This is a genomic window from Agromyces terreus, from assembly GCF_009749465.1.
In the GTDB taxonomy this organism is placed as follows: Bacteria; Actinomycetota; Actinomycetes; order Actinomycetales; family Microbacteriaceae; genus Agromyces; species Agromyces terreus.
In genome coordinates this window covers 225018-452021 of sequence record NZ_WBIS01000002.1, presented here as the reverse complement: position 1 = coordinate 452021, position 227004 = coordinate 225018, and the positions used below count along the sequence as shown (strand labels likewise).

The following is a 227004-nucleotide window of genomic DNA, read 5'->3' as shown; positions in this document are numbered from 1 at the left end:
CCTCGACGATCTCGGTCTACGAGGTCGATCGGCGGGTCAACAACTCGCGCGCGATCGACCCGGGCGACCCGACGCTGCTCGACCCGCTCCGCTGAAGCCGCTCCCGTCGCGAGTCACGACGACTGAGGCCGCTCCCGTCGCCGTCCACGACGGCTGAAGCCGCTCCCGCCACCGTCCACGACGGCGGCGGGAGCATGCCTCATCAGGCCCGGCGGCGACGTGCGGTGAACGCGGTGACCGCTCCGACGCCGATCAGCGCGGCGCCGACCGCCATCATGGCTCCGGCGGGCGAACCGGTCTCGGCCAGGTCGGCGGGCGCCGGCGTGGGCGTCGGCGTCGACGAAGAGGTCGGCGTGGGCGTCACGGTGGGTGTCGCCGGCGGCGTCGTGGGCGGCTCGGTCGTCGGCGTCGGCGTGGTGGGCGGCGGCGTCGTGGGCGTCGTCGTGGTCGGCGGCGCCGTCGTGGTCGTCGGCGGCGTGGTCGGGGTGTCGCACGTGGCAGTGCCGCTGAACGGGTACGCGTGCAGCTCGACACCCGTCGACGAGCTGGGCGGCGACTGGTGGATCAGGTCGCCGGCGACCTCGATGCGGCCGTTGGTGCCGGCGATCGAGATCGTGGTGACGCTCGCGGGGTTGCCGACGAGGATGGAGCCCGGGTACTGGGCGCCGCCCGAGATCGTCGCGGTCGTCGCGTTCGGGATGTTCGTCAGGATGTACTGGGTCGCCAGCGGGTCGAACGCGTTGGATCCGTTGTTGAACCAGCTGTTGACCTGGATCACCGGGTTCGTGCTGGTCACGTTGATGATCATCGTCGCGCCGGCCGGGATGCCGGAGCTGGCGACGGCGATCTGCCCGGTGGTGAGCGAGCCGTCGACGTAGAAGACCTGCGGGTCGCTCGTGCCGTCGCCCGTGAAGGTGGCGGTGCCGTCGGCGACGATCACCGTGCCGGTCGCGGGCTTCTGGGCGAGGCACTGCGAGAGCGCGGTGATGTTCGCGACGCGGTCGGCGAAGGCTGCGGCGCCGTCGCCCTGCTCGACCGTGGCCCCCGCGAGCACCGAGGGGGTGCCGGTGAGCGTGCCGCCGTACTCGACGTTGCCGACGATGGGCGTGAAGTCGGGGAACCCGGTGTCGCCGCCGACGATGAGGTTCGTGCCGGCGGCGATGTCGAGGTCGCCCCCGACCGTGAGCATCGTCGAGCCGCTGGGCGGCGGAACCCGCGAACCGACGCCGGCGACGCCGAGGTTGTACGAGCCGGGCGAGTCGAAGGTCGCGTCGCCGAGCACGACGAGGTTGCCCTCGGTCTCGGCCGCGGAGGGCTCCGCCGAGAAGTCGCCGCCGACGAAGACGTTCACGCCGTCGTCGAAGCCGACGACCCCGCCGTTGTTCGGCTCCGACCAGGCGGGCGGGCACTGCGTGCCGAGGCACGGGTCGAGCGGGGTGTTGCCGTCGACCTGCACCGCGAACGCGGAGGGGATCGAGCCGATCACGAGCGCGACGCCGGCCAGCCCGATGGTCGCACCGGACGCGAGCTTGGCAACGCGGACGCGTCGAGATGCATTGCGGGTACGCGCGGTCACGTGGTCCTCCGAAAGGGTCGGGTCGGGTCTGACGGCAGTCTACCGTGCGTGCCAACATGGGCCTATGGACTCGACCGAGCAGGTGCCCGCGGGGCCGACCGTGCGGCAGTTGGCGCTTCTCTCAATCCCAGCGATCGCGATCGGCATCGGATCGGCGCTCGTGCTGTGGTCGGTGAGCGGACTGGCCGAGCTGCTCCAAGGCTTCCTCTGGACCACGCTCCCCGCGACCTTCGGCGCCGATGAGGCGACGCCGTGGTGGATCTTCACCGTGCTCACCCTGACGGGCGCGGTCGTCGGGGCCGTCGTGTGGCTGATGCCCGGCCACGCGGGCCAGGACTCCGCCACGACCGAGCTCTCGGGCCCGTTCCCGGGGCTCAAAGCACTGCCGTCGCTCACGATCGTCGTCGTGCTGAGCCTCGCGGGCGGTGTGAGCCTCGGCCCCGAGAACCCTATCATCGCCATCAACGCCGCGCTCTCGATGGCGCTGCTCGCCCGGTTCGCGAAGGTGCCCCCCGAGCAGATCGCGGCGCTGGCCATCGCCGGAACGATCGGCGCCCTGTTCGGCACGCCGGTCGCGGCGGCGCTCGTGTTCACCGGCATGGTGGGCGCCCTGAAGGGCGGCTCGCTCTGGGACCGCTTGTTCCTGCCGCTGGCCGCGGCCGGAGCGGGGGCCGCGACGATGGACCTCCTCGGCGGATCGAAGCCGTCGTTCCCGCTCGAGCCGATGGGCGAACTGCAGCCCGTGTTCCTCCTCACCGGACTCGTCGTCGCCGCGGCATCCGCCCTGCTCGGCATCGCGGCCGCCTGGGCGTTCCCCTACGTGCACCGCACGTTCCACGCGCTCGGCAACCCGCTGATCTTCACGACGCTCGGCGGCATGGTGCTCGGCGTCCTCGGCATCCTCGGCGGGCCGATCACCCTCTTCAAAGGGCTCGAGGAGACCGGGGAGCTGCTGACGAACCCCGACGCGTACTCCCCCGGCCAGCTCGCGGCGTTCGCCGGCATCAAGATCGTCGCCCTGCTCGTGGCGGCGAGCGCGGGGTTCCGGGGCGGCCGCATCTTCCCGGTCGTCTTCGTCGGCACCGCGCTCGGCCTGCTCGGCTACGCCCTGCTGCCCGACCTGCCGATCTCGCTCGCCGTCGCCTGCGGCGTCATGGGCATCACGCTCGCGGCCACGCGCGACGGCTGGCTGGCGCTGTTCATCGGCGCCGCGCTCGTGGGCGACGTGACGGTGCTGGCCCCGATGTGCCTCATCGTGCTGCCGGTCTGGCTCCTCGTCACGAAGGCCCCTGAGCTCGTCGTCTCGCCCCCGAGCGCCGGCGTCTCGGTGATGAACCCCGACCGCCGTTGACCACGACCGGCGCTGACCCCGACCGCCGCTGACGCCGATCGGTCGCGGGCAGCGAAGAGCGGGCACGGCCGCGACCCGCGACCGTGCCCGCTCACGCCGGCCCGCTATTCGCGGGAGAGCATCGCCGCGGCCTCGAGTTCGAGGTCGAGGTACTGCTCCTTGCTGACGTCGACGGCCACGCCGAGCAGCTGCCCGCCCGAGAACGGGAACGGGTTGGTGTACTGCCGGCTGACCGTGTCGGCGCTGTCGTAGCCGACGCAGAGGCCGTCGCCGCAGAGGGTGAACTTGCCGATCTGCGCGCGCATCGGTCCCTCGGCGACGACCTCGTCGTCGACGTAGAGCTTGCACGTGCCGACGGACTCGCCGTGCTCGCCGGCGCTCTCGCGGGTGAACTCCATGCCGAGCGTGTGCGGCCCGGCCGAGAGCGCCTCGGAGGTGAACGTCTGCTCGGGCGGGATGCCGAGGAAGTTGTAGACGTAGTTCAGCCTGCCGTCCTTGATGAACAGCGCGTGGCCGCCGAAACGGGAACCGTGCGCGAAGATCACGCCCGCGGCATCCGCTTCGAGGACGACGTCGGCGATGATCTTGTACGAGCGGCCGCGCACGTTCACGGCGACGCTCTCGGGAACGGCGACCGTGTCGGGGTAGTACACGTAGCGCGTCCGCGGAGCCTCGGCCTGCGGTCGCTCGATCGTGAGCTGTTCGCGCGCGACGCGGTCGTCGAGCGGCAGCACGTGGTTGTCTTCAGCCTCGCTGAACCACAGGTCGACGAGTTCCTTGAGCTTCTCGGGGTGCTCGGCCGCGAGGTCCTTCGACTCCGAGCGGTCGACATCGACGTGGTACAGCTCCCAACGGTCGTCGTCGAAGTGCCCCTTGCCGCTGATGGGCGCGTGGATGGCCGCGGCCTTCCACCCGTCCGCCCAGACGCCGCGCGTGCCGAGCATGGAGTAGTACTGCACCTTCTTGTTCGTCGGCCCGTCTGGCTGCGCGTCGAAGCTCGGCTGCATCGAGACGCCGTCGAGCGGCCGCTGCTTCACGCCTCGGTACACGTCGGGCATCTCGATGCCGATGACGTCGAGGATGGTCGCGACGACGTCGGTCGAGTGGTGGTACTGGTGGCGCAGCTCGCCCTTGGCCGTGATGCCCTTGGGCCACGAGATGACCATCGGGTCGCAGGTGCCGCCCGCGAACTGGCTGTAGCGCTTGAACATCTGGAACGGCGTCGAGAACGCGGCCGCCCACCCGGTCGGGTAGTGGTTGTAGGTGTCGGGCGAGCCGAGCTTGTCGAGCATCGCGAGGTTCTCGGCGAGGTCGTCGGGGTAGCCGTTGAAGAACTTGTTCTCGTTGACCGAGCCGTCGGGGCTGCCCTCGCCGGAGGCACCGTTGTCGGCGCAGTAGAACACGATGGTGTTCTCGAGCTGCCCTGTCTCTTCGAGATAGTCGATGACGCGGCCGACCTGGGCGTCGGTGTACTCGCTGAACCCGGCGAAGACCTCGGCGAAGCGCGAGAAGAGCCGCTTCTCGTCGTCGCTGAGGGAGTCCCACGGCTTCACGTAGTCGGCGGCATTGGACACGTCGTCGGGCAGCGGGTTGAACGGGGTGAGCGCGGTTCCCTCCGGCATGACGCCACGGTCGATCATGCGCTGGAGCACCCACTCGCGGTAGGCCTCGTAGCCGTCGTCGAAGGCGCCCTCGTACTTGGCGATGTACTCCTCGGGCGCGTGGTGCGGTGCGTGGTTCGCCCCGGGGCAGAACCACATGTACCAGGGCTTCGACGGGTTGGAGGACTGCTGGTCGCGGAGGATCTTGAGCGCCTGGTCGGCGAGGTCCTTCGAGAGGTGGTAGCCCTCGTCGGGCGAGTAGGGCTGCTCGATGAAGTGGTTGTCCTCGACGAGGTCGGGGTACCAGTTGTTCGTCTCGCCGCCGAGGAACCCGTAGAAGCGGTCGAAGCCCATGGCGAGCGGCCACTGCGAGCGGCTGCCGCCGCTGGAGACGTCCTCTTCGGGGACGTTGTGGTTCTTGCCGAGCCAGAACGTCGAGTAGCCGTTGTCTTGGAGGATGTGGCCGATGCTCGCGCACTCTTCAGGGATGCGGCCCGAGAAGCCCGGGAACCCGTTGGTGCCCTCCATGATCACGCCCATGCCGTTGGCGTGGTGGTTGCGCCCCGTGAGGAAGGTCGACCGGGTCGGCGAGCACAGCGCGGTGGTGTGCCACTGCGTGTAGGTGAGCCCGTTTGCCGCCAGGCGATCCATCGTCGGCATGTTGATGCGGCCGCCGTAGGGCGACCACGAGGCCATCCCGGTGTCGTCGTAGAGCACGACGAGCACGTTCGGTGCGCCTTCGGGGGCGCGTTTCAGTTCGAACGGCTTCCAGTCGGGAACCGAATCCCGAACATCCAGCTTGATGGTTCCAGCGAACGGCGCGCGTTCTTCCGACATCGGCCAACCCCTCTTGATCCGTGGGGGCACCCATCGCCCCCGCCCAACCTATCGCCGCCGGTTCGCGGCGTGGAAGGGCGCGTCGGGATCGTTCAGCGAACGTACAGTCGCTCCAGCGCGAACCGGAGCGCCCGCTCGAAGATGCCGTCGCGGTCGACGGGAGGGGTGCGTCCGGGCTCGGTTTCCCACCGGTGTCCGGCGCCTTCGACGAGGTCGAGCTCGACCTCGCCGCCGGCCTGCCGGAGGGCGTCGGCGAGGGCCGTGGCCTGCGACGCCGGCACCGAGGCATCCGCCGTTCCATGGGCGATGAGGAACGCGGGCAGCGGGCGACCCGCGGCGACGGCCCCGGCGACCTGAAGGGCTGCGGATGCCTCGACCGCGGCCTCGGGGCGCGAGGCGATCGTTCCGCCGAGCAGCCGCCCCTCGGCGCAGTCGGGGTCGTCGAGCCGGTCGAGGTCGGCCCCGAGTGCGGCCAGGTCGGTCGGGCCGTACCAGTCGACGACGCCGAGCACCGGGGCATCCGCTCGGAACGCCGCGAGGGCGGCGAGCGCCGCGCCCGCGGACTCGCCCCAGAGCACGACCCGCGCGGCGTCCAGCCCGAATTCCGAACCCGATGCGGCGATCCAACGCAACGCGGCGACGACGTCGTCGACCTGCGCGGGGAAGATCGCCTCATCGCTCAGCCGGTACTCGACGGAGGCCACGGCGAGGCCGGCGTCGACCATGCGCTCGAACGCGCGGTCGACCTCGGGGCCGAACTCGTGGCGCGTGCCCGAATTCCAGCCGCCGCCGTGCACGAACACGATCACCGGCACGGGGCCCGCGAGCGACGACCCCGGCAGGTGGAGGTCGAGCCGCAGCGGACGGCCGCCGGGCTCGGCGAAGACGAGTTCAGGCACGCGACGATCCTGCCATCGCGGCGCCCGCAGCGCATGGGTACCGCTGCCCATTCACCTCGGCGGGTCGCGCCAATACGCTCACCTCCGGCGCCGCTCGGGCGCCGCTTCGGCACCAACGACGCACGGAGGAATTCCAGTGAAACGCATTGCGGCGGTACTGCTCGCAACACTCATGATGGCGGGCATCGGCCTGACGGCCGGGGCGGCCCCCGCCATGGCGGCCCCCAACGCCTGGCCGGTGGTCCAGAGCGGCCAGACGAGCGCCAACGTCAAGGCGGTGCAGTACCTCGTGACCGCGCGCGGGTACGCCACCACGGCCGACGGCGTGTTCGGTTCGGGCACCAAGGCGAAGGTCGTCGCCTTCCAGAAGAGCCGCAAGCTCACGGCCGACGGCATCGTCGGCGCCGGCACCTGGCCGCAGCTCACGAGCGCGACGGTCAAGTCGGGCAGCTCGGGCAACGACGTGCGGGCGGCGCAGACCCTGCTGAACAAGTACGGCTACAAGCTCGGCGTCGACGGGTCCTTCGGCGCGGCCACGAAGAGCGCGGCCGTCGCGTTCCAGAAGTCGGTCGGCCTCACCGCCGACGGCATCGTCGGCCCGAACACCTGGCGCTACCTCGCGTCGGGCAAGGCGTCCGCGGTCGTCGTCCCGACCGACTGCGCCAAGGTGACCGGCCCCGTTGCGGAGTCGGCGACCACGGTCGTCAAGGGCCCCGGCGGATACTCGTTCCGCGTGCACAAGTGCCTGTCGTCGAACCTGTCGAAGCTGCTCACCGCGGCGAACGCGGCCGGGTACACCCTCGGCGGCTGGTCGTACCGCTCCAACGCGCAGCAGATCGAGCTCCGCAAGCAGCACTGCGGCACCTCGCACTACGCGATCTACGAGATGCCGTCGTCGCAGTGCAGCCCGCCCACGGCGATCCCCGGCCGCTCGATGCACGAGCGCGGCCTCGCGATCGACTTCAACTCGAAGGGCGCGAGCCTCACGACGGCCGCGTTCAACTGGCTGAAGGCGAACGCCGGCAAGTACGGCCTGAAGAACCTGCCCTCCGAGAAGTGGCACTGGAGCACGAACGGCAACTGATCGGCTCGCCCGCACACGCGGGAAGCACGGCGGCCCCGCGACATCCGATCGGATGCCGCGGGGCCGCCGTCATGTCGTCCTACAGGCTCAGCCCGTGGCCGAAGCGGAACAGCGGGTCCTTCGTGTCGAACGGCACGTCCTCGCGGCTCGCCTCGACGGCGGCCATGCTCGACGGCAGGTCGAACGGCAGCCTGCCGAGGGGGGCGGCCGCACCGGTGAGCACGTCGAGCAGGGCCTTCGCGCTGGCCCCGTAGTTCGCGACGATCGCCGCGACGTCGGCGACGAACGGGGTGAGGATCGCGGGGCGGTCGAGGTGCACGTCCACCACGGTCGGCACGGCGGCTGCGACCTCGCGCAGGTGCCCCAGGGCCTCGTCGGTGAAGTCGAGCGACCCCTGGTGGAAGAAGTTCTCGAACGTCGACGAGCGCACCTCGAACGGTGCGTGCGTGCGGATCACCGCGACATCCGCCTCGGCCGGGGTCTCGACGAGAGTGCCGTACTCGGCGGCGACCTCGGGCGCGATGCCCTCGACGTAGAGCTTCAGACCCGGGGCGAACGGCAGCACCGGGGTGCCGGCATCCGTCGCCGTGTTCGTGAGCACCGTGATCGAGGCGCGCTGCGCGGCCTCGCCCGCGGCGACGAACTCGTCGGAGCCGACGACCCGACCCGCGTGCTCGACGTCGACGAGGGGCTGGTCGAAGAGCCCGAGCACGAACTTCTCGCGCAGCAGCCGTCGTGCCGAGACATCCAGCCGTGCCTCGCTGACCTCGCCCGACTCGACGAGCTCGACGAGCAACTCGGGGATCGCCTCGCCGCCGAACTGGTCGACGCCGGCCTCGAGCACCTTGATGACGCGCTCGCGCGGAGTCAGGTGCTCGACGCCCCAGGCGCGCGCCGGGAACGGCTCGCCGAAGATCTCGGCGTCGCTGATGAGACCCCAGTCGGTGCAGACGATGCCGTCGAACGCGTAGCGCTCGCGCAGCAGGCCCGTGATGACCGACTTGTTGAAGCCGAAGCCGACCTCCTCGTACTCGGTGCCGACAGGCATGCCGTAGTACGGCATGATCTGGCGGGTGCCCGCGGCGAAGGCGTCTTCGAAGGGCTTCAGGTGCAGCTCGAACGCGCCGCCGGGGTAGACCTGCTCGCGGCCGTGCGCGAAGTGCGCGTCCTCGCCGTCCATCTGCGGGCCGCCGCCCGGGAAGTGCTTCGTCATGGTCGACACCGAGCCCGGCCCGAACGACTCGCCCTGGAAGCCGCGGATGTAGGCGGCTCCGAGCTTGCCGGTGAGCTCGGCGTCTTCACCGAACGTGGCGACCTGACGGCCCCACCGCGGCTCGGTGGCGAGGTCGATCTGCGGGTGCAGCGCGACGCGGATGCCGACGGCCGTGTACTCCTGGCGGGCGATGTCGCCGAAGCGCTCGACGAGCGCCTCGTCGCGGATCGCCGCGAGGCCGATCGTCTCGGGCCAGCTCGAGAACGGGCCGGCGAGCATGCCCGCGAGGGGGTTGTCGCTGAACGAGTGGCGGGGGTCGGTCGAGATCGTCACCGGGATGCCGAGCCGGGTCGACGCGGCGAGCTCCTGCAGCGCGTTGTGCCACTGCGCCATGAGCTCGCCCGAGGGAGCGGATCCCAGCACGTTGAAGTGCGTCATGCCCTTGCCGATGACCTGCTCCTCGTTCGAGGGCAGGCCGAACGACGGGTCGGCCTGGGCGAGCTCGCCGTCCTGGCTCATCGCGATCATGGTCTGGAAGAAGAGCCCGGCCTTCTCCTGCAGGGTCATCTGGCCGAGCAGGTTCTCGACGCGCTCCTCGATCGGCAGCGAGGCGTCGCGGTAGGTCGGGTCGACGGATGCCTCGGTCGAAGCGGATGCCTCGGTCGAAGCGGATGCCGCGGCATCCGTGCTCTCGATGGTGTCGGTCATGTGGTTACTTCACTCCCTTGATTCGGTAGACGAGCACGGCGCCGGCGAGGGCCACGAGGGCGCCGAAGAGGTAGAAGGTGCTGTAACCGCCCAAGGAGGTCGTGGCACCGAAGGCGATGATGGCCGGAGCGACCACGGGGGCGAGCGACTGCGGCAGGGCGTTCGCCATGTTCAGCACGCCGAGGTCCTTCGCGGTGTCCTTCTGGTTGGGCAGCACCTGGGTGGCGAGCGCGGTGTCGACCGACATGAACGAGCCGGCGCCGAAGCCGATGACGGCCTGGGCGACGAGCACCATCGGGATGCTCGGAGCGAACGCGAGGATCACGAGGCCGAGCACCATGACGCCGCCGGCGACGGCCACGAACGGGCGGCGCTTGCCGAGCTTGTCGGAGAGGATGCCGCCGATGGGGCCCGAGAGCGCCATCGCGGCCATCGACGCGAGGTTCGCCATGAGGATCGTGCCGATCGCGTCCTGCTCGCTGAGGCCGAACTGCTCGGTCAGGTAGAAGGGCAGGAAGGTCGCGATGCCGGCGTAGCCGAACATGATGAGGAACTTCGTGAGTCAGGTCCAGCCGAAGTCGGGGTGCTTGCGCGGATTGAAGACGAACGAGCCGAAGAACTCCTTGACGCCGTAGCGCTCGGCGGGCTTCTCGGTGAGCACGCGGTCCTTCAGCGTGAAGACGAAGATCGCGACGAACACCGCGGCGATGAGGCCGGGCACGACGAAGCGGGTGAGGTCGTCGTGCAGGAAGTTCACGAGGAAGCTGCCGCCGAGGATGCCGAGGGGCGTCGTGAGGCCGATGATGCCCGAGACCTTGCCGCGCGAATTGACCGGCACCTGGTCGGGCACGGTCGCGGTCGAGGCGGCCATCACGCCGTTCAGCGAGGCCTGCACGACGCACCAGCCGAGCAGCACGACCCAGACGTCGGTCGCGACGCCGATGAGCGCGAACGCGGCAAGGCCCACGAGCACGCCCCCGAGCATCCACGGGCGTCGCATGCCGAAGCGCGAGACCGTGCGGTCGGAGAGACGCCCGACGAGCGGGTTGCAGACGAGGGCGAACAGCGCGCCGACGCCCATGATGAGGCCGAGCGCGTTCGTGGCCTGCTCGGGCGAGTCGGTGATGTGCTGCACCTTGAAGGCGAGCGAGACGAGCACCGGGGTGAGCAGGGCCATGTAGAGGCCGAAGTTCGAGAGCGCGAGGGTGGGGATGTACCCCTTCGGCGCCTTGCCCGAGACGCCGGCGGCGCCGGTGCTGTCTGCGGGGAGCGTGCTGCCGGGGGCCACCGTGTCGGTGAGTGACGACTCTGTCATGAGTTTCCTTCCACGAAAACCGAGCCGCCTTCGGCTCTCGCATGAGAATACACGAATCCAGACCGAGTGGTAACTGAAAATCGAACGAGTGGTAACTTCCGTGTGAGAGGATGGCTCGGAACGGGACTCGGGGGTCTGCATGGAGCAGGTGATGACGGCGGATGCCGCAGCCGACGCTGCTGCGCCGACCTCCCGGGCCGCCGCCGCCGCCCGCACCCGCGCGGGCATCCTGGCCGCGGCATCCCGTCTCTTCGTCGAACGGGGATTCGGCGCGGTCTCGATGCGCGACATCGCCGCCGAGGCGGGACTGTCGCACCCCGGCGTCATCCGGCACTTCGCGTCGAAGGACGAGATCCTCGAGGTGGTCGTGACCGAGTTCTCGGCAATCACCGAGGCCGAGATCGAGTCGCGATACGGCCGCGCCGAAGACGTGCGCATCTTCGGTGACGTCGCCCGGCGCAACGCGGCCATCGACGGCTACATCCCACTTTTCACCACCCTCGCCGGGGAGGCGACGAGCGCGTCCCACCCCGCGCACGTGCACTTCCGCGAGCGCCACGCCCAACTGCGCGCCCGGTCGTCGGCGATGTTCCGAGCCGCCATCACGGCCGGCGACCTGCCGCGCGACACGGATGCCGTCGGCGAGACCGTCCGGCTCTCAGCCGCCTGGGACGGACTGCAGCTCATCTCGCTCTACCTGCCCGACCTCGTCGACATCCCCGCAATGCTCGACCGGCACCTCGACGGGCTCCGCACCGGGCCCGGTGCGGGCGAGGCGGGCGGCCCGGGCGGCCTGGGCCCGGGGGCGTCTGGGCCGGGCACGGCCGGCGCGTCCGAGGCATCCGTCGTCGACCGCCCCTCGCCTGCACCGTTCACGCCGCACGCCTCGCCCGAACCCGAGGCCGGATACGCGCCGGGCCGGGCCCGCCGCGCGCAGATCGTGGCCGACGCGTCGACGCTGTTCGCGCGACGCGGTTTCCACGCGACGAGCCTCCGCGAGATCGCCGAGCACGCGGGCATCGGCAAGTCCACGCTGCTGCACCACTTCTCGAGCAAGGACGACCTGCTCGCCGCCGTGATCGCCCACCGCGACGCCACGATCGACGAGCGCATCGCCGCCGAAGCGGGCGGCACTCCTAGCGCGTTCCTGCACGACATCCCCCGGCACGCCCGCCTGAACGCCGAGCACGAGGCCGGACTCATCGAGCTCTACGCCGTGCTCTCGGCCGAGGCGGCGGCCCCGACCCATCCAGGGCACGAGTACTTCCGCGCCCGCTTCGCGAACGCCGTCGAGCAGTTCACCGAACTCTTCTCGCTCGCGGTTCGGCCCGCCGACGCCGGGTTCGACCCCCTCTTCGAGGCGATCTGGTTCATCGCGCTGTGGGACGGCCTGCAGCTCCAGTGGCTCTACGACCCCGAGACGATCGACGTGGCCGACCACCTCGAGGCGCATCTCGCGCGCTTCACGCGCTTCGCACCGCCGGCCGAGTAGCCGTCCCCGCCGGTCGAGGAGGCGCGCCAGCCCCCGCCGGTCGAGGAGGCGCGCCAGCGCCGTCTCGAGACCCCAGCACGCAGGTCTCGAGACGCTTCGCTCCTCGACCGGCAGAACGGTCTCACTCCCCCGCCGGTCGAGGAGGCGCGCCAGCGCCCGCCGGTCGAGGAGGCGCGCCAGCGCCGTCTCGAGACCCCAGCGCTCGGGTCTCGAGACGCTCCGCTCCTCGACCGGCGGGCTCTCCCTACTCGACGGGCGGAAGCGGTGCGCCAGCCACGAGCTGCTGCGACAGCCACGCGCGGGCGCCGACGACGAGGCGCTGCGCGAGCTCGGTCTGCCACGCCCACACCTCGAACCCGTGGGGCGCAGCCGCGACGACCTCGAACGACACGTCGACGCCCGCGTCGGCGAGCGCCTGCGCATACGCGCGGTCCTCATCGGCGAACAGCTCGAGGTCGGTCCAGGTGAGCCATGCGGGCGGCAACCCGGCGAGGTCGGTACGACGCCCGGGAACGGCGTACGCGGGCACTTCGGACGCCCCGGGCTCGACCCCGAGGTAGGAACGCCAGCCGACGAGGTTCGAGCGGTTGCTCCAGACGAGGTGGGCGCGGGCGTCGCGGCTCCGGTCGGCGGCCGTTCGGTCGTCGAGCATCGGGCAGAACAGCCACTGGGCGGCCACGGTCTCGCCCTCGTCGTGCAGGCGCTGCACGAGCGCCGCCGCGAGACCGCCGCCCGCGCTCGCCCCGCCGACCGCGATGCGCCCGATGTCGATGCCGAGTTCGCCGGCGTGCGCCTGCACCCATGCGAACGCGTCGCGCACGTCGTCGATCGCCGCGGGGAACGGATGCCGCGGGGCGAGCCGGTACTCGACCGACACGACGACCGCGCCGACCTCGCGGGCGGTCTCCCCGCAGAAGCGGTCGTCGCCGGCGGCGGACCCCAGGACAAGCCCGCCCCCGTGGATCCAGAGCAGCGCCGACCCGTTCGGGTCGGCCGGTGTGAACACGCGAACCCGCACCGAACCGTCGCGCACGACCCGGCGTTCGACGCCGTCGACCTTCGCGCCCGGCTGCAGGCGCGAGGCGCGCCCGATGACCGAGAGCATGAACGCGTTCTCGAGGTTGAGCGCGGGCACGCCACGCAGGCGGGGGTGCAGGCTCGGATCGATCTCGTCGATCGTCATGGGCGCGTCGGTCACGCGAGGCTCCTTCGTCGCCGGATTGCGGTGCGACGGAGCCTACCGTCGAGTGGCGCCCGGCGCGATCGGGCGCGCGATCGCCACCCCGCCGGTCGAGGAGGCGCGCCAGCGCCGTCTCGAGACCCCGGGCGGACAGGTCTCGAGACGCTTCGCTCCTCGACCAGCAGAACGGTCTCGAGACGCTCCGCTCCTCGACCAGCCCCACCGCCGGTCGAGGAGGCGCGCCAGCGCCGTCTCGAGACCCCCAGCACGCAGGTCTCGAGACGCTTCGCTCCTCGACCAGCCCCACCGCCGGTCGAGGAGGCGCGTCAGCGCCGTCTCGAGACCCCAGCACGCAGGTCTCGAGACGCTCCGCCCCTCGACCGGCGGAACGGCCTCGAGACGCTCCGCTCCTCGACCGGCGGGGCCGGCGATCAGGATGCGCCGGCGGTGGCGTCCTGCAGGCGCTCCATGACCTTGTCGATCGTGAACGAGGCCGACTCCTGGCGCGGCGGGAACTCGACGAGCGTCTCGAGCATCCTCGCCACGTACGTCTGCGCCGGCACGAACAGGAAGATGTGCTCGAGCACCCAGTCCCAGTACGTGTTCGACGTGATGTCGGCGCGCTCGTACGGATCGGTGCGCAGGTTGAACAGCTTCGGGAACCGCAGGTGCACGTACGGCTCCTGCCACACGGCCAGCGTTCCGACGGCGCGCTGCTCGAGGAACACGACCTTCCAGTTCTCGAACCGCATGGCGGTCAGGTCGCCGTCGTCCGAACAGTAGAAGAAGTGCCGTCGCGGACTGTGCTCGACCTCGCCCGAGATGTAGTCGAGCTGGTTGTGGCCGTCGAGGTGCACCTTGAAGGAGGTGCCGTGCAGTTCGGTGCCCGCCTTCAGGCGATCGGCGATGTCGGCGTCGCCGGCGGCCGCGAGCAGGGTCACGAACCAGTCATTGTGGCTCACCATGCCGTTCAGCACCGTGCCCGCCGGAACATGGCCGGGCCAGCGCACCATCGCGGGCACGCGGTACGCGCCCTCCCAGTTCGAGTTCTTCTCGTTGCGGAACGGCGTCATCGCCGCATCCGGCCAGCTGTTCATGTGCGGGCCGTTGTCGGTCGAGTACATGACGATCGTGTTCTCGGCCAGGCCCAGCTCGTCGAGCAGGTCGAGCAGCGACCCCACGACGTCGTCGTGGTCGAGCATCGTGTCGTGGTACTCCGACTGCCAGCGGCCGGCACGGCCCTTGCTCTCGGCCTTCGTGTGGGTGCGGAAGTGCATATGCGTCGAGTTGAACCACACGAAGAAGGGCTGGTCGTCGTCGGCCTTCGCGCGGATGAAGTCCGCGGCCGCGTCGCGGAACTCCTCGTCGACGGTCTCCATGCGCTTCTTGGTGAGCGGCCCGGTGTCCTCGATGCGCTGCGTGCCGTCGTCGTTCGCCCACGAGTGGATCACGCCGCGCGGGCGGAACTTCTCGCTGAACCCCGGGAACTCCTCGTCGGTCGGGTAGTCGGGGTGCTCGGGCTCCTCCTCGGCGTTCAGGTGGTACAGGTTGCCGAAGAACTCGTCGAACCCGTGCGCCGTCGGCAGGAACTCGTCGCGGTCGCCCAGGTGGTTCTTGCCGAACTGGCCCGTGGCGTAGCCGTGGTGCTTGAGGGCGTCGGCGATCGTCGGGTCCTCGGCGCGCAGGCCGAGATCGGCGCCGGGCATGCCGACCTTCGTGAGGCCCGTGCGGTAGGGGTTCTGGCCGGTGATGAACGCAGCCCGACCGGCCGTGCAGCTCTGCTCGCCGTAGTAGTCGGTGAACCGCACGCCCTCGTCGGCGATGCGGTCGATGTTCGGCGTGCGGTACCCCATGAGGCCGTCGGAATAGGCGCTCAGGTTGCTGATGCCGATGTCATCGCCCCAGATGATCAGGATGTTCGGCTTGTCGGACACGGATCCCCCTCCGTCGCTGCCGGGCGGACGTGCGTCGTCGCCCGTACGCATCCAGTCAAGCATCCGCGTCCCGCAGTGGCTACGGCTACGGTGGTTTTCGTGGCTGACGACATGGTGCGCATCATCGGGGGCACGTTCCTGATGGGCAGCGAAGAGTTCTACCCCGACGAGCGCCCGGTGCACGAGCGTGGCGTCGACGACTTCTGGATCGACCGCACGGCGGTCACGAACGAGGAGTACGCGCGCTTCGTCGACGACACCGGTTACGTCACGGTCGCCGAGCGGCCGATGGATCCGAAGGACTTCCCGGGCGCCGACCCCGCTTCGCTCGTGCCCGGCGCCATGGTCTTCACGCCCACGCCCGGCCCCGTCGACCTCCGCAACTGGCGCAATTGGTGGCGCTGGCAGCCCGGAGCGTACTGGCGCGAGCCGTTCGGACCCGGGTCGGGCATCGACGACCGGCTGCGGCATCCGGCGGTGCACATCGCGTTCGAGGATGCCACGGCGTACGCGACCTGGGCCGGCAAGCGACTGCCCACCGAGGCCGAGCACGAGTACGCGGCGCGCGGCGGCGTCGACGGTGCACGGTTCGCGTGGGGCGACGAGCCGTATCCCGACGGGGTGGCGCAGGCGAACTCCTGGCTCGGGCGGTTCCCCTACGACAACCAGGGCGTCGGCGGCACGGCCCCCGTCGGCTCGTATCCGGCGAACGGCTACGGCCTGTTCGACATGATCGGCAACACGTGGGAGTGGACGAGCGACTACTACACGCCCCGTCACCTGCGGCTCTCGGACTCCCCCGTCGACGCCGGCAAGCGCGAGAACCTGCTCGCCGCGGCCAGCGCGCAGGAGGGGTTCGCCGACCAGCCGCGCCGCGTGCTGAAGGGCGGTTCGCACCTCTGCTCACCCGACTACTGCCTGCGCTTCCGGCCCGCGGCGCGCTCCCCGCAGACCGAGGACACGGGCATGTCGCACATCGGGTTCCGCTGCGCGCGCGACGCCTGAGCCACGCACGACGCCGAGCTACCGATTCCCAGCACAGCTGAGGACATTCGGCGCGCCCGAAGAACGTCGACCTCCGCGAGACGCCTCGCAATCACAGCATTCGCCGCTCATCAGGCATTTTCGAATGCGATACCCCGCGAACGGGGGACGGAACACTTCGTCATCTTGACATCGGCGACTTAGGTAAGGCTAGGCTAACCCGCGGCCCACCGGCCGACCGTTCCGATCGCCACCGACAGGGGGAGCCGACGCCAATGCGTGATCTGCTGATGAGTTCGACCGTTCCCGAGTACACCGAGCTGCTGGGGCGGGCGACGGGCCTCGTCGCCTCCCGTGTGACATCCGTCACCCAGCCGTTCTCGGGCGCGAGTCGCGCGGAACTGCAACGCCTCGTCGATGACGTCGACCTCGAGGCATCCGGAGTCGGCACGGCCGAAGCGCTGCGCGAGGTCGACGAGCTGTTCCTCGAGCACGCGATCTGGTTCCACGACGCGGCCTACGCCGCGCACCTGAACTGCCCGGTCGCGCTGCCCGCGGTCGCCGCCGAGGCGATCCTCGCGGCGGTGAACCCGTCGGTCGACACCTACGACCAGTCCGCGGTCGGCACGCTCATGGAGCGCCGCCTCATCGACTGGACGGCCGCACGCATCGGCTTCGAGCACGGCGACGGCGTGTTCACCTCGGGCGGCACGCAGTCGAACCTGCACGCCCTGCTGCTCGCCCGCGAGTGGACGCTCGCCCGGCACGGCGGCGCGCGCGCCGAGGTGCTGCCGCGCATGAACATCCTCGCGACGGCGTCGAGCCACTTCAGCGTCGAGAAGTCGGCGCTCATCCTCGGCCTCGGCGACGACGCCGTCGTGAGCGTGCCCGACGACGGCGAGGGGCGAATGGATGCCGCAGCGCTGGCCGCCTCCCTCGGGGCGATCCGCGCGGCCGGCCGCATCCCGATGGCCGTCGTGGCCACCGCAGGCACCACCGACCGCGGCGTCATCGACCCGGTCGCGGCCATCGCCGAGCACTGCGACGCCCACGGAGTGTGGCTGCACGTCGACGCCGCCTACGGCTGCGGGCTGCTCGTGTCGCGCCGCCACCGCAACCTCATCGCGGGCGTCGAGCGGGCGCGTTCGGTGACCGTCGACTTCCACAAGAGCTTCTTCCAGCCGGTCTCCTCGAGCGCCATCATCGTGCGCGAGCCGGACGACCTCCGTGCCGCCGCCTGGCACGCCGACTACCTCAACCCCCTCGAGAACGAGGAGCCGAACCAGGTCGACAAGTCGCTGCAGACGACCCGCCGGTTCGACGCGCTGAAGCTCTGGACGACGTTGCGCGCGCTCGGCGCCGACCGCATCGGCGAGATGTTCGACGAGGTGATCGAACTCGCCCGCGTGGTCGGCGACGAGATCGCGGCCGACCCCGAGCTCGAACTCGTCGGCCGGTCGCAGCTCAGCACCGTGCTGTTCCGCGTACGCCCCGAGGGCGCCGACGAGCAGGCGCAGGACGCGCTCGTGGCCCAGGTGCGCCGGGTGTTGTTCGAATCGGGCCGGGCGCTCGTCGCCAAGACCGTCATCGACGGGCGGCCGTGCCTCAAGCTCACGCTGCTGAACCCCGAGGCATCCGTCTCCGACATCCGTCACGTGCTCGATCTGGTGAAGGATGCCGCAGCCGCCCTCGTCGACCTGCGCGACGTGGAGGTCGTGGCATGAGCGGCGCGACCGGGTACGACGACCCCGGCATCGCCGGCTCGGCCCGCGTGCACGACCTCGTCGGCATCGGCATCGGCCCCTTCAACCTCGGGCTCGCGTGCCTCGTCGAGCCGCTCGCGCTCGACGCGGTGTTCCTCGACCGCGCCGACGGCTTCGCGTGGCACCACGGCATGATGCTCGACGGCGCGACGATCCAGGTGCCGTTCATGGCCGATCTCGTGACGATGGCCGACCCGACCTCACCGTTCTCGTTCCTGAACTGGCTGAAGCACAGCGGTCGGCTCTACCCGTTCTACATCCGCGAGAGCTTCTACCCGCTGCGCGCCGAGTACGACGCGTACTGCCGGTGGGCGAGCGAGCAGCTGCCGTCGCTGCGGTGGGGGCGCGACGTCGTCTCCGTCGAGCACGACGAGGTGCGAGACGTCTACACGGTGCGCGCACTCGACCTCGAGACGGGCTCGGTCGAGACCTACGCGGCGCGGCATGTCGTGCTCGGCATCGGCACCGCGCCCACGGTTCCCGCGGCGCTGCGCGACCTGCCGGGGCTCGTCGTGCACAGCTCCGACTACCTGCCGAACCGCGAGCGGCTCCAGGCCGCCGGGTCGATCACGGTCGTCGGCAGCGGGCAGTCGGCGGCCGAGATCTACCGCGACCTGCTGGGCGAGACGAGGGGCGCGGATGCCGCGGGCGAGCCCTCCTCCGACGGCTACCGCCTCGACTGGATCACCCGCTCGCCGCGCTTCTTCCCCATGGAGTACACCAAGCTCACGCTCGAGATGACGAGCCCCGAGTACACCGACCACTTCCACGGTCTGCCCCTTGCGCTGCGCGAGCGGCTCGGGCGCGAGCAGCGCGGCCTGTACAAGGGCATCTCGGGCGAGCTCATCGACGAGATCTACGACCTGCTCTACGAGCTGAGCGCGTCGGGCCCGGTGCCCACGACGCTGCTCACCGACACCGAGGTGCTCGGTGCGACGTGGGACGGCACGCGGTTCCGACTGCGACTGCGGCACGCCCAGCTCGAGCAGGAGCACGAGCGCGAGACCGACGCCCTCGTGCTCGCGACGGGGTACTCGGCGCAGGTGCCCGCGTTCCTCGACCCCGTGCGCGACCGTTTCGACTGGGATGCGCTCGGACGCCTCGACGTCGCCCGCGACTACAGCATCGACGCCGGGCGCGGCCGCGTCTTCGTGCAGAACGGCGAGGAGCACACGCACGGCCTCACCGCGCCCGACCTCGGCTTCGGCGCGTGGCGCAACGCGCAGATCATCGCGAAGATCTGCGGTCACGAGATCTATCCGCTCGAGCGCAGCATCGCGTTCCAGCAGTTCGGGGTGCCGGATGGGTCTCGAGACGGCGCTGGCGCGCCTCCTCGACCAGCGGGTCCGCCGGTCGAGGAGCGAAGCGTCTCGAGACCCGCCGGTCCGCCGGTCGAGGAGCGAAGCGTCTCGAGACCCGCCGGTCCGCCGGTCGAGGAGCGAAGCGTCTCGAGACCAGCCGGGTCGGGGTCTCGAGACGGCGCTGGCGCGCCTCCTCGACCAGCGGGTCCGCCGGTCGAGGAGCGAAGCGTCTCGAGACCAGCGGGGGTGCTCCGATGACCGTCGTCACCGACTACGAGATCTCGATCCGGCCTGTTGACGCCCGGCTCGACGCCCCCACCGTGCAGCGGTGGCTGGCGCATCCGAAGTCCGCGTTCTGGGGCATGCAGGAGCTCCGCGTCGACGAGGTGGCCGACTACCTCGCCGACGTCTCGACGCACCCGCACCAGGATTCGTGGCTCGGCACCGTCGACGGCGCGGCGGCGTTCCTCGCCGAGACGTACGACCCGGCGAGCGTGCTGCTCGTCGGCATCCACGAGGCGCTCCCGGGCGACCTCGGCATGCACGTGCTCGTGGCCCCCGCCGACGGCCACGCCCGGCATGGGCTCACCGACGCCGTGTTCGCGTCGGTCATGCGCTGGTGCTTCGACGAGCTCGGCGCCGAGCGTGTCGTCGTCGAGCCCGACGTGCGCAACGCCGCGATCGCCGCGAAGAACGCGCGCGCGGGCTTCCGCGTGCTCGGCGAGGTCGACGTGATCGAGGGCGAGCACGTGAAGCGCGCCAACCTGTCGGTGTGCACGCGCGCCGACTTCGCGGCATCCGCCCTCGGCGCCCTTCCCGACCGCGAACGACTCGGAGGCCGAGCATGACGCACACGACCCAGGACGATCGGATGCCGCAGCCGACCCGCGCGGCGAACCCCGCCGCCCATCTCACGCCGGCCGCGATGGCCGGGGCGCAGCGGCACCTCGTGGCGAAGGCGATCGCCGAGTTCACGCACGAGCGGCTGCTCGCGCCCGAGCCCGTCCCCGCCGCCGGTCGAGGAGGCGCGCCGACGCCGTCTCGAGACCACCAACCCGCAGGTCTCGAGACGCTGCGCTCCTCGACCGGCGAACCCCACCCCGCTGGTCGAGGAGGCGCGCCAGCGCCGTCTCGAGACCACGGACCCGCAGGTCTCGAGACGCTGCGCTCCTCGACCGGCGAACCCCACCCCGCTGGTCGAGGAGGCGCGCCAGCGCCGTCTCGAGACCACGAACCCGCAGGTCTCGAGACGCTCCGCTCCCCGACCGACGAACCCGCAGGTCTCGAGACGCTGCGCTCCTCGACCGGCGAACCAACCGGCGGGTCGTACCGCCTCCTCCTCGACGGCGGGCGCGTCGAGTACCGCTTCGACGCCGACCGGTTCGCGCTCGAGCACTGGGTGCTCGACGAGCCGAGCCTCGAGCGCTTCGTCGACGGCACGCCCACTCCGCTCGACGCGCAGGCGTTCATCATCGAGCTGCAGCCGCTGCTCGGCATCCCCGACGCGCTGCTCGCGACCTACCTCGAGGAGATCGCCTCGACCCTCGCGAGCGCCGCGTTCAAGCTGACGCAGGGCGGCCCGACGGCGGCCGAGCTGGCGCGCGCCGACTTCCAGACCATCGAGTCGGCGATGACCGAAGGGCACCCCGGTTTCGTGGCGAACAACGGCCGCATCGGCTTCGGCGTCTCGGAGTACTCGGCCTATGCGCCCGAGGCCTGCGAGCCGTTCCGGCTGGTGTGGCTCGCCGCACGTCGCGAGTTCACGCACTTCGCGGTGGGCGAGGGCCTCGAGGCCCGATCGTTCCTCCGAGACCAGCTCGGGCATGCCCAGCACGACGCGCTCGAGGCGCGCATCGTCTCGGCGGGGCTCGACCCGGCCGACTACGAGCTGCTGCCCGTGCACCCATGGCAGTGGGAGCATCGCATCGCGATCACCTTCGCGCCCGACCTGGCGAAGCAGAACCTCGTGTTCCTCGGCGAGGGGTTCGACCGGTACCTCGCCCAGCAGTCGCTGCGCACCATGTTCAACGCCGACGACTGGGGCCGCGACTACGTCAAGACGGCGCTGTCGATCCAGAACATGGGGTTCCTGCGCGGCCTCTCCCCCGCGTACATGCGCGTGACGCCCGCGATCAACGACTGGGTGGCCGAACTGGTCGGCGCCGATGCGACGCTCGGCGAGGCTGGGTTCCGGGTGCTGCGCGAGCACGCGTCGGTCGGTTACACGGGCGACGCATACCACCGCACGCGCACGGTCTCGCCGCACCGCAAGATGCTCGCGGCCCTCTGGCGCGAGAGCCCGGTTCCGCTGCTGGCGCCGAACCAGCGGCTCAGCACGATGGCCGCGCTGCTGCATCGGGATGCCGTGGGGGCATCGGTCGCGAGCGCCCTCGTCGCGGCATCCGCCCTGCCCGCCGTCGAGTGGGTGCGCGCGTACCTGCGCGCCTACCTGCGGCCGCTCGTGCACTGCCTGCGCGCCTACGACCTGGCGTTCATGCCGCACGGCGAGAACCTGATCCTCGTGCTCGAGGATGCGGTGCCCGTCGGCGTGTTCATGAAGGACATCGGCGAGGAGGTCGCCCTGCTGTCGGCACCGCGGCCCGGCGCCGAGGGTCGCACGCCGGCCGTGCCGCCCGTGCCGCCCGTGCCCGAGGACGTGCAGCGCATCATCGCCGAGGTCGACGACGCCGAGAAGGCGCTCGCGATCTTCACCGACGTGTTCGACGGCGTGCTGCGCCACCTCGCCGGCATCCTGCACCGCGACGGAACCCTCGACGAGCACACCTTCTGGGCGCTCGTGGCCGAGTGCGTCGACGAGCACGAAGTCGCACATCCGCACCTCGAGTCGGGCATCGACCTGCGCGCCGAGACGTTCGCGCACTCGTGCCTGAACCGCCTGCAACTGCGCAACACCCTCCAGATGGTCGACCTCGCCAACCAGTCGGAGTCGCTCATCTACGCGGGTGAGATGGCCAACCCGATCGCGCGGTCGCGGCGGTTCGGGGCGCCGGCATGCTCGGGCTCGGGCAGGTTCCAAGCGCCGGATGCCGCGGCCGCCGAGTCCTCGACGGCCACGGCGTGAGCGCGGCACCGTGATCGCCCGCGACGAGCGCGGCATCCCGTATGTGCGCGGCGCCGACGTGTTCGAGCTCGCGGCCGCGCAGGGCGAGGCCGCGGCGCACGACCGCGGGTGGCAGATCGAGGTCGACCGCCGCCGCGCCGAGGGCACGCTGTCGGCGCTCATCGGCCCGGCCGGCCTCGAATGGGACGTGTTCGCGCGCCGCGCCCGACTCGACGACACCGCGCGTCGGGGGTTCGCGTCGCTCGGCGACGAGGACCGCGCGTTCGTGCGCTCCTACGTCGACGGCATGCGGCGGGGCATGCGCGAGGTCGGCGTGAGCGCCCCGGAGTTCGCCGATCTCGACGCGCTCTTCGGCGAGCGCGCGCCCCTCGACGAGTGGCCCGAACACGCGCCTCTCGGCATCCTGCACGTGGCGCACGCGCTGTTCTCGTCGTTCCCGAGCCTGCTCTTCGCCGAGCACGTCGCACGCACGCTCGGCGACGAGTGGGTCGATGCCCTGGCCGGCGGCGACGACGTCGAGCCCGCGTCGGGCAGCAACGCGTGGGCCGTGCACGGCTCGCTCACGGCATCCGGGTTCCCGATGCTCGCCGGCGACCCGCACCGGCTGTTCGAGTTGCCGGGCGTGTACCAGCAGGTGGGGCTCGCGTGCGACGAGTTCGACGTCATCGGCCTCGCGTTCCCCGGGGTTCCGGGCATCGCGCACTTCGGGCACACCGGCCACGCCGCGTGGGGCATCACGAACGCCCTCGCGCACGGCGTCGACGTGTTCCGCGAGCGCCTGCGACCGGTCACCGCCGCCCCCGCCCCCGCCGGTCGAGGAGGCGCGCCAGCGCCCGCCGGTCGAGGAGGCGCGCCAGCGCCGTCTCGAGACCAAGGCGGCCACCACGCCTACGAGGCCCTCGGCCCCGACGGCTGGCACGCGGCATCCGTCGTGCGCTCGACCATCGGCGTACGCGGCGGCGGACCGGTCGCCGTCGAGGCGATCGAGACCGAGCGCGGCACCGTCATCACCGACCTCACGCCCCTGCCCGACGGCGAGTTCGAGGCGTGGAGCGTGCGGATGCCGGCCCGCTCGGACCGCGATCTCGGGTTCGCCGCGCTGCTGCCGTTGCTCCGTGCCCGCTCGGCGGCCGACGTCGTGGCGGCGTTCGACCGTTGGGTCGACCCCGTGAACCGCCTGCTCGCCGCAGACCGAGCGGGAGCCGTGCTCTCGGCGACGGTGGGCCGCGCCCCCGATCGCGCGCGCGCGGAACGTCGCCTTCCGCTCGACGGCCGGGTCGCCCGACCCGTCGCAGACCGGCGGATGCCGCGGGCCGTCGTCGTCGACACGGTCGCCGTCGACGCGAACGAGCGCCCGACGAACCCCGACGTGGATCTCGGCCGCGCCTATGCGCCGCCGCACCGCGCCCACCGCATCCGCGACCTGCTCGACGAGCGGCGGCCCGGCGGCGTCGACGAGCTCGCCCCGATCTGGGGAGACGTGCGCCTCGGCGGGCTCGACGACTGGCTCGCACTGCTGCCGGGCGAAGGCGACGCGGGCCCCGGCGCGGGTCCGTCCGCTGATGCCGACGCCGATGTCCCCGCCGTGCGGCGAGCGCTCGACGAGCTCCGCGCCTGGAACGGCGAGATGCAGGCCGACTCCCCCGGGGCCGCGCGCTTCGCGGCGTTCCGTGAGGCGCTCGTGGCCGGCATCGCGGCGCTGCCCGAGCTCGAGCGGCTGCACGACCCGCATCCGTTCGGCGCGATCTTCGACCCGTGGATGGGCGCCCGGGGGCGCATCGCCGCCGCCCTGCCAGGGCTGCTGCACTCGCCCCTGCTCGCCGGCTGCCGCGACGGCCTCGTGCGCGACGCCCTGGCCGCGGCCGCCGCGCGGCCGCCCGAGGCATGGGGCGACGAGCACCGGCTGCTGCCGCTGCACGTCTTCGCCGATGTGCCGGGCGCGGACGATCCGGGCCGCAACCTCGACGCCCCGCTCGCGGGCGACGGCGAGACCGTGCGCAGTACCGGATCAACGCCCGGCGTCACCCGTCGAAGCTGGCGCGGCTCGGTCGCCCGCTGGGCGTGGGACCTCGGCGAGCGCGACCGCAGCCGCTGGGGCGTGCCGTTCGGCGCCTCCGGCGACCCGGCCTCGCCGCACTTCGCCGACCAGCTCGCCGAGTGGGTCGCGGCTGATCCGCCGTGCGTCGGGCCGGCGCCGGGCGTTCCGTCCGCAGGGTCTCGAGACGGCGCTGGCGCGCCTCCTCGACCAGCGAGAACCCCGGCAGACGGCGCTGACGCGCCTCCTCGACCAGCGCCGACCCCGCCGGTCGAGTAGCGCGAAGCGCGTATCGAGACCAGCGCACCCCCGACATCCGCTCTCCGACGAATCGAGCCGAACATGACCGTCATCCCCGACACCGTCACCGCGAACCCCGAGCGCCTCGCCACCGGTCGCGCGGGCGACCTCGTGCACACCGCCCATGATCCCGCGCTCGGCACGATCGACGTGTTCGTGCTGGACCCCGACGCGCACCTCGACGTGATCCACAGCTGGGTCACGCAGCCTCGGGCCGCGTTCTGGGGACTCGGCGAACTGAGCAAGCAGGAGCTGCGCGAGCTCTACGCCTACGTCGACGTGCTCGACACGCACCATGCGTTCCTGGTGTTCCGCGACGGCACGCCCGTCGTACTGCTGCAGACCTACGAACCCGAGCACGACCCGGTCGGCGAGTGCTACGAGGTCGAACCGGGCGACGTCGGCCTGCACCTCTTCATCGGCGACCGCGGCGCGCCCGTCGACGCGTACACGACCCGCATCTCCCGCGTGCTCGGCGACTTCCTGTTCGCATCGCCGGGAGCGCAACGGCTCGTCATCGAGCCCGACGTGCACAACGAGGCGGCGGTCGCCCGCATGACCCGCACCGGGTTCGTGCCCGGCCCCGTCATCGACCTGCCCACGAAGCAGGGCTGGCTCGCGTTCATGCCCCGAGAACGCTGGGAGCGGATGCCGCGCTGACGCACGCGGGCGACCGGCCGACTTCGCGCGATCCTGCCCGGGTCGACCGGCACGGCCATAGGCTGGAACCTCCGATCGCGCCGACCGCTCCGGTCGCGCCGCTCACACCGCTCGACCTCGAAGGAGTCCGCCGTGCGCACCGTTCCTGCCTACGCCGCCCCGTCCGCCACCGAGCCGCTGGTGCCCACGACCATCGAGCGCCGCGACGTCGGCCCGACCGACGTGCTCATCGCGATCCGCTACGCGGGCGTCTGCCACTCCGACATCCACACCGTGCGCGGCGAGTGGGGGCAGATCGCCTACCCGCAGGTCGTCGGCCACGAGATCGTCGGCGAGGTCGTCGAGGTCGGGGCGGATGTCTCGAAGCACGCCGTCGGCGACCGGGTGGGCGTCGGCTGCATGGTCAACTCGTGCCGCGAGTGCGAGAACTGCGAGGCCGGCATGGAGAACTACTGCCTCGAGGGCAACACGCAGACGTACGCCGCACGCGACCGCGACGGTTCGATCACGCAGGGCGGCTACTCGACGCACATCGTCGTCGACGAGGACTTCGTGCTGAAGGTGCCCGAGGCGATCCCGTACGAGGCCGCCGCGCCGCTGCTCTGCGCGGGCATCACGACCTACTCGCCGCTCGCGCACTGGAACGCCGGGCCCGGCAAGCGCGTCGCCGTCGTCGGCCTCGGCGGGCTCGGCCACATGGCCGTCAAGATCGCCGCCGCCATGGGCGCCGAGGTCACCGTGCTCTCGCAGACGCTGTCCAAGCGCGACGACGGGCTGAGCTTCGGGGCATCCGACTACTACGCGACGAGCGACGCCGCGACCTGGGCGAAGCTGCGCAACAGCTTCGACCTCATCATCAACACGGTCAGCGCCCCCATCGACCTGCGCAAGTACTTCTCGCTGCTCGCGCTCGACGGCACCTTCGTGAGCGTCGGCGCTCCCGCCGAGCCGCTGCCCGTCAACGTCTTCACCCTGTTCAACAACCGCCGGTCGTTCGCCGGATCGACCATCGGCGGCATCGCCGAGACGCAGGAGATGCTCGACTTCTGCGCCGAGCACGGCATCGCCCCCGAGATCGAGCTCATCTCGGCCGACCAGATCAACGACGCCTACGAGCGCGTGCTCTCGAGCGACGTGCGCTACCGCTTCGTGATCGACACCGAGACGATCGCCGGGTAGGGCTTCAGGGCCCCGGATGCCGCGGGCCGACCGGTTTCGAACGGTCGGGTCGCGGCATCCGCCCGCGAAGAGCTCAGCCGGCGATCGCCGTGAGCTGCAGCACCGGAATGCGGCGATCGGTCTTCTCGAGGTACTCGGCGAACTGCGGCTCCTCGGCGACGATCGCGTCGTAGGCCTCGTGCCACCCGTCGGCCGGGATCTCGCTCGCGGTCACCCGCACGGTCACGATCTCGCCGTCGACGAGCGCCTCGATCTCGAACGACGGGTTGGCCCGCAGGTTGTGGTACCAGGCGGGGTTCTCGGGCGCGCCGGCCTTCGACGCCACGACGCGCCACCCCTGCTCGTTGCGGAACCCGACGACGGGGTTCAGGTGCGTCGCACCCGTCTTCGCCCCGATCGAGTGCATGACGATGAGCTTCGGACCCCAGTAGTTCTCGGTGCCCTTGCTGCTGCGGAACTGCTCGATGACGTCTTCATTCCAACCCATGCAGAGAGGCAACGCCCACGCGCGGCAGAAATTCCGCCCCTACGATGGTGCAGGACGCCGACCAGGGGAGAGAAGATGGCCATCACCGTAACGCCCGAGACGTACATCCGCGCCGAGGTGGAGGGCCGCTTCGCCCTCTTCCAGCAGCGTGCAGGCGGCAAGATCAACGAGTTCTACCTGATCAGCCGCCCCGTCCCGACCGATGAGCAGCCGGTGGTGCGCATGAATCGCGACACCCTGTACGGCGGCGGCGTCATCGACACCGCCGAGGGCGCACGCGTGTACGTGCCCGAGGTCGCCGACGGACGATACGTCTCGCTCATGGTGATCGACCACGACCACTACACGGTCGACGTCTTCCACGAGCCCGGATGGCACGACATCGACTCCCCGACCCGGTACTGCGTCGCCGTTCCGCGCGTCGAACTGCACGACATGCGCGACGAGGACGAGATCGCGCACGTGCTGGAGGTGCTGCACCAGTTCAAGATCGAGGCGAAGAGCGCCGAGAACTTCGTGCCCGCCGACTGGGACTACGACTCGATGTTCGCGCTGCGGGCGCAGTACGAGCAGCAGTTCCGCACGTACACGCAGTACCCGTCCGGCTGGATGGGGCGACGGGGCGAGGTCGACGAGGCCACGCGGCACCTGGCGGTCGCCGGCGCATGGGGCCTCTTCCCCGAGCAGGAGGCCGTGTACATCAACTACACCGGCCCCGTCGACGCTTCCAAGGCCTACGTCGCCACCTACTCGGTGCCGCCGTGCGACGCGTTCTGGTCGATCGCCGTGTACGGCGACGACGCCTTCTTCCACGTCGACAACGCCACCCTGAGCCCCGAGACGACGCAGTACAACGACGACGGCACCTTCACCGTCTACTTCGGGTCGACCGACATCGTGGGCGACAAGCCCAACCGCCTGGACATCACCGAGGGGTGGAACTTCCTGTTCCGCGTCTACCAGCCGGCGGCCAGTGTGCTCGCCCGCGAATACACGCTTCCCGACGTCGCCGAAGTCACCGCCTGACGCACGCCGGCGCGGGCCCCTCGTCGATCAGCCTCATGCGTCGGCCCGGTGACAGGTGCCCTGAACGGGGCGTTGCGAAGCTGCCGGACAGGGAGGAATCTGTGGACTGACTGATGCTCGACGAGGGGGTCTGACATGGTCAATCCGTCGGAAATCGTTCGACGTGGGCAATCACACGGCAGTGACAAGTTCGATGCGACTACGACGAAGAACCTCGTCGTAGCCGTACCGCAGCGTCCTCAGAAGATCGTCACTCCGGTCGCAAGCGGTCATCAGGTCAAATCGATCAAGCCGGTGGGATCGACGAAGCGGAACCCACCCGACCGCTCGGCGGACGACGCGACGGTCACCGAGTACACGCCGATCGGCATCGGCCAGCCCCTGAAGATCACGCTCGAGCAGCTCTACGTCGGTGATCTGCCTCTGCCCGACGGTGAGTTGCTCGTGTACTCGAGAACGAAGAATCCTGACGACGGCGCCGAGGCCGCATTCGCGTTCCATTGGCTAGGCCAGGACGTTCGCCCCAGAAGTCACCCTGAAATGTCCGACGGCTCAGCGGGCAGTGCCGTCGTGTACTACTCACCCGCCGAGAGCGCCACCAAGCTCGAGCTCTCCGTGCAGATCAAGTTCGACTACTTCCCGAAGGAGGTCGCCGAGGCCTGGCGAACGGCGATCCTGAATATCGGCAGGCTCCCGATCCTCCTCGGCGGATTCGGCTTCGGGCCGGGCGGGGCAGCTGCCGCTCAAGCGATCGTGGGTGTGGCTGACGCGGGATCAGAACTGGTGATCAATCTGATCGATCAGTCCATCGATGGATCCGAGGCGGAGAAGATGGGTGGAGCCCTCACCATCGCGCATCCGGGAAGAACGGAGGCGCAAGCTGGCTACCTCGTGCTGACGCCGAACGACTACCGGGTGGTCTCCAAGGGCGCGAGCGGCTCGTCGGTGCTTACCGGATACACGAGCAATGACGGGTACGAGAGCGCCAAAGGCGCTGAGCACCATGAGTCCATCAACATCGACGGTGCGGAATTCTTCGTATCCAGCAGCGACGGACAACTCAAACATGCAACAGATGGGCGGTGGCCGGACAACAAGCGCTACAAGCAGGGCGAGACCGTTGAAGGCCCCTGGCACTACGCGGTCATCCTGATAGACGGTGCCGAAGATCCGGATCTCAAGAAGTGGAAGCCGGCAGCCGTCACCGCCGACCTTGCAGCGAAGTTCCTGAACAGGTCGAAGGACGCTGATCTCCCGAGCATGACCGAGAAGGTCTTCTCCTCGTACTCCGATGCCGTGATGATCACGCGCGCTACGGAGCTTGAGGCCGAGATTCGGAAGGCGACCAAGAAGGCTGACTCGGCCGAAGCGGCCGGAGACGAGAAGGCGAAAGCGAAGAGCGAGAAGGCAAAGGAACTCCTCCAGAAGCAGCGGACCGCGGTACTCGACGCAATCCAGAACGACAAGCTCAAGGACCTCGTCACAGGCGAGGAATAGACGCCCGCGCCCGCGCCTTGATCGCGACGATCACGTCGGTCTTGGCCTCGGCGTAGTCGTTCATGTCGTCCCATTGCTCGGCGATCAGGGCGCGTTTCGTCTGCTCGTACAGGGCTCGGTCGTCGGCGTCGGCGCGCAGATGGTCGCGGAACAGCAGGTACTCCTCCACCTCCGGTGCGTCGTGCTCGAAGACGTGCACGTGCACGTCGCGCTCGGGGGTGCGCACCATTCGGTGGCGGGGCTCGCGCACCCGCAGCACGTATCCGGCCTCGAGCAGCGGCTCGAGGTAGTCCTCTTCCGCCGTGATGTCGTCGACGGTGACGAGGATGTCGATGATCGGCTTCGCCGCGAGTCCCGGCACCGAGGTGGAGCCGATGTGCTCGACGGTGACGTGCCCGACGGCGACGCTCTCATCCGCGGCATCCGCTTCGGCGAGTGCCTCGAGGATCCGCCGCCGGTGCTCGGCGAACCGGTCGGCCCATGCGTCGTCGGCTTCGTGGAGGCCCACGACGAGTCGCTCGCGACCGCCGACGAGCTCGAGCGTCGAGGCATCCGCTCGTCGCGGTTCGGGTCGTCCGCTCACCGGCGTTCAGCCCTGCGCAGCCGCGGCGTCGTCGATGCAGACGACCCCCGTGTTGCCGTCGTGGTCGGCGATCACGGTGAGCGAGGGCGCCTCTCGGTCGTCGACGACGGTGCCGCCGGCCGCGAGCGCGGCGGCGATGCGCGACTCGGCCGCCTCGGGCGCCACGTAGACCTCGACGTGCAGGCGCTGACGCCCGGCCGAGTGCTCGCCGAGCTCGCCGAACCACAGGTTCGGGACGCGTCCGGTGGCGTCGCGGATCTCGTCGCTCGGGCTGCCACGGCCCTGGGACTCGGCACTGCCGGTCAGAAGGGCGGCCCACATCGGTGCGATCCTCGCGGAGTCCTCGGTGTCGAGGCCGAGTTCGATGTGGCTGACCGCGGCCGGATCCGCGACGAGGCCGTGATCGGCGGCGATCTCGGTGATGCGCCGCGCGAGATCCACATCCTGCTGCGTCACCCATTCGACGATGTGCTCGGTTCCCTCGCCGTCGCGGTACACGGCGTCGTCGCTGACGAGTTCGAGGTCGACGAATCCGTCGCCGATCGTCGCGCTCGGGTGGTGGCCGAACGCGTCGCCCGCCTCGCCCACGGCGACGAGGAACCGTGCACCGGCACCGAAGTCGTCGACGAGGTACCGGGCGTGCAGCCCCTGGGCCAGCTTCCGCCACTCGGCGAGACGGGCGGCGGCGATCTGGGTGCCCTTCATCATGTCCATGTGCGGATTCAACTCCGTTTCGGCCGCCGCCGCATCATGAACGGCACCGCCGACAGCACGCAGCTGACGGCCGGCACGATCGTGAGCGCGATGAACACGGTCTGCTGCATGTCGGCGGTGACCTCGACGCCGCGCTCGTAGCCGGCGATGACGACGAACACGCCGAAGACGAGCACGGCGAGCGCGTTCATGATCTTCGAGACGAAGGTGAGCGAGGCGAACGAGATGCCGTCGTTGCGCACGCCGAGGCGGCGTTCGGCGTCGTCGACCGAGTCGGCGATCATCGCCGCCTGCGTCACGAGGAACACGCCGAGCATGAGCCCGGTGAGGAAGATGAACACGAGCAGCACGGCGAGGTTCGCGTAGCCGACGACGAACATGAGCAGGTACAGCGCGGCCGCGGCGAACGAGCTCCACACCATCACGCGGCGGGCCGGCACGCGGCGCAGCAGCAGCGGGCTGAGAAACGACGAGACGACCATGCCGACGATGATCGCCGCGCCGACGAGCGTGAACGCGCCCTCGTCGCCGTAGGCGATGACGACGAACACCGCGCCGCCGGCCTGCACGATGAAGCGGCCGAACCCGAGCACCGAGGCGATGAGCACGGTCAGGAGCATCCGGTTCTTGAACAGGGTCGCGACGAGTTGGCGAACGCTGAGCCCGTCGGATGCCGCAGCGGTCTCGCGCTCTCGGGTGAAGAAGAACGCGAGCAGGAACACGCCCATGCCGAGGAACGACGTGAGGAACACGGCGAGCGTCCACCCGCTGCCGGTGGTCTCGGGGCCGAAGCTCAGGGCGCGCGCGATCCACGGCATGCCGAGCGTCGAGAGCCCGAGGGCGATCGATCCGAAGGCGCGCACGCTGCCGATGACACGGGTGCGCCGGTCGGGGTCGACGAACGCCGAGCCGATCAGGCCCCAGAAGGGCACGTCGCACACCGTGTACGCGAGGCTCCAGAGGATGTAGGTCACGCCGAAGAAGGCGATCTTCGCGGGCTCGCTCACGTCGGGCACCGAGAACAGCAGACCCGAGAGCACGGCCACGGGCGCCGCCGAGAACAGGATGTACGGCCGCAGCTTGCCCCACCGCGACCGGGTCATGTCGACGATGCTGCCCATGAGCGGGTCGGTGATCGCGTCGATGAACTTCGACACGGTGATGATCACCGTGACTGCCGCGAGCCCGCCGCTGCTGATGCCCGCGTACTGCAGCAGGTACACGAGGATGAACGTCGACACCGTGGTGAGCACGAAGTTCTGCCCGAAGCCCGCGGTGATGACCGCTCGCGCCTGGATGCGCGGCGCGATCGCCGGCATCGGTCGGGCTGCGGATGCCGCGGCGGGCCCGCCGGCGGTCACGACGCCGCCCGCAGCACGATCGTCTTGATCTCGAACGGGCCGAACTCGAGCCGGTCGAGGTCGACGCGGTCGGCCGCGCCGTACGGGCGCTCGAGCAGGTCGGTCTCGACGGCGGCGAAGGCATGGGCAGAATCGGCGCGGGCGGCATCGGTCGCCGCCGGTCGAGCGGCGGAGCGTGTCGAGACCCCCGGCATCGACACGCGCAGCGCGGTCGTCGTAGTCTGCCCGAGGCTCTCGTAGAGCCGCAGCACGACGCCGTCGCCCTGCTCGGCGCGCTTCAGGGTCTCGATGATCACACCGGGATCGTCGACGGATGCCGCGGACGCGAACGGCGCGGCATCCGTGATCTGCAGCGGGTTGTTGAGCCGGTAGCCCTCGCGCACGACCTTCGCGAGGTCGCCCGGCGCGAACGGCGTGAACGCGTACGTGAAGCGGTGCCGCCCGCGGTCGGCCGTCTTGTCGGGGAACGTGGGCGCGCGCAGCAGGTTGAGGCTCACGAGCCCGTTCTTCACGCGGTGCCCGTACTTCGAGTCGTTGAGCAGCGCGAAGCCGCCGCGGTCGTCGTCGGTGGCGATCCACTTGTGCGCGCAGACCTCGAACTGCGCCCGCTCGACCGAGTCGCGCTCGGTGGTGACGCGTTCGAGGTGGCCGAACTGGATCTCGCAGCGCACCGTCTCGCCGAAGTGCGTCGGGCGGAACTCGGCGCGCAGCATGCGGTGCTTCTCGTGCCAGTCGACATCGGTCTCGAAGCGCACGACGTCGCTGCCGGCCTCGAGCACGATGCGCTGGCGCACGGTCACGGCCGTCGACCGGTACTCCTGCGTGCGAACGACCGTCGGCCCGTCGACCTCGGCGCTGACGAGCCGCATGGGGATCACGCGCGGCGCCTTCGTCACGTAGTCGGCCTTGATGTCCCAGGCGTTGAACGGCCAGACGTAGGGGTCGCGGTGCACGACGAGCCGGTTGAGGCCGGCACCCGCGTGCTCGGCGCCGTCGCGGTCGACGCACGAGACGATCACGCCGTCGGCGCCGAAGCGCAGCGTCACCACGCCGTTGCCGAGGGAGTCGTCGGTGAAGGTGAGATCGTCGGATGCCGCGGCGACGGGCTGCAACTCGGCGGCGGCGTACGGCGCGACGACCGCCCGGAACCAGTCGTCGCCCACCCGGACGACCTCCTCGCGGGCGTGGCTCGTGAGGTTGAGGGCGGTGCGCTCGACGGGCGCGCCGCCGCCGACCTCGCCGCGCCGCGGCATCCGCTCGATCAGTTCGGTCGCGTACGCGTCGAGTTCGCCCTCGATGCGCTCGTACGTCTCGATCGCCTCGCGGTTGACGCGCTCGATCGAGGAGCCGGGGATGATGTCGTGGAACTGGTTGAGCAGCACCTCGCGCCAGTGCTCCTCGAGCACGGGCCGGTGGTCGTCGCCGGCGAGCACGGCGAGCGCCTCGACCTCGTGCAGCTTGCGTTCGACGAGCCGGTTGTGCCGCTTGATCTGGGCCTGCGTCGTGTAGGTGCCCTGGTGGGTCTCGAGGTAGAGCTCGCCGACGTGGGTGTGGGCGATGTCGCGCTGCTCGAGCCGGCGGAAGAAGTCGCCAGCGGTCGATCGGCGCACCTTGGGCAGCCCGCGGAGCCCTTGTCCGTCGACGCCGTGCTCGCGGTCGAGCAACTGGTGGTGGATCTCGTTGGGTCCGCCGCCGCCGTCGCCCGAGCCGTAGACGAGCAGTGCGGTGTCGAGGTCGCGCTCGGGATACCGCTGTAACCCGGTGAGCAGGTTATCGGCACCGGCGCGGCTGTTGTAGTCGCCCTCGGGCGGCATGTGCACGAGCACGCTCGACCCGTCGATGCCCTGCCAGTGGAAGGTGCGGTGCGGGAAGTCGTTCACCTTGTTCCACGCGAGCTTGATGGTCTGGAACCAGTCCATGCCGCTCTTCTTCAGGATCTGCGGCAGGTTGCCGTTGTACCCGAACGTGTCGGGCAGCCAGCACAGCCGCAGCTGCTCGTCGGTCAGCGCGAACTCCTGCTGCAGGAACGCGCGACCCACCATCGCCTGCCGCACTAGCGACTCCCCCGACGGCAGGTTCGTGTCGGGCTCCACCCAGAACGAGCCCTGCAGCTCCATGCGCCCGTCGGCGACCGCGGTCTTCATACGCTCGAAGAGGGCCGGATGCCGCGTGCGCATCCAGTGCATCTGCTGCGGCTGGCTCGTGCCGTAGACGTAGTCGTCGCGCCGGTCGATCGCGTTCATGGCGCGCACGTACGTGCGGGCCGCCTTGCGCCGCGTCTCGCGGAGGGGCCAGAGCCACGCCATGTCGAGGTGGCCGTGACCCACGGCGTCATACAGGAACCCGCTCGTCGACGGTGCCGCAAGCGCGGGTGCCAGCGCCGCACGGGCCTCCCGGATCGCCCCGACGCCCCCGCCGCCGAAGCGCACCCACGCCGCGGCGAGCGCTCGGCGCAGCTCGGCCTCGAGCACGGCATCCTCGGTCGCGCCGGCCAGCACGACGAGCGTCAGGTAGTCGTAGTAGAGGGCGTACGCCTCGTCGTCGCGGGTCGCGAGATGAGCGCCGTGATAGATCGCCTTGCCGACCTCGTAGAGGATCCAGCCGTTGTACGTGACATCCGCGTAGAGCTCGATGCGCGCGCCCGGCGTCGTGTCGACGTTCAGCACCGGGCGATGCTGCCCACCGCTATGGGGCAGATCGCCCTGTTGGAACACCGTGCTCACCGAGTCGAGCAGCTCACCCGCGGCGCTGTGCACGAGACCCTCGCCGCGCACGCCGAGCATGATGACGAGGTTCTCGGCGTTGCCCGCGTTGCTGCCCAGGCTGCGCACGGCTCGGCCGGCCTTGCCGGAGGCATCCGCCGGCACCTCGCCCGTGATGCGCACCCAGGCGCATTCGAACACCGACCCCCACGCCGTTCCGTCGCGCAGCGGCCGGAACGCCGACCGGTCGAGTTCGGCGAACGGGATCGGCTCGGGCGAGCGCACGATCTCGGCCCGAAGCGGCGCGACCTTCGTGTAGATGCGCTTGCGGATGCGCGTCAGGCGTCGATACTCGGTCGGCTGCTGGGCGGCGAGACCGAACAGGAAGGCTGGGAATCCCTGCATGGCGTCCTCTTGTCTGCTGACACCTCGGCCGCGCCCGCGGCGATGCAGGCACGGTCAGGCGGATGTCGCGCACGCGAGTCTAGGTCACACCTGCGTCAACATCGCAGTCCCGGATGCCCCGTGCTGCCGGGTCGGCACTATTGTCGGATCACCCGCTCTGCCGCACCCCCGGTCCTCACCCGAAAGGCGCCGTCCGCTCATGAAGCGCACCCTGAAGATCCTCGCCTGGATCGTCGCCGTCGTCATCGTCGCGTTCGCGCTGCTGGTCGGCAGTTTCTGGTTCGAGGGCCGGCAGAGCCGGACTGCTCAGGCTGCACGGATGGACGAGTTGCGCACCACCGAGCCGAGCCCGCTCGTCGAGGTGCCGATCGACGACGACCTGCCGTACGCCGACCTGCAGGTCATCGGCACGCACAACAGCTACAACCTCGCCCCGACCTGGTTGCAGACGCAGGTGATCAGCCTCGTGGAGCCGAGCGAGGCGCCGGCCCTCCAGTACGATCACGAGCCGCTCACCGACCAGCTCGACGCCGGAATCCGCAGCCTCGAGCTCGACGTTCGCTGGAACGGCGAGGACTTCAGCATGAGCCACGTGCCACTCGTGGGCAACCGCGCCACGTCGCCCGACTTCGGGCTCGCCCTCGAAGAGATCGCGCTGTGGTCCAAGCGGCATGAGGGCCACCTGCCGATCAGCATCATGATCGAGGTCAAGTCCGACTACATGTTCCTCGACCCGACCTTGAAGGCGTACGACGCCGAAGCCGCCGACGCGCTCGACGACGTGATCGCCGATCGCCTCGGCGCCGCCCTGTTCACGCCCGACGACCTCGGCGACGGCGCCTGGCCGACCGTCGGCGAGATGCGCGACCGCGTGCTGTTCTACTTCGGCGACAACGAGGCCGTGCACGAGCTCGCCCTCGACGGCCACCCGAACCTCGAGGGGCGCAGCATCTTCACCTCGTCGAAGACCGGCTCCCCCGACGCCCGCTTCGTCATCCTCGACGACCCCCGCGACCCCGCGATGGCTGCCGACCTCGCAGCGGGCGTCATCGTGCGCACCCGCGCCGACGCAGACCTCCACACGTCGGATGCCGACCGGGCCGCTGCGCTCGACTCCGGCGCCCAGCTCATCTCGACCGACTACCCGCCGTCGGAGCCGCGCGCCGGCGACGGCTACACGGTCTCGTTCGACGCCGACGCCCTCGCCCGCCCGGTGCCCGGCACCGAGTGACCGCATCGGGCGGCGAGAACATCGTCGAGCCGGCACCACGACCGCTTCGGAGGCGTACGTTGGAGGCATGAGCGATGACACGAGCACCGAAGTCGAATACATCGTCGAGCACGTCGACGGCCCGCTGGCCGGAACCACCGACCGGCGCGTGCTGATCGGCGGCGAGGTCGAGCAGCGCATCTCCTCGGTCGCCGCCGTCCGCGGCGTCGAGTCGATCTTCTGGTACGTCGCCGGCGACGAACGACAGGTCGGCGACGAGCGGTACGTGAAGTACCACTTCGACCCCTCCGAGAGCGACCCCGTGCAGTCCGATCCCGACGAGGAATCGCTCTGACCCGTCCCGCCGACCGGTCGGGCCGACGCCGGGCGACGGGCCGCGCGAACGCGCGGTCCGTCGCGGCGCCCACCGTCGAGCGCATCGATGAGTACCGTTGACGATGTGACACCTTCAGCTGCGGCATCCGATGCCTCATTCCCCCACGTCGTGATCGTCGGCGGCGGATTCGCCGGCGTGAACGCCGCGCAGGCCCTCGCGAAGGCGCCCGTGCGCGTCACGCTCATCGACCGCCGGGTGTACAACACGTTCCAGCCGCTGCTGTACCAGGTGGCCACCGGCGGGCTCAATCCGGGCGACGTCACGCACTTCCTGCGCAGCCTGCGGATGCGGCAGCCCAACCTCGACGTGGTGCACGAGCACCTCATGGAGATCGACCCCGACGCGAAGTCCGTGCGCCTGCTCGACGGCAAGACCATCGACTACGACTACCTCGTGCTCGCGAACGGCGTGACGACGGCGTACTTCGGAACGCCGGGCGCGAAGGAGCACGCGTTCGCGGTGTACTCGCGTTCGCAGGCGATCCGCATCCGCGACACCCTGTTCACGCGGCTCGAGCTGGCCACCCAGCAGGAGGGCCGCACCGACGGCCTGCACGTCGTCGTCGTCGGCGGCGGCGCGACCGGCGTCGAGATGGCCGGCGCCCTCGCCGAACTGCGCGACCAGGGCCTGCGCCCCGCCTACCCCGAGCTCGACGGCGAGGCGTTCCGCATCACGATCGTGCAGCGCGGCCAAGAACTGCTGAAGCCGTTCATCCCGAAGCTGCGCCGCTACGCCGCGAAGCAGCTCGTGCGGCGCGACGTCGAGCTCTGCCTCGGCACGGGCGTCGCCGAGGTGCAGGAGCGCGCCGTCGTGCTCACCGACGGGCGATCGATCCCGTCCGACATGACCATCTGGGCCACGGGCGTCGCCCCGCATGAGGAGGTCGCCTACTGGAGCCTCCCGCTCGACGAGCACGACCGCATCAGAGTCGGTGAAGACCTGCAGGTCGAGGGCCTGCCCGGCGTATTCGCCGCCGGCGACATCGCGATCGCGCCGCAGGACCTCCCGCAGCTCGCGCAGCCCGCGATCCAGGGCGGCCGGCACGTCGGCGCGCAGATCATGCGCCTCATGGCGGGGCAGGGGACCGAGCGATTCGAGTACTACGACAAGGGCCAATTGGCGATCATCGGCCGCCGCTCGGCCGTCGGCGAGGTTCCCGGCATCGCGAACCTGCCCGTGCTGCACGCGTTGCCGTTCCTGCAGCGGGTGCCCGGGTTCCGTCGACTCTTCGGGCTCATCGGATACCCCGCCTGGGCGGCGTGGCTGTTCGTGCACATCGGCAGCCTGCTCGGCTCTCGCAACCGGCTCAGCACCATGATCGGCCTCTGGGCACGCTACGGGTTCCGTCGCTGGCGCACGCCCGTGCCGATCGTCGGCGACGTGCCCGCCATCCGCCCCTCGAAGGCCGAACGCCTGCGGCTCACGCCCGAGCAGCTGAAGGCGAGCGATGCGGCGCTCGCGTCCGACCGCGCCGACGAGGTCGTCAGGATCGAGTCGCCCGCCGAGTCGAACTCGCCCGAGCCGGCCGGGTAGGGGCGCGCCACCCCCGGGCCCTCCGCACCGTCGCCGCCCGCGCACCGTCGCGCCCGCACCCGCCCGGCGCGGGTCAGAGCACCGGCCGCCCCAACCGGCTCGACACCGCGGTGCCCGCGAGCACGCCGAGCGAGATGCCGACGACGGTCGCCGTGGTCGTAATGAGCGAGGCCGACCCGCCGGCGTCGCCGCCGAGCACCGAGGCGACCCCCACGAGGCCGAGCGCCCCGGGCACGAGCAGCCAGAACGCGGGCATGAAGCTGACGAGCGCGCTCGGACCGTGCGGCCGACGGGCGACGAGCACGGCGACGGGCATCGCGACGAGGGCGCCGATGAGAGCCGAGAGCACGCCGCCGAAGAAGACGGCGCCGAGCACCTGTGCGCCGTAGGCGACGTAGAGCACGACGAGGATCCACCCGAGCGAGGCGCGGTTCGCGCACTTGTAGACCACGATGCCCACGCCGAAGAGGGCGACCGCGATCCACGGGGCCACGACGCCGAGCCCGGTCGAGCTCGGCGCGACCTCGAGCGAGGGGATGCCGACGAGCGCCCCCGCCGCGACGATGCCGATCGCGAGCAGCACGAGCTGCATGGCTCCGGCGGCGAGCCGGCCCGCCCCCGAGACCATCTGGCCGGTCGCGAGCTCGATCGATCCGACCGTGAGCAGGGCGCCCGGCAGCAGCACCACGAGCGGCGCGATGAGGGCCGGCAGCACGCCGGAGTCGAGGCCGAGCCGCAACCCGAGGAGCACGACGAGGGCGACCCCGAAGGCGATGCCGACGCTGAGCAGCGCCCGGTAGCGGCCGGCGAGCCGCTCGCCCGCGAGCAGGGCGGTGCCGACCGCGGCGCCGAGCAGCGCGGCGAACACGACCCCGGTCCATGAGGCGCCGAGGAGCACCGAAAGGCCGGCGCTGACGAGGACGTACCCCGCCCCGCGCTGCACCGGCGAGTAGGGCGGCCGGGCCGCGCGCATGCGGGCGATGCGGGCCCGGATCTCGGCGGGGTCCACGATGCCGGCGCGTGCGTCGTCGACGACGCCCTGCAGTTCGTCGACTTGGTGCAGCAGCAGGTCGTGCTCGCCGCTCGACACCGCACCGGTGCCCGACGGCCCGTCGCCGCGCGAGGAGACGAGCAGCGCGGTCGGGAAGACGATGATCTCGGCGCCGACGAGGTTGTTCGCCCGCGCGACGTCCTCGAGGGTCTCGCGCACGGTCGCGACCGAGTAGCCGGCGTCGGTCATCGCCTCGCCGATCTCCTCCATGGCCGCCTGGGTCGCGGCGGTCCGCGCCGCGGATTCCAGCGCCGTCTTCGGGGCGTCGGATGCCGCGGGCACGGCAGCTTCGGCGACATCCTCGTCTTCGCTGCGACGCCGCGCGACCACGAGGATGCCGGCCGCGACGACGAGCACGACCGCGGCGATGATCCACGACCACACCGAGGTCGTGGCCGTCGCGGCCGCGGGCGGCACCGCGGGCACCTGCGTCGGGACGGGCGACTCGCTCGGCGTCGGCGTCGGCTCCTCGGCGGGCGTGGGCGTCGGCGTCGGCTCCTCCGTCTCGGGAGGCTCGGTCGGCGCCGACGTCTCGGGCTCGGGTGATCCGGTCGGCTCGGCGGTGCCGGTCGGGGTCGGCGTCGGCGTGGGGAGCGGGCTCTCGGGGGGCTCGGTCTCGTCGGCCGGTTCCGGCTCGACGGTCTCGATCGGCTCGAGGGCGGGGCTCACCGCGATCGTCGTGGCCGCCGTCGCCCCGACGGCGGGTGCGCCGAGCAGCAGGGCGGATGCCGCGACCAGGGCGCAGAGGGATGCCCGGGCTCCACCGCCGAACGCCATGCCGCCCCCTCCTCTGCCGCGCGTCCCCTCGCGCGGCATCCACCCAGCGTAGGGCCCGGTCGGGAGTCGCGACAGTCTCCGCGGGGCGGGAGTGCCCTGCAGGCGTACCGGAACCGCTCACCCCTCCCGACGGGAGAACCGCGGCAGATCGGCGGCGCCGACGCTCCCCCGGTAGAACGACGCCATCGCCTCGGGAGTGTTGTGGTTCCAGCTCCGGGCGCCCCACGGCATGGCGAGGGCCCACTCGGGTTGCGCCTCGATCACGTCGGCTCCGGGCAGCACGAAGGTCTCGCCGATGATCATGGGCTTGCCGTCGCGCTGCGCGATGCGGAGCGCCTGCTCGTACCTCCGAGGCGAATAGCCCTCGTCGTCGTAGAAGTCGACCGAGAGCACGTCGTAGAACTCCGCGCCCGGGTTGAAGAGGTCCCAGTCGTTCGCGTCGTACTCGGCGAGGCCGCCGTCGACTCCGCGGTAGCGGCCGAAGTTCTCGCCCTGCGCGAACCCGTAGTCGTCGGGAAGGTCCTGCACGTTCCACACCCAGACGATGTTCGTCAGGTTCCACACGTTCTCGAGATGGGTACGGAACATGCGGAAGAGGCCCGCGGTGCCCGACGGGCCAGGCCGGCCGCCCCACCAGAACACGTGCTGGTTCATCTCGTGGAACGGCCGCAGCAGCACCGTCACCCCGGCGTCGTCGAGACGCTGGAGATGGCGGGCGTACTCGTCCATGCGAGCGCGCCAGCCGGCGTTGAGCTCGGTGCCTTCGGTCATGAGCTCCGCCCACCGCGCCTCGGGCAGGAAGCTGTAGACGCGGTTCGGCCCGGGCATGGCCTCCTCCGCGGCATCCGTGCCCCAGCCGCCCTCCACCTCCTGCGCCACCGTGTACTGCGGCGGCGACACGTGGAACATGATCTGCACGAGGCATCCGTTCGCCCACTGCCGGATGACCTCGTCGATCATGTTCTCGCGGAAGGGCACGGTGCGGCCCGTGAGGAAGTCCGCGCTGTAGAGGGCCGGGTGGACGCCGGTCTCGGACGCCACGCGCCGATGCAGGTCGTCGGTCTCGGCCGGATCCTCGTACGGGTGGTCGTGGTGCATGGCCGAGATGATGCGGCCGTCCGGCCTCGCGGCGAGGTACTCGCGCACGCCGACGCGGGCCGGGAGGTTCCGGATGTCGAGGGTCACGTCTTCGAGCTCGTGCGACGCCGTCGACGTGCCGTCGTGCACCGCCACGGTGACGCCCGAGAGCTGCACGACGCCCGCTGCGAGGAAGTCGCTCTTCGGCGAGAACCGGGTCGGGCTCGACGCGAGGACGGTCTCGTCGCTCGACGTGAAGCGCACGAGCACGATGCCCGCGGCGCCCGGCAGCTCCGACGCCCTGAGCGCTGCGACGAGGTTCCCGACCCCGTCGACCGTGATCACGGACGGGGTCGGGAACGCGGTCGGCCTCGTCACAGGAGGATGACCAGCAGTCGCGCCGGGCTCGTGGCGGCGGCCACGGATGCATCGCCCGCGAACGTCGCGGTGACGTGGTGGATGCCGCGCTTCAGCTTCGGCAGCGTGATCGTCGCCTTGCCCTTCGCGTCGAGCGTCGCGGTGACCGACATGCCGTCGACGCTGATCACGATCGTCCGCCCCGCCGTGGCGGCCGACGTGCTCAGCTCGACGCTCGCCCGCGTCTTGAGGAACGACAGGGAGACCGGCGTCGAGAGTCGCAGGTCGAGCGACGTCGTGTACGGCACGACGACGGGCTCGCTCGCAGCGCCGGCGGAGACCTCGTCGAGGTGGGCGGTCACGACGACCGTGATCGAGGCGCCCTGATCCGCGGCGGTCACCCGGTACGTGGCGTTCTCGGCTTCGGGGATGTCGGCCCCGTCGCGCTGCCACCGGTAGGTGAAGGTCACGTCCTCCGAGTCCCAGGTTCCGGGCTGGGCGGTCAACGTGCGGCCCACCGCGACCGTGCCCTCGATGGTCGGCGAAGCCGTGTTCACGGGCATCTGCGGGCCGGCCTCCGCCACGGTGGCGGTGAGGTCGTCGATGCGGAGCGACCCGGTGCCGCTGCCGCCGAGATAGAACGCGTACTGGCTCACCTGGCTCAGGTCGAGCTGCCCCTCACCGGCCCAAGCGGGCGGTGCGAACGCGTCGAAGTCGACTTCGTAGCGGGTCCAGTCCGCCGTCGTGACCGGAACGGATGCCTCCCAGTACGCGCCGGCCGCGACGAACTGCACGCTCAGCGTCTGGCCGACGGTGGCCTGTGCGTCGAACGCGAGTCCGCGGTATCCCCACCAGTTCTGAGCGGTCGGAAGGGTGCGGATGACGCCCGCGTAGCCCGGGCCGGCCAGGTCGTACGCGAACGACGCGGCCGAGGTCGCCGTCTCGGGGTTGGCGATCTTCGTGGCCGTGATCGGACCTCCGCCCGCGTTGCGCGGGTAGGCCGCGGCGAGCGCGGCATCGTCGACGTAGGACTCGAAGTCGTCGATCACGAGTTCGGAGGTCGGCGGCTCGGCGGTCGAGAAGGCGGCGACGTCGGGCGAGGCGACCGTCTGCCCGTAGCCGTTGAACGCCGTGACCTGCCAGTAGTACGACGATCCGGGCGCGAGATCGGCCGCCACCGTGTAGCTCGGCGCGCTGAGCGCGCCGGACTGCTCGACGAGGTCGTCCAGCTCGGCGTCCGTGCCGACGGTGACCTTGTAGTAGGCGGCGTCGGTCGCGGTCGTCCACGTCAGCTTGGGCGATGCGGTGAGCCCCGTGGCGCCGTCAGCGGGAGACGTGAGCTCGAACGGCCCCGGAGCCGACGGTTCGGGTGCGTTCGGCGAGAAGAGGGTGAGCTGCCCGATCTGCGGCGTCCACGGTTCACCCTCGGCGCCGTCCCACGAGATCTTGAGGAAGTCGACGCCTTCGAGCCCGCGGAGGCTGTAGTCGTAGCGCTTCCAGTTGCCGGCGCCGCCGGTCACCTGCGGCGCCAGGGTCGTCCACTCCGTGCCGTCGGCGGAGCCCGCGACGGCGATCGGGATGACGGGCTGGTCGGGCCAGTACCACGCGGTGAAGTCGGCGCCCGAGATGTCGTCGTAGGTCCACACGAGGCTCGCCGGGTCGGCGCTGTCGCGCTTCGCGCGCCCGGTGTCGCCGCCGAACTGGGCCGGGTTGCCGCCGTCGATCGAGAGCGATCCGGTGTGCTCGGCGGTGAGCGAGAAGTCGTCGAGATCGTCGACCAGGGCCGCGCGGTCGGCGGTCCCGGTGATCGTCGCGCGCGACAGTCGGATGTCGGAGCCCGCCGGCCAGGCGATGCGCACCCGGTCTCCGGCGAGCCCCGACGCGGTGACCGAGGTGCGTCCGTCGACGACGGCGCTGTCGACGTCGGCCTCGGCCCACGTGCCGCCGTCGGCGCTCGAGGAGATGGCGATCTCGTCGGCCGTGCCCGCATCGAGCAGGAACATCGCCGACGTCGCACCGCTCATCTTCCAGACGATCGCGGCGTCGCCACCGTCGCCGACGGCCTGTGCGTGGGTCGGGGCGGCAGTGACGCGCACGCCCGTCGCGGACTCGGCGAGGCCGAGCGTCTCGAGCGGGTCGACGAGCACGGACGCCCCCCGGGGCACGGCGACCACGTCGGACGTGCTCGATGCCGACGAGTCCGGCTTCAGCGCGGTGACGCGGTACTGCACGTCGCCGGCGGCCTCCAGGTCGAGCACGGGCGACGCCTCGGCCGGCACCTCGGCGACGGTGGTCCAGGCGGCGCCGTCGGCGGAGCGTTCGACGCGGTACGTCGCCGCGGCAGCGGTTCCCCGCCAGGAGATCGAGTTGATGCCATTGGTGGTTTGGACCTGCGTGATGAGGGGTGCATCGAGCTCGACGGTGCCGGTCTGCGAACCGAGCGCCTCGGAGTACGCCTTCACCGCCGCGACCTGGGAGCGCATCTTGTCGGTCGTTCCCGGGTAGTGCAGGGTGAAGCCGTCGTCGTGCTCGACGTAGCCGCCGCGATCGTGGTGCGGGAACAGCGACCAGAGCATCATGCCCGTGACGTCGCCGTTGTCGATCAGCGGGTCGAGGAGGTCGGCGGACGCGGAGTTGGATCCGTACTCGCCGGCGATGTAGACCTTGCCCGCGTCGGCGATGACGGCCGCGTCGGCGGCGACCTTCGCGGCCGTCGGCGGGTAGTAGTGCACGTCGACGATGTCGACGCCCGGCGCCGTGAGGGTGTCGGGGTCGATGTCGAAGCGGCGACCGGCCGAGACGAGCTGCTGCGGCGCGCGCTCCTTGATGAAGGCGGTCTCCCGCGCGATCCACTCGGGCGTCATCCCCTCGAGCTCGTTGCCGAGCTCCCAGGCCATGACCGTCGGATCGTCGACGTACCGCACCCCGGTCAACGCGTTGGTGCGCGTGAGGATGTGATCCACGTAGTCCTCGAATGCGGCGACCGAGGCGGCATCCGAATAGAAGTCGTCGGGCTGAAGGCCGAGCGGTGTGGTGAAGTCCCGATGGCCCCCGTGGTAGTACGCCCATTCGTCGGTGAGCGGGAGGATGAATCGGATGCCGATCGAACCCGCGTAGGCGATCGCGAAGTCGATCGTGTCGAACGCCGCGTCGTTGTACTCCCCGAGGCTCGGCATGATGGCGAGCGGGTTCGCGTCGTCTTGACCAGTGGAGGTCATCATGTGCGAGCGCACGACGGTGAGCCCCATCTCCTTGGCCGTGTCGAGCGCGTTCCTGATGCGGAAGAAGGTCGGGTAGTCCACGCCCCCGACGTTCTCGTCGAGGCCGAGCCAGTACGCGTTCGCGCCGTTGAACCTGAAGGTCTCGCCGTCCAACGTCAGACGACTGCCGTCACGGGTGACGAATTCGGTGTTCACAGAGCTCCAGTCAGATTCGAGCGCGGCCGCCGGCGTCGCGACGAGGACGCCGCCGACGAGAGCACCCGCAGCCAGCAGGCTACCGAGTGCGCGGATCCAGGTGGGGGTGTGCATGTTCGTCTCCTTCGACGGTGTGCGTGGGTCGTGACGGGTCAGCCGGCGGCCGCGAGCGATCGCGTGTCGGCGTCGAGGCTCGCGGCGAGGTGCAGCGCACCGAGGACGCCCGAGTGGTCGCCGAGCCTCGGCGGCACGACGAATGCGTCGGCATCGGTCGAGGCGTGGTCGGCGCCGAGCGCTCCGTTCAGCTCTCGGAGCATGGCCGCGCGAGTGCCCGCGAGCATCGACTCGACCTTCAGCACGCCGCCGCCGATAACGATGCGCTGCGGCACGAGCGAGTAGAGCACCGAGGCGAGGAGCTGTCCGAGGTAGTAGGACTCCAGCTCCACGGCCGCGGTGCGATCGCTGCCGAGGGCTCGGGTGGGCCGGCCCCAACGCGCGGCCATGGCCGGCCCGGAGGCGAGGCCCTCGATGCAGTCGCCGTGGAACGGGCAGACGCCGGCGAACCGGTCATCGGGATGCCGGCGCACGGGCAGGTGGCCCATCTCGGGATGCCCGACGCGCGAGACCGGTGCACCTGCGAGGATCGCGCCGACGCCGATGCCGGTGCCGACCGTCACGTACGCGACGTCGTCGACGCCGGTCGCGGCCCCGTGGGCGGCCTCGCCGATCGCGGCACCCGTGACATCCGAGACCAGGGCCATCCTTCGGCCGGCGCCGATCAGCTCGGACACCGGCGTCGAGGCCCATCCGGGCTTCGGCGTGGTCGTGATGCTGCCGAACGTCGGCGACCCGGGGTCGAGATCGAGCGGCCCGAACGAGGCCACGCCGACGCGATCGATGCGGTCGCCCCAGTGCTCGAGGTATCCCCGGATGCGCTCGCCCGATTCGATGGGCGTCGTGGTCGGGAACTCGACGACATCGACGAGCAGGTCCGGTGCGGCGGCATCCGCGACCCCGCAGATGATCTTCGTGCCGCCGGTCTCGACGCCCGCGATCATCCCCGACGCTCCGGGGCCGTGTCGTTGGCGGCGCGGAGGATCGCTCCGCCAACGGCGAGCGCGGCGGGGTCGATCGACGGAACGCGCTCGCCCGCCCGCGCGCGGACGGCGAACGTGTGCGACTCGCCCGGAAGCAGCGTGATCAGCTGGTCGTCGGCCACGAGCGCGTCACCGGGAAGACCGGCGAGATCGGCGAGCCGGTCGGTGAACAGGCACAGGTCGAAGAGCACCGTTTCGGCGTGGACCGTGACCTCGACGCCTCGATCGCCCTCCGCCACGCTCGCGACCCAACGGGCGCGCGGCATCGCCGCGGCTCGGTCGGGCCGGTACGTCCAGACGGCCCGAGCGCCGTCGACGTCCGCCACCAGGAACTCGGCGGCCGGATCCTCGGGCTTCGAGATCGCATCGTCCAGAACGAGACGCGCGTTCTCGTCGACGGCCGCGTCGAGGTCGACGACCGCGGAGGCGAGCTCCGTCCCGTCGAACCCGAGACGCCGCACCCGCACCGACGGGCTCCAACGCTCGGCTCCGTCGTTGACCGCGACGAGCTCGAGGCCCGCGGTTCCCGACGGATCCTGGGTTCCGCCCGGCTTCACGGGCTGGACCGTGAGCAGACGGGGAGCGAAGGCGCGCCGAAGGCCGAACCACATCGGCTTCTCGATGCCGTCGGCGTCGACGGCCGACCAGCTCAGCACGGGCCAGCAGTCGTTGAGCTGCCAGATGACCACGCCTGCGCAGCGATCGCGACTGCGCAGCCACTCGGTGCCGGTGCGCTCGGCACGGGCCTGCACGAGCTGGGTCTGGTACAGCCAGTCCTCCTCGGTCGCGGGCGTCGTGAAGTAGGGCTGGAGCCCCCTCGCGAGCTTGTGCATGCCCTCCGAGGCCCGCATGTGATGTGCGACCTGCGGGTTGTCGGGCAGGAGCGAGCCCTCGGTGATCACCTTGCGCAGGGTGGTGGCCGCGGGGGGTGCGCACCAGCCCATCTCCGACACGAAGGCCGGGTCGCTCGACCGGTATTCGGCGAAGTCGCGGTTGTTCCAGATGTCCCAGAGGTGCGCGGGCCCGGATGCCTGGTCGTTCGCCTTGGCGCCGGGAAGGGTCGACCACGGGCTGTTCGGCAGATACGGGCGCGTGGGATCGAGGTCGGCGACGATCGACGGGAGCAGTTCGGTGTAGAAGCCCGCACCCCAAGTGCGGTGCTCGCCGAGCGTGTCCTCCCAGCCCCACTCCTCGTGGCCCCAGACGCATTCGTTGCCGCCGCACCAGATCGCGACCGACGCGTGGCTCGAGAGCCTGGCGACCGCCTGCTCCGCCTCGACGCGGATGAGCTCCGACATCCCCCCGGTCTCGTCGTAGCCGGCGCACGCGAAGAGGAAGTCGTGCCAGACGAGGATGCCGCGGCGATCGCAGCCGTCGAGGAACTCCTCGGTGGCGAAGTATCCGCCGCCCCAGATGCGGAGGAGGTTGGCGTTGCCGTCGACCGCCTGATCGAGCCGCTGCGCGAGGCGGTCCTCGGTGACCTCTGCGATGAAGGGGTCTTCGGGAATCCAGTTGTAGCCGCGGATGCGGATGCGCCGGCCGTTGACGAGGATGGCCCACTGCTCGCCCGCGGCATCCGGGGTCGCGACGGTCTGCACCGAGCGGATGCCGATCGCGCGCTGCCATTCGTCGAGGGTCACGCCGTCTCGGGTGCGCAGCTCGACCGTGAGTTCGTACAGGGGCTGCTCGCCGTAGCCGGCCGGCCACCAGAGCTGCGGGTCGGCGACCTGGAGCGGCACGACCGTGTCCGCGCCGTCCGGCCCGGTGTCGGCGCTCGCGCTGGCCACGACCTCGCCGTCGGGCGCGCGCAGCACGGCCACGAGGGTCGCCGCCTCGAGCTCGTCGATCCGGTCGTGGCGCACCGTGACCGCGACACCGGCGGACCGGTGGTCCTCGGACAGGGTCACGAGCGGGCGAACGTGCTCGATCCGACCGCTCCACGCTTCGATCGCGATCGGCTGCCAGATGCCGGCGGTGACGTAGTGCGGGCCCCAGTCCCATCCGAAGTTGCAGGCGCTCTTGCGGATGTACGGATACGGCTCGTCGTACGGGGTCGGCAGCGGGCCAAACGAACGCTCCCGCTCGGCGGCGGCATCCCATGCGGATTCGAAGACGACCTCAATGCGGTTCGTGCCCTCGACCAGGTGCGGCCGGACATGCCACCGGTAGCTGATGTGCTGGTCGCGGGTCTGCGCGATGCGGTGCCCGTTGAGCAGCACCGTCGCGACCGTGTCCAGCCCGTCGGCGACGAGTTCGACGGCACCGGCCGCCGCCTGCCACTCGAACGAGCGCGAGTAGCTCCATCGAGAGCGGCCGATCCACATCTGGTCGCGCTCCCGCATCGCGACGTCCGGGTCCTCGAGGAGCCCGGCGCGCATCAGGTCGGTGTGCACCTGGCCGGGCACGTGGCCCTCGAGCGTCAGCGCTCGTGCCCCCTCCGGAGCCCCGGCTCCGGCGTCGAGGAGCTGAAGCTCCCAGGTTCCGCCGAGATCGGTGCGACGACGAAGGGTCGCAGGCACGGGTGCGTGGTCGATGAGGGTCATGTGGCTGCTCCTGATGGCCCGACCGGAATGCTCGGCGGGCGCGTCCTGCATCGGTGCAGAGCGCACCGACGACCGGATGGGACGGTGTTGTTCTCGGTTCAGGATGCCGACACGAAATCCTCGTGTCAAGGGCTTACATGATTAATTTATGAAATGGCGGCTCTCGGGCCGGTGCTCGCGCGCTGCACGAGGGCGGCCCGGTCGGCCCGCACCATGCCCGGGGGCCGGCCCTCGATCGCGTGCAGGATCGACCGCGCCGCCAGCGCTCCGACGCCCTGCACGTCGTGGCTCATCGCCGAGAGCGGCGGCAGCGCCAATTGACACAGCGCCGAGTCGTCCCAGGCGAGCAGGGAGAGGTCGCCCGGCACCGCGAGGCGCCGTTCGCGCGCCGCGCGGATCCCGCCGAGCGCCATCAGGTCGTTGTCGAACACGATCGCCGTCGGCGGCTCGTCGATGTCGGTGAGCCCCATGACCGCCTCGAAGCCGGAGCGTTCGGAGTAGTCGCATTCGATGCGCACCCGTTGCAGGCCGAGGTCTGCCGCGGTGGCATCGAAGCTCGCGTTCCGGATCAGCGTGTGCGCCATCGCCGATGGGCCGGAGACGTGCGCGATGCGGGTGTGGCCGAGGTCGTCGAGGTACCGCACGGCATCGGCCATCGCCAGGTCGTCCTCGGTCCAGACGGTCTCGAGCCCACCGCCCGACACCGGGTCGCTGATCGCGACGGCGGGCAGCCCGAGGCTCCGCACGAGCGCGATGCGCGGATCGCCGGGCGAGAGGTCGGCGAGGAGAACGCCGGCGACGTGCCCGTCGGCCGCCCAGCGCTCGTAGCACGCCATCTCCTCGTCGCGGGTCGACAGGACGTGCAGCAGCACCGCGCGACCGAGCGGGCGGAGCACCCGTTCGGCTCCGGCGACCAGCTCGTGGAAGTACGGCTCGTCGCCGAGCACCTCCGACGGACGCGCCAGCACCAGCCCGACCGGACGCGACCCCGCGACGTCTGCATCGATGTCCATGGTTCCCTCTCGGATGCGGCGCGGGCGTTGCGCCGCGAATCCTCAACTAACCTACTTGCATCCACACCGTCCGGTCCGGGCGGCCGAGTGCGATTCGGAAGTGACACCATGGCGCGACGCGAGACTGCGACCGGCCCCGGAAGCCGGGCGCTCGTCGTCGACCTGATCCGATCCTCGGGCCCGATCAGCCGCGTCGAGCTCACCGAGGCCACCGGCCTGACGCAACCCTCGATCTCGAACATCGTCCGGCGCCTGATCGACGACGGCGTGGTCCGCGAGACCGGGGCGACGATCGCGACCGGCGGCAAACCGCGCACGCTCCTGACGATCAACTCGCGCGCGGTGTTCGCGATCGGCATCCAGCTCGGATTCGAGAACGCCGTCTGCATCGCGACCGACACGACCGGCGGGGTGTTCGGGCGCCAGCTGTTCGACGGCGCCGGCTCCGGCGAGCCGCAGCAGGTCGTCGAGCGCATCGCCGCCGACTACCGGGGCTTCCTCACGGGCCTCGGCATCGACGAGACGCGGGTCGCCGGACTCTCGATCGTGACGCCCGGGCCGATCGACCTCGCGCAGGGGCTCGTCATCGGACCGCCGTCGATGCGGCAATGGGTCGATTTCCCCCTCCGAGACGCGCTCGCCGAGCTGGTCTCGGTGCCGGTGCTGGTCGACAACGACTCCGCGGCGTCGGCCCTCGGAGAGTTCTGGAGCCGCCAGATCTCTCGGGAGTCGACGTATGCCTGCATCTACATGGGCAGCGGCATCGGCGCCGGCATCGTCACCGGCGGCGCCCTCTATCGCGGAGCGTCCTCGAATCCTGCCGAGATCGGGCACATCTCGATCGACGCCGCGGGTGTCGAGTGCTTCTGCGGGAACCGCGGATGTCTCGAGCGATACGCGGCTCCGCCCGCCGTCGTCGAGGCGGGCCGCGCCGACCCTGAACTGAACGAGCGTCTCGGTCTGGACTCGGACACCGAGCGGTCGTTCGACGCGATCGCGCGTGCGGCCATCCAGGGCCAGCCGAGGGCACTCGAGATGATCGAGTCATCCGCCCGGCAGATGGCCATGGCCACCCTCAGCTTCGTGAACCTCTTCGATGTCGACCGCATCGACCTCGCCGGGTGGGGGTTCGCGATCGCGGGCTCCATCTACGCGCGAGAGATCCGGGCGGCGCTCGAGCAGCGCGCGTTCGCGCGGCGGGCGCACGGCGTCGCCGTCGAACTGTCCAGCAACCCGCGCGACACCGCCGCCGTCGGCGCCGCGGCGCTGATCCTGCAGAGCTCGCTCGCGCCGGGGCACGGACCGAGCATGCGTCGGTGAGGTCGCCGTGTCGGCCCATCGACCACGAACCCTTGCATCTCATTTACATAAATTACTAATGTAAGTCTTGACAGGGCCGCGAACCACGTTCACTCTTGTCACTGCGGATCGAACGATCCCTTCTGCACCTGTCGACGAAGACACCGAGGAGACACCAGACCATGGCAACGAAGCATCTGCTGGCCGTCGGCGCAATGAGCGCCGTCGCGGCCCTTCTGCTGGCCGGCTGCTCAGCCGGCGGCACCGGCGGCGACGACGACGAGATCGGCGGGGAGATCACCGTTCTCACGAACCGCACCGACCTCATCGACACGCTCTTCGCCGACTACGGAGCCGAGTTCGAGAAGAAGTACCCCGGCACGACCGTGAAGTTCGAGGGCGTCACGAACTACGACCAGGACGTCACCACCCGACTCGCCGGCGGCTCCGCGGGCGACGTGCTCGCGCTGCCCAACGGCCTCACCGAAGGGCAGATCAAGGAGTTCTTCGAGCCGCTCGGCGCCACCGACGAACTCGCCGAGAAGTACCGGTTCGCCAGCGAGTACGCCTACGACGGCGAGACCTACGCCATCTCCGTCGGCGGCGTCGCGTCCGGCATGGTCGTGAACAAGCGGGTGTGGGCCGACGCCGGCATCACGGAACCCCCGACCACCCCCGAGGACTTCCTCGCCGGCCTTCAGGCGATCAAGGCGAGCGACCCCGAGGTCGTGCCGTACTACACGAACTACAAGGACGGCTGGCCGGTCACGTTCTTCGACAACGAGCGCGCGATCATGGGCGACCCCGACATCCTCGAGGCCTGGCCCGAAGACCCGGCTCTGTGGGAAGAGGGCAAGTACGCCTACATCGCCGACGGCCTGCTCTACGACATCGTCCACGACGGCCTCTCCGAGGAGGACCCGCTCACCACGAACTGGGAGCAGTCCAAGCCCGACCTCGCCGAGGGCAAGATCGCCTCGATGCTGCTCGGCTCCTGGGCGGTGCCCCAGATGAAGGCCGCGGCCGAAGACATCGGCGCCGACCCCGACGACATCGCCTTCTGGCCGTTCCCGTACCAGACGGACGGCACGTTCCACTCCAAGATCGCCGGCGACCGTGTGAGCGCGATCTCGTCGAACTCGTCCAACAAGGCCACGGCGAAAGCCTGGCTCGAGTGGTTCATCGAGGACTCCGGTTTCGCCGCGAGCCAGGGCGCGATCCCCGTGCCCAAGGACGGCGCGATGCCGAAGGAGATCGAGGACTTCGCCGCGACGGGCGTCGAGCTCGTCGAGCTCAACGCCGCCGGCGAGAACGCCGGCAAGGAAGCCGAGATCTACAACATCGCCGAGATCGACGGCACCATCTACCGCCAGCAGCTCATCGATGTCGCGCGCGGCGCCGCCGACGGCGACTGGGACTCCTTCACCGCAGAGCTCAACAAGCGGTGGGGTGCAGCGCAGGCCGACGTCATGGGCTGACGCCCCGCAGCCGGATCAACAGCCGTCCGCGGCATCCGCCGGCCGGCCCGAGAGACCCCGGGTCGGCCGGCTCCCCCAATCCACCAGCACCACTCGCCCCAACCGCACGACGAGGTGCGTCACCGAAACGGACCAGCGTGACCACGACGAAATCCAATCCGCTCGGGAGCAGCGCGCCGAGCGGCGCATTCGGCCGGCTCCGCAGCCTCGGCTCGCCGAGCGCCCCGCGCGGTGATCGCCCGAGCCGGCGACGCATGAAACTGCGCAGCGTCAATCGACTCACCCCGTGGCTGTACAGCGCGGCGGCGCTCATCCTCCTGATCACCTTCACCTACGTGCCCGTCGCGAACATGATCGGCTACAGCTTCACCGACTGGGACGGCCTCAGCAGCGAACGCGACCTGGTCGGCCTCGACAACTACGTCAAGGTCTTCACCGATCCGCGCTACTGGCAGGTGTTCCTGGTCAGCATGTACTACTTCGTCGCGTCGTTCGCCCAGATCGCCATCGCCCTCTACTTCGCGACCGTGCTCTCGTTCAAGACGAGATTCCGCAACTTCTTCAAGGGCGTCCTCTTCTTCCCGTACCTGCTGAACGGCGTCGCGGTCGGGTTCGTCTTCCTCTACCTGTTCCAGCCGGGCGGCACGCTCGACACCGTGCTCGGGTTCTTCGGCATCCAGGACACCCCGCACTGGCTGGGCGACCCCGACATCGCGAACATCTCGCTCGCGAGCACCTCGGTCTGGCGATTCACGGGGCTGACGTTCGTGCTCTTCCTCGGGGCGATCCAGTCGATCCCGGGCGAGCTCTACGAGGCGGCCGAGATCGACGGCGCGAACCGCTGGCAGCAGTTCCGCTTCATCATCGCCCCGGGCATCAAGCGCATCATCAGCCTGTCCTTCATCCTCGCGATCTCCGGCAGCCTCTCGGTCTTCGAGATCCCGTTCGTGATGACGAACGGCGCGAACGGCACGTCGACGTTCGTCATCCAGACCGTGCAGACGGCCTTCTACTTCCAACGCGTCGGACTCGCCTCGGCGATGGCCGTCGTCCTGCTCGTCATCGTGCTGGTCATCACCTGGATCCAGCGCCGAATCGTCCCCGATGAGGATGTGACCCTGTCATGAAACGCCCCCTCGCCCTCACCGGCAAGTACACCTCGCTCGTCGCCGCCGCGCTCGTCGTGCTCCTCCCCCTGCTCGTCGTGCTCTTCGCCTCGTTCAAGACGCGAGGCGAGTACGGGGCGAGCGGCCCGCTCGACCCGCCGTCCAACTGGTTCAACCTCGAGAACTTCGTCGTCGCCTTCACCAGCGGGCGCATGGCGCTCGGCTTCTGGAACACCGGGCTGATCCTGATCGTCTCGCTCATCGGCACGATCATCATCGGCACGATGACGGCCTACGCCCTCGATCGGTTCGACTTCCGCGGCAAGCGGCTGGTGTTCTTCCTGTTCCTCGCCGCGACCCTCGTTCCGGGCGTGACGACGCAGGTGGCGACATTCCAGATCGTGAAGGGGCTCGGGCTCGTCAACACCCCGTGGTCGGCGATCATCCTCTACATGGGGACCGACATCATCTCGATCTACATCTTCGTGCAGTTCATGCAGTCGATCCCGAAGTCGCTCGACGAGGCGGCGCTCGTCGACGGGGCATCCCGATTCACGATCTACCGCAAGATCATCCTGCCCCTGCTCGCCCCCGCGATCGCGACCGTGGTCATCATCAAGGGCATCGGCATCTACAACGAGTTCTACATCCCGTTCCTCTACATGCCCAGTCGCGACCTCGCGGTCATCTCGACGGCGCTGTTCAACTTCAAGGGTCCGTACGGCGCGAACTGGGAGGTCATCGCGGCAGGGACGATGATCGTGATCATCCCGACGGTCATCGTCTTCCTCGCCCTCCAGCGATGGATCTACAACGGCGTCACCGCCGGAGCCACCAAGTGACCTCGACGCGGCGCAGCGGCATCCGGATGCTTCCGCCCGACGTGATGCTCGGCACCGCGACGGCCGCCTATCAGATCGAGGGCGGCGCGGCCGAGGGCGGACGCGGCCCGTCGATCTGGGACACGTTCAGCCACTCCCCCGGCCGGGTGCTGAACGGCGACACCGGCGACGTCGCGTGCGACCACTTCCACCGGTGGGAGGCCGACCTCGACCTCATGGCCGAGCTGGGCGTGCAGGCGTACCGGTTCTCGCTCTCCTGGTCGCGCGTGCTGCCGACGGGGCAGGGCACGGTGAACACCCGAGGGCTCGAGTTCTACGACCGGCTGGTCGACGGCCTCGTCGCGCGCGGCATCGCGCCCATCGCCACGCTGTACCACTGGGACCTCCCGCAGGCCCTCGAAGACCTCGGCGGGTGGACCAACCGCGACACGTCGTACCGCTTCGCCGAGTTCGCGGGCATCGCGGCGCAGGCGCTCGGCGACCGGGTGCACACCTGGCTGACGCTGAACGAGCCGTGGTGCGCGGCCTTCCTCGGGTACGCGGCCGACGTGCACGCCCCGGGCCGCAACGACCCGGCGGCGGGCCTCAGCGCCGCGCACCACATGAATCTCGGGCACGGACTCGCCGTGCCAGAGCTCCGTCGGCACAGCACCGGCACCCCCGATGTGTCGGCGACGCTCAACGTGCACCTCGTGAAGCCGGCACCGGGTGCCTCGAACGAAGCGGTGGATCGCATCGATCGCGTCGGCAACCAGGTCTGGCTCGGGCCGATGCTGCGCGGCGCGTATCCCGAGGAGCTCTTCGCCGACACCGCCGAGGTGACCGACTGGTCGTTCGTGCACGACGGCGACGAGCGGCAGGCGCACCAGCCGCTCGACCTGCTCGGCCTGAACTACTACCTGCCCATGGTCGTGCGCATGCCCGGCGAGGGCCCGCAGGATTCGGCAGCCCACGGCATCGCCGGCAATCCGTGGCCGGGCAGCGGTCACGTCGAGTTCATCCAGCCCGAGGGCCCGACCACCGCGATGGGCTGGGTCATCGACCCCGACGGTCTCGAGGCGCTGCTCGTGAAGATGCACGCCGAGACCGGGCTGCCCCTCATGATCACCGAGAACGGTGCGGCCTTCCGCGACGAGGTCGTCGACGGCCGGGTGGCCGACGACGAGCGCATCGCCTTCCTCGAGGCGCACTTCGCCGCCGCCGCCCGCGCGATCGAGCGCGGCGTCGACCTGCGCGGGTACCTCGTGTGGTCCTTCCTCGACAACTTCGAGTGGGCGTTCGGCTACGATCGCCGGTTCGGTCTCGTGCACGTCGACTACGACACCCAGGTGCGCACGCCCAAGGACAGCGCGCGCTGGCTGGCCGGGCAGATCGCGGCGGGTCGGCGAGACGACTCCCTCGCAGGGTAGCCCGATGGCACTCCTCCAGTGCTCGTTCCAGTCGCGGGTGCTCGGAATGGCGACGAAGGCCACCGTCATCCTGCCGGAACCGGCTCCGAAACCAGCTCCGGACCCGACCCCGGCTCCCGCACGGCAGCGTCGCCGTGTCGGGACGCCGGTCCTCTACCTGTTGCACGGCATGGGCGACGACGAGACCGCGTGGACGCGCCGCACGGCGATCGAGCGCTACGTCGAGGGCTACGATCTCGCCGTCGTGATGCCGACGGTGCATCGCGGGTACTACACCGATCAGACTGCCGGCCACGACTACTGGACCTACGTCACCGAAGAGCTGCCCGCACTGGTCGCATCGTGGTTCACGCTGTCGTCGGCGCCGGCCGACACGTTCGCGGCCGGACTCTCCATGGGCGGGTACGGCGCCTTCAAGTGGGCGCTGCGCAAACCCGGATCGATCGCCGCCGCTGCGAGCCTGTCGGGCGGCCTCGACGTCACCGCCCGGCCGGAGACGCCCGAGTGGCGGGCGACGTTCGGTTCACGCGGCCGGGCCCGCGACCACGGCGACGACCTGATGCACCTTGCACGATCGAGGGCGGATGCCGCGTGCCCGAAGCTCCTCCAGTGGTGCGGTTCCGATGACGAGAACCTCGAGGAGAACCGACGCTTCCGCGACGTCGCGGCCGCCGCCGGCCTGCCGCTCGAGTACTCGGAGAGCCCGGGCGGCCACGACTGGCACCACTGGGACCAGCAGATCCGCCGCGTGCTCGAGTGGCTCCCCCTGCGCAGGCTCCCCTGACCCCGCCGCCGTCCGGCGTCGGAGCGCTCGCGCATTCGCGCGGGCGATCGAGAAACGGAAGGAACAACGATGAAGTTGCGACACCGACCGATGACGATGGCGCTGATCGGCGCCGTCATCCTGGGAGGGCTCGCTGCAGGCACCGCCGCGCAGTCGGAACCCGCCGAAGCGTTTCCCGCGTCCTCGAAGGCCGCGGTCCTCAACTACCTCGCCTCGATCGCTGGCACGAGCATCGTCTCGGGCCAGCACAACAAGGAGCCGGCGACGGCGCCGGCCCAGTACACGCAGCAGGTGAAGGACATCACCGGCCAGTACCCGGGCCTCTGGGGCGGTGACATGATGTTCCGCTCCGACGACATCGGCAACCGGCAACGCGTCATCGACCAGGCGAAGACGGAATGGGCGAACGGGTCGCTCGTCGCCCTGACGTGGCACGCCTGCTCGCCGACCGTCTCGAACACCTGCGAGTTCAGCGGCGGCGTCAATACGACCATCAGCAACGCGCAGTTCACGGACATCGTCACGGGCGGAACCGCGCTCAACACCACCTGGCGCCAGCGCATGGCCGCCGTGGTGCCGTACCTGCGTCAACTGAAGGACGCCGGCGTGCCGGTGCTGTGGCGTCCGTTCCACGAGATGAACGAGACCTGGAACTGGTGGGGCGGCCGCCCAGGAGCCAACGGCGGCGCCAAGATCTACCAGCAGATGCGCGACTACTTCGACAGTCAGGGCCTCGACAACCTGATCTGGGTCTGGAACGTGCAGGACAACCCCGCGGGCGGGTGGGCGAACTACTATCCGGGCGATTCCTACGTCGACGTCGTCTCGCTCGACGCGTGGTACAAGAACTACCCCAGCTCGGGCGACTACCAGCAGATGCAGGCGATCGCGGGAGGCAAGCCGATCGCCATCGCAGAGATGGGCAAGGTTCCGGATGCCTCGTTCCTCTCGAGCCAGACGCGATGGAGCTACTTCATGGTCTGGTCTGAGCAGCTGCGCGGGAACAACTCCAACACCGAGATCCAGAACACCTACTTCAACGGGCGGGTGCTGAATCAAGGGGAGGTGGGTATCGGCGGAGGCACCCCGCCGCCGACCGCGCGCACCGGGGCGATCGTCGGTCTCGCCGGGAAGTGCGTCGATGCCGCGGCATCCGGCACGGCGAACGGTACGGCCGTGCAGTTGTACGCCTGCGCCTCCGGAGTCGCCCAGACCTGGACGGTCGCCGCGGACGGCACCATCCGGAACCCGAACTCCGGCCGGTGTCTCGACGCTGCAGGGCAGGGCACGGCGAACGGCACCGTGATCCAACTCTGGAACTGCAACGGAAGCGGCGCGCAGACGTGGGTGTACGACACCGCGGTCCAGCGTCTTCGCAACCCCCAGTCCGGCCGCTGCCTGGATGTGACCGGCCAGAACTCCGCGAACGGCACACGACTGCAGATCTGGGACTGCAACACCCAGGCCAACCAACGCTGGACCCTGCCCGGCTGATCGGGCGACGGGCAGGGCGCGGGCGTTGCACCGCGCCCTGCCCCGCGTTCCCCCCTCCCGCCGTCCCGAAAGGCAACGCCCATGACCCGGCTCCGTCAGGAACTCGACCCCGACCGCCTGCTGCGCAGCGGCCTCCGCCCCGCGCGCGGCCGGCTGGCCGTCGCCGTCGTCGCGTTCATCGTGAAGGACAGCCCGCTCTGGATCCTGCCGATCGTGACGGCGACCGTGATCGACGCGCTCGTGGAGCAACGCGATCCGTCGTCTCTGGTCGCGCCCGCAGGGCTCGCCGTGGTCGCGATCCTCGCGAACGTGCTCGCCAACGCCGTCTACGTGCGCGCCTACTCGTACGCCGTCAGGCAGCTCGGTGCGCGGCTGCGCGAGGCGCTCGCCACCCGGCTCCAGGAGCTCTCGATCGGCTACCACGCGCGCTCCAGCGCGGCCGTGGCGCAGACGAAGGTCGTCCGCGACGTCGAGAACATCGAACTCATGCTGCAGCAGTCCTTCGGACCGGTGCTGAGCGCGTTCACCATCCTCATCGGCGCGGGCATCGCGACGGCGCTGCGCGTGCCGGAGTTCCTCCCGGTGTTCGCCCTCACCGTCCCGCTCGCGACGGGCCTCATCCTCTGGCTCCGTCGCCGAACCGGACCGAGCAACGAAGCGTTCCGGCGCAGCGTCGAGCAGATGTCGTCGCGCGTGAACGAGATGTCGTCGCTGCTCGAGGTGACCCGGGCGCACGGCCTCGAGGCGGTGTCGGTGCGCCGCGTCGTCGACACCTCGAACGACGTGCAGCGCGCCGGGATGTCACTGGACCGGCTGAACGGGCGGTTCGGCGCGCTCTCGTGGAGCAGTTACCAGCTCCTGACCCTCGGATGCCTCTTCGGTGCCGCCCTCGTGTCGATGTCGGGTCTGATCCCGATCAGCGTCGGCGACGTCGTGCTGCTCAGCTCCTACTTCTCGCTGCTGACCGGTTCGATCAGTTCGGCGTTCCAGATCGCGCCGATCGTGACGAAGGGCATCGAGTCGCGGCGATCGATCGTCGAGGTCCTCCTCGAGCCCGACGTCGAGCGCAACGGCGGCAAGCGCGAGGTGAGCGCGGCCCGCGGTGCGATCGACTTCGTCGGGGTCGACTTCGACTACGGCTCGGGGCGCGTCATCGACGGCCTCGACCTGTCGATCGCCCCCGGCGAGACCGTGGCCTTCGTGGGCCCGTCGGGATCCGGCAAGTCGACGCTCGTGAACCTCGCCCTGGGGTTCCTCCGCCCCGTGGACGGCCGGGTGCTGATCGACGGTGCCGATATCGAGTCGATCGACATGCGCACCGCCCGTCGGTTCATCTCGGTGGTGCCGCAGGAGTCGGTGCTCTTCCGCGGTTCGATCCGCGAGAACGTCGCGTACGGCATCGAGGACGTCTCCGACGAGCTGCTCACGGACGCTCTCCTGAACGCGAACGCCGACTTCGTCTTCGACCTTCCCGACGGTTGGGACACCCCGGTCGGCGATCGCGGGGCGCAGCTCTCGGGCGGGCAGCGGCAGCGGCTCGCGATCGCCCGGGCGCTCATCCGCGATCCGGCGATCCTGATCCTCGACGAGGCGACGGCGGCACTGGACCCCGAGACCCAGGCCGAGGTGCAGGACGCCATCGATCGCCTCACGGCCGACCGCACCACCCTCGTCGTCGCCCACCGGCTGAGCACCGTCCGCCGGGCGGACCGCATCGTCGTGCTCGAGGCGGGCTCGATCGTCGAGTCCGGCTCCCACGACGAGCTCGCGGCCGCCGGCGGCACCTATGCCCGCCTGCTCGCGCAGCAGTAGCCGCACCGCCCGGTCGGTCGGTCGGCCGCTCGGAAACGAAGAACGGCCCGGACCTCATCGAGATCCGGGCCGTTCTGCTCTGTCTGTGCGCGAGGGGGGACTTGAACCCCCACACCCTTGCGAGTACTGGCACCTGAAGCCAGCGCGTCTGCCAATTCCGCCACTCGCGCGATCGCGGTCGCACCGAAGTGCGTCCAGCCACGAGAGCCTAACATCTCGCGCAGGCAAAGGCCATTCGAGCCGCGGATGCCTCGAGCGCGGCTCTTCCCGGCCGCACACGGGGCGAGTCCCGACCGCCCGCGGGTCGAGTCCCGGCCGCCCACGGGGGCGGGTTGCAGGAACATTCGGCCCGATACGGCCCGAGACGCCGCCGCAGCCCGGCGTGGCGGCGGATCCTTCCTGCAACCCGTGGATCCCGCCGCTCCCACCCCACCTCCGCGATTGCTCCGAACTCGCATCCGGCCTCGCGCTCGCGCACCGCAGCGGAATAGCATCGAACGGCGGGTCCCACTGCCGCGACCGGCACGACGAAAGGACCGCCGTGACCACGCACAACACACCCGACGCATCCGCCATCAGCGCGACCCCGAACCCGAGCCCGCGACACGACGCCAACGCCGACCCCGATCCGGCCGACGTCGACCTCCGCGGCATCCGCGGCTGGCTCTTCGACCTCGACGGCGTGCTCACGCCGACCGCGATCGTGCACATGCACGCGTGGTCGCGGCTGTTCACGCCGTTCCTCGCGGAGCACGGCGCCGCCCCCTACGTCGAGGCCGACTACTTCGCGTACATCGACGGCAAGCCGCGCTACGACGGCGTGCGCAGCCTGCTCGAGAGCCGCGGCATCCGCATCCCCGAGGGCGAGGTCGCCGACGGCCCGGCGCGTGAGACGGTGCACGGCCTCGGCAATCGCAAGAACGACGCGTTCAACCAGACCCTCGAAGACGAGGGGGTCCAGCCCTATCCGGCGAGCGTCGCGTTCCTCGACGCCGTCATCGCGAGCGGATGCCGCGTGGCCGTCGTCTCGAGCTCGAAGAACGCCCCCTCGGTACTGGCGGCCGCCGGCATCGCCGACCGGTTCGAGGTCGTGGTCGACGGGCTCGTGGCGGCCCGCGACGGCATCGCGGGCAAGCCGGCACCCGACATGTTCGAGCACGCGGCCGAGCTGCTCGGCCTGCCGACGACGGCCTGCGCGGTCGTCGAGGACGCCGAGTCGGGCATCCGGGCGGGCGCGGCCGGCGACTTCGGCCTCGTCGTCGGCGTCGACCGCGGGGTGGGCCGCGAGGCGCTCCGCGAGCTCGGCGCCGAGGTCATCGTCGACGAGCTCGACGAACTCCTGCCCGCGGTCATCTCGGCGCGCTCCGCTGCTCGACCGGCGGAGGACGGCCCCGCCGCTCGAGCAGGCGGCGAAGCGGCCGTGTCGAGATCGGCAGACGAGCCGCCGGCACCGCCGGCGCCGCCAGAACCGCACGCCCGCAACGAACCCCGAGAGGACCACGCATGAGGTTCGCCGACACCGATCCCCTCGACCGCAACCGGTTCCCGATCGACGAGTGGGCCCTCGTCGAGAACGAGTTCGGCGTCGACGACCAGGGCCGCACCGAGACGCTGTTCGCGGTGGGCAACGGCTACCTGGGCCTGCGCGGCAACGTCGAGGAGGGCCGCGACGGGCACCTGCACGGCACGTTCGTGAACGGATTCCACGAGACCTGGCCGATCCGGCACGCCGAAGAGGCGTTCGGGTTCGCGCGCGTGGGGCAGACCATCGTGAACGCCCCCGACGCGAAGGTCATCCGCCTCTACGTCGACGACGAGCCGCTCGTCATCGCGACCGCCGAGCTGCTCGACTACGACCGCCGGCTCGACTTCCGGCAGGGGGCGCTGTCGCGCTCGATCGAGTGGCGCACGCCGTCGGGCAAGCGGGTGCGCATCACGAGCCGGCGCATGGTCTCGTTCACCGACCGGCACCTGGTCGTGCTCGACTACGAGGTCGAGATGCTCGACGCCGACGCGGCGGTCGCCATCTCGAGCCAGATCCTGAACCGGCAGGACGGCCGCGACGAGTACCGCTCGGGCGTGCAGGAGGATCCGGGCGTGTTCGACCCGCGCAAGGCCGACATGTTCACCGACCGGGTGCTGCAGCCGCGCATCAAGCGCGCCCAGGGCGACCGGTACCTGCTCGGCTACCAGTGCACGAACTCGGGCATGACCATCGCGGTCGGCGTCGAGCACGAGATCGCGACCGAGAACGAGTTCTCGGAGTCGGGCTCGATCGACGACGACCTCGCGAAGCACCTGTACCGCGTGCACGCCGAGCGCGGCAAGCCGATCCGCATCACGAAGTTCGTGAGCTACCACACGGCGCGCACGGTGCCCACGCGGGAGCTCGCCGACCGCTGCGATCGCACGCTCGACCGCGGGCTCGAGCTCGGGGTCGCCGAGCTGTTCACCAGGCAGCGCGCGTGGCTCGACGACTTCTGGTCGGGCTCCGACGTGCAGATCGAGGGCCAGCCCGAGGTGCAGCAGGCGGTGCGCTGGAACCTCTTCCAGCTCGCCCAGGCGACGGCTCGCACCGACGGAGACGGCGTCGCGGCGAAGGGCGTGAGCGGTTCCGGCTACGGCGGCCACTACTTCTGGGACAGCGAGATCTACGTGCTGCCGTTCCTCAGCTACACCTCGCCGATCGTGGCGCGCAACGTGCTGCGGTTCCGGCAGCGCATGCTCGAGTCGGCGCGGGCGCGCGCGCTCGAGCTGAACCAGCGCGGGGCACTCTTCCCGTGGCGCACGATCAACGGCCTCGAGTCCTCGGCGTACTACGCGGCGGGCACGGCGCAGTACCACATCGACGCCGACATCTCCTATGCGCTGTGCCAGTACGTGGCGGCGACGGGCGACACCGACTTCCTCGGCCGCGGCGCGATCGACATCCTCGTCGAGACGGCCCGCATGTGGGAGGATCTGGGCTTCTGGCGATCGGGCGGCACGGCCGATGCGGTGTTCCACATCCACGGCGTCACCGGCCCAGACGAGTACACGACGGTGGTCAACGACAACCTGTACACGAACGTCATGGCGCGGGCGAACCTCGCCGCTGCGGCATCCGCCGTCGACGGCCTGCAGCTGCACGACCCGATCGCGTACCACAAGCTCGTCGCTCGGCTCGGGGTCACCCCGCCCGAGGTCGCGGAGTGGCGTCGCGCGGCCGCGCACATGCACATCCCGTTCGACGCGCAGCTCGGCGTGCACCCGCAGGATTCCGCCTTCCTCGAGAAGGAGCTCTGGGACCTCGAGAACACGCCCGAGAGCCGCCGGCCCCTGCTGCTGCACTACCACCCGCTCGTCATCTACCGGTTCCAGGTGCTGAAGCAGGCCGACGTGGTGCTCGCGCTCTACCTCCAGGGCGACCGGTTCAGCGACGCCGAGAAGCTCGCCGACTTCGAGTACTACGACCCGCTGACGACGGGCGACTCGACGCTGTCGGCCGTGGTGCAGTCGATCATCGCGGCCGAGGTCGGCTACCACGAACTCGCCTTGCGCTACTTCCGCTCCGCGCTGCACGTCGACCTCGCCGATCTGCACCACAACGCCGCCGACGGCGTGCACGTCGCCTCGACGGGCGGCGTGTGGGCGGCGCTCGTCATGGGCTTCGCGGGGTTCCGCGACCACCTCGGCACATTCACCTTCGACCCGCGCCTGCCCGACTCGTGGTCGAAACTCACGTTCCCGCTCACGTTGCGCGGCACGCGCATCCGCGTCACCCTCGAGGCCGGGGCGATCTCGTTCCACGCCGAGTCGGGCGACGGCATCGAGGTGAGCGTGCGCGGCGAGCGGGTGCTGATCGAGCAGGGGGCGGATGTCTCGGTGCCGCTCGACGGCCAGGGCCCGCGCCTCCGCGGCGCACCCCGCATGAAGGACGTCGCGGGCTCCCGCCGGGCCGACGGCACCCTGCTGACGGCGTCGATCCCGACGCTCTCGATCGACCTGGATGCCGAGGAATCCGCCATTCCGGTCGACTGAGCGGCGGCGTTCACAGTCGGTCGGGCTAGCATGTCAGCAATCTACGGAACGGGATCGGGAGACCTGTGGGCCTACTGGACAACTTCGAGAAGGGTCTCGAACGCGCCGTCAACGGCGCCTTCGCGAAGACCTTCCGCTCGGGACTGCAGCCCGTCGAGATCACGGCGGCGCTGAAGCGCGAGATCGACACGAAGGCGGCGGTCGTGTCGCGCGACCGCGTGCTCGTGCCGAACCAGTTCCGGGTGCGCATGTCCCCTGCCGACCACGCGCGCATGTCGGGCCTCGGGCCGGCTCTCACCGACGAGCTCGTCGACCTCGTGCAGAAGCACGCCGCGAGCCAGCGCTTCCAGTTCGCGGGCGGCATCACGATCGAGCTCGTCGCCGACGAGGGGCTGGCCGAGGGCCTCGTCCAGGTCGACTCCCGCAACGTCAAGGGCCAGGTCGCCTGGACCCCGGTGCTCGACATCGGCGGCACGCGGCATCCGATCATCAAGGGCCGCACAGCCATCGGGCGCGGCAGCGAGGCCGACGTCACGATCGACGACTCGGGCGCGTCGCGCCGCCATGCCGAGGTGCAGTGGGACGGCTCGCGTGCCCGCGTGCGCGACCTCGGCTCCACGAACGGCACGCAGCTGAACGGCGTGCGCATCACCGAGGCGATCCTCGAGCCCGACGGGGTCATCACCATCGGGCGGTCGCGTATCGTGTTCCGGGTGCTCGCCCAAGCCGCATCTCCCGCAACGCCCGCGCCCCGCGCTGATCCGGCGACCGAACGCCACGACCTCGGCGGATTCTGGGGGCCGGCCGAATGAGCGAACTCACCCTGCTGGTCCTGCAACTCGGTTTCCTCCTCCTGCTCTGGGTGTTCGTCTTCGCCATCGTCTACGCCCTCCGCAGCGACCTGTTCGGCCAGCGCGTGCGCAAGCTCCAGCCCGAAGCCGCGGGCGCGACGCCCCCGTCCGGTTCCGCCTTCCCGGCGTCGAAGCCGCCCGTGGCCGCGGCCGCCGGTGCGGCCGGCGCCGCCTCGGCCGGGGCATCCGCCTCCGAAGCCCCGTCGAAGCTCGTCATCACGAGCGGGCAGAAGGCGGGCACCGAGTTCCCCCTCGGCCGCGACGAGATCACCATCGGCCGTTCGAGCGACTCGGCCATCATCATCCGCGACGACTACACCTCCACCCACCACGCCCGCATGATGCTCTGGAGCGGCCGGTGGATGATCCAGGACCTCGACTCCACGAACGGCACCTTCCTCGACGGTGTCCGCGTCACCGCACCCGTGCCCATTCCCCTCGGAGCGACCATCAAGGTCGGAGCGACCACGTTCGAGCTGCGGCGGTAGGCCATGGTGTCGATCAAGGCGAGCGCGGCGGTCTCGCATGTCGGGCGCATCCGCGCGAACAACCAGGACTCCGGCTATGCCGGCCGCCGGTTGTTCCTCGTCGCCGACGGCATGGGCGGCCACGCCGGCGGTGACGTCGCGAGCGCGATCGTCACCCGCCGCGTCGCCGAGGCCGACGACGACTACGCCTCGGCGCCCGAGGCATCCGCCGCCCTCGAGGGCGCGCTCATCGCCGCGAACCGGCGTCTGGCCGAGACGGTGTCCGAGCATTCCGAGCTCACGGGCATGGGCACCACGGCGAGCGCGATCCTGCTGCACGGCGACCGCGTCGTCATCGCCCACATCGGCGACTCGCGCATCTACCTGCTCCGTTCGGGCGAGCTCAGCCAGATCTCGACCGACCACACCTTCGTGCAGCGTCTCGTCGACGCGGGCCGCATCACCGCCGAGGAGGCGATGGTGCACCCCCGCCGTTCGGTGCTCATGCGCGTGCTCGGCGACGTCGAGGCGTCGCCCGAGATCGACAGCATGGTGCTCGACACGAGACCGGGCGACCGCTGGCTGATCTGCTCCGACGGCCTCTCGGGCGTGGTCTCCTTCGACGACCTGCACGAGCAGCTCTCGGCCGATGCCGGTGCGAAGCAGGTCGCCGACCGGCTCGTGAAGGCCTCGCTCGACGGCGGCGCCCCCGACAACGTCACGGTCGTCATCCTCGACATCGGCGATCCGCCCGCCCCGGCGACGCCGCCGCTCGTGGTGGGTTCGGCGGCGGCGCCGCTCGCGTTCGGCGCGGCGGCCGAGCCGCCCCGTCCGCGCGCCATCCGCCTCGCGCCGTTCCGCCCCCACCCGGTGCAGGAGACGCACTTCGAGCCCGACTCGGCCGACTACTTCGACGAGATCATCGAAGAGGACGCCCGGCGCCGTCGCCGTCGCCGGTGGGTGTGGGGCTTCTGGATCTTCGTCATGGCCGCGGCGATCGTCGCCGTCGTCGCGCTCGGCTACCAGTGGACGCAGACCCGCTACTACGTCGGCGAGTCCAACGGCCGCGTCGCGATCTACCAGGGCATCCAGCAAGATCTGGGGCCGATCTCGCTGCACGAGCTGTACCGGGAGACGAGCATCGACGTGTCCGAACTGCGCACCTACGACCAGCAGCGCGTCGAGAAGACCATCAGCGCGGGCTCGCTCGCCGACGCGGCGCAGATCGTGGCCAGATTGGAGGAGTCCCTTGAGTGACGCCGCCACCGGTCGGGTCACGGCGACCCAGCCGCCCACCGCGACGCCGCCAGACGGCATCCGACGCATCCGGATGCCGCAGCGCCTCCGCAACCTCGAGTTCTGGCTGCTGCTCGTGGCGTGCGTCATCAACGCGGGCGCGATCGTGCTCGTGCAGCTCGGCGCGCTCGGCCACATCGACACCCAGCTCGTGCTGCTCGGCGCCGGACTCTCGGTGCTCGTCTTCGCCCTGCACATCGTCATGCGCTTCGTCGCCCGCGACGCCGACCCGTTCCTGCTGCCCATCGCGACCGTGCTCAACGGGCTCGGCATCGCCGAGATCTACCGCATCGACATCGCGTTCGGCGACTCGGGCTGGGAGAGCGCGTCGGTCCGGCAGATCGCGTGGAGCGGCATCGCGATCATCGCCGCGATCGCCACGATCCTGCTGATCCGCAACCACCGCGTGCTCTTCCGCTACACGTACCTGTCCGGGCTCGTCGCGATCGTCCTCCTGCTCCTTCCGCTGGTGCCGGGCCTCGGCGAGGAGATCAACGGCGCCCGCGTCTGGATCAGCATCGGCTCGTTCGCGTCGTTCCAACCGGGGGAGATCGCGAAGATCGCGCTCGCGGTCTTCTTCGCCGGCTACCTCGTGCGCAATCGCGACTCGCTGTCGATGGTCGGCACGAAGTTCCTCGGCATGCGGTTCCCCCGGGCTCGCGATCTCGGGCCCCTCCTCATCGTCTGGGCCCTCTCGATGGCCGTCATCGTGTTCCAGCGCGATCTCGGAACGGCACTGCTCTACTTCGGCCTGTTCCTCGTCATGCTCTACGTGGCCACGAGCCGGCTCTCGTGGGTCGTGCTGGGCCTCTCGCTGTTCCTCGCGGGCGCGCTCATCGCGAGCCAGACGCTCGACTACGTGCACGCCCGCTTCCAGAACTGGCTCGAGCCGTTCAGCGACGGCCGCTACGACGCAGACCCGGGCGGCAGCTACCAGCTGGTGCAGGGCCTGTTCGGCCTCGCCAACGGCGGCCTCATCGGCACGGGCCTCGGGCGGGGCAGCCCCGACATCACGCCCGTGCCGCAGAGCGACTACATCATCGCGAGCCTCGGCGAGGAGCTCGGGCTGGCCGGCCTGTTCGCGATCTTCGCGCTCTACGTGCTGCTCGTGGCCCGCGGGTTCCGCATCGGGTTCGCCGGCCAGGACGACTTCGGCAAGCTCCTCGGCGTCGGACTCGCGTTCGTCGTCGCGCTTCAGGTGTTCATCGTCGTCGGCGGCGTCACCCGCGTCATCCCCCTCACGGGCCTGACGACCCCGTTCCTCGCGGCCGGCGGTTCGTCGCTCGTCGCCAACTGGATCATCGTGGCGCTGCTCCTGAGACTCTCCGACACCGTCCGCAACCATCCGAGGCTGGTGATCGACGGATGAACCGAGAACTCAAGCGCGTCAGCATCGTCGCCCTGCTCATGTTCACGGCGCTCTTCGTCTCGACGACGATCATCCAGTACTTCGCCGCGGACTCGCTCGCCGCCGACCCGCGCAACTCCCGCACGCTCTACGCGAGCTACTCGGTCGAACGCGGGCCGATCCTGGTCGACGGCACGCCGGTCGCGTTCTCGCAGGCATCCGACGACGACTACAAGTTCCTCCGCGTGTATCCCAACGGCCCCCTGTACGCGGCCGTCACGGGCTACATCCCCGTCAACGGCGAGGCGACCGGGCTCGAGAGCTCGCTCAACGACTACCTGAGCGGGCAGGACTCGTCGCAGTTCTTCGACAAGATCAACCGGCTCATCTCGGGTCAGGACCCGATGGGCGCGTCGGTCGACGTCGCGATCGACCCGGTCGCCCAGCAGGCCGCCTGGGACGCCCTCGGCGACGACACCGGCGCGGTCATCGTCACCGAACCGGCCACGGGCCGCATCCTCGCCATGGTCACGAAGCCCACGTTCGACCCCAACACGCTCGTGAGCCACGACACCGACCAGGTCGAGGCGACCTACGAGGGTCTCCTCGCCGACCCGAGCGATCCGCTCTTCAACCGGGCCACCGGCGGCGACATGAACCCTCCCGGCTCCGTGTTCAAGCTGGTCGTCACCGCGGCGGCCCTCGAGTCCGGTCGCTACACCCCCGAGAGCACGTTCCCGAACCCCGGCCAGCTCACGCTGCCGGGCACCGACTCGATCGTCATCAACTCGGGCGGCGGCACCTGCGGCAGCGGCGCGACGGTGACCCTCGCCGACGCACTTCGGCTCTCGTGCAACATCCCGTTCGCCGAGCTCGGCATGGAGCTCGGCGACGACGCGATCCGCGAGCAGGCCGAGAAGTTCGGCTTCAACCAGGCGTTCGACATCCCGACGCCCACCGAAGAGAGCGTCTACCCGCGCGGGCTCGACGAACCGCAGACCGCGCTGTCGGCCTTCGGCCAGTACACCGTCCGCGCGACGCCGCTGCAGATGGCGGTCGTGTCGGCCGCGATCGCGAACGGCGGCATCGTGATGAACCCGAACCTCGTCGACGGCGTCACCGCGCCCGACTTCACCCCGCTCGAGGGATTCAAGCCCACCGAATTCGGGCGGGCGATCAGCGAGAGCACGGCGAAGACGATGACCGAGATGATGACCAACGGCGTCGAAAGCGGGGCCGCGAGTAATGCAAGAATAGACGGCGTCAGCGTGGCCGGTAAGACGGGTACAGCGGAGAACGGCGAGGATGACCCTTACACCTTGTGGTTCACCGGTTTTGCCCCCGCCGACAACCCTCAGTATGCGATCACGGTACTCGTGGAGGATGGCGGGGGACTTGGTCAGGAGGGGTACGGCAATCTCATCGCCGCACCCATCGCAAAGCAGGTACTAGAGGCGGTGCTGAACAAATGAGACCGAGCGCAGGGCTCACCTTCGGGGGGCGCTACGAGCTGCAATCCCGCATCGCGATCGGCGGGATGGGCGAGGTGTGGCAGGCCACCGACCTCGTCATCGGCCGACAGGTCGCCATCAAGATCCTGAAAGACGAGTATCTCGGCGACCCCGGTTTCCTCGAGCGCTTCCGTGCCGAGGCGCGCCACGCCGCCCTCGTCAACCACGAGGGCATCGCCAACGTCTTCGACTACGGCGAAGAGGAGGGCAGCGCCTACCTCGTCATGGAGCTCGTCCCCGGCGAGGCGCTCTCGACCATCCTCGAACGCGAGCACGTCCTCTCCACCGACAAGGTCCTCGACATCGTCGCCCAGACGGCGAACGCCCTGCAGGCCGCGCACGCCGCCGGTCTCGTGCACCGCGACATCAAGCCGGGCAACCTGCTCATCACGCCCGACGGTCGGGTGAAGATCACCGACTTCGGCATCGCGCGCATCGCCGACCAGGTTCCGCTCACGGCGACCGGCCAGGTCATGGGCACGGTCCAGTACCTCTCCCCCGAGCAGGCTTCGGGCCACCCGGCCTCGCCGACGACCGACATCTACTCCCTCGGCATCGTCGCGTACGAGGCGCTCGCCGGCCGCCGCCCGTTCACGGGCGAGTCGCAGGTCGCCATCGCGATGGCGCAGATCAACGAGACGCCGCCCGACCTTCCCGTCACCGTCTCCGAGCCGGTGCGCAACCTCGTCTACTCGTGCATCGCGAAGAACCCGGCCGAGCGGCCGCAGACCTGCGCGCACCTCGCGCGCGCCGCGACGGCCCTGCGCCGCGGCGATGTGCAGGCCGCCGCGGTCGCCGTTCCCGCCGTGCTCGGCGTCGCCGGTGCCGCGGCCGCCGCGACCATGCTCATGCCGCAGGCCGGCGCGACCGCGGCGACCACCGTGCTGCCCACCGGCGCTCCCGGCGACGAAGAGGGCGAAGAGGGCGAAGCCGAAGAAGAGAAGAAGCGCAGCCCCTGGACCTGGCCGCTCATCGTGATCATCGCGCTCCTCGCGATCGTGCTCATCGGCATCATCATCGCGATCGCGACGAACGGCGGCGGCGAAGCCGCCAAGACGCCCTCGACCAGCGCGTCGCGAAGCACGCCCGCGAGTACGCCGGCGACCTCGGCACCGCCCACGAGCGAGGCGCCGTCGACCGTGCAGATCAACCCCGACGACTTCGTCGGCCTCTCCTCCGACGACGCGCGCGCCAAGCTCAGCGATCTCGGCATGGTGGCCAACGCCGTCGAGGGCAAGGCCGCGGCCGACCCGTCGGGCACCGGCATCGTCTACGACGTGAACCCCACCGGTCCGGTGCCCGTCGGCACCGAGGTCACCGTCACGTACTACGCGGCACCCGAGACCCCGGCGACCCCGGGCTCGGCGCCGACCGTGTCGCCCGCCGAGGTCGCCCCCGGCGGCTCGTTCGAGGTCAAGTGGCCGGCCGCGAGCTGCCCCGCGGGCCAGACGCTTTCGGGCTACCAGGTGAACGTCGACGGCCCCGCGGCATCCGCGCCCCCGCTCGGTGCCGGCGCGACCAACGTCACGATCACCGTCAACGGCGACGCCGCCGACGGCAGCACGGTGGATGTGTCGTACCTCTACTTCTGCGGCCAGCTGAGCTCGGGCACGTCGCCCGCGGCATCGGTGGCGGTGAAGGCCGACTCGTCGGAGGAACCCGACAGCGGGGCGCTGCCCGAGGGCGGCGACCAGTAGCACGCCGCTGCGTCTCCGGACGCACGAACCGACCGCGGACAACAGGATGGAAGGGAGTCGACCGCACGTGAGTGACGAAGGACGGATGCTCGCCGAGCGTTATCGCGTGGGTCAGCTCATCGGGCGCGGCGGCATGTCCGACGTCCACGTCGGTCAAGACACCCGGCTCGGGCGTCAGGTCGCCATCAAGCTGCTGAAGCCGCAACTGGCGACCGACCCGGCGTTCCGCATGCGCTTCCGCCAGGAGGCCCAGTCGGCCGCGCGCATGGCGCATCCCACGATCGTGCGCGTCTTCGACGCCGGCGAAGAGACCGTGACCGACGCCTCGGGCCACGAGGTGCAGCTGCCGTTCATCGTCATGGAGTTCGTCGAAGGGCGTCTGCTCAAGGACATCATCCACGAAGGGCCGCTCGAGCCCGCCGCCGCCGCCCGCGTCATCGACGGCGTGCTGACCGCGCTCGAGTACTCCCACCGCGCCGGCGTCGTGCACCGCGACATCAAGCCGGGCAACATCATGATCACCACCGCCGGCCAGGTGAAGGTCATGGACTTCGGCATCGCGCGCGCGGTGTCCGACTCGTCGACCACGGTCGCGCAGACCACGGCGATCCTCGGCACGGCCTCGTACTTCTCCCCCGAGCAGGCCAAGGGCGAGACGGTCGACGCACGCACCGACCTCTACTCCACGGGCGTCGTGCTGTTCGAGATGCTCACCGGCCGGCCGCCGTTCCGCGGCGACACCCCGGTCGCGGTCGCCTACCAGCATGTCAGCGAGCGGCCCGTCAAGCCGAGCGTCATCAACCCGCGCGTCTCGCCGGCCCTCGACGCCGTCGTCATGCACGCGCTCGTCAAGACCCGAGAGGGCCGATACCAGACGGCCGCCGAGTTCCGGGCCGACATCGACACCGCGGCATCCGGCCGGGTCCCGGTGCATCAGCGCCCCGACGAGGCCGCCGCCTTCTTCGGCACGACCCCCACGGGCTCGCTCTCGACCTCCGAGCTGGCGCTCCGCCAGCTGACCGAAGACGAGACGATGGCGCGCACCCAGCGGCGGCCGCCCGCCATCTGGATCTGGTCGGGCATCATCGGCGTCATCGTGATCGTCGTGGCCGTCATGTATTGGGCCTTCAACCTGCAGCCGACGGTCGAGGTGCCGTCCAACGCGCGCGAGGTGCCCGCCTTCACCGCCGACACGACGTACGAGCAGGCCGTCTCCCAGCTGCAGGAGCTCGGGCTCCCGGCGACCAGGGTCGACGAGGCCGACGACGCCGTCGCCGCGGGCAACGTCACCCGCACGGAGCCGCCCGCGGGCGAGATCGTCGACACCGGCACGCCCATCACCGTCTACGTCTCGAAGGGCCGCGAGGCCATCGCCGTGCCCGACGTGCGCAACAAGTCGCTCACCGACGCGAAGACCGACCTCGAGGCCGCCGGGCTCAAACCCGGCACCGAGACGCGCACCACCTCGCCGACCGTGGCCGCCGACGTCGTGCTCGACACCGATCCCGAATCCGGCGCATCGGTCGAGGTCGGGTCGACCGTCAACTTCACCATCTCGAACGGCTCGGTCACGCTTCCCGACGTCACCGGGCAGACGCTCGAGGCGGCCTCGTCGTACCTCTCGGCCGAGAACCTCCAGCTCACTCCGGTGCCGAAGCCCGACTCGGGCTGCGCCTCCGAACCGGGGTCACCGGTCACGCAGCAGTCGCTGCCCCCGGGCGACGTCCCGCAGCGCTCAGAGGTCGAACTGACCTACTGCGCGGGCTGACTCCGCGCACCTGGCCCGAGTGGCGACCGGGTGCCCGAGCTCGTCTGGGCGGGAGCGCTCACGCCTCGGTCACGCGCAGCAGCGGGTTCAATCCGGCCGCGCGTTCGGATGCCTCGGCCAGGCCCGTGACCGCGAGCCAGTTGCCGAGCATGCGGTAGCCGCCCTCGGTGAGCACCGACTCGGGGTGGAACTGCACGCCGAAGATCGGTGCGCTCTCGTGACGCAGACCCATGATGACGCCGCCGGGGGTGCGACTGGTCACGATGAGCTCGGGCGGCACCGTGCCGTCGACGACCGCGAGCGAGTGGTACCTCGTCGCCGTGAACGGCTGCGGGACGCCCTCGTAGAACGGGCTTTCGTCGTGCGTGATGCTCGACGTCTTGCCGTGCATGAGCTCCTCGGCGTTCGTCACCACGGCACCGAAGGCCTCGGCGATCGCCTGGTGCCCGAGGCAGACCCCGAGCAGCGGGATGCCCGCCTCGTGGGCCGCGTGCACGGTGGGGATGGAGACGCCCGCCACGGACGGCTTGCCGGGCCCGGGCGAGACCAGCACGCCGTCGTACTCGGCGATGCGGGCCGCCACCTCGTCGACCGGGAAGGCGTCGTTGCGCAGCACCTCGGTCTCGGCGCCGAGCTCCTGCAGGTAGCCGTTCAGCGTGTAGACGAAGCTGTCGTAGTTGTCGATGACGAGGATTCGGGTCATTGGTCCACCGTGACGTCGATCGGGTTGACGATGCCGTCGACCCAGGGGAACACCCACGTGAAGAGGGCGTAGATCGCGGCCGCGATCAGGATCAGCAACAGGATGATGCGCAACCAGATCGGTCCGGGCAACACGCGCCACAGCGCTCCGTACATGGCTCAGGCCCCCCAGGTGGCGACGATGTCGGCGATCTCGGCGGGCGGGCCGGCCGAGGCGGGCTGCCAGGAGTCGAGCACGCCGTAGGCGACGAGGCGTTCGGCCGTCGAGTAGAGCGGGTTGCACGTCGTCAGGGTGATGATGCGGTCGGTCGGTGCGAGGTCGGTGCGGTGCGGCACGGCGGCGAGCACGTCGACCGTGTCGGGCGTCACGTACTCGAAGTCGCGGAAGCGGTACGTGTACCAGCCGTCCTTCGTCTGGATGTAGATCGGATCGCCGAGCTGGAACTGCTCGATCTCGTGCATGCCGCCGCCGTAGGCGCTGCGGTGCGACGCGATGGCGAAGTTGCCGACCTGGCCGGGCATCTGCGTGCCCGGGTAGTGGCCGACCCCGGTGTCGAAGCTGTTCAGCACGTCGAGGCCGTAGCCCTCGGCGATCTGGCGAACGGAGTCGTGGGTGCCCGGCGCGTCGAAGCGCGGCACGTACATGACCGCGAACGCCTCGCCGTTCGGGTACTCGGCCGGCCCGACGACCGGGTCGCCGTAGTCCTCGGGCGCGGGCACGGGCTCGTCGGGGTGCTGCGCGCGCGCCTGCTCGTTCCACTCGGCGCTCTGGGCGGATGCCGCGGCCGACTGCTGACCGGCCATGATCGCGTCGTTCCACCACAGCTGCCACCCGAGGAACAGCAGGATGAGCACGCCTGCGGTGAGGAGCAGTTCGCCGAGCACGCCGACGACGCTCACACGGTGTCGCGGTTTGCGGCTCGCGGATGCCTCGCGCTCACGCGCGCGACGACGCCCCTCGGACTGCAGGTCGGACATGCGCTCGATTCTATTCGCCCGCGGAGACCCTCGGCTGTGAGTCCGGCTCCGTCTCGGATAGAATCGCCCGCATGGCACGTACGAAATCCCCCAAGCCCGCGCGCGCCGAGCAAGCGAGCGGCGAAGAAGCGCCGAACCCGGTCTGGTTCAAGCCCGTCATGTTCGGCTTCATGCTGCTCGGGCTGGCATGGATCATCGTGTTCTACGTGAGCCAGGGCAAGCTGCCCATCGCCGATCTCGGCTCTTGGAACATCCTCATCGGCTTCGGCATCGCGTTCATCGGGTTCCTGATGACGACGCGCTGGCGCTGACGCCGGGCCACGACGACTTCTGAGAAGACGAGCGGATGCGACATCCGCTCGTCTTCTTCGTGTGCCCGAACGCCGTTCTCGTCACTCCGGGCCCACGCAATTACACCGGTGTAACTCTCTCCCCAGTTGTGGACGAACCTGTGGATAACTAGAGGGCGCCGATCTTCCAGCTCGCGACGAGCACGCCGATCACGAACAGGGCGATCGGCAGCGCGATCAGGAGTCCGATCTGCAGGCCGCGGCGACTGCGGGGCCGCGTCTCGAGGAGGATGAGCCCCACGAGCGCGCCGCCGATGAGCCCGCCGAGGTGCGCCTGCCACGAGATGTTCGCGCCGGGGATGAACCCGATCGCCAGGTTGATCGCGAGCAGGATGTAGAGCTGCGTCATGTTGCCGCCGAGCCGGCGCTGGATCACGACGAACGCGCCCATGAGCCCGAAGATTGCCCCGGAGGCGCCCAGCACCTGCGAACTCGGCGCGGCGAAGACGACGACCCCGACGGAACCCGCGAGCCCGCTGATCAGGTAGAGCGCGAGGAAGCGGCCGCGCCCGAGCATCGGCTCGAGCAGGCGACCGAAGATCCAGAGCGTGTACATGTTCAACAGGATGTGGAAGAACCACGACGTCGAGTGCAGGAATACCGAGGTCAGGGCTCGCCACGGCTCGGGGAACACCTCGGTCATGAAGACCGGGCTGAAGAAGAGCGCGTTCGTGACGCCGAGCCCGGGAATCCACTGCAACAGGTACACGAACGCGGTGATGCCGATGAGGGAATACGTCACCACCGGCGCCCCGCGGCCGGCGGCGGACTTCATTCGCGTCAGCACGGCGGGCTTGGTGCGCGGTGCCGTGGCGCGCTGTTCGCGCATGCACTCGGGGCAGATCACGCCGACGGGCGCCGGTGTCTGGCATTCGCCGCATACCGTGCGCCCGCAGCGTTGGCAGAGCACATAGCTCTGACGGTCGGGATGCCGGTAGCAGAAGTTCGCGCGATCAGCGCCGGCATCCGTCACCGCGGTGTCAGACCTGCTCGACGGTGACGCTCTCGATGACGACGTCGTCGAGCGGGCGGTCACGGCCGTCGGTCGGAACGGAGGCGAGCTTGTCGACGATCGCCTGGCTGTCGGCGTCGGTCACCTTGCCGAAGATGGAGTGCTTGCCCTGCAGCCACGTGGTGGGGCCGACGGTGATGAAGAACTGCGAGCCGTTGGTGCCGCGGCCGCCCTGGATGCCGGCGTTGGCCATGGCGAGCACGTAGGGCTCGGTGAAGTCGAGCTCGGGGTTGATCTCGTCGTCGAACTGGTAGCCCGGGCCGCCGATGCCCTGACCGAGCGGGTCGCCGCCCTGGATCATGAACCCGGGGATGATGCGGTGGAAGACGACGCCGTCGTACAGCGGGTCGTTCGACTTCTGGCCGGTGGCCGGGTGGGTCCACTCGATCTCGCCCGTTGCGAGGCCCACGAAGTTCTTCACCGTCTTCGGTGCGTGGTGCCCGTAGAGGTCGACCTTGATGGGTCCGAGGCTGGTGTTGAGGGTCGCGACTGCGGTGTGAATCGGCATTCCCTTATTCTGTCACGCACTGATTCGTCAAGGGGAATACGGGTTTGCGACTCCCACCCCGCTTCCAGCTCCATCAATGGCAAGATGGAGGGATTCGCTGCACATCGATGGAGGGTCGAGATGAGCCTGTCACGCAAGCGCCAGAAAGAACTCAAGCGGCTGCGCAGTAGTGCCGAAGATCTGTGGGGCAACCAGCAGGAGGTGCTCGACCGCGCCAACGCGGTCGCGCGCGAGGCCAGCCGCCAGCTCAGCGCCCTCACGCAGGAAGAGGTCGTTCCGCGGGTGCGTTCCGGCTACCAGGCCTACGTGCGGCCGGGGCTGAGCCAGGCGAAGGAGTTCGCCTCGTCGGCGGGCGACACCGTCGAGCGCGCCGTGGGCAACGCCCTCGGGTCCGTGCTCTCGATCGGCGACATCGCCAACGACGCACGGGTTCGTCGCGCGGTCCAGCGCGTCGCACCCTCGGCGCTGCCGCCCGCGAAGAAGAGCGGTCCCGGCTTCGGCGGCTCGCTCGCGATCGCCGCCGGCATCGTCGTGGCCGCCGGCATCGCCTACGCGGTCTGGCAGACGTTCCGCGCCGACGACGAGCTCTGGGTGGCCGACGACGAGCCGGCGCCCGGCACCGGCACCGGTTCTGCCTCCGCGCTCTGACGCTGCACGAACGAACGAGCGGGTCGAGACCCGAGCGTTCCGTGAACCATCCGAAGGCCCCGCTCTCGAGCGGGGCCTTCGTGCATGCGCGCTCCACAGCAGGTGGGGGCGCAACCGCCGGACCGCCGGCGAACCGCGCCGGGTCTCCACGCCCGGCCTTCTCAGTGCACGCCCGGAGATCTTCGAGAAATTCGCGATTCGGCCTTGCGCAACCTGTGAATCAGCCGCTAGGTTCGTTTCTCGTCGAAGTCACCACGAACACGAGAGGAGTTGAGTCCCATGAACAAGCACATCGATTTTGATCGGCACATCGGATTCCTCCTCATGCCCGCGGCCGCCTGAGCCGCTGCGACGCCACGCCCTTGAGGGCTCCGCGTCCCCACGCCTGAAGAGGTCTGAACCGCGGTAGTGCCGCCGGATCGGTCCCGACGACCGTTCGGCGAGGCCCGCGACGGACCTCTGAGCACCGGTTCCTCCGGAGGCGCGTCCCGCGCGCCGCATCCGCCTCAGCCGCTCGCCGGCAACTCGCCCGCCCGCTCGACGTGCAGGCCGAGTTCCCGCTCCCGCCGTGCTCTGCCGGTGCCGAGACACCCGACCTCGAGGTCGGCATCACGTCGCGGCATCCGCACGGGCCTCGCGCGGGGCATCCGACCACCGACCTCCGGCGCCGACATCCCGTCGTGCGCCCTCCTCCCACCGAAATGAAGGAATGATCGTGAACACCACGACCCTCACGGCCGCTCGCCCCGCTCCGGGGCGCAACAGCCTGTACCGACCCCGATCTCTGGACCTCCAGGATCGTGTCGCCCGACGCCTCGGCATGGCGCTGCTCACCTGGAGCCGCAACCGAGAGGCGCTTCGCTCGCCGGAAACCGTCCTGCTCCGCCGAGAGGTCGAGCGTGCGGCAACCGACGCCCGCGGAGAACTCCACCGACAGCTGCACACGCACGGAAGCTCGCTGCTCTGATGTGCGCGGCAGTCTCGACCACGGGTCCGTGCGGATCGCGTCCGGCTTTCGAGCCGTCACGCGATGCGCACGGGCTCATCACCGGCAGACGGCGTGCGTTCGCGCGCGGCGCGGAACCCGCATCGCCGATCGCTTTCGGTGCCGGTTCCGGGTCGCGCGCGAACGCACCCTATGCGGCAGGCGGCACGCCGTCTTCGGGTTCGGCCGCATTCAGGCGCAGCGCGATGCCGAGCAGGCTGACCCGGTGCAACGCCGGAACCTCGTCGAGCGGCACCCAGCGTGCCTCATCGCTCGACCCGCCGATCTCGTTGCGAAGCTCCCCGCCGGTGACGTGCGCCCGGTAGATCACGCGCATCGCGTACAGCGGCGCGGACCCGGTGCGACGCTTCGCCTCGGGGATGACCATCGTGTCGATGCCCAGCAGTCGATCGACGGATGCCTCGTGGCCGGTCTCCTCCCGGATCTCACGGACCGCCGCCTCGACGGGGTGCTCGGCACCCTCGATGCCGCCGCCCGGGAGGGTCCAGCCCGATCGCCCGTGCTCGTTCCAGTGGGACAGCAGGATCTCTCCGTCGCGGATGATGACCCCGTACGCGGCGATGCGAATGTCCATCCGCACACTGTAACCCGTGTGCCGCGAAGCAGGAGGAGACCGACGGATGCGTCGGGCGAAGAACTGTGGAGCCTAGGAGATTCGAACTCCTGACATCCTGCTTGCAAAGCAGGCGCTCTACCAACTGAGCTAAGGCCCCGGATCGGGTGCCTCAGCACCCGGGGTTGTGGAGTTGTATTGCCTGTGTATCGGAACTGTGGGGATACGAGGACTTGAACCTCGGACCTCTTCGTTATCAGCGAAGCGCTCTAACCGCCTGAGCTATATCCCCGAATTTCGGCCGAAGGAAAGACTACCTGAACCTCGGGCAGATTCCGAATCGAGCCGAACCCCGCATCAGTTGTTGGTGAAACCGACGAGGATGCCGCCGGTGATCTTGACGCTGAGGTTGTAGAGCACGGCGAGGATCGCGCCGAGCGCGGTCGTCACGACGAGGTTCAGCAGCGCCGCGACGATGGCGAAGCCCATGACGTTGCCGAGCGAGAGCACGGCCGACAGGTCGGTGCCGGCACCCGCGACGTCTTGCACGAGCGAGTTGAGGTTCTCGAAGATGCCCGTCGAGTTGAGCACCGTGTGCACGAGGAACGTCACGACGATGCCGACGACGGCCAACGCGACCGCGACCAGGAAGGACAGCTTCACGGCTGACCAGAAGTCGATGTAGACCAGACGCAGGCGGACCTGCTTCGTGGCGGGTCGACGGTTCGACTTCTTGGCGAGCTTCTCGGCGACGCTACTCATAGACGGCTACTCCTCTTCCGTGACCTCGGCCGTGTCGGTGTCTTCGGCCTCCTCCACGAGATTCCGTTCGGAATTCTTCGCGATCGCGATGATGCGGTCGTCGACCGCGAACTTCGCGAAGACGACGCCCATCGTGTCCCTGCCCTTGGCAGGAACCTCGGCGACGTCAGAGCGTACCACCTTGCCGCTGGCAAGAACCACGAGGACCTCGTCGCCGTCGGCGACGATGAGCGCACCCGCAAGGTCGCCGCGATCTTCGGACAGCTTCGCGACCTTGATGCCGAGACCGCCGCGGTTCTGCAGGCGATACTGCGCGACATCCGTGCGCTTGGCGTAGCCGCCCTCGGTGACGACGAAGACGTAGGGACCCTCGCCGGCCGCCTCATCGGAGTCGAGGACGGCGTCGTCGATCTCGGTCGACGCCGGGACGACGGATGCCTCGAGCAGCGAGTCCCCGGCACGAAACGACATGCCCTTGACGCCTGAGGTCGAACGGCCCATGGGCCGGATCGCGTCGTCGGTCGCCTTGAAGCGGAGCGACATGCCCTTGCGCGACACGAGGAGGATCTCGTCCTTCTCGTCGGCCAGCATCGCGGAGACGAGCTCGTCGCCCTCGCGGAGGTTGATCGCGATGACCCCGCGGGAGCGGTTGGTGTCGTACGCGGTCAGCTCGGTCTTCTTGACGAGTCCGTCACGCGTCGCGAGCACGAGGTACTGCGCGACCGCGTAGTCGCGGATGTCGAGGATCTCGGCGACCTGCTCGTCGGGCTGGAGCTCGAGGAGGTTGGCGAGGTGCTGCCCCTTGGCGTCGCGACCGCCCTCCTGCAGCTCGTAGGTCTTCGCCCGGTACACGCGCCCCATGTTCGTGAAGAAGAGGAGCCAGTGGTGCGTGGTCGTGACGAAGAAGTGCTCGACGACGTCGTCGGCGCGGAGCTGCGCGCCCTTGACGCCCTTGCCGCCGCGGTGCTGCGAGCGGTAGTTGTCGCTGCGCGTGCGCTTGACGTACCCGCCGCGCGTGACGGTGACCACCATCTCCTCTTCGGGGATGAGGTCTTCGACCGACATGTCGCCGTCGAAGCCGGGCATGATCTGCGTGCGACGGTCGTCGCCGTACTTGTCGACGATCTCGGCGAGCTCTTCGGAGATGATCGTGCGCTGCCGTTCGGGCGAGGCGATGATCTCGCGGTAGTCGGCGATCTCGATCTCGAGCTGCTCGGCCTCGTCGATGATCTTCTGGCGCTCGAGGGCCGCGAGGCGGCGGAGCTGCATCTCGAGGATCGCACGCGCCTGCAGCTCATCGATGTCGAGCAGCTGCATGAGTCCGTCGCGAGCGGCCTCGACGGTGGAGGAGCGACGGATGAGCGCGATGACCTCGTCGAGCGCGTCGAGCGCCTTGAGGTACCCGCGGAGGATGTGCATGCGCGCTTCGGCCTCGCGCAGCAGATACTGCGTGCGCCGCACGATGACCTCGACCTGATGGTCGACCCAGTGCGCGATGAAGCCGTCGATCGAGAGCGTGCGGGGCACGCCGTCGACGATCGCGAGCATGTTCGCGCCGAAGTTCTCTTGGAGCTGGGTGTGCTTGTAGAGGTTGTTCAGCACGACCTTCGCGACCGCGTCGCGCTTGAGCACGAGCACGAGTCGCTGGCCGGTGCGGCCGGAGGTCTCGTCGCGGATGTCGGCGATGCCGCCGATCTTGCCGTCCTTCACCATGTCGGCGATCTTGATCGCCAGGTTGTCGGGGTTGACCTGGTACGGCAGTTCGGTGACGACGAGGCACGTGCGGCCCTGGAGCTCTTCGACCGAGACGACGGCCCGCATCGTGATGGAGCCGCGGCCCGTGCGGTAGGCGTCGTTGATGCCCTTCACGCCGAGGATCTGCGCGCCGGTCGGGAAGTCGGGCCCCTTGATGCGCTGGATCAGCGCCTCCTGCAGCTCTTCGCGGGATGCCTCGGGGTGCTCGAGGTACCACTGCGCGCCGGATGCCACCTCGCGGAGGTTGTGCGGGGGGATGTTCGTCGCCATGCCGACGGCGATGCCGACGGAACCGTTGACCAGGAGGTTCGGGAACCTCGCGGGCAGGATCGACGGCTCCTGCGTGCGGCCGTCGTAGTTGTCCTGGAAGTCGACGGTCTCCTTCTCGATGTCGCGCACCATCTCGAGCGCGAGCGGAGCCATCTTCGTCTCGGTGTACCGCGGCGCGGCGGCGCCGTCGTTGCCGGGCGAACCGAAGTTGCCCTGACCGAGCGCGAGCGGATACCGCAGGCTCCACGGCTGCACGAGGCGCACGAGCGCGTCGTAGATGGCGGTGTCGCCGTGGGGGTGGAACTGCCCCATGACGTCGCCCACGACGCGGGCGCACTTGGAGAACGCCTTGTCGGGACGATAGCCGCCGTCGTACATCGCGTAGATGACGCGGCGGTGCACCGGCTTGAGACCGTCGCGGACGTCGGGCAGTGCCCGGCCCACGATGACGCTCATCGCGTAGTCGAGGTAGGACCGCTGCATCTCGAGCTGCAGATCGACCTGGTCGATGCGCCCGTGGATGCCGTGGCCGGCGGTGGTCTCGTCGCCGGCGCCGCCGGGCTCGATCACATCAGATGTCAAGGAAACGCACGTCCTTCGCGTTCTTCTGGATGAAGTTGCGGCGGCTCTCGACGTCTTCGCCCATCAGGGTCGAGAAGATCTCGTCGGCGGCGGCCGCGTCGTCCATGGTGACCTGGAGCAGGGTGCGGGACTCGGGGTTCATCGTGGTCTCCCACAGCTCCTGGTGGTTCATCTCGCCGAGACCCTTGTAGCGCTGCACGCCGTTGTCTTTGGGGATGCGCCAGCCCTTGGCCTGCCCCTCGACGAGCAGCGCGTCGCGCTCCTTGTCGGAGTAGACGTACTCGTGGTCGGCGTTCGTCCACTTCAGGCGGTAGAGCGGCGGCTGCGCCAGGTAGACGTAACCGAGCTCGATGAGCGGCCGCATGTAGCGGAAGAGCAGCGTGAGCAGCAGCGTCGTGATGTGCTGGCCGTCGACGTCGGCGTCGGCCATGAGCACGATCTTGTGGTACCTGGCCTTCTCGGTGTTGAAGTCCTCGCCGATGCCGGCGCCGAACGCCGTGATCATCGCCTGCACCTCGGCATTGGCCAGCGCGCGATCGAGACGGGCCTTCTCGACGTTCAGGATCTTGCCGCGCAGCGGCAGGATCGCCTGGGTCTCGGGATTGCGCCCCTGCACCGCGGATCCGCCGGCCGAGTCGCCCTCGACGATGAAGATCTCGGAGATCGACGGGTCTTTCGACGAGCAGTCCTTGAGCTTGCCCGGCATGCCGCCCGACTCGAGCAGACCCTTGCGGCGCGTGGCCTCGCGGGCCTTGCGCGCGGCGATGCGCGCGGTCGCGGCCTGGATCGCCTTGCGGATGATCTCCCGCGCCTGCGCCGGGTTGCGCTCGAACCAGTCGCCGAGCTGGTCGGAGGTGACCTTCTGCACGAACGACTTCGCTTCGGTGTTGCCGAGCTTCGTCTTGGTCTGGCCCTCGAACTGCGGCTCGCCGAGCTTGACCGAGATGACGGCGGTGAGACCCTCGCGGACGTCGTCGCCGGAGAGGTTGTCGTCCTTCTCCTTGATGATGTTCTTCTCGCGTGCGTACTTGTTGACGAGCGTCGTGAGTGCGGCGCGGAAGCCCTCTTCGTGCGTACCGCCCTCATGCGTGTTGATCGTGTTCGCGTACGTGTGCACGGACTCGGAGTACGCCGTGGTCCACTGCATCGCCACTTCGAGCGAGATCTTGCGCTCGGTGTCCTCGGACTCGAAGGAGATGATCTCCTCGTTGACGACGTCGTTCTTCTTCGAGCGGTTGAGGTACTCGACGTAGTCGACGAGGCCGCGCTCGTAGAAGAACGTGTCGGTGCGCGGCGCCGCGGGATCGGCCTCGTGCTCGGCCGTGTCGTCGAGCGGCACTTCGTCGTGGCCGGCGCGCAGGTCGGTCAGGGTGATGCGCAGGCCCTTGTTGAGGAACGCGTACTGCTGGAATCGCGTGCGGAGCGTCTCGTAGTCGAACTCGACGGTCTCGAAGATGTCGGGGCTCGGCCAGAAGGTGATGGTCGTGCCGGTCTCGTCGCTCGCCTCGTCTTGCGAGAGCGGCGCATCGGGCACGCCCACGCTGTACGACTGACGCCAGGCGTGGCCCTCGCGCTTGACCTCGACCTCGAGTCGGGTCGAGAGCGCGTTGACGACGGAGGAGCCGACGCCGTGCAGGCCGCCCGAGACGGCGTACCCGCCGCCGCCGAACTTGCCGCCGGCGTGCAGGACGGTGAGGACGACCTCGACCGTCGACCGCCCCTCGGTCTTGTGGATGCCGACCGGGATGCCGCGGCCGTTGTCGATGACCCGAACGCCGCCGTCGGGCAGGATCGTCACCTGGATGTCGTCGGCGTACCCGGCAAGCGCCTCGTCGACGGAGTTGTCGACGATCTCGTAGACGAGGTGGTGGAGTCCGCGCGGCCCCGTGGAGCCGATGTACATGCCCGGACGCTTGCGGACCGCTTCGAGGCCCTCGAGAACCTGGATCTCATCCGCGCCGTATTCGGGCACGCCCTCGGGCTTCGTCGGTTCGGCTGTCATGTGTGAATCGGGCTCCTGACCGTCATTCTTGCGACTCTCGATCCTATCAAACGGAGGCGCGCGAACGATCTGAAAGCGCCGATCTGAGGCGACGTCGGAGGCGGGTTGACCGAATTTGCCGTCTCAGCCGTAGGTATCGCGTGGGCCACGCCCTGGAATCGATCTGGGACCCCTTTTCCAGGTGGGGGCATCCGGCCCCTGGAAACGGATCGACTCGACCCCGGCGTCGGGGTACCGGTCGAGGATGCGCGTGACGAGGTCGGCGCGCAGCAACCGGAGCTGTGTGGCCCACGCCGTGGACTCGCAGCGCACCTGGAGCACGCCGTGCTCGATCGTCACCGGCTCGGAGTGCGCGGCGATCTCGTCGCCGGCGATCGAGGGCCACGACGAGAGCAGTTCGTGCTGCGAGAGCGGCGCCGCCCAGCCGAGTTGCGTGGTGAGCCCGTCGATGGCCGCGCCGAGCGGTTTCGGATCACGACCCGGCGTGAACGGCTCCCCTCCGGGGCGCTCACGGGCGCGCCGCCGTGCCCTCGCCGCGCTCGTGCCCCGCGGCTGCCCGCCGAAGACCTCGCGGAAGTGCTGGTAGACGCGCAGCGACTCGGATTCGCTCGGCTGCTCAGGCATCGCCGTCGCCTTCGTCGAGCACGCGACCGGCCTCGATGCGGATGACGCGTGCGACGAGCTGCTCGGGCACATCCTCGAGCACGGCGGCCGTGACGAGCACCTGCTCGTAGTCGCCGATCGCCGCCGCCAGGCGCTCCCGCCGCGCCCGGTCGAGTTCGGCGAACACGTCGTCGAGCACGAGCACGGGATCTCCGGTGGCCGAATCGCGACGCAGCAGCTCGGCCGAGGCCAACCGCAGCGAGAGGGCGAACGACCAGGACTCGCCGTGGCTGGCATATCCCTTCGCGGGCAGGCCGTTGAGCATGAGCAGCACGTCGTCGCGGTGCGGGCCCGCGAGCGTGACGCCGCGTTCGAGCTCTTTCGGCCGCAGGACGCGGAGCGCCTCGGCGAACCGCGCCGCCGTGGTCGTCGTGCCCGGCCCGGGCGAGCCGTCTTCGTCGCCGGCGGAGGTCGCCTCGGATGCCTCGGCACCGGGCTCCGCCTCGGGGTCCGCGCCGTCGATCGACAGCAACGGGCGCAACGTCGGCGCATGGTCGGCATCGACGATCGAGGCGTAGGCCAGGGCGAGGGGCCCGGCCAGCTCGGCGACGAGCGCGACGCGCTGGTCGATGATCTCGGCGCCCAACTGCACGAGGCGTTCGTCCCAGATGTCGAGCGTGGTCAGCTTCTCGGCCGCGAGGCCCCTGGCCCTGGCGCTCTTCAGCAGCGTGTTGCGCTGCCGGAGCACCCGTTCGTAGTCGGACATGACGCCCGCCAGACGCGGCGTGCGCTGCACGAGGAGCTCGTCGAGCAGCCTGCGGCGCACCGACGGCTCGCCGCGCACGATGGCCAGATCTTCGGGGGCGAACAGCACGCTGTGCGCGTATCTCGGGAGCTCGCGGGTCTTCACCGGGGAACGGTTGAGCTGCGCGCGATTGGCACCCGTGCGATTGAGCTGGAGTTCGACGAGCAGTTCGCGCTCGGCGTGCGCGAGGAGCGCCCGCACGATCGCCGCATCGGCGCCCGCCCTCACGAGGGCCTGATCGGAGGAGACCCGATGCGATGCGAGCGTCGCGAGGTACCCGATGGACTCGACGAGGTTGGTCTTGCCCTGACCGTTGCGGCCGACGAGCACGGTCGTGCCCGGGCCCAGCTCGAGCTCGGCGCGCGCGTAGTTGCGATAGTCGGTCAACGAGAGCCGGACGACGTGCACTGCGGCTCCCTTCGCGTCGAACGATGCAACGCTACCCGCGACCGACGACAGCCGCGCCGCGGCATCCGTGCTGCCGGGTCGGCTACGACGACGACCGCGCTCAGCGCAGCAGCAGGTTGGGCTGGAGCAGGTAGCGGTAGGTGTCGGCGCCGGCCTGTTCGCGCGAGCTCTGGCTGGTGATGAGCACCGGGCCCGGCTTGTTGGGGTTCTCGGTCTTCGTGAACGAGATGCGCACGAATTCGGAGTTCACGGCGCCGAGCCCGTCGAGCAGGAACTGCGGCTTGAGGGACACGACCGTGTCGTCGCCCGTGAGGATCGCATCGACCGTCTCCTGGGCCTGCGCCTGCTCGCTGCCGATGGCCTCGAGGGTGAGACCGTCGGCGGAGAACGTGAATCGGAGCGCGGCCTCGCGCTCGAGCACGAGGGCGACGCGGCGGGTGGCCTCGATGAGCTCGGCCGTGTTCATCACCGCGTAGTTGTCGACGGACTCGGGGAACAACCGCCGGACGGGCGGGAAGTTGCCCTTGATCAGCAGGCTCGTGACGGTCTTCTTGTCGGCGCTGAACGCGATGAGCTCGCGGTCGTCGCGGCTGGTGATCGCGACCGAGATCGTGCCCGAGTGGCCGAACGTCTTGCCCACCTCCTGCAGGGTGCGGGCCGGCACGAGCGCGGTGACCGTGTCGCCGGTATCGGAGGCGATGGCCCCGCCGTCCCAGTCGATCTCGCGAACGGCGACGCGGTACCGGTCGGTGGCGACGAGCCCGAGGTTGTTCTCGCGCACCTCGAGCTGGACGCCCGTGATGACGGGCGTCACATCGTCACGCGATGCCGCGACCGCGACCTGGGCCACGGCCGCCGCGAACTCCTCGGCGGGCACGACGCCGGACTGCTCGCCGATCTCGGGGATCGACGGGTATTCCTCGACGGGCATCGAGAGGAGGGTGAAGCTCGCAGACCCGCAGCTGACCGAGATGCGCGACTCCTCGGTCGCGATGCGCACGGGCGCGTTCGGCAGGCGGCCGGCGATCTCGGCCAGCAGGCGGCCCGAGACCAGCACCGTGCCCGTCTCTTCGACGTCGGCCTGGATCTCGGTCTGCGAGGAGACCTCGTAGTCGAACGACGAGAGCACGAGCCCGTCTTCGTTGGCCTGGATCAGCACGCCCGAGAGGATCGGCAGCGTCGTGCGCTGGGGCAGGAGCTTCACGGCGAACGACACGGCTTCGCTGAAGACGTCGCGGTTGACCTGGAACTTCACGGTTCTCCCGTCGTGGAGGTGCTGTGGATGGCTCCCATGCTATCCGCAGGGTGGTGCCCGGTGCGGTGCGGATTCGACGCCGACCGCGGGACATCCGCTCGCCGACCCTCGATGTTGTCGGGCCCTCTGGGATTAACCAGTTCTCTTAACGGTGTTAACCGTTGTGGAAACTGTGGATGGTGTTCGGAGATGCCCGGAATGGTGCCGATCGGAGGCCATCGCATCTGTGCACGGCGTGTGGATTCCCGTCGACCATGGTGGTGCCATGTCTGCACGGTGTCTGCAGTTCTCCACAGGCGGGTACCAGCGGTGCACAGTGTTCTGGCGGTTGCTCGTTAACAATCCACAAGCTGTCCACAGGTGTGGGTTGCCGGCTCCGGATGCCGCGGATCGGCGTTTCCGGGCGCGTTCGACGGTCTCCGGCTCACCGGGAACGCGCCGCCGAGGCATCCGATCAGCGGTATCGGTTCGTCTGGCGGATGCGCGCGGTCAGCTCGGTGACCTGGTTGTAGATCGACCGGCGCTCCTTCATGAGCTCCGAGATCTTCTTGTTCGCGTACATCACGGTCGTGTGATCGCGGTTGCCGAAGAGCTGGCCGATCTTCGGCAACGACAGGCTCGTGAGCTCGCGGCAGAGGTACATCGCGATCTGCCGCGCCGTCGCGACGGCCTGCGAACGGCTCGAACCGTAGAGGTCGTCGACCGTCAGCTTGAAGTAGTCGGCGGTCACGGTGATGATGTCGACCGGCGCGACGACGTTGTCGGTGTCGTCGGTGATGAGGTCCTTGAGCACGGTCTGCACCAGGGGCATGTCGACCGGCGCACGGTTCAGGCTCGCGAACGCGGTCACGCGGATGAGCGTTCCTTCGAGCTCGCGGATGTTGCTCGAGACCTTCGTCGCCATGTACTCGAGGATCTCGTCGGGAACCTGGAGCCGTTCGGACTGCGCCTTCTTGCGGAGGATCGCGATGCGGGTCTCGAGGTCGGGTGCCTGCACGTCGGTGATGAGACCCCACTCGAAGCGGCTGCGCATGCGGTCCTCGAAACCGGTGAGGTGCTTCGGCGGCACATCGCTCGTGATCACGACCTGCTTGTTGTGGTCGTGCAGCGTGTTGAAGGTGTGGAAGAACGCCTCCTGGGTCTCGGCCTTGCCCTGGAGGAACTGGATGTCGTCGATCAGCAGGATGTCGATGTTGCGGTAGCGCTGCTGGAACAGCGAGCCGCGGTTGTTCGCGATCGAGTTGATGAAGTCGTTCGTGAATTCCTCGGACGAGACGTACCGGACGCGGATGCCGGGATACATCGTCATCGCGTAGTGGCCGATGGCGTGCAGGAGGTGCGTCTTGCCGAGCCCCGAGTCGCCGTAGATGAAGAGCGGGTTGTACGCCTTCGCCGGCGCCTCGGCCACGGCGACCGCGGCCGCGTGCGAGAAGCGGTTCGACTGCCCGATGACGAAGCTGTCGAAGCTGTACTTCGGGTTGAGGCGGGTGTCGCCCGGTCGGTCGGGACTCGTGTTCTCGAACACCGACTGCGGCGAGGCCGGCAGGTCGACGCGGTCGACGGCGGTCGGCATGCCCGGCGCCTGCCCCGTGAACGGGTCGGTGTCGGGAGCCCGCGTCTCCTCGAGCTCGGGATTCACGACCACGTAGAAGGACGTGACCGGAGTCGGCGCCTCGATGGCGCTCATCGCCGACAGCAGCGAGACGCGCATGCGCTGGTTCAGCATGCTCCCGGTGAAGTCGTTCGGCACCTCGAGGTAGAACGTGCCGGCCGCGATGCCCTTCGGCTCCACCAGGTTGAGGAACCCCTGCAGCATCGGCGTGATCGTCTCGTCGTCCGAGAGTCGATCGAGGACCGTGGCCCATGTATCGGTGATGGGCTGTTCGGTCATCGTTCCCCGCATTCTCGGTGCTCTCGTCGGCCACTCGTCGGATCCCCCGATCGACGGAGCAAGCGGCACGAGATGAAGTATTCACAGTGTTATCCACTGGTTGTGGGCAGATTCTGGGCGAACCGCATGATTCCGCGCTCAAGGCTGGGGATAACTGGTCTCAAACGGTAGCGAATGAGCGGCCTGCGAACAAATGCCCCGTTCGGGATTCATGTCGTTCGGCGTGTCTTTCCACAGGCTTTCCCGAGGTACGGGAGATACTCTCCCTTTTGCGCTACGTCGACTCGATGGGCTCCTGGTTTGACCCCGAGGGCTCGAGGCCGTAGTTTTAATCAGTTGACCCCAGCCCGTTTGGGCACCCAGTTTTCCCGTCTCCGCATGAATCGGCCCCGCCGATGTCGGTGAGGCGCGGAGATCCGATAGCCGGAGAAGAAGAATGAGCAAGCGTACGTTCCAGCCGAACAACCGTCGTCGTGCCAAGAAGCACGGCTTCCGCCTTCGCATGCGCACCCGCGCCGGCCGTGCCATCCTTTCGGCACGCCGCGCCAAGGGTCGCACTGAACTCTCCGCATAGTCGTTCGGTGCTCGCCAAGGCGAATCGCATCACGAGTGCTGACGACTACCGAGTCGTCGTGCGTCGTGGTGCGAAGGTGGCGACGCCCCACACGGTGAGTTATGTGCGGGCCCGCGATTCCTTCGGCGACGCACGATTCGGTTTCATCGTCTCGAAGAAGGTCGGGTCGGCGGTGCGACGCAATCGCGTCCGCCGTCGGCTCAAGGCCGTGACCCACGAAGTCGTGCTCGCCGGCGCGAGCGACGTCGACGTCGTCGTCCGGGCGCTGCCCGGAGCGGCGGATGCCTCGTGGAGCGATCTCCGGACCGAGGTGCTCCGGGCGCTCGCCCGACGCGGTGTGACGACGCCACCGCCCACCCGGTCCGATGAGGTGTCCCGTGCGTGACGCGCTCCTCTTCATCGTCCTCATCCCGCGCAACCTCGGAGTCCTCCTGATCCGCGGCTACCGCGCGGTGATCTCGCCGCTCTACGGCGACGTCTGCCGGTACTACCCCTCTTGCTCGGCCTACGGGCTCGGCTCCGTGCAGCAGCGCGGCCTCTTCGTCGGCAGCGCCCTGACCGCCTGGCGCATCCTGCGCTGCAACCCGTGGACCGCCGGCGGCATCGACGACGTGCGACCCGCCGCCCACACCCGGTATGCGACCACGCCCTTCGGATGGGTCCTGCCCCGCGCATGGGCGCCCTCCCCCGCCGGCCTCGACCGGCCCCTCGACCGCAACGCCCACGCGTCGCACGACGGATGCGACGCGGCATCCGAAGTCCTGACGACGGCGGATGCCTCAGCCCCCACCATGTCCCGAAAGGACTGATCCGCCGCAATGGATATCATCAGCCTGGTCCTCTGGCCCATCAAATGGGTCATCGAGCTGATCCTCGTCGCCTTCCACTCACTCTGGACGTTCGTGGGGCTCGACCCCGACGCCGGCCTCACCTGGATCCTCTCGATCGTGGGCCTCGTCATCGTGGTCCGTGCCGCGCTCATCCCGATCTTCGTGCGCCAGATCAAGAGCCAGCGCCGCATGCTCGAGGTGGCGCCGCAGCTGAAGAAGATCCAGGAGAAGTACAAGGGCAAGAAGGACCAGTTCTCGCGCGAGGCGATGTCGCGCGAGACGATGGAGCTCTACAAGAAGACGGGGACCAACCCGCTCTCGTCGTGCCTCCCCCTGCTGCTGCAGATGCCGATCTTCTTCGGCCTGTTCTCGGTGCTCAACGACGCGCAGCACGACAAGGCCGGTGTCGGCGTCTTCACGCAGGACCTCGCGAACTCGTTCGCCAACGCCGAGTTCCTCGGCGCTCCGCTCAAGGGCACGTTCATCGGCGCGATGAACGGCGAGTACCCCTGGCAGGTCATGGTCATTGCCGCGACGATGATCGTGCTGATGACGGCGTCGCAGTTCATCACGCAGCTCCAGATCGTCTCCAAGAACATGTCGCCCGAGACCAAGGCGAGCCCGATGTTCCGCCAGCAGCGCATCATGCTCTACCTGCTCCCGCTCGTGTTCGCCTTCTCGGGTGTCGCCTTCCCCATCGGCGTCATGTTCTACTGGCTCGTCTCGAACTTCTGGACCATGGGCCAGCAGTTCCTCGTCATCCGCAACATGCCCACGCCGGGCAGTGACGCGGCCAAGGCGCGCGAGGCCCGGCTCGCCAAGAAGGGCAAGCTCGTGATCGAAGAGAAGGACGCCACGACCGTGGTCGTGGAAGAGAAGAAGACGACGCAGCGCCAGCAGCCGGTCGGTAAGAATCGCGCGAAGAAGCAGGGTGGAAAGTAACCATGACCGACGTTCAGAACCTGAATGACGAGCGCACCGTGTCGCAGCTCGAAGAAGAGGGCGACATCGCCGCCGACTACATCGAGGAGCTCCTCGACATCTGCGATCTCGACGGCGACATCGACATCGATGCACGCAACGGTCGCGCGTACGTGTCGGTGAATGCGGGCGACGGCGCCAACCTCAACCTGCTCTCCAAGCCCGACACCGTCAACGCGCTGCAGGAGCTCGCGCGTCTCGCCGTGCAGACGAAGACCAGCGCCTTCTCGCGTCTGATCCTCGACATCGGCGGCTCGCGCGATGCCCGACGCGATGAACTCGCCGGTCTCGTCTCGCGTGCGGTCGAGCGCATCGAGGGTGGCGCAGCCGAGGCCTCGCTCCCCCCGATGTCGTCGTACGAGCGCAAGCTGGTGCACGACCTCGTGAGCGAACGCGGGTTCCACTCGGCGTCCCGAGGCGAGGGCGCCGACCGTCACACGGTCATCACGCGCTCCGCGTGATCGAGCCGTTTCACGTGAAACGATGAGCGAAGAACTCGAGACCGAACCCGCCGTCGCCTCGGCGGTATTCGGCGAGCACCTCGAAGTCGGACGCGCCTTCACCGCGGCACTCGCCCGACACGGCGAGGAGCTCGGTCTGATCGGCCCGCTCGAACTCCCCCGACTCTGGACCCGCCACATCGTGAACTCCGGCCTCGTGGCGTCGCTGCTTCGTCCGGGCTCGGTGGCGGATGTCGGTTCCGGCGCGGGGCTCCCCGGCCTGGTGCTGGCGATCATCCGACCCGACGTGCAGTTCACCCTCATCGAGCCGATGGAGCGCCGTGTCGACTGGCTCGAACGCCAGGTGCGCGAGCTCGATCTCGGCAACGTGCTGGTCGAGCGCGCTCGCGCCGAGGATTCTGCGTTCAAGCGGCAGTTCGACCAGGTCACCGCTCGCGCCGTGAGCGCGCTGCGCACCCTCATTCCGGTGACCGCTCCCCTCTTGAAGCCGGGCGGAGAGCTGGTGCTGATGAAGGGCGCCGGCGTCGACGGAGAGATCGGGGCCGCGCAGAAGGTGTTCCGCAAGTATCTGGTGTCCGACCCCGAGGTGCTCGTACTCGGCGAAGACCTGGGTACCGAGCCGACCAGGGTCTTCCGCGCCACAGTCGACGCACGCTGACGTGTGCTGGCGCGTGCTGGCGCGCTGACGGGCTCGCGCATTGAGGCGTTGGGCGCGCGGAGGAGTTGCTCGCGCTGAGCAGCTGCTCTCGCTGAGGAGCTGCTCGCGCTGAGCGAGCTGGCGGTACCGAGGTACGTTGCTGCGGGCTGCCCGTTGACTGTCTGGGTGTGTTCGTGTGTGACACGGGAGTTGGCACCTGCTCCTTGACGCTTGTGCCACTCCCCTTCGTCGGTGCTTGTTGGTTCTGATGACCTGTGGCTGATGCGGTTCGGATCCCCTTCTTCTCTCGAACCACGCAGTGCGCTTCAGATGTTTCACGTGAAACACGCCAACAAGTCGGCGTTCGAGATGCTGCCGCGCCGCGCCTAGCCGTGCCGTGCCGTGCCGCGGCTCGCCGCGCTGACCGTGACTGGAGGCAGCGACATGCCCCGGCGGCGGTCGAGCTTGCGCGTTGAACTCCGTCGCGGGAGTGGAACGATTTGGGCGCGGCCCGCGACGTGTGCGCAACACACGAGGCGAGGCGCCACGCCGGGCGAAGGAGCCGCCGTGCGTGCGCGAACGCCGATCAGTTGACTGCGAGGCGGACGAGCGCGACCCGCAGCCGCGTGCGACTCGGAAGCGCGAGTATGCGGTTGGCACCCGACACGAGAGTCGCGTACGAACGGCAGAAGAGAGGTGGAAGCGAGCGCGCATCTGGACCGGTGCCGAGATGCGGCGCAGAGCACTCCAACCAGTCCCCCGGTCGCTCAACAGTGCGCGTCCGTCGGTTCGTTTCTTCGCGGTGATCGGTCGAGGTGGTCTCGGCATCGACTGGGCCTCGTTGACTGGGCCTGGCAATCAGAGGACTGGCTGACGGCTGCGCGGTTTCGCACAGATTGGGTGGGGCCGAATGAAGGTGAGTGGTGCGCCTGCCGGATATTGCCGCCGCAGTCAGGCGGACAGAAGGGGTCCACTGACTGACGGGACCGGCGAATCATGGAACCGCCGAATCGTGGAAGCCCCTGTGCAACAGAAGCCGCGAATCACGGAATCAACACGACACGGAACGCGATGCGTGGATGCCGCGATCCGACGAGCACACTAGGACGCCAGGACGCCAGGACGCCAGGACGCCAGGACGCCAGGACGCCAGGACGCTAGGGATCTCTCTTCCCCCGCCTACCGCGATCGCTTGCGGTGCATGGCGCGGGATTCCGTCATTGAAGTGGGCATCTGATCGCGGTCTGCTGAGGTGACGGGAGTGTTGACCTCTGAGCCAATGTCCGGGCAACGCACTGTCCGGGCAACGCACCGCAACTCGCCGCACCGCAGCCTGAGCCTCTACGTGAGGCGTTTCACGTGAAACATGCGCAGGCATCGCCGATGATGAGCCGTGTTCTCGCGGGGCGCCGTTTCACGTGAAACGGCGTCGATCATTCGGCCACAGCGATTCCGCCCCGGCCGCGAACACGTCTCGCGGAATCGCATGCGCTCTCGGTGAACTTCGTCTGCGCACGTCAGCGGTGGCGGTTAGGCTTGGGTGTCTGGCGCGGTTCGGAGAACTGCGCCGGTTTGGTGGGCACCAGATCGTGGGGAATGACGGATCAGGTTTGGAGAATTCGGCATGGCGCAGGGCGGAGGTCGCGGATGGTTCCATCGCCGTCGACCGCAGCCGGCCCCCCCGCCCCCGGCCCCCGCAGTTGAAGTGAAGTCAGAACCCCCCGTGCCATCAGTCGAAGCTCTCGTCGAGCCGCCATCAGTCTCTCTGGCGCCCGATGTGACGCACGAAGACGAGGTGGGCGTTCGCAACGTGGATGACACAACCGGGGCGCATGGAGCGGCTGTCCCGAATTCGGTCGAGCCGATGCTCCGTCCGAGCGCCTTCGCGGAGCGAAAGCTCTCCCCACTCGCGGGCGATCAGGTTGAGGCACCCGTGAACTCGGCAGGCGAGGCAAACCCAAGCGCCGACGACCGCCAGAACGCATCGGCGTCCGCACGTGAAGCTTCGCCAAGTCAGTTGGGCGAGTCGAGCCAGCAGACACGCACGGGCTCGTCGAACTACGACTGGGATGCAGCTACGGCCGCGGCGCTCTCCGACTTCGATGGGCCAGCGGTGCCCGCAAGAACGGCGCATTCGACAGCGCAGCCCGATCGCCTGCTTGAAGACATCATTCGCGAGATCGTCGGGGACGCAGCAGTCGACACGGTGAGTTCGCTGCAATCGGCGAAGGTCGCCACGGAGACTCCGTCGACTCCGGCGGCTCCTCTCCCCCGACCCGCTGCACACGAGGTTCCGGCACCGTCGGACGGCCGCGAAGACATGGACTCGCCCACGCCGGATGCTTCCGCGGTTGCCGATGCAACAACCCACCAGGCGACCGGGGATTCAGAACTCGGCGCGGCCGACATCACGGCGGCTCCGACCGCGCAAGATTCTGACCCCCAAGCTCCGACCGCGCAAGCTCCAGACCCGCAAGCTCCAGACGTACTCGACCCCGACGAGGCAGTCGACGTTAGCGATGTTTCACGTGAAACGTCCGGCTCCCCCGCGGTCGTCGACATGGCACCCGAACCCGTCGAGGCCGAACCCGTCGAGGACGCTGCTTCGACGGACGGCATGGCGGAGGCCGACCGACCGATCGAAGCATCAGCCCAAGACCAGGGGGCCGGCTCCAGCGAGTCGGCAGATCCCGTTGAATACGAGCCGTCCGCCGACGCGGACATCGCAACTGCACCACCCGTTTCACGTGAAACGGAGCCCGAATACGGAGGAACTCCCCTGGCCGATCAAATTGCCGACGAGACGCGTCGCCGCATCGCACTCGAGACCGCGGTCCTCCCGCTGCCGGTACAGACTCGTGTCTTCACCATCTCGAATCAGAAGGGCGGAGTCGGCAAGACGACCACCGCGGTCAATCTCGCCGCGGCGCTCGCCCGCTCCGGCGCACACGTCCTGGTCGTCGACCTCGACCCTCAGGGCAACGCGTCGACGGCACTCGGCGTCGATCACCGGTCGGACCAGCAGAGCGTCTACGAGGTACTCGTCGCCGACCTCGAGCTCGCCGCCGTCGTCCGTCCGTCGACCGAGCACGAGCGACTCGATTGCGTGCCGGCCACGATCCATCTCGCCGGCGCCGAGATCGAGCTCGTGTCCCTCGTCGCGCGCGAACAGCGACTCCGCCGCGCGATCGACAAGCACCTCGCCTCGATGGATCGACCGTACGACTACGTGTTCATCGACTGCCCGCCGTCGCTCGGCCTGCTGACCATCAATGCGTTCGTCGCGGCCCGTGAAGTACTCATCCCCATCCAGTGCGAGTACTACGCGCTCGAGGGGCTCTCGCAACTGCTCAGCAATATCGAGCTGATCGAGAAGCATCTCAACTCCGAGCTTCGTCTCTCGACGATCCTGCTCACGATGTACGACTCTCGCACCAACCTCGCGCAGCAGGTCGCCCAAGAGGTGCGCGATCACTTCCCCGCCCAGACGCTCGAGACGATCATCCCCCGCTCCGTGCGGGTCTCCGAAGCGCCGAGCTACGGGCAGAGCGTCATCAGCTACGACTACTCATCATCGGGCTCGCTCTCCTATCGCGAAGCGGCTGCAGAGATCGCGCAGCGGGCCGCTGCCGCGGCACAGAAGGAAGGCAACTGATGGCGACGAAGCGCACGGGACTCGGACGCGGAATCGGGGCGTTGATCCCTCAGGGTGACGATGCAGGCAGGGCCAATCGCCCGGTCGACGTCTTCTTCCCCGACGCTGACGCGAAACCCGTCGCTTCAGCGTCCGTGGTCGAGGAAGCCGCCGGCACCGAAACCCTGATCGCCGTGCCCGGTGCGCGTCTCGCGCGGCTGAATCCACACGACATCGTGCCGAACGCCGTGCAGCCCCGACATGTCTTCGACCCCGAAGACCTCGCGGAACTCGTGCACAGTGTGCGCGAGTTCGGCGTGCTGCAACCCATCGTCGTACGCCCGCACCCCGACCAGATCGGCAAGTACGAGCTCGTCATGGGCGAGCGCCGACTGCGTGCGACGAAGGAGGCCGGACTCGATTCGATCCCGGCGGTCGTCAAGGACACGGCCAATGAGGACATGCTTCGCGATGCGCTGCTCGAGAACCTGCACCGCTCGCAGCTCAACGCGCTCGAAGAGGCGTCGGCCTACCAACAGCTCCTCTCCGATTTCGGCATCACCCAAGAGGAGCTGGCCGCCCGTATCGGGCGATCGCGCCCGCAGATCTCGAACACCCTTCGCCTCCTGAAGCTCCCCGAACCGGTGCAGATCCGAGTCGCCGCCGGCGTCCTCAGCGCGGGTCACGCGCGGGCGATTCTCGCGACCGGCGGTGACAGCGAAGTGATGCAGCGCTTCGCCGACAAGATCATCAACGAAGAGCTGTCCGTTCGCGCTGCTGAAGCGGCGGCGACATCGGCCGCTCCGGCGAAGTCGACCAAGGCGAAGCCCTCGGCGGGCAAACGACAGGACTTCCTCGACGATCTTGCCGGTCGCCTCGGTGATCGACTGAACACCCGCGTGAAGATCAATCTCGGCGCTCGAAAAGGCCAGATCAGCATCGATTTTGCGACCGTTCAAGACCTTCGGCGCATTCTCACGGACCTGGGCGAGGAACTCGAAGGCGTCTGATCGAAGATCGCCCTCAGAATCGTTCCTGACGAACTGAAACAGGCGCGAAAACGCCCGTTCTCAAGACGAAGAAGTCGATCGGAACGCGCTGGCCTGGTCGACGAGCAATCTCGTTCACCTCGAGATCCGCGCCGCGAATCAGCTCCGCGGCGCTCGAGGCATCCGCATTGCTAGTCGGCGACCGAGAGCGGAGACTTGGCCACCGCGGAACGCACCAACCCCGAGTACACCTCGGCGGTGCTCGTGCCCGAAGCTTCGATCGCGAGCGGCAGCAGCGAGGTCTCGGTGAGACCGGGCATCACATTCGCTTCGAGGAACCACGGCGTGCCCGAGGCATCGACGATGAAGTCGACCCGTGACAGATCGCGAAGCCCGAGTGCGGTATGGGCGTGGACCGCCGCCGCGGCGACGGTGTCGATGATCTCAGCGTCCAGTCGCGACGGCGCGTAGAAGGTGGTCTCCCCGGCGTTGTATCGAGCCTGGAAACTGTAGATGCCGTCGGTGGGCTCGATCTCGACCGGAGTGAGCGCGAGTGGACCGGAACCGGTGTCGACGACTCCGACGGACAGTTCGGTGCCGACGATGCGTCGTTCGACGACGACCACGTCGGCGTAGGTGAACGCTTCGACCATCGCGCGGGGCAGGTCGTTCGAATCCGTCACGATCGAGACGCCCTGTGCCGAGCCGCCCATGGCGGGCTTCACGACGAGATCGCCGGGAAGGGAATCGCGCACGACGCGGAGGACCGCGGATGCGCCGAGTTCGCGGAACGACTCGTGCGACAACACGATGGATTCGGGCACCGACGCCCCCGTCGCCGCGATGATCGAACTCGCGATCGGCTTCGACCAGGCGCGGCGGGCCGCGGCGGCGCTCGAACCGACCGTGGGGATGCCGAGTGCGGAGAGGAGGCCGATGAGGGAGCCGTCTTCGCCGCTCGAGCCGTGCAGTGCGGGGAACACGGCGTCGGGGCGCTCGCTCGCCAGGAACGGGAGGAGGCCGGCGTCGGGATCCCGCAGCACCACCCGGTGGCCTGCCGCTGCGAGTGCATCGGCGACGCGACGCCCCGACCGGAGGGAGACGTCGCGCTCATGCGAGATGCCGCCCGCGAGGACGACGACGTGAAGACCGAGGGAATCGCTCATGATCTGGGGTTTCTCCACTACTTCAGGTCGGTCGGGGGTGCCGGTTCGATGCCGGGCTTCATCGGCAGTTGCAGGGTGCCGGTGCCGGCGAACGTGTCGAGGAGGTCGAGCTCGCCGTTCACGACGGTCGCGAGCCGACGGATGCCGACCCGGATCGCCTCAGGCGTGGGGTAGCAGAACGAGAGCCGCATGGCGTGCCGGCCCCTGCCGTCGGCGAAGAACGCGGTGCCGGGGGTGTACGCGACGAGCTCCTTCACCGCGCGGGGCAGCATCTGCTTCGAGTCGAGCACGTCGGGCATCGTCACCCAGACGTAGAAGCCGCCGTTCGGGTTCGTCCAGCTCAGTTGAGGAAGGTACTCCCCCAGCGCCTCGATCATGGCGTCTTTGCGCTCGCGATAGACCCCGCGGAATGTGTCGATCTGCGCGCGCCAGTCGGTGGTCGAGAGGTATTCGGAGACGACGAGCTGGCTGAACGAACTGGGCGAGAGGATCGCCGACTCGGCGGCCAGGATGAGCTTCTCGCGGATGGCGTGCGGCGCCAGGGCCCAGCCGACCCGGAATCCCGGGGCGAGCGTCTTCGAGAACGAACCGAGGTAGATGACGCCCTCGGAGTCGAGCGAGCGCAGTGCGTTCGGGGCCGGCTCGTCGAAATGCAGCAGCCCGTAGGGGTTGTCTTCGAGCACGAGGATCTCGTTCGACCGGCAGATCTCGAGGATCTCGGGTCGGCGCTCGGCCGATAGCGTCACACCCGCCGGATTGTGGAAGTTCGGGATCGTGTAGAGGAACTTGATGCGCCGACCCTGCCCGCGGAGATGCGCGATGGTCTGTCGGAGCGCCTCGGGGATCAGACCGTGCTCGTCCATGGCGACGTGCACCACGTTCGCCTGATACGAGCGGAACACACCCATGGCGCCCACGTACGAAGGCGCCTCGGCGAGTACGACATCGCCCGGATCGAGGAACAGCTTCGCCACGAGATCGAGTGCCTGCTGCGAGCCGGTCGAAGTCACGACGTTGTCGACCGAACCCTGGATGCCCTCGAGGGCCATGACCTCGAGGATGTGCTCGCGGAGAGAAGGAATACCCTGACCAGAGCCATATTGCAGGGCCGTCGGGCCGTCGGTGCGCATGACGCGGTCCATCGAGGAGATGATGAGTTCCTGCGGCAGAGCGGAGACGTACGGCATGCCGCCCGCGAGCGAGACCACCTCAGGGCGCGAGGCCACCGCGAACAGCGCACGAACCTCGGAGGCGGCCAGGCCGGCGGCTCGCTCGGCGTAGTTCGCGTACCACGGGTCGAGGTTGTTGCCGGTCCGCTGGGGGACGCCGTCAGAGGTCACGAGTGCTGATTCCGATCTGTTCTGGGTTGTTCAATGCTAGTTGCCGCTCGAAGACCGGGCTGCCACGCCGAGAACGCAGAAGACCCGCCCGGCGTGTGCCGGGCGGGTCTCGAAGCGCTACGAGGCTGCCGGCTACGCGATGTAGTCGGCGAGGTCGGCCTCGAGGGCGGGCTTCGGCTTGGCGCCGATCACGGTCTTGACGACCTCGCCCTTCTCGAAGACCTTGAACGCGGGAATCGCCGTGATCTGGTACTTCATCGCGAGCTGCGGGTTCTCGTCGACGTTGAGCTTGACGATGTCGAGCTTGTCGGCGTGCTCGCTCGCGATCTGGTCGAGGATCGGGCTCACGGCGCGACACGGGCCGCACCACTCGGCCCAGAAGTCGACGAGGACGGCCTTGTCGTTGTTGAGGACCTCCTGCTCGAAGGTGGCCTCGGTCACTGCACGTGCGGTCATGGGTATCTCCTCAGGTTGAAGCGGGTCGACGTCGGCGGTCAGTCGACCGCGACGAATTCGTTCTCGAGCAGTGCCTCGGCGGCGTTCTCGTTGCCGAGCGCAGCGAGGTAGTGCTCGGCGTCGAGCGCGGCCACGGTGCCCGAACCGGCGGCGGTGATCGCCTGGCGGTAGTGGGGGTCGATGACGTCGCCCGCGGCGAACACGCCGGGGAGCGAGGTCTTGGAGGTGCGGCCGTCGACGGCGATGGTGCCCTCGGCGGTCAGCTCGAGCTTGCCGTGCACCAGGTGGGTGCGGGGGTCGTTGCCGATCGCGACGAATAGTCCGTCGAGCTCGAGCAGTCGCTCCTCGCCGGTGACCGTGTCGCGCAGCGTGACGCCCGTGACGGCCGTCTCGCCGACGATCGCGGCAACCTCGGAGTTCCACACGAACTCGATCTTCTCGTTGTCGATCGCCCGCTGCTGCATGATCTTCGATGCCTTGAGCGAGTCGCGACGGTGGATCACGTACACCTTGTCGGCGAAACGCGTGAGGAAGGTCGCCTCCTCCATGGCCGAGTCGCCGCCGCCGACGACCGCGATGGTCTTCTGACGGAAGAAGAACCCGTCGCACGTGGCGCACCACGAGAGGCCGTGGCCCGAGAGCAGCTCTTCTTCGGGCAGGCCGAGCTTGCGGTAGGCCGAGCCGGTCGCGTAGATGAGGGCGGATGCCTCGTGCGTCTCGCCGTTGCCGAGGGTGACGCGCTTGACCGGGCCGTCGATGTCGAGCGACACGACGTCGTCGTAAACGACCTCGGTGCCGAACCGCTCGGCCTGCGCCTGCAGCTTGCCCATGAGGTCGGGGCCCATGATGCCCTCGGGGAAGCCGGGGAAGTTCTCGACCTCGGTCGTGTTCATCAGCTCGCCGCCGATCTCGACGGAACTCGCGATGAGCAGGGGCTTCAACTCCGCGCGGGCAGCGTAGATCGCCGCGGTGAAGCCCGCAGGACCTGAGCCGATGATGATGATGTCGCGCAAGGAGGCTCCTGTCGTCAGTCGGTGATTCGTGGCATCCGCATCGGTGGTTTCACGGAGGCCAACGACATGGTCAACACAGTCTAGGCGTCGCGTATTCCGTCACGGTGGGCACGCACGGTATGTGACGGATGCCGCGGCGTCGAGGTGCCGTCAGCGCCGACGGAGGCGCGCGAGGACCGGGTCGGCGAACCCGCGGAGCTCGGGCGAACGGAGCAGCCAGAGCCCGCCGAAGTACAGGCCGGACATGACCGCGCCGATGACGACCATGGAGACGATCGCGCCGACGCGGCTCGACACCGCGTAGCCGCCCTCGGTGAGCCCGCCGAACGCCACGAGGAGCGCGACGCCCGCGAGGGCCGGCACGATGAGCGCGACCAGCGAGCGGAGCAGGGTGCCGAAGATGCGGCGTCCGTCGAGCAGGCTCAGCCGACGCCGAAGCAGGACGGTCGCGAGCACGAACTGCGCCAGGACCGCGACGGTGGTCGCGAGCGCGACGCCGACGCCGATCCACTCGCGCGGGAGTGCGAGGCAGAGCAGGGCCGCCGCCGAGAACACGATCACCTGGAAGAGGGTGAAGAAGAACGGGGTGCGGGTGTCGTTCAGCGCGTAGAACGTGCGCTGGACGACGAACAGCAGGCTGAACGCCACGAGACCGACCGCGAGCGCGATGAGGATGTTGCCGATGGCGGATGCCGCGGCGAACCCGGTCTGGAAGACCGCACCGAACGGGTAGGCGACGACGATGAGCCCGACCGCCGCCAGCATCAGGATGACGAGGACGCCGCGGACGGCCCCGGAGAAGTCGGATCGCACTCCTCCGACGTCTTCGACGGCCGCGTGCTCGCTCATGCGGGTGAAGTACGCGGTCGCGATGGAGACCGTGATGACCGAGTGGGGCAACATGAACACCAGCCACGCGGTGTCGAACGCGGCGACCGAGGCACCGTGGCTCGAGGCGACGATGAGCACCCGGGTCTGGACGATGCCGGCGAGGGTGGTCAGCAGCAGCATGCCGAAGGTCCAGCCGGCGAGCCGGCCCGCCGTGCGGAGGCCGACGCCGCGCCAGGCGAAGTCGGGGCGGTAGCGGAGCCCGATGCGGCGCCAGAACCAGAAGAGCACGACCGCCTGCGCGACGATGCCGAGGGTCGCGGTGCCCGCGAGCAGCGCGACCATGCCGGGGGTCCAGTCGGCGACGTCGCGGAGGCCGTCGGGGTCGAAGCCGAAGATCGCCCCGAACGCCACGAGGCCGGCGATCGCGACCACGTTGTTCAGCACCGGCACCCAGGTGAACGGACCGAAGCTGCGGCGGGCGTTGAGCACCTCGCCGAGGAGCGTGTACATGCCGTAGAAGAAGATCTGCGGCATGCACCACCAGGCGAAGGCGATCGCGAGCGGGAGGATCTGCTCGTTCGATCCGGCGTAGAGCATCGTGAGCAGCGGCGCGGCGGCGGTCGCGACGATCGTCGCGCCGCCGAGGATGACGAACGCCAGGGTGAGCAGCTTGTTGATGTACCCGCTGCCGCCGTCGGCGTGCGCCGAGGCGCGGACGATCTGCGGCACGAGCACCGCGCTCAGCACGCCGCCCGCCACGATCACGTACACCGTGTTCGGGAGTCCGTTCGCGACGGCGAAGGCGTCGGCGCTGACCGACCCGACGACGCCGATGGTGGCGGCCAGCACGATCGCCTTGAGGAACCCGAGCAGCCTCGAGACGAGGGTGCCGGAGGCGAGGAACAGGCTTGCGCGCCCGATGCGGTCTTCGTCAGCCATCGAGGCGCCGACCTGATTCGGGACCCTGGTCGGTGTCGGGCTCGATGGGGGCGTCCGTTTCGGTGGTGGGCTCGGCCGCTGCTGCGGCATCCGCAGCGCGCTGGCGTCGTCGTCGTCGGATGTTGCGCCAGATGCCGATGCCGAAGACGACGATCAAGATGCCGCCCAGGATCGCCGCGCCGAGCCCCTCCCAGTCGGCCTGCACGTCGGCCTGGATCACCGCGGTGGAGCCGACGGGCACGCCGGAGAGGGAGCGGAGCGACACGGTGAGCAGCACCTCGCCGTTGCCGACGCCGGCCGCCACCGGGACGCTCACCGTGTTGCGGGACGCCGGCTCGACGGTGACCTGCACGGGCTCGTCGACGACGAGCCGCCCGTTGGACGGCGCCACGTCGACCTCGACGATCACGGGGTACTCGGACGTGTTCTGCACGGTGACCGGGATGCCGGTCGAGCTCGCCACGACGAGCACGGTGCTGCTCGGCACGACCGAGACCGAGTCGACGAGTTCGCGCTGCGCGGCCGTCCACTCGGCGGCGGAGCCCGCCCACTCGGTCGGGGCGGCGAGCCAGCCCACGTCGAGCAGCGCGAGCATCTCGCGACGGGTCGGGGCGACGAGGTCGTCGACGTCGGCGAGCACCGTGGCGAAGGCGTCGACCTCGGTCTCTGCGGCGACCATGCTGCGCACGAGGGCGAGTCGGGCGTCGCCCTCGACCGAGTCGACGAGGGTGCGGGCGGTGGGCGGCGCGCCGATCGCCTGAGCGAGCCCCGTGGGCGCGACGAACGGCGAATCGGTGAGTTCGGCGACGAGGTCGCCGACGCGTTCGGGCACCGCGTCGGCGTCGCGGCCGAAGGTGGCGAGCAGCGGGCTGCCGCTTCCGGTCGCGCCGTCGAGGGCCGCACGGGCGAGCACCTCGCCCGTGGCGTCGCGCCACTCGATGTCGCTCGTGGCCGAGGCGGCGGTGCGCACGGCCGCCGTCAGGTCGTCGTCGGACACGATCGCCGTTCCGCCGTCGACCAGCGCCGAGGCATCCGCCCCGATGAGGGGCTCGACGTTGGCCGCGTCGAGGATCGTCGTGGTGAGGCCCGCGGCGTTGAAGAACGAGATGTCGCCCGGCGCGACCGTGCGGTCGCCGGGCCAGGCGATGTCTGCACGCGTGTACGGCCAGTCGAGCAGCTGCTCGGTGTCTGGCACCGGCGAGACGGGCTCGGTGGGGACGGGCGTCGGCGAATCCGCGGGATCCTGCGCGGCGGACCCGTCGTCGCCCCCCGCCTCGCCGCCGTCTTCGGCCTCGTCGGTCGCCTCGAGGGGGTCGGCGCCGATCATGCCGGTGTCGCCCGTCGCCGGATCGGTCGCGAAGTCATCGGGGTCGAGCACGTCGGCGAACGACACCGGCGCCAGCGGTGCGGGCAGCCCGATCTGCGACTGCACCGCCAGGTCGGCGTCGGCGTAGGCGAGCGGGAAGGTCTCGTTCGGCACGTCGGCCAGCCGCTGGAGCCACTCGAGCGCCTCGGGCGGGGCCGCGGTGCCGAGCGATCGGATCGACACGATGATGCGGGGGTCGATGCCGATGGCGATGTCACGGCCGGCGAGGGCGTCGAGTTGCCGGGTCAGGAGGCCCGCCGGAGCGGTCCACTCGGCGAGCTCGTCGGCGCCGATCAGCCCGGATGTCTCGGCCGGGACGGTGAGCGGTGCGACGAGTGCGATCGGCGCGGCGCCCGAACCCGGCGAGGCGGTGTTCGCGAGCGCCGACGTCTGCGTCGAGACGGTGAGGTCGCCCACGCTGAACTGCGCGCCGAGGCCGATGACCGGGGACCCCGCGAGCGCGTCGAACGCCTGGGCCGGGACGTCGAACACCACCTGCGTGACCCCGCCCGTCGCGAGGGCCCGCGTCGGCGAGGTGGCGAGCGACACCGCGCCGGAACCGAAGCCGGTCGTCGCGGCGGCGCTCGCGAGCCAGGCGTCGAGCTCGTCGCCGTCGTCGATGGCGGAGCCCGCTCGCACGAGTTCGAGCGTGCCCGCGTCGAGGAAGGAGCCGCTGAGGTTCTCGAGTTCGACCGAGACGGCGACGGTGCTGCCGGCCGCGCCGGGGGTGAACGAGGTCGAGGTGGTCGGGGCGATGCTGATCTCGACGCCCTCCGCACCGGTGTCGGGGGCGGCGAACGCGGCAGCGGGCGTCGAGCCGTCGGCGGACGAGGCCGGATCGGCGTCGCGGACCGCCCCGGGCACGGCGGCGCCGACGAGGACGTCGCGGATCGAGGCGACCGCGTCGACCCCGCCCGCCTGTGCGGCGAGCGGCACGACCACGGCGGCCGAGACGCCCAGGGCGGCCGCCGCGAACAGCCCTCTGCGCAGCCAGCGGTTGCGGCCGAGGCCACCGGCACGCGCGTCGTCGGCCCGACCGAGCGGGGCGCCGGTCGTCGCGGCCGACCGGTCGTGCGCACCCGAAGCGCCGGTGGATCCGAATCGCCTGCGGGCACGACGACGCCCAGCGTGCGAGTCGGCCACCATGCTGGCGATTCTACGGCGTGAGGCCGTGCCGCCCGCGCGCCCGTGCACAGGTTGCCCGCCGGGCGCCGAATAGCATTGACGCCATGCAGACCGTCGCGCAGGCCCTCGCCAGAATGGGCGAACTCGCGGCTTCGCCCACCGTCTCGAAGCTCGCGACCGCCTTCGAGGGCGCCGGGTACGAGTTCGCGCTCGTCGGCGGTCCGGTGCGCGACGCCTTCCTCGGGCGCGCGGTCAACGACCTCGACTTCACGACGAACGCCACGCCCGACCAGATCCTCGCGGTCGTCGCGCCCATCGCCGAGGCCCACTGGGACATCGGCCGCGCGTTCGGCACGATCGGGGCGAAGGTCGCCGGCGAGACCGTCGAGATCACGACCTATCGCGCCGACGCCTACGACGGCGACTCCCGCAAGCCCGAGGTCGTGTTCGGCGAGAGCCTCGAAGACGATCTCGGACGCCGCGACTTCACCGTCAACTCCCTCGCGCTGCGCCTGCCGCGGCTCGAGCTCGTCGACCCGTCGGGCGGCATCGAGGACCTCCTCGCGAAGACCCTCCGCACCCCGGCGCCGCCCGAACGGTCGTTCGGCGACGACCCGCTGCGCATGCTCCGCGCCGCCCGCTTCTCGGCCCAGCTCGGCTTCGAGGTCGAGGAGGGGACGCGCGCGGCGATGACGGCCCTCGCCCCCGAGATCGACCGCATCTCGGCCGAGCGCGTGCGCGACGAACTCTCGAAGCTCCTGCTGACGGGGGCGCCCCGCGGAGGCATCCGCCTCCTCGTCGAATCGGGGCTCGCCGAACGCGTGCTGCCCGAGATCCCGGCGCTGCGCCTCGAGGTCGACGAGCACCACCACCACAAGGACGTCTACGAGCACTCGCTGACGGTGCTCGACCAGGCCATCGACTACGAGGTCTCGCGCGGCGTGCTCGACTCCCCCGACCTGATCGTGCGCCTCGCCGCGCTGCTGCACGACATCGGCAAGCCGGGCACGCGCCGCCTCGAGAAGGGCGGGGTCGTCTCGTTCCACCATCACGACGTGGTCGGCGCGAAGCTGGCGCGCAAGCGGCTGCGCGCGCTCCGGTTCGACAACGACACGATCGCGGCCGTCTCCCGCCTGATCGAGCTGCACCTGCGGTTCTTCGGCTACGCGGATGCCGCGTGGACCGACTCCGCCGTCCGCCGCTACGTGCGCGACGCCGGCGAGCAGCTCGAACGACTGCACATCCTCACGCGCGCCGACGTGACCACGCGCAACCGACGCAAGGCCGACCGTCTCGGATTCGCGTACGACGACCTCGAGGAGCGCATCGCCGTGCTCGCCGAGGAGGAGGAGCTCGCGGCCGTGCGCCCCGAGCTCGACGGCGCCGACATCATGCGCCTGCTCGACCTGAAGCCCGGCCCCGTCGTGGGCGAGGCCTACCGGTACCTGCTCGAGGTGCGGCTCGACGAGGGGCCCATCGGCCCGGATGCCGCGGAGCAGCGCCTGCGCGCCTGGTGGGCCGCCCGCGAGGCCTGACGCGCCGCCCCGCGCCCCGCGCCCCGCACACCGCCGTTCGAGCGAGCGCGAATCGGACGACCGCGCACTCCGTCGCGTGCTCGCTCGTCTGGAACGCACTCGCTCATCACTCCTCCCCAGCCCGAGCGGCGCGCGGATCGGCCCGAGTTCGGGTCGACATGCCGCGCACCACGCGCGTGCGCCTGCACCATCGGGGGATGGCCGACGCACCGCATCCGTTTCCGCCGCTCATCGTCGTGCGCGAGCCCGATCGCATCTCGGCGAGCACCCGCGAACTCGCACGACGAGCCGCGACGGGCACGGTGACACGGGTGCGTGCCGGCGTCTACGTCGACACCGCGGCGTGGCGCGCACTGCGCGTGTACGAGCAACAGCTCCTGCGCATCGCCGCAGTGGTGCGCACCAGGCGGGAGCCCCCGGTGCTCTGCGGCCCGTCAGCCGCTGCGATCCTGGGGCTGCCGCTGTTCGGCGTGCCGTCCTCCGACGTGCACCTGCTGGCCTTCGGCGGCGTCGCGCCGCCCTCGGGGCGTGGCATCAGGTGGCACCGCGGAGTGGTCGCCGAGGCATCCGTCATCGAGGTCGCGGGCTTCAGGGTGACGGATGTCGCGCGCACGACCTTGGACCTCGCGTGCTCGCTGCCGTTGCTGAAGTCGCTGCCCGCGGTCGACCGCGCTCTGCGCGCCGAGGTCCTCGCTGCGCCCCTCGCGTACGTCGACGGCCGACTCGAACGCGCACCCGGAACCCCCTTGCGGGGTGTCGGGCGGGAACGGCTGCTCGAGTCGCTCGCCGCCGCGAAGGGTGCACGCGGTGTCGCCGTTGCGAGGCGGACGGTCGAGTTCGGCGATCCGGGTGCGGCCTCGCCGGGCGAGTCGGTCAGTCGGGGGCAGATCCGGTTGCTCGGGTTCCCGCGCCCGAACACGCAGACCGCCTTCGCACGCGCGGACCAGCCGGGCCGGGACATCGTCGACTTCGACTGGCCCGACTTCGGCACGAGCGGGGAGTTCGACGGCAAGGTGAAGTACACGCGAGACGAGTACCTCGCCGGGCGCGATGCCGGCGAGGTCATGTGGCTCGAGAAGCAGCGCGAGCGGAGGCTGAAGCGGGGACACGGGAGGGATGTCGCCCGGTGGGTCTGGTCGGACATCACCGGGTACGCCGATGGGCTGCGCCGGGAGTTGCTCGCGGCAGGACTCCCCCGCGCGCGGTCGTAGCCCGCGCCGCGCGCCCCCGCGCCGCCCTCGAGTGCGCGCTTTCCCGACGAGTGCGCGCGGCGCGGGGTGCTCGCTCGTCCGGATCGCGCTCGCTCGGGGCCGGCGGCCGTGCGCGGGCGGGGCGCGAATGGCGTCGGCCCGCGGCATCCGCTAGACTGTCAAGGTTGCCCGTGCGCCTCGAATGTGAGGCCTCCTCGGGCGGCGTATGCACAACCCTCCTGCTGCAGAGATCCTGTAGCCGTTTGAGTCCGAAGGAGGTGGGTTAGTCATGCACCAGTACGAGCTGATGGTTATCCTCGATCCCGAGATCGATGAGCGCACCGTTGCTCCCAGCCTTGACAAGTTCCTCAACGTCATCCGTAACGATGGCGGCAGTGTCGACAAGGTCGACATCTGGGGACGTCGTCGTCTGGCCTACGAGATCAACAAGAAGAACGAGGGCATCTACGCCGTCGTCGACTTCACCGCCGAGTCCAAGACCACCGACGAGCTCGACCGCCAGCTGAACCTCAGCGAGGCCGTCATGCGCACGAAGGTGCTCCGCGCAGAAGAGGCGATCGCACAGGTCGCCGCTCACGCGAAGGCTCAGGAAGAGAAGGCCGCCAAGAAGGCTGCCGCTTCGGCCAAGAAGGACGCCTAGTCCCCATGGCAGGCGAGACCATCATCACTGTGGTGGGCAACCTCACGGCAGATCCCGAGCTGCGGTACACGCAGGGCGGACTGGCGGTTGCCAACTTCACCATCGCTTCCACTCCCCGTACGTTCGACCGTCAGGCGAACGAGTGGAAGGACGGCGAAGCGCTGTTCCTGCGTGCGAGCTGCTGGCGTGAATTCGCCGAGCACGTCGCGGGTTCGCTCACCAAGGGTTCCCGGGTCATCGCTACCGGACGTCTCAAGCAGCGTTCCTACGAGACGAAGGAAGGCGAGAAGCGCACCACCATGGAGCTGGAGATCGACGAGATCGGTCCCTCGCTCCGGTACGCCACGGCTTCCATCACGCGTGCGCAGTCCAACCGCGGTGCGGTCGGCGGCGGCGGCTCCTACGGGGGCGGCCAGCAGTCCGGCGGCGACGCATGGGCTCCCAGCGCGCCCGCAGCGCCCCAGTCGGGCGGCGGCGACGTGTGGAACACGCCCGGAACGAACTACGGCGACGAGACGCCCTTCTAGGCCCCAGGGCCGGTGAACGGATGCCGCCAGCCGGGGCATCCGCTCGCACATCGTTTTCTACAGACAGGAAATCCAATGGCTGGAAAGAGCAGCGGCGACCGCCGCAAGCCGAGCCGCGGGAAGGGCGCGAAGAACGCCGCCCCGGCGAAGTCGATCAAGGTCGGCATCATCGATTACAAGGACGTTGCGACCCTTCGCAAGTTCATCTCCGAGCGTGGAAAGATCCGCGCCCGCCGCATCACCGGTGTCTCCGTGCAGGAGCAGCGCCTCATCGCCCGTGCCGTGAAGAACGCACGCGAGATGGCTCTCCTGCCCTACTCGGGCTCCGGCCGCTAAGGAGCACGACAATGGCAAAGGTTATTCTCACGCACGAGGTCACCGGCCTCGGCACGGCCGGCGACGTCGTCGAGGTCAAGAACGGCTACGCGCGCAACTACCTGGTTCCCCAGGGCTTCGCGACGCCGTGGACCCGCGGTGGCGAGAAGCAGGTCGAGCAGATCAAGGCCGCTCGCGCGGCTCGCGCCCTGCACTCGCTCGAAGACGCGCAGGCCCTCAAGGCCTCGCTCGAGTCCACCAAGGTCAAGCTCGCCGTCAAGGCGGGCCTCGGCGGACGCCTCTTCGGCTCCGTCAAGACCGCGGATGTCGCGGCCGCCGTCGAGGCTGCCGGCCTCGGCTCGGTCGACAAGCGCAAGGTCACCATCCCCTCGCCGATCAAGTCGACCGGCGACCACGAGGCCATCGTGCGTCTGCACGACGAGCTCTCGGCCACGATCACCCTCCAGGTGGTCGCCGCGAAGTAATTCGCGCAGGCACGACGAACGGCGGTTCGGGCTTCGGCCCGGGCCGCCGTTTCGCGTTGCCACACGGCGGATCGCGTTGCCCGGGCGCGGGGATCGCGATCGCCCGGTCGCGGGTTCGTGTCGCCTGGCGGGGTTCGCGTCGCGCGTCGGCTTCGCGCCGCACGTCGCGCGTCGGCTTCGCGTCGCACGTCGCGCGTCGTCGTCGCGCACCCCGCTTCGGCTGCGCGGGCCGCACCGATCCGCGCGTCTCACGGTCGCCGAACGCAAGGATTCTTCAGCGTTTCCTGTGATCGTTGTGCACAGGTGGGGTATCGCACACCGTGGACTTCTCAAGAAGTTTTTCCACACAGGTGTGGAAACTCTAATAACCTGATCAAGCTGAAATTCAACCCGTGTAATTCACACGATTTCCACAGATATCCACAGGCTGATTGCACATGTTGGGCGGCGTTTCGCCCAGATTCTCCCCAGAGTTATCCACAGGCTGGGTTGTGCTGTGGAGATGCCTTCCATATCGTGAAGCAGCGTCCCTCGATACCCCGGTTCTCCACCACCGGAAACCCCATGTCAGTGGGTTCCCGCAGACTCGGTCGTGGGCGCACATCACGCAGCCCTCGAGGCTGGAACCGGAGGTCATGGAGTTGTCGATCGCGCACATCGGGCTCGCCGAACCGACCGACGACGGTGACGCCCGCCGCGGCGAACGAGTGCCTCCCCACGATCTCCTGGCCGAGCAGAGCGCCCTCGGCGGCATGATGCTCTCGAAAGACGCCGTCGCCGACGTCATCGAGACCATCCGCGGCGTCGACTTCTACGTGCCCAAGCACGAGGTCGTCTTCAACGCGATCCTCACGCTCTACTCGCACGGCGAGCCCACCGACGTCATCGCCGTCACCGACGAGCTCACGAAGACCGGCGAGCTGCAGCGCGCCGGCGGCATCGAGTACCTGCACACGCTCACGAGCATCGTGCCCACGGCGGCCAACGCCGGCTTCTACGCGTCGATCGTCGCCGAGCGCGCGCTGCTCCGCCGCCTCGTCGAGGCCGGCACGCGCATCGTGCAGATGGGGTACGCGGGCGAGGGCGAGGTCGTCGACCTCGTCAACAACGCGCAGGCCGAGATCTACTCGGTCACGGGCTCGGTCGAGACCGAAGACTACGTCCCGCTCTCCGACGCCGTCTCGGTCGCCATCGACGAGATCGAGGCCGCCAAGCACACCGACGGCAAGTTCACGGGCGTCCCGACCGGCTTCGCCGACCTCGACGACCTCACCAACGGGTTCCACCCCGGGCAGATGATCATCGTCGCCGCGCGCCCGGCCATGGGAAAGTCGACGCTCGCGCTCGACTTCGCCCGTGCCGCCGCGATCACCAGCGACCTGCCCGCGGTGTTCTTCAGCCTCGAGATGGGCAAGAGCGAGATCGCGATGCGTCTGCTCTCGGCCGAGGCATCCGTGCCCCTCCAGAACATGCGAAAGGGCACCGTCGACTCGCGCGACTGGACCACGATCGCGTCGACCCGCGGCCGCATCAACGACGCGCCGCTCTACATCGACGACTCCCCCAACATGACCCTCGTCGAGATCCGCGCGAAGTGCCGACGGCTCAAGCAGCGCGTGGGTCTCAAGATGGTGGTCATCGACTACCTGCAGCTCATGACCAGTGGCAAGCGGGTCGAGAGCCGCCAGCAAGAGGTCTCCGAGTTCTCCCGTGCGCTGAAGCTGCTCGCGAAGGAGCTCCAGGTGCCGGTCATCGCGCTGTCGCAGCTGAACCGTGGCCCCGAGCAGCGCGCCGACAAGATGCCGGCCCTCTCAGACCTGCGCGAGTCGGGCTCGATCGAGCAGGATGCCGACATGGTGATCCTTCTGCACCGCGAGGCCGCCTACGAACGCGACAGCCCCCGCGCCGGCGAGGCCGACCTCATCGTCGCCAAGCACCGCAACGGCCCCACCCGCACCATCACGGTCGCCTTCCACGGCCACTTCTCCCGCTTCGCCGACATGGTGCAGGGGTAGCACGAGGACCCATTCCTGAGCCGATCGCGCCGTTTCGGTCGCCGTGTCGTGCTGGCGTTCTCATCGGGCAGCGTAAACGGGTACCTCCTTCCGGCATTCCTCCACCAGCACCGTCACCTGGCAGCGATGTTGAGTTCTACGGCCTCGACCACGAGCGCTTCGACCGCCGCTTCGTCCACGCGGTCCCCATCGAAGTAGTCGATGGCTCGGACGACCTTGCTGTCCAGCCGGGTGTTGAAGAGATCGTTGTCTTCCATGCGGGCGCCCCGCGCAAACGTGAGCCTTACGGCGTTCTTGAGCACGTCGACGAAGCAGACGTCTCCGTCGTGCGTCCAGAACGGAACTCCCTCCGGTTTGGAGGGCTTCTTGTACTTGACCACCTCGACGGCAGCCGGGTCGGCGGCCTTGATCGCAGCTCGAAGCGCGACGATGGCGTCCTGTTTCCAGCCGGTCTGCTGCGCGATGATGTCGTCGATCTGTTCGGAATCGGACTTGTCACTCATGCGCGAATACTTGCGAAGAGAGCTGACGAAATCAAGATCCGAAGTTGGTCGCAATCCCGCGAGCCGCGCGATTCGGCGTTCCTTCAGCGAACCCGCGCGGGCTCGGGCTCGGCCGCGGTGGCGGCGACGTGAGGCCAGGTCCAGGCGGCGCGCAGGATGTAGGCCAGAAGCAGCACCTCGATTCCGATGGAGAGGCCGTAGAAGAACGCCCATTCCCAGGTCGTGCCGGCGGCGTTGAACATCGAGTACGGGATGAGGACCGCTGCGACGACGAGGTTCGCGGTGCGGTTCGCGCGGGCGGGCAGGGCCACGGAGAGCACCACCATGAGCGCCGGGATCGACACCGAGGCGAGGAACACGGTCAACAGGGTCGAACTGATGTCGAACCGCCAGATCATTCCGTCAAGGATGCCGTTGACGACGCCGGGCTTGTAGAAGTTGAAGACGTCGACGTCGACGTAGACGTAGAGCAGCATGATTCTCGTCCAGGCTGCGGCGAGCTTGGCCTGCACGGGCACCGGCGGGGTGGCGAGCAGGTTCGGGGTCTTCGTGTGGATGGTCATCGGTTCTTCTTTCGTGAGGAGCGGGTCACCGGTCCGCATGGCCGACGTCGAGGGGGTCGACGGGCTGAGCATGCGCCGGCTCGCCGGAGCGCTCGGCGCGGGCGCGATGTCGCTCTACCACTACGTGGCGAGCAAGGACGAGTTGCTCGATGCGATGATCGACGTCGTCTTCGACGAGATCGAGCTCCCGCCCGAAGGCACCGACTGGCAGTCTGCGATGCGGCACGAGTCGCTCTCGGCGCGCGACGTGCTCGCGCGACATCCGTGGGCGATCAGCCTGATGGAGTCGCGGACGACGCCCGGCCCCGCGAACCTGCGCCACCGCGAAGCGGTCACCGCCTGCCTTCGACGGGCGGGCTTCTCGGTGCTGACCGCGACCCACGCCAACTGGACGCTCAACAGCTACGTCTACGGCTACGCCCTGCAGACGGCGAGCCTGCCGTTCGACACCGCCGACGAGCTGGCGGAGATGACCGAGGGCGTCTACCTTCCCCAGCTTCCGCCCGAGGAGTTCCCGTACCTCAACGAGTCCGCCGCGGAGCTCGTCGCCGCCGGCTACGACCCCTCGGAGGAGTTCCTCTTCGGCCTCGACCTCGTGCTCGCGGCGCTCGAGTCGCTGAGGACTGCCTCGTAGCGAGGTCCGCGTCCGGCGAGACGGCGTCGACTCGTGCTCGGGGTCTAGCCGCGCGCGGACTTCGCGCGTAGCGTCGAGCCATGGCGAAGCTCATCGAGAACCTGGCGGAATCGGTGCCCGCGTGGGGCGCGAAGGTGGCATACGGGGAGAAGACCACGGTCGACGGGCGCGAACTCGTGCCGGTCGCACTCGTGGCGTTCGGATTCGGCGGCGGAGAGGGGTCGGGCGACGTCGCGGCGACCGACACGATCCCCGCGGGCAAGGGCGACGGAAGCGGCGGCGGCGGCGGAGGCTACTCGGTGCCGATCGGCGCGTACATCGGCGGGGCCGACGGGCTGAGGTTCCGCCCGAACACGATCGCGCTGGCCGTGGTCGCGGTTCCGCTGGTGTCGGCGATCGGCGCGGCCCTGGCCGTGATCATCGGCGCGAGCCGCTTCAGCCTGCGCTGACCCCAAGAGTTCCCGAGCGGCGGTGACCCCGCCGCGGCATCGCCGCGCCCGCGCATGAGGGCGTTGCCCGACCCGGGCAACGTGGATCTCCCGTGCTCGTCGACGGGCCGGGCCTGCCGGACGGCGCGACGCCGCGGCATCCGACCTGCTATTCAGTGTTGCTATCTACCGGTACTTGTGCTTACTATGTACCGGTAGTCAGCAACACCGAGTACCGACTGCGCCGATGAACGAAGGAGAGGCTCGATGGGCCGGCAATCGACCGAGATGCTCAAGGGCACGCTCGAGGGCATCGTGCTCGCGATCATCGCCGTGCGCCCCGCGTACGGGTACGAGATCACGGCACGGCTCCGCGAGCAGGGCTTCGCCGACATCGCCGAGGGCACCGTCTACGCCCTCCTGATCAGGATCGAGCAGCGGGGCCTCGTCGACGTGGCGAAGGTCCCGTCCGAGAAGGGGCCGCCGCGCAAGGTCTACTCGCTGAACACGGCGGGCGGCGAGTACCTCGACGAATTCTGGCGCACGTGGGGCTTCCTCGCCGAGCGCATCGCGCAGCTCCACACGCAGATCGAACGACAGCAGACCGAGAACCGGCAGGACGAAGGAGCATGACCATGGCCGCGAAGTGGATCGAAACCATCACCGGGTCCCTCGAGCAGAAGAAGCAGTACAAGCAGGCGAAGACCCGCATCGAGGCGCTGCCCGAGCCGCACCGCAGCGCCGCGAGCGCGCTCAACCGCTACCTCATGTACTACGGCGGCGTCACCGACGGCGACACGATCGTGCAGATGTTCGTCGACCTCGCCGATCTGTGGGAGCGCGCCGCCATCGACGGCACCCCCGTCAGCGCGATCGTCGGCGACGACCCCGTCGAGTTCGCCGAGGCCTACGCCCAGGCGTACGGCGGCGCCCAGTGGATCGACAAGGAGCGCACCCGCCTGGTCAAGGCGATCGACGCGGCGAAGAAGGGAGAGGGCCGATGACGAGCGACACCGCCGTCAGGGTTCGGGGCGTCGAGAAGTCGTTCGGCGACCTGCGAGTGCTGCGCGGCGTGGACTTCGAGGTCGAGGCGGGCAGCATCTTCGCCCTCCTCGGCTCCAACGGCGCGGGCAAGACCACGCTCGTGCGCATCCTCGCGACGTTGACGAAGGCGGATGCCGGGAGCGCGAGCGTGCACGGGTTCGACGTCGCCGCCCAGGCGGGCGACGTGCGCGAGTCGATCAGCCTCACCGGCCAGTTCGCCGCCGTCGACGAGGTGCTCACCGGCCGCGAGAACCTCGTGCTGGTCGCGAAGCTCCGCCACCTGGGCGACCCGGGCGCCGTCGCCGACGACCTGCTCGCCAGGTTCTCGCTGACCGAGGCCGGCGGCCGGCGCGCCGCGACCTACTCGGGCGGCATGCGCCGTCGGCTCGACATCGCGATGAGCCTGATCGGCGACCCGCCGGTCATCTTCCTCGACGAGCCCACGACGGGCCTCGACCCGCAGGCGCGCATCGACGTGTGGCAGACCGTGAAGCGGCTCGCAGAAGGCGGCACGACCGTGCTGCTCACCACGCAGTACCTCGACGAGGCCGAGCAGCTCGCCGACCGCATCGCGATCCTGCACGAGGGCACCATCATCCAGAACGGCACGCTCGACGAGCTCAAGCGTCTGCTGCCGGCCGCGAAGGTCGAGTACGTCGAGAAGCAGCCGACGCTCGAAGAGGTCTTCCTCGCCCTGGTCGGCGCGACCGGCGAGACCGCAGGTGCCGAGACGGATGCCTCCGGCGGAGCCGGCCCGGATGCCCCGGGCACGGCCGGCACCGCGGCATCCGCCCAGAACCGAAGGGAACTCCGATGACCGCGCATGTCCTCGGCGACACCCGGGTCCTCACGGGCCGGTCGCTGACCCACATCCTCCGCAGCCCCGACACGATCATCACCACGGCGGTCACCCCGATCGCGCTGATGCTGCTGTTCGTCTACGTGCTCGGCGGGGCGATCAGCACCGGGTCCGACGAGTCGTACATCAACTACATGCTGCCCGGCATCCTGCTCATCACCATCGCGTCGGGCGTCGCGTACACCTCGTACCGTCTGTTCCTCGACCTGCAGGGCGGCATCTTCGAGCGCTTCCAGTCGATGCCGATCGCGAGATCGAGCGTGCTGTGGGCGCACGTGCTGACCTCGCTCGTCGCCAACCTGGTGTCGGTCGCGATCGTCGTGGGGGTCGCCCTGCTCATGGGGTTCCGCACCGGGGCATCCGTGGGGGCGTGGCTCGGCGTCGCCGGAATGCTGGTGCTCTTCACCCTCGCGCTGACCTGGCTCGCGGTGGTCGCCGGCCTCTCGGCGAAGACCGTCGACGGCGCGAGCGCGTTCAGCTACCCGCTGATCTTCCTGCCGTTCATCAGCTCGGCCTTCGTGCCGACCGAGACGATGCCGGGCCCGGTGGCCTGGTTCGCCGAGAACCAGCCGGTGACCTCGATTGTCGACACCATGCGGGCGCTCTTCGCGGGCGAACCGGTGGGCGGCGACATCTGGGTCGCGCTGGCCTGGCTCGTCGGCATCCTCGTGGTCGCGTACGTGTGGTCGGTCGCGATCTACCGCCGCAAGTTCAGCTGACCCCCGTCGGACACGATCGCATGAATTCAGCGTTTGCTGTACTCTTGCGCTCATGTCCGACACGATCGCCTCCGCGAGCCACACGGCCGCGCTCGCCCGCTTCGGGCACGCCCTGTCCGACCCGACCCGCGTCGGCGTGCTGCTCGCCCTCCGCGCGGAGCCGGCCTATCCGTCGGACCTCGCCGAACGCCTGGGGGTGTCGCGGCAGGTCATGTCGAACCAGCTCGCCTGCCTCCGCGGATGCGGGCTCGTCGAGTCGGTGCCCGACGGGCGGCGCGCCTCGTACCGACTCGCCGACGGGCACCTCGCCGCCGCGCTCGACGAACTGCTGCGCGTGACCCTCGTGGTCGAGCCCGGATGCTGCGCCGGCGAAACGTGCACGTGCGCATGAGTGCCGCCCCGATCGCCGACCGGCGAACCACGCTGCACCGCCGCATCCGCTGGATCGTGGGCGCCACGATCGCCTACAACGTCATCGAGGCGATCGTGGCCATCTCGGCCGGGGCCGCGGCATCCTCTGCAGCGCTCATCGGGTTCGGCCTGGACTCCACCATCGAGGTGCTCTCGGCCGCTGCCGTCGCGTGGCAGTTCACGCGCCGCGAACCCGAGCGGTGGGAACGCCCCACCCTCCGCGTCATCGCGGTCGCCTTCTTCGCCCTCGCCGCGTACGTCGCCGTGTCGTCGTCGGTCGCCCTGTTCACGAGGGTCGAGGTCGAGCACTCGACGCTCGGCATCGTGATCACCGCGCTCAGCGTCGTCATCATGCCGTTCCTGTCGCTGCTCGAGCGACGCGCCGGCCGCGAGCTCGGCTCGGCCACCGCCGTCGCGGACTCGAAGCAGACGCTCATCTGCACCTACCTCTCGGCCGCAGTGCTCGTCGGGCTCGTCGCCAACAGCCTGCTCGGCTGGTGGTGGGCCGACGCCGTCGCCGGACTCGTGATCGTGGTGTTCGCCGTGCGGGAAGCCATCGAGGCCTGGCAGGGCGACACCTGCGCGACCTCCGTCGGCATGCTGCTCGAGGACGACGAGCAGGAGCACGAGCACGAGCACGGCCGCGACCCCGCCTGACGGGCGCGCGCCCCCGGAGTTGTCGCCGACGCGCTCCGGATCTACACTGATCGAGCGATAACAGAACGCCACGTTCGTTTATCGAACAATGGCTCGCAGCACCCACGACGAAGTGAGGCAGATCAGTGCAGTTCCACCACCACGGATACGTGTCGGGCGACCCGAGGGTCGAGCCCGCGGCCGGGGTCGGCATCGACCGCCCGACCGAACTGCCCGACGAGGTCGACGTGCTCATCGTGGGCTCGGGCCCCGCGGGCATGGTCGCCGCGGCGCAGCTCGCCCAGTTCCCTGACGTCACGACCCGGCTCGTCGAACGCCGCGGCGGCCGGCTCGAGATCGGGCAGGCCGACGGCATCCAGGCGCGCAGCGTCGAGACGTTCCAGGCCTTCGGGTTCGCCGAGCGCATCATCGCCGAGGCGTTCCGCATCACCGAGATGGCGTTCTGGAAGCCCGATCCCGAGAACCACGCGAACATCCACCGGGCCGCGGTGACGCCCGACGACCCCACGGGCATCAGCGAGTTCCCGCACCTCATCGTGAACCAGGCCCGCGTGCTCGACTACTTCGCCGAGTACGCCCGCAACTCCCCCGGCCGCATCGTGCCCGACTACGGGTGGGAGTTCGTCGGCCTCGAGATCGCCCAGCCCGGCCCCGACGGCGAACTCCCCGAGCACCCCGTCATGGTCACGCTCGAGCGCGCGACCGGCGTGGGCGTCGGCGCGGGCGACGCCTCGCACGCCGTGGCCCTCGACGGCGAGCTCACGGGCGAGCGCCGCACGGTGCGCGCCAAGTTCGTCGTCGGCGCCGACGGTGCCCGCAGCAAGGTGCGCGAGTCCATCGGCGCGCAGCACGTGGGCGCCCAGTCGTTCCACGCATGGGGCGTGATGGACACCCTCGCGGTGACCGACTTCCCCGACATCCGCACGAAGTGCTCGATCCAGTCGGAGGCGGGCAACATCCTGCTCATCCCCCGCGAGGGCGGCCAGCTGTTCCGCATGTACGTCGATCTCGGCGAGGTCGCCGAAGACGACCGCGGAGCCGTGCGCAAGACCACGCTCGACCAGGTCATCGCGAAGGCGAACGACATCCTGCACCCGTACACGCTCGACGTGCGCAACGTGCCGTGGCACTCGGTCTACGAGGTCGGGCACCGCGTCACCGACCGCTTCGACGACGTGCCCGTCGAGGAGCAGGGCTCGCGCACGCCGCGCGTGTTCATCACCGGCGATGCGTGCCACACGCACAGCGCCAAGGCCGGGCAGGGCATGAACGTGTCGATGCAGGACGGCTGGAACATCGGCTGGAAGCTCGGGCACGTGCTCGACGGCCGCGCCCCCGAGGCGCTGCTCGAGACCTACCACGCCGAGCGTCACGTCGTCGCGAAGGAGCTCATCGCCTTCGACCGCGAGTGGTCGAGGCTCATGGCCACCAAGCCCGAAGACCTCGGCGACCCGGCCGAGCTCGAGGAGTTCTACGTGCGCACCTTCGAGTTCCCGGCGGGGTTCATGACGCAGTACGAGCCCTCGATGATCGTCGGCTCGCAGGAGCACCAGGAGCTCGCGACCGGGTTCCCCGTCGGCAAGCGCTTCAAGTCGGCGCCCGTCGAGCGCGTCTGCGACGGCAACCCCGTGCACCTCGGCCACCACCATCGCGCCGACGGCCGCTGGCGCATCTACGCGTTCGCCGATCGTGCGCCGTCACGGGCGGATGCCTCGGCGCTGGCGTCCTGGGCGGCGTGGCTGGCGGAGGCATCCGACTCGCCCCTCGTCGCGCATGCGCCGGCCGACGGCGGCTTCGACGACGTGTTCGACGTGAAGGTCGTCTACCAGCAGCCGCACGGCGAGGTCGACCTCATGGAGGCGCCCGCGGTGTTCCGCCCGGCGACCGGGCCGTTCGGACTCACCGACTACGAGAAGGTGTACGCGACCGACCCGGCGCACGACATCTTCGAGGAACGCGGGCTCTCCCGCGACGGGGTCGTCGTGGTCGTGCGCCCCGACCACTACGTCGCCCAGGTGCTGCCGCTGTCGGCCACGGGCGAGCTCGCCGAGTTCTTCCGGGGGGCGCTGCGGGCGCACTGACTCGAGCCCGAGCGCGCGCGAATGCGACGAGCGTGCGCCGAATCCGGTGCGCACTCGTCGCATTCGCGCGCGCTCACGAGTTCGGGGACCCGGCGCACGGGGCGCGGGCGCGGCGTCAGGCGCCGTAGGCGCGACGGATCGCGACCGCGGCCGCGGTCAGGCGCGCGGCCATCTCGGCCTCGGGTCGGGGGAACGACACGTGGATCACGGCGATCGACGCGGGCGGCTGCCCCGGCAGGGTGAGCGGCACCGCGACCGAGCGCAGCGACGGCACGACCTCGTCGTGGCTGATCGCGTAACCCCGTTCACGGGTTTCCGTGATCTCGGCGCGCAGGGCGTCGCCCGCGGCATCCGGCCAGGCCGTCTCGGGAAGGGTAGCGAGGATCGCCTTGCCCGGTCCGCCGTGTGTGAGCGGATGCCGGTGGCCCGGGCGGTACGACACGACGGCCATGCTCTGGCGCGGGGCGGCGCTCACGAGCGTGGCGGCCTCGTCGGCGTCGACCTGCACGGCGAGCAGGCAGGTCATGCCGAACTCGTTCGCGACATCCGTCAGCTCGGGGAGCGCGAGCTGCTGCAGGTCGCGGGCGACGCCCGAGGCGAGGGCGGCGAGCCCGGTGCCGAGCGCGATGCGTCCGGCGGAGTCGCGCGCGACGAGCCCGTGGTCCTCGAGCGTGCGCAGCAGGCGGTACGCGACGGAGCGGTGCACCCCGAGCTCGGCGGCGAGCTCGTCGATCGAGAGGTTGCGCTCGGCCGACGCCAGGATCTCGAGCAGGCGGATGCCGCGGCTCAGCGTCTGGGATCCGGTCTGGGTCCTCGGGGTGTCGGCCGTCATGCGTCCGATACTAGAACGCGGCGATCGATGAGCGGATGCCTCGGCCGAAGCGGGCCCTCGCGCCAGAGTTCCGCCCGGTGAAAGAACCCCGATTCCTTCGTGTCGTCGGGGGTGAAAGTCCTTCCCTGCGAGCGGCGGGCCACCTACGCTGAGGGGGTCGCCCACCGACATCCGATGATCCAGAACTTCCACGAAGTGAAACGTAACTTTCGCTCTCAGGAAGAACTCGTGTTCTAAGGTGGTGCGAGCAGCACCGTCGCAGCACGACGCGTTCCCCGCGCGGCCCGACGGAATTCCAAACCCGAGCCGCCCCCGCGGAACGCGTCGTCGTGAAGGAGCACCGCATGTCCCGTATCGGGATCGTGACCGAGCAGGCCCCCGAGTCCCGGGTGGCCGCGACCCCGGCGACGGTGAAGCAGCTGACCGCCCTCGGTTACGAGGTCGTCGTCGAGAGCGGGGCGGGCGCGCGTTCCTCCTTCCCCGACACGGCGTACGTCGAGGCGGGTGCGGCCATCGTGTCCGGCGCCGAGGCGGTCGCGAGCGAGGTCGTGCTCAAGGTCAACGCGCCGACCCCGGCCGAGATCGTCGCCCTGACGCCGGGCGCGACGTTCATCGGCCTGCTCGCCCCCGCCTTCAACCCCGACCTGCTGCAGGCGCTCGCCGAGCGCGGCGTCACTGCGCTCGCGATGGACGCCGTGCCGCGCATCTCGCGCGCCCAGTCGATGGACGTGCTGAGCTCGATGGCGAACATCGCCGGATACCGGGCGGTCGTCGAGGCCGCGCACGAGTTCGGCCGGTTCTTCACGGGTCAGGTGACGGCGGCCGGCAAGGTGCCGCCCGCGAAGGTGCTCGTCGCCGGCGCCGGCGTCGCCGGACTCGCCGCCATCGGTGCGGCGTCGAGCCTCGGCGCGATCGTGCGGGCGACCGACCCGCGGCCCGAGGTCGCCGACCAGGTCAAGTCGATCGGCGGCGAATACCTCAAGGTCGAGGTCGCCGAGCAGATGCAGTCGACCGACGGCTATGCGAAGGCGACGAGCGAGGACTACGACCGGCGCGCCGCCGAGATCTACTCGGAGCAGGCCGCCGACGTCGACATCATCATCACCACCGCGCTCATCCCCGGACGACCCGCGCCCAAGCTCATCACGGAGGCGGATGTCGCGAGCATGCGCTCGGGCAGCGTCATCGTCGACATGGCCGCGGGCCAGGGCGGCAACGTCGCCGGGTCCGTCGCCGGCGAACGCGTCGTGACGCCGAACGGCGTGGTGATCCTGGGCTACACCGATCTGGCGTCGCGCCTGCCGACGCAGGCATCGCAGCTCTACGGCACGAACGTCGTGAACCTCCTGAAGCTGCTCACACCCGCGAAGGACGGCGAGCTCGTGCTCGACTTCGACGACGTCGTGCAGCGCTCGGTCACGGTGGCCCAGCCCGGCGCCGTCACGTGGCCGCCCCCGCCGGTGCAGGTCTCGGCCGCGCCGGCGGCATCCGCCCCCGCACCGGCCGCGGCCCCCGTGAAGCCGGCGAAGCAGCCCATGACACCGGTCAAGAAGGTGTTGCTCGTCGCGGTGGGCATCGCCGCGCTCTTCGCGGTCAACGCGATCGCCCCGGCCCCGCTGCCCCAGCACTTCACCGTGCTCGTGCTCTCGGTCGTCGTCGGGTTCTACGTGATCGGCAAGGTCGCGCACGCCCTGCACACGCCGCTCATGAGCGTCACCAATGCCATCTCGGGCATCATCGTCGTCGGCGCGATGCTCCAGATCACGAGCGACGTGCTCGTGGTGCAGGTGCTGGCGGCCGTCGCCGTGCTGCTGGCCAGCATCAACATCTTCGGCGGATTCGCCGTGACCCGACGCATGCTCGCGATGTTCTCGCGAGGCCCGGCCGCCGCCGGTCCACGAGCCCCCGGACAGGCCGCCCAGGCCGACCGGCCCGGCCACTGACCGCGACGCGCTGAACCCGAGGAGACCCGATCGTGCCCGAAACCTCTGCCCTCCTGACGCCCGCGTCGATCGCCGGAGCCGCCTACATCGTCGCCGCGCTGCTGTTCATCCTCAGCCTCGCGGGCCTCAGCAGGCATGAAACCGCCAAGGCCGGTGTCGGATACGGCATCGCCGGCATGGCCATCGCGCTCGTCGCGACCATCGGCGTCGTCGTGTCCGACGCCTGGGGCACGCCGCAGGCGACCCTCGGACTGAGCCTGCTCGCCGCGGCCGTCGTCATCGGCGGCGCCATCGGGCTCTGGCGCGCCCGCGTCGTCGAGATGACCGGCATGCCCGAGCTCATCGCGCTGCTGCACAGCTTCGTCGGGCTCGCCGCGGTGCTGGTCGGCTGGAACGGCGCCCTCGAGGAGACCGGCATGACCGGAGCGCTCCTCGACATCCACCACGCCGAGGTGTTCATCGGCGTCTTCATCGGCGCCGTCACCTTCACCGGGTCGATCGTCGCGTTCCTCAAGCTCTCGGCCCGCATGAAGTCGGCCCCGCTCATGCTGCCCGGCAAGAACGCCCTGAACCTCGGCGCGCTCGTCGCGTTCGTCGTGCTCACGGTCTGGTACGTCATCACGCCCGAGCTCTGGCTCCTCGTCGTCGTCACCGCCCTCGCGCTCGCGCTCGGCTGGCACCTCGTCGCGTCGATCGGCGGCGGCGACATGCCCGTCGTGATCTCGATGCTCAACAGCTACTCGGGGTGGGCCGCCGCCGCGGCCGGCTTCCTGCTGAACAACGACCTGCTCATCGTGACCGGCGCGCTCGTCGGCTCGTCGGGTGCGTACCTGTCGTACATCATGTGCAAGGCCATGAACCGGTCGTTCATCTCGGTCATCGCGGGCGGCTTCGGCATCGCCGCCCCGGCCGCATCGTCCGCCGAGGAGGAGCAGGGGGAGATCCACGAGATCACGGCGACGGATGCCGCGGCGCTGCTGCGCGACGCCACGAGCGTGATCATCACGCCCGGCTACGGCATGGCGGTCGCGCAGGCGCAGCATCCGGTCGCCGACCTCACCGCGAAGCTCCGCGAACGCGGCGTCGACGTGCGGTTCGGCATCCACCCGGTCGCCGGGCGGCTGCCCGGGCACATGAACGTGCTGCTCGCCGAGGCGAAGGTGCCCTACGACGTCGTCGAGGAGATGGACGAGATCAACGACGACTTCGCCGACACCACGGTGGTCCTCGTGATCGGGGCGAACGACACCGTGAATCCCGCCGCGGCGGAGGATCCGGGCAGCCCCATCGCGGGCATGCCGGTGCTGCGCGTGTGGGAGGCGTCGAACGTCATCGTGTTCAAGCGGTCGATGGCCGCCGGCTACGCGGGCGTCGCGAACCCGCTCTTCACCCGCGACAACACGCAGATGCTGTTCGGCGATGCGAAGGACCGCGTCGAGGACATCCTGCGCGCGCTCTGAGTTCGTCGGTCGAGGAGGCGCGCCGGCGCTGCGCTCGTCGGTCGAGGCGCGCCGGCGCTGGGGCTCGTCGGTCGAGGAGGCGCGCCGGCGCCGTCTCGAGACCTACCGGCGCTGGCGTCGAGACGCTGCGCTCCTCGACCGGCGCTGGTCTCGAGACGCTGCGCTCCTCGACCGGCGGGCTCCTCGGCCGGCGGCCCTGCGTGCTCACAGGATCGGCGCGTGCCGACGCGTAGGATGGATCGGTATCCCCCTCCGATGTGAAAGAGGTCGCCGTGGCCACCGCCCGCGATTCCGCCCCGGAGCGCCCCCAGTACTGGGTCGTTCCGGTCGTGCGCGGACTCCTCGCGCTCATCCCGGCCGTGGTCATCACGTTCTCGCAGGATCATTCCGCGACGCTCGGCCTCGTGACGTTCGGCGCCTGGGCGATCGTGTCCGGGCTCGTCGTCGGGGCGCTGTCGCTGCGGTTCGTCGACGACCGGGTCATCCGCTCGCTCTTCGCGGTGAACGCGGTCGTCACGGTCGTGGCCGGTCTGCTCGCGCTGACCGTTCCCGGCGGGCTGGCGTTCCTGCTCTTCCTGGTGAGCGTGTGGGCGGCCGTCACCGGTTTCGTCGAGCTCTACGCCGGGTTCCGCGGCCGCGGCCGCACGTCGGTGGCGCGCGACTGGATCGCGGCGGGCGCGTTCACCGCGATCCTCGCCATCGTGTTCCTGCTGCTGCCGCCCGACGCGGTCACGACGGTCGGGTTCCTCGGCGCGTATCTCGTGATCCTCGGCGTGTATCTCGTCATCGGGGGCCTCTCGTCGAAGTGGGCTGCGGCGGCTGACGCCAAGGCAGCAGAATCGGAGCAGCACCTGTGACCAAGCCGACCGGCGACTACGAGCCCAGCCGCCGAGAACTGCTGCGCCCGGCCGAGTACGTCGGCGGCGCCGCGATCGCCGCGCTCTTCGTGGGCGGCGTTGCGCTGTTCGCGACGCGCGACCTCATGCTCGCGGCCATCGGCACGGGCGGCGTGTTCATCATCGTGCTCATGGTGCTCGCGCTGATCGCCATGACCTTCAAGCCCGACGCGGCCGAGACCGCCGAGCTCGAGGGTGCTGCGGATGCCGCAGCGAAGGCGGATGCCACGGGCGAGCACCCGGTCGCGGGCGAGACACCCGACGCCTCCGGTCCTGATTCGGCGGGAACCGACCGTCCCGATGCCCCGACACGGCACTGATCACGCGGCACTGATCGTCTGACCATCGCGGGCGACGAGCGGTGCGTCTCAGCTCCGGTGTCCGGTCCGTGCAACCGTGCAACCGGGACTCCGGTACTCCGGTACTTCGCTACGACCTCTTCGAGCGAAGGCCGCCGGCCTCAGGGGGCCTCGGCTCGCTCGCGCACCAGTCGTCCGAGTTCGACGGCGTCGCGATCGAGCAGCACGAGTTCCGCACCCTCGAACCCGACGAGCCGGGTGCCGGATACCCATCCCGGCACATCTGCGCCTTCGCACCCGATCGACGTCGACAGGCCTCCGGTCGTGAGCATCCTGCCGTCGGACTCCAACGTCCAACGTGCCGCCTGCCCGTTGCACCCGTCGGATCCACGCCAAGCTCGGCCGGCCATGAATTCGACATGCGGATCCGTCGAGACGGAGATGCCGGCCGGGATCCAGCGCCCGGCAAGGTCTGCCGAGGTGGCAGGTCTGAGCCCCGCGGGAAGCGGTGGCACGTCGGCGAAACTCGCCCGCACGCGCTCGTCGATCACGGGCGTTTCTGCAAACGAGGGGTCCGCCGTGTCGATCGGTTGGGGCGCGCCGTCGATTGCGAGTGAGGCGACGACCCGGCCCTCGGGGTCGAGGAGTTGCCATCCGTCACCGGCTGCTCGATACGATGCGGCTGCGTCGAGCCATGGGACCACCGGCGAGTCCATCGAGCACGATCCGCTCCAGCCGAAGATCTGGGCGAGGAACGCCCGGTCGGCGGCGGTCCATGCGCCATGCAGAATGCCGCATTCACGCCAGAGTACGAGTTCGCCTGCTCCCAGACGGAGCCACGTCTCGGAACCCTCCCCCACGGCACCGGAGACCCGCCAGAGGCCCACGAGCGCGACAGGGTCTCCGGCGGGTTCGCCGGAAGGTTCGCCCGCGGCGACCGTCGGCGCCGAGCTCGGCGACGGGGCTGAAGCGCGCGCGTCCGGCGCCGCGCAAGCGGTGAGAAGCGACACCGCGGCGAATGCAGCGGCCACGAAGACCACGGCGCGGGCCACGGCGCTCATGACTCAGCCGAGGCGGTCGACGAGGTCGGAGGCGATGCCGGTGTAGGTGCCGGGCGTGAGGGCGAGCAGGCGCTGCTTGGCGTCGTCGCCGATCTCGAGGCCGCTCACGAACTCGGCCAGATCGGAGGCGCCGATGCGGCGGCCGCGCGTGAGCTCCTTGAGCAGCGCGTACGGGTCGGCGATGCTCGAACGCCCGGCGGCCACCTCGGCGCGGATCACCGTCTGGATCGCCTCGCCGAGCACCTCCCAGTTGCCGTCGAGGTCGGCCGCGAGCACGTCGAGGTCGAGGTCGATCTCGCCGAGGCCGCGCTGGATGTTGTCGAGCGCGAGCATCGAGTGCCCGAAGCCGACGCCGATGTTGCGCTGCGCGCTGGAGTCGGTGAGGTCGCGCTGGAGGCGCGAGGTCACGAGGGTCGCGGCGAGCGAGTCGAGCAGGGCGCTCGAGAGCTCGAGGTTCGCCTCGGCGTTCTCGAAGCGGATCGGGTTGACCTTGTGCGGCATCGTCGACGACCCGGTCGCGCCGGCCACCGGGATCTGACGGAAGATGCCGAGCGAGATGTACGTCCAGATGTCGGTCGCGAGGTTGTGCAGCACCCGGTTCGCGTGCGAGACCCTGCTGTAGAGCTCGGCCTGCCAGTCGTGCGACTCGATCTGCGTGGTGAGGGGGTTCCAGGTGAGGCCGAGCGACTCGACGAACTCGCGCGACACGTCGGGCCACGAGACATCCGGAGCCGCGACCACGTGGGCCGAGAAGGTGCCGGTCGCGCCCGAGAACTTGCCGAGGTACTCGGTCGCCTCGATCTGCTTCGCGATGCGCTCGAGGCGGTGCACGAAGACCGCGAGCTCCTTGCCCATGGTCGAGGGGGTCGCGGGCTGGCCGTGCGTGCGCGAGAGCATCGCCGCGTCGCGGTGCTCGCGGGCGAGCCCGACGATCGTGTCGATGACGGCGCGGTACTTGGGCAGCCAGACCTGCTGCACGGCGTCGCGCACGGTGATCGCGTACGAGAGGTTGTTGATGTCTTCACTGGTGCACGCGAAGTGGGTGAGCTCGGCGAGGTGGTCGAGGCCGAGGTCGGTGAGACGACGGCGCACGTAGTACTCGATCGCCTTGACGTCGTGCCGGGTGGTGGCCTCGAGCGAGGCGAGCTCGTCGATGTCGGGCTGGCCGAACTCGGTGACGACGCGGCGCAGGGCCGCCTGCTGGCCGGCCGAGAGCGGCGAGGTGCCGAAGAATCCGCGGTCGGTCTGCGCGATGAGCCACTCGACCTCGACGTGCACGCGGGCCCGGTTGAGGCCGGCTTCTGAGAGGTGCTCGCCGAGGGTGCCGACGGCCGAGCGGTACCGTCCGTCGAGCGGGCTGAGCGGCTGGGGAGGCAGCGTGGTCATCGTGTTCCTTGTCTGAGAGCGGGAGCGAGTTGGCGGAAGAGCGCCCGAGTCGCCTGCTCTATCATCCCAAGAACTCGGTCGAAGGCCGCCGCATCGGAATAGTACGGGTCCGGAACGTCCTGCAGCGGCGCCAGTTCGGCATCGAACTCGAGGAGGAGCCGCACGTTCTGCTGCTCCGACGGGGACGGCGCCCAGTTGCGCAGGATTCGGGCCTGACCGCGGTCGAACGCGACCACCAGGTCGAGCGCGGCGAAGTCCCCCGGATCGAACTGCCGTGCGCGGTGCCGCGACGCGTCGTAGCCGGCACGTTCGAGGGCCGCGAGCGTGCGCCGGTCGGCCTGCTCTCCCACGTGCCAGTCGCCGGTCGCCGCGGACTCGATGGCGAGTCGATCGGCGAGGCCGGCGCGGTCGGCGAGCGAGCGCAGCACCGCCTCGGCCATCGGCGAGCGGCAGATGTTGCCGGTGCACACGAAGGAAACACGGAAGGGCTGCGCCGAATCCCCAGCGGCATCCGCACGCGTCATGCCCTCCATTGTGGTCGAGAACCCGCCGTCGCACAGGAGGCAATTCGCGGCATCCGCGTCTGCTCGCCACGATCGCGGCCGTCGACGAGCCGCAGGGCACGCGCAGGCGGGGCGGCGCCTAGGCTGGCGGGAAGCGAGCGGCGGTCGACGAGAGGGGCGAGACGGTGGCGGATGCCCCTGAGCCCGACCTCCACGTCGACGCCGACCTCGCGGCCCGGCTCGTCGCGAGCCAGCATCCCGATCTCGTCGGCCCCGTGCGCCTCGCGGGCCACGGATGGGACAACGTCATGTTCCGGCTGGGGCCGGAGCTGGCGGTGCGGATGCCGCGGCGCGAGATCGCCGTCCCGTTGCTGCTCGGCGAGCAACGGTGGCTTCCCGAACTCGCGCCCCGACTGCCGACCGCGATCCCCGTTCCGGTGCGCGTCGGCCGGCCGGCTCCCGAGCTCGGCTACGACGTGCCGTGGAGCATCGTGCCGTGGCTGCCGGGGGCCTCGGCGCTGGCCCCCTCCTCGGAGGAGCGGGGCACGGATGCCGCGGCCGAGGCGCTCGCGGCGTTCGTCATCGCCCTCGGCGTGCCCGCGCCGCGCGATGCGCCCGAGAACCCGTACCGGGGCGTTCCGCTCGCCGCGCGCGACGCCGACGTCCGGGCACGCCTCGCGCGCGGCAGGGCGGCGGACCCCGAGGTGCTCGGGCGGGTGTGGGAGCGCGCGCTCGCGGCATCCGTCTGGGCCGGTCCCCCGGTCTGGGTGCACGGCGACCTGCATCCGGGCAACTTGCTCGTGCGCTCCGACGGGGGCCTGGCCGGGGTCGTCGACTTCGGCGATCTCACGTCGGGCGACCCCGCGACCGATCTCGCGACCGCCTGGCTCACGTTCGGTCCGCGCGGACGGGCGGCGTTCATCGCGCAGGTCGGCGCCCTCGCCGCGGTCGACGACGCGACCTGGGAGCGCGCCCGCGGCTGGGCGGTCGTGATGGGGACCGCGCTCGTCGATGCGCTCGACGCCGAGAGCCCGTACGGGAGGCTCGGGGCGCGGATCCTGGCGGGAGTGGCGGCCGAGGGCTGAGCGGGCGCGGGTCGTCCTCCACAGGCGCCCGATCGCGGAGGGCATCATGCGGGGCGGCGTCCGGGCGCGGTCGGGCGACCCGGCGTCGCGAGACTGGCACGCATGTCTCGAAACCCCGCCTACGACGAGCTCATCTGGGCCATGGCCACCGGCGTCGCCGTCACGTCCGACCAGGTCGACCTCGCGCGGCAGGGCGCCGCCGACCTGAGCGCATTGGCCGACGACGTGAGCGCGGGCGCGTTCGCGTACCTGCCCTGCGAGCCCGAGCAGTGGCGATCCGAGGCCGGCGACGCGTACGGAGTGATGCTCGGGGAGGCCCGCAGTTCCCTCTGCTCCGCGGCGGCGGTGCTCGCCGATGCCGCGCAGGCCCTCTCGTCCGACGCCTGGCGACTCGAGGGGCGCCTTGTCGAGCAGAACGCGATCCTCGCGGCGGGGCCAGGGGCGTGAGCGACGACCTCATCATCTCCGGCGGCGGTACGACCTCGGTCGCGGTCGACTCGCTCTTCGTCGACGCGGGCCGGCTCGGGGCGGCGGCGACGAGCGTGCAGGGGTGGATCGACCGGTTCGAGGCGATCCGCTCCAGACTCGGTGACGCCGTCACCTCCGGATCCTGTGGCGCCGTGCCCCTCGGGTCGTTCGGCGCCGTCCCGACCGGGTCGTTCGGCGCAGCGCCGGGCGTTGCCTCGGTCGGCCCCGCAGCGGGGACCGCGCTCGGCGAAGCGCACGATCTCCTCGAATCGATGCGGACGCGCCTCCTCGAAGCCGCCGAGCGCTACGGCGCAACCGAGCGATGCGTCGGCGCCCTCTGGGACATCGGCGGCCGCATCGGCGCCGTCGCACTGGGCCTGCTGACCACGGGAGTCGTGATCCGCACGGTCGGCGGCGCGGTCGTGGCCGCCCCGCACGTCGCCGTCGCGGTCGGCATCACCCGACTTCTCGGGCTGGAGCCGCGCCCGGGCGACCTGCCGCTCGTGCAGTGGCTGACCGAGCATCGCGACCTGCTGAGCGACCCGTCCTTCGTGCGGCTCGTGCGCACCGTGGCGGACCACGCCGACGACTACGCCCTCGCCACCGCCTTCGGCACGGCGGCGATCGGCATCGCGTCCGCCATCGACGCGTCCGAGAGCGCATCTGGGCTGCTCGGGCTGGCCGGACTCGCGTCCGCGGCCGTCGGCGGCCGACTCCTCACCGATGGGCCGGTCAAGGTCGAGCGCGTGGCTCCCGAACGCAACCCCACCGATGCGGCGCCGCCGAACGGTCGTTTCCCGGTGCCCGCCCCGACCGGCCTCGGCGACCTCGCGCAGCGGGTGCCGCCGAGCGACGGCCGCGCGCAGATCACGATCGAGCGCTACGACGTCGACGGTGAGAACCGGTGGATCGCGTATGTCGGCGGCACGGTCGACTTCACCCTCGAGGCGGGTTCGGAGTCCTCCGACATGACCTCCAACCTCCACAGCGTCGCGCAGTCTTCACCGCTCGACGACCTCCGCGTCTTCGGCGCCGATTCGGGGGCCGCCGACCGTGCGGTGCGCGCCGCGCTCGCCGCGGCCGGCGCCGATCCGGCCGATCCGGTGCTCGCGATCGGGCATTCGGGCGGCGGCGTGGTCGTCGCCGGTCTCGCCTCCGACCCGGAGCTCAACGTCGTCGCCGGGGTCAGTCTCGGCGGGCCGGTCGCGTCCGCGCCGATTCAGCCGGGGGTCCCGTTCCTCTCGGTCGAGCACGTCGAAGACCTCGTCCCGGCGACCGGCGGATCCGGGGGCGCCGGGGGCCGCGCGCTCGACATGCTCGTCGTCTCGCGCGAGGTGCTCGACGCCGGCCACGGGAGCGCTGAAGCGCTCCCGGCGCACCGTCTCACGCGATACCGCGAGACCGCCGAACGCTTCGACGCGTCCGAAGCCGAACAGCTCGTCGCGTTCCGGGCGACCGTGGCGGACTTCACCGGCGGCGCGACCGGGGAGCGCACCCGTTGGCGGGCGTCGCGCGAGTGAGAGGTGCGGCGTGGAGCGCGGCCTGGTGGTGGGTGCGGGCCGAGCGGCGCGCGCGTCAGTCGCGGCTGGGTCGCACCACGAGGCCGATGAGCCAGCTGAACAGGCCGAGCACGAGCGCTCCGAGCACGCCCCACCAGAAGCTCTCGACCTGGAGGCCGAAGCCCATGAGGTCGCTGATCCAGTCGACGAGCAGCAGCAGCAGGCCGTTGACGATGAACGAGATGAGTCCGAGCGTCAGCACGTAGATCGGGAAGGCGACGACGCGGATGAACGTGCCGATGATCGCGTTCACGAGCCCGAAGATGGCGGCGACGAGCAGGTACGTGAGCACCTGGCCGACCGCGGTGTCGTCGTAGGGCACGACCGAGACACCGCTCACCAGCAGCGTGGTGAGCCAGAGGGCGAAGGCGACGACGATGACCTTGACGATGAAGCGCATGGCACCACTCTTCCACCGATTCCGTCGCGTGGGCGAGAAGGTACGGTGGAAAACATGACCGCATCCGAGTCGACGACGCCCGGAATCCGGCTGCGCCCCGAGATCGCAGCCCTTCCCCCGTACCGGCAGGGCCGTCCGGCGCCCGCCGACGGCTTCAAGCTCTCCAGCAACGAGAACCCGTTCGATCCGCTCGCCGGCGTCGTCGAGGCCGTGGCCGCCTCCGCCGCGCAGATCAACCGGTACCCCGACGCGACCGCGCTCGCCCTGCGCGAGCGACTCGCGACTCGGTTCGGCGTCACCGCCGACGAGGTCATCGTGGGCGCCGGGTCCGTCGCGCTGATCGCCCAGTTCGTGCTCGCCGCCGCGAGCCCCGGCGACGAGGTCGTCTACTCGTGGCGCTCCTTCGAGGCGTACCCGGGCCTGGTGACGGTCGCCGGCGCGAAGAGCGTGCAGGTGCCGAATCGCGCCGACCATGGCCACGACCTCGACGCCATCGCGGCCGCGATCACCGACCGCACCCGCGTCGTCATCGTCTGCTCCCCCAACAACCCGACCGGCGTGCTCGTGACGGCGGCCGAGTTCGAGGCGTTCATGGCGAAGGTCCCGGCCGACCGGCTCGTGCTGCTCGACGAGGCGTACCGCGAGTTCGTCACCGTCGAGGCATCCGTCGACGGGGCCGACCTCATCGGGCGCTACCCCAACCTCGTGCTGCTGCGCACCTTCTCGAAGGCCTACGGGCTCGCGGGCCTCCGCGTCGGCTACGCGGTCGGACCCGTCGCGATCCTCGACGCCGCACGCGCCACGGCGATCCCGCTGGGCGTGACCGCGGCATCCTCTGCCGGTGCGCTCGCCTCGCTCGAGCCCGCCGCCGAGGCCGAGCTCCTCGAACGCGTCGCCGCCCTCGCCGAGCGGCGCGACCGTCTGCGGTCGGGGCTGATCGCGCAGGGCTGGCAGGTGCCCGAGGCGCAGGGCAACTTCGTCTGGCTCCCGACCGGCGAGCAGACCGCGGAGGTGGCCGAGCGGCTCTTCGAGGCATCCGTCGTCGCCCGCGCCTTCCCGCCCGAGGGCATCCGCGTGTCGATCGGCGAAGAGGCGTCTGTCGATATCCTCCTCGGGATTCTCGGCGAGCTTGTGCCGACTTCACAAGAAGGGCGCCTGAACTAGCGGGTAGCGTGGAACGGTGGTCGCTCAGGAACGTGAATTCACCGCGCCGACGGTGCAACTGCTGACACCTCAGGGCGAGCTCCGGCCGAGCCCAGAGGCCGAGGCCTACCTCCCGCTGATCGAGGCGCTCGGCGACGACGCGCTCGAGCAGTTCTATCGCGACATGACGGTGTCCCGCCGCATCGATGTCACCGGCGCGAACCTGCAGCGGCAGGGCCAGCTCGCACTCTGGGTGCCGAGCCTCGGCCAGGAGGCCGCCCAGGTCGGCTCCGCCCGTGCCGCGCGCCCCCAAGACCACATCTTCCCGTCGTACCGCGAGCACATCGCGGGCATGATCCGCGGGCTCGACCCCGTGCGCATCTTCGCCCTCCTGCGCGGCGCCACGCTTGGCGGCTGGAACCCCGACGAGGTCGGCAACTTCCACCTCTACACGCTCGTGCTCGCGTCGCAGACGCTCCACTCCACGGGCTACGCCATGGGCATCCGATTCGATGGCGCCTGCGGCACCGGAGATCCCGAGACGGATGCCGCGGTGCTGGTCTACTACGGCGACGGGGCCACCTCCCAGGGCGACGCGAGCGAGGCGCTCGTGTTCGCGTCGAGCTACCAGACGCCGCAGGTCTTCTTCGTGCAGAACAACCAGTGGGCGATCTCGGTTCCCGTCTCGCGCCAGTCCCGCAGCCCGCTCGGGCTCCGCGGCGGCGGATTCGGCATGCCGAGCCTCCGCATCGACGGCAACGACGTGCTCGTCAGCTACGCCGCGAGCCGCGTCGCCCTCGAGGAGGCGCGTGCGGGCGAGGGGCCGACGTTCATCGAGGCGCTCACCTACCGCATGGGCGCGCACACCACGGCCGACGACCCCACCAAGTACCGCACCGACGACGAGGTCGGCTACTGGGCCGAGCGCGACCCCATCTCGCGCTACCGCACGTGGCTCGAGTCCCGCGGCGCATCGGCGGAGTTCTTCGCCTCGGCCGACGAGGAGGCGGCGGATGTCGCGAGCGACGTCCGCAAGCGGGCGCTCGAGCTGACGGCCCCGACGCGCGAGAAGATCTTCGAGCACGTGTACAGCGAGGCGCATCCGCTGATGGTCGAGCAGGCGGCCTGGCTCGACGCGTACGAGAACGGATTCGAGGGGGGCGCCGCATGAGCACCGACACCGAGGAGCAGCTCCGGGCCGGGGCGATCGAGCCCGACGCCGCGAACGTCGGGGAAGCCGGGCCCGACGCCGCGGGCCCCGCCGGCGTCGCCGCTGCCGCGGACGCGCCCGACGCGCCCGCCGTCAAGGGCGTGCAGACGCTGTCGATGGCCAAGGCCATCACCGCGGGCCTCCGCGAGGCCCTCCGCGGCGACGACAGGGTCCTGCTCATGGGCGAGGACATCGGCCCGCTCGGCGGCGTGTTCCGCGTGACCGAGGGGCTCCAGGCCGAGTTCGGGGAGCACCGCGTGCTCGATTCGCCCCTGGCCGAGTCGGGCATCGTCGGCACCGCGATCGGCCTCGCGATGCGCGGGTACCGCCCGGTGCTCGAGATCCAGTTCGACGGGTTCATCTTCCCCGCGTTCGACCAGATCACGACGCAGCTCTCGCGCATGACGCTGCGCCACGAGGGCCGCATCTCGATGCCGATCGTGATCCGGGTGCCCTACGGCGGGCACATCGGCTCCATCGAGCACCACCAGGAGAGCCCCGAGGCGTACTTCGCGCACACGCCGGGGTTGCGCGTGGTGAGCCCGTCGAGCCCGCACGACGCCTACTGGATGATCCAGGAGGCCATCGCCTCGAACGACCCCGTGATCTTCTTCGAGCCGAAGAGCCGCTACTGGCCGAAGGGCCCGGTCGACCTCGACCACTCGGGCGTGCCGCTGCACTCCAGCCGCGTCATCCGCTCGGGCACCGATGTCACGGTGGTCGGCCACGGCGCGATGATCTCGACGCTGCTGCAGGCGGCCGACATCGCCGCGGGCGAGGGCACGAGCCTCGAGGTCGTCGATCTCCGCTCCCTCTCCCCCATCGACTACGGACCGCTGCTCGAGTCGGTGCACCGCACGGGCCGGCTCGTCGTCGCCCAAGAGGCGTACGGATCGGTCAGCGTGGGCTCCGAGATCGCGGCCACGGTCGCCGAGCGGGCGTTCTACGCGCTCGAGGCGCCCGTGCTGCGGGTCTCGAGCTTCGACACGCCGTTCCCGCCCGCCGCGCTCGAGACCGAGTACCTGCCGAGCCCCGACCGGGTGCTCGAAGCCGTCGACCGGGCGCTCGCGTACTGACGCGACGACACGATCCGATATGACGACAACGGCATAGATCGACTGCGAGGGTAAACGAATGACTGAGATCCGGTTCCCACTGCCCGACGTCGGCGAAGGGCTCACCGAGGCCGAGATCGTGCAGTGGCGCGTCGCCCCCGGCGACGCGATCGCGCTCGACCAGGTCTTCGTCGAGATCGAGACGGCGAAGTCGCTCGTCGAACTGCCGAGCGCGTTCGAGGGCGTCGTCACCGAGCTGCTCGTGACCGAGGGGGCGACGGTCGACGTCGGAACCCCGATCCTCGTCGTGCAGACGGCCGATGCCGCTCCCGGCCCTTCCGCCGCCGCAGCGCCTGCGGCAGCGGCACCGGCTCCCGGGGTCGCCGAGTCGGCGCCCGCGCCGGCCGTCTCGGCGCCGGCCGCTCCCCCGGCGACCGTCGCCTCGCACGCCCCCGCACCCTCCGAGGGCGGCGGCGCCGTGCTCGTCGGCCACGGGTCGTCCGGGCCCTCCGGCACCCGTCGCCGGCAGCGGCATCCGGCCCCCGATGTCGCGCACGAGCACCTCGCCGAGCGCTCGGCGCCGCGCCCGCCCGCAGCCGCCGCCGATCGTCCGGCCGCGGCATCCGCACCGGCACGCGCCGAGGCGACCTTCCCGGTGATCGCCAAGCCGCCCATCCGCAAGCTCGCGAAGGACCTCGGCGTCGAGCTCTCTCGCGTGGCGCCCACGGGCCCCATGGGCGACATCACCCGCGACGACGTGATCCGCGAGGCGAGCCAGGCGAGCGTGTTCCGCAACATCCAGACGCCGGAGCAGCCCACCGATCGCGAGGACCGCATCCCCGTGAAGGGCGTGCGCAAGGCGATCGCGTCGGCCATGGTGCAGAGCGCGTTCCAGGCGCCGCACGTGAGCGTGTTCGTCGACGTCGACGCCACGCGCACCATGGAGTACGTCAGGCGCCTCAAGGCCTCGACCGACTTCGCCGGGGTTCGCGTCTCCCCCCTGCTGATCATGGCCAAGGCGATGATCTGGGCCGTGCGCCGCAACCCGTCGGTGAACGCGCAGTGGACCGACTCCGAGATCATCGTCAAGCACTACGTGAACCTCGGCGTGGCCGCCGCCACCCCGCGCGGGCTCATCGTGCCGAATGTGAAAGAGGCGCAGGCCATGACCATGGTCGAGCTCGCCACCGCACTCGAGCAGCTCACTCTCACCGCACGCGAGGGCAAGACGCAGCCCGCCGAGATGGCGAACGGCACCATCACGGTGACGAACATCGGCGTCTTCGGCATGGACACCGGAACGCCGATCCTCAACCCCGGCGAGGTCGCGATCGTCGCGCTCGGCACGATCAAGCAGAAGCCGTGGGTCGTCGACGGCGAGGTGCGGCCCCGTTACGTCACGACGATCGGGGCCTCGTTCGACCACCGGGTGGTCGACGGCGACGTCGCGAGCCGATTCCTCGCCGATGTCGCGTCGATCATCGAGGAGCCGGCGCTCCTGCTCGAATAGGCGGCGCCGCGTTCGGCGCGCCGGGTTCCGCTCCCGCCGGAGCGGATGCCCGCTGCGGGGTCAGCCGCGGTTCAGAACCGGATCTCGTAGGTGATCGACTCCGCGGTGCGCGATCGCTCGGCCATGCCGACCCGCTCGAGCACGCGACGGGCGGGCAGGTTCGCGATCTCGGCCTCGGCCATCGCGACGCGCCCGCCGTTGGCGCGCACGAGGGCGAGCGCCTCGGTGACGATGAGCTCGGCGTACCCGCGCCCTCGGGCCGCGGGGACGAGGCCGAACGCGAACTCGATGGACCCGTCGTCGCTCAGCGGGCCGAAGAGGTTGACGCCGCCGATGGCCGAGCCTTCGTCGCCGAGGCGGACGAGATAGGGGCCGAACGGCGCCGGATCGCCGGAGACGCGCACCGCGCGCACGAACTCGCGCAGCAGCTCGGGCTCGTCGGTGAACGAGTAGCCGCCCGCCCAGCCGTCGTGAGGATCGACCTCGCCGGACAACAGGCGCTCGGCGTCTTCGACGGTGAACGGATGCAACGCGAGGGGGGGTGTCGTCGTATCCACGTGCTTCATGGTGGCATGGCCGACCGACATGCGCGAGCGATTCGTCGCGACTGTTCACGGGGTCGTAACGCATCGGTCCGATGGGCCTACTGATGGTTTTGACAATCATTATCAATAAGCGTAGGTTCGACGCATGCCCAGCCCGCAGCACCACTCCCTCCCCCGCGCCTCGCGCACCCTCGGCACGTTCACGGCGCTCGGCGCCGGCGTGCTCCTCCTGAGCGCCTGCGCCGGCCCCGCGGCATCCGGAACCTCCGACGCCGACGGCGGCCCCCGCATCGTGGCGACCACCACGCAGGTGGGGGACTTCGTGCACGAGCTGGTCGGCGACACGGCCGAGGTCACCCAACTGCTCTCCCCCGGCCAGAGCGCGCACAGCTTCGACCCGTCGGCCGCGCAGATGCTCGCGCTCGCCGACGCCGACGCCGTCGTCATGAACGGCGCCGGGCTCGAGTCCTGGCTCGACGACGCCCTCGACGCCTCCGGCTTCGACGGCGAGCTCATCGACGCGAGCACGGGCGTCGAGCTGTTCGGCACCGACGACCACGATCACGACCACGATCACGATCAGGACGGCGACGCCGAGCACAGCGACGACGAGCACGCCGACGAGGGTCACGAGGGCCACGATCACGGCGACGGCAACCCGCACATCTGGACCGATCCGGAACTCGCCGTGGCGATGGTCGAGAACATCGCCACCGGCCTGCAGGGCGTCGCGGGCATCGACGCGGCGAGGCTCGAGGCGAACGAGTCCGCGTACGTCGGGCAGCTCGAGGCCCTCGACGACTGGATCGAGCAGAGCGTCGACCAGGTGCCCGAGGCCGAGCGGCTGCTCGTCACGAACCACGACGCGTTCACCTACTACATCGACGCGTACCACCTCGTCTTCGTCGGCAGCGTGATCCCGAGCTTCGACGACAACGCCGAGCCCAGCGCCGACGAGATCGACCGGCTCGTGGCCGACATCGAGGCGACGGGCGCGAAGGCCGTGTTCTCCGAGGCCTCGATCTCGCCGAAGGCGGCCGAGGCGATCGGCAGCGAGGCGGGCGTCGCCGTCTACTCGGGGCCCGACGCGCTCTACGGCGACTCCCTGGGCGCCGCCGGCACCGAGGGGGAGACCTACGTGGGGTCGCAGATCCACAACACCCGCCTGATCGTGGAGTCGTGGGGCGCCGAGCCTTCCGCCCTGCCGGGCGCACTGCAATGATGTCCGAATGAGCGAGAACGTGGTGCTGCGCCTCGATGACGCCGCGTTCACCCACCCCGGCGGCGCCACGGTGAACGGGTTCGACGTCGCGATCCGCCGCGGCGAGGCGATCGCGCTCATCGGCCCCAACGGCGCGGGCAAATCGACGCTGCTCCGCGGCATCCTGGGCCTCGTGCCGCTGACGCACGGCCGCATGGCGTTCGGGGGCGGCTCCGACGCAGGGGATGCAGCCGAAGGCGCGGATGCCTCGAACCGGGCGCATGCCTCGAACCGGGCGGATGCCTCGAACCGGGCGCGAGACCCGAAACATGCCGATCGGAGCATGCTGGGCTTCCTGCCGCAGAGCATGGAGTTCGACCTCGACTTCCCTATCAGCCTCGAGCAGGTCGTGATGCAGGGTCGCTACCGGCGCCTCGGGCTGCTTCGATGGCCGGGCCGCGCCGATCGGGCCGCCGTGCGCCGTGCGCTCGAGACGGTCGGCCTGTCCGACTTCGCCGGCAAGCGCTTCGGCCAGCTCTCGGGAGGGCAGCGCCAGCGCGGCCTCCTCGCGAGGGCCCTCGCCTCCGAGCCGAGCCTGCTCCTGCTCGACGAACCGTTCAACGGGCTCGACCAGCCCAACCGCGACGCGCTCGTCGCGACGCTCCGACGGCTGAAGGGCGACGGCGTAGCCGTGCTCGTCTCGACGCACGACCTCGAGCTCGCACAGCAGGTGTGCGACCAGGTGCTCCTCGTGAACGGGCGGCAGCTCTCGTACGGGCCGGTGGCCGAGGTGCTCACGCTCGGCAACGTGCAGCGCTGCTTCGAGGGCGTCGAGGTCGAGATCGACGAGCACACCCTGGTCGTGCCCGGCCACGAGGGACATTGATGCCATCCATGGCATGTTCGCCGCGGTGCGCGGGGGAGTGGTGCACGTGAGCCTCTGGGACGCGCTGTTCGGCGCCTTCGCGCTGCCGTTCATGGGGCGCGCCCTCGTCGTGCTGCTCGTGCTCGCGCTCGTGGCCGGCGTCGTCGGCGTGCTCGTGAACCTGCGCGGACTCGAGTTCGTCAGCGACGGGCTGACGCACGCGGTGTTCCCCGGCCTCGCGGTCGGGCTCGCCGTCGGCGGCACCGCGGGCCTGCTTCCCGGCGCCGCCGTGGCCGCCCTGCTCGGCGCCGTCGCGCTGACCTGGCTCGCCCGCGCCGGGGTAACCTCCGATGCAGGTGTCGCCGTCGTGCTGACCGCCGCGTTCAGCGTCGGCGTGATCGTCGTGTCGAAGAGCGACGACTACGCGGGCGCGCTCGAGGAGCTGCTCTTCGGACGGGTGCTGACGATTCCGCCCGACGAGGTGCTTCCGCTGGTCCTGGTCGCCGCCGTCGCCCTCGTGATCGTGCTCGTGACCGTGAAGCAGCAGGTGTTCCGGGCGTTCGACGCGGCCGGGAGCCGTGCTGCCGGCGACTCGGGGTTCCGGCTCGACCTCGCACTCAACGTCGCCGTCGCCCTCGTCGTCGTCGCAGGCGCGAGCACCGTGGGCTCGCTCCTGGTGCTGGCGTTCCTCGTGGTGCCGGGCGCGGTCGCGCGCCTCGCATCGGCACGCCTCTGGCCGCTCTTCCCGATCGCCGCGGTGTTCGCCGCGCTCGCGTCGTGGATCGGGCTCGCCGTCGGGTTCGCCGCGAGCGTCGGAGCCGGCGTCGACCTCCCGGCCGGCAGCACCGTGGTGGCCGTGTTCGTGCTCGGGTACGCCGTCGTGCTCGGCATCCGTCTACTGCGCGACGCGGGGGAGCGGGCCGCATGAGCTACTTCGAACGCGCGCTCGTCGCCGCGATCGTCATCGGCGCGGTCGGCGGCTTCGTCGGATGCCTCGTCGTGCTGCGCAAGCGCACCTTCTTCGCGCAGGCGCTCACGCACGGCACCTACCCGGGCGCCGTCGCCGCGGCCGCGCTCGGCGTCGCCGTCCCGCTCGGTGCGGCCGCGGCATCCGTCGTGCTCGTGCTCGTGATGACCGGTATCGCACGGGTGCGCAATCAGGGCGCGCAGGTGGCCGCGGGCATCGTGCTCACCGGCGGATTCGCGGCGGGCGCGATCCTCGCCGCGGTCGTGCCGAGCCTGCCGGTGCAGCCCGAGTCGCTCCTCGTCGGCTCGATCCTCACCGTGACGACCGCCGATATTCTGCTTGCGGCATGCGTCGGCGTCGCGGCGCTCGTCCTCGTCGCCGTGTACGGGCGGCGCATCGTCTTCTCGACCTTCGACCAGGCGGGCTTCCGCGCGGCCGGCTACCGCGAATGGCCCATCGAGCTGCTCGTGCTGGGGCTGACCGCCGCCACCGTCGTGAGCGCCCTGCCCGCGGTGGGCGCGATCCTCGCGATCGCCCTCATCGCCGCCCCCGCCGCGGCGGCGCGCGCCGTGACGACGACCTATCGCGGCATGCTCGTCGCGGCGCCCCTCATCGGCGCGGCCTCGGGCGTGCTCGGCGTGCTCGCCTCCCGGGCCCTCGCGATCGCCGCGGGGCCGGCGATCGTGCTCACCGCCACGGCGTTCCTGCTGCTCGCGTTGGCCGGCTCCAAGCTTCGCGCACTACCGTGGAGGGCATCCGCGATCCCCGTGGAGACCGCAGAGGACGCCCGAACCGCATGAAGCGCAACACCTGGCAACGCGAAGCCGTTCGCGAAGCCCTCGACGACACCGAGGGCTTCATCAGCGCGCAGGCGCTGCACTCCTCGCTGCACGCGACCGGTTCTCCGATCGGGCTCGCCACGGTGTACCGCGCGCTCGGCGACCTCGCGTCCAGCGGCGAGGCGGACTCGTTGCAGTCGCCCGACGGGGAGGCGCTCTACCGCGCGTGCAGCACGACCGGCCACCACCACCACCTCATCTGCCGCAACTGCGGGCTCACGGTCGAGATCGCCGCCGACGAGGTGGAGGCCTGGGCCAAGGGCATCGCGGCGGAGCACGGGTTCACCCAGGCCGCGCACGTCGTCGACGTGTTCGGCCTCTGCGCGAACTGCACCGCGCTCGCCGACGCGCGCTGAGCCGGCGCGGTTCCGCGGCATCCGCGCTCGTCCTCTTTCACTTTTCAGGAAGGGGTGTGGGAAGCGCGGCCCGTTCGGCGATGAATCGCCGCCCGATGCCCCGTCGCGCCCACACCCCCTCCTGAAAAGTGAAATGGGCGGGGACAGAAACCCTGTTCAGGCGACAAATCCTCAGAATGGATTTGGCGGCGGCCGCGGCCGGGCCATACGGTGGTCTACGGCCCTCACGGGTCGACCACCCAGTCCGCGCCCTCGCCGGAGGCCCGTTTCGACGGTCGCCCGACGGGGTCGTACGGTTCCGTGCGTGGTGCATCGCCCCGATGGCGGTGCGCGCTGGAACCGGGATTCGCCCGACCCGAGGTCGAGCTTGAGTCCCGGATCCCGGATCGCCAGAACCCGGCCGTGACGCGTGCAATGCCGCTGCCATCCGCACCCCGGCAGCGATCCGCCGCACGCGCCTTTGGAGCACCCTGCGATGCCCGAACATCACAGCACGAACAGCAGCACGAACAGCAGCACGAACAGCAGCACCGACACCGGCACGACGAGCACGAACGCCGCCACGACGAGCACGACTACCGGCGCGACGCCCATCGCCGACGGCGGCGCGACGCCGGGCACCAAGGGCCCGAACGCGCTCGAGGTCAGGAACCTCTCGAGGTTCTTCGGCCGCAAGCCCGCAGAGGCGCTCGAACGCCTGAAGGCCGGCGCCACCCGCGAGGACCTCGCGGCGCTCGGCACCGCCGCGGTGATCGACGTCGACTTCGACGTCCGCCAGGGCGAGATCTTCGTCGTCATGGGCCTGTCGGGCTCCGGCAAGTCGACGCTCATCCGCATGCTCAACGGCCTCGTCGAGCCGAGCGCCGGCTCCGTGACGGTCATGGGCGAGACGATCACGGGCGTCAGCCCGACGAAGCTGCGCGCCGCGCGTCGCAAGCACATCGCGATGGTCTTCCAGCACTTCGCCCTGCTGCCGCACCTCACCGTGCTCGACAACGCCGCCTACGGCCTCGAAGTGCAGGGGATGCCGCCGGCCGAGCGCCGCGCGAAGGCCGAACTCGTGCTCGAGCGCGTCGGACTCGGCGGATGGGGCGACAAGCTCCCCTCCGAGCTCTCGGGCGGCATGCAGCAGCGCGTGGGCCTCGCCCGCGCACTCGCCGCGGACGCCGACATCCTGCTCATGGACGAGGCGTTCAGCGCCCTCGACCCGCTGATCCGACGCGAGATGCAGGAGCAGCTCATCGAGCTCCAGCAGGAGCTCGGCAAGACGATCGTCTTCATCACCCACGACCTCAACGAGGCCATGTTCCTCGGCGACCGCATCGCGGTCATGCGCGACGGACGCGTGGTGCAGATCGGCACCGCCGAGGAGATCCTCACCGACCCCGCCGACGACTACGTGGCGCAGTTCGTGCAGGACGTGGACCGCGCCCGCGTGCTCACGGCCGGCAACGTCATGGAGGCGCCGCGCGCCGTGGCATCCGCCTCGGCGGGACCGCGGGCCGCACTCCGCGCCATGCGCGACCTGCAGACCTCGATGGTCTTCGTCGTGGCATCCGGTCGCAAGCTCGTCGGCGTCGCGCACGACCGCGACGTGCTGCGGCTCGTCCGGCGCGGCGAACGCTCGCTGCAGGGCGCGATCACCGACGACTACGCCGCGGTCGGACCCGACGTGGTGCTCACCGACCTGCTCGAGAGCTCGGTCGAACAGGCCCTGCCGCTCGCCGTCGTGGACGACGAGGGCCGCCTGCTCGGCGCCGTGCCCCGCGTGACGCTGCTCGCCGCGCTCGGCAACGTGTCGACCGACACGGGCGAACTGCAGGCCGTGCAGAACCCCGCCACCGTGCCCGTCGACGTCATCACCGCGACGCTGCGCGAGACCGCGGCGGCCGCCCCGCCGGACACGCCGCTGCCCGCCGACGAACTCGCCGCGACCGAGGGGAGCCGCGCATGAACGACATCCGCATCCCGCTCGGCGACATCGCCGAGGGCTTCATCGACGTGCTCACGGACACGCTCGGCTGGTTCTTCGCGATCGTCCGCACCGTGTTCCTCGCGTTCTACGACGCGGTCGAGTTCGTGCTCATCACGCCGCCGTTCTGGATCGTGATCATCGCGCTCGCCGCGATCGCCTGGTTCGTGAAGGGGTGGAAGCTCTCGCTCGGCACCGCAATCGGCTTGCTCGTGATCGTCGGCGTCGACCAGTGGGACCACGCGATGGAGTCGCTGGCCCTGGTGCTCGTGGCCAGCACGATCGCCATCGCGCTCGCCGTGCCCGTCGGCATCTGGACCGCGCGCTCCGACCTCGCCTCGAAGATCGTGCGCCCCGTGCTCGACTTCATGCAGACGATGCCGGCGTTCGTGTACCTCATCCCCGCGCTCATCCTCTTCCGCGTCGGCGTCGTGCCCGGCATCGTGGCGACCATCGTGTTCGCGATGGCGCCCGGGGTGCGACTCACCGAGCTCGGCATCCGCGGCGTCGACCGCGAGGTCGTCGAGGCGGGCCACGCGTTCGGCGCGTCGCCCGGTCGCATCCTGCGCCAGATCCAGCTCCCGCTCGCGATGCCCAGCATCATGGCCGGCGTCAACCAGGTCATCATGCTCTCGCTTTCGATGGTCGTCATCGCGGGCATGGTCGGCGCGGGCGGCCTCGGCGGCGACGTCGTGGCATCCCTCAACCGCATCGACGTCGCCCTCGGCTTCGAGGCCGGTCTCTCGGTCGTGATCCTCGCGATCATCCTCGACCGCATCACGGGCGCCCTCGGCGCCGGCCGCGGGCGACGCCCCTCGAAGAAGGCGGGCCTCGCGAGCGCCCCGAGCGACCCGAGCGCGCCGGGCGACGACCGAGCGGCGGATGCCTCGGATGCCGCGGATGCCGCGACGCAGGCCGAGCGCGAGACGGCGTCGCCCCGCCGCTCGCCGATCTCCAGCAAGTAGGCCCCTGCCGCCCGATGCCCATGCCGAACGCGGCATGCGTCGGCGACGGCCCCTGAAACCTGACGCGCCATCGTGCCCGTCACGGTCTGGGCAGCAATGCCCGGATCCCCAACCCCCGTGTTCACAGCACACGGGACGAAAGGAAACACCATGAAGAAGAGCATCCTGACCGGGGCATTCGCCCTGAGCGCCGCATCCGCCCTGATCCTCACCGGTTGCGCATCCGACGGCGGCGCCTCCGCCGAGGGCGACAACCTCGACAACGGCGACCGCAAGGACGTCACCATCGCCGTGTTCAACGGCTGGGACGAGGGCGTCGCCGCGAGCGAGCTCTGGAACGCCATCCTCACCGAGAAGGGGTACGACGTCGAGCTCGAGTACGCCGACGTCGCGCCCGTCTACCAGGGCCTCACCGACGACGACTACGACGTGGTGCTCGACACCTGGCTGCCGATCACGCACGCCGACTACATGGACGAGTACGGCGACGAGCTGAACGACCTGGGCGCGTGGAACGACGACGCCGCCCTCACCATCGCGGTGAACGCCGACGCGCCGATCGACTCGCTCGACGAGCTCGCCGCGAACGCCGACCTGTTCGACAACCGCCTCGTGGGCATCGAGCCCGGCTCGGGCCTGAACGGCGTCACGACCGACACCGTCATCCCCACCTACGGCCTCGAGGACATGGAGTACCTCACCAGCTCGACCCCGGCCATGCTCGCCGAGCTGAAGGCCGCGACCGACGCCGGCGAGAACATCGCCGTCACGCTGTGGAGCCCGCACTGGGCGTACGACGCGTTCCCGATCAAGAACCTCGAGGACCCCGAGGGCACGCTCGGCGACGCCGAGAGCATCCACACGGTCGGCGGCAAGAGCTTCCCCGAGAACTTCCCGACGCTGTCGGGCTGGCTCTCGGACTTCAAGATGGACACCGAGAAGCTCTCGTCGCTCGAGAACGCCATGTTCAACGAGAACGACACCGACGACTACGGCCCCATCGTGGAGCAGTGGATCGCCGACAACCAGGAGTACGTGGACTCGCTCACGTCCTGATCCGACCCGCACGGCGGGCAGGGGGCACGGGCCGGAAGGTCCGAGCAGACCTGCGGATGCCGCGGAGCAGCGTTCGCTGTCCGCGGCATCCGTCGTCTCCGGGCGCTGTCTCCTCGGGCGCCGCGGCCGCCGTCAGTGGGTGAAGGCGTTCACCTGGCCGTCGACCGGCATCGGGCTCTCGAGGGCGTCGAGGTGGTCGACGGCCTCGCGGATGTCGAGCACGAGCGACTCGGCGAGGTTGCGGCTGAGCCCGTTGCGCACGACGATGCGCTGCACCACGAGGTCGGAGATGTCGTCGGGCATCGGGTAGGCGGGGATCAGCCACCCCTTGAGGCGCAGGCGTTCGGACAGGTGGTAGAGGTTCCACTTGTCGGTGTGGCCGGGGGCGAGCCGCCACGCGAACACCGGGATGTCGCTGCCGTCGTTCCACAGCTCGAACGCGTCCATCCGGCCGATCTCGCCCGAGAGGTAGAGCGCGACGTCCTGCGAGGCCTGCTGCACCTTGCGGAAGCCGTCCCAACCCAGGCGGAGGAACAGGTAGTACTGCAGGAGCACCTGCGCGCCGGGCCGCGAGAAGTTGAGCGCGAAGCTCGGCATGTGCCCGCCGAGGTAGGTCACGTCGAAGACGAGTTCCTTCGGCAGGTCGTCCACGGTGCGCCAGACCACCCAGCCGAGACCGGGGTAGACGAGCCCGTACTTGTGCGCCGAGGTGCTGATCGAGACGACCCGTTCGACGCGGAAGTCCCACGCGAGATCGGGCTGGAGGAACGGCGCGACCATGCCCCCGGATGCCCCGTCGACGTGGATCTTCACGTCGAGCCCGGTCTCCGCCTGGATGCGGTCGAGCGCCGCCGCGATCTCGGCCACGGGCTCGTACATGCCCGTGTAGGTCACGCCCATGATGGCCACGACGCCGATCGTGTTCTCGTCGACGTACTTCTCGAGGTCGTGCCCGTCGAGCACCCGGTGCTCATCGCTGATCGGCACGTACCTGGCCTCGACGTCGAAGTAGTTGCAGAACTTCTCCCAGCAGACCTGCACCGCGCTCGAGAGGATGAGGTTCGGCTTCTCGGTCGACTTGCCCTCCGCGCGGCGGGCGAGCTGCCAGCGCCGCTTCAGCGCGAGGCCGCCCAGCATGCACGCCTCCGACGAGCCGATCGTGGAGGTGCCGATGGCGCCCTCCGTGCTCGGCGCGTTCCAGAGGCTGGCGATCATCTTCCAGCAGCGCGTCTCGATCGCGGCGGTCTGCGGATACTCGTCCTTGTCGACCATGTTCTTGTCGGCCGACTCGGCGTACAGCTTCGTCGCGTACGGGTCCATCCACGTGCCCACGAAGGTCGCGAGGTTCAGGCGGGCGTTGCCGTCGAGCATCGACTCGTCGTGCACCACCTGGTACGCCGTCTCGGGAAGGGACTCGCCGTCGGGCAGGCGATCGAGCGGGAAGTCGGTGGCCTCGCCCTCCCGCGCGAAGATCGGATTGAGCTGATTCCGATCGCTGATGCCCGCGAACGCGTGGGTCGATCGATCCGGCGTGATCGGCTCGGCGTCGCCGTCGGCATCCGGGCGTGGCGTTCCTGCGGTCATGTGAGTCCCCCGTGTTCGCTTCGGTCGCGCGCCGGGCGTGCACGCGCGAGAGCCGGCGGGGTCGGGTATCGATCCCCCGAACGACGGCCCGATTCCCGAGTGTGGCCGCATCGCGGCGGACCGTCAAGGAACCGTGCCCGCTTCGAACGTCGTCGATAGGGTTGGCCCGACGGGGCGACGATGCCTCGTCCGCAGGGCGGGCGGTGCGCGACCGCCGGTGGTGGGGGTCCGAAATGCGAGCGGATGTCTCGAGCGGCGGCGGTCTCGGCGGGGGTGGCGACGGTTCCGTCGGGGGTGCTGCCGGTGGTGGTGGCACCGGTGGCGGTGCTGCCGGTGACGGGCGCCGTCGGCTGCGCCTCCGGCGCGAGGCCTGGGGCTTCGCCGTCGGCTCGGTGTTCTTCCTCGTGGGGGCGCTGCCCTGGTACGCGGCCTGGGCGGGACCCGTCGGCGCCGCGGCCACGTTCGTCGTCGGCTCCGTCTTCTTCACGCTCGCGGCGTTCGTGCAGCTGAGCCTCAGCGGCCGCCGCATCCCCGTGCGCGGCACGAACCGCGCCGACGCCTGGGACTGGTGGGCCGCCGCCGTGCAGTTCGTCGGCACCCTCCTCTTCAACGTGAGCACCGCGGCGGCGCTCGCCGCGGCCCTCGCGGATCCCGAGCGGCTCGGCGCCGGATGGCGGCCCGACGCCTGGGGTTCGGCGGCGTTCCTCATCTCGAGCGCGTTCGCCATGGTCGCGACGAGCGATCGCGGAACGCTCTGGGACGTGCACGCCCGCTCGTGGCACGGCACCTGGCTGACGATGCTCGGCTCGATCGCGTTCGCCGTCTCCGCGGTCGGCGCCTACGTCGTGCCGCAGACCGACTCGCTCGTGAGCGCGTTCTGGGCGAACCTCGGCACCCTCGTCGGGGCCGTCTGCTTCCTGCTCGCCGCGCTGCTCTCGCGGCGGGCCATCGACGCTCCCGCGACCCGGGCCGGGTAACGGGCGCCGGCCCGCGGCATCCGCTCGATTCGGTCGTGATCAGCCTCTCTGGTAGGCTGTTCCTTTGGCTGGGTACATCCACTGCCCAGACCGCGACCAACCCCCATCGAACCGCGCGAGAAATCGCGGGTTTCGGCGTGGGAAGTCAGCAGACAAGAGACCTTGGGAGGGGCATCCGCCCCTCGGTATTGGAGGAAAGACCAATGGCAGCAGTGTGCCAGGTGACTGGAGCCGTTCCCGGCTTCGGTCACAACATCTCGCACTCGCACCGCCGGACGAAGCGCCGCTTCGACCCGAACGTGCAGAAGAAGACCTACTACGTGCCGTCGCTTCGTCGTAACGTCACCCTGAACGTGTCCGCCAAGGGCATCAAGGTGATCGACGCCCGCGGCATCGAGTCGGTCGTCAAGGACATCCAGGCTCGTGGGGTGAAGCTCTAATGGCGAAAGCACAGGACATCCGTCCGATCATCAAGCTCCGTTCGACGGCCGGCACCGGCTTCACCTACGTGACCCGCAAGAACCGTCGCAACAACCCCGACCGTCTCGTGCTCAAGAAGTACGACCCGGTGGTTCGCAAGCACGTCGACTTCCGAGAGGAGCGCTAAGACATGGCGAAGAAGAGCAAGATCGCGCGCAACGAGCAGCGCAAGGTGATCGTCGACCGCTACGCGGCGAAGCGACTCGAGCTGAAGAAGGCCCTCATCGACCCCAACGGCACCGACGAGTCGCGCGAAGCGGCCCGCGTCGGCCTGCAGAAGCTGCCCCGCAATGCTTCCCCGATCCGCGTGCGTTCGCGCGACGCGATCGACGGCCGCCCCCGCGGCGTGCTCACGAAGTTCGGCGTCTCGCGCGTCCGCTTCCGTGACATGGCGCACCGCGGCGAGCTGCCCGGCATCACCAAGTCGAGCTGGTAAGCCGCAGGCTTCGGCTTCACGCACCACGAGAGGGGCGTCCCGGTTCTCCGGGGCGCCCCTCTCGTCGTTCCCGCGCACGGCGGGCGCGGCGCGCGGCGGTCGCGGCGCCGTTCGGGTGAGCGCGCGCGAACGCGACGAGCGCGCGCGAATGCACCCGCGCGCTCGTCGCATTCGCGCGCGCTCGACGGACGGAGGGGGCGATCGGGAGCAGGCGAAGGTCCAAGAGGGTGCGACACGCCGGGGCGAGTTGCCCGAAAAGGTCGGAAATCCGCGAGATTCCGCGGTTCTCTGCTACATTCGAGGCGGCCCGATCGGCCACGGGGGCGGTTGAACGATCGTTCCCGAGAACTCACAATGCTGTACAGAACAGCGAAGGTCCGAGGAGGACATTCAATGGCTGACAAGTCGCTCAACAAGACCGAGCTCGTCGCGAAGGTCGCTGCATCGACCGGGCAGAGCCAGGCCACCGTCGACGCCGTTCTCGGCGGCCTCTTCGAGGCGTTCGCCGAGGCCGTCGCTTCGGACACCAAGGTCTCGATCCCGGGTTGGCTCGCCGTCGAGCGCACCTCGCGCGCCGCGCGCACCGGTCGCAACCCGCAGACCGGCGCCGAGATCCAGATCCCGGCCGGCCACTCGGTCAAGGTCTCGGCCGGCTCGAAGCTGAAGGCCGCCGCGAAGTAGTCTTCGCGACCGCACGAAGGGCGCTCGGCTTCGGCCGGGCGCCCTTCGTCGTCCCGCCGGGCGCCGCCGGTGGGCGAGCGGTCAGCCCGCGGCACGTAGGCTTGTCCGGTGTCCCGCTCAGTCCGCGTGTTCGGCCCCGCCGTCCTCGTCGCCGTCGCGCTCGTGTCGACGGTCGCGGCGCTCGCGTACGGCGGGGGAGCGGCGCCGCAGCTGATCCAGGACCCGGGCGCGTTCTCCCGGTGGGGCCTCCCGATCGCGAAGCTGTTCGTCAACCTCGGCGCGGCCGGCATGATCGGCGCACTCGTGCTCGTGGTCTGGGCGCTCGCCCCGAAGCGACGCGAGTTCGACGTCGCCCTCGATGTGGCTGCGGCATCCGCTGCGGTCTTCACGATCGCGAGTGCGGTGACGGGGCTGCTCACGTTCCTCGTGGTGACGGGGGTTCCGCTGAGCCTGGGCGACACGTTCGGGGCGCAGCTCGGGCAGTTCCTCACGGCCATCCCGCTGGGGCAGTCCTGGCTCGCGACGACGCTGATGGGCGCGGCGGTGACGGTGCTCTGCTTCGCGGTGCGCAACCACACGGCGGTGCTGTTCGTGACGGTGCTCGCGATCGCCTCGCTCGTGCCGATGGCGCAGCAGGGGCACGCGGCCGGCACGGCGGGCCACAACGCGGCGATCACGGCACTCGGCCTGCACCTCATCTTCGCGGGGGTCTGGCTCGGCGGCCTGCTCACGATCGTGCTGCTGCGTCGCGAGCTCGACGCGAAGCGGCTTCCGGTGGTGCTCGCGCGGTACTCGACCGTCGCGCTCATTTGCTTCATCGTGGTCGCCGTCTCGGGGTACGCGAGCGCCGCCCTGCGCATCGGCACCTGGGATCAGCTCGCGAGCCAGTACGGCGTGCTCGTCATCGTCAAGCTGCTCGCACTGCTCGCCCTGGGCGGGTTCGGTGCGCTGCAGCGTCGGTACCTGATCGGGCGGATGTCGCGGGCCGGCGTCTCGGGGGTCAGGGAGTTCTGGTTCCTCGTGGTGGCCGAGCTCGCCTTCATGGGCATCGCATCCGGCGTCGCGGCGGCCCTCGCCCGCACGGCGACGCCGGTCGGCGAGGAGCCCGGGTCGATCGCGCAGTCGCCCGCCGAGATCCTCACCGGCGAGCCGCTGCCGCCGTGGCCCGAGCTCTGGCGCTACTTCACCGAGTGGAACCTCGACCTGCTCTGGATCTTCGCGTGCGCGTTCGGCATCTTCTTCTACCTCGCGGGCGTGCGGAGGCTGCGCCGCCGCGGCGATTCGTGGCCGGTGTACCGCACGGTGCTCTGGGTCGCGGGCATGCTGCTGCTCGCGTACATCACGAACGGCGGCGTCAACGCCTACGAGCAGTACCTCTTCTCGGCGCACATGGCCGCCCACATGGTGCTCACGATGGCGGTGCCCGTGCTGCTCGTGCCGGGCGCCCCGGTGACGCTCGCGGCGCGGTCGATCCGGCCGCGGAAGGACGGATCGCGCGGCGGACGCGAATGGATCCTGCTCGCGGTGCACTCCAAGTTCGCGGGCATCATCGCGAACCCCCTCGTCGCGGCGGTGCTCTTCGCCGGATCGCTGTGGGTGTTCTACTTCACCGGACTGTTCCGTTGGACGATGGACGACCACCTCGGGCACGAGTGGATGATCGTCCACTTCCTCATCACCGGATACCTGTTCGTGCAGTCGCTCATCGGCATCGACCCGGTGCCGTATCGGCTGCCGTACCCGTTCCGTCTCGTGCTGCTGCTCGGCACGATGGCGATGCACGCCTTCTTCGGCCTGGCGATCATGTCGAGCACGGGGCTGCTCCTCGCCGACTGGTACGGCGCGATGGGCTGGGGCACCGATGCGCTCATCGATCAGCAGACGGGCGGCGGCATCGCCTGGTCGATCGGCGAGATCCCGACCGTCGCGCTCGCGATCACGGTCGCCGTGCAGTGGCGGCGGAGCGACCAGAAGGAGTCCACGCGCCACGACCGGCACGCCGACCGTACGGGCGACGCCGAGCTCGAGGCGTACAACGCGCATCTCGCGGCGATCGCCGAGCACGACCGGCGCGGCTGAGCCGGGCGGGGTCGGTCGCGTCGGTCGGGGAGCGAGGTACGAGCGTCTCGAGACCGCGAGGCCGGTGGTCTCGAGACGGCGCTGGCGCGCCTCCTCGACCGGCGGGCGGCGCTGGTCGCGTCGGTCGGGGAGCGAGGTACGAGCGTCTCGAGACCCCGAGACCGCGAGACCGGTGGTCTCGAGACGGCGCTGGCGCGCCTCCTCGACCGGCGGGCGGGGCGGTCAGCCCGTCTGCTGCAACTGGATCGCGATGCTGTCGTCGGGCCTGATGGTCGCCGTGAGGGCCACCTTGAAGGGGCGATCCTCCTCGAGCTGCGTGATCTCGCCGTCGAAGAGCGACTGCACCTCGACCGAGATGTGCGCGAGGCCGTCGGTCGGCGGCATCTCGAACGCGGTCTCGCCGGCGGTGAGGGTGACGACGGGGTAGGTCACGATCGACCAGGCGGGGTCGCCCAGCACCCGGTCGTCGATCTCGATGCCGAACGGGCAGCTCGCAGGCTGCAGGACGAGCTGCGTGGCGCACTGGTCGAGGTAGTCGTCGACCTGCGTCTGCACGCGCTTGACGAAGTCGGCGGTCGGCTGCGCGTCGACGGTGACCTCGGCCCGCTTCTGGGGTTCGATGCCGAGGGTGGTCGGAATGGCCTCGACGAGGATGTCGGAGTACGAGAACTCGTACACGGCCGGCGCGATCGCGAGGTAGGGCGCCGTCTGCGTGAACGCCTTCAGATCGTCGCCGGTCTTCGTCGCCCGGGTGTCGAGGGTGAGGGATCCGACCGTGAACACCGGGTTGTGCGCGGCGGTCACGTCGACGACGGTGATCGGGCTCGTGACGAACTCCCACCGATTGAGCAGCCCGTAGAGCGGGTCGATGGGGCGAACGTCGAACGTGGACTGGAGGATGGCGGTGTCGAGCCGGTAGCTCACCGACACCGAGTGCGTGCCGTCGGGGTTCGCGACGTCTTCGACGACCTGCACGTCTTCGGGGCCGACCTCGATGACGCCCGAGCGCAGCATCGCGCTCGAGATGTCGGCCGGGAGCCCGAGCGCCTCGATCTCGGCGTCGTCGAGTGCGACGCCGGGGGTCGTGGTCGCCGTGGCCATGTCGTCTTCGGCGACCGCGTCGAGGTAGCGCTGCACGAAGTTCGCGGCGCCGTAGGTGGTCTGGTTGAGCCCGCCCAGCGCGGCGAGGAACGCGCCGGCGAGCAGCATGGCGAGTCCGGCCCACCCGACGATCGCCAGTACGGAGAGCCGGCCGCTGCGAACTCCGGCCCCGGTCACCCCGACAGTCTAAGCGGGGCGGATGTCGGGGGCGGAACGTGCTCACCGGGGTTCGGGTCGCCGGTGCGCGGCGCCGGCTCGCGGCATCCGCTCGCTCGTGTTCCGACCGGGTGCCGCCCACTCGTCGTCCACAGGCCGGGGCGAGTCCCGGACGCCGCACCACGGCCGAACGGGGCGGGCGCGCGGATGCCGCGCGGCTACAGTTGGATCGCGCCGACCGGCGGCTCGACAGACCGGAGAACCCGTGCCCCCATTGACCCTCACCCGCGAGCAGACCGCGGTCTTCGAGGCGATCGAGGGGACCCGCGATCACGTGTTCGTCACCGGGCGGGCGGGCACCGGCAAGTCGACCCTGCTCAACCACCTCAACTGGAACACGCAGAAGCAGATCGTGATCTGCGCGCCGACCGGGGTCGCGGCGCTGAACGTGGGCGGGCAGACGATCCACTCGCTCTTCCGGCTGCCGATCGGCGTCATCGCCGACCACGAGATCGAGCAGAACGACGCTGTGCGCAAGATCCTGAACGCCATGGACACGCTCGTCATCGACGAGATCTCGATGGTGAACGCCGACCTCATGGACGCGATGGACCGCGCCCTCCGGCAGGCCCGACAGCGCAAGCACGAGCCGTTCGGCGGGGTGCAGGTCGTGCTGTTCGGCGACCCCTACCAGCTCGCACCCGTGCCCGGCGACGCCGACGAGCGGGCGTACTTCGCCGACACGTACGACTCGATGTGGTTCTTCGACGCGAAGGTGTGGCGCGAGACCGACCTGCGCATCTTCGAGCTCGGCGAGGTGCACCGTCAGCACGACGACGAGTTCAAGTTCATGCTCAACGCCGTTCGGCACGGCCGCGTGACGGCCGAGATCGCCGGCGTGCTCAACAGCATCGGCGCGCGCCGGCCCCTGCCCGAGCACGGCGCCATCACGCTGGCCACGACGAACGGCACCGTCAACCGCATCAACGCGACGCAGCTGCACCGGCTGCCCGGGCACTCCAAGGCCAACGAGGCCGAGGTCGCCGGCGATTTCGGCGGGCGCGCGTACCCGGCCGACGAGCGGCTCGAGCTCAAGGTCGGCGCGCAGGTCATGTTCCTGCGCAACGACACGGCCGTCGGGCCCGAGGGGCAGCGCTGGGTCAACGGCACGATCGGCACGGTCGTCGCGCTCGACCGCGACGTGCGCGTCGACGTCGACGGCGATGTGCACGAGGTCGAGCAGGCGACGTGGGAGAAGTACAAGTACTCGTGGGATCCGTCGCGCAAGAAGCTCGAGCGTCAGATCGTGGCGGAGTTCACCCAGTTCCCGTTGCGGCTCGCCTGGGCGGTGACGATCCACAAGTCGCAGGGTGCGAGTTACGACACGGCGATCGTCGATCTCGGCCCGCGCGTCTTCAGCCCCGGCCAGACGTACGTCGCGCTGAGCCGGCTGACGGCGCTCGACGGGCTCTACCTCAGCCGGCCGCTCAGGCCGAGCGACATCCTCGTCGATCCGGCTGTGGAGCGATTCATGTCGGGGGCCGAGCGCGAGATCGGCAGCGCAACCTGAACGCGGCCCTCGGGTCGACGGGTTAGAATCGCGTCGGTACACGCCGAGGGGGGCTCGTGGTCGATCACCGGGGGAGTCGGCGGCGCAGATGGGGATCCGCGGCCGCGGCCTTCGTCGTGCTCGCGCTCGCGCTCCAGGGCTGCTCGTTCGCCGCGGTCGACCCCGAGGCGCAGTTCGATTCCGTCGAGAACGCGGTCGCGGGCGACACGGCAGATGCGCTCTCCGCGGTGCTCGACGAGGCGATCCGGTTGAGCGGTGCCAGCGGCGGCATCGCCGGTGTGTGGGCCCCTTGGGCAGGGTCGTGGACCGGGGCATCCGGAACCGTCTCGTTCGATGAGGGCGCCGCGAAGGTCACGACCGAGACGCCGTTCCGGATGGCGACCCTCACCTCCGAGATGACCTGCGCGATCGTGCTGAAGCTCGCCGCCGCCGGGCGGCTCGAGCTCTCCGACCAGGTGTCCGAGGACGTCGACTGGATTCCCGGCCTCGACGGCATCACGTACGAGCAGCTCTGCCGTCACACGTCGGGCATCGCCGACTACTACCCGCATCTCGAGGACATCTTCGTCTCGAACCCCGAACGGCCGTGGTCCAGGAACGAGCTCGTCGCGGCCGGCATGGCATTGCCGCGCATCGGCCAGGCGGGCGAGAAGGTGAGCGAGTCGCGCACGGGCATCCTGCTCGCGGCCATGGGCGCCGAGCGTCGCACCGGGCAGGCGTGGAGCGACCTCGCCGACCACGAGGTGTTCGGGCCCCTCGACCTCGAATCCACCTCGTTGCCGTCGCCGACCGCGTCCGGCACCGGGCTGCTCGGGGCGTACTCGGCCGGATTCGGCGCCGACGGCAAGCTCGACTGCACGGTCAGGCACGACGACTCCGACCAGTCGAACTCGAACGGCGGGGCGGCCGCGGGCGGCGTCTCGACCCTCGAAGACCTCCGCCGCTTCAGTGAGGCCTTCGCGACCGGGGCGCTCCTCTCCGAGGATGTCGCGGCGAAGCAGTGGAAGACCGTTCCCGTCGGCGGGGATGCGCCCACGTGGGTGAAGGCGGGCATCGGCGGCCAGAGCTACGGGCCGATGCGGGGCGACGCCGGCGAGACCGCCGGGGTGTTGACCGCGGCGTTCACCGATCCCGACAGCGGGCTGACCGTCGTCGTCGTGCTGAACAACTCCTCGCCGCCGCCCGAGTTCGTGCGCGAGGTGGCGTTCGCGCTCGCGTCGATCGGTTCCAAGGCCGACGGGGTCGACGGGCGCGAGGCCCCGCTCGTCGAGCTGCCGTGGTCGCTCGAGCAGGCGACGGCGAAGATGCAGGAACTGGCGCCCTGCGCCGACGTCGCGGTCGCGGCCGACGAGGCGGAGGCCGCGCCCGCGGCGTGACCGCTCGAGCCGGATGCGCCCGACAACACCTTCGGAATCAGGCCGAAGCGCCCGCGGCCTGACCGCTCGGGGCCGGATGCACCCGGCAACACCTTCGAAATCAGGCCGAAGCGCCCAGATCAGGACGATTCCGCGGATTTCGTCCTGATCCGGGCGCGTCGGCCTGATTGGCGACGGTCGGCCTGAGTTCGGATACCGGAGTCGGGAATAGCCCGAGCGTGCGATATGGTTGTGTCCAGCGAGGTACCCCATAGGGGTATTGGGAACTTGGAGGCGCGAGATGTGCGACACGAATGACACGACCGGCGGATGCTGCAGCACGACGCTCTCGATCGGCCGTCCGGGTGAACACGGGTTGCCCGCCGCGAAGACGGCCGAAGCGCAGTTCGCGCCGCCGGCCGCCGGAGCGGTGAGCCAGGCCGCGCCCGCAGGCCGCACGGCGCCCGCGGGCCATGGCGTCACGACCGCGTTCGGCGTGGAGGGGATGACCTGCTCGCACTGCGTGGCGAGCGTCACCGAGGAGGTCGGGCGTCTCGAGGGCGTCACCGGCGTGCGGGTCGATCTGGTCTCGGGCGGCGTCTCGACGGTCACCGTGGAGAGTGCGACGATGCTCGACGCGCGTGCGGTGGCCGAGGCCGTCGACGAGGCCGGGTACGCGCTGGCGCCGGCAGCATCATGAGCGCGCAGCAGGTCGACCTGCTCGTCGGCGGCATGACGTGCGCGTCCTGCGCCGCGCGCGTCGAGAAGAAGCTCAACCGTCTGCCGGGCGTCGAGGCGTCCGTCAACTACGCGACCGAGAAGGCGCGGGTGCTGCTTCCGGAGGGCGTGAGCGTCGAGCAGGCCATCGCGACCGTGGAGGCGACGGGCTACACGGCCGAACTCCCGACGCCCCCGGCACGTCCTGCCGCCGCGCAGGCCGCCGCGCGGGCCGCCGCGCCATCCACGGCGCATGCCGCGGAGCAGGCTGACACGCATTCCGCGACGCAGACTGACGCACAGGGGTCCGCCGCACCGCAGACGATGCGGCCCGGCGCGCAGCCCGCCCGCGTCGGCGCGGCCGGCCCCCGCGCGGCCGGCCCCCGCGCCGACTCCGCCGATCGCGGCGCCGCCGAGCAGGCATCCCTTCGTCGACGCCTGATCATCTCGACCGTGCTGACCATTCCGGTCGTCGCGATGTCGATGATCCCGGCCCTGCAGTTCACGAACTGGCAATGGCTCGCCCTCGCGCTCGCGGCACCGGTCGCGGTCTGGGGGGCGTGGCCGTTCCACCGTGCCGCGTCGGTGAACCTGCGCCACGGCGCGGCCACGATGGACACCCTCATCAGCGTCGGCGTGCTCGCCGCGCTCGGCTGGTCGCTGTACGCCCTCTTCTTCGGCGGCGCGGGCATGCCCGGCATGACCATGGAGTTCGCCCTCTTCACCGCACCCGGCGGCGGCGCCGACGAGATCTACCTCGAGGTGGCGGCGGCCGTGACGGTGTTCGTCCTCGCCGGGAGGTATGCGGAGTCCCGCGCGAAGCGGAGCTCGACGGCTGCCATCGAGGCGCTGCTCGAGATGGGTGCGAGCGAGGCATCCGTGCTCCGCGACGGGCTCGAGGTGCGGATGCCGGCGGCCGACCTCGTCGTCGACGACCGGTTCGTCGTGCGCCCGGGCGAGAAGATCGCCGCCGACGGCGTGGTCGTCGAGGGCGGCTCGGCGGTGGACGCGAGCATGCTCACGGGCGAGTCGGTGCCGGTCGAGGTCGGCCCGGGCGACGCCGTGATCGGCGCGACCATCAACGTCGGCGGCCGTCTCGTCGTGCGGGCGACGCGGGTCGGCGCCGACACGGAGCTCGCGGCGATGGCCCGTCTCGTCGAACAGGCGCAGACGGGCAAGGCCGAGGTGCAGCGCCTGGCCGACCGGGTCTCGGCGGTGTTCGTGCCCGTGGTCATCGGGCTCGCGCTCGCCGCGCTCGCCGGGTGGCTGCTCGCGGGCGCGGGCCCCGAGGTCGCGTTCACGGCCGCCGTCGCGACGCTCATCGTGGCCTGCCCGTGCGCGCTCGGCCTGGCGACGCCCATGGCGCTGCTCGTCGGCACCGCGCGCGGCGCGCAGCTCGGGATCCTCATCAAGGGCCCGCAGATCCTCGAGTCCACGCGTCGGGTCGACACCGTCGTGCTCGACAAGACGGGCACGGTCACGAGCGGGCGGATGTCGCTCGCCGAGGTCGTGGCGGCGCCCGGGGAGTCCGAGGCCGAGGTGCTCCGCTTCGCGGGCGCCGCCGAGTCGGGGTCGGAGCATCCGATCGCCGCTGCGATCGCGTCCGCCGCCGCCGTCGCGCCGTCGGTCGAGTCGTTCGCCTCGGCGCACGGCCTCGGCGTGCAGGCGGTGGTCGACGGCCGCCTCGTCCTGGTCGGGCGCCCGGCGTGGCTCGCGGAACAGTGGGCGGTCGAGGTCCCGGCGGCCTCGCTCGATCGCCAGGCCGAGCTCGAGGAGGCGGGCGGCACGGTCGTCGCGGTCGCGTGGGACGGCCGGGTCCGCGGCATCCTGAGCGTGACCGACACGGTGAAGCCGAACAGCGCGTCGGCCGTCGCGCAGTTGCGCGAGCTGGGGTTGACGCCCATGCTGCTGACGGGCGACAACGAGCGCGTCGCGCGGGCGGTCGCGGCCGAGGTCGGCATCGCCGAGGTGCGCGCCGGCGTGCTGCCCGCGGGCAAGGCCGACGTGGTGCGCGCGCTGCAGGCCGAGGGCCGCGTGGTGGCGATGGTGGGTGACGGCGTCAACGACGCGGTCGCGCTCGCCACGGCCGACCTCGGCATCGCGATGGGCACCGGCACGGACGTCGCCATCGAGGCGAGCGACCTGACGCTCGTGCGCAGCGATCTGGTGGCCGTGGTCGACGCGATCCGCCTCTCGCGGCGCACCCTCGCCACGATCAAGGGCAACCTGTTCTGGGCCTTCGCCTACAACGTGGCCGCGATCCCGGTGGCGATGCTCGGCATGTTGAACCCGTTGGTCGCGGGCGCGGCGATGGCGTTCTCGTCGGTGTTCGTGGTGGGCAACAGCCTGCGGTTGCGGCGGTTCCGCGGCCGCTGAGCGGGGGGCGCGTCGGTCGAATCGATTCGATAGGATGTCTCGGGCGCGACGAGCGCGCCCTGCGCCGTTCGCGGCATCCGTCCATCCCGTTCGATCCGCCCGGAGCAGCCCATGGCCACCAGCCTCACCACCGGCGCGCCGTGGCGCGTCATCCTCGTGTTCGCGGTGCCGCTGCTCATCGGCAACGTCGTGCAGCAGCTGTACCAGGTGGTCGACGCGATCGTCGTCGGCCGGCATCTCGGCATCGACTCGCTCGCCGCCGTCGGCGCCACGGGCGCGCTGCTGTTCCTCCTGCTCGGGTTCGCGTGGGGCGTCACCTCGGGCTTCGCCATCCCGACCGCGCAGGCGTTCGGCGCGCGCGACCACGTCGCCGTCCGCCGCTCGGTCGCGACCGGCACGCTGCTGACGGGCGCGATGAGCGTGCTCCTGACGGCGCTCGCGCCGCTCATCGCCGAGCCCGCGCTGCGGCTCCTCCAGACGCCCGAGGAGCTGCTCGCCGAGGCGACGGTGTTCACGCAGATCAGCTTCCTCGGGGCATCCGCCGTGATGTTCTTCAACTACCTGTCGGCGATCATCCGTGCGATCGGCGACTCCCGCACCCCCCTCGTGTTCCTCACCGTGTCCTGCGCGCTGAACGTCGGCCTCGTCGTGCTGATGGTCGGCCCGCTCGGCTGGGGCGTCGCGGGCGCGGCACTCGCGACCGTCGTCGCGCAGGCCGTGTCGGTCGCCCTCTGCCTCGACTTCGTGCGCCGCCGCGTGCCCGTGCTGCACCTGCACCGCGAGGACTGGCGGATGTCGCGGGCCGACGTCGGCGAGCATCTCCGCGTCGGCCTGCCGATGGGGTTCCAGGCCTCGATCATCGCGATCGGCACGCTCACCGTGCAGGTCGCGCTCAACGGGCTCGGCGCCGACGCGGTCGCCTCGTACACGACGGCCTCGCGCATCGACTCGCTCGCGGTCGCGCTGCTCGCCTCGCTCGGCCTGGCCGCCTCGATGTTCGCGGCCCAGAACCTCGGCGGCCACCGCCCCGACCGGGTGCGTCGCGGCGCGGTGCAGGCGACGTGGATGTCGATCGGAACGGCGGTGATCGTCGGCGTGCCCCTCATCGTCTTCGGCGAGGATCTCGTGCGGCTCTTCGTCGGCGCCGGCTCCGACGCGGTCGTCGCCGACGCCGGGCTCATGCTCGCCGTCAACGGGTTCACGTACTCGGCGCTCGGCGTGCTGTTCGTGCTGCGCGGCACGCTTCAGGGGCTCGGGCACACGGTCGTGCCGACCGTCACCGGCGTGATCGAGCTCGTGATGCGCGTGGGGGCGGCGGTCGTGCTCGGCGCGGCGTTCGGATTCGTCGGCGTGGTGTGGAGCAACCCGCTCGCCTGGCTGGGCGCGGCCGCCCTGCTCGTGCCGGCATACGTGCGCGAGCACCGGCGCCTCGGGCGCATGCGGGTCGAACCGCGCACCGCGACGCCGACCACCCCGATCGCGGTCGTCGGACCCGTCGACGGATCGATGAACGTCGACGCCGTCGTGACGGGCGCGATTCCCGTGCAGGAGGCATCCGGCGTCGCGCGGCTCGGTCGCCGGCTCAGCCGCAGGCGGTGACGGGTCGGCCGGCGGGCATCCGCTCGACCCGACGACCGGGACCGGATCGCCTCAGATCGCGCGCTCGAGCACCGCGCGGGTGCTGACCTCGGGGGAGAGGTCGAGGCGGCGCAGGAACTGCGCGTTCACCGCGACGACGACGGTCGACAGCGACATCAGGATCGCGCCGACGGCCATGGGCAGCACGAAGCCGATGGGCGCCAGCACGCCCGCCGCGAGCGGGACCGACACGAGGTTGTAGCCCGCCGCCCACCAGAGGTTCTGCTTCATCTTGCGGTAGCTCGCGCGCGAGAGCTCGATGACCGAGAGCACCGAGCGGGGGTCGTCGCTCGCGAGGATGACGCCGGCGGACGCGATCGCGACGTCGGTGCCGGCGCCGATGGCGATGCCGACCTCGGCCTGCGCGAGCGCCGGGGCGTCGTTGACGCCGTCGCCGACCATCGCCACGCGGCGGCCCTCGCGCTGCAGTTCGGCGACCTTGGCCGCCTTGTCTTCGGGGCGCACGCCCGCGAACACCCGGTCGATGCCGAGCTCTGCGGCGACCGACTGCGCGACCGCCTCGGCGTCGCCCGTGATCATGACGACCTGCACGTCGAGCGCGTGCAGCGCGTCGACGGCCTCGCGCGACTCGGGTCGCACCTCGTCGGCGAGGGCGAGGGCGCCGATCACCTCGCCGCGCCGCACTGAGCCGGTCGAGGCGTCGGCGATCACGTGCAGGATGATGGCGCCCTGATCGCGCCACGCGGATGTCTCGTCGAGGCCCTCCAGCCCGTGACGGTTCAGCATGGCCGGTCCGCCGACCGAGACCGACGTGCCGTCGACGACGGCGGTGACGCCCTCGGCGGGCGATGCGCGGAACTCGACCGCGCGCGGGACCGCGAGCTCGCGCGCGGCGGCCGCCTGCAGGATCGCCCGGGCGAGCGGATGCTCGCTGTCGGACTCGGCGGCGGCCGCGAGTGCGAGCACCTCGTCGTCGGTGCGGCCCCCTGCGGTCGCGATGTGCGTGACGACGGGCTCGCCCTTCGTGAGCGTTCCGGTCTTGTCGAAGAGCACCGCCGACACGGTGCGCATGCTCTCGAGGGCCAGGCGGTCCTTGACGAGCACACCACCCTTCGCCGCGCGTTCGGTCGCGATGGCGACGACGAGCGGGATCGCGAGCCCCAGCGCATGCGGGCAGGCGATGACGAGCACGGTGATGGTGCGGATGACGGCGTCGTCGGGCTGCCCGACGAGGGTCCAGACGATCGCGGTCAGCACGGCCGAGCCGAGCGCGAACCAGAACAGCCAGCCGGCCGCGGTATCGGCCAGCCGCTGCGCGCGCGAGGTCGAGTTCTGCGCCTCGGCGACGAGGCGACGGATGCCGGCCAGGGCCGTGTCGTCGCCGACCGCCGAGACGCGCACCCTGATGGCTGAGTCGGTGGCCACCGTGCCCGCGACGACCGCGTCGCCCGGCTCGCGGCCGACGGTGCGCGACTCGCCCGTGATCATCGACTCGTCGACGGCGGCCGCGCCCTCGGTGATCACGCCGTCTGCGGGCACCCGGCCGCCCGGGCGCACGATGACGAGGTCGCCGACGACGAGATCGGACGGCGCGACCTTCACGGTCGTTGCCCCGGTGCCGCGGTCGGTGCCGCGGTCGGTGTCGCCTCCGGTGTCGGCTTCGCCGGAGGCATCCGCAGTGCCGCCCTCGATGCGTTCGGCCTCGTCGGGCAGCAGGGCCGCGAGCGACTCGAGCGCGGACGAGGTCTGCGCGAGCGAGCGCATCTCGATCCAGTGGCCGAGCAGCATGATGACGATGAGGAGGGCGAGCTCCCACCAGAAGTCGAGTTCGTGGTGCAGCAGGCCGAGGCTCGCGCCCCACGAGGCGAGGAAGGCGACCGTGATCGCCAGCGCGATGAGGAGCATCATGCCCGGCTTGCGTGCCCTCAGCTCGGAGACGGCGCCGGTGAGGAACGGCCGGCCGCCCCACACGTACATGACGGTGCCGAGCACGGGGGAGACCCACGCGACCCACGCGGCATCCGGCAGGGGGTAGCCCAGGATCGACGCGAACATGCCGCTGAAGCCGATGACCGGCACGGCGATGACGAGCATGATCCAGAACAGACGGCGGAACGCGGCGACGTGGTCGCCGTGGCCGGAATGCCCCGCGTGCGCGTCGGGGCTCTCGCCGCCGTGCGCGTGGTGGCCCGCGTGCGCGTGGTGGCCCGCGTGTGCGTCGTGGCGTTGTTCGCCGTGCGCGTCGTGCTGCGCCTGCCTGGTGTGGTCGTGACGACCGTGCGTCTCGCTCATGCGGCCACGATATACCCCTAGGGGGTATTTCGCAAACGAGATCCGCCTCCCGCCCCGCCTCCTGCCATAGACTCGTATCTATGGATCCGGAGATCGAAGGCACACGGGAGCTCCGGCTCGTCGCGGATCCGACGCGAGCGCACATCCTCCGCAGCATCCTGGCCGCGCCCGACGGCCGCGTCCTGGTCGGCCGCATCGCCGACGAGCTCGGCCTCCGGCAGCCGACCGTCAGCCATCACGTGAAGACGCTCATGGACGAGGGGCTGCTGGTCCGCGAACCCGACGGACGCCGCACCTGGTACTCGCTGGCTCCGGCGCACGCCGATCGCATCGCCGAGATGCTCGGCCGGCCCGATGTCGAGGTCGACGTCGATCCGATCCTCGACCGCGTCATCCAGGACCTGGGCGAGCGCTTCCGCGGCACCTTCGGCTCCGAGACGGTCGAGCGCTACGTTCGCGAGAGCTACGAGCTGCTTGCCGCGCGCCCCTCCCCGGGGCCGAGGGTGCCCTCGCTCGCCGCGCGGTTCGCGGCCGATCGGCTCGAGGCGCTGGCCCGTGCCGAGCCCATGCCGACCCGGGTCGTTCCCGAGGTGCTGTTCGTGTGCGTGCAGAACGCGGGCAGGTCGCAGATGGCGTCCGCGATCCTGCGGCACTTGGCCGGAGACAAGGTCCACGTGCGAACCGCCGGCTCGGATCCGGCGAGCGAGGTCCGCAGCTCGGTGCTCACGGCGCTCGACGAGATCGGGGTGCCGCTCGCGGGCGAGTACCCGAAGCCGCTGACGGACGAGGTCGTCCGGGCGGCCGACGTCGTGATCACCATGGGCTGCGGGGACGCGTGTCCGATCTACCCCGGCCGCCGGTACCTCGACTGGGACCTTCCCGACCCGGTCGGCAAGCCGCTCGCGGACGTCCGCGACATCCGGGACGACATCGAGCGCCGCATCCGCGAACTGCTCACCACCCTCTGAGATCGACAGGATCAATGGCCTCCGACGAGTCACCCCGACCCGAATCCGCCCCGCTCGCCCGCCGGCTCCTCGCGGAGTTCCTCGGCACCGGACTGCTCGTCGCGATCGTCGTCGGGTCGGGGATCGCCGCATCGGAACTCTCCCCCGGCGATGTCGGACTGCAACTGCTCGAGAACAGCCTCGCGACGACCCTCGGCCTCGCCGTGCTGATCGCCGTATTCGCGCCCCTCTCCGGCGCCCATTTCAACCCCGTCGTCTCCCTCGCGGACTGGGCGCTGCATCGCAGGGGCGGGCCCGGCGGGTTCCAGGCAGCCGATCTCGCGCCGTACGTCGCGGCGCAGGTGTTCGGCGCCGTCGGCGGGGCGCTCCTCGCGAATGCGATGTTCGGCGCGCCCGCCGCGATCTCGTCCACCGATCGGGCCGCACCGGCCGCGTTCCTCGCCGAGGCGGTGGCGACCGCCGGCCTCGTGCTGGTCATCTTCGGCCTGGTCCGTGCCGGCCGGACGAGCATCATCCCGGCGGCCGTCGGCGCCTACATCGGTGCGGCCTACTGGTTCACCAGCTCCACGTCCTTCGCCAACCCCGCCGTCACGATCGGGCGGGTGTTCTCGGACACGTTCGCCGGCATCGCCCCGACGTCCGTGGCCCCGTTCATCGGCGCGCAACTCCTCGGGGGGTTGGTGGGCGTCGCGCTCGTCTCGTTGCTCTTCCCGATCGGTTCGCCGAAGCCGGTCCCGAGTCCGGTCGAGGCTGCCCGGCTGGACGAGGCCGCGAGCCCGTCGGCGGCTGACCGGCCGACCCCGGTGGCCAATTCATAGATGATGGTCTATCATTGCTGATATGACCACTGAGAAGCCTTCCGTCCTGTTCGTCTGCGTCCACAACGCGGGTCGCTCGCAAATGGCCGCCGGGTTCCTCCGCGAGCTCGCCGGCGGGCGCGTCGAGGTGCTGTCGGCCGGATCCGAGCCCAAGGATCGGATCAACCCCGTCGCCGTCGAGGCGATGGCCGAGGCGGGCATCGACATCGCCGACAACACCCCGAAGATCCTCACCGTCGACGCCGTGAAGGAATCCGACGTCGTGATCACGATGGGCTGCGGCGACGCCTGCCCGATCTTCCCGGGCAAGCGCTACGAGGACTGGGAGCTCCAGGACCCGGCCGGCCAGGGCATCGAGGCCGTCCGCCCGATCCGCGACGAGATCCGCCGGCGCGTCGAAGCGCTGATCGCCGAGATCGCCCCGGCGGCCTAGCGATGTCCGGACTCGACACCGCGGGCCGGCGGGCACTGCCCGGCATCAGCTATCCCGAGCGTTACCTCCACGACCTCGCCCTCGAACTCACCGGGCTCTTCGACGGCACCTTCAACGCCGAGACGGTCGAGCGGTACGTGCTCGAGTCCTACACGGCGCTCCTGCGAACGTCGACCGTCAAGGCCCACCTCGCCAACAACGTGCGGCGCTTCGCGACCGATCGCCTGGCCGCGCTGGCCCAGGCGAAGGGGGCGCTCGCCCACGACGTTCCGGAGGTGCTCTTCGTCTGCGAACAGAACTCGGGGCGCTCGCAGATGGCCGCCGTGCTGACCCACAGCATCGCCGGCGATCGCGTGCACGTGCGATCCGCGGGCTCCATGCCCGCGGCCGACCTGAACCCCGACGTCGTGGCCGTGCTCGACGAGCTCGGGCTCGACTCGAGCCGGGAGTTCCCGAAGCCGCTGACCGACGACGTCGTGCAGGCCGCCGACGTCGTCGTCACGATGGGATGCGGCGACGCCTGCCCGATCTACCCGGGCAAGCGATACCTCGACTGGGCGCTCGACGATCCCGAGCACCTGACCCTCGACGAGGTCCGTCGCGTCCGCGACGAGATCCGCGACCGCATCGAACACCTGCTGCAGACTCTGGAGATCGGCGAATGAGCGACCAGACCATCGAGAACGTCGTCGTCATCGGCTCCGGCCCGTCGGGGTACACCGCCGCGGTGTACCTCGCGAGGGCGGGCCTGCGACCCGTCGTGCTCGCCAGCTCGGTCGAAGCGGGCGGGGCCCTCGTCACGACCACCGAGGTGGAGAACTTCCCCGGCTTCGCCGAGGGCATCATGGGGCCGCAGCTGATGGAGCAGATGCGTCAGCAGGCCGAACGCTTCGGCGCCCGCATCGTCTACGACGACGCGACCGAGGTCGAGTTGGCCGCCGATGTCAAGACGATCCGCACCATCAACGGCGAGGAGTACCGGTCGCACGCCGTCGTCCTCGCGATGGGTTCCGCCTACCGCAAGCTCGGCGTCGAAGGCGAGGAACGACTGACCGGCCGCGGCGTGTCCTGGTGCGCCACATGCGACGGCTTCTTCTTCAGAGGCAAGGACATCGCCGTCGTCGGCGGCGGTGACTCCGCGCTCGAAGAGGCGATGTTCCTCACCCGATTCGCCGACTCCGTCACGCTCGTGCACCGCCGCGACGCCCTGCGAGGGTCGCGGATCATGCAGGAACGCGCGCTGTCCAATCCCAAGATCCGCCCCTACTGGAATGCCGAGGTCGTCGCAGCCGAGGGCGAGGACGGACTCGAGCGACTCCGGTTGCGCGACACCCGTACCGGTGAGGGTGCCACCCTCGACGCGACCGGACTGTTCATCGCGATCGGGCACGACCCGCGCAGCTCCCTCGTCGCGGGGCAGGTCGAACTCGACGCCGACGGCTACGTGCGGGTGGCGCATCCGTCGACCCAGACGAATCTCCCCGGCGTCTTCGCCTGCGGCGACCTGGTCGACAAGCGCTACCGACAGGCCATCACCGCCGCCGGCACGGGCTGCGCCGCAGCTCTCGACGCCGAGCACTTTCTCGCGGCCCACGGTCTCGCCGACGCCGACGCCGCCGACTAGGAGGCGGCGGTCGCCCTCGAGACGGCCTGGACGGTACGGACGCCGCCATCGCGGCATCACGCCTCGAAGTAGAGGTCCCAGTGCAGCCGGCAGCGGGGGTTGAATCCCGCGTCGCAGTTCGGACAGGACTCGACGCCGCGATACTGCTCGATCGTGAGCTCGCCGCCGCAGACACCGCAGAGGACGGCCCGTTCGCCCCATCGCCCGCGCGGCCAGACCACGGCCGGGTGGTCAGCGCTCTCGGCGTGGCAGCTGTGGCACGGGTAGTAGCGGTCGCAGCATGCGAACCTGATCGCGATGACGTCGACCGCGGTCGCGTAGTGCACGCAGCGGGTCTCGTCGTCGACCGTCTCGCCGAAGACCGGCGGACGGGACGAACCGGTGGGATTCGCTGCCGGTGACATGGAGCGGATGACGGGAATCGAACCCGCGCTATCAGCTTGGGAAGCTGAAGTTCTACCATTGAACTACATCCGCATGCGGCATCCGGAGATGCAGCGATGACCATCGTAGCAACCGAACCCGCCGGTTCGCGTCGGGTGTTCGGCCTCGTGCTGTTCGCGTCGCCGGCCGGCGATGCCGGCGGCGGAATGCGGCATGGGGCAGGCTTGACCCCATGCGGGCGGGCATGGGGGTCATCGCGGTCGGGAGCATCGTCGTGCTCATCGGCCTCACGGGTTGCGCCGATGCGGCGTCGACGGACGACCGGCTCGACCGAGGACTCCGAGCGGATGCCGCGGACATCGCGCGCGAGATCGCGGGCATCGCCGGCGAATCGGGCCTGGACGACCCCGCCGACGCGATCCAGGAGTACGCGAGGCGGGCGCTGCCGCTCCTCGCCGACACCGGCGTCCCGGAGGAACTCGACGAGATGCTCGACCCCGGATCGCCGGACTACGCCTCGGCGCTCCGACTCGTGGGGATCGAGGCATCCGGAACCGAGAGCTGGCAGGAGCCGGTGGGCGCACTCGTGCTGGCGAGCAGGACGCACCGCTTCTCGGACGACGAGGAAACGACCGGCGAGCTGTGCCTGCGCGTCGAACTCGATCGCTGGGGTCCGACGGCCGGATGGGACGACGACGGCGCGATCGCGCGCGTCGTCGACTGCGCGACGCCCTCACCCGAGACCGTGGTGCCTGAGGCCGACTCCCGTCCGATCATCGTCGTTCCCGACAACGCCGAAGCGGTCGCGACCGACGTGCTCGCGAACGCCGGCGGCGCGAGCGACGCGGCCGACGGCCCGACGGCCGAGGCGATCGCCGCCGAGATCACGGCCCGGCTCGAGGCCCCGACCGGCGAGCGCGAGGTCGCTGCCCAGGTGCAGGTCGCGCGAGACGGCGACCGGATCGGGCTCGCGATGGGCACGCCCGACGACTGCCTCCTCCTCCGCGCCGACGGTGGGCGGGTCGAGCGGCTGCACGTCTCGAGCGTGCAGTTGCAGCCCGGCGAGCTCGGGTGCTCGGCATCCACCGCGCTCGCGTCGGACGACGCGCTCGCCCCGCCGCACTGAGCCGATCCGTCGGCCCGTCGCTAGGCTGAACGCGTGCTGCTCTCCGACCGCGACATCCGTGCCGAACTCGAACTCGGACGCGTCCGTCTCGAACCGTCCGACCCCGCCATGCTGCAGCCCAGCAGCGTCGACGTGCGCCTCGACCGGTACTTCCGGTTGTTCGACAACCACAAGTACCCGTTCATCGACCCGGCCGAAGACCAGCCCGAGCTGACGCACCTCATCGAGGTGAAGCCCGACGAGCCGTTCATCCTGCACCCGGGCGAGTTCGTGCTCGCGTCGACGTACGAGGCGGTCACCCTGCCCGACGACGTGGCCGCGCGCCTCGAGGGCAAGAGCTCGCTCGGCCGGCTCGGGCTGCTCACACACTCGACGGCCGGCTTCATCGACCCGGGCTTCACGGGGCACGTCACCCTCGAGCTGTCGAACGTCGCGACCCTGCCGATCAAGCTGTGGCCCGGCATGAAGATCGGGCAGATGTGCTTCTTCCGCCTGTCGTCGCCGAGCGAGAAGCCCTACGGCTCGGCCGAGTACAGCTCGCGCTACCAGGGCCAGCGCGGCCCCACGGCGTCGCGCTCGTTCCACAACTTCCACCGCACGGATGTCGGCGCGACCGACGCGGGGTCGCTCGGGGGCTGAGACGCCCGCCGGTCGAGGAGCGGAGCGTCTCGAGACCTGCGCCTCCTCGACCGACGTGACGCCGGTCGAGGAGCGGAGCGTCTCGAGACCTGCGCCTCCTCGACCCGCCGCGAGCCCGCTTGCGCCCGACACCCCTGCCGTCAAGCCCTCGTTTCGCACGGTCCGCACGGGTAGGCATATGGCATGCCGACATCGGAGTCCAGCGTGCCGAACGCGACCGGCCCGTCCGCACCGGACGGGTCGACGTTCGGCATCGAGGAGGAGTTCGTCCTCCTCGAGCCCGATTCGCTGCGTCCGGTGGCCCGCGGCGGTGAGGCGCTCGCGGCGCTGAAGCCGGCGTTCGAGGCGGCGACCACGGAGTTCCTCGCGTCGCAGCTCGAGATCGCGACGGGCATCTGCCGCACGGGCGATGAGGCCCTCGGGCAGCTCGAGGCGTTCCGCGCCGCGCTCGCGGACGTCGCGGCGGGGCTCGGGGTCGTGGCGGCATCCACCGGAACGCCCTACGAGGTCGAACGGGCCCCCGAGGTGACCCGGGCCGCGCGATACGAGCACATCCGCGACGACATCGCGGCGATGATCGACGACCACCAGGTGTGCGGCATGCACGTGCATATCGGGATCGCGGATGCCGCGGAGCGGGTGCGGGTGCTCAACGGCCTCCGTGCATGGATGCCGATGCTCACCGCGCTCGCCGCGAACTCGCCGTTCTGGCACGGCGAGGACACGGGGTTCGCGAGCTGGCGCACGGTCGTCATGCGCCGCTGGACGACCGCCGGCATCCCATCGCCGTTCGCAGATGTCGACGACTACGACCACCGCATCCGCGACCTGGTCGGCATCGGTGCGACGCGCGACAAGCCGCTCGTCGCGTGGACGCTGCGCCTCTCGCACCACCTGCCCACGATCGAGCTGCGCTTCGCCGACGCGCAGCTGGCCGCGCAGGACTCGGTCGCGCTCGCGCTGCTCTGCCGCCGGATCGTGCGCGGCATCCTGCACGGCGTCCATCGCACCGACGACGTCGACGGCAGGTTCGCGCCCGAGGTGCTCGACGCAGCCGTCTGGGAGGCGGCACGGCATGGGCTCGATTCGGCAGTGCCCGACCCGGTGCGCGGCGTCATGGCCTCGGTCGCCGAGGCGGTCGACTCGGCGCTCGGCATGCGCGACGACGATGACGGATGCCCCGCCGCCGTCGCCGGCCTTCTCGTGCGCGGCACGGGCGCCGATCGCCAGCGGGCCGCGCACGCCGAGCGCGGCATCGCGGGCGTCAGGCAGTGCGTCACGGCATCCGTCGACGGCCCGGCCCACCGCCTGGCGGGGTGAGCGGTGCGCCCGTGCGCCGGTCGAGGAGCGAAGCGTCTCGAGACCTGCGTGAGGGGGTCTCGAGACGGCGCCGGGGCGCCTCCTCGACCGGCGGCGGGGTTGGTCGAGGAGCGGAGCGTCTCGAGGCCTGCGCTGGGGGGTCTCGAGACGGCGCTGGCGCGCCGCCTCGACCGGCGCGGTGGGCCGGCGCCTCCTCGACCGACGGTCAGGCGGGCGGCGGGTAGGGCGCATCGCGCAGCAGGCGCGCGAGGTGGGCGCTGTGCCGGGCGACGGCGGCGTTCGTCGTCGCGACGCTCTCGGGCGTGCCGGGCAGGTCCTGGTAGTCGACGCGGCCCATCGCCTCGCCGTTCCAGTAGGTCGAGGCTTGCGACGCGACCGAGAACCCGACGTCGACGAGGGCCTGCAGCACGTCGGCGACGATCGCGTGGGCGCCGTCCTCGTTGCCCACGACGGCCACGGCGGCGACCTTGCCGGCGAGGAGCGGGCGGCCCGCGGCATCCGTCTCGGAGATCTCGGCGTCGAGCCGTTCGATGACGCGCTGGGCGATGCTCGACGGGTGGCCGACCCACGTGGGCGTCGCGAACAGCAGGATGTCGGCGGCGAGGAGCTTCTCGCGGATCGCCGGCCATTCGTCGCCGTCGCCCATGTCGGCCTCGACCCCGGGCTTCACGTCGTGGTCGACGACGCGCACGAGTTCGGTCTCGGCGCCGTCGGCCTCGAAGAGCTCGAGCACCTGACGGGCGATGAGCTCGGTGCTCGAGGCGCCGGGCGACGGCTTCAGCGTGCAGTTCAGGGCGAGCACGCGCAGTGCGGTCATGGGGTCCTCCTGAGATCGCGCAGTCGGGGTGCGAGGTCGGACTCGAAGACGTCGAAGAACGTGTCGGGGTCGGGGCCGAGGTTCATGATCGCCACCCGGTCGAAGCCGGCGTCGACGAACGGGCGCACCGCCTCGACGTGGGCGTCGAGGTCGGGGCCGACGCTGAGCTGATCGGCGATGTCCTCGCGGCGGATGTAGGCGCTCGCCGCCTCGAAGTTGACGGGGTTCGGCAGCTCGCTCATGACCTTCCAGCCGGTGAGGCTCCACCGCGCGGTCGTCCACGCCGCTTCGATCGCGTCCTGCTCGGTCGCCGCCCAGGCGATGGCGGCCTCGCCGTAGCGCGGGCCCGCACCGCCGAGGCGCTCGTACTCGGCGATGAGCTCGGCATCGGGCTCGACGGCGAAGAGGCCGTCGCCCAGCTCGGCCGCCACGGCAGCGGATGCCGCGCCGCTGGCGGCCACGGCGATCTCGGGCGGGGTGTCGGGCAGGTCGAAGACGCGGGCGTCCTCGAGATCGAGGTACTGCCCCTCGTAGCTCCGGTATCCGCCCTGCCAGAGCAGGCGGATGATCTCGAGCGCCTCGCGCAGCATCTCGTGGCGCTGCGAAACGGCGGGGAAGCCGCGGCCGACGACGTGCTCGTTGAGCCGCTCGCCCGACCCCACCCCGAGGGTGAACCGTCCGTCGCTGAGCAGTGCGACCGTGGCCGCGGCCTGCGCGATGATCGCCGGGTGGTAGCGGACCGACGGACACGTCACGCCCGTCGCGAGGCCGATGCGCTCGGTGCCCTGCGCGATCGCGCCGAGCACCGACCACGCGAACGGCGAATGGCCCTGCACGTCGAGCCAGGGATGGAAGTGGTCGCTGATCTCCACGAAGTCGAAGCCCGCGGCCTCGGCGCGCTGCGCCTGACGCACGAGCTCCGCCGGGCCGAAGCCCTCCGCGGCGAGTTTGTATCCGAACTGCACCATGCGATGCACGCTAGGCGGCGCCGGTCCGCCGCGCACGGGGGTTGACGGCCGAGACGCGCCGCAGTACCCGGCGATCCGGGCGGTCCTGAAGCCGATGAACGGGGGCTGGCCGCAGCGGAGCGAGCGCCGCACCCGTGCGCGTATACGTGAGCCGCGGCATCCGCGCCACCCCGTTGTCGGGCACGGCCCGTCGACCTATCGTGCGGTGATGACCTCGCTCTGGCTCGCCCGCCCGACCCGCATCGAGGCCGACGACCCGGCCGCTGCGCCTCGCGTCTTCGACGAGATCGTCGTCGGCGCCGGGCTCACCGGCCTCGTCACGGCCGTGCTCCTCGCCCGTGCCGGCCGACGGGTCGGCGTGCTCGAGGCGCGCGGGGTGGGCGCGGCGGCCACGGGCAACACGACGGCGAAGCTCAGCGTGCTGCAGGGCGCGCACCTGCAGCGCGTGCGGCGGCGCACGTCGGCACGGGTGCTGCAGGCGTACGTCGATGCGAACCTCGCGGGGCAGGCGTGGCTGCTCGACTATCTGGGCGACCGCGGGGTTCCGGTGCAGCGCCTCGACGCGGTGAGCTTCGCCGCGACGCCGGCCGGACGCGAGATCGTCGAGCGCGAGGCCGAGACCGCACGCGAGGCCGGCTTGCACGTGATGACGGATGTCGCCGACGACGTGCCGTTCGAGGTGCACGCCTCGGCGCGGCTGGCCGGGCAGGCCCAGTTCGACCCGATGGACGTGCTCGAGGCGCTCGCCGCGGAACTGCGCGGACTCGGCGGGGTGATCTGCGAGGGCGTCCGCATGACGGGGGCGTCGGTGGGGCGGCCGGTGCGGGTGCGCACGACCGCCGGCGCATTCTCGTGCGAGCGGCTCGTGCTCGCGACGGGCACGCCGATCCTCGATCGCGGCCTGTCGTTCGCGAAGCTGCGCGCGAACCGCTCCTACGCCGCTGCGTACCGCACGGATGCCGCGCTGCCGCAGGCCATGTACCTCAGCGTCGACGAGCCGACACGGTCGATCCGCACGGCCCCCGACCCCGATCTCGCATCCGGCGCCGCCGACCTGCTCCTCGTCGGCGGGTACGGGCACGGGGTCGGCCGGCATCCGTCGCCGCGATCGCGGGTGGACGCGCTCGACGAGTGGACGCGATCGACCTGGCCGGATGCCGCGCTGACGCACCGGTGGAGCGCGCAGGACTACGAAACCCCGCACGGCGTGCCCTTCGTCGGGTGGATGCCGCGCGGCCGGGGGCGGGTGTTCATCGCGACGGGGTACGACAAGTGGGGCATGACGAACGCCGTGCAGTGCGGCCTCACGCTCGCGGCAGATCTGCTCGGCGAGCTGCCCGACTGGGCGCGGACGCTGCGCCACCGGTTCACGACCCCGGTCGCCCTCGGCGCCGGCATCGGCATCAACGCGGCGGTCGCGAAGCACTACGCCGTCGGCTGGGGTCGGGCGCTCGTGACCCGCCTGCCCGAGGCGCCGCCGCCCGAGGGCGCAGGCTCCGTCGGACGGGTCGGACGCGCCCCGGTGCCGACCGCCGCCTCGACGGTCGACGGCGTCACCTGCCGGGTCTCGGGCATCTGCCCGCACCTCGGCGCCGTGCTCGCCTGGAACGACGCCGAGCGCACGTGGGACTGCCCCGCGCACGCCTCGCGCTTCACGGCCGACGGCGTGCGGCTCGAGGGACCGGCCAAGCGCGACCTCCGCCGGTAGGCTCCCCGTCATGGGTGCGCGCGTCGTGGTGGTGGGCTCGATCAACGTCGATTCGGTGGTGCGCGTCGAGCGGCATCCGCGGCCCGGCGAGACCGTGCTCGGCGAGGGCGTCGAGCTGCTCCCGGGCGGCAAGGGGGCCAACCTCGCTGCGGGCGCGGCCGCCGCGGGCGCCGACGTGCTGATGGTCGGACGGGTGGGCGACGACGAGCTCGGGCGCCGCTACGTCGGGCTGCTCGCCGCGCACGGCGTCGACCTCTCGGCGGTCACGGTCGACCCCGCGCAACCGACCGGGCAGGCCTTCATCACGGTCTCCGAGGACGGCGAGAACAGCATCATCGTGGTCGCCGGCGCCAACGGCACTCTCGAGGCGGATGCCGCGGCCCGCGCGATCCCCGACGACGCGGGCCTCGTCGTCACCCAGCTCGAGCTCGGGGCCGAGGTCGCCGAAGCCGTGCTGCGCCGAGGGCGGGCGCTCGGCGCGCTGACGGTGCTCAATGCGTCGCCCGTGTCGCCCGCGGCATCCGCCCTGCTGGAGCTTGCCGACGTCGTGGTCGTGAACGAGCACGAGTGGGCGGCCCTCGGCAAGCCGGCCGATGCGTGCGTCACGCTGGGCGCGGCGGGCGCGCGATGGGGAGCGGCGGATGCCTCGCCCGACCCGGTCGACGTCGTCGACACGACGGGCGCGGGCGACGCGTTCGCCGGGGCGCTGGTGGCGGCGCTCGCCGCCGGGGCCGACCGGGCTGCCGCGCTGCGGGCCGCCGTCGACGCCGGAGCGCGGGCCACGACCTACGCGGGCGCCCAGCCGTGGGGCTTCGCCGGGTGACGGTGCCCCGCCGATCGAGGAGCGGAGCGTCTCGAGATCTGCGGGGGTGTGGGTCTCGTCGATCGAGGAGCGGAGCGTCTCGAGATCGTTGCGGGGCTGGTCTCGAGACGGCGCTGGGGCGCCTCCTCGACCGGCGAGGGGTTCCGTCGATCGAGGAGCGGAGCGTCTCGAGATCGTTGCGGGGCTGGTTTCGAGACGGCGCTGGGGCGCCTCCTCGGCCGGCGAGGGTTCCGCCGATCGAGGAGCGGAGCGTCTCGAGATCGTTGCGGGGCTGGTTTCGAGACGGCGCTGGGGCGCCTCCTCGACCGGCGAGGGGTTCCGTCGATCGAGGAGCGGAGCGTCTCGAGATCGTTGCGCGGATGGTCTCGAGACGGCGCCGGCGCGCCCCCTCGACCGGCGGGCTATCGGATCGCGGACGCCGCAGCCTCGGGACGGGGCGCGCCCGCGGCATCCGGAGCGGTGACGAAGTCGACCACCGCGTCGAGCGTGACGTCGGCGCGGAGGATGCGGTTGTGCCCGAGACCGTCGGCGGCCACGAGCCGGGCGCCGGGGTTCGCGGCGACGAGCCTGGATGCCTCGCTGAACGGAACCCGCCGGTCGCCGCGATCGTGCACGAGCAGCAGGGGCACCCCGTCGGGCAGCGGGTGCGCGAGCGCCGAGTAGCGCTCGAACGGGTGCTCGCCCGGGAACAGCCGCGCGGCGAAGCGCCGTGCGAGCGCTTCGCGGGTCGCGGGGTCGAGGCCCGCGAGATCGCCGAAGCCGTCGATGAAGACGTCCGGGGTCGCCGCCGCGGCGATCGCGCCCACGCGCCGCACGGCGATGCCCTCGGCGGGTGCGAGCAGCGCGGCGAGCCCGCCGAACGAGTGGCCGACGATCGCGTGGAACCGGCCGAGGCGCTGCTGGAGCTCGGCGAAGATGTGGAGGTGGTCGACGAGGTAGGTGCCGCGGCCGCCCGATTCGCCGTTGGCGGGCGCGTCGAACCCGACGACCCGGAACCCCTCGCTGCGCAGCTCCCGCGCGAGCGTCGCGAACACGCTCGCGCGCGACTGCCACCCGTGGGCGAGCACGATCGTGTCGGGCCCGCCGCCCCACTCGTACGTCACGACGTCGACGCCGGTGCGGCGGATGCCGGGGATGCGCACGGTTCCCCGGCGCGCCGCCGCGTGGGTCGCGGCGTCGACGGGGGCGACCGGCACGCGCGGTCCGACGCGCATGAACAGCGGCAGCGCGGCACGAGCGCCGAGCTCCGGCGAGATCTTCGAAGCGATGCGGATGCCTCCGGCTGCGCCGCCGAGCAGCGCCCGCTCGGCCGCGGTTGCGATGGACGATCGTGCCATGTCGCGCCTCCAGAAAACTCTACGAACGTTCGTACGTAGAGTGTACGAACGTTCGTGCGTAAACTGCAACCATGACGATGACCGACGGCCGACGCGCACGAGGCGACGCATCGCGTCGGCTCGTGCTCGCGCATGCCGCCGACCTCGCCTCGATGGAAGGGCTCGACGGCCTCTCCATCGGGCGCCTCGCCGCCGAGGCCGACGTGAGCAAGAGCGGCATCGCGACCCTGTTCGGGTCGAAGGAGCAGCTCCAGCTCGCCACGGTGGCCGCCGCGGCCGAGCGCTTCACCGCGACCGTCATCGAACCGGCGCGTGTGCAGCCCCGAGGCATCCGCCGCCTGACCGCGCTGCTCGATCGCGTCGTCGCCTATTCAGAGGACCGGGTGTTCCCCGGCGGGTGCTTCTTCTCGGCCGGCGCCGCCGACTTCCACTCCAAGCCCGGCGCCGTGCGCGACGCCCTCGCCGATCAGCTCGAGAGCTGGCTCGGCTACCTCGCGGCATCCGCGCGCTTCGCCGTCGACCAGGGGGAGCTGCCCGGCCTCGAAGACCCCGACCAGCTCGCGTTCGAACTGCAGGGCACGTTCGAGTGGACGAACCTGATGGCCCTCATCCGCGAGGCCGACAGCGCCCTGCACTACGGCCGCGCGCGCAGGGCGTACCGCAGCCTGCTCATCGCCTCCGGCGCGGATCCGGCGATCGCCGAGCTCCTGCTCGAGCCGGGCGCCGCGACACGGCCCGCCGCGTAGCGCGAGCACGCGAGCACGCGAGAACGAAAGCGCGCAAGCGCCCAAGGCCGCGTCGCCGGTCGTCCGGCCTCGGCCGGCCCGTTCCCGGCCTCCGGCTACCCGCCCGCCGGCCGCGGCGACTCGGCCACGAGGGCGAGGGTCGTGTCGCCGCACGGCACGACGAACTCGCCGCCCGGCAGTTGCACGGGATCGGTCGAGCGCTCGTCGTGCAACGGAGCCAGCGCCCCGGCGAGCCCCTCGATGCGCAGAAGCGCCCCGGTCGCGCGGCGCGAGTCGTTCGACGCGAGGATCCGGCCCGAGGCGTTGACGAGCGTTCCGCTGCCGCTCCACTCGCGCAGCACGGGCAGCAGCTCACCCTCGAGCCTGGCGACGTAGGCGTCGGCACCCACCACCCCGATCATCTCGCCGTCGGCGAAGACGGGCGTGGTGATCGTGACCGTGTAGTCGTCGGTGCAGAGGTAGTCGACGTAGGGGCCCGTGAGGTGGCGGCGGCCGGTGCGCTCGGGCACGCGCCACCATTCGAGCGTCGTGTAGTCGCGGAACTGCTCCGAATCGGGGTCGCTCACCGCGTCGAGCCGCCTGAGCGAGGCCGCGCCGGCGGCGCCGAACGTGTTCGCGCTGCTCAGCCACCAGGCGAGGTGCCACTGCGCATCGGCCAGGAACCCCGGCGCGGCCACGAAGCCGGCCCCCGTGATGAGCGCCCCCTCGCGCTCGAGCTCGGCGCCGACGAGCGCCTCGATCACGGGGTCGAGCGTCTCGGCGCGGGCGTCGGGCGACCCGCCGAGGGCGCCCGCGAACGGGCCGGACAGCTCCGTCTCGAGCACCCCGCGCCAGCCCTCGACCATCGCGAGGGCCGGCTCGATGGTGGAGGCGACCTGCCTCGCGATGTGTTCGGCGGCCAGGTCGAGGGTCGTGCTCACGCGGGTGGTCCTTCCGCTGGGTCTGCGACGGATGCCTCGCCGCCGGCAGGGTGTGCTGCGAGATCGATGCGCGTCTTCTCGTCGATCAGCCACTGCACCGCGCCGGCGAAATGCTCGGCGGTCGCACGTCGTGCATGTTCGGGTTGCACGTCGCGGACCGCCTCGATCACGTCGAGCCGCACGATGCGGCTGCGGTCACGAGCATCTTCCTCCCGGAGGCACATCCAAAGCAAGGGTCCGGCCTCGGCCTGGAGCCGGAGCTCCTCCTGCACGAGCCGCGGGGACTGGCTGATCGCGGCGACCTCGAGGTGGAATCGGCCGACCGCGCGACGGGCGCCGCCGGCCGTCGCGAGGTCGGCGCGGGCGTCGATGTCGATGAGGCTGGCGAGGTCGTCCTCGCTCGCGCGGTCGGCCGCGACCTCGGCCGCCATGCCCGCGATCGCGGCGTAGTGCAGCCCGAGGTCGCGCAGCTCGACGCGGCTGAGCGAGCGCAGCCGCGAGGTGACGAGTCGGGTCGAGGCATCCGGGTCGAACGTGACGAAGCTCCCGCCGTCGCGCCCGCGGCGGGTGTGCACGAGCCCGTTCTCGCGCAGGGAGACGAGCGCCTCGCGTGCGGTGACGACGGCGACGCCGAGGCTCCTGGCGAGTTCGGACTCGCTCGGCAGCCGTTCGCCGTCGCGCAGCACGCCCGCGACGATCGCGTCGGTGATGCGCTGTTCGACGAGTTCTGCGCGGCCGGCTCCCTCGAGCGGGGCGAAGACCACGGCTCGGGTGGCGTCGGTGCGGCCGGCTGCGTGCGGCATCGGCCCTCCGGGGATCCGATTCGGAAACTGTGACATGACCGTAACACGAAGGTCTGGACGCAGACATCTGGATTCATATGATTTAGAACACGCCTCGCGAAGGAGCCCCCGCATGACCGACATCCAGCCCGCGATCCGGCTGACCGGACTCACGAAGGAGTTCGGCGCCGTCACCGCCGTCGACCACGTCGACCTCGAGATCGCCGCCGGAGAGTTCTTCTCGATGCTGGGGCCGTCGGGCTCGGGCAAGACCACCGTGCTCCGGCTCATCGCCGGGTTCGAGCAGCCCACCGGCGGCACCATCGAGCTGTTCGGCGAAGACGTCACCAAGCGGGCGCCGTTCGACCGCGACGTCAACACCGTGTTCCAGGACTACGCGCTCTTCCCCCACATGACCGTGCTCGAGAACGTCGCCTACGGCCTCCGCGTGCGCGGCATCGGCAGGCGGGAACGCCTCGACCGGGCCCGCGCCGCACTCGCATCGGTGCGCCTCGAGCAGATGGGCGACCGCAAGCCCTCGCAGCTCTCGGGCGGCCAGCGCCAGCGCGTCGCCCTCGCCAGGGCCACGGTCGTGCAGCCCAAGGTGCTGCTGCTCGACGAGCCGCTCGGCGCCCTCGACCTCAAGCTCCGCGAGCAGATGCAGGTCGAGCTCAAGCAGATCCAGCGCGACCTCGGCATCACCTTCATCTTCGTCACCCACGACCAGGAGGAGGCGCTCACGCTGTCCGACCGCATCGCGGTCTTCAACGACGGCCGCATCCAGCAGCTCGGAACCCCGGCCGACCTCTACGAGACCCCGGGGTCGCGCTTCGTCGCCGGATTCGTCGGCACCTCGAACCTCTTCGACGACGCACGCTCGCGGGAACTCCTCGGGCGGCCCGGCGAGCACTCCGTGCGTCCCGAGAAGCTCGCCGTCTCCGCCGAACGCGAGATCGGCGACGGCGTGCAGAGCGCCCCGGGCACCGTCGTCGAGGTCATCTACCTCGGCAGCGGCATCCGCATCGTCGTCGACCTCGACGCCGGGCTCCGCGTCACCGCGCTCGCCCAGAACGACCGGCGCCGCCGATCGCCCGGCGAACGCGGCGACCGCGTCTTCGTGAGCTGGCACGACGCCGACGTCGTCGCGCTCGCCCCGGCGCCTTCCGGCGACGAGCAGGCGGATGCCGCGGCATCCGTCGCCTGACCCACCCCGAACCCGCACCAGTCCAACTGCAGTCCCACAGAACAGGAGAGAACCATGAAGCGCAATCCGCACACGACCCGCGGCGCGTTCGTCGGGCTCGCGATCGCCTCGGTCGCATTGCTCACCGCCTGCGGCACCTCGAGCGGTTCGGGCGCCTCCGGCGCGTCCGACGAGCCGATGGCCGAACTCGGCGACACCGAGGGCCAGGTCTCGATCCTGGCCTGGCCCGGGTACGTCGAGGACGGCACCAACGACCCCGCCGTCGACTGGGTCACCCCCTTCGAGGAGGACACCGGCTGCATGGTCACGACCAAGACGTTCGGCACCTCCGACGAGGCGCTCAACCTGATGAAGACGGGCGACTACGACGTGGTCTCGGCCTCGGGAGACGCCTCGCTCCGCCTCGTCGCCGCCGGTGACGTGGCCCCCGTCAACACCGACCTCATCCCGAACTACGAGGGCATCTACGACTTCCTGAAGAACCAGTCGTGGAACTCGGTCGACGGCGTCGCCTACGGCGTGCCCCACGGCTACGGCGCCAACCTGCTCATGTACAACACCGACGAGTTCCCGACCGCGCCCACGTCGTGGGACGTCGTCTTCGACAAGGCCTCCGAGAACGCCGGCAAGGTCACCGCCTACGACTCGCCCATCTACATCGCGGATGCCGCGGTGTACCTCATGGCCCACGAGCCCGACCTCGGCATCGAGAACCCGTACTCCCTCGACGAGGAGCAGCTCGCCGCCGCCGTCGACCTGCTGAAGACGCAGCGCGAGAGCATCGGCGAGTACTGGTCCGACTACCTCAAGGAGGTGCAGGCCTTCACGACCGGCGACACCGTGGTCGGCACGAGCTGGCAGGTCATCCAGAACGTGCTCGAGGGCGAAGGCGCGAAGACCGCCGTCGTGCTGCCCGAGGAGGGCACCACCGGATGGTCGGACACGTGGATGATCTCGTCGAAGGCGAAGAACCCGAACTGCGCGTACGCGTGGCTCGACTACATCGCCAGCCCCGAGGCCAACGCCACCGCGACCTCGTACTTCGGCGAGGCGCCCTCCTCCGACGCCGCCTGCGAGTACCGCGAGGACTGCGAGGCGTACCACGCCGGTGACGCCGACTACGCGTCGCAGATCTGGTACTGGTCGACCCCGATCGAGGAGTGCCTCGACGGGCGAACGGATGTCTCGTGCACCGACTACGCCGCATGGACCGCCGCGTGGCAGGAGATCAAGGGCTGATGACCTCGGCTCACGTGGAGTCCCGTCCGCGCCGCACCACGGCGCGGGCGGGCTCCGCCTTCCTCTCCACCCATCCGCGCACGCGGCTGGCGCTGCTCCTGGCCGCGCCCCTGTTCTGGCTCGTCATCGTCTACATCGTGGCGCTCGCGCTGCTGCTCGTGACGGCGTTCTGGTCCGTCGACAGCTTCACCGGCGTCATCACGACCGAGTTCACGCTCGACAACATCATCGAGGTCGTCACCGGATCGCTCTACCAGACCGTCACCCTGCGCACGGTCGGCGTCGCGCTCGCCGTGACGATCATCGACGTGGTGCTCGCCCTGCCGATCGCGTTCTTCATGGCGAAGGTCGCCACGCCCCGCATGCAGCGCGTGCTGCTGATCATGGTGCTCACCCCGCTCTGGGCGTCGTACCTCGTGAAGGCCTACGCGTGGCGCTCGGTGCTCTCGCAGGACGGCATCCTCGAGTGGCTGCTCGCGCCGTTCGGCGGGCATACGCCCGGCTACGGCCTGCCGGCCACGATCATCACGCTCTCGTACCTGTGGCTGCCCTACGTCATCCTGCCGATCTACGCCGGACTCGAACGCGTGCCCGACTCGCTGCTCGAGGCATCCGGCGACCTCGGCGGCAAGACCTGGCCGACGCTGCGGCTCATCGTCTTCCCGCTCATCCTGCCCGCGATCATCGCCGGCACGATCTTCAGCTTCTCGCTCTCGCTCGGCGACTACATCACGGTGAACATCGTCGGCGGCACGAACCAGATGCTCGGCAACCTCGTCTACACGAACGTCGGCGCCGCGAACAACCTCCCGCTGGCCTCCGCGATCGCGCTCATCCCGATCGTGATCATCTTCGGCTACCTGTTCCTCGTGCGCCGCACCGGCGCGCTCGACAACCTCTGAGGCAGACGATGCGACTCTCCCGCCCCGCACGCGTGACGCTCGGCGTCATCACCGCGATCATCCTCGTGATCGTCTACGTGCCGCTGCTCGTCGTGCTCGTGAACTCGTTCTCGACCTCGACCGCGCTCACCTGGCCGCCGCCCGGGTTCACGCTCGAGTGGTGGGGCAAGGCGTTCCAGAGCGCCGGCGCCCTCGAGGCGGTGCTCACGAGCGTGCAGGTCGCGGTGATCTCGACGATCATCGCCCTCGTGCTCGGCACGCTCATCTCGATCGCCCTGCAGCGCTTCGAGTTCTTCGGGCGCGACGCGATCAGTTTGCTCGTGATCCTGCCGATCGCCCTGCCCGGCATCATCACCGGCATCGCGCTGAACAACTTCTTCCGCACGATCATGGGCGTGCCGCTCTCGATCTGGACGGTCGTCATCGCGCACGCCACGTTCTGCATCGTGACCGTGTTCAACAACGTGATCGCCCGCCTGCGCCGCCAGGGCACGAACCTCGAGGAGGCGTCGGCCGACCTCGGCGCCGGCATCTGGACCACGTTCCGCCTCGTGACGTTCCCGCAGCTGCGCTCGGCGCTCCTGGCCGGCGGGCTGCTCGCCTTCGCGCTCTCGTTCGACGAGATCATCGTGACGACGTTCACGGCCGGATCGGGCGTCACGACCCTGCCCATCTTCATCCTGAACAACATGTTCCGGCCCAACCAGGCGCCCATCGTCTCGGTCATCGCCGTCGTGCTCGTGCTCGTCTCCATCATCCCCATCTACATCGCCCAGCGGCTCGGCAAGGGCGAGGAGGTCAAGCGGTAGCTCGGCGCGGTCGGTGCGGTCGGTGCGGTGGGTGCGGCTTTGCAGGACTTTTCCGCGGCGCGCCGGGTGCCGACCGGGCCCCGCGCGGCGTGTCGGGCGATTCGTCCTGCAACTCGTCCTGCCGGTCGAGGGGCGCGGCTCCTCGAGCCGTTGCGGTGTCGGGCTCGATAGGGTCGGCGGATGCAGACCTTCCCGGCGGCCGACGGCACCGAACTCGCGTTCTCGATCCTCGGCGGCGATCGCACCGAACGGGCGCCGACGCTCGTCGTGCCGGGCGGCCCGTGCCGTGGGGTCGACTACCTCGAGGATCTCGCCGGCATCGCCGACATCCGGCCGCTCGCGGTGCTGCATCCGCGCGGCACGCCGACCTCGGGCGGGCGTTCGCGAGGGTGGTGGGCCGACGCCGACGACCTGATCGCGCTCGCCGACCACCTCGGGCTCGAACGCTTCGACGTCATCGGGCATTCGGCGGGCACCCGGCTCGTGCTCGCGGCATCCGCCCGGTTCCCCGATCGGCTGCGCCGGAGTGCGCTCGTCACGCCCGCGGCGGCCTGGCTGACGGATGCCGCGTGGGACGGCGCCGCGATCGGCGGGCGCCGCGGCGACCCCGCGGTCATCTTGGCGCTCGAGTCGCTCACCGGGCCCCAGCCCGTCGACCAGCGCCAGTGGGACCGCGCCAGAGCGCTCGAGGCGCCGGCCGGGTACGCCGCATGGACGGATCGCGAGCGAGCGCACAGCATGGTCGGCGGGTGGGACCTCGCCGCGGTCGAAGCGTGGTTCACGGGCGTTCCGGATGACGCAACCGCACGGATCCTGGCGGCACCTCGCATCCCCGCCCTCGTCGTCGGCGGCGCCGGAGACATCCTCTCGGGTGTCGCGCCGGTGGAGGCGTATGCCGCCGCACTCGGCGCGGATCTGCGGATGATCCCCGAATGCGGCCACTACCCGTGGGTCGAGCAGCCGGCCGCGTTCCGCGAGGCGCTCGGCGGGTGGCTCGCGGACTGAGCCGCGACGCGCGGGGCGTTCACCGCTCGACGTCGGCGACGGACGCGGTCCACACGGCCAGTTCGTGCGCGAGCGCGACGGGGGCATCGAGCTGGACCAGGTGCCCGGCGGAAGACCAGGGCGGGCCCCGAGCCCGACCTGCCCCAGGCCACGTGGCGTCCCCGCCACTCCAGGGTGCGGTTCAGTTCCATGGCATCCACTCCATCACGGATGCCGCCGGCGCCGCTGGTCGAGGAGCGCAGCGTCTCGAGGCCTTCGGCGGTGGTGGTCTCGAGACGGCGCTGGCGCGCCTCCTCGACCGGCGAGACGGCGCTGGCGCGCCTCCTCGACCGGCGAGACGGCGCTGGCGCGCCTCCGGGACCGGCGAGACGCTAGTGCGCCTGCGGGGGCAGGGCCGAGATGACGGGGTGGTCCTTGGCGATGACGCCGACCTTGGCGGCGCCGCCGGGCGAGCCGAGGTCGTCGAAGAACTCGACGTTGGCCTTGTAGTAGTCGGCCCACTCGTCGGGCAGGTCGTCTTCGTAGTAGATCGCCTCGACCGGGCAGACCGGCTCGCAGGCGCCGCAGTCGACGCACTCGTCGGGGTGGATGTAGAGCGAACGCTCACCCTCGTAGATGCAGTCGACCGGGCACTCGTCGATGCAGGCGCGGTCCTTGACGTCGACGCACGGAAGCGCGATGACGTACGTCACGAGACGACCAGCGACCCGTCGCGCGAGATGTCGACCTGCTCGTCGCGCGGCACGACCTTGACGCGCTCGCGCACGGTCTCGCGGCCCTCGGGCACGCCGTAGGCCTCGCCGAGCGAGCGCTCGTGGGCGTCGAGCGCGAGCCAGCCGTTCCACGTGGTGTACGACACGTCGCGCGAATCGAGCAGCGCGAAGACCTCCTCGCCGCCGGCCGCGTCGACGAGGGCCGCGGGCAGCGAACCGGCCGTGGCATCCGCGATCAGGTTCGTGATGGTCTCGAGCGCGTCGCCCTTGGTGTGGCCGATGAGGCCGACGGGGCCGCGCTTGATCCAGCCGGTCGCGTACACGCCGGGCAGGTGCTGCCCCGCGGCATCCGTGACCCGGCCGCCCTCGTTCGGGATGACCGCGCGGGCGTCATCGAACGGCACGCCGTTGACGGGCGAACTCGCGTAGCCGACGGCGCGGTAGACGGCCTGCACGGGCACGTCGACGAACTCGCCGGTGCCTTCGACCGATCCGTCGCCGACGGGTCGCGTGAGCTCGAAGCGCATCGCCTCGACGGCCTCGGTGCCGAGCACCTCGACGGGCGCGTGCAGGAAGTGCAGGTGCAGGCGGCGCGACGCGGTGTACTCGTGGTCGGCGGGCTTGCGCCAGCCGTTCAGCGTGCGCGTCATGACCTTGACCTGGTTGTTCGACGCGAACAGCTGCTCGGCGTGCGGGTCGTTCGCGGCGCGCTCGAAGTCGTCGTCGTAGACGATCACGTCGACGTCGGGCACCTCGCCGAGCTCGCGCAGCTCGATGGGCGTGAACTTCACGTGCCCGGGGCCGCGGCGGCCGAAGACGTGCACGTCGGTCACGGGCGACGCCTCGAGGCCCTCGACGACGTTGGCCGGGACATCCGTCGACAGGAGGTCCTTCGGGTGCTTCGCGAGCACGCGGGCGACGTCGAGCGCGACGTTGCCGTTGCCGATGACGGCGATCGACTGCGCCTCGAGCGGCCAGGTGCGCGGCACGTCGGGGTGGCCGTCGTACCAGGCGACGAAGTCGGCCGCGCCGAACGAGCCGGGCAGGCCGATGCCGGGGATGTCCAGCGGGGCGTCGCGCAGGGCTCCGGTCGCGAAGATGACGGCGTCGTAGCGCTCCTGCAGCTCGTCGACGGTGATGTCGCGGCCGACCTCGACGTTGCCGATGAGGCGGATCGTGCCCGCGTCGAGCATCTCGTGCAGCGAGTTCACGATGCCCTTGATGCGGGGGTGGTCGGGGGCGACGCCGTAGCGGATCAGGCCGTAGGGCGCGGGCAGCGACTCGAACAGGTCGATCGCGACCTCGCCGCCGGCCTCGGTGACCTGACGGTTCAGGATGTTGCCTGCGTAGATGCCGGCGGGGCCGGCTCCGACGATCGCGACGCGGAGGGAGAGGGTCATGGCTGCGTGGTCTTCCAGTCGACGGAGGGGGTGATGGTCTCGGGTGCGGCGACGTCGCCTGCGCTCGTGCTCGCGGAGATCGCGTCGGGTGCGTAGGGACTCAGGGTCACCACGTCGCCGACGACGACGACCGCGGGCGAGCGGATGCCGCGGCGTGCCGCCTGCAGTGCGATCGTGTCGAGCGTACCCACTGTGACACGCTGACCTGAGCCGTAGCCGTCTTCGATGATCGCGACCGGGCAGGCGCCCCCGCGTTCGCCGCGCGACAGGGTGATCGCGGAGTTCGCGAGGGTTCCGACGCCCATGAGCAGTACGACGGTGTGGTCGCGTCCGCCGCCGAGGGCCTGGATCTGGTCGTGGCCCGTGACGACGGTGAACGTCGTCGCGAGGCCGCGGTGCGTGAGCGGGATGCCGGCGATCGCGGGAACCGAGATCGCGCTCGTGATGCCGGGCACGACCTCGACGGGCACGCCGGCGGCCTGGCAGAACGCGACCTCCTCGCCGCCGCGGCCGAAGACGAACGGGTCGCCGCCCTTGAGGCGCACGACGTGCTTGCCGGCCTGGGCGAGCGTCACGAGGAGCGCGTTGACCGCATCCTGCGGCACGGCGTGGTGGCCGGGCAGCTTGCCGACGTCGACGACCTCGGCCTCGAGGTGCACGCCGTCGGCGGCGAGCCCGTCGAGCACGGAGCGCGCCCCGAGGCGGTCGGCGACGATGACGTCGGCGCGCTCGAGCGCCCGGAGGCCGCGGATGGTGAGCAGCCCGGCGTCGCCCGGACCGGCGCCGACGAGGGTGACGGTTCCGGGCTCGGGGCGCTCGGCGCGTGCGGCGACGTGCGCCGTGAACTCGGCGCTCATGCGAGGCCGCTCGCGACGACCGCGGCCGTGACGATCGCGACCGCGAGCACGAGTCCGCCGATCACGCCGACGAGGGTGCGCGTGCGCGCGCGGTCCGCGGTGCTCATACGGCGACCCATCCCGCGGCGGCCGCGGCGGCGGCCCGCTCCTCGGCGGTCGCCTCGACCGGGGCGGTGACGATGCCGGCGGCGAGCGTGTAGCCGGACTGCGGGTCGATGACGACGAACGCGCCCGCTCGGCGGTGCGCGGCGTACTCCTCGATCGGCAGCTCCGACGCGAGGCGGACGCGCACCTGGCCGATGTCGTTGACCTCGAGGGCCGTGGCCGGCTCGAGGGCGAGCGTGTCGAGGTCGCGGCGCCCGACGATGTCGGTGAGCATCGCCTGCACCGTGGAGGTGCCGGACTTCACGAGCACCCGAGCGCCCGGGCGCAGCGGCGCGGCGCCGAGCCAGAACACGGCCGCGTCGAACTCGCGTCGAGGTTCGGGCAGCGCGCCCGCGGCGACGATCACGGCGCCGCGGGCCGCGTCGAGCTGGTCGGCGAGACGCAGCGACACCGAGCGGGGGGCGGATGCCTCGGCGACCGCGTTCGATCCGGCGTCGATGCCCGTGACGGTCGTCGTCGCGCCGCCGGGGAAGACCTGCACCCGGTCGCCGACGCGCACCGTGCCGGAGGAGAGCCGACCGGCGAACGCCCGGTAGTCGCGGTAGGCCTCGGCGTCGTCGACGTCGTGGGCGAGGGCGCCCTGCGGGCGGATCACGAGCTGCACCGGGAAGCGCAGCGCCTCGAACTCGGTCTCGAGCTCGTCGAGCGAGGGCAGCGTCTCGAGGAGCTCGATGAGGCTGGGCCCGTCGTACCAGGGCGTGTTCGCCGAGCGGTCGACGACGTTGTCGCCGGCGAGGGCGGAGACCGGGATGACGTGGGCGTTCTCGAGGCCGAGCTCGACGGCGAGGGTCGCGACATCCGCTGCGACCGCGTCGTATGCGGCCTGCGAGTAGCCGAGCAGGTCGATCTTGTTGACCGCGATGATCACGTGCGGCACGCGCAGCAGCGCGACGACGGCGAGGTGGCGGCGGGTCTGCTCGAGCACGCCGTTGCGGGCGTCGACGAGCACGACGACGGCGTCGGCGGTGGTCGCGCCGGTGACCATGTTGCGCGTGTACTGCACGTGGCCGGGGCAGTCGGCGAGGATGAACGACCGGCGCCCGGTCGAGAAGTAGCGGTAGGCGACGTCGATCGTGATGCCCTGCTCGCGTTCGGCGCGCAGGCCGTCGGTGAGCAGCGCGAAGTCGATCGCGCCGGGCTCGCCGCCGAACCCGCGCTCGGCGGAGGTTCGGGTCACGGCCTCGAGCTGGTCGGCGAGGATCGCCTTCGAGTCGTGCAGCAGGCGTCCGACGAGGGTCGACTTGCCGTCGTCGACGGAGCCGGCCGTGGCGAAGCGGAACAGTGCGCCCATCAGAAGTACCCGTCCTTCTTGCGATCTTCCATGGCGGCCTCGGAGATGCGGTCGTCGGCCCGCGTCGCGCCGCGTTCGGTGAGCGTCGAGGTGGCGACCTCGCGCACCACGTCGGCGACGGATGCCGCGTCGGACTCGACGGCGCCCGTGCAACTCATGTCGCCGACCGTGCGGTACCGCACGAGACGTCGCTCGACGACCTCGTCGGCGCGGGGCTCGGAGACGGGCGAGACCGCGCGCCACATGCCGTCGCGGCGGTACACCTCGCGCTCGTGCGCGTAGTAGAGGGGCGGCAGTTCGATGCCCTCGCGCTCGATGTAGCTCCACACGTCGAGCTCGGTCCAGTTCGAGATGGGGAACGCGCGCACGTGCTGGCCGACGGTGTGGCGGCCGTTGTAGAGGTCCCAGAGCTCGGGGCGCTGGTTGCGGGGGTCCCACTGGCCGAACTCGTCACGGAGGCTGATGATGCGCTCCTTGGCCCGGGCCTTGTCCTCGTCGCGGCGGGCGCCGCCGAAGACCGCGTCGTGCCTGCCCGCGGCGATGCCGTCGAGCAGCGGCTGCGTCTGGAGCGGGTTGCGGGTGCCGTCGGCGCGTTCCTGCAGCCGGCCGTCGTCGAGGTAGTCCTGCACGGATGCCACTTCGAGACGCAGCCCGAGGCGTTCGACCGTGCGGTCGCGGAACTCGATGACCTCGGGGAAGTTGTGCCCTGTGTCGACGTGCAGCACCGGGAACGGCACCTTCGCGGGCCAGAACGCCTTCGTCGCCAGGTGCAGCACGAGCACGGAGTCCTTGCCGCCCGAGAACAGCAGCACGGGGCGTTCGAACTCGGCGACGACCTCGCGGATGATGTGGATCGCCTCGGCCTCGAGGGCGTCGAGCGTGTCGATGCCTCCCGCCGGCTCAGCGCCCGTACTGTCCGTCGGTCGAGGAGGGCGCTCAGCGCCCGTGCTGTCCGCCGGTCGAGGAGGGCGCTCAGCGCCCGTCTCGAGACCCGGTGCGCTGGTCTCGAGACGCTGCGCTCCTCGACCGGCGGTCTCGATGATCTCGCTCATACGTGCAACCCGCATTCCGTCTTGTCGAGGCCGGCCCAACGCCCGGCTCTGGGGTCTTCGCCCTCGGCGACCTGCCGAGTGCACGGTTCGCAGCCGATCGACGGGTAGCCCTGGGTCAGCAGGTCGTTCACGGGCACGCCGAACGCGCCCGCGTAGTCGATGAGGTCGTCGAAGCTCCACGCCGCGAGCGGGTTCACCTTGACGAGTCCATTGCGCTCATCCCACGAGACGAGGGGCGTGTTGGTGCGCGTGGGAGCCTCGTCGCGGCGCACGCCCGTGAACCACAGCTCGTACCCGGTGAGGGCCTCGTGCAGCGGGGCGACCTTGCGCATGGCGCAGCATTCGGCGGCGTCGCGCGCGAACAGGTCGAGGCCGAACTTCGCGTTCTGCTGGGCGACGGTGAGCTCGGGCAGCACGTCGACGACGCGCACGTCGAGGGCGGCGGCCACGCGGTCGCGCGTCTCGTACGTCTTCGCGAAGTGGTACCCGGTGTCGAGGAACAGCACGTCGACGCCGGGCAGCGACTGGGCGACGACGTGCGGCAGCACAGCGTCGGCCATCGAGCAGGCGACGGCCGTGGCATCCACCGAGAAGTTGCGGGCCACCCAGGCGACGACCTCGTAGGCGGATGCCTCGTCGGCGGCCAGGCTGCGCAGCTCGGCGTCGCCCTGCTCGGCGAGGGCGCGCAACTCGTCGTGACTGCGCAGGGTCGCCGCGCGGGGGGCGAGGGAGACGCTCATTGCAGGGCCTCCTCTTCGGCGCGGTGCGCCCACTGGGCGAAGGTCTCGTCGGTGGCCGTGTCGCGGTCTTCGAGGAATCGCTTGACGACGCGCTCGGTGTAGTCGGCGATGCCGTCGGCGGCGACCTTCAGGCCGCGTACCGTGCGGCCGAGTCCGGCCTCGTCGCGGTTCTGGTTCGCGAGCCCGCCGCCGAGGTGCACCTGGTAGCCGGGCACCTGCTCGCCGTCGATGGTGACGAGCTGGCCCTTCAGCCCGATGTCGGCCGTCTGGATGCGGGCGCACGAGTTGGGGCATCCGTTCACGTGCAGGCTGATCGGGTGCGGCAGGTCGAATCCGCGGAGTCGGTCTTCGAGGTCTTGGACGGCCTTGGTGGCGTTGACCTTCGTCTCGACGATCGCGAGCTTGCAGAACTCGATGCCGGTGCACGCGATCGTGCCGCGGCGGATCAGGCTCGGGCGGGCCTCGAGGCCGAGCTCGTTCAGCTCGACGATGAGGGGCTCGACGTCGGCCTCGGGCACGTCGAGCAGCACGAGCTTCTGGTGCGGGGTCGTGCGCAGACGGGTCGAGCCGTGGGCCTCGAGGAGGTCGGCGAGCTTCGCGAGCGTCGGGCCCGACACGCGGCCGACGATGGGCGTGACGCCGATGTAGAACCGGCCGTCCTTCTGGCGGTGCACGCCCACGTGGTCGCCGGTCGTCGTGGGTTTGGGGGCCGCGGGACCGTCGGGGAGCGCGTGGCCGAGGTACTCGTCCTGCAGCACTTGGCGGAACTTCTCGGTGCCCCACTCGGCGAGGAGGAACTTCAGGCGCGCCTTGTTGCGCAGCCGCCGGAAGCCGTAGTCGCGGAAGATCTGCGCGACGCCGTGCCAGACCTCCGACACCTGGTCGGGCGCGACGAACACGCCGAGCCGTTCGCCCAGGCGGGGCGCCGTCGACAGCCCGCCGCCGACCCACAGGTCGTAGCCGATGCCGAGCTCGGGGTGCTCGACGGCGACGAACGCGACGTCGTTGATCTCGTGCACCACGTCTTGGCTGGGGTGGCCGGTGATGGCCGTCTTGAACTTGCGGGGCAGGTTCGACAGCGTCGGGTCGCCGATGAAGCGCGACGTGATCTCGTCGATCTGCGGCGTCGGGTCGATGAGCTCCTCGACCGAGATGCCCGCGACGGGCGACCCGAGCACGACACGCGGCACGTCGCCGCAGGCCTCGGTCGTGCCGAGCCCGACGGCCTCGAGGCGACGCCAGATCTCGGGCATGTCCTCGACGCGCACCCAGTGCAGCTGCACGTTCTGGCGGTCGGTGAGGTCGGCCGTGTCGCGGCCGAAGTCGATGGAGATGTTCGCGATGACGCGCAGCTGCTCGGTGGTCAGCTGGCCGCCGTCGATGCGCACGCGGAGCATGAAGTACTCGTCTTCGAGCTCGTGCGGCTCGAGCGTGGCGGTGCGGCCGCCGTCGATGCCCGGCTTGCGCTGCGTGTAGAGGCCCCACACGCGGAACCGGCCGTGCAGGTCGGTCGGGTCGATCGAGGCGAAGCCGCCCTGCGCGTAGATGTTCTCGATGCGCTCGCGCACGGCGAGACCGTCGTCGACCTGCTTCCACTCCTCGTTGCCGTTGAGGGGTGCGGTGCCGTCGATCTTCCACTGGCCGTTCGGGCGCGAGGAGGGTCGGGGTGCGGCGACGCGGCGCGCGGGGCGCTCGGCGGTCGCGGGGCGGTCGTTCGCGACCGGTTCGGTTGCGACATCCGTCGTCGGGGTCGTCACAGGCTCCTCCTTCCGTCGACGCGCGGGGTGCGCTCGTGGGTCCGTGTCGTTCGACGCTAGGCGAGCGGCGGCGAAGACGGCAGGGGCGCGCGTCACGTCCGGTCACGTCGTGTCGTATTGCGTCACAGAAGGACGCGGGGGCTTGCGCTCGTTCGGGGCGCCTCGGCGCTATCGTGAGCGCATGCCCACCGCCGGGACGGGGATGCCGCTGCGCGAGTACCGCATCCACCGCTACGTGAACGCCTTCTGCCCTCGCTGCCACGAGGAGGATCCCGAGCGCCCGCTCGCCGACGTGGCCCGATTGTCGGGGTGGCTCGCGGAGCGCGACGGCCGGATCTGGCTCGAACGCGGATGCCCCGAGCACGGGCTCGTCTCGACGATGTACGACGAGTCGGCCGAGATCCTCCGCTACCTCGAGGAGTGGACGGCGCCGACGAAGGCGCACACGCCCGACCTCGCCGGCAACTTCAAGCCCGTGCCGTCGGCGTACGAAGACGGCCTGCCCGAGATGCAGACCCAGCACACGTGCATCCTGCTCGAGGACCTCACCGACCACTGCAACCTGCGCTGCCCCACGTGCTTCGCCGAGTCCGGGCCGGCGGCGACCGCCGTCGCGCCGCTCGCCGAGGTGCTCGCCTCGGTCGACGCGAAGCTCGCACGCGAGAACGACCGCATCGACGTGCTCATGCTCTCGGGCGGCGAGCCCACGCTCTACCCGTGGCTCGAGCAGCTGCTCGACCACCTCGTCGCGCGCCCCGTCGTGCGCATCCTGCTGAACTCCAACGGCCTCCGCATCGCGCAGGACGACGCGCTCGTCGCGACGCTGAAGAAGCACCGCGAACGCGTCGAGGTGTACCTCCAGTTCGACGGCGAGAGCGCCGAGGCATCCGCATTCCACCGCGGTGCCGACATCCGACGCTTCAAGGACCGCGCGCTCGAGCGGCTCTCGGATGCCGGCGTCTTCACGACCCTCACGATGACGGCGGCGCTCGGCGTGAACGACGGCGAGATCGGCGCGGTCATCCGCCGTGCGATGCGCACGCCCTACGTCGGCGGCGTGACGATCCAGCCGGTGTTCGGCTCGGGGCGCTCGGCCGGCATCGATCCGACCGACCGGCTCACGCACACGGGCGTGCTCGCCCGGCTCGAGGCGCAGACCGACGGCGAGGTCACCTGGCGCGACCTCACCGCGCTGCCGTGCAGCCACCCGCACTGCTGCTCGGTCGGCTACCTGCTGCAGGACGACTCGGGCTCGTGGAACTCGCTCACGAAGCTCGTCGGCCACGACCAGCTCAAGGCGTTCCTCGACCTGAACCCCGACCTGATCGCGAACCGCATCGCCGACAGCAACGTCAACAAGGCCCTGAAGGACAGCGTGAAGCAGTCGCTCCTCGACCTGCTGAGCGAGCAGTCCTCGCTCTCGCACCCGTCGATCGGCTCGCTCTGGAAGGACATCTGCACGGGCTGCGACCTCGGCATCGGCACGCTCACGCAGCTCGCCACCGCGTCGCTGCCCGGCCAGCACAAGCGCCTGCGGAGGTTCCTCGGCCAGCGCGTCAAGCGCATCACCGTGAAGCCGTTCATGGACATCAACACCATGATCGAGGAGCGCCTCACGCAGTGCTGCGTGCACGTCGCCACCGTCAACGAGCAGACCTCGGCCCATCAGTGCGCCCCGTTCTGCGCGGTGCAGGCGTGGGCGCCGCTCGGTCGCCGGCGCATCTCGACGGCGACCGGCGCGGCCGAGGTCGGCGAGCGACGGCAGCTTCCGGTGACGGTGGGGTGATCGCATGAGCGCGACGGGCGACGAGGCGATCGGGGCATGGGATGCCGCGGGGCTGAACCGGTTCGACGAGACCGTCGGCGCGCCGCCGGCGCCCGAGCCGTACGACCCGCTGCGCCTCTGCGTGTTCGCGACGATCGCGCTCATCACGTGCGTGCTCGGCCCGATCGCGCTCGCCGTCTTCGCGGGCATCGCCATCGGCGGCTACGCCAGGGCGCGCCGTGCCGGGCTGCTGCGCTCGAAGTGCAAGCTCGGCGACACGCGCAACGTGCTCGCGTACCTCATCGTGCTCGAGGTGCTCGCGCTCGCCGCGGTGCCCGTCTGGGTGTCGCTCTGGATCGGCCTCTGGAGCTGATGCCGTGTACCCGACGCTGTCCGACCTGCTCGGCTGGGGCCCGCCGCTCGACACCCACGCGGTGTTCGTCGCGCTCGCGCTGATCGTCGCGGCCGGTGTCTTCGTGGTCGAGTCGCGCCGTCGCGGGCAGACCGACAGCCGCATCTGGGTGCTCGTGCTCGGCGCGCTCCTCGGCGCCGCCGTGCTGTCGCGGCTCGGCACGTGGGCGCAGCACCTCGACCCCTCGCAGAACCTCGACCTGGCGGGTCAGTTGCTGCGGGGCAACGCCTCGGTGCTGAGCGCGCTCGTCGGCGCCTGGCTCGGGGTGCACATCGCCAAGCGCGTCGTGCGGTATCCGCTGCGCACGGGCGACCTGTTCGCGCCCGCCGTGGCGCTGGCCATGGCGATCGGGCGATTCGGATGCCTCTTCACCGAGCTGCCCGGAACCCCGACCGGTTCGAGCTGGGGCATCGTGCTCGGCGAGGCGGCGGCCGCGCGCGTCGGCGGCCCCGCGGGCGTGCCGCTGCACCCGAGCTTCGCCTACGAGATCGTGTTCCAGGCGGCGGCGTTCGCGGTGCTGTGGTTCTGGCTGCGGCACCGGCCGATCGCGGCCGGCGAGACCCTGACGATCTACATCGCGGCTTACGGCGTCTTCCGCTTCTTCGTCGAGTTCGTGCGCGGCAACGAGGTCGCGTGGATGGGCCTCACCCGCCCGCAGCTGTTCCTGTTGGTCACGATTCCGCTGCTGCTCGGCCGCATCGCCTGGAAGGCGAGTCATGGCGGCTTCACCGAGCGCGCGGCGAACACGGAGAGGACGCCCGATGGCACCAGAGTCTGAAGACCCGACGCCCGAGGAGTCGACGCCCGGCGAGCCCACGCCCGGCGAGCCGACGCCCGGCGAGCCGGCCCCCGAGGTGCCGGCGCCCGGCGAGCCGACCCCCGAAGCGCTCCCGCCCGCCGCGCCGACGCCCGGCGCTCCCGCCCCCGGCGCGCCGAAGCCCGGTCTCGGCACCGGAGTGGGCATCGGCGTCGGCACGGGCATCGGCTGCGGCGCCTCCCTGCTCGCGCTGATCCTGATGGTCCTCACGGGATTCGCGGGCTGGGGCGCCTCGTTCCTCGGTCTGACCTGGCCGTTCCTCCTGCTGGGACTCGTCTCGATCGTGCTGCTCCTCTTCAAGCGGACGCGCCCGATCGCCATCGGCATGCTCATCATCGCCGCGGCGGTCTGGATCGTCTTCCTGGGTCCGTGCATCGCCCTGCTGGGGGTCTGAGCACCGCGACGGGCGCGGACCGGTGGCCGCCGTCGGGCGTCAGCGGGGGCGAGCGGATGCCGCGTCGTACCGGTCGAGCACGAGCCCGACGAGCTCGGCGGGGGCGGCCTCGTCGGGCAGCAGCAGCGGCGCCGCGACGACGTCGGCGCCTGCGGCGCGGGCGAGGTCGTCGAAGTATCCGGGGGCGAGCAGGTAGTTCGCGACGACGACGCGCGACCCGGCGGGCGCGTCGGCGCGCACCGCGGCGACCGCGTCGGGCAGCAGCGGTTCGGCCGCCGACAGGAAGCCGACGGCGACCTCACGACCTGATGCCGCGGCGAGCCGGGTCGTCATGTCGATGCAGTCGTCGACGGCGCGACGGTCGCTCGATCCGGCCACGGCGAGCACGATGCGGTCCTCGTCGCGCAGGCCCGCCTCGGTGAGCCGGCGGCGGAGCACGGCGACGAGGCGGTCGTCGGGTCCGAGGGCGCCGCCGAGCACGACGTCGCGCGCGGTCTCCGCCTCGACGGCCTCGGTCAGGTCGACGTGCACGTGGTATCCGGCCGAGAGCAGCAGCGGCACCACGACGGCGGGTTCGCCGTCGGCGAGCGAGGCGAGCGAGGCGGGCACGTCGGGCTGCTCGACGTCGACGTGGCCGAGGCGCAGCGACGGGGCATCCGTTCGCGTCTCGAGCGCCCGTCTGGCGAGCGCATCGCCCACGCCGTCGCGAAGCGTGCGCACGGCCGCACGGCCCTCTTCGGAGCTCGTGCCGTGCGAGATGGCGACGAGCGCGCGGACGGTCTGGGGCGCGGAGTCTGGCGCGGCGGCGGACATGCGCCCATGCTCGCACACCCGATGTTTCGACGAGGAGACGGCCGCCCGCGGCATCCGCTCGCCCGCTCGTCAGGGGTTGGGGCTCAGGCGGCGGCGCGCAACCGCTCGACGATCTCGTCGACGGTGCGGCCGACGAGTCGGGGCATGTCGATCGCGTCGGGGTCGAGCAGCCACTGCACCTGCAGACCGTCCATGATCGCGATGAGGCCCGAGGCGGAGTCGCGCAGCTCCTGCTCGTCGGTGTTGCCCGAGACCTCGCCGAGCACGCCGGCGATCTTCGCGCGCAGGCCCTCGGTGCGGCCCTGGAAGTAGTCGTGCGCCGGGTGCCCGTCGGTCACGGACTCGCCCGAGAGCACGGAGTACGCCTGCACGACGCCGCGGCGGTGCGTGTTCTCCTCGACGGTGTCGATGAGGTGCTGGAGGAACGCGGGGCCCTCGACCTGCGCCCGCTCGGGGATGCCGGCCACCTCTTCGCCGTCGCGGTACTTCAGCATCGCGACGAGCAGGCCCTCCTTCGAGCCGAAGTGGTGCAGCACGCCCGCGTGCGTCATGCCCGCCTGCTCGGCCACCTCGACGAGCGCGCCCTTGTTGTAGCCGCGGGCGCCGAACACGTTCATGGCGGCCTTGAGCACTGCCTCGCGACGCTCCGTCGTGCGTGCCTGCGGGCGCTGCACCCGTTCGGCCGCCGGCTTCGCCGCCTGCGTCGTATCCACCACGATGTTCCTTCCTTGGGCGTCGCCGACCCGCGGCATCCGCTCAGTGCAGGATGCCGCCTGCCGACCCGCATGTCGAGTCCAGCACCGGTTCACCGAAGCGTTCCGGGCGAATCCGGCCCGTTACCGAACCGTGACCTCGTTAACTTACTTACAAGTCAGTAAGTGTGTCACGATAACCCACGTCACTCAACGACGAGCATATGGATGGAGTTCCGGCGTGACCACAACCTCGACCGTCATCTCAGCGGACAGCACCGCCGAGGCGATCGCGCTCGCCGCCTCCCTGCCGCTCGCCGACAAGGTCGCCCTGCTCACGGGCGCCGCCACCTGGACCCTGCGCGAGATCCCCGAGATCGGCATGCGCACGATGACCGTCTCCGACGGCCCCATCGGCGTCCGCGGCACCGGTGAAGACGGACTGCCCTCCGCGCAGCTGCCCGCCCCCTCGGCGACCGCCGCGACGTGGGACGTCGACCTGCAGGCCCGCCTCGGCACGCTCATGGCCGCCGAGGCGCGACGCAAGGGCGTCGACGTGATCCTCGCGCCCGTCGTGAACCTGCAGCGCAGCCCCGTCGGCGGCCGCCACTTCGAGTGCCTCTCCGAGGACCCGCTGCTCACGGCGCGCCTCGCGGTCTCGTTCATCGCGGCCATCCAGGCCGAGGGCATCGCGGCCTGCGTCAAGCACTTCATCGGCAACGAGACCGAGACCGACCGCACCAGCTACCTCTCGCGCATCGACGAGCAGACGCTGCGCGAGGTCTACCTCGCTCCGTTCGAGGCCGTCGTCGACGCCGGCGTCTGGACGATCATGGCCGCCTACAACGGCCTCGCCCGCGACGGGGTCGACGCCACCTCCACCGCGCACGAGCCGCTCCTCTCGGGCATCCTCAAGGGCGAATGGCAGTTCGACGGCATCGTCATCAGCGACTGGCTCGCCACGAAGACCGCCCTCGAACCCGCCCTCGCGGGGCTCGACCTCGTGATGCCCGGCCCCGGCGGGCCGTGGGCCGACGGCCTGCTCGCCGCCGTCGAGTCCGGGCTCGTGCCCGAGCACGTCATCGACGACAAGGTCGCCCGCATCATCCGCCTCGCCGGCCGCGTCGGCGCGCTCAGCGGCATCGCCGGCGAGACCCTCCCCTTCGACCCGTCGGGCGCCACGCCCGACCCCGCCGGCGACGAGGTCGTCGCCCTCCTGACCGATGCGGCCGCCCGCTCGACCGTCGTGCTCCGCAACGACGACGCCCTCCTCCCCGTCAGCGCAGAGCTGGGCGGCCGCATCTCGCTCATCGGCCACAACGCCGTCGAGCCGTTCACCCAGGGCGGCGGCAGCGCGTTCGTCACGCCGCCGCACGTGAGCGAACCCCTCGACGCACTGCGTGCCGCGTTCCCGAACGCGACCGTCGACCTGCACCGCGGCGGCTCCACCAAGGCCGGGGCGCCGCTCGCGCCGGCCCACGTGCTCTCGACGCCCTCCGGCGAGCCCGGCATTCTCGTCGAGCACCTCGACGCCACGGGCGCGGTGATCGACGCGCACACCGCCGTCGACGGCGAGGCGCTGTGGTTCCCGGTCGACGGCGCCGTCGTGGCATCCGTCCGCCTCACCACCGACCTGCACCTCGCCGCCCCCGGCCGCCACCTCGTCGACCTCGGGCCGGTCGGCGCGCACCGCATCGTCGTCGACGGCGTCGAGCGCAGCACGTCCGACCGCATCGTCGGCGCCGAGGTGATCCTCGACTCGAGCTACGCCAACCCCGAGCGCATCGAGACCTGGATCGACACCGACGAGCCCCGGGCCGTGCGCATCGAGATCGACGCGCAGGTCGTCGACGGCGAGTCCTACGGGCACTTCGTGCGCGTGCACTTCCGCTACCTCGAGCCAGGCCTCAGCATCGACGAGGAGATCGAGCTCGCGGTCGCGGCGGCCGCCGAGTCCGACCTCGCGGTCGTGATCGTCGGCACCAACCCCGAGACCGAGTCCGAGGGCTGGGACCGCCCGAACCTGGCGCTGCCCGGCCGGCAGAACGAGCTCGTCCGACGCGTCGCCGCCGCCAACCCCCGCACCGTCGTCGTCGTCAACGCCGGCGGACCCGTCATCCTCCCCTGGCTCGACGAGGTCGCCGCGGTGCTCTGGTGGTGGTTGCCCGGCCAGGAGGCCGGCGCCTCCCTCGCCGCCGTGCTCACGGGCGCGATCGAGCCGAGCGGCCGCCTGCCCTGGACCCTCCCCGCCCGCGAGGAGAACGTGCCCGTCCCGAACGGCACGCCCGTCGACGGCGTCATCGACTACGCCGAAGGCCGTGACGTCGGGCACCGGGGCTGGGACCGCCGCGGCCTCGTGCCCGCCCGCGAGTTCGGCTACGGGCTGGGGTACGCCGAATGGGCGTACCGCGAGATCGAACTCGCCCCCGCGGCATCCGACGTTCTCGTCACCGCGCGCGTGACCGTCGAGAACACCGGCGCCCGCGACGGCCGCGAGGTCGTCCAGGTCTACCTCTCGACCGACGACGCCGACCGCCCCGTGCGGTGGCTCGCCGGCTTCGCCGTCGTCGACGTCGCCGCCCGCGCCACCGCGACCGTCGACATCCCCCTCGCACGCAGGTCCTTCGAGACCTGGTCGACGGATGCCGCGGCCTGGACCCTCGACGCCGGCACGTACCGTGTGCTGGCCGGCCGGTCCTCCAGAGATCTCCGCCTCGAGGCCGTGCACACGGTCGAAGGCTGAGCGCCATGAACGCACCACAACCCGCACCAACCCACATCAAATGCAAGGAGGCATGAAAATGCGAAAGAGCATCCTCGCCACGGGGGCCATTCTGGTCGCCGCAGGCCTGGCTTTCACGGGGTGCAGCGCGAGCACCGGCGGTGACGACGGAGGAACGAGCACGAAGGTGCTCACCGTCGGCATGCCGAACGGCCCGCAGCAGCCGAACCAGAACCCGCTCGCCACCGGATCGGCGTCGCTGTCGCTCGGCTACGCGTTCGTCGTGTACGAGTCGCTCATGCAGATCAACGAGATCGACCCGACCGAGGCGCCCACGCCGTGGCTCGCCGAGTCCGTCGAGTGGAACCCCGAGTACACGCAGGCGACGATCACGCCCCGCGAGGGCGTGAAGTGGTCCGACGGCGAGGACTTCACCGCCGACGACATCGCCTTCTCGATCCAGCTCCGCAAGGACAACCCCGAGCTGAACGTCGACTTCCCCGACCAGTACGGCGACATCACCGTCGAGGACGGCAAGGTCGTCGTGAACTTCACGACCGGCCAGTACGTCAACGAGGTCAAGCTGTACAAGCTCCTCATCGTCCCGAAGCACATCTGGGAGGGCGAGGACGCCGTCACCTTCAGCGACGACGAGATGATCGGCACCGGCCCGTTCACCCTCAAGTCCTTCAGCCCGCAGGCCGTCACCCTCACGCCGAACGACGACTACTGGGGCGGCAAGTCGAAGGTCGGCGAGCTCCGCTACGACGCCTACAACGACAACGCGGGCCTGACGACCGCCCTCACGACCGGTGAGGCGCAGTGGGGCTGGACCTTCATCCCCGACTACGAGTCGACCTACATCGACAAGGACCCCGAGCACTTCAACCAGGTGGCCGGCGGCGGCTTCGGCGTCGACGTGCTCTACCTGAACAACGAGACGAAGCCCTTCGACAACGTCGCGTTCCGTCAGGCGCTCAACATGGTCATCGACCACGCCGACATCACGGCCACCGCCGGCTACGGCGTCTGGCCCGAGATCACGAGCGTCACGGGCCTGCCCCAGCCCTCGGGCGACGCCTTCATCTCGTCGGAGTACGAGGGCCAGAACCTCGAGGTCGACGTCGACGGCGCCAAGAAGGTGCTGACCGACGCGGGCTACACCTACGACGGCGACAAGCTCATCGACCCCGACGGCGAGGCCGTGTCCTTCAAGCTCACGAACCCGAGCGGCTGGACCGACTACCTCGACGCGCTCGGCATCATCGCCGAGGGTGCCGCTTCACTTGGCGCCGAGGCCACGGTCGACGCGATCGTGCAGGACACCTGGTTCAACGACACCATCCCGTTCGGCAACTTCCAGGCGTCGCTGCACTGGACCGACGGCGGCTCGACCCCGTGGAACCTGTACTCGAACATCATGGACGGCGCCTCCTACGTGCCGCTCGGCGAGACCGCGAACTGGAACTTCGGCCGCTACCAGAACGACGACGTCACGAAGGCCCTCGCGGACTTCAAGTCGGGTACCGACCCGGACGCACGCCAGGCCTCGCTCGACATCGTGCAGCAGCACTACGTCGAGGACGTCCCGGGCATCGTGATCTGGTCGCGTCCCGCCGTGGCGCAGTACTCCACGCAGAACTACACCGGATTCCCCACCAGCGAGGACCCGTACGCGAACCCGCAGCCGACGGGCCCGCAGGCGGCACTCATCCTGTCCAAGCTCACCCCGAGCGAGTGACCCGCGCCGGGTTTCGGCCCGGATCATTCGGAACATCCCTCAGGATGTGACGATGAGGTGCGGCGGATGCCTCGTGCATCCGCCGCACCACGACTCAACGTAGAGCTCCGATCAGAGGTGACCCGAATGTCCTCCTCCCCCTCCGAGGCGCCGACCCCGCCCGCCCCGCCCGCCGCGCCCGCCGGCCCCGCCGGTGCTGTCGGCCCCATCGACCCCGCCGGCCCCGCCGACGGCGACGTCGTCCTCGAGGCCGTCGACCTGCAGAAGCACTTCAAGCTCCGCGGCATCGGCTCGCGCGACGTCGTGCACGCCGTCGACGGCGTGAACTTCGAACTCCGACGCGGCCGCGTGCTCGCCCTCGTCGGCGAGTCGGGATCGGGCAAGTCCACGATCGCCCGGCTGCTCGCCCAGCTCATGCCCGCCACCGGCGGCCGCCTCCTCCTGCACGGCGAGGACGCAGCGACCAAGGGCCGCCGCGCGTTCCGCCGCTACGTCGGCCGCGTGCAGATGATCTTCCAGGACCCGTTCGGGTCGCTGAACCCCGTGCACACCGTGCGCTACATGCTCACCCGCAGCCTCCGCATCCACCGCGGACGCCTGCGCGGCACCGAGCTCGAGGACGCCCTCGTCGAGCTGCTCGAGCGCGTGCAGCTGAAGCCCGCCGAGCGGTACATCGACAAGTTCCCGCACGAACTCTCGGGCGGTCAGCGCCAGCGCGTCGCGATCGCCCGCGCCCTCGCCGCCGACCCCGAGGTGCTCCTCGCCGACGAGCCGATCTCGATGCTCGACGTGTCGATCCGCCTCGGCATCCTGAACCTCCTCCAAGACCTGCGCGACCGCCTGCACATCGCGATCCTCTACATCACGCACGACATCGCGTCGGCCAGGTACTTCGCCGACCGCACGATGGTCATGTACGCGGGGCGCATCGTCGAGTCGGGCGATTCCGAGGCCGTCACGCAGGATCCGAAGCATCCGTACACCCAGCTGCTCGTGCGTTCCGCGCCCGACCCCGACGACCTCGAGGCGCGCGCCCACGGTGCGCGCGGCGAGGCCCCCAGCCTCGTGAAGCCCCCGAGCGGATGCCGCTTCAACCCGCGCTGCCCGTTCGCGACCGAGCTGTGCCGCACCGAGCAGCCGCCCCTCCTGCCCGTCGGCGAGGGCCGCGAGGCCGCCTGCTGGGGCTACTCCGACCGCGCCGACAAGCCGGTGCTGAGCGACATCACGGAGGCACTGGCATGAGGTTCTTCCTGCGCAGGCTCGGCTTCTACGTCATCACGTTCTGGGCCGCCGTCACGATCAACTTCTTCATCCCGCGCATCATGCCGGGCGACCCGGTGCGCGCGCTCATCGCGAAGAACCAGGGGCGCATCTCGACGGACGCCGAGTCCGCGCTCCGCACGCTCTTCGGGCTCGACAAGGACACGACGCTCTGGCAGCAGTACGTCGACTACTGGAACCTGATCCTGCACGGCGACCTCGGCACGTCGTTCACGTACTTCCCGACGCCCGTCGCCGACGTCATCGCCGGCGCCATCCCGTGGACCATCGGGCTCGTGGGCATCGCGACCATCATCAGCTTCACCGTCGGCACGCTCATCGGCTCGGGCATCGGATGGCGTCGCGGCACCTGGGCCGACTCCCTCCTGCCGATCTCGACGTTCTTCTCCGCGGTGCCGTACTTCTGGCTCGCGCTCATCGCGATCACGATCTTCTCGGTGACGCTCGGCTGGTTCCCCGCGAGCGGCAGCTACGACCGCTCGCTCGTGCCGACCTTCTCGTGGGAGTTCATCTCGTCGGTGATCTACTACGGCACCCTGCCGGCGCTCACGATCGTGATCTCGTCGATCTCGGGCTGGATCCTCGGCATGCGCAACATGATGGTCACCGTCTCCTCCGAGGACTACGTGACCGTCGCGCAGGCGAAGGGCCTCTCGGAGCGCACCGTGCTCTTCGGCTACGCCGCGCGCAACGCGATCCTGCCGCAGGTCTCGAGCTTCGCGCTCTCGCTCGGCTTCATCGTCGGCGGCACGCTCATCATGGAGATCGTCTTCTCCTACCAGGGCATCGGCTACTACCTCTTCACGGCCGTCGCCGCGAAGGACTACCCGCTCATGCAGGGCATCTTCCTCGTGATCACGGTGGCGGTGCTCTTCGCCAACATCGTGGCCGACTTCGTCTACGGGGTGCTCGATCCGCGCACCCGTCAGGAGGGTTGAGATGACGATCGACACCAGCATCGTCGAAGAGGGCCGGGAGCTCGAGAAGCCGTCGCAGGCGCCCATGACCGGCGCCGTCGCCGCGGCACCCGGTCCGCGCCGCAGCGGGCCCCGCAAGCTGCTCTTCCTCCGCAACTCCAAGGCGATCACCGGCATGGTGATCCTCGCGTTCTTCCTGCTCATCGCCGTGATCGGTCCGTGGATCGCGCCGTACGATCCGAGCGCGCGCAGCTCCGACATCCTGCAGCCGCCGTCGTGGGAGCACTGGTTCGGCACGACGCACCTCGGTCAGGACGTCTTCTCGCAGATCCTCGTCGGCACCCGCGGCGTGATCGTCGTCGGCTTCGTCGCCGGCATCCTCGCGACCGGCATCGGCGTCATCATCGGCGTCACCGCCGGATACGTCGGCGGGCTGGGCGACGAGACGCTCTCGGTGCTCGCGAACGTGTTCCTCGTGATCCCGCAGCTGCCGCTCATCATCATCATCGCGGGGCAGCTGCCCTCGGTCGGCGGCGTCACGGTGGCCGTGGTCATCGCGATCACCGGCTGGGCGTGGGGCGCCCGCGTCCTGCGGGCCCAGACGCTCTCGCTGCGCAAGCGCGACTTCGTCGAGGCGGCCCGCGCCAACGGCGAGAGCACGTGGCGCATCATCACGGCCGAGATCCTGCCGAACCTCACCGCGATCATCGCGTCCGGCTTCGTCGGCACCGTCGCCTTCGCGGTGCTCTCGCTCATCACCCTGTCGTTCATCGGCATCGGCGACACCGGCGAGTGGAACTGGGGCACGGTGCTCTACCAGGCCCAGTCGCAGCTCGCGCTCCAGCGGGGCGCCTGGTGGTGGTTCGTCCCCGCCGGACTGTGCATCGCCCTGCTCGGCATGTCGCTCACCCTCATCAACTTCGGCATCGACGAGTTCGTCAACCCGCGCCTGCGCTCGACCGGCCTGAACGCCAGGTCGCTGCGCAAGCGCGGCATCCGCCCCCGCATCGGCTTCACCCCCGTGGTGCGCGAAGCCAAGGAGGACCGCGCATGACCCTCACCAGCCCCCTCGACGGTGCCGGCGCCGCTCCGCTCGCGTCCGACGGCCGCTCCCAGCGGCTCACCCCCTCGGCCGACCCGGTGCTCGAGATCAAGAACCTCTCGGTCGACTACGGCTACGACGACGACCCCGTGCACGTGCTGCGCCAGGTGTCGCTCACGCTCGGCCGCGGCGAGGTGCTCGGCCTCGCCGGCGAGTCCGGCTGCGGCAAGTCGACGCTCGCCTACGCGGCGACGCGGCTGCTGCCCCCGCCGGGGCTCATCACCGGCGGCGAGGTGCTCTTCACCGACCGCTCGGGCGTGAAGACCGACCTGCTGCGCCTGAACGACACCCAGCTGCGCGCGTCGCGCTGGCAGGACATGGCGATCGTGTTCCAGGGCGCGATGAACTCGTTGAACCCCGTGTACCGCATCGGCCGGCAGATCGCCGACGGCATCCGCGCCCACGAGCCGAAGACGACGCAGAAGGAGGCGCTGGAGCGCGCCGCCGAACTGCTCGACCTCGTCGGCATCGCGCCCGACCGGCTGAAGTCGTACCCGCACCAGCTCTCGGGCGGCATGCGCCAGCGCGTCATGATCGCGATGGCGCTCGCGCTCGATCCGCAGGTGCTCATCATGGACGAGCCCACGACGGCGCTCGACGTCGTGATGCAGCGGCAGATCGTGGAGCAGATCGCGGAGCTCCGCGACCGCCTCGGCTTCTCGGTCATCTTCATCACGCACGACGTGTCGCTGCTCATCGAGATCGCCGACCGCATCGCGATCATGTACGCGGGCGAGATCGTCGAGGATGCCGCCGCGCTCGACGTCTACCACCGGCCCCGGCATCCGTACTCGTCGGCGCTGCTGCACTCGTTCCCGCCGCTGCGCGGGCCGCGGCGCGAGCTCATCGGCATCCCCGGATCCCCGCCCGACCTGTCGAAACTCGGCCACGGATGCCCGTTCGCCGACCGCTGCGAGTTCGCGTTCGACGCGTGCGCGAAGGTCAACCCGCAGCTCGTGTTCCCGAACGTGCCTGGCGACGACCCCCGCCGCGCGGTCGCCTGCCTGCGGCACGACCCGTCGGCGGTGCGCGCCGTGGGCGAGGAGCCGCCGCCCGTGCCCCCCGAGCTGTCGCTCACCTGACGAGGCGCCGGTCGCCGGTCGAGGAGGCGCCCCGGCGCCGTCTCGAGACCGGCACACGTCGCGTTCCGTCGGTCGAGGAGGCGCCCCGGCGCCGTCTCGAGACCGGTTACGCGACCGACCGCGGCGCCTTCACGAACAGCATCAGCACGAACCCGACGGCGAGCACGAGCACGATGCCGAGGATGCCGAAGTACGGCGCCCCGCCGATCGTGACGAACAGCGCGAACGCGGTCGGCGCGAGGAAGCTCACCGCACGTCCGGTCGTCGCGTAGAGTCCGAACACCTCGCCCTCGCGGCCGGCCGGGATGAGGCGCGCGAGGAAGGTGCGGCTCGCCGACTGGGCGGGCCCGACGAACAGGCAGAGCGCGAGCCCGGCGGTCCAGAACACGATCTGCCCGCCGTCGTGCAGGAGGAAGACGAGCAGGCCGCTGACGACGAGGCCGATCAGTGCGGTCATGATCACGGGCTTCGCGCCGAGCCGGTCGTCGAGCGTGCCGACCGCGATGGTCGAGATGCCCGCGACGATGTTGGCCGCGATGGCGAAGATGATGACCTCGCCGGGCGAGAAGCCGAAGACGGATGCCGCGAGCACGCCGCCGAACGTGAAGACGCCGGCGAGTCCGTCGCGGAACACGGCGCTCGAGAGCAGGAACCAGACGGTGTTGCGCTGCTCCGTCCAGAGGCGCTTGATGTCACGGCCGAGGCGGGCGTACGAGGCGAAGAAGCCGATCTTGCCGCGGTCGACCGCCGCCGGGTTGCGGTACTCGGGCACCGCGAACAGCACGGGAAGCGCGAAGAGGCCGAACCACAGCGCCGAGGCGACCATCGCCACGCGCACGTCGAGCCCTTCGGCGCCGGTCACGCCGAACAGGCCGACGTCGGGCTGGATGAAGCCGAAGTAGACGACGAGCAGCAGCACGATGCCGCCGACGTAGCCCATGCCCCAGCCGAAGCCCGAGACCTTGCCGATCGACCGAGGCGTCGAGACCTGCACGAGCATGGCGTTGTAGTTGACGCCGGCGAACTCGAAGAAGACGTTGCCCGCGGCGACGAGGAAGAGTCCGAGCAGCAGGTATTCGGGCGCGGGCAGCACGAAGACCATCGCGAGCGTGATCGCGACGACGATGTAGGTGTTGACGGCCAGCCAGAACTTGCGGCGCCCGCTCGTGTCGGATCGCTGTCCGGTGATGGGGGCGAGCACGGCGATGAGCAGGCCGGCGATCGCGAGCGCCCACCCGAGCTGCGCCTCGACCGTGCCGCTCGGGCCGAATGAGTCGCTGGTCAGGTAGACGGTGAAGACGAACGTGGTGACGACCGCGTTGAACGCGGCGGAGCCCCAGTCCCAGAGCCCCCAGGCGAGGATGCGGCCCTTGCGAGCCCCCGCCTCGGTGACGGCCTCGACCTGATCGGTCGGCACGCCGATGGTCGCGGCGGCTCCGTCGGGAGGGGTGAGGTGCGACGGCGGGAAGTTGCGGGGCGCGTCGTCGGTCGGGTCGGTCATGCCTGCAGTCTCATTCGGTCGGGTGAACGGCCGGTGACGGATGCCGCGGCGCCGCGTCCGTCGCCCGCCGGTGCCGCGCGCGGCCGGTGCGGCTGCGCGGTCGATCGTCGGTGATCTGCAGGAACCCTACCCCGCCGGGGCGATGTCCGCCGCGAACGGCGGGGCGCTGACGAAGGTGAGCCGATCGGATTCGACGAGGACCGCGGAGGGCACCCCGGTGCCGGGGTCGGCGGGGCCGGTGTACGTGCCCGCGACGGGATCGCCGGTCTCGGCGTATCCGGCCTCGGCGAGGGCGGCGGGCCACTCGGATGCCGCGACGTCGATGCCCGAGAGCTGCACGACGGTGATGCTCGCGTCGGAGGACGGCCGCCCCCACTTGCAGGCCACGCCCCCGGCCTCGATCAGGTCGTCGGCGATCGGATAGTACGTCGACACCCCCACCTCGACCTGCTCGAGCCCGTCGTCGCGAAGCTGCGCGAGCGCTGCGGCGGTGAGCACGTGCTCGCACCCGTCTGCCGTGGGGTCGGCGGGCGGCGTGGAAGCCGTGCCGGTGGGTTGCGCCGACTCGGTCGCGTTCGTCGCCGGCTGGTCGGTCGGACCCGGCGAGGCGGATGACGCGGCCGGCGTGCGCGATCCGGTCGCGGGGGCGCCGGCGGCGCACCCGGTCAGCGCCGAGCCGACCAGCGCCGCCCCGACCACGAGGACGAGGGCGTCGAGTGTCGAGCGTCTGATGGCGGGCCTCATGGGCGGAGTCTAGAACGAGCCTGCGACACCGCGCATCCGGGCCGGCCCCGAGGCGCTGGCGCCGCCGCCGGCCGTACCGCCGCCGCCGCAGCTGACCGTACCGCAGCCGACCGCACCGCACCGCAGTCGACCGCACCGCACCGCAGTCGACCGCACCACCGCCGCCCGCCCGGAAGCGCGGTTCGTTCGGCGTGACTCTGCCACTGATGCCACCCTGGCATCAGTGGCAGAGTCGCCAGGAGGGGCGCCCGATCCCGGGCCGGAGGGGCGCCCGACCCCGGGCCGCCCGCGCCTGCCGCCTGCGCCTGCCGGCGTTCGGCGCCGCGTCACCAGATCACCGCGACGAGCTCGCCGAACAACTGCTCGGCATCGCACTCGAGGCGCTGCCTGGTGAACCAGTCGCACACGTTCACGCAGTCGCGATGCAGCAGGTCGAGGCCCTGCGGGTTCGACACGAGGTCGACGACCTGCGGGAGGTCGATCGCCACCACTCGGCCCCGGTGCACGAGCAGGTTGTACGGCGAGAGGTCGCCGTGCGCGAGGCCGTTCGCGGCCAGCACGTGCATGAACTCCACGATCTGGTGGAACAGGTCGCGCAGTTCGGCGGGCGTCGCTCGCACCTGCGCGAGGCGGGGCGCCGCGGTGCGGCCGTCGCCGATGAACTCCATGAGCACCTCGGTCTCGCTCACCTGCACCGGGTACGGCACCGCCGCGCCGAGCTCGGTGAGCCGGCAGAGCGCCTCGAACTCGGCCGTAGCCCACTGCACGCGGGCGACGGCGCGTCCGAACGAGGTGCCCCTCGCCACGGCGCGCACGTCGCGCGTGCGGCGGAGGCCGCGTCCTTCGGTGTAGATCGCGGACCGGTGGAAGTCCGAATGCTCGCTCCCGCGGTAGCGCTTGGCCGCGAGCACGACGTGGTTGCCCGCGACATCGGGCGGTGCGTCCGGCACGGCGCGTTCGATGAGGAACACATCGCCCTCCTTGCCGGTCTTCACGACCCCGAGTTCGGTGTCGATCGCCGCGGCGGAGGTGACGAGCCAGGCGGGGCGCGGCATCGGGCCGCGTTCGCTCGGCGTGGTCGCCGGCCAGGTGGACCAGCGTTGGCCGTCGCCGGGCTCGACGGTCTGGAAGGCGAGTTCGGGTGCGGATGCCGCGTGCGGAGGCACGTCGGCGGGGTCGTCCAAGGACGAGAGGAAGGTCACGATGGTTCTCCGAGTGAGAGGGAGGCCATCGATGCGCCCGGCCGGAACGGCTACAGGCTGACGGCCTCGCACAGAAGGGGGTCTGCGATGCGCACGACAGTGACATCGTCCATGGTTCGCTCCCTTCGACTCGGGCGGATGCCGCGATTGCGGCTCGCGACACACTACGCGCCGGCCACGCCGCTGTAAAGGCTCGGATCGACCGGCCGAGCGCGGTCGGGCGAGCCTCGCGCATCGAGGATTCCTCGACTAGGCTCGCGCGTACGGCCGACGGGGGTCGGCCATTGGGGGGAATCGCAGCATGGCTCGCACTGCAGCAGCACCGTCGACGCGACGGCGCAAGATCTTGGCGATCCTGGCGGGCGGGCTCGTGCTCGGCGTCGGCACCGCCCTCACGCTCGCCGCGTGGAACGACTCCGAGTTCGCGACGGGCACGTTCACGGCCGGGTCGTTCAACCTCGAGGGGAGTACCGACGGCACGGCGTACAGCGACCATGCCGCGATCGGAGATCCCGCCGCGCTCGACTTCTCGGTCGGGTTCGACGAGCTGAGCCCCGGCGACGTCGTCACGGCGCCGTTCGCCGTGCGCCTCGACGCCGGCACCGACTACGACGCGATCGTCACGATGACGACGGCGGACGTCACCGGCGATCCCGCGAACCTCACGTATCGCGTGCTCCAGACCGCGACGTTCGGCTGCGGCGACCTGACGGGGGCGACCACCCTGGTCTCGTCGCGCGGGCTCAGCGAGGCGCTCGCCGGGGTCACCTTCCCACTGGTCGCCGCGCCTGCGGACCAGGAGTACCTGTGCTTCGAGGTCACCGCGGGCGCCGGCCTGACGCAGGACCAGTCGGCGACCGCGACCTGGCAGTTCGCGGCGGAGTCGCAGTAACCCGTGATGACGGAACCCGGCCCGGACGCGCGACGTCCGTGGGTCCGTCGGCGCATCCTCGCGGTGCTCGCCGGCGGCCTCGTGCTGGGCGCGGGCACGGCGACCACCCTCGCGGCATGGACCGACACCGAGTACGCGACCGGCACGATCACGGCGAGCGTCTTCGACACCGAGTCGCAGGGATCGGGGGATGCCGCCTACGCCAGCCGCCCGGCGGCGCCCGGAGCCGTGCTCGCGTTCGACGTGGCGCCGGTCGGCCCGGGATCGACGCGGTACGCGTGGGTGCGCATCCGCACGACCGGCACGACCACGGTCGACGGACGCGCGCAGCTCGCGGCGGTCACCGCGACCGGCGGCCTCGCGCCCGTGCTGTCGTATCGCGCCGTGGTCGGCGCGGCGCCCGGCGCGTGCGCGGCGCCCGCCTTCGCGGCGGGCGCGACGTTCATCGCCGGAGGGCCGAGCACGTCGATCGCGGCGGGCGCGATGCCGCCGACCCCGGTGTCGTTCCCGCTCGGGGCCGCCGCGGCATCCCCGCAGGAGGTCTGCGTCGAGGTGACCGTGGCCGCCGGCGCGGCCAACAGCTACCAGGGCACCTCGGCCACGCTCTCGTGGCAGTTCACCGCCCAGTCGGCGGAGTGAGATGACGGCCGCGCTCCCGGCACCGCCCGAACGCCCGCCCGCGCGGCAGGCGGAGCCCGTCGCGGGTCGGCGCCTCGGTCGCGCCGGCGAGCACGTCGCCGACGTGGTGCTCTGGGTCGCGGGCGTGCTCGGCGTGGTGTGCATCGTGCTCGTGGTGCTCGCCTCGACGATGCACGTCGGCATCATCATGTTCAAGACCGGCTCGATGGCCCCCGCGATCCCGGCCGGCTCGGCCGCGCTGGTGCGCGAGATCCCGGCATCCGAGGTCGCGATCGGCGACGTGGTCACGGTCGACCGGGCCGACGCGCTGCCCGTGACGCACCGGGTGATCGCGATCGCGGGCGACGGCGGCACGCGCCTGCTCACGCTCAAGGGCGACGCCAACCAGGTGCCGGACCCGCAGCCGTACGAGGTCGACCGGGTGCGGATCGTGCTCGCCTCGGTGCCGGGGCTGGCATACGCGCTCGCGTGGCTCGCGCAGCCGATCGTGCTCCTCGTCGGCGTGGTGCTCCTCTCGGGGCTGGTGGTGTGGGCGTTCTGGCCCCGTCGCGCCCGCACGGCGGCCGCGGCCGCTGCGGCGCTGCTGGCCGCGGCATCCGTCGTCGGCGCCCCCGCCCCCGCGGCGCAGGCGGCCACGATCGAAGTGCTGCGTGCGGGAGAGGTGCTGCGGCTGGTCGTCGTCTCCGATCCCGACGGCATGGCCGCGATGGCTCCGGGCGGCACGGAGCGCTGGATCGTGGGCGTCTCGGCCGACGCTCCCGAGCCGGGCCGTGTGCGCGTGCGCGTCGTGGGCGATGGCGCCGAGAATCCGGCGTTCACCGTGGGCGTGCAGGCCTGCGCGTCGCGGTTCGTCGGCGACGGATGCCCCGCCGAGCTGCTGCCCGGACTCGTGCCGACCAGCCCGTCTCCGGTCGGCGAGCTGCTCGACTACGGCATGGACTCGGCCGACCAGCTCTGGATCGCCGTTGACGTCACCCTCTCGGCGGACGCGCCCGCCGGGGCGTCGACGACCTACCGGGTCGTGGCCGACGGATTCGGCGAGGAGGTCTCGACCGACGACCCGCCGGTGCCGGGCGGTTCCGCGAGCCGGCCGGGCGGCCTCTCCGCGAGCGGATTCCCCGGCGGGGGGCTCGGGCTCGTCGGCGCCGTCGCGATCCTCGCCGGCGCGGTCACGGTGGCCCTGGGTGCGGGTCGGCGCACCGGTCGGGTCGGCCGAGACGGTGCGGGCTCGTGATGCGGGCGGGCCGCGGCATCCGCACCAGAGCGGTGCTCGGCGGAGTGGTCGTCGCGGCCGCGGCATGCCTGCTGACCGTCCCGTCGCCCGAGCCGACCGTGGCCGCGTGGGTCGACACCGAGCACTCGCGCGGCACGGTGGCCGCCGGGGTCGTGAACCCGCCGACCGCGATCACCTGCTCGCGGAGCGGCAGCCCCATCGGTCAGCTGTACTGGGACCTGAGCTGGACACCGCCGACCACGGGGCTCCCCGCCGTCCGCTATCGCATCTCGATGGTGCGCACCGCCGCACCGGGCGGCGACGGCAACCGGCCGTATCTCGACGACCTCCTCCTCCCGATCGGGGTGACGAGCGTCCGGCTGTACTCGGATCCGCAGCGCAATCCGCCCGGCAGCACTTCGGTGGAGTACCGGGTGGCCGGCGGCGCCGTCGACGCCACCGGGCGCGGCATCTTCCAGGTGGTCTCGGTCGAGGCCGGAGGGTGGTCGTCGGTCGAGGCGTCGCGGTTCCTGCGGGTCGAGCGGAATGCGGTCGGCACGAACAATGCGTGGGTGCCGTTCTGCTCGTGACGCTCGTGCCGTGACGACGTCAGTCGAGGCTGATGTCCGCGAAGTCCGCGTCGTCGAGTGTGCCGACCGGGGCGGCGACGGCGGCGTAGCGGTTGCGCACGTCGAGCGCCGAGACATCCGGATTCGCGTAGAGGTGGCCCGCGACCACGCGGAACTCGGCGAGGCGGCCGTCGGGCACCCGGCTCTCGCGGATCGGCTCGCCGCCGATGAGGGCCGCTGCCAGCGCGGTGAAGTAGACGCCGATGCCGCGGAAGGAGCGGGCGGGGCGCTGCGGTTCGGCATCGGCGAGCAGGAGGTCGTGGGTCGTCACGGCGCAGGCGATCGCGAGGCGGCGACCGAGTTCGGAGTACTCCGCGAAGCCGTCGACGAGCGCCTCGTACCGGTGCCAGCCGGCCGCGCGCACGACGCTGCGCAGCTCGCGGCCCGATCCCGTCACGGTGCCGAACGGGAGGTCGAGCGCGGCCGTCAGCACCTGGTCGAGCGAGCGGGCGTCGCCGTCGTACTGGATGAACCGGCCGATGTAGCCGCGCTCCCCGCCGCCGTCGGCGCGCGACGGGAGCACGGTGCGCGCCTCCTCGACCTGCTTGCGGATCAGGTCGAGGTTGTCGTCGGCCTGCTCGAGGAGCGCCGCCGAGAGCGCGAAGAGCCGGTCGACCTCTCGCGGCAGCTGGCGCGCCGACTTGTACCGGAAGTCGTGCTCGAGCTCGGACCACGTGTCCGACAGCGCGGTGCGCAGCTGCACCTCGACGAGCGGCACCTCGGCGCCCTCCTCGCCGGCGGTGCCCGCGGCCCGCTCGGTCTCCTCGGGGATGCGCCCCACGAACTGCACGGACCGGTACCCGAACGCGTCGATCGGCAGCAGCTCGGACTTGTCGACCCACGAGTCGTCGTCGACGATGAGGGCCTCGCGCACGACCTGCTCCATCGCGGGCAGGTCGCCCTCGAAGTTCGCCACGACGCGCACGCCGAGGATGTCGCGCACCTCGCGGTCGGGCGCGCGGCGCACCTTGCGTTCGAACGACTCGCGCGACTTGACCCGCGCCGACACGTGGAAGTACTTGAAGCCGGCCGCGTCGAGCCGCCGAGCGAAGTCGGCCTCGATGCGGCTGCGCAGCTTGCGGTAGCCGCGGAGCTCACGGTCGTACCTGGCGAGTTCCTCGGCGACGAACCGCTCGTCCTGGTCGCGTGCATCCACACGGGCAGGCTAATGCGTGCGGGGCCGGGGCGGGGCGTCCGCGTCGGATCGCCGTCGTTTCGCCGTCGGATCGGGTCGCGGATGCCTCGGAATACTGAACGCGCGCTGTGAGTTGAGTCAGGTGTGCTCAACTTTGAGACGCTCGACTTGACACGTTCGAGGGGCGCTGCAAAGCTTGAGTCGTCGGGACTCAAGTCCCGGCAGATGACTTCGATCGCGGGCCGGGAAGGCCGGATCGACCGCCAGAGGGCGTGCCGCGGCATCCGCCCGCGAAGCCCAGGCAGAAGGAGAGACAACACATGTCACGTGCAGTAGGAATCGACCTCGGTACCACCAACTCGGTCGTCGCCGTCCTCGAGGGCGGCGAGCCCACCGTCATCGCGAACGCCGAGGGCCTTCGCACCACCCCGTCGGTGGTCGCGTTCACGAAGGACGGCGAGGTGCTCGTCGGCGAGACGGCCAAGCGCCAGGCGGTCACCAACGTCGACCGCACCATCGCCTCGGTCAAGCGCCACGTCGGCACCGACTGGAAGACCGACGAGATCGACGGCAAGAAGTACACGCCGCAGGAGATCTCGGCGCGCATCCTGCAGAAGCTCAAGCGCGACGCCGAGCAGTACCTGGGCGACACCGTGACCGACGCGGTCATCACCGTCCCCGCGTACTTCAACGACGCCGAGCGCCAGGCCACCAAGGAGGCCGGCGAGATCGCGGGCCTCAACGTGCTCCGCATCATCAACGAGCCCACCGCCGCCGCGCTCGCGTACGGCCTCGACAAGGGCAAGGAGGACGAGCTCATCCTCGTCTTCGACCTCGGTGGCGGCACGTTCGACGTCTCGCTGCTCGAAGTGGGCAAGGACGACGACTTCTCGACCATCCAGGTGCGTTCGACCGCCGGCGACAACCGCCTCGGCGGCGACGACTGGGACCAGCGCATCGTCGACCACCTGATCAAGCGCTTCAAGGAGTCGACCGGCGTCGACGTCTCGAACGACAAGATCGCCAAGCAGCGGCTCAAGGAGGCCGCCGAGCAGGCGAAGAAGGAGCTCTCGTCGAGCATGTCGACGAGCATCCAGCTCCCCTACCTCTCGCTCACCGAGAACGGTCCCGCCAACCTCGACGAGACGCTCACCCGCGCACAGTTCGAGAACATGACGAGCGACCTGCTCGACCGCACGAAGAAGCCGTTCGAAGACGTCATCCGCGAGGCCGGCATCAAGCTCTCCGACATCGCGCACGTCGTGCTCGTCGGCGGCTCGACCCGCATGCCCGCGGTCGCCGAGCTCGTCAAGAAGGAGACCGGCAAGGACGCCAACAAGGGCGTCAACCCCGATGAGGTCGTCGCCGTCGGCGCCGCGCTGCAGGCCGGCGTGCTGAAGGGCGAGCGCAAGGACGTGCTGCTCATCGACGTCACCCCCCTGAGCCTCGGCATCGAGACCAAGGGCGGCATCATGACCAAGCTCATCGAGCGCAACACGGCCATCCCCACCAAGCGCAGCGAGACCTTCACGACCGCCGACGATAACCAGCCCTCGGTCGCGATCCAGGTCTTCCAGGGCGAGCGCGAGTTCACCCGCGACAACAAGCCGCTCGGCACCTTCGAGCTCACCGGCATCGCGCCGGCGCCCCGCGGCGTGCCGCAGGTCGAGGTCACCTTCGACATCGACGCCAACGGCATCGTGCACGTGTCCGCGAAGGACAAGGGCACGGGCAAGGAGCAGTCGATGACGATCTCGGGCGGCTCGAGCCTCCCGAAGGACGACATCGAGCGCATGGTGCGCGAGGCCGAGGAGCACGCCGCCGAAGACAAGCAGCGTCGCGAGGCCGCCGAGACCCGCAACTCCGCCGAGCAGCTCGCCTACTCGACCGACAAGCTCATCAAGGACAACGACGACAAGCTCCCCGCCGACGTCAAGTCCGAGGTGCAGGGCGACGTCGACGCGCTGAAGTCGGCCCTCGCGGGCGATGACGACGAGGCCGTGAAGACGGCGTTCGAGAAGCTCTCGCAGTCGCAGGGCAAGCTCGGCGAGGCCATCTACGCGCAGGCGCAGGCAGCGGATGCCTCGGCCGGCGAGGACGCGTCGGCGACGGGTGAGCAGGCGACCGAGTCCGACGAGGACGTGGTCGACGCCGAGGTCATCGACGACGAAGACGACAAGAAGTAGGCCAGAGCATGGCAGACGAGAAGGAGAACCCCGAGGTTCCCGAGCCCGACTCCGACGAGGCGACCGAGGCCGAGGTGACCGCCGACGGCTCGACCGCCGACGCGGCATCCGCCGACGAGGCATCCGTCACCGCTGAGGAGATCGAGCTCGAGACCGCGGCCGACGAGCGCGAGCTCACGGTCGAGGACATCCTGAACGCCGCGAACGCCGAGGTCGAGGACCCGACCGACGAGCACCTCGCCGACCTCAAGCGGGTCACGGCCGAGTACGCCAACTACCGTCGGCGCACCGAGGCCAACCGCGAGATCGAGAAGGAGCGCGCGATCGGCACGACCGTCGCCGTGCTGCTGCCCGTGCTCGACGACCTCGACCGTGCCGAGAAGCACGGCGACCTCGAGGGCGAGTCGCCCTTCGCGACCATCGCGGCGAAGCTGCGGGGCTCGGTCGAGCGGCTCGGCCTCGCGAAGTTCGGCGCGGTCGGCGACCCGTTCGACCCGCAGGTGCACGAGGCGATCTTCCAGCAGCCCTCGCCCGACGTCGAGGCCGACACGGTCGCCGACGTGGTCGAGACGGGCTACACGCTCGGGGGCACGCTCCTCCGCGCGGCGAAGGTCGTCGTCAAGACGCCCGCGTGAGGTCGTCGGTCGAGTAGCGACGCAGGAGCGTATCGAGGCCGGTGCCGATCGGTCCGGTCTCGATACGCTCCCCGCCTCGACCAGCGCACCGGCGTACCCTTTCCCCAGACTCGAGAGACGAGGTGTCGATGGCCAGCCAGGATTGGTTCGACAAGGACTTCTACAAGGTGCTCGGCGTCTCGAAGGACGTGAGCGACGCGGATCTGAAGAAGACGTACCGCAAGCTCGCCCGCAAGTACCACCCCGACTCGAACCCGGGCGATGCCGCGGCCGAGGCGAAGTTCAAGGAGATCAGCGAGGCGAACTCGGTGCTCTCCGACCCCGAGCAGCGCAAGGAGTACGACGCGGTCCGGGCCATGGGCTCGGGCGCGCGCTTCACGGCGCCGGGCGCCGGCGGCGGCAACGGCGGCTTCGAGGACGTCTTCGGCGACATGTTCGGCGGGGCCGGCGGCCGTCAGCAGTACCGCTACCAGCAGCAGGGCGGCTACGACGACCTGCTCGGCGGCCTCTTCGGCGGCGGCCGGTTCGGCCAGCCGACCGGCGGATTCCGCGGTGCGGGCGGTCCGACCAAGGGCCGCGACGTCACCGCGACCACCACGCTCGACTTCATCACGGCCACCAAGGGCGACCAGCTCACGCTGCAGACCGGCGAGGGGCGCAACATCACCGTGCGCATCCCGGCGGGCGTCGCCGACGGCCAGAAGATCAAGGTCGCGGGCAAGGGCCAGCCCTCGCCCGACGGCGGAGCGCCCGGCGACCTCGTGCTCACGGTCACCGTTCGCAAGCACCCGGTGTTCGAGCGAGACGGGCTCAACCTCAGGGTGAACGTGCCCGTCACGTTCGTCGAGGCCGCGCTCGGCGCGACGATCCAGGTGCCGACCCTCGGCGGCGACCCCGTGAAGCTCCGGGTCGCTCCCGGCACCCCGAGCGGCCGGGTCCTGCGCGTCAAGGGCCGCGGCGTCGAGACGAAGAAGGCCACGGGCGACCTCCTCGCCGTCGTGCAGGTCGCGGTTCCGGCGCACCTGTCGAAGGACGCCGAGGCGAAGCTGCGCGAGTTCGCGGCCGAGGTGCCCGACGAGAACCCGCGCGACGACCTCATCGCGAGAGCGCGAGGGTGAGTCCGGCATGAGCATGGACGAGACCAGCCCGCTGTTCGTCATCTCGGTGGCGGCCGAGCTGGCCGGCATGCATCCGCAGACCCTGCGCCAGTACGACCGCCTGGGCCTGGTCTCCCCGACCCGCACGGCGGGAAAGTCTCGCCGCTACTCGATGCGCGACGTCGTGCAGCTCCGCGAGATCGCGCAGCTCTCCAGCGAGGGCGTGAGCCTCGAGGGCATCCGCCGGGTGCTCGGCCTCGAAGACGAGGTCGCGACGCTGAAGGCACGCGTGCGCGAACTCGAGGCGACGCTCGCCGACGAGGTGCTGAACCGCCCGGGCCGGCGCGTCTTCGCGGCCGGATCCGAGGGCGAGGTCGTCACGCTCCGCTCGGGCACGCGCGTGCGGCGCGAGACCGCGATGGTCGTCTGGCGACCGCTCGACCGCAGCTGATTCGCGGCGCGGCTGACGCGCGAATCCGCCTGATGCGCGGCCGCGGTTGATGCCGAACCCGGCTGACCGCGTCGAGGCGCCTCAGCGCCCCCAGGCCTCCGCGGGGGCCTCGATGACCTCGTAGGGGCGCGAGCTCCAGTGCGTGCCGTAGCCGTAGTGGCTCGACGCCCACGGCGATGCCCAGATCGCCTGCGCCGTGGCATCCGCCGACGTGCCGGCGACGAGCGCGGCGTCGACCGCGGGGTAGCGGCCAGACTTGAGGTTCTCGGCCGCGTAGTAGGCCGCGTCGACGAGGGTCGCGTAGCTGCCGAGCCCGGAGCCGCCGCCCGATCCCTGGCCGTTGTTCAGCGGGTTGTTGCGGTTGAACCAGTTGTCGGCGCCGTTCTCCTGGCGCATCCACCGCATCATGAACGTGACGTTCTCTTCGGTGACGGGCCAGTCGCCGTCGATGAGCACGAGCTTCGCCCAGTCGACGTTCGTGCCGCCCGCGATGAGCGTCTGCGAACCGGTGGCGGCGGTGTACGACTCCTGCGAGACCTCCTGCGCCGCGACGCCGTCGGCGACCTCGATCGTCTGGCCCTCGGGCGGGCTCACGGTGTCTTCACCGGCGGCGAAGACCGAGGGCACGGGTGCGGCGGGCACGAGCGAGATCGTGGCGAGCATGCCGGCGACGGCGAGCGTTGCGAGGGCGGCGAGCGGTCGGATGCCGCGGCGGGCACGCACGACTCGCGGCCCGGCGTCGTGCCGAGCCGCTCTTCGTTCCCCAGTCGCCTGTGCGTTCCCCATGCGGGGCCGAGGGTAGCAAACGAGCCTGTGTCCCGCACCCAGCATCGGACGCGCCGCATCCGGGGCGGCCCGAAGACCACAGGCATCCGGGCGGCCGGATGCCGCCGCTCTACGCCCCCGCGGCGGTGATCGGGTTCGCGCGCAGCTGCTCGATGAAGGCGCGGGTCTCGTCGACGTCCTTCGGGCGGTAGAGGCGGATGCCGTAGAAGTACCGCTGCCCCTCGGTCGCCTCGATCAGGTTCTCGCTGCCGCAACGGCCGTCGCCGAACCGCACCGTGATCGTGCCGTCGTCGTTGCGGGTCAGCTCGTTGTCGGTCAGGCAGGGCTTCTCGACGTCGAGCCATCCTTTCTCGTCGTACTTGATGACCGAGAAGTAGCCGTTGTGCTCGTAGTCGAGCGGCGGGACGGGGAAGGTCCACTCGTCGCATCCGGAGCAGGTGGTGATGGCCTGGAAGTACTGCGCGTGCTGCGGCGAGAGGCCGCCCCAGCCGAGTTCGGCGGCGAGCATGTGGTTGTACGTGTCGGTCGTCTCCGGCGTGCCGAAGCCCTTGCTGAAGTCGGCCTCGGCGGCCTTGGCCTCGATCTGCGCCTTGACCTCCTGAAGCGATGCCTCGTCGTAGTCGGGTGCGACGAACGGGTTCGCCGTCTTCGACGTGATCGTCAGGCCGTCCTGCAGTTCATGGGCCTTCTCGACGCCGAGCGCGGTCGCCGTGCGGGCGAGGATGTACACGTGGGTGCCCGACGTGAGGTCGCTCGCGTGCAGCGTCACGGTCTCGCCGGGGTAGACGACGGCGGCGATGTAGTGGTTCTCGTCGATGAGCTCGGCGACCTGGTAGGTGTCGGATGCCGGGGCCGAGAACGTGGCCTCCTCGGTGACGTCGACGACCGCGTACGAGTAGATCAGGTCGACGTTGGAGCGGATGATCACCTGGTTCTCGACGTTCACGGGGACCCGGTTGTGGAAGTACTCGTTGACCGGAGCCTTCTCGAGTTGCTTGCGGAAGTACGACGCCGTCTCGGCTCGGACGAAGTTGTCGAAGGTCACGGTCTCAGCGGGATGCTCCATATCGACCACCCTGCCGTATGCCGGCGACCCCCGGCAACCGCTGCTTGACCCCCTCCGACGCGCTCCGCCATGCTGAGTTCGGCACCGCCGGTGGTGTCACGATGAAGGGGGAACACTGTGACCGAACCGAGCGGCCGATACGCCGTGCTTGCGAACGCGACGCTGGAGGGCGGATACCCGACGCCCGAGGCGGCGCGCACCCTCCGCGAGGAGGCGTTCTTCCAGCGAGCCGTGCAGACGTGGCTGTGGGCGCTGCCGGCGATGAACATGTTCGCGATGAAGAAGGGCCACGAGCAGACCTCGGGCGTCGGCTACAACGTCATGGCCGTCTACGAGCAGCGGCTGAAGCCGAACACGGTCATCACGACGCCGAACTCCGACGTCATCTACGGGCTCACCTTCGCCGACCTGAGCGTCAGCGGTCCGCTCGTCATCGACGCGCCGCCGAAGCTGCAGGCCCTGATGGACGACTTCTGGCACCGGCCGCTCGTCGGGCCCGACATCGACGGCATCCGCACGTTCCTCGGCGACGTCGGCATCCCGGGCCCCGACCACGGCAAGGGCGGCACGTACCTGATCGTCCCCGAGGGGTACGACGGCGAGGTCCCCGACGGCGCGTTCGTGTTCACGAGCAGGACGAACGGGGTCTTCATCTTCGTGCGCGGGTTCTTCTCCTCGGTCGAAGACCTCGCCCCGGGCGTCGCCGCGATCGAGGGCATCACGATCCGGCCGTTGCACGGCGAGGCCGAGCCGATGCGCTTCGAGCACGTCTCCGACGTCGCGGCCGACGCGCTGTTCCCGCACGACGCCACGTACTTCGACCTGCTCGACGAGTTCATCCAGGGTGAGGCGATCGACACGGTCGACCCGTACATGCACGGCATGCTCGCCGCCATCGGCATCCGCAAGGGCGGATCGTTCGCCCCGTCGGCCCGCGAACGCGAGCTGCTCGACCATGCCGCGGTCACGGCGTGGAAGATGGCGAAGACGGATGCCGCGGAGTTCGACGAGTACCCGCGGGCGCGCTGGTGGGAGGACCGCCGCTGGGTGGCGCACGTGCTCACGAATCCCGACGACTTCATGCACACGCTGCTCGACGAGCAATGGCGCGACCGCGAGACGGGGCACACCGACGTGGTCGCGAAGGCGCACATGTTCGTCAACCACTACTCGATCAGCACTGGCATGATGACCTCGATCGTCGGCATGGGCGCGAAGTACGGCAACGCCTACAAGGACAGCGCGGGCGACTACCTCCGCGGCGAGCGCACCTACCGCATCGACCTGCCGCCGAACCCGCCCGCGAACCTCTTCTGGTCGATCACGATCTACGACGCCGAGACCGCGTCGGGCGTCGCGGCCGAGGGGCAGGAGTACCCGTCGCTCAACGGCATGAACGATGTGCCGCTGAACGACGACGGCTCGATCACGCTGTTCGTCGGCCCGAATCCGCCCGAAGGCGCGAAGAACTGGCTGAAGAGCGTTCCCGGCCGCGGATGGTTCAGCCTGTACCGCTTCTACGGCCCGAAGCAGGAGTTCTTCGACCGCGCGTACACGGTCGGCGACTTCGTTCGCGTCGACTGACGCGCGGCCGCGGGCGGGGGAGCGATGCGGGCGTCGCAGGGCGGTGCCGCGTTCTCGTGGTGGATGCTGTCGAACGTGGGCGCCGGTGCGGCGACCGGGTCGTTCCTCACCCTGCTGCTGCCGCCGTTCATCACGTCGGTCACCGGCGAGCCGTGGCGGGTGGGCATCGTGTTCGCGGTGCTCAGCCTCGCCGCCGCAGTCGGCCCGCTGGTGGGCGCGGCCGTGGACCGCACGGCGACGCATCGCGGCGTGTACACGCTGTCGATCCTCGCGATGGCGCTCGCCTACGGGCTGCTCGCCGTCGATGCGGCGATCGAGTGGTATTCGCCGCTGTTCGGGCTGATCCTCGGCGCGGCGTGGGCGACGCAGGGCACGATCGGCCCCGCGTTCATCGTGGGCGTCGGGGATCCGCCAGAGCTCACGGCACGCCGGCTCACCGGCTTCAGCCTCGCGTACCCGGCGGGCGTGCTGCTCGGCGCGCTCGTCGTCGCGGGCGGGCTCGCGCTCGGGTTCGAGCCCGTCGCGTTCTTCGTCACGTGCGCCGTCGTGCTCGCGGGCTTCGCCGCCGCGACGTGGTTCACGAGCGGTGCGGTGTCGCGGCGGCTGGCCGCGGCATCCGCCCGTCCCGGACCAGCGAAGGACGATCTCCCGGCCGCCTCGGGCACGAAGGCCGCGCCCCGCGGGCTGCGCGCGGCCTTCGTCGCGTTCCTCGTCGTGGTCTTCGTGTCGTCGCTCGGCAGCAACGGGCTCGTGAGCCAGCTCGCGAACATCATGCCCGCGGTGTACGGCTTCAGCGACGTCGCGACGGCGCTCCTCGTCGGGCTCGCGGGCCTGCTGAACGTGGTGACGCTCGTGATCGCCGGGCGGTCGATGGCGCGCACGTCGTCGATCGGCGTGTTCTCGACCGGCACCCTCGTGCGCGCGGCCGGTGCGCTCGCGATGGCGCTCATCGGGTTGGCGACCTCGCCCCTGCTCATCCTCGCGGCGGTCGCGATGCTCGTCGCCTACCAGGGCATCCCGATCCCACGGCTCGCCGCACCCGACGTCGCGGCCCGGCTCGCCGCGGCATCGCCGACGCGCGCGAACGGCGCCTACTTCGCCTCGTCGGCCATCGGCTCGACGGTGGGCTGCGTGCTCGCCGGCGTGGTCGCCGTCGAGGGGTACGAGGGGGTGCTCTGGGTCGCCGCGCTCGCCGGGGTCGCGGCATCCGTCGTGGCGGTCCTCTGGTTGACGCCCGCGTCGCGCCCGGCGTTCGCGGGCGAGCGGGGCTGATGCGGCCGGGGTGACGGGGCCGCGCCGAGACCCTCGCCCATCGGACCCCGGCGGTGGCAGGATGGGCCGCGGGGCGGTGCGAGCGCGGAGGGGGCGTCGAGGCCGATGACACGCAAGGCGAGGCGCGCGAGCCCGAAGTTCGGGCGGCCGACCTTCCGCGACGTGGTCTCGGGCCTCGTCGTCGGCCTCTTCTCGATCCCCGAGGGCGTCGCCTACGCGAGCATCGGCGGGTTCCAGGCGCCGCTCGGGCTGTGGTCGGGCATCGTGCCGACGATCATCGGCTCGGTGTTCGCGCGCACCGTGCTCATGGTCACCACGCTGACCAGCGCGATCGCGCTGTCCTCGCAGAGCGTGCTCGCGGCCGCGGGCCTCGCCTCCGACGACGTGGGCGCGATCGCGATGCTGACGGTCCTGGTGGGCGTCATCATGCTGCTCATGGGGCTGCTGCGGCTCGGCTCGATCATGGCATTCGTGTCGACGGCCGTCATGACGGGATTCACCGTCGGCATCGCCCTGCAGATCATCTCGGGGGTCGTGAAGGACGCGACGGGGTACACCTCCGAGGAGTCGAACACGTTCCTGCGCGTGATCGACGCGATCGCGCATGCCGAGGAGTGGCAGACGACCGCCGTGGTGGTCTCGCTCGCGACGGTCTTCGTCTGGCTCGTCTTCGCACTGATCAGGCCGACCCGTTCGCTGGCGCTGCTCATCGCCCTGGTGGTCGTGAGCCTCGGTTGCGCCTTCCTCGGCACCGACGTGGAGCGGGTCTCGGACATCGCGGCCATCCCGAGGTCGCTGCCGCCGTTCACGGTGCCCGACCTGTCGACGATCCCGGCGCTCGCCGGCGGCGCGGTGGCGATCGCGCTCGTCGGCCTCGCGCAGGCGGCGGGCATCGGCGCCGCGGTCGCGAACCCCGACGGCACGCGCTCCGACGCGTCGCGCGACTTCACGGCGCAGGGGGTCGCGAACGTCGCGGGCGGCTTCTTCGGCGCACTGCCCACGGGCGGGTCGATGTCGCGCACGGGCATCGCGGCGAGTGCCGGTGCACGCACGCGCTGGGCGGGTGTGTTCGGCGGCGTCTGGCTGCTGCTGCTCGTGCTGGCGATCGGTCCGCAGGCGGGGGCGATCCCGATGGCGGTGATCGGCGGCCTCATGCTCGTCATCGGCGGCGAGCTGATCGTGGGGCGCGTGCGCGACATCCGGCTCGTGGCCAGAACCTCGCTGCCGTCGGCGGCCGCCATGGTGGTGACGTTCGCGGCGACGACGGCGCTCCCGCTGCAGTACGCGATCTTCCTCGGCGCGGGCCTGTCGATCCTGCTCACGGCGGTCTCGGTCTCCCGCAAGAGCCGTCTCGTGGAGCTCGTCCGCGACCCGCTGGGGGGATGGACGCTGCAGGACGCGCCCGCCGAACTGCCCGATGGGCGCACCACGGTGTTGCACTACTTCGGGTCGGGGTTCTTCTCCGAGATCAACCGGATCGACCAGGACGTTCCGGATCCCAGCGGGGTCCGAAATGCCGCTGTGGTGCTCTCGCTGCGCGGATGGGTGGGTGTTCCCTCGGCGACCTTCCTCAAGTCGCTCGACGAGCGCGCCCTGGAGTGGCAGGAGCAGGGCATCGTCGTCGTGCTGGCCGGGGTTCCCGAGCGTCTGCACCGCCTGCTCGAGCGCAACGGGTCGCTCGGCCACTTCGGTGAGGACCGGGTGTTCGCGCAGACGCCGAAGCTCCTCGAGTCCGTCGAGCTCGCCTACGCGCGCGCCGAGGAGCTGCGGAGGCAGGCGGCGGGCGCGGATGCCGCGCAGGCCCCGGATGCCGCGCAGGCTCCGGATGCGGCGGGGCCCGACGACGAGCGGCCGTAGGTAGGGTTTCGGGGTGGACTTCGATGCGCTCCGGCGCCACCCCGACCTCGAGGCGCCGGGCCTGTTCGCGTCGGATGCCGCAGACCGCCTGATCCTCGACGAGGCCGCCGCGGCGATCGCGACGGCCGGGCCCGGCGAGGTCGTCGTGCTCGACGACTCGTATGGTGCGCTCGCGCTCGGCGCGGCATCGCTCGGCGCGACGGGCGTGCGCGTGCACCAGGACCTCGTCACGGGCGAGCGCGCGCTGGCGGGGAACGCGGCCGGGCTCGGCTTCGAGGTCGAGCGGATGCCGCGCTCGCTGCCGCTCGCACCGGGTCTGCTCGAGGGTGCCCGCGTCGTGCTCATGCGGCTGCCGCGTTCGCTCGACCGGCTCGACGAGGTCGCCGCGCTCGTCGCCGGCCACGCGGCATCCGGGGTTCGGGTGTTCGCGGGCGGCCGGCTGAAGCACATGACGGTGGCGATGAACGACGTGCTCGGGGCCTGGTTCGACCGGGTCGACGTGACCCATGCCCGGCAGAAGTCGCGGGTGCTGGTCGCGAGCGGCCCCCGGGAGGCGCGGCAGCCGCCGGCCCCGGCGTGGCCGCGCGTGCAGCACGACGCGGCGCTCGATCTCGACGTGGCCGCGCACGGCGGCGTGTTCGCGGGTTCGTCGGTCGACATCGGCACCCGCCTGCTGCTCGCGCACCTCGATGCGGCGGTTCCGGATGCCGCGACGGCCGTCGACCTCGCATGCGGCACGGGCGTCGTCGCGGCGTGGCTCGCGCGGGCCCGGCCCGGGCTCGTGGTGACGGCGACGGACCGTTCGGCGTCGGCTGCGGCATCCGCCCGTGCGACCGCGGAGCGCAACGGCGTCGCCGACCGCGTGCGCGTCACGCAGGCCGACGGGCTCGAGCTGCTGCCCGCGGCGAGCGAGCGGCTCGTGGTGCTGAACCCGCCGTTCCACTCGGATGCCGCGCTGCACACGGGCATCGCCGAGCACCTCTTCGCCGACGCCGCCCGCGCGCTGGCGCCGGGCGGGGAGCTGTGGTGCGTGTGGAACTCGCACCTGCGCTACCGGCCCGTGCTCGAGCGCATCGTGGGCCCGACGCGGCAGGTCGCCCGCGACCCGAAGTTCACGGTCACGGCCTCGCGTCGATCGGTTCCGGCGGCGTGACCGGCCCGGGAGGCGGTCCGGGCCGGCCTCCGGCGGAGGATCCCGCCCACGAGCGGGAGCTCACCGCCGTCGAACGGGCCATCGACCGCGCCGCGCACCGGCTGCTCGCCGGCTCGCCCGCGCGGGGCGTTCGGGCCGGCCTGATCGAGTTCCTCGTGTTCGGGGCGAAGCAGGCCTGGGCGTGCGTCTTCGGGGCGGCGCTGCTCGCGGTGATCGTCGCGGTGCGGCTCTGGTATCCCGACGATGCCGTGCTCGCCCGGAACGACGCGATCACGATCGCCGCGATCGCGATCCAGATCGTGATGGTCGCGACCCGGCTCGAGACCGGCCGCGAGCTGTGGGTGATCGTGCTCTTCCACATCACGGGCACCGCGATGGAGATCTTCAAGACCGACGCCGGCTCGTGGACGTACGACGGCGAGGGGGTGCTGCGCATCGCCGGCGTCCCGCTCTTCTCGGGGTTCATGTACGCGGCGGTCGGCTCGTACATGGTGCGCGTGCACCGCCTCTTCGACCTCCGGTTCGCGCGGTACCCGCGGCGGCTGCTCACCGCGATCGCGGCGATCGCGATCTACGCGAACTTCTTCTCGCACCACTACGTCGTCGACCTGCGCTGGGTGCTCCTCGCGGCGGTCGTGCTGCTCTGGTGGCCGACGGTGATGCACTTCCGGGTGTGGCGCAGGACGTTCCGGATGCCGCTGCTCGTCGCCTTCGCCCTGGTCGCCGTGTTCATCTGGCTGGCCGAGAACATCGGCACGGTGACGGGCGCCTGGCTCTATCCCGACCAGCTCGACGGCTGGCAGCTCGTGTCGGCCTCGAAGCTCGTGTCGTGGTTCCTGCTGATGATCATCTCGGTCGTCCTCGTGACGTGGGTGTATCCGCCGCGGCCGCCCAGCGCGCCGGCGGGAGGTGCATCCGACGCCCGCTCGTGTCAGTCTTGAAGGGTGACCTCCACGCTCGAAGAGCTCGACCTCGACACGACCACGCGTGTCGTGGCCGACGTGCCGTGGCAGACGGTCGTGTGGGACGACCCGGTCAACCTCATGACCTACGTGAGCTACGTGTTCCGCAGCTACTTCGGGTTCTCCCGCGACGACGCCGAGCGGCTGATGCTCACCGTGCACCACGAGGGGCGCGCGGTGGTCGCGAGCGGCAGCCGCGAGGCGATGGAGCGTCACGTCGAGGCCATGCACGCGTACGGCCTGCAGGCCACGGTGTCGAAGGCGACCCCGTGATCGTCGCCGGCCGCAGCGGGGGCGAGGGGGTCCGCCTCGTGCTCGAAGCCGAAGAGGCGATGCTCCTGTCCGAGCTCGCCGACCAGGTCGACTCCGTGCTGCTGCTCGGCGAGGCCGACGACCCCGCGCTCGGGCGGCTCCTGCCGAACGCGTATCCCGACGACCGCGCAGCCGCGAAGGAGTTCGAGCGGTACACGCGCGACAGCCTCGTCGACGGCAAGCGCCAGGCCGCGCAGCGGGTGCGCGACGCGACCGCGGTCGACGACGGCGACGACGCGGTCGTGCAGATCGAGCTCGACGAGTCCGAGGCGTGGGGCTGGCTCACCTTCCTCACCGACCTGCGGCTCATCCTCGCCGAAAGGGTCGGCGTCGTCGAAGAGGGCGAGCCCGACGCCGACGAGACGCGCGACGACTACCTGCGCGCCGCCTACGAGTGGGCCGGGTTCGTGCAGGGCTCCATGCTCGAGGTGCTCGACCCCATC

Annotated in this window: 202 protein-coding genes and 4 tRNA genes (2 of these 206 running past the window's edge); 132 read left to right on the top strand and 74 right to left on the bottom strand. The window is 70.6% G+C overall.

Annotated elements, in window-relative coordinates; genetic code table 11:
- A protein-coding gene (locus tag GQQ92_RS07205; protein ID WP_156998542.1) for an SOS response-associated peptidase crosses the window boundary here: on the top strand, positions 1 to 95 show its 3' end. It extends 610 nt beyond the left edge of the window; only the last 95 of its 705 coding nucleotides appear in the window; its start codon lies off the left edge, out of view; it ends in the stop codon at positions 93 to 95.
- A gap of 107 nt (positions 96 to 202) precedes the next feature.
- On the opposite strand, the gene GQQ92_RS07200 is transcribed toward GQQ92_RS07205, so the two are convergent.
- Complete coding sequence (locus tag GQQ92_RS07200; RefSeq protein ID WP_156998541.1) at positions 203 to 1576, bottom strand: choice-of-anchor A family protein; 1374 nt, start codon at positions 1574 to 1576, stop codon at positions 203 to 205.
- 64 nt (positions 1577 to 1640) lie between these two features.
- On the opposite strand from GQQ92_RS07200, the gene GQQ92_RS07195 reads away from it, so the two are divergent.
- Positions 1641 to 2927 carry an ion channel protein gene (locus GQQ92_RS07195; protein ID WP_156998540.1) on the top strand — a complete coding sequence of 429 codons (1287 nt, stop codon included), beginning with the start codon at positions 1641 to 1643 and terminating at the stop codon, positions 2925 to 2927.
- A gap of 104 nt (positions 2928 to 3031) precedes the next feature.
- Here the strand turns inward: GQQ92_RS07195 and GQQ92_RS07190 are convergent, their stop codons facing one another.
- Together GQQ92_RS07190 and GQQ92_RS07185 are read right to left on the bottom strand one after the other, a co-directional pair.
- Positions 3032 to 5365 (bottom strand): arylsulfatase, encoded by a 2334-nt coding sequence (locus GQQ92_RS07190; RefSeq protein WP_156998539.1) that lies wholly within the window; start codon positions 5363 to 5365, stop codon positions 3032 to 3034.
- Between the two features lie 92 nt (positions 5366 to 5457).
- On the bottom strand, positions 5458 to 6264 hold the full coding sequence (locus GQQ92_RS07185) for an alpha/beta hydrolase (protein WP_197738131.1): 807 nt from the start codon (positions 6262 to 6264) through the stop codon (positions 5458 to 5460).
- 136 nt (positions 6265 to 6400) lie between these two features.
- Between GQQ92_RS07185 and GQQ92_RS07180 the strand changes: the two genes are divergently transcribed.
- Positions 6401 to 7348: a peptidoglycan-binding protein gene (locus GQQ92_RS07180; protein ID WP_197738130.1), complete on the top strand. Its 948-nt coding sequence runs from the start codon at positions 6401 to 6403 to the stop codon at positions 7346 to 7348.
- Positions 7349 to 7427: 79 nt separating this feature from the next.
- On the opposite strand, the gene GQQ92_RS07175 is transcribed toward GQQ92_RS07180, so the two are convergent.
- The 3 genes from GQQ92_RS07175 to GQQ92_RS16785 are packed head-to-tail and all read right to left on the bottom strand — an operon-like array spanning position 7428 to position 10584.
- The gene (locus tag GQQ92_RS07175) at positions 7428 to 9269 is read right to left on the bottom strand and encodes a glycoside hydrolase family 3 protein (RefSeq protein WP_156998536.1); all 1842 of its coding nucleotides are present in this window, start codon (positions 9267 to 9269) and stop codon (positions 7428 to 7430) included.
- Positions 9270 to 9273: 4 nt separating this feature from the next.
- A complete protein-coding gene (locus GQQ92_RS16790; RefSeq protein ID WP_232057555.1) occupies positions 9274 to 9813 on the bottom strand; it encodes an MFS transporter in 540 nt (179 codons plus the stop codon).
- A gap of 18 nt (positions 9814 to 9831) precedes the next feature.
- Positions 9832 to 10584, bottom strand: a complete 753-nt coding sequence (locus GQQ92_RS16785) for an MFS transporter (protein ID WP_232057554.1) — start codon at positions 10582 to 10584, stop codon at positions 9832 to 9834.
- A gap of 139 nt (positions 10585 to 10723) precedes the next feature.
- Here GQQ92_RS16785 and GQQ92_RS07165 point away from each other — a divergent pair, with 139 nt between their 5' ends.
- Complete coding sequence (locus GQQ92_RS07165) at positions 10724 to 12076, top strand: TetR/AcrR family transcriptional regulator (protein ID WP_232057553.1); 1353 nt, start codon at positions 10724 to 10726, stop codon at positions 12074 to 12076.
- Positions 12077 to 12320: 244 nt separating this feature from the next.
- On the opposite strand, the gene GQQ92_RS07160 is transcribed toward GQQ92_RS07165, so the two are convergent.
- Together GQQ92_RS07160 and GQQ92_RS07155 are read right to left on the bottom strand one after the other, a co-directional pair.
- Positions 12321 to 13274 carry an alpha/beta hydrolase gene (locus tag GQQ92_RS07160; RefSeq protein ID WP_232057552.1) on the bottom strand — a complete coding sequence of 318 codons (954 nt, stop codon included), beginning with the start codon at positions 13272 to 13274 and terminating at the stop codon, positions 12321 to 12323.
- A gap of 413 nt (positions 13275 to 13687) precedes the next feature.
- Positions 13688 to 15190, bottom strand: a complete 1503-nt coding sequence (locus GQQ92_RS07155; protein ID WP_197738129.1) for an arylsulfatase — start codon at positions 15188 to 15190, stop codon at positions 13688 to 13690.
- 111 nt (positions 15191 to 15301) lie between these two features.
- Here GQQ92_RS07155 and GQQ92_RS07150 point away from each other — a divergent pair, with 111 nt between their 5' ends.
- The 8 genes from GQQ92_RS07150 to GQQ92_RS07115 all read left to right on the top strand — a co-directional run bounded on the left by GQQ92_RS07150 (position 15302) and on the right by GQQ92_RS07115 (position 26494).
- Positions 15302 to 16195, top strand: a complete 894-nt coding sequence (locus tag GQQ92_RS07150; protein WP_156998817.1) for a formylglycine-generating enzyme family protein — start codon at positions 15302 to 15304, stop codon at positions 16193 to 16195.
- 254 nt (positions 16196 to 16449) lie between these two features.
- A complete protein-coding gene (locus GQQ92_RS07145; RefSeq protein WP_156998534.1) occupies positions 16450 to 17898 on the top strand; it encodes a pyridoxal phosphate-dependent decarboxylase family protein in 1449 nt (482 codons plus the stop codon).
- Positions 17895 to 19496, top strand: a complete 1602-nt coding sequence (locus GQQ92_RS07140; RefSeq protein WP_156998533.1) for a lysine N(6)-hydroxylase/L-ornithine N(5)-oxygenase family protein — start codon at positions 17895 to 17897, stop codon at positions 19494 to 19496. The genes GQQ92_RS07145 and GQQ92_RS07140 overlap by 4 nt, the downstream gene beginning before the upstream one ends.
- Positions 19493 to 20086 (top strand): GNAT family N-acetyltransferase, encoded by a 594-nt coding sequence (locus tag GQQ92_RS07135; RefSeq protein ID WP_156998532.1) that lies wholly within the window; start codon positions 19493 to 19495, stop codon positions 20084 to 20086. The genes GQQ92_RS07140 and GQQ92_RS07135 overlap by 4 nt, the downstream gene beginning before the upstream one ends.
- A complete protein-coding gene (locus GQQ92_RS07130; protein ID WP_232057551.1) occupies positions 20083 to 22320 on the top strand; it encodes an IucA/IucC family protein in 2238 nt (745 codons plus the stop codon). The genes GQQ92_RS07135 and GQQ92_RS07130 overlap by 4 nt, the downstream gene beginning before the upstream one ends.
- Before the next feature lie 10 nt (positions 22321 to 22330).
- Positions 22331 to 24634 (top strand): penicillin acylase family protein, encoded by a 2304-nt coding sequence (locus tag GQQ92_RS07125; protein WP_197738128.1) that lies wholly within the window; start codon positions 22331 to 22333, stop codon positions 24632 to 24634.
- Between the two features lie 63 nt (positions 24635 to 24697).
- On the top strand, positions 24698 to 25315 hold the full coding sequence (locus tag GQQ92_RS07120; RefSeq protein WP_156998530.1) for a GNAT family N-acetyltransferase: 618 nt from the start codon (positions 24698 to 24700) through the stop codon (positions 25313 to 25315).
- A gap of 132 nt (positions 25316 to 25447) precedes the next feature.
- Positions 25448 to 26494, top strand: a complete 1047-nt coding sequence (locus tag GQQ92_RS07115; protein ID WP_156998529.1) for an NAD(P)-dependent alcohol dehydrogenase — start codon at positions 25448 to 25450, stop codon at positions 26492 to 26494.
- 73 nt (positions 26495 to 26567) lie between these two features.
- On the opposite strand, the gene GQQ92_RS07110 is transcribed toward GQQ92_RS07115, so the two are convergent.
- Complete coding sequence (locus tag GQQ92_RS07110; protein WP_156998528.1) at positions 26568 to 26981, bottom strand: nitroreductase/quinone reductase family protein; 414 nt, start codon at positions 26979 to 26981, stop codon at positions 26568 to 26570.
- Between the two features lie 75 nt (positions 26982 to 27056).
- Here GQQ92_RS07110 and GQQ92_RS07105 point away from each other — a divergent pair, with 75 nt between their 5' ends.
- Positions 27057 to 28007 carry a DUF1214 domain-containing protein gene (locus GQQ92_RS07105; protein ID WP_156998527.1) on the top strand — a complete coding sequence of 317 codons (951 nt, stop codon included), beginning with the start codon at positions 27057 to 27059 and terminating at the stop codon, positions 28005 to 28007.
- A gap of 135 nt (positions 28008 to 28142) precedes the next feature.
- On the top strand, positions 28143 to 29504 hold the full coding sequence (locus tag GQQ92_RS07100; protein ID WP_156998526.1) for a hypothetical protein: 1362 nt from the start codon (positions 28143 to 28145) through the stop codon (positions 29502 to 29504).
- On the opposite strand, the gene GQQ92_RS07095 is transcribed toward GQQ92_RS07100, so the two are convergent.
- Genes GQQ92_RS07095 through GQQ92_RS07080 form a run of 4 tightly spaced genes read right to left on the bottom strand, consistent with a single transcriptional unit; the run spans position 29488 to position 35269 of the window.
- Positions 29488 to 30087, bottom strand: coding sequence for a GrpB family protein (locus GQQ92_RS07095; RefSeq protein WP_156998525.1), 600 nt, complete (start codon positions 30085 to 30087; stop codon positions 29488 to 29490). The two genes, GQQ92_RS07100 and GQQ92_RS07095, sit on opposite strands and share 17 nt — an antisense overlap.
- A gap of 6 nt (positions 30088 to 30093) precedes the next feature.
- Entirely contained in the window at positions 30094 to 30801 is a 708-nt protein-coding gene (locus tag GQQ92_RS07090) for a VOC family protein (RefSeq protein WP_156998524.1), read from the bottom strand.
- An 8-nt stretch (positions 30802 to 30809) separates the two neighbouring features.
- Positions 30810 to 32162 carry an MFS transporter gene (locus GQQ92_RS07085; protein WP_156998523.1) on the bottom strand — a complete coding sequence of 451 codons (1353 nt, stop codon included), beginning with the start codon at positions 32160 to 32162 and terminating at the stop codon, positions 30810 to 30812.
- Positions 32159 to 35269 carry an alpha-mannosidase gene (locus GQQ92_RS07080; protein ID WP_156998522.1) on the bottom strand — a complete coding sequence of 1037 codons (3111 nt, stop codon included), beginning with the start codon at positions 35267 to 35269 and terminating at the stop codon, positions 32159 to 32161. The genes GQQ92_RS07085 and GQQ92_RS07080 overlap by 4 nt, the downstream gene beginning before the upstream one ends.
- Before the next feature lie 199 nt (positions 35270 to 35468).
- Between GQQ92_RS07080 and GQQ92_RS07075 the strand changes: the two genes are divergently transcribed.
- The 3 genes from GQQ92_RS07075 to GQQ92_RS07065 all read left to right on the top strand — a co-directional run bounded on the left by GQQ92_RS07075 (position 35469) and on the right by GQQ92_RS07065 (position 38409).
- A complete protein-coding gene (locus tag GQQ92_RS07075) occupies positions 35469 to 36500 on the top strand; it encodes a Ca2+-dependent phosphoinositide-specific phospholipase C (RefSeq protein WP_197738127.1) in 1032 nt (343 codons plus the stop codon).
- 67 nt (positions 36501 to 36567) lie between these two features.
- Positions 36568 to 36834 (top strand): hypothetical protein, encoded by a 267-nt coding sequence (locus GQQ92_RS07070; RefSeq protein WP_156998520.1) that lies wholly within the window; start codon positions 36568 to 36570, stop codon positions 36832 to 36834.
- 105 nt (positions 36835 to 36939) lie between these two features.
- Positions 36940 to 38409 (top strand): NAD(P)/FAD-dependent oxidoreductase, encoded by a 1470-nt coding sequence (locus GQQ92_RS07065; protein ID WP_232057550.1) that lies wholly within the window; start codon positions 36940 to 36942, stop codon positions 38407 to 38409.
- Between the two features lie 73 nt (positions 38410 to 38482).
- On the opposite strand, the gene GQQ92_RS07060 is transcribed toward GQQ92_RS07065, so the two are convergent.
- The 6 genes from GQQ92_RS07060 to GQQ92_RS07035 form a co-directional block, all read right to left on the bottom strand.
- Positions 38483 to 40237 (bottom strand): threonine/serine exporter family protein, encoded by a 1755-nt coding sequence (locus GQQ92_RS07060; protein WP_156998518.1) that lies wholly within the window; start codon positions 40235 to 40237, stop codon positions 38483 to 38485.
- 117 nt (positions 40238 to 40354) lie between these two features.
- Complete coding sequence (locus GQQ92_RS07055; protein WP_156998517.1) at positions 40355 to 41692, bottom strand: glycoside hydrolase family 26 protein; 1338 nt, start codon at positions 41690 to 41692, stop codon at positions 40355 to 40357.
- A complete protein-coding gene (locus GQQ92_RS07050) occupies positions 41689 to 45201 on the bottom strand; it encodes a carbohydrate binding domain-containing protein (protein ID WP_156998516.1) in 3513 nt (1170 codons plus the stop codon). The genes GQQ92_RS07055 and GQQ92_RS07050 overlap by 4 nt, the downstream gene beginning before the upstream one ends.
- 38 nt (positions 45202 to 45239) lie before the next feature.
- Positions 45240 to 46145 (bottom strand): ROK family protein, encoded by a 906-nt coding sequence (locus GQQ92_RS07045; protein ID WP_156998515.1) that lies wholly within the window; start codon positions 46143 to 46145, stop codon positions 45240 to 45242.
- Entirely contained in the window at positions 46142 to 48727 is a 2586-nt protein-coding gene (locus GQQ92_RS07040; RefSeq protein ID WP_197738126.1) for a glycoside hydrolase family 2 protein, read from the bottom strand. The genes GQQ92_RS07045 and GQQ92_RS07040 overlap by 4 nt, the downstream gene beginning before the upstream one ends.
- Positions 48728 to 48873: 146 nt before the next feature.
- Positions 48874 to 49740 (bottom strand): LacI family DNA-binding transcriptional regulator, encoded by an 867-nt coding sequence (locus GQQ92_RS07035; protein ID WP_156998513.1) that lies wholly within the window; start codon positions 49738 to 49740, stop codon positions 48874 to 48876.
- A gap of 108 nt (positions 49741 to 49848) precedes the next feature.
- Between GQQ92_RS07035 and GQQ92_RS07030 the strand changes: the two genes are divergently transcribed.
- The 8 genes from GQQ92_RS07030 (at position 49849) to GQQ92_RS06995 (ending at position 59964) form a co-directional block, all read left to right on the top strand.
- The gene (locus GQQ92_RS07030) at positions 49849 to 51060 is read left to right on the top strand and encodes an ROK family transcriptional regulator (RefSeq protein WP_156998512.1); all 1212 of its coding nucleotides are present in this window, start codon (positions 49849 to 49851) and stop codon (positions 51058 to 51060) included.
- 161 nt (positions 51061 to 51221) lie between these two features.
- Positions 51222 to 52517, top strand: coding sequence for an ABC transporter substrate-binding protein (locus GQQ92_RS07025; protein WP_156998511.1), 1296 nt, complete (start codon positions 51222 to 51224; stop codon positions 52515 to 52517).
- A 254-nt stretch (positions 52518 to 52771) separates the two neighbouring features.
- On the top strand, positions 52772 to 53644 hold the full coding sequence (locus GQQ92_RS07020) for a carbohydrate ABC transporter permease (protein WP_156998510.1): 873 nt from the start codon (positions 52772 to 52774) through the stop codon (positions 53642 to 53644).
- Positions 53641 to 54465: a carbohydrate ABC transporter permease gene (locus tag GQQ92_RS07015; RefSeq protein ID WP_156998509.1), complete on the top strand. Its 825-nt coding sequence runs from the start codon at positions 53641 to 53643 to the stop codon at positions 54463 to 54465. The genes GQQ92_RS07020 and GQQ92_RS07015 overlap by 4 nt, the downstream gene beginning before the upstream one ends.
- Positions 54462 to 55874, top strand: coding sequence for a GH1 family beta-glucosidase (locus GQQ92_RS07010; protein WP_232057549.1), 1413 nt, complete (start codon positions 54462 to 54464; stop codon positions 55872 to 55874). The genes GQQ92_RS07015 and GQQ92_RS07010 overlap by 4 nt, the downstream gene beginning before the upstream one ends.
- A 4-nt stretch (positions 55875 to 55878) precedes the next feature.
- The gene (locus GQQ92_RS07005; RefSeq protein ID WP_156998507.1) at positions 55879 to 56658 is read left to right on the top strand and encodes an alpha/beta hydrolase; all 780 of its coding nucleotides are present in this window, start codon (positions 55879 to 55881) and stop codon (positions 56656 to 56658) included.
- Positions 56659 to 56727: 69 nt separating this feature from the next.
- Complete coding sequence (locus tag GQQ92_RS07000) at positions 56728 to 58152, top strand: glycosyl hydrolase (RefSeq protein ID WP_156998506.1); 1425 nt, start codon at positions 56728 to 56730, stop codon at positions 58150 to 58152.
- Between the two features lie 81 nt (positions 58153 to 58233).
- The gene (locus tag GQQ92_RS06995) at positions 58234 to 59964 is read left to right on the top strand and encodes an ABC transporter ATP-binding protein (protein WP_156998505.1); all 1731 of its coding nucleotides are present in this window, start codon (positions 58234 to 58236) and stop codon (positions 59962 to 59964) included.
- Between the two features lie 86 nt (positions 59965 to 60050).
- Here GQQ92_RS06995 and GQQ92_RS06990 read toward each other — a convergent pair.
- A tRNA-Leu gene (locus tag GQQ92_RS06990) sits at positions 60051 to 60134 on the bottom strand.
- 371 nt (positions 60135 to 60505) lie between these two features.
- Here GQQ92_RS06990 and GQQ92_RS06985 point away from each other — a divergent pair.
- From GQQ92_RS06985 to pknB, 9 genes are all read left to right on the top strand, one after another.
- The gene (locus tag GQQ92_RS06985; RefSeq protein ID WP_308206750.1) at positions 60506 to 61471 is read left to right on the top strand and encodes an HAD family hydrolase; all 966 of its coding nucleotides are present in this window, start codon (positions 60506 to 60508) and stop codon (positions 61469 to 61471) included.
- Entirely contained in the window at positions 61468 to 63984 is a 2517-nt protein-coding gene (locus tag GQQ92_RS06980; RefSeq protein WP_156998504.1) for a glycoside hydrolase family 65 protein, read from the top strand. Before GQQ92_RS06985 ends, GQQ92_RS06980 begins: the two co-directional genes overlap by 4 nt.
- 65 nt (positions 63985 to 64049) lie before the next feature.
- The gene (locus GQQ92_RS06975) at positions 64050 to 64796 is read left to right on the top strand and encodes an FhaA domain-containing protein (protein WP_156998503.1); all 747 of its coding nucleotides are present in this window, start codon (positions 64050 to 64052) and stop codon (positions 64794 to 64796) included.
- On the top strand, positions 64793 to 65323 hold the full coding sequence (locus GQQ92_RS06970; RefSeq protein WP_156998502.1) for an FHA domain-containing protein FhaB/FipA: 531 nt from the start codon (positions 64793 to 64795) through the stop codon (positions 65321 to 65323). Before GQQ92_RS06975 ends, GQQ92_RS06970 begins: the two co-directional genes overlap by 4 nt.
- A 3-nt stretch (positions 65324 to 65326) precedes the next feature.
- Complete coding sequence (locus GQQ92_RS06965; RefSeq protein ID WP_197738125.1) at positions 65327 to 66559, top strand: PP2C family protein-serine/threonine phosphatase; 1233 nt, start codon at positions 65327 to 65329, stop codon at positions 66557 to 66559.
- A 73-nt stretch (positions 66560 to 66632) separates the two neighbouring features.
- Positions 66633 to 67967, top strand: coding sequence for an FtsW/RodA/SpoVE family cell cycle protein (locus GQQ92_RS06960; protein ID WP_156998813.1), 1335 nt, complete (start codon positions 66633 to 66635; stop codon positions 67965 to 67967).
- Positions 67964 to 69418, top strand: coding sequence for a peptidoglycan D,D-transpeptidase FtsI family protein (locus GQQ92_RS06955; RefSeq protein ID WP_156998501.1), 1455 nt, complete (start codon positions 67964 to 67966; stop codon positions 69416 to 69418). The genes GQQ92_RS06960 and GQQ92_RS06955 overlap by 4 nt, the downstream gene beginning before the upstream one ends.
- Complete coding sequence (locus GQQ92_RS06950) at positions 69415 to 71154, top strand: serine/threonine-protein kinase (protein WP_156998500.1); 1740 nt, start codon at positions 69415 to 69417, stop codon at positions 71152 to 71154. The genes GQQ92_RS06955 and GQQ92_RS06950 overlap by 4 nt, the downstream gene beginning before the upstream one ends.
- Positions 71155 to 71200: 46 nt before the next feature.
- Positions 71201 to 72922, top strand: a complete 1722-nt coding sequence (gene pknB / locus GQQ92_RS06945) for a Stk1 family PASTA domain-containing Ser/Thr kinase (protein ID WP_156998499.1) — start codon at positions 71201 to 71203, stop codon at positions 72920 to 72922.
- Positions 72923 to 72980: 58 nt separating this feature from the next.
- Here the strand turns inward: pknB and GQQ92_RS06940 are convergent, their stop codons facing one another.
- Genes GQQ92_RS06940 through GQQ92_RS06935 form a run of 3 tightly spaced genes read right to left on the bottom strand, consistent with a single transcriptional unit; the run spans position 72981 to position 74602 of the window.
- On the bottom strand, positions 72981 to 73625 hold the full coding sequence (locus tag GQQ92_RS06940) for an anthranilate synthase component II (RefSeq protein ID WP_156998498.1): 645 nt from the start codon (positions 73623 to 73625) through the stop codon (positions 72981 to 72983).
- Positions 73622 to 73759 (bottom strand): hypothetical protein, encoded by a 138-nt coding sequence (locus GQQ92_RS16520; protein WP_197738168.1) that lies wholly within the window; start codon positions 73757 to 73759, stop codon positions 73622 to 73624. Before GQQ92_RS16520 ends, GQQ92_RS06940 begins: the two co-directional genes overlap by 4 nt.
- Positions 73760 to 73783: 24 nt before the next feature.
- Positions 73784 to 74602 (bottom strand): class E sortase, encoded by an 819-nt coding sequence (locus GQQ92_RS06935; protein WP_156998497.1) that lies wholly within the window; start codon positions 74600 to 74602, stop codon positions 73784 to 73786.
- A 71-nt stretch (positions 74603 to 74673) separates the two neighbouring features.
- Between GQQ92_RS06935 and GQQ92_RS06930 the strand changes: the two genes are divergently transcribed.
- Positions 74674 to 74913: a cell division protein CrgA gene (locus GQQ92_RS06930; RefSeq protein WP_116080103.1), complete on the top strand. Its 240-nt coding sequence runs from the start codon at positions 74674 to 74676 to the stop codon at positions 74911 to 74913.
- A 148-nt stretch (positions 74914 to 75061) separates the two neighbouring features.
- Here the strand turns inward: GQQ92_RS06930 and GQQ92_RS06925 are convergent, their stop codons facing one another.
- Both GQQ92_RS06925 and GQQ92_RS06920 read right to left on the bottom strand, forming a co-directional pair.
- Positions 75062 to 75694: a rhomboid family intramembrane serine protease gene (locus tag GQQ92_RS06925; RefSeq protein WP_331251613.1), complete on the bottom strand. Its 633-nt coding sequence runs from the start codon at positions 75692 to 75694 to the stop codon at positions 75062 to 75064.
- Between the two features lie 238 nt (positions 75695 to 75932).
- The gene (locus GQQ92_RS06920) at positions 75933 to 76472 is read right to left on the bottom strand and encodes a peptidylprolyl isomerase (RefSeq protein ID WP_156998495.1); all 540 of its coding nucleotides are present in this window, start codon (positions 76470 to 76472) and stop codon (positions 75933 to 75935) included.
- A gap of 120 nt (positions 76473 to 76592) precedes the next feature.
- Here GQQ92_RS06920 and GQQ92_RS06915 point away from each other — a divergent pair, with 120 nt between their 5' ends.
- The gene (locus GQQ92_RS06915; protein ID WP_156998494.1) at positions 76593 to 77120 is read left to right on the top strand and encodes a hypothetical protein; all 528 of its coding nucleotides are present in this window, start codon (positions 76593 to 76595) and stop codon (positions 77118 to 77120) included.
- A 715-nt stretch (positions 77121 to 77835) separates the two neighbouring features.
- Positions 77836 to 78087 (top strand): hypothetical protein, encoded by a 252-nt coding sequence (locus GQQ92_RS06910; protein WP_156998493.1) that lies wholly within the window; start codon positions 77836 to 77838, stop codon positions 78085 to 78087.
- 169 nt (positions 78088 to 78256) lie between these two features.
- Here GQQ92_RS06910 and GQQ92_RS06905 read toward each other — a convergent pair whose 3' ends face one another.
- The 10 genes from GQQ92_RS06905 to dnaA all read right to left on the bottom strand — a co-directional run bounded on the left by GQQ92_RS06905 (position 78257) and on the right by dnaA (position 88937).
- The gene (locus tag GQQ92_RS06905) at positions 78257 to 78700 is read right to left on the bottom strand and encodes an NUDIX hydrolase (protein ID WP_156998492.1); all 444 of its coding nucleotides are present in this window, start codon (positions 78698 to 78700) and stop codon (positions 78257 to 78259) included.
- Positions 78701 to 78766: 66 nt separating this feature from the next.
- Positions 78767 to 78839: transfer RNA gene (locus tag GQQ92_RS06900), tRNA-Ala, on the bottom strand.
- A 58-nt stretch (positions 78840 to 78897) separates the two neighbouring features.
- A tRNA-Ile gene (locus tag GQQ92_RS06895) sits at positions 78898 to 78971 on the bottom strand.
- Positions 78972 to 79036: 65 nt separating this feature from the next.
- Positions 79037 to 79441: a DUF3566 domain-containing protein gene (locus GQQ92_RS06890; RefSeq protein WP_156998491.1), complete on the bottom strand. Its 405-nt coding sequence runs from the start codon at positions 79439 to 79441 to the stop codon at positions 79037 to 79039.
- Positions 79442 to 79447: 6 nt separating this feature from the next.
- The gene (gene gyrA / locus GQQ92_RS06885; protein ID WP_232057584.1) at positions 79448 to 82036 is read right to left on the bottom strand and encodes a DNA gyrase subunit A; all 2589 of its coding nucleotides are present in this window, start codon (positions 82034 to 82036) and stop codon (positions 79448 to 79450) included.
- 1 nt (position 82037) lies between these two features.
- A complete protein-coding gene (gyrB, locus tag GQQ92_RS06880; RefSeq protein WP_156998489.1) occupies positions 82038 to 84050 on the bottom strand; it encodes a DNA topoisomerase (ATP-hydrolyzing) subunit B in 2013 nt (670 codons plus the stop codon).
- Positions 84051 to 84173: 123 nt separating this feature from the next.
- Entirely contained in the window at positions 84174 to 84674 is a 501-nt protein-coding gene (locus GQQ92_RS06875; RefSeq protein ID WP_156998488.1) for a DUF721 domain-containing protein, read from the bottom strand.
- On the bottom strand, positions 84667 to 85866 hold the full coding sequence (recF, locus tag GQQ92_RS06870; RefSeq protein ID WP_156998487.1) for a DNA replication/repair protein RecF: 1200 nt from the start codon (positions 85864 to 85866) through the stop codon (positions 84667 to 84669). Before recF ends, GQQ92_RS06875 begins: the two co-directional genes overlap by 8 nt.
- A gap of 100 nt (positions 85867 to 85966) precedes the next feature.
- Positions 85967 to 87121 (bottom strand): DNA polymerase III subunit beta, encoded by a 1155-nt coding sequence (gene dnaN, locus GQQ92_RS06865; RefSeq protein WP_156998486.1) that lies wholly within the window; start codon positions 87119 to 87121, stop codon positions 85967 to 85969.
- A gap of 454 nt (positions 87122 to 87575) precedes the next feature.
- Entirely contained in the window at positions 87576 to 88937 is a 1362-nt protein-coding gene (dnaA, locus tag GQQ92_RS06860; RefSeq protein WP_407922074.1) for a chromosomal replication initiator protein DnaA, read from the bottom strand.
- Between the two features lie 511 nt (positions 88938 to 89448).
- On the opposite strand from dnaA, the gene rpmH reads away from it, so the two are divergent.
- From rpmH to GQQ92_RS06820, 8 genes are all read left to right on the top strand, one after another.
- Complete coding sequence (gene rpmH / locus GQQ92_RS06855; RefSeq protein ID WP_022889115.1) at positions 89449 to 89586, top strand: 50S ribosomal protein L34; 138 nt, start codon at positions 89449 to 89451, stop codon at positions 89584 to 89586.
- 7 nt (positions 89587 to 89593) lie between these two features.
- Complete coding sequence (gene rnpA, locus GQQ92_RS06850; RefSeq protein WP_156998484.1) at positions 89594 to 89971, top strand: ribonuclease P protein component; 378 nt, start codon at positions 89594 to 89596, stop codon at positions 89969 to 89971.
- Complete coding sequence (yidD, locus tag GQQ92_RS06845; protein ID WP_308206752.1) at positions 89964 to 90395, top strand: membrane protein insertion efficiency factor YidD; 432 nt, start codon at positions 89964 to 89966, stop codon at positions 90393 to 90395. The genes rnpA and yidD overlap by 8 nt, the downstream gene beginning before the upstream one ends.
- A 9-nt stretch (positions 90396 to 90404) precedes the next feature.
- The gene (gene yidC / locus GQQ92_RS06840; RefSeq protein WP_156998482.1) at positions 90405 to 91358 is read left to right on the top strand and encodes a membrane protein insertase YidC; all 954 of its coding nucleotides are present in this window, start codon (positions 90405 to 90407) and stop codon (positions 91356 to 91358) included.
- Between the two features lie 2 nt (positions 91359 to 91360).
- Entirely contained in the window at positions 91361 to 91858 is a 498-nt protein-coding gene (locus GQQ92_RS06835) for a Jag family protein (RefSeq protein ID WP_156998481.1), read from the top strand.
- Between the two features lie 22 nt (positions 91859 to 91880).
- On the top strand, positions 91881 to 92516 hold the full coding sequence (gene rsmG, locus GQQ92_RS06830; RefSeq protein ID WP_156998480.1) for a 16S rRNA (guanine(527)-N(7))-methyltransferase RsmG: 636 nt from the start codon (positions 91881 to 91883) through the stop codon (positions 92514 to 92516).
- Between the two features lie 2596 nt (positions 92517 to 95112).
- Positions 95113 to 96150: a ParA family protein gene (locus tag GQQ92_RS06825; protein WP_372493420.1), complete on the top strand. Its 1038-nt coding sequence runs from the start codon at positions 95113 to 95115 to the stop codon at positions 96148 to 96150.
- Entirely contained in the window at positions 96150 to 97139 is a 990-nt protein-coding gene (locus GQQ92_RS06820; protein ID WP_156998479.1) for a ParB/RepB/Spo0J family partition protein, read from the top strand. Before GQQ92_RS06825 ends, GQQ92_RS06820 begins: the two co-directional genes overlap by 1 nt.
- Positions 97140 to 97309: 170 nt before the next feature.
- Here GQQ92_RS06820 and GQQ92_RS06815 read toward each other — a convergent pair whose 3' ends face one another.
- The 6 genes from GQQ92_RS06815 to GQQ92_RS06790 all read right to left on the bottom strand — a co-directional run bounded on the left by GQQ92_RS06815 (position 97310) and on the right by GQQ92_RS06790 (position 105375).
- Entirely contained in the window at positions 97310 to 98284 is a 975-nt protein-coding gene (locus tag GQQ92_RS06815) for a D-alanine--D-alanine ligase family protein (protein ID WP_156998478.1), read from the bottom strand.
- Positions 98285 to 98301: 17 nt separating this feature from the next.
- A complete protein-coding gene (locus tag GQQ92_RS06810; RefSeq protein ID WP_156998477.1) occupies positions 98302 to 99624 on the bottom strand; it encodes an aminotransferase-like domain-containing protein in 1323 nt (440 codons plus the stop codon).
- A gap of 132 nt (positions 99625 to 99756) precedes the next feature.
- The gene (trxA, locus tag GQQ92_RS06805; protein ID WP_156998476.1) at positions 99757 to 100080 is read right to left on the bottom strand and encodes a thioredoxin; all 324 of its coding nucleotides are present in this window, start codon (positions 100078 to 100080) and stop codon (positions 99757 to 99759) included.
- A 38-nt stretch (positions 100081 to 100118) separates the two neighbouring features.
- Positions 100119 to 101093 (bottom strand): thioredoxin-disulfide reductase, encoded by a 975-nt coding sequence (gene trxB / locus GQQ92_RS06800; protein ID WP_156998475.1) that lies wholly within the window; start codon positions 101091 to 101093, stop codon positions 100119 to 100121.
- A gap of 150 nt (positions 101094 to 101243) precedes the next feature.
- Positions 101244 to 102863: a murein biosynthesis integral membrane protein MurJ gene (murJ, locus tag GQQ92_RS06795; protein ID WP_156998474.1), complete on the bottom strand. Its 1620-nt coding sequence runs from the start codon at positions 102861 to 102863 to the stop codon at positions 101244 to 101246.
- Positions 102856 to 105375, bottom strand: coding sequence for a DUF6049 family protein (locus tag GQQ92_RS06790; RefSeq protein WP_156998473.1), 2520 nt, complete (start codon positions 105373 to 105375; stop codon positions 102856 to 102858). Before GQQ92_RS06790 ends, murJ begins: the two co-directional genes overlap by 8 nt.
- A gap of 83 nt (positions 105376 to 105458) precedes the next feature.
- Between GQQ92_RS06790 and GQQ92_RS06785 the strand changes: the two genes are divergently transcribed.
- From GQQ92_RS06785 to dnaB, 7 genes are all read left to right on the top strand, one after another.
- Positions 105459 to 106889, top strand: coding sequence for a CCA tRNA nucleotidyltransferase (locus GQQ92_RS06785; protein ID WP_156998472.1), 1431 nt, complete (start codon positions 105459 to 105461; stop codon positions 106887 to 106889).
- A gap of 197 nt (positions 106890 to 107086) precedes the next feature.
- Positions 107087 to 108100 carry a hypothetical protein gene (locus tag GQQ92_RS06780; protein ID WP_156998471.1) on the top strand — a complete coding sequence of 338 codons (1014 nt, stop codon included), beginning with the start codon at positions 107087 to 107089 and terminating at the stop codon, positions 108098 to 108100.
- Positions 108101 to 108368: 268 nt separating this feature from the next.
- On the top strand, positions 108369 to 108740 hold the full coding sequence (rpsF, locus tag GQQ92_RS06775; RefSeq protein ID WP_055854044.1) for a 30S ribosomal protein S6: 372 nt from the start codon (positions 108369 to 108371) through the stop codon (positions 108738 to 108740).
- Positions 108741 to 108745: 5 nt separating this feature from the next.
- On the top strand, positions 108746 to 109267 hold the full coding sequence (locus GQQ92_RS06770) for a single-stranded DNA-binding protein (protein WP_156998470.1): 522 nt from the start codon (positions 108746 to 108748) through the stop codon (positions 109265 to 109267).
- Positions 109268 to 109342: 75 nt separating this feature from the next.
- The gene (gene rpsR / locus GQQ92_RS06765; protein ID WP_022889097.1) at positions 109343 to 109603 is read left to right on the top strand and encodes a 30S ribosomal protein S18; all 261 of its coding nucleotides are present in this window, start codon (positions 109343 to 109345) and stop codon (positions 109601 to 109603) included.
- An 11-nt stretch (positions 109604 to 109614) separates the two neighbouring features.
- On the top strand, positions 109615 to 110067 hold the full coding sequence (rplI, locus tag GQQ92_RS06760) for a 50S ribosomal protein L9 (protein WP_156998469.1): 453 nt from the start codon (positions 109615 to 109617) through the stop codon (positions 110065 to 110067).
- A 641-nt stretch (positions 110068 to 110708) separates the two neighbouring features.
- On the top strand, positions 110709 to 112082 hold the full coding sequence (gene dnaB / locus GQQ92_RS06755) for a replicative DNA helicase (protein WP_156998811.1): 1374 nt from the start codon (positions 110709 to 110711) through the stop codon (positions 112080 to 112082).
- A gap of 113 nt (positions 112083 to 112195) precedes the next feature.
- On the opposite strand, the gene GQQ92_RS06750 is transcribed toward dnaB, so the two are convergent.
- Positions 112196 to 112585, bottom strand: coding sequence for a DUF1801 domain-containing protein (locus GQQ92_RS06750; RefSeq protein WP_156998468.1), 390 nt, complete (start codon positions 112583 to 112585; stop codon positions 112196 to 112198).
- Positions 112586 to 112668: 83 nt separating this feature from the next.
- On the bottom strand, positions 112669 to 113148 hold the full coding sequence (locus GQQ92_RS06745; RefSeq protein WP_156998467.1) for a DUF6326 family protein: 480 nt from the start codon (positions 113146 to 113148) through the stop codon (positions 112669 to 112671).
- 37 nt (positions 113149 to 113185) lie between these two features.
- Here GQQ92_RS06745 and GQQ92_RS06740 point away from each other — a divergent pair, with 37 nt between their 5' ends.
- From GQQ92_RS06740 to GQQ92_RS06700, 9 genes are all read left to right on the top strand, one after another.
- Positions 113186 to 113782: a TetR/AcrR family transcriptional regulator gene (locus GQQ92_RS06740; RefSeq protein WP_232057548.1), complete on the top strand. Its 597-nt coding sequence runs from the start codon at positions 113186 to 113188 to the stop codon at positions 113780 to 113782.
- Between the two features lie 80 nt (positions 113783 to 113862).
- Positions 113863 to 114231 carry a hypothetical protein gene (locus GQQ92_RS06735; RefSeq protein ID WP_156998465.1) on the top strand — a complete coding sequence of 123 codons (369 nt, stop codon included), beginning with the start codon at positions 113863 to 113865 and terminating at the stop codon, positions 114229 to 114231.
- A gap of 246 nt (positions 114232 to 114477) precedes the next feature.
- Positions 114478 to 114843, top strand: a complete 366-nt coding sequence (locus GQQ92_RS06730; protein WP_156998464.1) for a PadR family transcriptional regulator — start codon at positions 114478 to 114480, stop codon at positions 114841 to 114843.
- 2 nt (positions 114844 to 114845) lie between these two features.
- Entirely contained in the window at positions 114846 to 115214 is a 369-nt protein-coding gene (locus GQQ92_RS06725; RefSeq protein ID WP_156998463.1) for a DUF1048 domain-containing protein, read from the top strand.
- Positions 115211 to 116071 (top strand): ABC transporter ATP-binding protein, encoded by an 861-nt coding sequence (locus GQQ92_RS06720; RefSeq protein WP_156998462.1) that lies wholly within the window; start codon positions 115211 to 115213, stop codon positions 116069 to 116071. The genes GQQ92_RS06725 and GQQ92_RS06720 overlap by 4 nt, the downstream gene beginning before the upstream one ends.
- Complete coding sequence (locus GQQ92_RS06715; protein WP_156998461.1) at positions 116068 to 116832, top strand: ABC transporter permease; 765 nt, start codon at positions 116068 to 116070, stop codon at positions 116830 to 116832. Before GQQ92_RS06720 ends, GQQ92_RS06715 begins: the two co-directional genes overlap by 4 nt.
- A 52-nt stretch (positions 116833 to 116884) precedes the next feature.
- Positions 116885 to 117223, top strand: a complete 339-nt coding sequence (locus GQQ92_RS06710) for an ArsR/SmtB family transcription factor (protein WP_156998460.1) — start codon at positions 116885 to 116887, stop codon at positions 117221 to 117223.
- On the top strand, positions 117220 to 117900 hold the full coding sequence (locus GQQ92_RS06705; RefSeq protein ID WP_156998459.1) for a cation transporter: 681 nt from the start codon (positions 117220 to 117222) through the stop codon (positions 117898 to 117900). The genes GQQ92_RS06710 and GQQ92_RS06705 overlap by 4 nt, the downstream gene beginning before the upstream one ends.
- Positions 117901 to 118025: 125 nt before the next feature.
- Positions 118026 to 119981: an FAD-binding monooxygenase gene (locus tag GQQ92_RS06700; protein ID WP_156998458.1), complete on the top strand. Its 1956-nt coding sequence runs from the start codon at positions 118026 to 118028 to the stop codon at positions 119979 to 119981.
- Positions 119982 to 120096: 115 nt separating this feature from the next.
- Here the strand turns inward: GQQ92_RS06700 and GQQ92_RS06695 are convergent, their stop codons facing one another.
- A complete protein-coding gene (locus GQQ92_RS06695; protein ID WP_156998457.1) occupies positions 120097 to 120813 on the bottom strand; it encodes an IclR family transcriptional regulator in 717 nt (238 codons plus the stop codon).
- A 344-nt stretch (positions 120814 to 121157) separates the two neighbouring features.
- Here GQQ92_RS06695 and GQQ92_RS06690 point away from each other — a divergent pair, with 344 nt between their 5' ends.
- From GQQ92_RS06690 to GQQ92_RS06675, 4 genes are all read left to right on the top strand, one after another.
- The gene (locus GQQ92_RS06690; protein ID WP_156998456.1) at positions 121158 to 122756 is read left to right on the top strand and encodes a Re/Si-specific NAD(P)(+) transhydrogenase subunit alpha; all 1599 of its coding nucleotides are present in this window, start codon (positions 121158 to 121160) and stop codon (positions 122754 to 122756) included.
- A gap of 32 nt (positions 122757 to 122788) precedes the next feature.
- On the top strand, positions 122789 to 124216 hold the full coding sequence (gene pntB / locus GQQ92_RS06685; protein ID WP_232057547.1) for a Re/Si-specific NAD(P)(+) transhydrogenase subunit beta: 1428 nt from the start codon (positions 122789 to 122791) through the stop codon (positions 124214 to 124216).
- A 272-nt stretch (positions 124217 to 124488) separates the two neighbouring features.
- On the top strand, positions 124489 to 125073 hold the full coding sequence (locus GQQ92_RS06680; RefSeq protein ID WP_156998454.1) for a DUF308 domain-containing protein: 585 nt from the start codon (positions 124489 to 124491) through the stop codon (positions 125071 to 125073).
- Entirely contained in the window at positions 125070 to 125432 is a 363-nt protein-coding gene (locus GQQ92_RS06675) for a hypothetical protein (RefSeq protein WP_156998453.1), read from the top strand. Before GQQ92_RS06680 ends, GQQ92_RS06675 begins: the two co-directional genes overlap by 4 nt.
- A 140-nt stretch (positions 125433 to 125572) precedes the next feature.
- Here GQQ92_RS06675 and GQQ92_RS06670 read toward each other — a convergent pair whose 3' ends face one another.
- From GQQ92_RS06670 to GQQ92_RS06660, 3 genes are read right to left on the bottom strand one after another with little or no spacing between them, the layout of a single operon-like run.
- Positions 125573 to 126472, bottom strand: coding sequence for a hypothetical protein (locus GQQ92_RS06670; RefSeq protein ID WP_156998452.1), 900 nt, complete (start codon positions 126470 to 126472; stop codon positions 125573 to 125575).
- A 3-nt stretch (positions 126473 to 126475) separates the two neighbouring features.
- Positions 126476 to 127858 carry an adenylosuccinate lyase gene (gene purB / locus GQQ92_RS06665; RefSeq protein ID WP_156998451.1) on the bottom strand — a complete coding sequence of 461 codons (1383 nt, stop codon included), beginning with the start codon at positions 127856 to 127858 and terminating at the stop codon, positions 126476 to 126478.
- Complete coding sequence (locus GQQ92_RS06660) at positions 127855 to 128382, bottom strand: low molecular weight protein-tyrosine-phosphatase (protein ID WP_156998450.1); 528 nt, start codon at positions 128380 to 128382, stop codon at positions 127855 to 127857. The genes purB and GQQ92_RS06660 overlap by 4 nt, the downstream gene beginning before the upstream one ends.
- A 164-nt stretch (positions 128383 to 128546) precedes the next feature.
- Here GQQ92_RS06660 and GQQ92_RS06655 point away from each other — a divergent pair, with 164 nt between their 5' ends.
- The 3 genes from GQQ92_RS06655 to GQQ92_RS06645 all read left to right on the top strand — a co-directional run bounded on the left by GQQ92_RS06655 (position 128547) and on the right by GQQ92_RS06645 (position 131434).
- Positions 128547 to 129446: an aminoglycoside phosphotransferase family protein gene (locus GQQ92_RS06655; RefSeq protein ID WP_156998449.1), complete on the top strand. Its 900-nt coding sequence runs from the start codon at positions 128547 to 128549 to the stop codon at positions 129444 to 129446.
- 102 nt (positions 129447 to 129548) lie between these two features.
- A complete protein-coding gene (locus tag GQQ92_RS06650) occupies positions 129549 to 129893 on the top strand; it encodes a hypothetical protein (RefSeq protein WP_156998448.1) in 345 nt (114 codons plus the stop codon).
- Positions 129890 to 131434: a hypothetical protein gene (locus tag GQQ92_RS06645; protein ID WP_156998447.1), complete on the top strand. Its 1545-nt coding sequence runs from the start codon at positions 129890 to 129892 to the stop codon at positions 131432 to 131434. Before GQQ92_RS06650 ends, GQQ92_RS06645 begins: the two co-directional genes overlap by 4 nt.
- Positions 131435 to 131489: 55 nt before the next feature.
- Here the strand turns inward: GQQ92_RS06645 and GQQ92_RS06640 are convergent, their stop codons facing one another.
- Positions 131490 to 131873 carry a phage holin family protein gene (locus GQQ92_RS06640; protein ID WP_156998446.1) on the bottom strand — a complete coding sequence of 128 codons (384 nt, stop codon included), beginning with the start codon at positions 131871 to 131873 and terminating at the stop codon, positions 131490 to 131492.
- 54 nt (positions 131874 to 131927) lie between these two features.
- Between GQQ92_RS06640 and GQQ92_RS06635 the strand changes: the two genes are divergently transcribed.
- The 4 genes from GQQ92_RS06635 to GQQ92_RS06620 all read left to right on the top strand — a co-directional run bounded on the left by GQQ92_RS06635 (position 131928) and on the right by GQQ92_RS06620 (position 136791).
- The gene (locus tag GQQ92_RS06635; RefSeq protein ID WP_156998445.1) at positions 131928 to 133037 is read left to right on the top strand and encodes a histidinol-phosphate transaminase; all 1110 of its coding nucleotides are present in this window, start codon (positions 131928 to 131930) and stop codon (positions 133035 to 133037) included.
- Between the two features lie 16 nt (positions 133038 to 133053).
- Positions 133054 to 134187, top strand: a complete 1134-nt coding sequence (locus tag GQQ92_RS06630; RefSeq protein ID WP_372493372.1) for a thiamine pyrophosphate-dependent dehydrogenase E1 component subunit alpha — start codon at positions 133054 to 133056, stop codon at positions 134185 to 134187.
- Positions 134188 to 134342: 155 nt separating this feature from the next.
- Positions 134343 to 135302 (top strand): alpha-ketoacid dehydrogenase subunit beta, encoded by a 960-nt coding sequence (locus GQQ92_RS06625; protein WP_232057582.1) that lies wholly within the window; start codon positions 134343 to 134345, stop codon positions 135300 to 135302.
- Between the two features lie 58 nt (positions 135303 to 135360).
- Complete coding sequence (locus GQQ92_RS06620) at positions 135361 to 136791, top strand: dihydrolipoamide acetyltransferase family protein (protein ID WP_156998443.1); 1431 nt, start codon at positions 135361 to 135363, stop codon at positions 136789 to 136791.
- 71 nt (positions 136792 to 136862) lie between these two features.
- On the opposite strand, the gene GQQ92_RS06615 is transcribed toward GQQ92_RS06620, so the two are convergent.
- On the bottom strand, positions 136863 to 137348 hold the full coding sequence (locus tag GQQ92_RS06615; RefSeq protein ID WP_197738123.1) for a GNAT family N-acetyltransferase: 486 nt from the start codon (positions 137346 to 137348) through the stop codon (positions 136863 to 136865).
- 133 nt (positions 137349 to 137481) lie between these two features.
- On the opposite strand from GQQ92_RS06615, the gene GQQ92_RS06610 reads away from it, so the two are divergent.
- The 8 genes from GQQ92_RS06610 (at position 137482) to GQQ92_RS06575 (ending at position 145557) form a co-directional block, all read left to right on the top strand.
- On the top strand, positions 137482 to 138558 hold the full coding sequence (locus tag GQQ92_RS06610) for a metal ABC transporter substrate-binding protein (RefSeq protein ID WP_156998441.1): 1077 nt from the start codon (positions 137482 to 137484) through the stop codon (positions 138556 to 138558).
- Positions 138559 to 138565: 7 nt separating this feature from the next.
- A complete protein-coding gene (locus GQQ92_RS06605) occupies positions 138566 to 139423 on the top strand; it encodes a metal ABC transporter ATP-binding protein (protein WP_156998440.1) in 858 nt (285 codons plus the stop codon).
- A 13-nt stretch (positions 139424 to 139436) separates the two neighbouring features.
- Positions 139437 to 140330, top strand: a complete 894-nt coding sequence (locus GQQ92_RS06600) for a metal ABC transporter permease (RefSeq protein WP_156998439.1) — start codon at positions 139437 to 139439, stop codon at positions 140328 to 140330.
- Positions 140327 to 141169, top strand: coding sequence for a metal ABC transporter permease (locus tag GQQ92_RS06595; protein ID WP_156998438.1), 843 nt, complete (start codon positions 140327 to 140329; stop codon positions 141167 to 141169). Before GQQ92_RS06600 ends, GQQ92_RS06595 begins: the two co-directional genes overlap by 4 nt.
- Positions 141166 to 141564 (top strand): Fur family transcriptional regulator, encoded by a 399-nt coding sequence (locus tag GQQ92_RS06590; protein ID WP_156998437.1) that lies wholly within the window; start codon positions 141166 to 141168, stop codon positions 141562 to 141564. Before GQQ92_RS06595 ends, GQQ92_RS06590 begins: the two co-directional genes overlap by 4 nt.
- A gap of 475 nt (positions 141565 to 142039) precedes the next feature.
- Positions 142040 to 143518, top strand: coding sequence for a quaternary amine ABC transporter ATP-binding protein (locus GQQ92_RS06585; RefSeq protein ID WP_156998436.1), 1479 nt, complete (start codon positions 142040 to 142042; stop codon positions 143516 to 143518).
- Positions 143515 to 144501, top strand: a complete 987-nt coding sequence (locus GQQ92_RS06580) for an ABC transporter permease (protein WP_156998435.1) — start codon at positions 143515 to 143517, stop codon at positions 144499 to 144501. Before GQQ92_RS06585 ends, GQQ92_RS06580 begins: the two co-directional genes overlap by 4 nt.
- A 150-nt stretch (positions 144502 to 144651) precedes the next feature.
- Positions 144652 to 145557: a glycine betaine ABC transporter substrate-binding protein gene (locus GQQ92_RS06575; RefSeq protein ID WP_156998434.1), complete on the top strand. Its 906-nt coding sequence runs from the start codon at positions 144652 to 144654 to the stop codon at positions 145555 to 145557.
- A gap of 132 nt (positions 145558 to 145689) precedes the next feature.
- On the opposite strand, the gene GQQ92_RS06570 is transcribed toward GQQ92_RS06575, so the two are convergent.
- A complete protein-coding gene (locus tag GQQ92_RS06570) occupies positions 145690 to 147141 on the bottom strand; it encodes a glutamate decarboxylase (RefSeq protein WP_156998433.1) in 1452 nt (483 codons plus the stop codon).
- Positions 147142 to 147374: 233 nt separating this feature from the next.
- On the opposite strand from GQQ92_RS06570, the gene GQQ92_RS06565 reads away from it, so the two are divergent.
- The 6 genes from GQQ92_RS06565 to GQQ92_RS06540 all read left to right on the top strand — a co-directional run bounded on the left by GQQ92_RS06565 (position 147375) and on the right by GQQ92_RS06540 (position 151794).
- On the top strand, positions 147375 to 148118 hold the full coding sequence (locus tag GQQ92_RS06565; protein WP_232057546.1) for a hypothetical protein: 744 nt from the start codon (positions 147375 to 147377) through the stop codon (positions 148116 to 148118).
- Positions 148119 to 148321: 203 nt separating this feature from the next.
- Entirely contained in the window at positions 148322 to 148558 is a 237-nt protein-coding gene (rpmB, locus tag GQQ92_RS06560; RefSeq protein WP_156998432.1) for a 50S ribosomal protein L28, read from the top strand.
- Positions 148558 to 148725, top strand: a complete 168-nt coding sequence (rpmG, locus tag GQQ92_RS06555) for a 50S ribosomal protein L33 (RefSeq protein WP_156998431.1) — start codon at positions 148558 to 148560, stop codon at positions 148723 to 148725. Before rpmB ends, rpmG begins: the two co-directional genes overlap by 1 nt.
- A 3-nt stretch (positions 148726 to 148728) precedes the next feature.
- Positions 148729 to 149034, top strand: coding sequence for a 30S ribosomal protein S14 (gene rpsN / locus GQQ92_RS06550; protein ID WP_156998430.1), 306 nt, complete (start codon positions 148729 to 148731; stop codon positions 149032 to 149034).
- A 393-nt stretch (positions 149035 to 149427) separates the two neighbouring features.
- Positions 149428 to 149715, top strand: a complete 288-nt coding sequence (locus GQQ92_RS06545; RefSeq protein ID WP_156998429.1) for an HU family DNA-binding protein — start codon at positions 149428 to 149430, stop codon at positions 149713 to 149715.
- Positions 149716 to 149823: 108 nt separating this feature from the next.
- The gene (locus GQQ92_RS06540) at positions 149824 to 151794 is read left to right on the top strand and encodes a cytochrome c oxidase assembly protein (protein WP_232057545.1); all 1971 of its coding nucleotides are present in this window, start codon (positions 149824 to 149826) and stop codon (positions 151792 to 151794) included.
- Between the two features lie 222 nt (positions 151795 to 152016).
- Here GQQ92_RS06540 and GQQ92_RS06535 read toward each other — a convergent pair whose 3' ends face one another.
- Positions 152017 to 153072, bottom strand: a complete 1056-nt coding sequence (locus GQQ92_RS06535; protein ID WP_156998428.1) for a hypothetical protein — start codon at positions 153070 to 153072, stop codon at positions 152017 to 152019.
- A gap of 244 nt (positions 153073 to 153316) precedes the next feature.
- Between GQQ92_RS06535 and GQQ92_RS06530 the strand changes: the two genes are divergently transcribed.
- The 5 genes from GQQ92_RS06530 to GQQ92_RS06510 all read left to right on the top strand — a co-directional run bounded on the left by GQQ92_RS06530 (position 153317) and on the right by GQQ92_RS06510 (position 160668).
- Positions 153317 to 154621 carry an ATP-dependent DNA helicase gene (locus GQQ92_RS06530; protein WP_156998427.1) on the top strand — a complete coding sequence of 435 codons (1305 nt, stop codon included), beginning with the start codon at positions 153317 to 153319 and terminating at the stop codon, positions 154619 to 154621.
- Between the two features lie 56 nt (positions 154622 to 154677).
- Positions 154678 to 155997, top strand: coding sequence for a serine hydrolase domain-containing protein (locus GQQ92_RS06525; protein WP_156998426.1), 1320 nt, complete (start codon positions 154678 to 154680; stop codon positions 155995 to 155997).
- A gap of 280 nt (positions 155998 to 156277) precedes the next feature.
- Positions 156278 to 156676: a heavy-metal-associated domain-containing protein gene (locus tag GQQ92_RS16780; RefSeq protein WP_232057544.1), complete on the top strand. Its 399-nt coding sequence runs from the start codon at positions 156278 to 156280 to the stop codon at positions 156674 to 156676.
- Entirely contained in the window at positions 156673 to 159069 is a 2397-nt protein-coding gene (locus GQQ92_RS06515; RefSeq protein WP_156998425.1) for a heavy metal translocating P-type ATPase, read from the top strand. Before GQQ92_RS16780 ends, GQQ92_RS06515 begins: the two co-directional genes overlap by 4 nt.
- A gap of 111 nt (positions 159070 to 159180) precedes the next feature.
- The gene (locus GQQ92_RS06510) at positions 159181 to 160668 is read left to right on the top strand and encodes an MATE family efflux transporter (RefSeq protein ID WP_156998424.1); all 1488 of its coding nucleotides are present in this window, start codon (positions 159181 to 159183) and stop codon (positions 160666 to 160668) included.
- 51 nt (positions 160669 to 160719) lie between these two features.
- On the opposite strand, the gene GQQ92_RS06505 is transcribed toward GQQ92_RS06510, so the two are convergent.
- Positions 160720 to 162960, bottom strand: coding sequence for a heavy metal translocating P-type ATPase (locus GQQ92_RS06505; RefSeq protein WP_156998423.1), 2241 nt, complete (start codon positions 162958 to 162960; stop codon positions 160720 to 160722).
- An 80-nt stretch (positions 162961 to 163040) separates the two neighbouring features.
- Between GQQ92_RS06505 and GQQ92_RS06500 the strand changes: the two genes are divergently transcribed.
- Genes GQQ92_RS06500 through trxB (GQQ92_RS06480) form a run of 5 tightly spaced genes read left to right on the top strand, consistent with a single transcriptional unit; the run spans position 163041 to position 166803 of the window.
- Positions 163041 to 163928 carry a metalloregulator ArsR/SmtB family transcription factor gene (locus GQQ92_RS06500; protein WP_156998422.1) on the top strand — a complete coding sequence of 296 codons (888 nt, stop codon included), beginning with the start codon at positions 163041 to 163043 and terminating at the stop codon, positions 163926 to 163928.
- 14 nt (positions 163929 to 163942) lie between these two features.
- Positions 163943 to 164746, top strand: coding sequence for an aquaporin (locus GQQ92_RS06495; protein ID WP_156998421.1), 804 nt, complete (start codon positions 163943 to 163945; stop codon positions 164744 to 164746).
- 22 nt (positions 164747 to 164768) lie between these two features.
- Positions 164769 to 165179, top strand: coding sequence for an arsenate reductase ArsC (locus GQQ92_RS06490; protein ID WP_156998420.1), 411 nt, complete (start codon positions 164769 to 164771; stop codon positions 165177 to 165179).
- A 2-nt stretch (positions 165180 to 165181) separates the two neighbouring features.
- A complete protein-coding gene (locus tag GQQ92_RS06485) occupies positions 165182 to 165844 on the top strand; it encodes an arsenate reductase ArsC (protein ID WP_156998419.1) in 663 nt (220 codons plus the stop codon).
- Complete coding sequence (trxB, locus tag GQQ92_RS06480) at positions 165841 to 166803, top strand: thioredoxin-disulfide reductase (protein WP_156998418.1); 963 nt, start codon at positions 165841 to 165843, stop codon at positions 166801 to 166803. The genes GQQ92_RS06485 and trxB (GQQ92_RS06480) overlap by 4 nt, the downstream gene beginning before the upstream one ends.
- Positions 166804 to 166859: 56 nt before the next feature.
- Here trxB (GQQ92_RS06480) and GQQ92_RS06475 read toward each other — a convergent pair whose 3' ends face one another.
- Both GQQ92_RS06475 and GQQ92_RS06470 read right to left on the bottom strand, forming a co-directional pair.
- Complete coding sequence (locus GQQ92_RS06475; protein WP_156998417.1) at positions 166860 to 167207, bottom strand: CHY zinc finger protein; 348 nt, start codon at positions 167205 to 167207, stop codon at positions 166860 to 166862.
- Positions 167207 to 167280 (bottom strand) — tRNA-Gly (locus tag GQQ92_RS06470). The genes GQQ92_RS06475 and GQQ92_RS06470 overlap by 1 nt, the downstream gene beginning before the upstream one ends.
- 139 nt (positions 167281 to 167419) lie before the next feature.
- Here GQQ92_RS06470 and GQQ92_RS06465 point away from each other — a divergent pair.
- The 3 genes from GQQ92_RS06465 (at position 167420) to GQQ92_RS06455 (ending at position 170272) form a co-directional block, all read left to right on the top strand.
- Positions 167420 to 168313 carry a hypothetical protein gene (locus GQQ92_RS06465; RefSeq protein ID WP_156998416.1) on the top strand — a complete coding sequence of 298 codons (894 nt, stop codon included), beginning with the start codon at positions 167420 to 167422 and terminating at the stop codon, positions 168311 to 168313.
- Between the two features lie 33 nt (positions 168314 to 168346).
- Positions 168347 to 168952, top strand: coding sequence for a dCTP deaminase (gene dcd / locus GQQ92_RS06460; RefSeq protein WP_156998415.1), 606 nt, complete (start codon positions 168347 to 168349; stop codon positions 168950 to 168952).
- Between the two features lie 183 nt (positions 168953 to 169135).
- A complete protein-coding gene (locus tag GQQ92_RS06455; RefSeq protein ID WP_156998414.1) occupies positions 169136 to 170272 on the top strand; it encodes a carboxylate-amine ligase in 1137 nt (378 codons plus the stop codon).
- A gap of 205 nt (positions 170273 to 170477) precedes the next feature.
- Here GQQ92_RS06455 and GQQ92_RS06450 read toward each other — a convergent pair whose 3' ends face one another.
- Positions 170478 to 171089: a flavodoxin family protein gene (locus GQQ92_RS06450; RefSeq protein ID WP_156998413.1), complete on the bottom strand. Its 612-nt coding sequence runs from the start codon at positions 171087 to 171089 to the stop codon at positions 170478 to 170480.
- The gene (locus GQQ92_RS06445) at positions 171086 to 172057 is read right to left on the bottom strand and encodes a TIGR03557 family F420-dependent LLM class oxidoreductase (RefSeq protein WP_232057543.1); all 972 of its coding nucleotides are present in this window, start codon (positions 172055 to 172057) and stop codon (positions 171086 to 171088) included. The genes GQQ92_RS06450 and GQQ92_RS06445 overlap by 4 nt, the downstream gene beginning before the upstream one ends.
- A 208-nt stretch (positions 172058 to 172265) precedes the next feature.
- On the opposite strand from GQQ92_RS06445, the gene GQQ92_RS06440 reads away from it, so the two are divergent.
- Positions 172266 to 173765: an FAD-dependent oxidoreductase gene (locus GQQ92_RS06440; protein ID WP_156998412.1), complete on the top strand. Its 1500-nt coding sequence runs from the start codon at positions 172266 to 172268 to the stop codon at positions 173763 to 173765.
- A 10-nt stretch (positions 173766 to 173775) separates the two neighbouring features.
- A complete protein-coding gene (locus GQQ92_RS06435) occupies positions 173776 to 174588 on the top strand; it encodes a PfkB family carbohydrate kinase (protein WP_156998411.1) in 813 nt (270 codons plus the stop codon).
- Between the two features lie 401 nt (positions 174589 to 174989).
- Here GQQ92_RS06435 and GQQ92_RS06430 read toward each other — a convergent pair whose 3' ends face one another.
- The gene (locus tag GQQ92_RS06430; RefSeq protein ID WP_197738121.1) at positions 174990 to 175925 is read right to left on the bottom strand and encodes an alpha/beta fold hydrolase; all 936 of its coding nucleotides are present in this window, start codon (positions 175923 to 175925) and stop codon (positions 174990 to 174992) included.
- 71 nt (positions 175926 to 175996) lie between these two features.
- Between GQQ92_RS06430 and GQQ92_RS06425 the strand changes: the two genes are divergently transcribed.
- Complete coding sequence (locus GQQ92_RS06425) at positions 175997 to 176671, top strand: TetR/AcrR family transcriptional regulator (protein ID WP_156998409.1); 675 nt, start codon at positions 175997 to 175999, stop codon at positions 176669 to 176671.
- A gap of 95 nt (positions 176672 to 176766) precedes the next feature.
- Here GQQ92_RS06425 and GQQ92_RS06420 read toward each other — a convergent pair whose 3' ends face one another.
- Together GQQ92_RS06420 and GQQ92_RS06415 are read right to left on the bottom strand one after the other, a co-directional pair.
- Positions 176767 to 177591 carry a PDC sensor domain-containing protein gene (locus GQQ92_RS06420; protein ID WP_156998408.1) on the bottom strand — a complete coding sequence of 275 codons (825 nt, stop codon included), beginning with the start codon at positions 177589 to 177591 and terminating at the stop codon, positions 176767 to 176769.
- Positions 177588 to 178394 (bottom strand): FadR/GntR family transcriptional regulator, encoded by an 807-nt coding sequence (locus GQQ92_RS06415; RefSeq protein WP_197738120.1) that lies wholly within the window; start codon positions 178392 to 178394, stop codon positions 177588 to 177590. The genes GQQ92_RS06420 and GQQ92_RS06415 overlap by 4 nt, the downstream gene beginning before the upstream one ends.
- A gap of 112 nt (positions 178395 to 178506) precedes the next feature.
- On the opposite strand from GQQ92_RS06415, the gene GQQ92_RS06410 reads away from it, so the two are divergent.
- The 5 genes from GQQ92_RS06410 to GQQ92_RS06390 all read left to right on the top strand — a co-directional run bounded on the left by GQQ92_RS06410 (position 178507) and on the right by GQQ92_RS06390 (position 183532).
- Entirely contained in the window at positions 178507 to 179577 is a 1071-nt protein-coding gene (locus GQQ92_RS06410; protein ID WP_156998406.1) for an ABC transporter ATP-binding protein, read from the top strand.
- Between the two features lie 54 nt (positions 179578 to 179631).
- Positions 179632 to 180816: an ABC transporter substrate-binding protein gene (locus tag GQQ92_RS06405; protein ID WP_156998405.1), complete on the top strand. Its 1185-nt coding sequence runs from the start codon at positions 179632 to 179634 to the stop codon at positions 180814 to 180816.
- On the top strand, positions 180816 to 181718 hold the full coding sequence (locus GQQ92_RS06400) for an ABC transporter permease (protein ID WP_156998404.1): 903 nt from the start codon (positions 180816 to 180818) through the stop codon (positions 181716 to 181718). The genes GQQ92_RS06405 and GQQ92_RS06400 overlap by 1 nt, the downstream gene beginning before the upstream one ends.
- 8 nt (positions 181719 to 181726) lie before the next feature.
- Complete coding sequence (locus GQQ92_RS06395; RefSeq protein WP_156998403.1) at positions 181727 to 182527, top strand: ABC transporter permease; 801 nt, start codon at positions 181727 to 181729, stop codon at positions 182525 to 182527.
- A 180-nt stretch (positions 182528 to 182707) separates the two neighbouring features.
- Entirely contained in the window at positions 182708 to 183532 is an 825-nt protein-coding gene (locus GQQ92_RS06390; RefSeq protein WP_156998402.1) for an alpha/beta fold hydrolase, read from the top strand.
- A gap of 371 nt (positions 183533 to 183903) precedes the next feature.
- Here GQQ92_RS06390 and fdxA read toward each other — a convergent pair whose 3' ends face one another.
- The 7 genes from fdxA to GQQ92_RS06355 form a co-directional block, all read right to left on the bottom strand.
- Positions 183904 to 184224 (bottom strand): ferredoxin, encoded by a 321-nt coding sequence (gene fdxA, locus GQQ92_RS06385; protein WP_092964954.1) that lies wholly within the window; start codon positions 184222 to 184224, stop codon positions 183904 to 183906.
- Positions 184221 to 185645: an FAD-dependent oxidoreductase gene (locus GQQ92_RS06380; protein ID WP_156998401.1), complete on the bottom strand. Its 1425-nt coding sequence runs from the start codon at positions 185643 to 185645 to the stop codon at positions 184221 to 184223. Before GQQ92_RS06380 ends, fdxA begins: the two co-directional genes overlap by 4 nt.
- On the bottom strand, positions 185642 to 186502 hold the full coding sequence (cobA, locus tag GQQ92_RS06375; RefSeq protein WP_156998400.1) for a uroporphyrinogen-III C-methyltransferase: 861 nt from the start codon (positions 186500 to 186502) through the stop codon (positions 185642 to 185644). The genes GQQ92_RS06380 and cobA overlap by 4 nt, the downstream gene beginning before the upstream one ends.
- A 103-nt stretch (positions 186503 to 186605) precedes the next feature.
- Positions 186606 to 187958, bottom strand: coding sequence for a sulfate adenylyltransferase subunit 1 (locus GQQ92_RS06370; protein ID WP_156998399.1), 1353 nt, complete (start codon positions 187956 to 187958; stop codon positions 186606 to 186608).
- Positions 187958 to 189010: a sulfate adenylyltransferase subunit CysD gene (gene cysD, locus GQQ92_RS06365; RefSeq protein WP_156998398.1), complete on the bottom strand. Its 1053-nt coding sequence runs from the start codon at positions 189008 to 189010 to the stop codon at positions 187958 to 187960. The genes GQQ92_RS06370 and cysD overlap by 1 nt, the downstream gene beginning before the upstream one ends.
- Positions 189007 to 189750: a phosphoadenylyl-sulfate reductase gene (locus GQQ92_RS06360; protein WP_156998397.1), complete on the bottom strand. Its 744-nt coding sequence runs from the start codon at positions 189748 to 189750 to the stop codon at positions 189007 to 189009. The genes cysD and GQQ92_RS06360 overlap by 4 nt, the downstream gene beginning before the upstream one ends.
- Positions 189747 to 191507 carry a nitrite/sulfite reductase gene (locus tag GQQ92_RS06355; protein ID WP_156998396.1) on the bottom strand — a complete coding sequence of 587 codons (1761 nt, stop codon included), beginning with the start codon at positions 191505 to 191507 and terminating at the stop codon, positions 189747 to 189749. The genes GQQ92_RS06360 and GQQ92_RS06355 overlap by 4 nt, the downstream gene beginning before the upstream one ends.
- A 181-nt stretch (positions 191508 to 191688) precedes the next feature.
- Between GQQ92_RS06355 and GQQ92_RS06350 the strand changes: the two genes are divergently transcribed.
- Genes GQQ92_RS06350 through GQQ92_RS06335 form a run of 4 tightly spaced genes read left to right on the top strand, consistent with a single transcriptional unit; the run spans position 191689 to position 194895 of the window.
- Positions 191689 to 193293, top strand: a complete 1605-nt coding sequence (locus tag GQQ92_RS06350; RefSeq protein ID WP_232057542.1) for a radical SAM protein — start codon at positions 191689 to 191691, stop codon at positions 193291 to 193293.
- A 4-nt stretch (positions 193294 to 193297) separates the two neighbouring features.
- Positions 193298 to 193645: a hypothetical protein gene (locus tag GQQ92_RS06345; protein ID WP_197738119.1), complete on the top strand. Its 348-nt coding sequence runs from the start codon at positions 193298 to 193300 to the stop codon at positions 193643 to 193645.
- Between the two features lie 4 nt (positions 193646 to 193649).
- Positions 193650 to 194462, top strand: a complete 813-nt coding sequence (locus GQQ92_RS06340; RefSeq protein ID WP_156998395.1) for a prolipoprotein diacylglyceryl transferase — start codon at positions 193650 to 193652, stop codon at positions 194460 to 194462.
- On the top strand, positions 194446 to 194895 hold the full coding sequence (locus GQQ92_RS06335) for a hypothetical protein (protein WP_156998394.1): 450 nt from the start codon (positions 194446 to 194448) through the stop codon (positions 194893 to 194895). The genes GQQ92_RS06340 and GQQ92_RS06335 overlap by 17 nt, the downstream gene beginning before the upstream one ends.
- Before the next feature lie 39 nt (positions 194896 to 194934).
- On the opposite strand, the gene GQQ92_RS06330 is transcribed toward GQQ92_RS06335, so the two are convergent.
- Positions 194935 to 195708, bottom strand: coding sequence for a sirohydrochlorin chelatase (locus GQQ92_RS06330; RefSeq protein ID WP_156998393.1), 774 nt, complete (start codon positions 195706 to 195708; stop codon positions 194935 to 194937).
- Between the two features lie 83 nt (positions 195709 to 195791).
- Positions 195792 to 196421 (bottom strand): TetR/AcrR family transcriptional regulator, encoded by a 630-nt coding sequence (locus tag GQQ92_RS06325; RefSeq protein ID WP_197738118.1) that lies wholly within the window; start codon positions 196419 to 196421, stop codon positions 195792 to 195794.
- A gap of 220 nt (positions 196422 to 196641) precedes the next feature.
- Here GQQ92_RS06325 and GQQ92_RS06320 point away from each other — a divergent pair, with 220 nt between their 5' ends.
- From GQQ92_RS06320 to GQQ92_RS06295, 6 genes are all read left to right on the top strand, one after another.
- Complete coding sequence (locus GQQ92_RS06320) at positions 196642 to 199143, top strand: beta-glucosidase (protein WP_232057541.1); 2502 nt, start codon at positions 196642 to 196644, stop codon at positions 199141 to 199143.
- 58 nt (positions 199144 to 199201) lie between these two features.
- Entirely contained in the window at positions 199202 to 200863 is a 1662-nt protein-coding gene (locus tag GQQ92_RS06315) for an ABC transporter substrate-binding protein (RefSeq protein ID WP_232057540.1), read from the top strand.
- Between the two features lie 126 nt (positions 200864 to 200989).
- Complete coding sequence (locus tag GQQ92_RS06310; protein ID WP_156998389.1) at positions 200990 to 202105, top strand: ABC transporter ATP-binding protein; 1116 nt, start codon at positions 200990 to 200992, stop codon at positions 202103 to 202105.
- Positions 202102 to 203082, top strand: a complete 981-nt coding sequence (locus GQQ92_RS06305) for an ABC transporter permease (protein ID WP_156998388.1) — start codon at positions 202102 to 202104, stop codon at positions 203080 to 203082. Before GQQ92_RS06310 ends, GQQ92_RS06305 begins: the two co-directional genes overlap by 4 nt.
- A gap of 1 nt (position 203083) precedes the next feature.
- Positions 203084 to 204115 (top strand): ABC transporter permease, encoded by a 1032-nt coding sequence (locus tag GQQ92_RS06300; RefSeq protein ID WP_372493375.1) that lies wholly within the window; start codon positions 203084 to 203086, stop codon positions 204113 to 204115.
- Positions 204112 to 205245, top strand: coding sequence for an ABC transporter ATP-binding protein (locus tag GQQ92_RS06295; RefSeq protein ID WP_156998387.1), 1134 nt, complete (start codon positions 204112 to 204114; stop codon positions 205243 to 205245). Before GQQ92_RS06300 ends, GQQ92_RS06295 begins: the two co-directional genes overlap by 4 nt.
- 106 nt (positions 205246 to 205351) lie before the next feature.
- Here the strand turns inward: GQQ92_RS06295 and GQQ92_RS06290 are convergent, their stop codons facing one another.
- The 3 genes from GQQ92_RS06290 to GQQ92_RS06280 all read right to left on the bottom strand — a co-directional run bounded on the left by GQQ92_RS06290 (position 205352) and on the right by GQQ92_RS06280 (position 208692).
- On the bottom strand, positions 205352 to 206746 hold the full coding sequence (locus tag GQQ92_RS06290) for an MFS transporter (protein ID WP_156998386.1): 1395 nt from the start codon (positions 206744 to 206746) through the stop codon (positions 205352 to 205354).
- 126 nt (positions 206747 to 206872) lie between these two features.
- Positions 206873 to 207490 carry a hypothetical protein gene (locus tag GQQ92_RS06285; RefSeq protein WP_156998385.1) on the bottom strand — a complete coding sequence of 206 codons (618 nt, stop codon included), beginning with the start codon at positions 207488 to 207490 and terminating at the stop codon, positions 206873 to 206875.
- Between the two features lie 326 nt (positions 207491 to 207816).
- Positions 207817 to 208692, bottom strand: coding sequence for a serine protein kinase RIO (locus GQQ92_RS06280; RefSeq protein WP_232057539.1), 876 nt, complete (start codon positions 208690 to 208692; stop codon positions 207817 to 207819).
- Positions 208693 to 208993: 301 nt separating this feature from the next.
- Here GQQ92_RS06280 and GQQ92_RS06275 point away from each other — a divergent pair, with 301 nt between their 5' ends.
- The 4 genes from GQQ92_RS06275 to GQQ92_RS06260 are packed head-to-tail and all read left to right on the top strand — an operon-like array spanning position 208994 to position 212026.
- Positions 208994 to 209584 carry a SipW-dependent-type signal peptide-containing protein gene (locus GQQ92_RS06275; protein ID WP_156998384.1) on the top strand — a complete coding sequence of 197 codons (591 nt, stop codon included), beginning with the start codon at positions 208994 to 208996 and terminating at the stop codon, positions 209582 to 209584.
- Positions 209585 to 209590: 6 nt separating this feature from the next.
- Positions 209591 to 210223: a SipW-dependent-type signal peptide-containing protein gene (locus GQQ92_RS06270; protein WP_156998383.1), complete on the top strand. Its 633-nt coding sequence runs from the start codon at positions 209591 to 209593 to the stop codon at positions 210221 to 210223.
- A 1-nt stretch (position 210224) separates the two neighbouring features.
- Positions 210225 to 211457, top strand: coding sequence for a signal peptidase I (locus tag GQQ92_RS16515; RefSeq protein ID WP_197738117.1), 1233 nt, complete (start codon positions 210225 to 210227; stop codon positions 211455 to 211457).
- Positions 211454 to 212026: a hypothetical protein gene (locus tag GQQ92_RS06260; RefSeq protein WP_156998382.1), complete on the top strand. Its 573-nt coding sequence runs from the start codon at positions 211454 to 211456 to the stop codon at positions 212024 to 212026. The genes GQQ92_RS16515 and GQQ92_RS06260 overlap by 4 nt, the downstream gene beginning before the upstream one ends.
- A 19-nt stretch (positions 212027 to 212045) precedes the next feature.
- Here GQQ92_RS06260 and GQQ92_RS06255 read toward each other — a convergent pair whose 3' ends face one another.
- Entirely contained in the window at positions 212046 to 213221 is a 1176-nt protein-coding gene (locus tag GQQ92_RS06255; protein WP_156998381.1) for a GTP pyrophosphokinase, read from the bottom strand.
- A gap of 299 nt (positions 213222 to 213520) precedes the next feature.
- On the opposite strand from GQQ92_RS06255, the gene dnaK reads away from it, so the two are divergent.
- From dnaK to GQQ92_RS06235, 4 genes are all read left to right on the top strand, one after another.
- The gene (gene dnaK, locus GQQ92_RS06250; RefSeq protein WP_156998380.1) at positions 213521 to 215386 is read left to right on the top strand and encodes a molecular chaperone DnaK; all 1866 of its coding nucleotides are present in this window, start codon (positions 213521 to 213523) and stop codon (positions 215384 to 215386) included.
- A gap of 8 nt (positions 215387 to 215394) precedes the next feature.
- Positions 215395 to 216021, top strand: coding sequence for a nucleotide exchange factor GrpE (gene grpE / locus GQQ92_RS06245; RefSeq protein ID WP_156998379.1), 627 nt, complete (start codon positions 215395 to 215397; stop codon positions 216019 to 216021).
- Positions 216022 to 216149: 128 nt separating this feature from the next.
- Positions 216150 to 217139 (top strand): DnaJ C-terminal domain-containing protein, encoded by a 990-nt coding sequence (locus tag GQQ92_RS06240; protein ID WP_156998378.1) that lies wholly within the window; start codon positions 216150 to 216152, stop codon positions 217137 to 217139.
- Positions 217140 to 217152: 13 nt separating this feature from the next.
- The gene (locus tag GQQ92_RS06235; RefSeq protein ID WP_156998801.1) at positions 217153 to 217569 is read left to right on the top strand and encodes a heat shock protein transcriptional repressor HspR; all 417 of its coding nucleotides are present in this window, start codon (positions 217153 to 217155) and stop codon (positions 217567 to 217569) included.
- An 81-nt stretch (positions 217570 to 217650) separates the two neighbouring features.
- On the opposite strand, the gene GQQ92_RS06230 is transcribed toward GQQ92_RS06235, so the two are convergent.
- Complete coding sequence (locus tag GQQ92_RS06230) at positions 217651 to 218292, bottom strand: hypothetical protein (RefSeq protein ID WP_232057538.1); 642 nt, start codon at positions 218290 to 218292, stop codon at positions 217651 to 217653.
- A 172-nt stretch (positions 218293 to 218464) separates the two neighbouring features.
- Positions 218465 to 219421, bottom strand: a complete 957-nt coding sequence (locus GQQ92_RS06225; protein ID WP_156998377.1) for a DUF1254 domain-containing protein — start codon at positions 219419 to 219421, stop codon at positions 218465 to 218467.
- A 117-nt stretch (positions 219422 to 219538) separates the two neighbouring features.
- Between GQQ92_RS06225 and GQQ92_RS06220 the strand changes: the two genes are divergently transcribed.
- The 7 genes from GQQ92_RS06220 to GQQ92_RS06190 all read left to right on the top strand — a co-directional run.
- Positions 219539 to 221005 carry a DUF1254 domain-containing protein gene (locus GQQ92_RS06220; protein ID WP_156998376.1) on the top strand — a complete coding sequence of 489 codons (1467 nt, stop codon included), beginning with the start codon at positions 219539 to 219541 and terminating at the stop codon, positions 221003 to 221005.
- 24 nt (positions 221006 to 221029) lie between these two features.
- Positions 221030 to 222277 (top strand): MFS transporter, encoded by a 1248-nt coding sequence (locus GQQ92_RS06215; protein WP_156998375.1) that lies wholly within the window; start codon positions 221030 to 221032, stop codon positions 222275 to 222277.
- Positions 222278 to 222382: 105 nt separating this feature from the next.
- Positions 222383 to 224134, top strand: coding sequence for a SulP family inorganic anion transporter (locus GQQ92_RS06210; protein ID WP_197738116.1), 1752 nt, complete (start codon positions 222383 to 222385; stop codon positions 224132 to 224134).
- Positions 224135 to 224147: 13 nt separating this feature from the next.
- Complete coding sequence (locus tag GQQ92_RS06205; RefSeq protein ID WP_156998374.1) at positions 224148 to 225287, top strand: class I SAM-dependent methyltransferase; 1140 nt, start codon at positions 224148 to 224150, stop codon at positions 225285 to 225287.
- Positions 225284 to 226228: a DUF817 domain-containing protein gene (locus GQQ92_RS06200; RefSeq protein WP_156998373.1), complete on the top strand. Its 945-nt coding sequence runs from the start codon at positions 225284 to 225286 to the stop codon at positions 226226 to 226228. The genes GQQ92_RS06205 and GQQ92_RS06200 overlap by 4 nt, the downstream gene beginning before the upstream one ends.
- A 3-nt stretch (positions 226229 to 226231) precedes the next feature.
- On the top strand, positions 226232 to 226522 hold the full coding sequence (clpS, locus tag GQQ92_RS06195) for an ATP-dependent Clp protease adapter ClpS (RefSeq protein WP_156998372.1): 291 nt from the start codon (positions 226232 to 226234) through the stop codon (positions 226520 to 226522).
- Positions 226519 to 227004, top strand: partial view of a DUF2017 family protein gene (locus GQQ92_RS06190; protein WP_156998371.1) — the 5' portion only. It continues 9 nt past the right edge of the window; 486 of the gene's 495 nt are visible here — the first part of the coding sequence; the start codon lies at positions 226519 to 226521; its stop codon lies beyond the right edge, outside the window. Before clpS ends, GQQ92_RS06190 begins: the two co-directional genes overlap by 4 nt.

Excerpts from the sequence above, each read along its gene's own strand:
- GQQ92_RS07195 (WP_156998540.1), top strand. The coding sequence starts at position 1,641 with ATGGACTCGACCGAGCAGGTGCCCGCGGGGCCGACCGTGCGGCAGTTG.
- GQQ92_RS07190 (WP_156998539.1), bottom strand. The coding sequence starts at position 5,365 with ATGTCGGAAGAACGCGCGCCGTTCGCTGGAACCATCAAGCTGGATGTT.
- GQQ92_RS07175 (WP_156998536.1), bottom strand. The coding sequence starts at position 9,269 with ATGACCGACACCATCGAGAGCACGGATGCCGCGGCATCCGCTTCGACC.
- GQQ92_RS16790 (WP_232057555.1), bottom strand. The coding sequence starts at position 9,813 with ATGTTCGGCTACGCCGGCATCGCGACCTTCCTGCCCTTCTACCTGACC.
- GQQ92_RS16785 (WP_232057554.1), bottom strand. The coding sequence starts at position 10,584 with ATGACAGAGTCGTCACTCACCGACACGGTGGCCCCCGGCAGCACGCTC.
- GQQ92_RS07165 (WP_232057553.1), top strand. The coding sequence starts at position 10,724 with ATGGAGCAGGTGATGACGGCGGATGCCGCAGCCGACGCTGCTGCGCCG.
- GQQ92_RS07150 (WP_156998817.1), top strand. The coding sequence starts at position 15,302 with ATGGTGCGCATCATCGGGGGCACGTTCCTGATGGGCAGCGAAGAGTTC.
- GQQ92_RS07145 (WP_156998534.1), top strand. The coding sequence starts at position 16,450 with ATGCGTGATCTGCTGATGAGTTCGACCGTTCCCGAGTACACCGAGCTG.
- GQQ92_RS07140 (WP_156998533.1), top strand. The coding sequence starts at position 17,895 with ATGAGCGGCGCGACCGGGTACGACGACCCCGGCATCGCCGGCTCGGCC.
- GQQ92_RS07135 (WP_156998532.1), top strand. The coding sequence starts at position 19,493 with ATGACCGTCGTCACCGACTACGAGATCTCGATCCGGCCTGTTGACGCC.
- GQQ92_RS07130 (WP_232057551.1), top strand. The coding sequence starts at position 20,083 with ATGACGCACACGACCCAGGACGATCGGATGCCGCAGCCGACCCGCGCG.
- GQQ92_RS07120 (WP_156998530.1), top strand. The coding sequence starts at position 24,698 with ATGACCGTCATCCCCGACACCGTCACCGCGAACCCCGAGCGCCTCGCC.
- GQQ92_RS07110 (WP_156998528.1), bottom strand. The coding sequence starts at position 26,981 with ATGGGTTGGAATGAAGACGTCATCGAGCAGTTCCGCAGCAGCAAGGGC.
- GQQ92_RS07105 (WP_156998527.1), top strand. The coding sequence starts at position 27,057 with ATGGCCATCACCGTAACGCCCGAGACGTACATCCGCGCCGAGGTGGAG.
- GQQ92_RS07100 (WP_156998526.1), top strand. The coding sequence starts at position 28,143 with ATGGTCAATCCGTCGGAAATCGTTCGACGTGGGCAATCACACGGCAGT.
- GQQ92_RS07090 (WP_156998524.1), bottom strand. The coding sequence starts at position 30,801 with ATGGACATGATGAAGGGCACCCAGATCGCCGCCGCCCGTCTCGCCGAG.
- GQQ92_RS07080 (WP_156998522.1), bottom strand. The coding sequence starts at position 35,269 with ATGCAGGGATTCCCAGCCTTCCTGTTCGGTCTCGCCGCCCAGCAGCCG.
- GQQ92_RS07075 (WP_197738127.1), top strand. The coding sequence starts at position 35,469 with ATGAAGCGCACCCTGAAGATCCTCGCCTGGATCGTCGCCGTCGTCATC.
- GQQ92_RS07070 (WP_156998520.1), top strand. The coding sequence starts at position 36,568 with ATGAGCGATGACACGAGCACCGAAGTCGAATACATCGTCGAGCACGTC.
- GQQ92_RS07060 (WP_156998518.1), bottom strand. The coding sequence starts at position 40,237 with ATGGCGTTCGGCGGTGGAGCCCGGGCATCCCTCTGCGCCCTGGTCGCG.
- GQQ92_RS07050 (WP_156998516.1), bottom strand. The coding sequence starts at position 45,201 with ATGCACACCCCCACCTGGATCCGCGCACTCGGTAGCCTGCTGGCTGCG.
- GQQ92_RS07045 (WP_156998515.1), bottom strand. The coding sequence starts at position 46,145 with ATGATCGCGGGCGTCGAGACCGGCGGCACGAAGATCATCTGCGGGGTC.
- GQQ92_RS07040 (WP_197738126.1), bottom strand. The coding sequence starts at position 48,727 with ATGACCCTCATCGACCACGCACCCGTGCCTGCGACCCTTCGTCGTCGC.
- GQQ92_RS07035 (WP_156998513.1), bottom strand. The coding sequence starts at position 49,740 with ATGGACATCGATGCAGACGTCGCGGGGTCGCGTCCGGTCGGGCTGGTG.
- GQQ92_RS07030 (WP_156998512.1), top strand. The coding sequence starts at position 49,849 with ATGGCGCGACGCGAGACTGCGACCGGCCCCGGAAGCCGGGCGCTCGTC.
- GQQ92_RS07025 (WP_156998511.1), top strand. The coding sequence starts at position 51,222 with ATGGCAACGAAGCATCTGCTGGCCGTCGGCGCAATGAGCGCCGTCGCG.
- GQQ92_RS07020 (WP_156998510.1), top strand. The coding sequence starts at position 52,772 with ATGAAACTGCGCAGCGTCAATCGACTCACCCCGTGGCTGTACAGCGCG.
- GQQ92_RS07015 (WP_156998509.1), top strand. The coding sequence starts at position 53,641 with ATGAAACGCCCCCTCGCCCTCACCGGCAAGTACACCTCGCTCGTCGCC.
- GQQ92_RS07005 (WP_156998507.1), top strand. The coding sequence starts at position 55,879 with ATGGCACTCCTCCAGTGCTCGTTCCAGTCGCGGGTGCTCGGAATGGCG.
- GQQ92_RS07000 (WP_156998506.1), top strand. The coding sequence starts at position 56,728 with ATGAAGTTGCGACACCGACCGATGACGATGGCGCTGATCGGCGCCGTC.
- GQQ92_RS06995 (WP_156998505.1), top strand. The coding sequence starts at position 58,234 with ATGACCCGGCTCCGTCAGGAACTCGACCCCGACCGCCTGCTGCGCAGC.
- GQQ92_RS06980 (WP_156998504.1), top strand. The coding sequence starts at position 61,468 with ATGAGGTTCGCCGACACCGATCCCCTCGACCGCAACCGGTTCCCGATC.
- GQQ92_RS06970 (WP_156998502.1), top strand. The coding sequence starts at position 64,793 with ATGAGCGAACTCACCCTGCTGGTCCTGCAACTCGGTTTCCTCCTCCTG.
- GQQ92_RS06965 (WP_197738125.1), top strand. The coding sequence starts at position 65,327 with ATGGTGTCGATCAAGGCGAGCGCGGCGGTCTCGCATGTCGGGCGCATC.
- GQQ92_RS06960 (WP_156998813.1), top strand. The coding sequence starts at position 66,633 with ATGCCGCAGCGCCTCCGCAACCTCGAGTTCTGGCTGCTGCTCGTGGCG.
- GQQ92_RS06955 (WP_156998501.1), top strand. The coding sequence starts at position 67,964 with ATGAACCGAGAACTCAAGCGCGTCAGCATCGTCGCCCTGCTCATGTTC.
- GQQ92_RS06950 (WP_156998500.1), top strand. The coding sequence starts at position 69,415 with ATGAGACCGAGCGCAGGGCTCACCTTCGGGGGGCGCTACGAGCTGCAA.
- pknB (WP_156998499.1), top strand. The coding sequence starts at position 71,201 with ATGGAAGGGAGTCGACCGCACGTGAGTGACGAAGGACGGATGCTCGCC.
- GQQ92_RS06940 (WP_156998498.1), bottom strand. The coding sequence starts at position 73,625 with ATGACCCGAATCCTCGTCATCGACAACTACGACAGCTTCGTCTACACG.
- GQQ92_RS06935 (WP_156998497.1), bottom strand. The coding sequence starts at position 74,602 with ATGTCCGACCTGCAGTCCGAGGGGCGTCGTCGCGCGCGTGAGCGCGAG.
- GQQ92_RS06930 (WP_116080103.1), top strand. The coding sequence starts at position 74,674 with ATGGCACGTACGAAATCCCCCAAGCCCGCGCGCGCCGAGCAAGCGAGC.
- GQQ92_RS06920 (WP_156998495.1), bottom strand. The coding sequence starts at position 76,472 with ATGCCGATTCACACCGCAGTCGCGACCCTCAACACCAGCCTCGGACCC.
- GQQ92_RS06915 (WP_156998494.1), top strand. The coding sequence starts at position 76,593 with ATGAGCCTGTCACGCAAGCGCCAGAAAGAACTCAAGCGGCTGCGCAGT.
- GQQ92_RS06905 (WP_156998492.1), bottom strand. The coding sequence starts at position 78,700 with ATGGACATTCGCATCGCCGCGTACGGGGTCATCATCCGCGACGGAGAG.
- GQQ92_RS06890 (WP_156998491.1), bottom strand. The coding sequence starts at position 79,441 with ATGAGTAGCGTCGCCGAGAAGCTCGCCAAGAAGTCGAACCGTCGACCC.
- gyrB (WP_156998489.1), bottom strand. The coding sequence starts at position 84,050 with ATGACAGCCGAACCGACGAAGCCCGAGGGCGTGCCCGAATACGGCGCG.
- GQQ92_RS06875 (WP_156998488.1), bottom strand. The coding sequence starts at position 84,674 with ATGCCTGAGCAGCCGAGCGAATCCGAGTCGCTGCGCGTCTACCAGCAC.
- dnaA (WP_407922074.1), bottom strand. The coding sequence starts at position 88,937 with ATGCTGCAGGGGTTCCTCAACCTGGTGGAGCCGAAGGGCATCGCGGCC.
- rpmH (WP_022889115.1), top strand. The coding sequence starts at position 89,449 with ATGAGCAAGCGTACGTTCCAGCCGAACAACCGTCGTCGTGCCAAGAAG.
- yidC (WP_156998482.1), top strand. The coding sequence starts at position 90,405 with ATGGATATCATCAGCCTGGTCCTCTGGCCCATCAAATGGGTCATCGAG.
- GQQ92_RS06835 (WP_156998481.1), top strand. The coding sequence starts at position 91,361 with ATGACCGACGTTCAGAACCTGAATGACGAGCGCACCGTGTCGCAGCTC.
- rsmG (WP_156998480.1), top strand. The coding sequence starts at position 91,881 with ATGAGCGAAGAACTCGAGACCGAACCCGCCGTCGCCTCGGCGGTATTC.
- GQQ92_RS06825 (WP_372493420.1), top strand. The coding sequence starts at position 95,113 with ATGGCGGAGGCCGACCGACCGATCGAAGCATCAGCCCAAGACCAGGGG.
- GQQ92_RS06820 (WP_156998479.1), top strand. The coding sequence starts at position 96,150 with ATGGCGACGAAGCGCACGGGACTCGGACGCGGAATCGGGGCGTTGATC.
- GQQ92_RS06815 (WP_156998478.1), bottom strand. The coding sequence starts at position 98,284 with ATGAGCGATTCCCTCGGTCTTCACGTCGTCGTCCTCGCGGGCGGCATC.
- trxA (WP_156998476.1), bottom strand. The coding sequence starts at position 100,080 with ATGACCGCACGTGCAGTGACCGAGGCCACCTTCGAGCAGGAGGTCCTC.
- murJ (WP_156998474.1), bottom strand. The coding sequence starts at position 102,863 with ATGGCTGACGAAGACCGCATCGGGCGCGCAAGCCTGTTCCTCGCCTCC.
- GQQ92_RS06790 (WP_156998473.1), bottom strand. The coding sequence starts at position 105,375 with ATGGTGGCCGACTCGCACGCTGGGCGTCGTCGTGCCCGCAGGCGATTC.
- GQQ92_RS06785 (WP_156998472.1), top strand. The coding sequence starts at position 105,459 with ATGCAGACCGTCGCGCAGGCCCTCGCCAGAATGGGCGAACTCGCGGCT.
- GQQ92_RS06780 (WP_156998471.1), top strand. The coding sequence starts at position 107,087 with ATGGCCGACGCACCGCATCCGTTTCCGCCGCTCATCGTCGTGCGCGAG.
- rpsF (WP_055854044.1), top strand. The coding sequence starts at position 108,369 with ATGCACCAGTACGAGCTGATGGTTATCCTCGATCCCGAGATCGATGAG.
- GQQ92_RS06770 (WP_156998470.1), top strand. The coding sequence starts at position 108,746 with ATGGCAGGCGAGACCATCATCACTGTGGTGGGCAACCTCACGGCAGAT.
- rpsR (WP_022889097.1), top strand. The coding sequence starts at position 109,343 with ATGGCTGGAAAGAGCAGCGGCGACCGCCGCAAGCCGAGCCGCGGGAAG.
- rplI (WP_156998469.1), top strand. The coding sequence starts at position 109,615 with ATGGCAAAGGTTATTCTCACGCACGAGGTCACCGGCCTCGGCACGGCC.
- GQQ92_RS06750 (WP_156998468.1), bottom strand. The coding sequence starts at position 112,585 with ATGAGTGACAAGTCCGATTCCGAACAGATCGACGACATCATCGCGCAG.
- GQQ92_RS06745 (WP_156998467.1), bottom strand. The coding sequence starts at position 113,148 with ATGACCATCCACACGAAGACCCCGAACCTGCTCGCCACCCCGCCGGTG.
- GQQ92_RS06740 (WP_232057548.1), top strand. The coding sequence starts at position 113,186 with ATGGCCGACGTCGAGGGGGTCGACGGGCTGAGCATGCGCCGGCTCGCC.
- GQQ92_RS06735 (WP_156998465.1), top strand. The coding sequence starts at position 113,863 with ATGGCGAAGCTCATCGAGAACCTGGCGGAATCGGTGCCCGCGTGGGGC.
- GQQ92_RS06730 (WP_156998464.1), top strand. The coding sequence starts at position 114,478 with ATGGGCCGGCAATCGACCGAGATGCTCAAGGGCACGCTCGAGGGCATC.
- GQQ92_RS06725 (WP_156998463.1), top strand. The coding sequence starts at position 114,846 with ATGGCCGCGAAGTGGATCGAAACCATCACCGGGTCCCTCGAGCAGAAG.
- GQQ92_RS06720 (WP_156998462.1), top strand. The coding sequence starts at position 115,211 with ATGACGAGCGACACCGCCGTCAGGGTTCGGGGCGTCGAGAAGTCGTTC.
- GQQ92_RS06715 (WP_156998461.1), top strand. The coding sequence starts at position 116,068 with ATGACCGCGCATGTCCTCGGCGACACCCGGGTCCTCACGGGCCGGTCG.
- GQQ92_RS06710 (WP_156998460.1), top strand. The coding sequence starts at position 116,885 with ATGTCCGACACGATCGCCTCCGCGAGCCACACGGCCGCGCTCGCCCGC.
- GQQ92_RS06705 (WP_156998459.1), top strand. The coding sequence starts at position 117,220 with ATGAGTGCCGCCCCGATCGCCGACCGGCGAACCACGCTGCACCGCCGC.
- GQQ92_RS06695 (WP_156998457.1), bottom strand. The coding sequence starts at position 120,813 with ATGACGGCCGACACCCCGAGGACCCAGACCGGATCCCAGACGCTGAGC.
- GQQ92_RS06690 (WP_156998456.1), top strand. The coding sequence starts at position 121,158 with ATGTCCCGTATCGGGATCGTGACCGAGCAGGCCCCCGAGTCCCGGGTG.
- GQQ92_RS06670 (WP_156998452.1), bottom strand. The coding sequence starts at position 126,472 with ATGAGCGCCGTGGCCCGCGCCGTGGTCTTCGTGGCCGCTGCATTCGCC.
- purB (WP_156998451.1), bottom strand. The coding sequence starts at position 127,858 with ATGACCACGCTGCCTCCCCAGCCGCTCAGCCCGCTCGACGGACGGTAC.
- GQQ92_RS06660 (WP_156998450.1), bottom strand. The coding sequence starts at position 128,382 with ATGACGCGTGCGGATGCCGCTGGGGATTCGGCGCAGCCCTTCCGTGTT.
- GQQ92_RS06650 (WP_156998448.1), top strand. The coding sequence starts at position 129,549 with ATGTCTCGAAACCCCGCCTACGACGAGCTCATCTGGGCCATGGCCACC.
- GQQ92_RS06640 (WP_156998446.1), bottom strand. The coding sequence starts at position 131,873 with ATGCGCTTCATCGTCAAGGTCATCGTCGTCGCCTTCGCCCTCTGGCTC.
- GQQ92_RS06635 (WP_156998445.1), top strand. The coding sequence starts at position 131,928 with ATGACCGCATCCGAGTCGACGACGCCCGGAATCCGGCTGCGCCCCGAG.
- GQQ92_RS06625 (WP_232057582.1), top strand. The coding sequence starts at position 134,343 with ATGGCCAAGGCCATCACCGCGGGCCTCCGCGAGGCCCTCCGCGGCGAC.
- GQQ92_RS06620 (WP_156998443.1), top strand. The coding sequence starts at position 135,361 with ATGACTGAGATCCGGTTCCCACTGCCCGACGTCGGCGAAGGGCTCACC.
- GQQ92_RS06610 (WP_156998441.1), top strand. The coding sequence starts at position 137,482 with ATGCCCAGCCCGCAGCACCACTCCCTCCCCCGCGCCTCGCGCACCCTC.
- GQQ92_RS06605 (WP_156998440.1), top strand. The coding sequence starts at position 138,566 with ATGAGCGAGAACGTGGTGCTGCGCCTCGATGACGCCGCGTTCACCCAC.
- GQQ92_RS06600 (WP_156998439.1), top strand. The coding sequence starts at position 139,437 with ATGTTCGCCGCGGTGCGCGGGGGAGTGGTGCACGTGAGCCTCTGGGAC.
- GQQ92_RS06595 (WP_156998438.1), top strand. The coding sequence starts at position 140,327 with ATGAGCTACTTCGAACGCGCGCTCGTCGCCGCGATCGTCATCGGCGCG.
- GQQ92_RS06590 (WP_156998437.1), top strand. The coding sequence starts at position 141,166 with ATGAAGCGCAACACCTGGCAACGCGAAGCCGTTCGCGAAGCCCTCGAC.
- GQQ92_RS06585 (WP_156998436.1), top strand. The coding sequence starts at position 142,040 with ATGCCCGAACATCACAGCACGAACAGCAGCACGAACAGCAGCACGAAC.
- GQQ92_RS06580 (WP_156998435.1), top strand. The coding sequence starts at position 143,515 with ATGAACGACATCCGCATCCCGCTCGGCGACATCGCCGAGGGCTTCATC.
- GQQ92_RS06575 (WP_156998434.1), top strand. The coding sequence starts at position 144,652 with ATGAAGAAGAGCATCCTGACCGGGGCATTCGCCCTGAGCGCCGCATCC.
- GQQ92_RS06570 (WP_156998433.1), bottom strand. The coding sequence starts at position 147,141 with ATGACCGCAGGAACGCCACGCCCGGATGCCGACGGCGACGCCGAGCCG.
- GQQ92_RS06565 (WP_232057546.1), top strand. The coding sequence starts at position 147,375 with ATGCGAGCGGATGTCTCGAGCGGCGGCGGTCTCGGCGGGGGTGGCGAC.
- rpmB (WP_156998432.1), top strand. The coding sequence starts at position 148,322 with ATGGCAGCAGTGTGCCAGGTGACTGGAGCCGTTCCCGGCTTCGGTCAC.
- rpmG (WP_156998431.1), top strand. The coding sequence starts at position 148,558 with ATGGCGAAAGCACAGGACATCCGTCCGATCATCAAGCTCCGTTCGACG.
- rpsN (WP_156998430.1), top strand. The coding sequence starts at position 148,729 with ATGGCGAAGAAGAGCAAGATCGCGCGCAACGAGCAGCGCAAGGTGATC.
- GQQ92_RS06545 (WP_156998429.1), top strand. The coding sequence starts at position 149,428 with ATGGCTGACAAGTCGCTCAACAAGACCGAGCTCGTCGCGAAGGTCGCT.
- GQQ92_RS16780 (WP_232057544.1), top strand. The coding sequence starts at position 156,278 with ATGTGCGACACGAATGACACGACCGGCGGATGCTGCAGCACGACGCTC.
- GQQ92_RS06515 (WP_156998425.1), top strand. The coding sequence starts at position 156,673 with ATGAGCGCGCAGCAGGTCGACCTGCTCGTCGGCGGCATGACGTGCGCG.
- GQQ92_RS06510 (WP_156998424.1), top strand. The coding sequence starts at position 159,181 with ATGGCCACCAGCCTCACCACCGGCGCGCCGTGGCGCGTCATCCTCGTG.
- GQQ92_RS06505 (WP_156998423.1), bottom strand. The coding sequence starts at position 162,960 with ATGAGCGAGACGCACGGTCGTCACGACCACACCAGGCAGGCGCAGCAC.
- GQQ92_RS06500 (WP_156998422.1), top strand. The coding sequence starts at position 163,041 with ATGGATCCGGAGATCGAAGGCACACGGGAGCTCCGGCTCGTCGCGGAT.
- GQQ92_RS06495 (WP_156998421.1), top strand. The coding sequence starts at position 163,943 with ATGGCCTCCGACGAGTCACCCCGACCCGAATCCGCCCCGCTCGCCCGC.
- GQQ92_RS06490 (WP_156998420.1), top strand. The coding sequence starts at position 164,769 with ATGACCACTGAGAAGCCTTCCGTCCTGTTCGTCTGCGTCCACAACGCG.
- GQQ92_RS06485 (WP_156998419.1), top strand. The coding sequence starts at position 165,182 with ATGTCCGGACTCGACACCGCGGGCCGGCGGGCACTGCCCGGCATCAGC.
- trxB (WP_156998418.1), top strand. The coding sequence starts at position 165,841 with ATGAGCGACCAGACCATCGAGAACGTCGTCGTCATCGGCTCCGGCCCG.
- GQQ92_RS06475 (WP_156998417.1), bottom strand. The coding sequence starts at position 167,207 with ATGTCACCGGCAGCGAATCCCACCGGTTCGTCCCGTCCGCCGGTCTTC.
- GQQ92_RS06465 (WP_156998416.1), top strand. The coding sequence starts at position 167,420 with ATGCGGGCGGGCATGGGGGTCATCGCGGTCGGGAGCATCGTCGTGCTC.
- GQQ92_RS06455 (WP_156998414.1), top strand. The coding sequence starts at position 169,136 with ATGCCGACATCGGAGTCCAGCGTGCCGAACGCGACCGGCCCGTCCGCA.
- GQQ92_RS06450 (WP_156998413.1), bottom strand. The coding sequence starts at position 171,089 with ATGACCGCACTGCGCGTGCTCGCCCTGAACTGCACGCTGAAGCCGTCG.
- GQQ92_RS06445 (WP_232057543.1), bottom strand. The coding sequence starts at position 172,057 with ATGGTGCAGTTCGGATACAAACTCGCCGCGGAGGGCTTCGGCCCGGCG.
- GQQ92_RS06440 (WP_156998412.1), top strand. The coding sequence starts at position 172,266 with ATGACCTCGCTCTGGCTCGCCCGCCCGACCCGCATCGAGGCCGACGAC.
- GQQ92_RS06435 (WP_156998411.1), top strand. The coding sequence starts at position 173,776 with ATGGGTGCGCGCGTCGTGGTGGTGGGCTCGATCAACGTCGATTCGGTG.
- GQQ92_RS06430 (WP_197738121.1), bottom strand. The coding sequence starts at position 175,925 with ATGGCACGATCGTCCATCGCAACCGCGGCCGAGCGGGCGCTGCTCGGC.
- GQQ92_RS06425 (WP_156998409.1), top strand. The coding sequence starts at position 175,997 with ATGACGATGACCGACGGCCGACGCGCACGAGGCGACGCATCGCGTCGG.
- GQQ92_RS06415 (WP_197738120.1), bottom strand. The coding sequence starts at position 178,394 with ATGCCGCACGCAGCCGGCCGCACCGACGCCACCCGAGCCGTGGTCTTC.
- GQQ92_RS06410 (WP_156998406.1), top strand. The coding sequence starts at position 178,507 with ATGACCGACATCCAGCCCGCGATCCGGCTGACCGGACTCACGAAGGAG.
- GQQ92_RS06405 (WP_156998405.1), top strand. The coding sequence starts at position 179,632 with ATGAAGCGCAATCCGCACACGACCCGCGGCGCGTTCGTCGGGCTCGCG.
- GQQ92_RS06400 (WP_156998404.1), top strand. The coding sequence starts at position 180,816 with ATGACCTCGGCTCACGTGGAGTCCCGTCCGCGCCGCACCACGGCGCGG.
- GQQ92_RS06395 (WP_156998403.1), top strand. The coding sequence starts at position 181,727 with ATGCGACTCTCCCGCCCCGCACGCGTGACGCTCGGCGTCATCACCGCG.
- GQQ92_RS06390 (WP_156998402.1), top strand. The coding sequence starts at position 182,708 with ATGCAGACCTTCCCGGCGGCCGACGGCACCGAACTCGCGTTCTCGATC.
- GQQ92_RS06380 (WP_156998401.1), bottom strand. The coding sequence starts at position 185,645 with ATGACCCTCTCCCTCCGCGTCGCGATCGTCGGAGCCGGCCCCGCCGGC.
- cobA (WP_156998400.1), bottom strand. The coding sequence starts at position 186,502 with ATGAGCGCCGAGTTCACGGCGCACGTCGCCGCACGCGCCGAGCGCCCC.
- GQQ92_RS06370 (WP_156998399.1), bottom strand. The coding sequence starts at position 187,958 with ATGGGCGCACTGTTCCGCTTCGCCACGGCCGGCTCCGTCGACGACGGC.
- cysD (WP_156998398.1), bottom strand. The coding sequence starts at position 189,010 with ATGAGCGAGATCATCGAGACCGCCGGTCGAGGAGCGCAGCGTCTCGAG.
- GQQ92_RS06360 (WP_156998397.1), bottom strand. The coding sequence starts at position 189,750 with ATGAGCGTCTCCCTCGCCCCCCGCGCGGCGACCCTGCGCAGTCACGAC.
- GQQ92_RS06350 (WP_232057542.1), top strand. The coding sequence starts at position 191,689 with ATGCCCACCGCCGGGACGGGGATGCCGCTGCGCGAGTACCGCATCCAC.
- GQQ92_RS06345 (WP_197738119.1), top strand. The coding sequence starts at position 193,298 with ATGAGCGCGACGGGCGACGAGGCGATCGGGGCATGGGATGCCGCGGGG.
- GQQ92_RS06335 (WP_156998394.1), top strand. The coding sequence starts at position 194,446 with ATGGCACCAGAGTCTGAAGACCCGACGCCCGAGGAGTCGACGCCCGGC.
- GQQ92_RS06330 (WP_156998393.1), bottom strand. The coding sequence starts at position 195,708 with ATGTCCGCCGCCGCGCCAGACTCCGCGCCCCAGACCGTCCGCGCGCTC.
- GQQ92_RS06315 (WP_232057540.1), top strand. The coding sequence starts at position 199,202 with ATGCGAAAGAGCATCCTCGCCACGGGGGCCATTCTGGTCGCCGCAGGC.
- GQQ92_RS06310 (WP_156998389.1), top strand. The coding sequence starts at position 200,990 with ATGTCCTCCTCCCCCTCCGAGGCGCCGACCCCGCCCGCCCCGCCCGCC.
- GQQ92_RS06305 (WP_156998388.1), top strand. The coding sequence starts at position 202,102 with ATGAGGTTCTTCCTGCGCAGGCTCGGCTTCTACGTCATCACGTTCTGG.
- GQQ92_RS06300 (WP_372493375.1), top strand. The coding sequence starts at position 203,084 with ATGACGATCGACACCAGCATCGTCGAAGAGGGCCGGGAGCTCGAGAAG.
- GQQ92_RS06295 (WP_156998387.1), top strand. The coding sequence starts at position 204,112 with ATGACCCTCACCAGCCCCCTCGACGGTGCCGGCGCCGCTCCGCTCGCG.
- GQQ92_RS06290 (WP_156998386.1), bottom strand. The coding sequence starts at position 206,746 with ATGACCGACCCGACCGACGACGCGCCCCGCAACTTCCCGCCGTCGCAC.
- GQQ92_RS06285 (WP_156998385.1), bottom strand. The coding sequence starts at position 207,490 with ATGAGGCCCGCCATCAGACGCTCGACACTCGACGCCCTCGTCCTCGTG.
- GQQ92_RS06275 (WP_156998384.1), top strand. The coding sequence starts at position 208,994 with ATGGCTCGCACTGCAGCAGCACCGTCGACGCGACGGCGCAAGATCTTG.
- GQQ92_RS06270 (WP_156998383.1), top strand. The coding sequence starts at position 209,591 with ATGACGGAACCCGGCCCGGACGCGCGACGTCCGTGGGTCCGTCGGCGC.
- GQQ92_RS16515 (WP_197738117.1), top strand. The coding sequence starts at position 210,225 with ATGACGGCCGCGCTCCCGGCACCGCCCGAACGCCCGCCCGCGCGGCAG.
- dnaK (WP_156998380.1), top strand. The coding sequence starts at position 213,521 with ATGTCACGTGCAGTAGGAATCGACCTCGGTACCACCAACTCGGTCGTC.
- grpE (WP_156998379.1), top strand. The coding sequence starts at position 215,395 with ATGGCAGACGAGAAGGAGAACCCCGAGGTTCCCGAGCCCGACTCCGAC.
- GQQ92_RS06240 (WP_156998378.1), top strand. The coding sequence starts at position 216,150 with ATGGCCAGCCAGGATTGGTTCGACAAGGACTTCTACAAGGTGCTCGGC.
- GQQ92_RS06235 (WP_156998801.1), top strand. The coding sequence starts at position 217,153 with ATGGACGAGACCAGCCCGCTGTTCGTCATCTCGGTGGCGGCCGAGCTG.
- GQQ92_RS06225 (WP_156998377.1), bottom strand. The coding sequence starts at position 219,421 with ATGGAGCATCCCGCTGAGACCGTGACCTTCGACAACTTCGTCCGAGCC.
- GQQ92_RS06215 (WP_156998375.1), top strand. The coding sequence starts at position 221,030 with ATGCGGGCGTCGCAGGGCGGTGCCGCGTTCTCGTGGTGGATGCTGTCG.
- GQQ92_RS06210 (WP_197738116.1), top strand. The coding sequence starts at position 222,383 with ATGACACGCAAGGCGAGGCGCGCGAGCCCGAAGTTCGGGCGGCCGACC.